Source organism: Enterococcus sp. AZ095a, assembly GCF_050546735.1.
In the GTDB taxonomy this organism is placed as follows: Bacteria; Bacillota; Bacilli; order Lactobacillales; family Enterococcaceae; genus Enterococcus_D; species Enterococcus_D entomosocium.
This window is the reverse complement of the sequence record NZ_CP172953.1, coordinates 3,204,885-3,435,570: the sequence shown is the minus strand read 5'-3', so window position 1 is coordinate 3,435,570 and position 230,686 is coordinate 3,204,885. Positions and strand designations below refer to the sequence as shown.

The following is a 230,686-nucleotide window of genomic DNA, read 5'->3' as shown; positions in this document are numbered from 1 at the left end:
GCCATTGCAAAAAGACTTCCGGATCTTTTTGCAGCCAGATTCTTTTTAGGGTATACATACAATGCCTTCTTTATTTTTTTACTGGGAAGAGCTTCGACAAAAGCAAGGATGCGAAGTAGATGATCAGGATCACGACAAAGACGCCGCCCCAACCGAATAACAACAATTCAAATGAAGTCAGTAAATCTTGACTCATAATTTTCCTCTCCTTTCTAGTGACCTAAGCAATCAGTGCCAGCAGTAAGCCACCGGCGATGACCGAAGCAATCTGTCCTGAAACGTTGGCACCGGCTGCATGCATCAAGATAAAGTTTTGCGGATCTTCATCTGTCGCCATTTTTTGGATGACACGACTAGACATTGGAAACGCAGAGATACCAGCTGCACCGATCATTGGGTTGATTTTTTCTTTACGGAACAAGTTCAGCACTTTCGCAAACAACACGCCGCCGACCGAGTCCATAATGAAGGCAACCAGCCCTAAACCAATAACCATCAATGTATCGACTTGTAAAAATTCTTCATATTGCATTTTCACAGAAATTGATAAACCTAGGAGGATACTGATGATATTCACCAGTTCGTTTTGAGCGGTGATGGACAAACGATCTAAGACACCACATTCCCGCAAGAGATTTCCGAACATCAAAAATCCGACCAATGGCAATGAAACAGGAGCAATCAACCCTGCTACGATCGAGATCACGATCGGGAACAAAATTTTTGCCGTTTGCGAAACTTCACCGGCACGATACGTCATGCGGATTTTTCGTTCGTGCTTGGTCGTCACAGCTTTGATGGCTACCGGTTGAATGATCGGTACTAGCGCCATGTAAGAGTAAGCTGCTACCATGATCGCACCCATATATTTCGAGTTCAGCGTATTTGCGACAAAAATCGACGTTGGTCCGTCAGCGGCACCGATGATCCCGATGGAAGCTGCGTCGTTTAAATCAAAACCAAGCAACACGGCAACGATGATCGTAAAGAAGATCCCGAATTGCGCAGCGGCACCAAACAATAAAAGAAATGGATTTTGCAGCAATGGACCGAAGTCGATCATCGCACCAATCCCGATAAACAAAAGCAAAGGGAACAATTCAGTTGAGATCCCCATATCAAACAATACTTGGAACGGGCCAGCTTCTCCACCAGCACTTAACACACCTGAGTTCGGGAAGTTCACTAACAACGTGCCCAATCCCATAGGGACCAACAAGGTTGGTTCATATTCTTTCTTGATCCCCAAATACATCAATAGACCACCGATGAGCATCATAACGATCCGTCCCGGCTCCGATCCTAACCCGACTACACCTTCAATTAACGTTTCCACTACGTCACTTCCTTTTCAATAAATTAGCCGATCGTAATCAGCAGTTCTCCTGGGTTGACCATATCGCCCGCATTGACTGCAATGGCAACCACGGTTCCGGCTTTTGGTGCCACGATCTCATTTTCCATCTTCATGGCTTCTAAAATCATCAACGACTGGTTTTCTTGTACAGTATCACCTACATTGACCAAGAGACGTAAAATCGTTCCCGGCATCGGAGAATGAATCGGCTCGCCGTCAGCAGGAAGCGTACCTGGCGCTGGCTGTGGTGCTACTTCTGGTTCTGGTGTGCTGACTGGTTCTGGTTGAGCGGGTGCCGCTGCTGGAGCCGGTGTTGGCACTGCTGGGGCAGGAGCGGTAGGTTGCGGGGCACCGATTTCTTCCATTTCGACAAGGTATTCTTGCCCATCGATCGCTATTTTAAATTTACGTAACATGTTTTTCCCTCACTTGTTTTCATTTTTTTTGGCTATTTTTTTGATTGTGAACTGAGAATCTGATAGCTCTCCGGCGGCGATACTGGCGGCAATCAGGGTGACTCGCTTAAATTCAGGATTGCGTTTCTCAATTCTTCGAATGACAAACTGACTTTCAGGGGAACACTCGGCACCTAGTGCGGCGGCTATCAGACTGACTAACGGATAATCTTCTGCAGGCGCCGGCTGATAGCCCGACACTTCTTGCCAATCAGACGCGGGTGGGTCCGCTATCATTTCCCTTGGCTTCAGAGGAGGACTGACAGGCGCATCTGGTTCATCATGCGTTTTTTTGAACAATCTTTTAATAAGATTCATGGGTTTCTCCTTTCTCAATGATTCGTTCCCTTTCATTATAGAAACTCCCGTTCAATCAGCGAGATTTATTTCGGCTGAAAATTGTTTTTTCAGTGTTCCTTTTTTGAGAAAAGAGTGAAAAACCGATATAAACGTTGATTTATCAAGGTTTTTCTTTCGTTAATATTCTGTTAAGAACTTTTTAAACGAAAAATAAGATTTGAAAAGAGAAATTGTTTTTTTGCTGTTCTTTTTTTAAACGGGTCTTTTTTTCTATTTCTTGATTGTTTATTCTTAGACGTGTAAAGCATTCAATAACATTATTTCCTTTAAGAAAAGAAAAATATTCACAAACTAGTGACGCTTGTCGCTAACAAATTACGGGCCTGTAATTTTTTTAAAATGTTTTTTGATAACGCTTACACATTTCGATGCATGAAAGGAAGAAGAAAATGTTCTTAACAATTTTGTCCTATGCCATGATTATTGTCTTCATGTTTGTCATCATGAAGAAAAAAATGTCACCCTTTACATCCTTAGTAATTATCCCATTACTATTTACCCTCGTTGCGATGGTTGCTGGTGTTTCCGAAAAAGGCAACATCGGTGATTTTGTCCTTGAGGGCATCTCGACAACAGCCAACACAGGAATCATGTTGCTGTTTGCGATTTTGTACTTTTCCATTATGTTGGATGCCGGTTTGTTTGATCCAATCACGAAAAAAATGATTTATTTTGCTAAAGGCGATCCGATGAAAGTCTTGATGGCAACGGCAGTCGTTGCTGCTGCGGTCTCTTTGAACGGTGATGGAACGACCACTACCTTGATCTGTTGTTCTGCGTTTATTCCCATCTATAAGAAGCTGAATATGAAAATGATGAACCTTGGTGTCTTGATCATTTTGCAAAACACCATCATGAACTTATTGCCATGGGGCGGACCGACTGCCCGAGCAATGGCCGTGCTGGAAGTTGATGCGGATATCCTTTCTTATTTGTTGCCAGGAATGATTTTGTCTCTGTTATATGTGATTTTCTTCGTGGCTCGCAGAATGGGGATCCAAGAACGGAAACGTTTAGGGGTTACGGAACTGACGAACGATGAGATATTAGAAATGACGACTGTGACTGATCCTGATACATTAGCGATCCGCCGTCCGAAAAACTTTGTCTTCAACGGTATCTTAACGATCGTCTTGATTGGCTGGTTAGTAGCAAGCTCCTTTATTTCTAGTATCGCTTTACCACCAATCTTGTTATTCCTTGTAGGTACTTGTATCGCATTGATGGTCAACTACCCAATTTTGAAAGATCAATCGTCACGGATCGGTGCCAACGGCGGCGACGCTGTGCAAGTAGTAATTTTAGTTTTTGCAGCGGGCGTCTTCATGGGCTTGTTCCAAGGCTCTGGGATGGCTACTGCCTTAGCGAATAGTTTCACGCAAATCATTCCTAAACAATTGGCTGGTTTCTGGGGCATAGTTATCGCCCTGATCTCTGCACCTGGGACTTTCTTTATTTCCAATGATGGGTTTTACTTTGGGGTTCTACCGGTCTTAGCAGAAGCGGGTCGTTCGTATGGCTTCACCAATATGCAGATGGCCTTGGCGTCCTTAATGGGCCAAGCGTTCCACTTGTTAAGTCCATTGGTTGCCTTCATCTACTTGCTATTGCGCTTGACTGGCTTAGATATGGGGCAATGGCAAAAAGAAGCGGCGAAATACGCACTGGGGATTTTCGTGATCTTCGTCGTTACGATCGTGCTATTAGGTCACATGCCGTTTTATATTCCACAGTAATTTCATAAAGAAACTATCGAGCAGGCTGCCATTTTGCTCGGTAGTTTTCCTTGTTTATCGATATATCTATTTTTTCCCAAAAATCTCATTTGTTTTTAGTATGATAGGAGTAAATCATGAATCCAATTATTGATGCAGTAAATAAAAATCTGGATCTGACCAAAAATAAACCATTAAAAGATTTGATCTATGAAGCGTTCAAAAAAACCATCATTTTAGGAGACATTCCCGCAGGCTCTCGCATCAATGAGAAAGAATTTTCCGATACGTTAAACATCAGCCGGACCCCAATTCGTTACGCCATGACTCAGCTGGTGGCTGAAAAACTGGTGGAACACGTACCAAAAATCGGCATCGTCGTAAAAGGGATCAGTATCAAAGATGCTTATGAGATTTACGATATCCGCAAATCATTGGATACATTGGCGACTATCAAAGCAATGGCCTTGATGAGTGAGGAGGATTTCCGGGAGATGCGCTGCTTGTTAGAACATGGCGAGCAGCTGAATCGTGAGGATGATGTGGATGGGGTCTTGAAAAACTTTTCTGACTTCAATGCGTTTATTTACGAAAAAAGCCAGATGCTGCGGTTAAAAAGTATCGTGCTGGATCTGCAAGCGTACCTCGTGTATTTTCGTGACATTGCGATTCGCTCTTCTAGAAGAAGGGATGCGGCATTGGCGGAACATTGGCTGATTTATCGCGGCATGAGAACCAATGACACGGAACAGATCACGTTGTTGACCCATGAACATTTGGATCACTCCCTGCAATTTATTCTTGCTGAAATGGAGCGAAGAAAAATTGACTGATTCCCGTCTTTTTATCGCCAGCAGCTATGCAGTCAATGCGCTGCATTATGAGGTAGCGTTAGCACCCAAGCCTGGTTTAGTAGATCCTTGCTCCTCTGGTGCGCATCAGGACATGAATGTGTTTACCTTTATCAACAGTATCACTTGTTTGGCGCCTTTTTTTCAGCGCTATAGCCAAGCTGGCTTTGCCCATACAGGCGACCTGATCCAGCTGTTTGACCAGTTACGTGGAATCGGTCAAGAAGCAGAAGAAGCGATGCTTCAGGCAACCAAAGGCATCAATACCCACAAAGGGGCGAACTTTTCCTTTGCAGTTTTGTTGGGGGCGACAGGAGTCTATTATCAACAGCATGACAAGGCTGTGCTGACGGCTGAAGATACTAATCAGATTCTGCAGCTTGCCGCCGACATCTGCCAGCATTTGGTCAAGCAAGACCTGCAGCAAATCACCCACAAAGACCAGTTGTCTTACGGAGAAAAAAATTATTTGACCTACGGCACGATGGGGATTCGTGGAGAAGCCGCAGCTGGTTATCCAACGGTTAAAAAACTGCTGGAGTACTTACGGCAGCAACCACAAAAAACCTCCGTTTCCTTGTTACGAGGGTTGGTCTATCTAATGAGTGAAACCGAAGACAGCAACCTCGTCCACCGAGGCGGCTACGAGGCGATGAAGACAGTGCAGCAGGAGATGCAAAAAATTCACGAAGCCAATCTGTCGGATACAGACTTGCTTCGTGAATTAACGACCTATGATCAAGTATTGATTGCACGCCATTTGAGTCCCGGCGGCTCGGCGGATCTTTTAGCCTTGGCCCTTTATTTCTTGCAGCTAGAAGGCGTCTCCTTCTGGTAAAAAGGTATAGCCGATCCCCCAAACGGTTTTCAAAAAACGGGCTTGCTTCGGCTCATCTTCAATTTTGTTTCGCAGATGATTGATAAAAACCATCACGGTATTGGCATCGAATTGGCCATCTTGCCAAACATTGCTGTAAATCTGTTCTTTCGAGAACACTTGATCCGGATTTTCCATGAAAAAGCGCATCAGCATGATTTCTTTTGAAGACAACTTGATGGGCTGATCATTTTTGAAAAACTGATAGCGTTTTTGGTCAAAACGAAACATGCCGCTGCACAGATCCCCTTCCGGTTTGGCGATCCCTTTTTCTCGCAGCACGTTGCGGCGATCAAGAATCGAAACGATTTGTGCTTTTAAGAGTGCCGGTGAAAAAGGCTTCGTAATGTAGTGATCGGCACCGATCTCATAGCCGTTGATCATATCTTTTTCGTCACTTTTACCGCTCAAAAAGACGATCGGCACCGTGGGGTTTTCTTCTCGAATCAGTTGTGCCAAATGATAGCCGTCATTTTCATGCTCCAAACTGATATCCAGTAAAAAAAGATCAAAGCTGACACGAGAATTGATCGCAATCGTTTTTTCAACGGAATCAGTCTGGTAGATCAAAATGCCCGTCGATTGTAAAGATTTCCAAATCAGCCGCCGAATAGCAGGGTCATCATCAACGATTAAAATTTTTTCATCTCGCAAAATATCCGCCTCCTGTATCAATAGTATTATAGTAAATATGAAAGGGGTTTACAATGAAACCGCCATCAAAGTTTTGGCTGTATTTAAGCGTGGTCGCTACCTTATTCATTACATTGATTGGACTTATTTTTACCTTTACAAGTTATAAAAGCGCACAAAGACAAGCTGAAACCGTCGGGCTGCGGCAGTTAGAAACGGTCAACCAAGCGGCGATCAAGCTGATCAGCCGTAGTATCGAATCGTACCACATGGCTCTTGCCAATTATGCCGATGACCACCTCGAAGGTGCCGCCTTGGCTGATTTGCAGCGCCCCTTAACGTTACCAGTAATCAATTCCGCGAACAATGCCATGGTCGGATTGTTTTTGATCGACCAACAAGGTCAGGTCATCGCCCAAAATACCGCAACGTCTATAAATAAACCACAAGATCCAACGATGCAGGAACTGTTATTTAAAGATCCATCCTTAGACAAAGTATTGGCGGGTCGGCAGGTACAAAATGGGCAAGTCTATTTCGATGGTAAAGAGGCCTATTTAAATGTGTATCAGTCCCTAACCCTTGACGACAAAGAAGCGGTTCTTGTGATGCCTTTGAATCTGCAGCGCATGTATCATCATGAATTTACCACCGATCGCAATGTTTCCGGCTATACGATGGTCAAAAACGCCGATATGCGGATCGTTATGCACCCATCGGACGAACAAATTGGTTTTTCCATCGTTGAGAGCCGCAAAAAAGAATTTCCAGAGCTGGATTTCACCGATCTTGAGCGCTTGGAGCAAGAACAAATCGACAATGAAGAAGGCACCTCCGTCTATTATTCTTATTGGTGGAACGAAGAAACACTGCAAAAAGTGCTGAAATTGGCTGCTTATCAATGGATCACCATCGGCGACAGTCGGCTGATCGTCGCCAGCAATGCCGATTTTTTGGAGCAAAGCGGTCTCTTTTTACAAGATAACTTGATTTTGATCGGCCTACTGGGTTTGTTGTTTGTCATTATGATTTTATTGACCGTACTGATCAAAAACTACATGAAACGCAATCAAGCCTATGTCGAAAACCAAGCATTGAAAGAACGACAACGGCTGTTAAAAGAAAAGCACGAAATCGAAAAAAACATTTTGCAAGAATCAAAACTGGAAACCATTGGCTTGCTAACGACCTCAATCGTCCATGACCTAAACAACTTTTTGACGCCAATGATTGGTCATCTGCAATTGCTGATCGAGGAAAACCAACACGATGAAGTCTTAGTGGAGGACTTGCAAGAAGTCTGCAAAGCGGCGGAAAAAGGCAAAGAGTTATCCAGCAATGTGCTGCGTTTTTCGAAACTCGAAAGTGCCGATAAAACTGTGCAGTCGATCGCTACTACCTTGACAGAAGCCATCGATACTATGCGCGCACTGTTGCCAAAAGCCTTTTCCCTTACGTATGATATCCAAGAAGTAGGATATGCCGTCTACGAGAAGATCGATCTGCAAGTCATTATTTACAATTTGTTGATGAATGTGTACCAAGCAAATGCCGATTGCAGCATTCGATTGAGTCACACTTCGACAGAGAGCGCCACCTTTCCGTTTCGTAAGCAAGCTTTCTCCGCACAACAGGAGTTTGCTTTGATCGAAATCGTCGACAACGGTCCCGGCATACCAGAAGTAATCCAAGAAAAAATCTTTACCCGCTTTTTCACGACCAAGAGTGCCACTGGCGGTACTGGTCTAGGACTCTTCACTGTCTCTTCAATCGTGGAAAAAAACGACTGGTTGATCGATGTTACAAGTACGCCTAAAGGAACCACCTTTTATATTGGTATTCCTCTAACTGATCCCGAAAAAGCCACTGAACCCAACTGATCCGACGGGCTAGTTTCAGTGGTCTTTTTCTTGGGCATGCTGGAAGGCATTGATTTTTTGCAGGACTAGCAAGACCAGTACCAAGACAAAAATCGCTAGAGCAAAAAATAGGGCATCGTTCGCCATGCCTTGCGTTAACAATAGCTCGCGCAAAATCGCAGTAATACTGATCAAAATCAAGTAACGGACGGGAATATGGTGTCCGTCCTTCATATACCGCAGCAACATCAAAATGATTTCTAACAAAATGAATAACGTGGCAATTTCTTCAATCAAAAAGGACAGGTGGGGCGCTTCACTTAAAGGAAAGAGCGTCGTGCTGATCATAAAAATCGCTTTTCCCATAAAAATCAAGACGACAACGACTAAGATCGCTAACATGCTATCAATACAGATACTGATCACTCGCTCGAACATCCGGGTCAATTTTTCCATTTGCCACTCCATTTCTGCTTTTTCTTTTATTATACAAAAGAAGGCGCAGGACAAAGGGAAAAGAACAGTGAAAGAACAATCGCGGCAATATCTTTTTGACCGCGAACTTAACGGTCATTCTATGAGCGGGACCTTTGTGGCAGCTTTGAATAGCAGAAAGTAGCGAGGAAAATATAGTATCTTTTTCCGATAAAATTAGAAAAAGATGAGAATGGATAGTTAAAATATACACAAATTATTACGAGACACTTAGTTTCTTTTTTTGTTACAATGGTTAAATAAAATAGAACTCTGTTGAAATGTTGCTTAAACAATGTTTTTATCGCTATCGAATAGAAAAATAGTCCGATCGCAAGATGTTTACCATTGTTAATAAAGTAACAAGTTAAGCAGGGTTCGCAAGAAAAATGCTTCTTTTCTCATCATATATGACGGGGATCAGTGAGGAGAAAAGGGCAAAAAGAAAAACGGAGGGAAACAAATGAAAAAAAGTGGATGGTCAAAATGGGTGATTGGGGCAGCCTCATTATTGTTGCTTAGTGCATGTGGTGCCGATGGCGGAACAAAAGCCAGCAGCAGTGCGGCAAGCTCTTCTTCAGAAAGTGAAGTCACTTCAGGTGCTTCCCAACAAGAGTATACCGATCCAGCAGAGTTAAAAGATCAATATGATATCGTCATCGTTGGTGCTGGCGGTGCAGGGATGGCAGCAGCCTTGTCGGCTAAAGATGCTGGAATGAATCCAGTCATTTTAGAAAAAATGCCGATCGCAGGCGGAAATACCTTGAAATCTTCTGGCGGAATGAACGCATCAGAAACCAAATTCCAAGAAGCCCAAGGCATTGAAGATTCGAATGAACAATTTTTTGAAGATACCCTTAAAGGTGGTAAAGGAACCAACGATCAAGAATTGCTACATTATTTAGTAGACAACTCTGCTTCAGCGATTGAATGGTTGGATTCAATGGGGATCACTTTAGACAATATCAGTTACAGCGGCGGTGCCAGTGTAAAACGGATCCATCGTCCTCACGACGGTTCAGCAGTCGGTACGTATTTGGTGGATGGCCTGTTGAGAAACATTCATGAGCAAGAAATTCCTTTATTTGTAAATGCTGATGTGACAAAAATCAATGAAACAGACGGCAAAGTCACTGGCGTCAACGTGAAAATCAATGGCGAAGAAAAAGAAATCGCTGGTGATGCAGTGGTTGTTACTACTGGTGGTTTTGGCTCCAACAAAGAACTGATCGAAAAATATCGTCCAGATCTGAAAGGCTATGTCAGCACGACTTCTGAAGGAAGTACAGGCGATGGTATCAAGATGATCGAAGAATTAGGCGGCGCAACGGTTGATATGGATCAAATCCAAGTCCATCCAACAGTGGTTCAAGATACAGGTATGTTGATCAGTGAAACCGTTCGTGGAGAAGGCGCCATTTTGGTGAACCAACAAGGAGAACGTTTCTACAATGAATTAGAAACCCGCGACAATGTTTCAGCTGCCATCACAGATCTGCCAGAAAGCTATGCCTACTTGATTTTTGACAATGCGTTAGCAGGTAGAGCCAAACAAGTCGATTACTACAAAGAACAAGGTGTAGTGGTAGAAGCTGACACCATCGAAGCGTTAGCTGAAAAAATCGATGTCGATCCAGCAACCTTGAAGAAAACTTTAGATACATGGAACCAAGCAGTGGCAGACAAAGCCGACAAAGATTTCGGTCGTGAAACGGCGATGGACTATGATTTGACGGAAGGGCCATTCTATGCGATTCAAATTGCACCTGGGATCCACCATACAATGGGCGGCGTCAAGATCAATACGAAGACCCAAGTGTTGAAAGAAGATGGCACACCAATCACTGGCTTGTATGCAGCAGGTGAAGTGACCGGCGGTATCCACGGACAAAATCGAATCGGCGGCAATGCTGTAGCCGACATTATGGTCTTTGGTCGCCAAGCAGGCGCGCAATCCTCTGACTATGTGAAAGAAAACGGGAAATAAGCGGCTGTTTTTTCCTAAAAAAGATCGTCTATAAAGAAAGAAACTTGGAACGAATCCTCTTAAGTGATTAGGAGGAGAATCGTTTCAAGTTTTTTTGTATTTCTAACTGAAAGGACGGAAAACTAGTCATTATAATCTTATAATGATTAAGTCGTTTATCATACATATATAAATAAACTATTTATAAATGTAGGGTTTGCTTTTCAATGAATCGGAATCAAGGAATAAACGGATAGGATTGGTTTATTCGATGATAAAAAATTTTAGGAGGCAGAGTATGAAAAACGCATTGGTAAAATGGTCGGTCGGGGTGGCAATCTTACTTGGAGGGACCTTGTTCTTCACGGGGAAACAGGTATTTGCTCATGGTTATGTGGAATCACCGGTCAGTCGGGGCTATCAAGGGTCTTTGGATCGCAATACGTTAGGGTGGAGCGCTGCGTTTGAGAAATATGGCAATGTCATTTCAAACCCACAATCATTGGAAACGAAAAAAGGCTTTCCAGAAGCAGGACCAGTAGATGGTCGCATCGCTTCGGCAGATGGTGGACTCGGACAAATCGGGGACTTTGTTCTTGATGAACAAGGAACCAATCGTTGGACCAAACAAGACATCAATCAAGGACCATTGCGGGTCAATTGGCATTATACAGCGCCTCACAAGACCACAAAATGGCATTACTATATCACGAAACCAGGTTGGGATCAAAACGCGCCACTTTCAAGAGATAGCTTGGAATTGATCGCTACTGTGAATCACGATGGTTCGGCTGCCAGCAATAGCCCAAGCCATACCATTACTATTCCAGAAAATCGTCTCGGTTACCATGTCATTTTAGCGGTCTGGGATGTCGCAGATACGCCAAATGCCTTTTATAACGTGATCGACGTCAACGTTTCCGGCTCAACGGTCATTCCCGAAAAACCAGCAGCACCAGCAAATGTCCGCTCAGAACGAGTGACTAGCAGCACGGTGGCTTTAGCATGGAACGGTCAAACCGATGCGAAAGAATACAACGTGTATCGCGATGGTGCCTTAGTGGCAACGACTACTGAGCCAACTTTTACCGACACACAATTAAAAGCCAACACAACCTATAGCTATCAAGTAGAAGCAGTCGGCTTTACTGCGTTAGTTTCAGAAAAAAGTGCTGCAGTGAAAGTGACTACCTCAGCAGACAATCAAGTCGAAACACCTTCGACACCAGGCAACCTGCATCAAATGAGCGTGACAGACAGCAGCGTTTCCTTAATGTGGCAAGCATCGACTCATACAAATGGGATCGCTGGATATGACGTTTACCGCAATGGCGTCAAAATTGCTACAGCCACAGGGACAACCTATGAAGACACGAATCTAGCAGCGGATACAACCTACAATTACCAAATCAAAGCAATCAGCAAAACGGGCGAACAATCCGCTTTCAGTAACCAGCTGAGCGTGAAAACCAATGCCAAAGAAGAAACGGAAACACCTGGAGGCGGGGAGTCAGAATACCGTGTGTGGAAACTAGGTACTTTCTCTGCACCAGAAGTGTATACAAGTGGTGAAATCGTGAGCCATAAAGGCAGCAATTATGTCGTGATTAACACCCACTCAAATTACGGGGACACCACTTGGTCTCCAGATCAAGCACCAACCTTGTTTAAGAAGCTGTAACCCTTGAATGAATCAGTAAAGCAAGAGCAGTGCGGTGGCACTGCTCTTTTTGGCTCTTTTATGAGTGAATGGCTGAATCTTTGTTCGATTCGTGCAACCAATTGGACGAATTCGTTTGAAGAATGCAAAAACAGGTGCTGCTATGCATCATGCGTAGCAGCACCTGTTTTTTGTTTTAGATCAAGAATAGAAGAAACGGATCAAGATTCCACCTAGAATCAGCACGATCGCACCGCATAAACGGTTGGCCATTTGGGCAAAAGCAATCATTTCCATTCTATCAGAGGCAGACAATACAGCGATATTACCTGTTCCCCCCATCGAGTTGTTGATCATACCGGCGCCAATTGCGGTTTCAACGGGGTACATCCCTAATACCATCCCGAAGAACCAGCTGGCAGCCCCCATAGATACGACACTGGTTAGGCAAAGCACGACAAATTGCCAAGTAAAGGCAGAGGCCAGTGTTGACAGATCGATCAATGCCAAACCAATCCCCGCCAAAACCGCGTGGGTCAAATTCGTCATTACAACATTGTTGAATATCACCACAGAATCTTCGAGTTTCTTAGGGACAATATTCAAGGCTTTCAGAATAAAGACAATCACGATCATAAAGGCATACTCGTGAATTTTAGGGAAAAAGTCGCTTAAAATCGCACCAACGACCAACAGTGAAAAGGAAAACAGCATCCCGACCCCGATTTGTTGGGCATCAAGCGTTATTTTTGGTTTTTCTAATTCTTCTTTCGTGGCATTGATTAGGGTGCCATGGCCATTGTATTTGGTTTTAGCAAAGGCCTTTGCGATAAATAAAGCACCAATAATGGCAAGAATATTCCCGAAAGTAACTGCTGGCGCTAGTTGAGAAAAGATGGCGGCTTGATTGCCGTTTGCCAAGCCATCAGCATAAATTTGTGAAAGTGGGGTGATTCCCGCCCCCATCCCGCCAGACATCATTGGTAGAGACACATACATCACCGAATCAGCGAATCCATTGCCTAGCAGCATACCGACAAGGCCGACGGAGAAAAAGCCTACTACCATGGTGATCAAAGCAACAGGAATGAATTTCGTAGAAGCCTTCACCAACAAATTGCGGTTCATACCTAAAATCGAGCCGCAAATCAAAGCGGCAATATAGAAATCAAGAAAACCAAAACCGCCCCCCATGAAGTCACTGACCGCGTCAATGACTTTCGTGGGAACGAGATGGAAGGAGGCCAAAAGGGTGGCACCAAGCAGGGTAAAAACTGACCCACCGCCAAGATAAGAATTCATGATAGGGAGTTTTTCCCCAATGAAATACAGCAGGTGTCCTAAGGCAACCAGTAAAATGGTGATCCCGACCATATTTAATGGCAACTTGTCTAAGGCAATCGCACTGAATATGACAACCATGAAAAAGAGATACAAGGGAAGACTAATTCCCGAAATCGTCATCGTTTTTAATTTATTCATTTTTCAGACCTTCCTAGTATGTTGGATACCATTTAAGATTTTGGACAGCTTTTGCCATATCGGTTTCTTGCGCTTGGGCTAGTCCTTGCTCTTTGGCTTTATTGGCAACTGCTTCAGCCACTTTGATAGAAACGTCCGCAACGTATTCAAATGGTGGGAGAACAGGTGCACCGGGTTGGCTCAAATCAACCAAACCACTTAATGAGTGAGCAGCGGCACCAATCATTTCGTCGGTCAAGAGAGAGGCTTCTGAAGCCAACATACCTAACCCTAGACCAGGATAGATCAAGGCGTTGTTTGCTTGACCGATTTGGTAGTCGACCCCTTTGTATTGGATCGTTCCTGAAGGGACACCGGTTGCTACAAAGGCTTTTCCATCAGACCATTCGATTACTTGTTCAGCCGTTGCTTCTAATTTTTTGGTTGGATTCGAGATAGGGAAAATCACTGGACGAGCAGTGTTTTCACACATCGCTTCCACAACTTCTTTGGTAAAGGCACCCGCATTGGTTGAAGTACCGACCAAAATCGTTGGTTTTGCGACTTTAATGACATTGATCAATTGCGTCATATCGCCAGCATTGGCAAAGTCAGCCCGTTTTTTGGCAAATGGTTTTTGTGCAGGAGTCAAATCGGACATATCATCGAACAAAAGCCCTTGTTTGTCAACCATAAAGAAATGATTGTAGGCTTCTTCTTCTGAAAGACCTTCGCTGACCATTTCCGCATGGACTCGACTGGCAATCCCGGCACCAGCGGAACCACCGCCATAACATAAGTAGACTTGATCCGTTAATTTTTCACCTGTAATATCCAGTGCACCGAAGATACCGCCAAGTACAACGATTCCCGTTCCTTGGATGTCATCGTTAAAAGTTGGAATTGTTTGTTTGTATTTGTCCAAAATCGTTGCAGCATTTGAACGGCCAAAGTCTTCCCAATGCAAGTAAAGTTTAGGGAACAATGATTCTGCCGTTTGAACAAATTGATCGATGAATTGGTAGTAGGCATCACCGTAGACACGTTCTTGACGATTGCCTAGATACAAATGATCCTCTAACAATTCTTTACGGTTGGTACCGGCGTCGATCACGATTGGTAAAACAGAAGCAGGGTCGATCCCAGCAGCTGCTGTATAAATCATCAATTTACCGACAGAAATATCGACACCTTGGACACCCCAGTCACCAATCCCAAGAATCCCTTCAGCGTCAGTGGCTACGATCAAGCGAATGTCTCGATCGCCAGCGGCATTTTTCAACGTTTCTTCGATGTTCTCTGGATGATTGATATCTAAGTATGCTGCATATTGAGGATCCACAAATAGGCGGCTGTAATTTTCAATGGTATCAGCAATCGTTGGATCGTAGACGATCGGATTGAATTCAACGATATGTTGGTTGAACAAATAGTAGAACAATGTCCGATTGGTATTAAAGATCTCCATTAAAAAGTGACGTTTTTCAATGTCTGATTCTTTGGTGACATATTGCAAATAGGCTTGTTCTGCTTGTTCTTCGATCGTTTGCACGTGAGGGGGCAATAAACCGATCAATCCTAGTTCTTTCCGTTCTTCTTGTGTAAACGCAGTTCCTTTGTTTGAAAATGGGTTATTTAAAATGTCATGTGCTTTCATTATGTTCCTCCGATAGGTGTATTTTGAGTACTCGTTCATTTCCATTAGCTACTTTAATCCTCGGACAGAATTATAGTCAACTATCGGTGGTATAATAAAAATTATTTATAACAAAACCGCTGCTAGTTTAAACCGGTTAAGGGAGGAATCAGACGATGAATATACGAGATTTAGAATACTTTAACGCTTTGGCAGAGATGCTTTCTTTTACCCAAGTGGCGCATAAATTTGCGGTCAGTCAACCAACCGTCAGCTACGCTGTCAAACGCTTGGAAGAGCATTATGGCTGTGATTTGATCGTGCGAGAAGCCTCACATCGCTCCATCTCATTGACCACGGAAGGGGAAATTTTGAAGGCTCATGCGCAATATATCTTAGATGAATTTGTGACCTTAGACAGAGCCATCGACCATGCCAAAAACAACCGCACCCACATCGGCCTGCCACCGATCATTCGTTCCAAAGTCTTTTCAAAACTCTTAGATGAAAAAGAGATCATCCGCTTTATTTCGAAATTTCACTTGGTATCTGGGGGATCCAATGAATTGCTTTCAAAACTATTGTCAGGAAAAATCGATTTTAGCTTGCTGGGCAGTGTCAATCCCCTCGTCCACCCGAATCTGCAGGTGAAATTATTGCATCAGCAAGAGTTTTTTATTTTTGTGTCAAAAGAAAATCCATTAGCTAAGAAAAAGGAAATCTCATTTGAAGAAGCTGCCGAATATCCCTTTATCCTATTGGAAAAAGGCTATACCCACATGCGCGCCTTTCAGAATTTAAGTGAGAAATCAAAGAAGAAGCCGGAAGTCCCCTTTTATTTTTCAGACGTTCAGACGATTGGCCAGCTGGTCAGTTCCAATATCGGCATTACCTTGATGACGGAATTTCCTGTGTTTCAAGAAATGGAAGGCTTAGTGAAAATACCGCTAGTCCCTGAAGATAAGGAAATTTTTTATATTCAATATGCCTATTTAAAGAGTGCGATGTTGAATCAAGAGGTTCAAAAGTTGATTAGGATCTTGGATGAGCTGTCTTGGGAGGAGGAAAGGTGAGGAGTGGGGATTTCTTGAGGTAAGGTCAGAGAAAAATGGTGCAGGTGCGTGTTCTTCGGATGTTGAAATAAAAGGGATCTTTCAATGCGGGACAAGACGAATGGATGGTTCCTTTAACCAATGAAACTAGAAAAAAATCCCTTTACTTAGACCGTTCTTATCGCATGAAAAAACGCTAAAAACCTTGATAACTATCGGTTTTTAACGTGGATTTTTGGTATAATAGTAGGACAGTAAAGTTTGTGACGGTGGCTATCTTTTGAAAGGTGGTGGTGCTTATGAAAGTAAGTGCTAACTCTTTAGAAAGGAGAAGCCTTTTGTCTGTAGCTGAAGCATTAGGGCTAATGATTAGTTTCGGTTCTTTAATCGCAACGATTATCTTTGGCATCCTAACTGCAGCAAAAAACGACAAAAAAAGTAACCAGTCACTAAACTTTGGCGAGTTGACTGATTACTAAAATAATATAAAACTTGCCACCGTCTTAAACGGTGCTGTAGGGGAGTTGTTGACGCAACTCCTCTTTACACAGTAATTATAGCAAGATTTCAGTAAGATATCAATCATTGACGCTACAGACGTGCTTTGCACGTCTATTTTTTGTCCTCCTAAGTGGTGGGGAGCAGCTGGAAGGTGGAGGGCAAAAAAGATCGCTTTTCTTTCTTTAAAAAGGTCTAAGTACCACCATTTTTCCGCAATTTAACCATCCATTTTCTCGGTATTCTTAATCCATCAGGTACTTGAAATACCTTTCATGCGCATGAAGAAACTGAGTGAACAATGGAAAATGGTACAACAGAAAATAAAGGCACCTTTTTAGATCTTTTTCAGGAATCGAAGGATTTCGTTTAGGGATGGAACAAGCTGGCTACCGATGTGTTGGGTATTGTGAGATCGATGGCCATGCCAGAAAAAGTTATCAATCAATTCCTGACACAAAACAGGAGGTAGAAATGTATGATATCACAAAATTTTCAGATGAATTTATTCGAGGAATCGGACGTGTGAACATTATCGCGGGAGGATTTCCGTGCCAAGCTTTCAGCCTTGCTGGAAAAAGAAAGGGTTTTTCAGATACTAGAGCAACTCTCTTTTTTGATAATGCACGCTTAGCATCTACCTTGCGACCTAAGCTTTTATACCTTGAAAACGTCAAAGGACTTCTCAACCATGAACGAGGGGCTACGTTTGAGACAATCCTCCGAACCTTGGATGAATTGGGGTATGACGTGGAATGGCAACTGTTTAAAAGCAAAGAGTTTGTCGCCCAAAACAGAGAGCGTTTATTTATTATCGGACATCTTAGAGGAGCAGGTACCAAAAAGATTTTCCTATCACAAGAGAAGAAGGATCAGTTGATCAAAAATCAGGAAGGATCCATTTAGCTGGCGTCACATGCAGCGAATGATTTAAGTCGATTTACACGAGAAAGAACGTAATATACAGATGGTCTGATGGGGACTTTGACCGCAACGGACTACAAAACACCGAAACAAATCGTTGTTGGCAACGTCAATCCAAGCGGTGGAGGAATGAATGGCCAAGTATATGATGCTTCAGGACTTAGTCCTACGATCACCACAAACAAAGGGGAAGGAAATAAAATTGCGATTCCGATCCTAATGCCAGATAAAGCCACTATTCGCCAAAACGGCCGTAGAATGAAGGAAAATGAAACACCGATGTTTATCTTAACCACACAAGATCGTCACGGAATTATCGTGGCAGGGTCGATCGATGGTTCCTATCGATCAGCTGCAGCGATCCATTCCGTAGATGGCTATGCCCTACACTTACCACCATGAGTGGTGGCGGCCACAAACCCAAAATACTGGTGAAAGCAGCCACGAAAAAAGGCTATACTGCAGTACTACCAGCCGATAGTATCAATTTCATTTATCCTAAATCTACAAAACGTTGGGGACGTGTGGGAAATCAGCAAGCAAATATACCCACGTTACAAGTGATCAGCAAGCCGTAGTAACCGATGTTTTTCAGATCCGGAAACTAACACCACTTGAATGTTGGCGACTGCAGTTGTTTCCTGATTGGACCTTTTTGTCAGCGAAATTCGGTAGTAGGCAGATTGCTGAAGAAATAATCAGTAACGGGCTTGATCACTATAACTGCAGATACGATCAAGAAACTTCGAATAGTCAGCTGTACAAACAAGCTGGAAATTCGGTTACTGTATCAGTCATTTATTTCATAGCAAAGCACTTCGAAATAAACGATACGACGGCTTTTGATCGCTTTAGCGAAAGGTAAAAAATTATAGATAGTTCTTGAAAAGAACGGTATGCCGTGATATAATAAATATACGGTATACCGTTATTTTATTTAGGTTAAGGAGGGGTTTTATTAAAAATAGACGGAACAAAAAAAGCATTTATTCTGCTGGGAACAGAATAAATGCACAGTAACAAATCCTTTCACGGGACGCTACTACTCAAAATATACCATAATTGCGAGTAGTGGCAAGCTTTAATTGTCACACTCCTTTCAGGAGGAAAAAATATGTATGCAGATAAAGAAAAAATTGAATGGCTGCTATTTAAAAGCGGTCACTCGATCACTGAAATCAAGAATAGATCCGAAGTCAAAGCAATGACTGTCTCTGATTTGATGCACAAGAAATCTTCTATAGAAAGAATGCGATTCGATAACGCTGCAAAGCTTACAAAACTTGCGGATCAATTAAAAGAAGAAATCACTGAATAATCAGGGTTTTGCCTTGTAACTCCTTATCTTTAGGAGGAGAAACTATGAACGCCGTTTTAAATAAGAAAAAATGTATTGTGACATTTGATCACTATGAAGATAATAACAATGTAGCGATTCAACTGGTTAAGAAAAGAAGAGGTCAGTCTGAAGAAGAGCTGCTTGCTACGGCTACGGTGAACACGAGTGTCGGAATCAAACAAGATTTCGTCGCAATCAAAGGGTGGTCTGAAAATACGGGCATTGAAGATGTACTGATAGAAGCTGGTGTCATTTGTGAGGAAGCTGTAGGGGCAATTCCTTGTGGCATGGCTGTTGCAAAAGTCTTTCCCCTTACAGAAGAAGCAAAGGAAGTCATGAAAAACAATCAGTAGAAAAGAGTCCGTTCAAAGCTGCGGCGAGTGTGGTTACACGCTCGCTGCGTCTTTGATTAAATCTTTGATCGTTTCAATGAAGGAGAGCGAGTTATGACCATTGCAAAAGGAAACACACGTCTTCCTGTAACGCTTAATGAAAAGAGGAAGCAGGGACTGAAGCACTTGAACACCAAGTACAAGAAAAGTGAATCGAAATTAATGTGTATCGCTTTAGATATGTTGCTTGAGCAAGAAAAAGCGGGATTTGAGATTCCTGAGCTTAGAAAGTGACTGCACTTTATTTTCTATTTTATTGAAGTGCTATCACTTATCAGTGAAACCGTTATCCAATACGTGGTAAACTAAAATCAGACAAAAGGTGAGATCCAATGGATGAAAAAGCCAAAAAGAAAATCGTAAAATTATTAGCACTTGCAAATGATGGAAAACTTCGCTCGTTGGTTAATTTTGTCCAATGAGAAATCAATAGTAAAATGTGATTTGATGGCAGATTATCCAGAGAGGAGTAGTGAATTATTGCTTAGATCTATATTTTGTTTACTGATTAATACTTCTATGATTTAAAAAAATAAGGTGAGAGATACAATATTTAACCATTAGATATATGGTCTAGTGGTGGTGAAGCATGGTATCAGCTGGACAATAAATCGGTGGGATTAAATTGAAACTTTACTGGAATAATTTTAAGAAAAATCAATAATTTAATATTTCTAATTTTATTTTTAAGCTATAATTTGTTTGTCAAAAGACTGTATAATTTAAAAAATTATTGATATAGGTTTATATAAATGATAAAGTTAATTATGGCGCTATCAATAAAAGGAGAATATTATTTTGAAAAAAATTAGACTAGTTTTGACAATTGGTATAATCGCATCTTTCTTTGGTTTTGTAATTCCTTCTTTCGCAAGAAGTATTTCAACCTATGATGTAACGATTCCTAGACAAGGCGCAATCGTTACTGGTTCATTGAAGAAAGAGTCTGCAGGGAAAGGTGTTCATAATAACTCTGCAATAGGTGGTAATAAAAGAATCAATACCTCTATTCGTTTAAAAAAGGATAGTTCAAATATAACCCCATCTTACAATATGGGGTCTGGGGACCGAATTACACTTAGTTACTCTGGTGGCGGTTCTTCTTATAACGGTAGCAACACTTCACTTGGAATTGCAACTCCTGTAACAACTACCGTTAAAGTTGCTGCTCAAGGAAGTTGGAGTCCAGACGAAAAATAATTTGTAAATTAAAATATATGATAGCGCCAGATTTTTTGCTAAAGGGGATTTAATAATGAAATATATACACTACGAATTGAAGTTAGTGCTAAAATCAAAATTATTTGTTTTTTCAATAGTTTTATCAATTGTGAGTATTGTAATAGGAATAGCTGGTAACATATTGCTTATCGAAATGGAGAAAGGTTTAACTATTTTCTTTTCTGGATTTAGTTTAAGCACTTCCTCAATACTCCCTTTATTGGCTCCGTTGTTAGCGGCTTTACCAATGGCCGATTCTTTTATAAATGATTTTCAGAATAATATGACTACAGCAATATTTGTTAGAGAATCGAAAGAAGATTATTTCTTTAAAAAATTTATTAGTGTGGGTTTATCTGGTTTTCTATCTTTATTCTTCCCATTGACATTGTTACTAATAATAAATTTACTAATATTTCCTGACTATTCTAATGCATATGTAGGGGTAATAGGAGGAGCATTTTCTAGCATTTTTTCAAAAAATCAATTGTTTTATGCTGTTGTCATTATAGTAAATAGCAGTATTTTTGGATTTATATATGCCAACATTGGTTTAGTTTCTTCTTTCTACTTTAAAAATCGATATATATGTGTGTTTTTTCCTTTAATCGTATATTTTTTACCATCTTTTATTTTCCCTTTTATGGGATTTGATAAATATGAACCAGTTACAACATTTGATTTAACTTCAAATACAGCCACAAATGGCTATTTAGTATCTTTGCAGTTAGCATTCCTACTTATATCGACTTTCTTTGTGGGCTATAAAAAAATCGCAAAAGGAAATTTAAACATATGATTCGAAGAATAGAAGCTATAAGATTATCTAAAAATAATCGTCATATTATATTCTTTGTAAGTTTATTATTAATAATAATTTGTTTTTCTTACTATCAATTTTTTTTGGAAACACCAACTAGAAATTTTTTCATGTGGTTACTTTATAACTTTCAAAATCTTTATTCCACAATTTTTGCTTTTCCACTGCTTTATTTAATCATAATAAATTCGCAGTTTTCATTTAACCTTAATAATTATCTTTATCTTAGTAGGATACCTAATAGAAAATTTCTATTTATTTCAGATATCAATTTAGTTTTGAAAGTTACTTTTTATTATATGGCTGGGATTTTCTTCATAAGTTCAGTATTAGGAATCTATGAGTTGAGATTTAATAATAGTTGGAGTCAAGAATTAGTTACTTTTTTTAAAAATACGTTTCAAGCTATACCAAATACTAATTATTCTCCCGTATTTCAAACAGGGCTTGCCTTTCTATTTTTCTTTTTATACTTATTGACTATTGGGAATTTATTTAATTTTTTGTTTGTGTTACTAAAAAAGAAAGGAATTAGCTTTTTAATTATATTTGGAATGATTGGGCTGCAAGCTTACTTTTTTAAATCACCTACAAATAGCTTAATTAAAATTATGATGCCTATTAATCATTATTTGATTTATTTTGAAAGAGCAAATGGCCAGTTTATTTCAATTTCTATAAGTTTTTTGTATTGGCTATCCCTTTTAGTAGCTAACTATTCATCTCTATATATACTATACAAAAATACTAAACTAGGAGATTAAAATGCATAGCAATTTACGGTTTCAAAGAATCTATTTCGCACAATTAAATGGCAAAAAATTTATCGCATCAAGCATTATATTAATTTTAATTATTTATATTTCTACATTAATAGATGTCGGTGATCAACCAGATTTAATTTATAAGTCAATCATTAACGGTATTCCCTACCAAGATTTTTCTTTTTTAACAATTATAAGATTTTTAGTATTACATCTAACCTATGTTTATGGATTTTCGGCAGCGTCTAGTTTTAGTAACAATTCCTATTTGTATCTAGCCATTATCAGACTTAAGAGTCGATGTAATTTGTATTATAACTCTATTTTCTTTTCTTTAATTCTATCCGTACTATATTGGGGAATAGCAGTTACTATTCTTGTGGTTTATTTATCTGCTTTTACGCTTTTCAATAGCAGCCTATCCGAAATTTTTTTCTTATTAATTTCAAAAGAAACAATGCTATTTTGCCTATTAAATATGCTTACTAGTTTTAGTCTTATAAACATTTTTATTCTGGTTAAAGCTCAGTTAAGAAAAGAGACATTAGCGTTTGGAATCATTGTTTTTCTACTGATAATTTATATATATTCATTTTTCATTTTTGGAAAAAATCATTTTTTATTTCTTAACACAGGAATTTTAACTGTTTACAGAACTAATTTATTCTTATTGGAAAAAGAATCATTAGTGCCAAATCTTTTATGGTTTAGTATACAAAATTTAATCATAGGATATCTAAATTTGTTTAATCTGAAGAAATTAGGAGTGGAGTGATATTAGTGAAAACTATAGAAAGTGTAATACAATTAGACAATGTGAGTATGAAATTTAAGAAGCATATCATTTTCGAAGATTTATATTTCCAGTGTCAAGCTAAAGAGATAATTGGTATCGTTGGTGAAAATGGATCTGGAAAAAGTGTATTATTTAAACTTATTTCTGGATTTATTATTCCAGATAAAGGAAATATATCTGTGAATGGTATTAATATAACGAGAAATAATGCACTACCTGATAAATTAGGGGTACTTATAGAGGAACCACCTTTTTTAGAAGATATTACGGGATTTGAAAATCTTAAATTACTTTCTAGTATTAAAAATGAGATATCAGATGCAGATATATTTGAAGTACTAAAAGAAGTAGGACTAATCGATAGAAAAGATGAAAAAGTTAAACATTACTCTTTAGGAATGAAGAAAAAACTTGGGATTGCTCAAGCAATTATGGAAAAACAAGAAGTAATTTTATTGGATGAACCTATGAATGCTTTAGATGAGGAAAGTGTTGAAAAAATGCGTTCTTTATTTAAGAAAATAGCTACTAAAGGAGCTACTATATTAATAGCTAGTCATAATAAAGAAGATATAAATAAACTCTGCGATAAAGTTTATAGAATAAAGGATAATAAATTAGAGAACATAGAATTTAAAACTCAAATAGAAAATAAATCTTATTGTTTTGTATAGTCATTCAAATAGCATATCGTCTTCTTAGTTATTTAAATATTCGTAGAAAACGATATGCTTTTAATACTTAAAATAATATAATTTCTTTTCAACTGTTTCAGAAAATCTATTTGATAGAGTCTACTCATCTCTACCAAATTCAATGTTTTTTAAGCGTTAATTTGATGATAGCTTGCTTCAGCAATCGTATTATACATAAAGTTTTTTTATAATGAAAAAGTGGTAGGCGTGGTTATAAATGTTAGCTCTATATACACTTTTAATCGTTGTAATCTTAACTGTTTGGCTATAGTGATCTTTATCAGCAGCAGTGTCATTAACTTCATATGTATAAGTTGTTTTTTTCTACCCAAGCAACTAATGGCAAGGTACAATGGATTATAATAGATATTATCAAATATGTGTATTGGCTAGTGGTCGTTTTTATATTTTACAAATAGAGAATAATCGAAAAAAAGTTAAGGGGCTATCATGTTAGAATTAAGCAAATCAGAATATCAAATTCTTTACTATTTTTATGAATTCAATCAGGCTTTAACTAAACACGAACTATTAGAAAGACTTCCAGAACTAAACAAAAATACGACTGCTGCTGTGATAAGAAGCTTATTAAATAAAGGGTATTTAAAAGTAGAAGAGATTAAATATTCTCAGAACGTATTAGCACGGGCTTACAGGCCTAGTATTCCTTTTATAAATTTTATAAAAGAAGAGTATGGGGAAGTGGCTGTAGAAAAATTAGTTAATCATGCAGTAAACTCTTTAAAGACCAAAAAGCAAACCGAATACTTTTCCAATCTTATAATTGAAAGAAAAAATGCCATAAATAAGAATAGTTGAAAATTTCATATTTTGTAGACTATTCAGGGAATAAAAAAGGGTCAGAAACTTAAAAGTTTTTGACCTTTTTTCCTAAAGAACTCTTCAAACGTTTAGTCTGGAGACATAATTTATCGTTTCAAGAGCTTTAATTGCTTCAAAAACAGATCCGCTTGTTTGCAGTATAATTTTAGCTATTATTTTCTAACTAGCACTAAACTTTCTTCGAGCATGCTATTATAATCAATTTTCGTAGTAGAAAGTCTTGTATTTACATTGTTAAAAAATGTATTGACAATTTATATGCAATTAAATTATATTTAATTGACCTTCTGGCTTAACACTCAATTTAGAAGGATAATGTTTAGGGAGAGAGAATAGTGCAGGGAAAGAAGAATTATTTTAGAAAAGGGATTGTTGGTAGCGTTATCATTAGAGTCCGTATGTGGTAATATGACAGATTATGAGTATATAAGAGAAAACCTTAATAAATTATTTAATCTAAAAAAAGATATGTATTCAAAATTTTTCCAACAAGAAAAATTTTATAATTTTTTTGGTGATTCAAATATTTCAATTGCAGATAGAAATAAGATATTAAAATTGATTTTTAAAACTGAAGAAAATATTTATGTTTATTATGATGATTACTTCTTTAAATATAGTAAAAAGTGTTTTTTCGATAAAAAATTGTTAAAAAATTTCTTGGGGAATTATACAAATGATACAATGTATCCTTTTATGATATTCTCTGAAAATTTTGATAGATTCCTATATATGGACACAGTCTTTGAAGATATATTCCTTTTAAGTATAAAGTCTGAAAAGTTAAAAAATAGTATAGAAGATTTTCAGAATAACTATGATTTTATTTGGGTATCAAATATCAATAATCTAGATCTTCAACAGAGATTTGTTTCGGGATTATATATAACAAAAAAGAAATTAAAAAAATTAACAAGTATCTATTCTGATCAAGGTTTTTGAGGTTGTGTTGAAAAGCTTGAAAGATAAACGGATTTGCCTAATTTTCAACCAATGGATTATGCTGTTTTGAATGACCTTTCAATTTCATTCCAAGCAGAAAAGTCGAAGAGGGTAATTTCTCTTCGACTTTCTTTGTATAAAGCGGAAACCACTTCAATGCTTTTGGACTATAGATTTGAAAAAAATCATTACATTCGCTGTTCTTTGTATGATCTCACTTGCTTTGATAGGTGGAATCTTATTTAATGTGTCAAGTGAGCCTGAAGTTGTAAAATCAGCGGAAGTTCAGAATATTTCTGAAGCAGTTTTTAAATGGAAATCGGTTGTGCAATCGGAAGTGTAACTATCAACAACACAACTCATCAAGCAGCTTTTAATACCGGAAACCAGTTGATTAGCTTCAATGGTCAAGCACTAACCTATAATGCAAATGGGAATCGTCTAAGTGATGAAAAATATAACTACGCTTGGGATCAAGCGGATCGCTTGGTAGGGGTGACGAAAAAGGGAGAAAACCAACCATTTATCACATACACTTACGACGAGGACAACCGACGATTGTCTAAGAAGGTTAATGGACAGATAACAAACTACCATTATGATGGTGATAGCATTGATGTGCTGTATGAAACAGATACGAATGGGCAAGTTTTACGTCATTATATCTACTCTGATGACAATATTCGCTTAGCTATGAAGAGTGGGAAAAACACGGTATACTATCATTACAATGGGCATGGTGATGTGGTTGCATTGACGGACGAAAACGGCCAGCAAGTAGCCAGTTACACTTACGATGCGTGGGGAAACGTTCTAACCAGTGAAGCAAAAACGGAACTAGCGAAAAGCAATCCTTATGGTTATGCCGGATATACGTACGATGCTGAAATCCAACAGTATTATTTAATGGCACGGTATTATCATCCGGCACATGGAGTTTTTACCTCTCTTGATCCTGATCCAGGGGACGAAGACGATCCATTGACCATGAATGGATATACTTACGCGGACAATAATCCGGTGATGAATGTTGACCCTAATGGGCATTTTGCGATTGTAGCTGGTCTAGGGATTTATATAAGTGCAAAAGTGATTTTTACTGGTGTAACTATGTTAGCTGGAGCAGGTATAGGTTATTATTTGGCGAAAAAACGACCTTATAACAAAAATAAAAAATCTACACCAAATCTTTCTTATAAAGGCCCTAAGGGATATAGAGGGAAAGCTAAAACAAAAACTCAACAAAAAAATGGTAGAACACACCAAAAAAGGATTTATGATAAAAAAGGGAAGCCACGTGTTGATATCGATTACAGTAATCACGGTAATGCTAAACGACATCCCCATGTTCCACACAAGCACAGCTGGAAGAATAGAAATGGAAATGGCCAAAAGTACCCACGATATAATAGGAAATTTAATAAAAGGAGATGATGTGAATTGTGGAGTTATGTAAATAATTCGGATGAAGTAGGATATTTGAATGAAAAGTATGGGAATTTTCATGATTCATTTGTTGAAAAAATGGAGTTTTACTCAGGTATGATACTAAATTTAGATGGATCGCTATCCTATGCTAGTATTAGTATGTTAACCGGTGAAGAAGGTATGGAAAGTGATATATATGAAAACGCAAGTCTATTATTGTTATTAAATTCTCTAGAAACATCTTCCAAGGTCGTCCTCAAATTTCAAGGAGTACTAGATTTTAATTATAATTTTTCATTTAGAAGCGATAATCTGCTAGATGAACCTGCTTTAGATTTTAAAGGTTACAGATTTCATTTTAAAACTAATTTATTTAACGTATCTTCAAAAAATATGGCGTACAAAATTATTTTATGACCTACTTAACTCACGGAATTTTTATCTAACTAAATCTCGATTTAGAGAATCTATAATGTGCATGCCCACTTGGACAGTAATCCATTGAACAAATTTGTTTCATATGGATAAATTCCGGTAACAATCACTACTTGGGTAGGATTTTTCGTTGCTGTAAAAATTACTCGAATTGTTATAATATGGATTGTTGAGTTTCTTTATGTTTTCCGATTAGTTAAAAGAACGCGGGACGGTCACAGATCTTAGAGCTATCATCAACGACGAAAAAAAGTGCAGGTGCATATGATGAGAGAATTACCATTAAAAGATAACCTAACAATCTTAACTACACCCACAGAAAACAATTTATGTATATTTTCAAAAGAAAAAGCTACTATTAAAATTTTTGAAGAAGATAAAATAATTCATACTTTTGAGAATGAACTGTTCGAACAAAAGGAAATTAAGATTCATGAAATTATGATGTATAAAAATGAATGGTACCTATTTTTTTCGATGGATGATGAAGAGGCTATCTTTATAAATAATTCTATTACTGTATTAGGAAATGGAATACTAAATATAGTGCCATCTCCAAGCGGAGTATTAGTTGCGTATAATGAAGAAGGAATACTATCCGCAGAAAACGATTGGGCTCACTATGGATTAGTAGAATTCAATATAGATTTAAATAGATTTAATGCGGTACTCCCTCATCATTTAACTTCGACATTCATTGATCTAGGGGCTATATCTACAATATCCGCTAATGGTGATATCTTTTTAATCGCATATACTGATGCAGAAACACAAATAATGATTAAATGTAATTTGTATAGCCATTTAACTGAAGTAAAAGAAATTAGGTGTGACGCTACCATATTTGAGCTTCGACAATTTAATGATTATATTTGCGTTTTTGCAGAAGATTCCATTTACTTATTTGATAAAACTATGTGCTATATTAAAAAAATAGATATTAGTGAAAAAGTAGGACACGAGATATATAATGTTTATTCTAGTAAAAACAATATTATTTTTGAAACAGAGGAAATGTATATTGTAGCCACTATGGGTGAACTGCTAAATAGCATAATATAGTCTAAAATGTTATCATCATTATTTAATCATTGAATTTACCAATGAAACTGCAACCTAATATGTGAGAGATTAAAGTCAGACCAAGAGTGAGATACAATGGATGATGACTAAATTATTTGAAGAATATGGTGGGGTGCGTTGAAAAGTGCAGCAAATTATGCGGTTTATCTGTTAATAATATCCAAATGATTAAATCATCAAGGTGTTTAGGAATCTATTTAAAAGAGTGTTCAGAAAATAACTATTTTTTGAGCACTCTTTTTAGATACCATAATTGCAGTAAAGCTTTTTATTTTTATGTCCTTAAACTTTTAAATTAAATGATTGTTCATTTGAAAATCATTTTTATAAGTATTTGGACAAATTCTTAACGGGGTCAGAAACTTAAGAGTTTTTAGTTATCAATCTTATATCAAAATTACAATGCTTGTGATTACATAGGAAAAAGTATCTTAACCCATATCGGTCAAGATACTTTTTTAGTTTAAAATAAGTTTGAGAGCGTTTGAATCATTCTCATTTTAAATATTTTTTCAATATCAATTGAAGCTCTTTCAAATAGCTGTCCTTTAACTCTTCAGGATATTCGACTGTTATACTATTACCAAAGCGTAATAGATAATGAGTCATATAAGGAAGTTCTTTTTGATTATATCCGCCAACGATGTAAGAAATGCCATCCTTGATCTCTAAGGACATGTTAGGATAGTTGTGTTTATGAAAGATTTCTTTACCAAATGCCGTTAATCGACAACGAAAAGGTATATCATGAAAATTTTGTTCATATTTTTTTTGAATTTGGTTTAGTTCTTCAATAGAAAACGACTGATCAAATTCTTCTAAGATCTCACTCGCTACAACACAATCGCTTCGGTAAGTCCCCCAATGGTGGGTCGTAAAATCGTAGGCACTAAAAAACCAAATCCCGTTTCGATAGAAAAGTTCATTACTTTGCAGTATTGTTTCAATTTCTTCAAACTGGGCATAGGTCACTTTTATCGCTTTTTCATTTAAGATAGAATCAAGTATTTTGGCTAGATTTGTTTGTGTTTTTAATGGCGCTGTATTGTAGTACTTTACAACAGTTAAAAGTGTTTCTATCTCTTTTTGCTGCTTGCTTGTTAAAGTAACCATGAGTTTTGATTGGATATGTGTATATGATTTATCAAAAGGAGTGCTAGAAAGCAGTTCTAGTGCTTTTAAGGCAAAAAAAATCGCGAAAATTTCATTTTGATCAAAATAAATAGGCGTTAATAGTGACTGATCCATTAATTGATATCCGCCGCTTCTCCCATAATCGGAATACAAAGCAAGCCCCATTTCTTCTAAAGATTCAATGTCACGTAAAGCAGTACTTTTAGAAATATTAAATTCTTCCATAAGATCTTTTAAGTTGAAAAAATTTTTGTTCTTTAAAAAAATCAATTCTTTATTTAGTCGCTCTGACTTTTTCATAATCTCTCCTTAAACGGTATCATGTTCTGACACCTTTTCATAGTATAGTAAGTATATCAAAAGAAAAGAGGTATTAACATGAAAACGTTACTAATTAATTCCCACCCTGAATTCAACAAAAAAACAACTTATTCAAGTAAGCTACAAGATTTATTTTTAGGTAAGTTTCATGAGCAATTTGATCCAAACCAAATCACTACTATCAACCTTTATGATATGGACATTCCAAGAGTTGAGCAAGGTCAATTATTAGCAATTTGGGAGAAAAAACGAGTTGGAGAGAGCTTAACGCAAGATGAAATGAAAATTGATGAGACTTCTACGACTCTGTTACAACAATTTAAAGATCATCATAGAATCGTGATTGTGTCCCCCCTTCATAATTTCAATGTGACGTCTCGTTTGAAAGACTATATGGATAATATCTTGATTGCTCGTGAGACATTTAAATATACCGAAACAGGATCTGTTGGTTTAATGGTCGATGATTATAAGATACTTTTCCTGCAAGCAAGCGGTAGTATTTACACAAATGATGACCGATATTCTAAAATGGACTTCTCATACAATTATCTCAAGCAGATGTTTGAGGAAATCATGGGGTTCTCTAGACTTGGGATTGTTAGAGCACAAGGAACAGCATTGTTGTCTGAGTCAGAAATTATGATGGAGGCTAAACAAATGCTGAATTATGAGTGGGATCTTTTTGTATAGACCTAACTGATCTAGTTCACAAATCTACTACTGAGATTGAGGAATAGTAATGATAAAATTGATTATTAGTGATATGGATGGAACTTTTTTGAATAGTGATAGTAAGTTCAATCAAGAATATTTTAAAAAGATTCATCAAGATATGAAGAGAATGTACATCACGTTTGCTGCATGTACAGGGTTGTTGCTTCAGAAGCAGCATGGATCGATATTTCGAACTTAAATGTTCATAAAGGAACAACAGTTGCCCAACTTCAATCGATTTTGAACATCGATAAATCTGAGACGATTGCATTTGGTGATGGGTTTAATGATATCGAACTATTTTCTCAAGCAGGTATCAGTGTTGCAATGAAAAATGCTTTTGAGGAAGTCAAAATACAAGCAGACTTCATTACTAAATCAAATGACGAAGATGGCGTATTACGTGCGATCGAAAAATTTATCACCCTCTAATAGTTTGTAATTTTTTAAATATCATTGTAAGACAAATTATCATATTTACTTTATAGAAATTAATTGGTTGATTTCGTCAATAGGAAGGAAGAAAGTGAAATGAAACAAAGAATTGATTATTATAAAACAGCACCTGATGGAATGAAACACTTGTTGGAAGTGGAAAAATACTTAAGTAAAACAGAGATTGATAAAAATCTACGAGAGCTTATTAAAATTCGTGCTTCTCAAATCAATGGCTGTGCTTTTTGTCTAAACCTCCATAGCAGCGATGCTCGAAAATTAGGGGAAACAGAACAAAGAATCTACTGTATAAGTGCTTGGAGAGAGTGTAATTTTTATACGGATGCAGAAAAGGTCGCTTTGGAGCTTACAGAAGCTATAACATTAATTTCAGATTTAAAAGTTCCTGAAGACTTGTATGCTCGTGTACGCGATTACTATGATGAAAAAGAATATGTTGATCTAGTATTATTAATTACTCAAATCAATAGTTGGAATAGAGTGTCCATTTCTATGGGGAATTTTGCGTCTAACCAAAAGTAAAATTATTATCAGAAGCCGAAGAGGATCTTTCCTCTCGGTTTTTTTTTATAGAACAAGAAAAGAGGGTCAGAAACTTAACATTTATATCTTTTTTTCGATACCATATAGAAATTGAGAATACGAATGTAATAAGATTAGTTAATTTAAAATAGAAAAGAAAGATTCGAGGTGAGAGAAAATAGCTAATAAAGTGTCAAAGCTTTTTTTAGGCAAAGAAGCAGTTACGTTACTGAAGTACAAAGTTATATTTCTAAAGAGAGTACTATAGCAAAGCAATACATTTATTTCTTTTTAGTTATTGTAGTTTTCTTCATATATATACTAATTAATAAAACGTTTAAACTGAAATCAATAGTCACGACATATATTTTTTTTGAGACGATATTGATGTTAAAACCTGTTACTAAGTTTATTTCTAAACATATTTACTTTAAATTTATCACAAAATTTAAAGTTGAGGATCTGGGTATAATTTACTTCTCATCATATCTAGAAAGAGCAACCTCTGCAGTGTTTAAAATTAGAAATACTCGATTTAAAAATAATTTATTTCGGGGATACGGGCTTTTAATTATTCTTATTCTCATATTTCTAAAAATTAAGTTATATTGCATTACTATGGTGCCTGTTTCTAAAACTGTTATAAAATTTTTCCCCAAAAAGATCCTTTTCATTTTATCAAATTTGCAACCAGATACTTTATTGATAATAGTCCAACTGGTATTAGCGACTTCAATAACCGTATATATAATATCTTATTATTCTAAAATATTCACAATAATTTCGTTGGTTGATTCTGAGTATAATCAACTTAGATGTTTAAATTAAGATTAATGATTTCCCTTTATTTTTAGTTTATATTATTACCTTATCTTTTTTTATAACTTTCAAAAGTGATAAAATAAATATATTTTAAAGATAGAACACATGTTGAAAATAGAAAATGGTCACATTCACGCTGAGATGAATGTGACCATTTTTCTGGTTCTACCAACACTAAATGTCAAAGAACAGGTTATTTAACTAATCAATTCGAGTAACCATCTGGGTATTTTTTTTGCCATCCCCAAGAATCAGAAATAATTTCCTCAATTCCACTATACTTAGGCTCCCATTCAAGAATAGTTTTAATTTTTTTGTTTGAAGCTATTAAAGAAGAAGCATCTCCAACGACACTCGTAACGATTTCAACTGGGATTTTTTTCCCTGTAACTTTTTCAGCTGCATTTATCACTTCTATATTAGAGTAACCTTTCGAGGATCCTAGATTAAAAATTTCACTCGCACCACCACATTTTAAATATTCCAAGGCTAATATGTGTGCTTCAACTAAATCTAAGACATGAATGTAGTCACGTACACAGGTACCGTCATGAGTAGTATAAGTGTTCCCAAAAATGGTTATCTTTTCTTGCCTTCTCTGAGCCACTTCTAGAATAATAGGAATCAGACGAGGACGCACTTCACCAAGTGTAAAATCCTTTTTAGCCCCAGCGACATTAAAATAGCGCATAGAAACAAATGTCATGTTGGATGATCGGCTAACCCAGTCCATCATTGTCTCCATAATTACTTTAGAGCATCCGTAGGGATTTATTGGTGCAGTAGGTATTAATTCATGAACAGGATTCATTTCTGTATTGCCATAGACTGAAGCAGACGAAGAGAAGACAATATATTTTATGTTAAATTCCTGCATGACTTCAAGAACAATCTGTGTTCCGTAAACATTATTGTTGAAATATTTTAAGGGCTGTTCGACAGATTCACGACCTAGAGATAAGGCAGCAAAATACATCACAGAGTCAATATTTTCAGTTTCAAAAACAGAACGCAGTAACTTTTTGTTTCGTATATCTATCTCGTAAAACTTTGCTCTGTCATGAACAGCTTCTTTAAATCCAGTACAAAGATTATCAACGACTACGACCTCATATCCCTGATTGATAAGCATATCCACTGCATTTGAACCAATGTAACCCGCACCGCCTAAAACTAAAACTGACATAAGGACCTCCAATGTAACACTATTTTTGTCAGCCAATCTGATTAATTGATTAACTGGATATCATTTATTTTAATTGACGAACATAATTTTAGACAATAACAATTAATGAAATGGGTAAAGTTTAAGTTTATAAAGAATTTGTATTTCATTATTTGAATATGTGATACTTATAGTTTAATTTTGACTACTTTTAAACGCTGCACGCTCTTGCTATTAACTCATGTTTGATGCCTTATATGTGGAGATCATTGATAAATGAACTTGAATAGAGATCACTTAAAGATTCGGTTGTAATTTGTGAGTATATGAAACTCGCCGCAAGCTTCAATTCTTAGAATATAGTTTTTTAAATCAAATTTACTCCGGATTGCTTTTCGATAGAAACTTATATTAGATAAATTAGTTGATATCCATTTTAAAACTCCAGTTACCTATATTTTGATTACCATCTTTAATTACCGATGAATCGAATTCAAAGAAACCATTTTTAGAATAGAATCGTCTGTTTCGTTCAGTATTAGTAAATGTGATGAAATACTCTGTTCTTTTTTGGGGCTTATTTTCTTTTATATATGGTAAAAGACAATCATTGATCATTTTACTTCCATAGTTTTTCCCTCGTTGGGAAGAGTCTACAGCCAATGATTCTAGCATCCACGTTTTTCCTGCAAAACTATTTACAGCTTTATGCCCGGTGCTTAACAGTTGTAATAGTGAGAAAATTTTGCTTATAGGAGCCATTGTTAATAGTTTTACTCCACCAGATGTCATATAATCAAAGAAATTTACTTTTTTATCACGAGGACTAACTAAGATAGCAAAAGATCTAATTTTATTGTTTTCAAAACCTAAAAAGACTGTATTTTTCTTACTATGAGCATAGATGTAAACTTTAAGAGCTTCAGTCAAAAAATCAATAAAAGCTTCGTTACTTTCAAATTCGTTGCGAATTTTACCCACAAGAGGGTAATCAGAAAAACTAATAGCATTCATTCTAGCTGCTTGATAAAGGTAGGATTTCTCCATTTTTTTATATTCTATCATTTTTGCCCTTCACTCCTAATCATAATTATGTAGTAAATATGTTTATAGTCATAAGTTTAATCTACTGATTTTTTCAATACAATATTCAATAAGTAGTACAAGTGTCGCTTAATAGACAATCTTTATATGTAGTGTACAATACTGAATAAAAAGCTTGTGAAAAGTATTTTCTTATATACATAATTATATTAGCGTTAATATTTATGCTGAATATTCCCATCGAATATATGTAAACAAATGGAGGTATATATGAAAAGCACTAATGAAGATCCTCGTGTTAGAAAAACTAAGAAAGCTTTACAAGAAGGTTTATCAGAAATCATGATACGCAAAGAGTTGAGGAAAATTACAGTTAAAGAATTGTGTATCAAATCGGATATTCATAGAGCTACATTTTACAGTCACTATAAAGATATATATGACTTATATGAACAAATTGAAGATAGTGTTGTGAAAGATTTGAAAGAGATAATGGATAAACAAAAAAATGGAATGACAGAATTTTTTAGGCATGTTGTTGAGTACATTATAAACAATAAATCAGTATGTAAAATGGTATTTAGAAACGATTACGACACAAAATTCTTCTCAGATTTAACCAATTTTTTGGAAAAATCTGTTTCAGATGAATGGAAAGAAGTATATGGAGACCATGCTGTGGGCTTTAAGATGAATCTGTATAGTGTTTATCATATAAGTGGCTTTCTTTCTATGATAAAATCTTGGATAGAATCCGAATTTAATTGTCCTAAGGAAGAGTTTATCGGTATGCTACTATCTATGGATATAAATTTTGAATACTATTTATCTAAAAATATTGCAACAGAGAAGCTATAATTTATTGTTCACCTATGGATAAACAATTACACTGATACAACGCTTTGACTGAACAAGGAAATTTAAATCTAGTGAAAGTGATACCGAATTCCACATTGACAGTTTTTGAGAACGAAAGATATTTAAGATAAGACTTTGATAAATTAGGGAAATTTGAAGAGTTGAATGATTGGATAGTGTAATTTTTATTAATCACAACCTGATTCTTAAAATCTGTAGTAACGAAAGATGTCCCTGGAAATACTATCGTTGGTGGCAATCCTGCTAGAGTAATTAGAGAAATAGATGGAGTAGATAAAGAGCTTTGGAACAGGAAATTAAAAGAATATCACTTAAATAAATCTAATTTTCAATAGATTTCAATTAAGTGTTTAGTACAAAAGTTGGTATGAAAGTAACTGTGTTTATATTATTTTATCGATTTGCTGAATCAATTCAGATACTAATTATTGAAGTTACAAAGATAAATAAGAGACGACGAATTTAAAGTGGATAATCCTGGTCTTGGTGATGAATAAAAATTTAGTTGTAAAAAATAAGTTAAAAAGTAATAACTTGATAATAATATATAGGTGATTGGTAAGTGTAAAAGAGAGTTCAGAAAATGCTTAATTTCTGAACTCATTTTTTATATAAAATAATTGAGATCAATCATTTTGTTTTGTGACCATAGAATCGTAAATCACTCATTTTTAGATTGAAAAATCATTTTATGGTTGATTGAATAATTATTTGATTGGGTCAGAAACTTAATAGTTTATGACCCTTTTTACGGATAACTCATAAACAGAATTATTTATAAAAGATCTATATTTAAGATATTTTAAATATGGCCAATAAGATGGTCTCAAATATAAGACCTAATGCAAATTTTATTTAAAGGAGACTATAATGAAAACTGCAAGATTAGTTTCAGAAAATTAGGAATGAATTTAAAAATGTTTTCGGTTGTGTTTTTTATCACAATGATGCTCAGCTGAAACATTTATTTAGAAATTTATAGGAGAGTAAATAATGAAAAAGAGAGTTATAACTACTACTTTAACTGCGGGATTTATTCTAGTGTTTGCAGCGGAAGCTCATGCGGATACAATCAATGGTCATCATGTTACACGTTTAAGTGAAAGCCGAGCAGTTGATGATAAGGGAGATAGATGGTCTAAGGACGGCAATGTCTGGTTCAATGATGAAACAAGAGAATACGGCAAGATCGTCTCCGATTCATTAGAATCAATACAAGGCTCATCATATTACCCTGAACTAAAGGAACCTGACTCAGACAAACCGAACGAATTAGTTCAAATACAAGTACAAGATGAAGGAACATCGGTACACCAACAAATGTTAACAACAGTAGGTACCACAGAATCTAAATCAAACCAAACAAATGAATCAACAGTAGAAAGTCAAACGGGAATGACTGTTGGAGCAACTGTAGAACAACCAACAACAACAGATCCGACATTAGGAACAACAACGATTAAAAAAGGAGCCGTACCAACCACAACAGAAGCAACACAGCCCGAAGAAGATACAAGAATGGCTGGTACCACAAAGACAAGATCAAACCAAACAAATGAATCAACAATAGAAAGTCAAACGGGAATGACTGTTGGAGCAACTGTAGAACAACCAACAACAAAAGATCCGACATTAGGAACGACAACGATCACAAAAGAAGCTGTACCAACCACAACAGAAGCAACACAGCCCGAAGAAGATACAAGAATGGCTGGTACCACAAAGACAAGATCAAACCAAACAAATGAATCAACAATAGAAAGTCAAACGGGAATGACCGTTGAAGCAACTGTAGAACAACCAACAACAACAGATCCGACATTAGGAACGACAACGATCACAAAAGAAGCTGTACCAACCACAACAGAAGCAACACAGCCCGAAGAAGATACAAGAATGGCTGGTACCACAAAGACAAGATCAAACCAAACAAATGAATCAACAATAGAAAGTCAAACGGGAATGACCGTTGAAGCAACTGTAGAACAACCAACAACAAAAGATCCGACATTAGGAACGACAACGATTAAAAAAGGAGCCGTACCAACCACAACAGAAGCAACAAAGTCCGAAGAAGATACAAGGATAGCCGAAACTAGTGGAAAAGGATCGAACCGAACAAATGGATCAACATCAAAAGAAAAGACAAAAACGGATGTTGTAGCGAAACCTGTTAGGTTTTTAAGTTCAGCTAAAAAAAGCGTTCCCATGAGAGCTATCAAAAAAGACACTGCTTTTTCTAATATTTTATCTAAAAACAACGGTCATACTTTCCCAAAGACTGGTGAAAGTACGCTATTTTCCAATATTTTACAAGCTGTAGGTTTTTTAGTTATAAGTGTCCTAGGTGTAGTTAGCATAAGAGTGAAGAAAACAAAGAACTAATCAATTTAATTAATTGATTTGGATAATAATTTTCTCCAAACGTCATCTGCCGGGTACGCAGAAACTGTATAGAAATCAAAATAGGCAAAGACTGAAGCTATTGTGATCAGTCTTTGTCTAGATTCTCAGTGAAAGCATAATCTTTAGGTGCCATAGAACATCAAAAATAGAAAAGGAGAATAATTTATGAAATGGTTTTTTATGATATGCACTTTAGTATTACTCAGTTTTATTTAGAAATGTATCACGTTTTTAGAGAGGGATAATGCATGTTTGGAGAAACGATTAGAGAAATACGGCTAAAAAAAGGATTTAGTCAAAAAGAAGTCTATAGAAATATTATCTCAAAATCATATGCGATTGAATTTGAGAAAGGGAAACATAATATATCTTCTGATGTCCTTATTAAGATATTAGAAAACTTGTCTATGGATATTAGCGAGTTCTTGTTTATTGCCAATGGCTATAAATTAAATGAACAAAATCATTACACTTCTCATTACGCCAACCTATCTAATAAGCAAGACATAAAAGGATTAGCGTTACTTTTAAAAGAACTAGAAAGAAAATCAGGACAAATAAATGCGATCAGAGTGGCTGAGGTACGCTCGAGAATAAGAATTTTACAGCATTTAGAAGTTTATGGAGTATACAATACCGCTGTCGTTTTAGAAGAAGATAAGCAACTGATTTTGTCCTATTTAATGGGGATTGAAAGCTGGACGCTTCAAGAAATACATTTATTTGCCAATACACTAGATTTTTTAGATCACGAATTTATATTTATCTTTTTTAAAAGAGTTTCTAAACTGCTGGAGTATTATATTCAATTTGAGAAAGGCAGAGAAGTATATTGTGGTCTCCTGATTAATATTATTGAATATACATTTGTAAAAAATCAGTATGAGTTTGCAGAAGTTTTACTTACCCAATTGGGGTTGTTATCCACCAGTTTCCAAGACTTTTTTTCGAGAACGCTGTACAAATTTTTTGAAGGATTACTGATTATGAGGACAGTCAATGAGGAGCAGGGAAGAACAATGGCAACAAGAATGCTAGACATCATGGTTGAACTTGATCAAGCACCTTTATCAAAAATGTTCTCGTTATTGTTGGAGTAACATGCTGATTCCAGTGTATTAAATCTATGTTGAAGTTAGAAGCTACTAAATATAATGTTTAAGACAGCGCCATGCAAGGTGACTCATAGATAGGCGCTTTGTGTAAATATAGTTCAAAAAGTATAGGGGATTACAGAAGCAAAGGTTCAAAAAACTAAAACGTTTTTGAACTCTTTTTTTTATTGCTTATTTTCATAGGTTTATAAAAGGAAAGTGGAATTCAGCAAATCTGGAAAGTCCGAAATACCAGACCAAAATGATTCGAACAAACGAGGTTTGATAAACTATACATTGTGCTTAATGTCACAATAGTGTTCCGGCAGAACTGGTTTTCTGATGATTTACTTTGTAATCAAATCTAGGACATTGACATTGGCCATTTTTCAATTATGGATGGGATGGAGTCGATTTGTAACTGAGTTTATTTTCGTTGCTTTTCAACAAAGGGTAATGAGAGAGTGAGTAGCGACTATCATCGTCTAAGTTAGCAAACAATATAAAAAACTATCGAAAGATAGAAGTATAAATAATTAAAATGAGAGAGGGAAGAAGAGTATGAGAGAAAGAAGGAAACAAACAAGAATCGGAAGGTATATTGAAGAGCATAAGAAAGGGTGTGTCCTAGCTCTTGCTGCACTGGGAATGATCTTTTCATTTAGTGTGGGCGCCTATGCAGCGATTGCAACGACGTTTCATTTTTTGGGGACAAAAGATGATTCCATAAGAATTGCACAAGTTTTAAGCGCTTTGGGGATAGAGATTAAAGGTCAAAAAGCCCAAATAGCACAACTAGTCCAAGAAAAAGCGGAAGCTGAAGCAGCAAAAGCAAAAGCGGAAAGTGATTTACAAGCGGCCAATGAAACAATCGAAAACGTGCAAGCCCAAAATAGTGAAGCTTCTGCTGCTGTAAGTGGTGCGAACGCCAATGTTAATAAGGTAGCGCAATATGCAAAAGATTTAGAATCTGCAAATACGAAGCTAAAAGATTATGCGAACGCAGTTGCTGCGGACGCCGGTTTAAGCGATAGCTCCATAGACGTCGATAATACCAATGATGCGTTGAGTCAAGTGGACAGTGAACTGCAAGCCGCAATTAGTAAAGCTAATGACAGCAATGGAAGTAAGGAAAAAGCGCAACAAGCTGTCGATGAAGCAAACAAAGCAAAATAGCATAGAATCTCTAAGATAGATTCGGTTTTCCCTGCAATAGTCGTGCTGCTTGAATAATTTTTTGAGTGTATAATAGAAAAACGAGTGAACATACGCTTATATTTTAGGAGCAATGTTTCCTTTCGCTGGGAACTATTTATAAAGAAAGGTATCTAGAAAATGAATCCTCTCTAGATACCTTTTTTATGTACTTAAGTAGGAAGATCGTTTTTTATGGTAGATTCAATCAAAATTGTTAAGGAAATTCTCTTGTATCAATAATCATTTTTTACAAAATTAAAGAATTTACACCTTAGAGATTTTGGCAGTTCAAGGCTACTCGTTTATTTTCTGAACGAGTAGCTTATTTTTGTATCTATAGAATCAGATACAACTCATTATTCACTTAAAAATCAGATTTGTGAGTATTAGAACAGCTCATCAAAAGTGAACAGAAACTTAAAAGGTTTTGATCCTTTTTAGTTACTTATTTCATAACTCCTTAAGTAATTCAATAACTAGATCAAAAAGGTATTATTTCAGAGAACAGTAGAGTATACTCCATGGATTTTTTGCCGAATGAAATATACAAATCATTATTGGCAGCTAAATATGTTGCGCAAAAATAAATTTCGGATAATGGAATGTGCATTATGAAACTATTAAAAGAGTGTTCAGAAAATGACTAGTTTCTGGACCCTCTTTTTTTATGACAATTGAAGCACGTAGCTTTCGTTTTGTGTCTATTGATATACAAAATATTGTTCATTTAAAAAGAAAGTTTATAGAAATAGAGACACTTTAATTGTTGCGGAAAGAACATATGTAACAATACGTAACTACCGTTGCGTATTTTGTATTGTTTTTTGAACAAAATTCAACAAACGTAATGAAAGATGGGATTATCATTCAACCTATCGGTAAATCAAAAAGCTCCTCTAGAAAAAAAGTGGCGAGCGCTCAGATTATTTTTGACGGATTGCTAGAAGTTGATATTGAAAGCAATCAGAAAGTACATTGTACGTGTTAAGAGAGAAGGATTCTATAGAGCTGAGTTTATTAAATCAATTGTTCAATATATTTCAAGTGGGAAAGGAAATAATAAGACTGTTGATTATTATAAATGCTAATTTATAAAAATTAAGAAAGATCATTTTAATTTATTTTCCGGAAAACGCCTAATAAATCAGCATTTACAAGTCTGTTTTTGAATTTTTTTTTATTTTGTAGTTTTTTTTTGAAAAAAAGGCATTGACCTTAAACCTGGTTTAACCCGTATATTAATTTGTGAATTAAATATTTAATAATGAACTATCTCACTTTTATGAAATGAGGAAATTATATTGAAAACAAAGAAAGAACGAAAGAAACACGCAATCCGATGGATTCTATTTACGGTAATCCTAAGTCTTGGTTTTTTTTATCAAACAGGCTATGCAGATGAGGTGAATAATTTTTCGATTCAAACGTTAGATGAGGATGGAAATGTAAATGCGCAAGGCTATTACCATTTCGACGGTCAGCCGGGAGAAAAACGTGAAGTTTCTATTAGGATTTATAATGCGTCTGATGTAGCAATTACGGTAAAAGCTGCGGTGAATCCCGCTTCCACCAATGAAAATGGTATCCCTGGTTATTTGGCAGAAGACACGTACGATGATTCATTAACGCATCGAATGGATCAATTGGTCAAGATTGACGAAGCAAAACGTACGATTCCAGCGTTAGGTTTTGTCACCATGAAAGTAGTAGTTTTATTCCCAGAAGAAGACTGGGCGGGAGACATTCTCGGAGGGATTCGGTTTATGGAAGAAGTTAAAAATATAAGCGAACAAACAGTAGTTCATGAAGTTGCGTACACCGTTGGTATTTTGTTAAACAAAAAAGACGGGGAAACAGTTGAAAATGACTTGCATTTAAAAGACATTACAACAGGACAAAGAAATTATCGAAACTTTATTGAAGCTAACATTCAAAATAGTGCAGCATCGATTGTTCGCAATATGAGTGTTGAATCTACTGTGACTGAAAAAGGGGGGAAAGCAGCGATTTATACGTACGATGTCTACGATCTTCGCATGGCGCCCAATTCTAATTTTAATTTTGGTATACCAACGGGGGAACGACCCATAAAGGCTGGGGACTATGTTCTTAAAATGAGGGTAAAAGCAGATGGGAAGGAGTATCATTTTGAAGAAAATTTCACGATTGCCGCGTCAGAAGCCCGCCAGTTAAACCAAAGTGCAGTGAATATTGATGAGAGGACGCCTTATCTATCTTATCTGATTTTAGGGGGAATTGGACTTCTTATTCTCCTGATTATTGGCAGATGGATTAGAATTAATGGGAGAAAGAAGGCTGAATCGCTCTAAAAAAATGCTGGTTTATAGTGTTCATCCAGCTGAAACCGGAAGGGGAAAAATACTAAATCAATTGAGAATAAAGGAGAATAAGAAAGCAACACGTACGAACAAAACAAAGAAAAAACAAAAAAATTGGAGGATGAACAATGAAGAAAACAACAATCACAATAGCAGCAGCACTTTTAGCGGGAAGTATGGGACTAGGTACATTAATTAGTCAGGCAGCAGAAGTAGAGTATGAGGATGCGACGAACGCAAGGACAGAGGGAACGGTGATTATTTTAGAAAATGATTCATCTAATCCGGTGATTCCAGATCCAGAAAATCCAGGAGAAGAAGTAGATCCTGAAGTACCAGTTAACCCCCACCCAGGCCGACTAAGAATTAATTATGTTTCAAACTTTGATTTTGGTAAGATTCCGAATATTTCAAGTGAAATCGTTCAAGAGGCACGATTGGACCATATATTTTCTGGTACATCAGAAGAAGGACGGGTACCATTTGTCGCAACAGAAGATCGTCGTGGGAGTGATCGATTAGGCTGGGAGCTGCAAGTTTCACAGCCTAAACAATTGAGTGATGCAAGCGGACATGAGCTGCAAGGAGCAACGATCACCTTGAGTGGTCTGCGTTATGTGAATCCCACATCAGCTACGCCCATTGCGAATCAAAACGAGATTGTATTAGGAGAAGCCGCACAAACTTTGGCAACCGCCAATGCTTCACAGGGTGCCGGTGCATGGACACTAGCTCTGGGGAATGCGAATGCAGAAGGACAGACTGATGGCGTTGTCTTACGTATTCCAGCCAATACCACAAAAAATGATACGGCTTACTCAACTGCACTAGTTTGGGAGTTGGTCGCGGATCCAACAAACGCATCTGGAGAATAAGGGGATGTCCCCTATTCTCCAGTACAGAAACCAAAGAGAAAGGGATAGTCCAATGAAAAAAGTCTTACTTGTTTTTGTGTTGAGCCTAGTTCTATCAACTCATTTTTTATTTCCCGCGATCGTTGTGGCCACTGTGATCGAAGAGTCTACGAGTGAATCTGATTACGAAGAAGAGATCCAAGAAACTAGTAATAATCAGGAGCAGCAGGGAGAAGAATCGGAGACAGAATCAGATGGATCCTCTGATCAAACAAGTGCAAAAAATCTGGAAGAGTCATCAATTGAAGATACTGTCGAGGGAGTTATTGAAGATCAATTGCAAAGAAATCAAAGATTAACTAGCATTGTCACTAGCACAATAAGTGATTGGCACATAGATGAACCAATTCTAATCGCTACTATTAATATGGAACTTACGACTGCGTTTAACGGAGTGAATCCCGGAGCGTACAATGTGGCACGTGTTTATGGAATCAGTAATCAGTTTTCAAGATTTAGTGTTCGAGCGGTTGATGCGCATGGAAATGATATCAGTGCTGCCTTTTTTACGGACATTAGGTCTGATTATGTAGATTTTCGAACGAGAGCAGATAGTTCTCCAGGAAATGGTTGGATTACTCTTGAAATTTTTGGTTTTGTTAATAAACATGCGCCTGTAGATATTATCTTTGACGGTTTAGGAGGATATTTCGATTTTGGGGAACTTACTTTCGGAATATTTGTCGTAAATATGCGTGGCGATACGGTTAGAAGAGAACCGGATGTGACATCCAGTACACGTTTAATGGCCTTGGGGGGAATACTCAATGTAACTCATATTGATGAGTCTGGAAAGGAGATAGGTGATGCTGAGTCAAATCTTGGGATGCCAGGGGCGGAATATACAACAGAGGCTTTAAATTTGGACGAATTTTATCTTCTAGAAATCAGAGGTGAAGCTTCTGGAAACTATATTTTAGGAAGAGTCATCGAAGTGACCTATGTTTATGCGAAGAGTGCATTGACAGCAGAAGTTGTGCCTCAAACAATTGATTTAGGTGGTCGATTGACGGAAAGTCAGCTTACCCAGGCCATAACCAATGTTTCGCTTAATGGAGGCTTGTTATCAAGTGATGAGTATACCCTTAATATAAATAAATCTCCAGATACGAGTATTGTCGGAACAACAACCAGTGCTTCTGTAGTATTAAACCATAACAGAACTAGTCAACAATTAATACTCGAGATACCAATTACAGTTACTTTCGGAAACGCCATAAGATTCAGTGGGTTTAATGACTATAGTGCTGGGATCTACACTTGGCATTCCGACATTGGAATTATCACTGCTCGAAGAGGAACGACAAGCACGACAGGAAATGTACACAACAATTTTTCTGGTATTTATTATAACTTTAGCATACATGATTTAGGTGATAACACGCGGCGTGTCATAGGCACTGATACGTTGACCTATTCGTATGATGTAAGAGGAACTCAAACGATTGCTTCAGCTGTTTCTGACTTTGGGAACGGTTTTGGGGAGACAAATGCTAAAGTTGGCGATATTGTCGAAGTCTATCATCGTGAACCTACACGACTCAGAAAATATGACGCCCCCCATTCTGAATCTGAAAGAGTAAATAGCTTGAATAATCGTGCATATTTTGAATTGACAAGTAATGGATACAGCCTATTGACATTTGATCGAGCACACCCAAATCCTACCACTATTCAGTTAGGAATGTCTGAAAAAGAATTGGAGGCAAACATATCAAAATATTTAGATCTTTCTGACACCAGTCATGTCTCGATTAGCGGTTTTCAAGAATATCCCGATACATCCAAAATCGGACAAGTAGTCGGAATTATTCGTGTTGAAGAACGTTTGAGTACTGGGAAATTTATTCTACGTGATTATGAAGTGCCTTTTACGGTTGAACCAGGTCGGTTGGAGCTGGCTAATGTAACGAATGGAAATTTTAATTTTGGAATCATTGAGCAATCAAGCCGCCATCAAGAGGTAGCGGCCAAGGGTGAACACGCACCAACCATTACGATTGATGATTACAGCAATACTACGCAATGGTCCATTTTTGTTTCTGCTAGTCCATTTGTGAATTCAGAAAAGCAAGTGTTGACTGGGGCAACGATGATACTCAAAGATTTAAGTGTCCAAGAAACGGTCCATACGGGGTTAACGGTTCCGTCAAAAGACATTGTATTGAGCCACACTCCGAAGTTAGTTGGGGCAATGAGCAATCCCAATGAATTATATGAAGGAGAACACGGTACAACAGAGATTCAAATTGGGGAAGTAATGAATGGATCTTTGACAGGCGTTCAATTGAGATTGCCGGCGAATACGCCAGTGGATGATGGGACGTATCGCTCAGTGATCACTTGGGAACTAGTGGGTGATCCTACGTTGGGAGGAAGCGAATGAAGAAAATACTAATCGTACTCTTTTTCAGTATAATTTCTCTTTATATGAATTATTCAAATTCTTTGCCAAGCGTAGAAGCATCTACTTATGAGAATCAAGCGGGGGTACAATTTTATCAGAGAGAAGAGACAGTAAGTTCTGAACAAAATGAATTAGATAGTCAACCATCAGAAATAGATATTCAGAAGAGTCTGCCACAAACAGGAGGAGTAATTTCTTCAATGAGCTTTTTGGGAGGCAGCGTAATCTTAATAGTTTGGTTAATAAAAAAGAAAGAAAAGACAAGTTGATTTTTTTCGGTACTATATGTTTTGGTGTTTAACAATATGAAAAAATATAATAGAAACATATAGTACCTTAATATCTTAATAATAAGCAATTAAAGTAACGTAGTAGTTTTAACATCATTTTATAAAGGAATATCTTGATAATCGAGAAATAATAGATTGCAAAAGTGTAGTGTTTAGGAAATCATTCCTACGATAAATAATACTACATACATGATGAAACTTTGGGAATGATTACTTAGAAAATGTTCATTTTAATCCCTCTGCTTTGATTGTTTTCATAGATAATGATCAGTTACAGAAGCCAAAAAAAGTAGTAGTCAATAGGCCGATTATTTTCTAAACCTCCGACGATGTACTGTGCGACTACACTGGAGTAATCGGCAGAATCTTGTATATCATCCAATAACTGATTCAAGTTATTTTCACTATAGTCGTATCTATCAACAGTTAACGCCCCACCAAAGTATATTTCACTTGATTCCGCAAGGAGATCTTTAGGAATAGTGTTATTGGGAATGTCTATAATGCCAATTTCTTCTGTTATGGTATCAAAATGATCTCCAGTAAATAATAATAAAAAATTTGTTGGATTATTTAATAAAGAAGAAATGTGTTCTTTTTTGTAAAGATCAAGAGGTTCAAATTTCGAAAAAGGAAACTCTAGATTTAGGTTTTTCTCTCCGTTTAAACAATGATTGATATGAGCAATATCCTTTATTCTTGTATTAAGTACTTTTGATACAGCATTTAATTGTTTGATCCAGTTGTCAACGGTAATAAGAGTATTGTTTAATATTTGGTTTCTTTGATCCAAATCACCATTTAAATGAAGGGTTAGATCGGTAATGGGAATTTCTAAGTTTCTAAAAAAAGTAATATCAACTAACTGTAATATAGAATGAGCATCAAAATATCTGTAGTTATTCTCTTCGTCTCTACTCAACGAAATTAGTTGTTTTTTTTCCCAAAACCGTATAGTTGAAGGTTCAATATTGAATAGATTAGCAATTTCCGTTATCGTTCTTTTTTTATTTGAGATAACAATTCCTCCTCTTTTTTGTAACTTATAGAGATATATAAGTAGTAGAACACATCATCTTAGACTTTGAAATTTGATTAAAGTAATCTTAACTTTCTAAAATACTATAAACAAATAGACCATATTCTTCAACTCTATTTAAAAGAATAGTAATGCATTATTTTAATTCTATCAACTAATCAGTCAGGACATTATGAAAGTAAAAACGCAATTCTTCTATTTTGTATAAATCACCAACTGTTGATTTTGAAGGTTTAAAAAATCAACAAATTCGTATTTTGAAATAAAGCGAAGGGTAGTATTAATGAGGTATAGATTCAAGGGGAATTAATAAGCTGTAGTAGGAAATGAATAAAGAAACTCATTTTCTATAAAAAAAGCATTGTCATTGAATTGAGCTTTCTTACCTAAGGATAAATAAAAATTTACAAATACTTAAAGGTTCTTCCAATCCACTTAGATTATAGATCTTATAGTACTTGGCATTTGGATAACGAGTGAAATATCAGTTATTTATTAAGAGGACGATTGCTTTTTAAAAACTAGACCTCAAACCAACTTTAATGTGTATAGTTCAGCGCAACAAACAACTTGCGTTTTTCTTTTAATTTTCGAATAGGTCATTGTTCACCTGTAAAGGAAGCATCTTCTTTCAGAGGCTTTCATCTAGGGAAAAACAATAAATGAAACCGGCTTATAGTATTGATTTCATTTTGGAAAGGACGAAAATTATGATCGAAATCAGTAATCTATCTGAATATATCAAAGAATTTCAATTTGAAGAAAAGCAGTTAAAAGCACATCCGTTGATAAAAAATTATATTGAAAATCAAGTTCAAAAATTAAAAGAATTGATAGAAGCATTAACGTCCGCGAATTTTTGGATTGATATTCCAATAATTATGGGAATAGATTCTAAGTTAGTATTATTACGAGAACTCATTATCACTATTGAAGATTTTGATTTTTCAGACGAAGAAGTGTTAAAAATAGTAGAACAAGATTATCCATACTACAATAAAGAATTATGTGGATATAAATTGAATGATGTAACTAGCCATTCACTAATTTTTAAAATAAAGTGATCTGAAAAAAGAATCAAGGAAAAGTAGTCTTTTATAATATATTTTGAAGTCAGGTATGGAATCCTATGAAGACGTAATAAAATTTCTAACCGAACGATAGAGGACAGACGTGAAAAATTGCGAGAAGCTAAACGTGCTTATTGAATCCTATGCACTTACCAACTATGACACGGGAAAAGCAGAATTGGTCAAAGGTAATGCAGAAATGATCTATCTTATCATGAATCTGGGCATCTCTTCGACGTTTGGTCCACATCGGGAAGACTTTCACTAACTATCATTTAACAAAGATAGAAACTTTCATTCTTTAAATTTTGTTCTGGGGTTGTTAAAAAACAAAGAGGAACTATTATTACATAATACCAAGTATCTTATAAAAATAATGATTATTTTTGGTTGAAGGAACTCTGTCCTTGCTTGAAAAGTATTTACTATAGAATACATTATTACTACAATAGATGAGATATAAAAATAGGTGGTTAAAAAAATACCACGATGGAGTTGGCAGATGAAAAAGAAAATTTTTTCCTACATATCTTTGGCAAGTTTAATAGTACCTTCTTTTTTTGTTCCCATTGTGAATGTTCGATCAGATGAGCAACAAGAAAGTGTAGCACAAGCAACTAATGAAGAATCTGAAAATATGAGTAATTCGATTACAACGCTGGATTCTTCAACAACGCAAAGTGAATCTTCTGATACTTCGACAGAAGATAATAATGAATCCACGGAAGAAACAACAACGCAAAGCTCTTCTAACAACGCAAAATATTCTGGCGAAGATCAGGGGAATAGCCAAGTTGAAAATGAGACGACAAGTCAAAGTTCTGCAAATCCATCTGAGGTCGCAGTAAATAATGATCAAGAAGATTTTGCAGCTTGGCTTCCGGATCCAGCACTACAATCCGTAGTTGCTAAATCTTTAGGTATAGATGTGTCCGAAATCACGAAGGAACAGATGAGCAAACTTCAGACTCTCTATATCTACGCTGCAGATTCCGCTATTGCTGATTTGACAGGCTTGGAATATGCAACAAATCTATCATCATTTTATATGAGCGGCCAAAATCAGGTTACTGACTTTTCCGTTCTCACTTCGTTAAATAACTTAGTTTATGTATATTTGATGGGTGCTAATGTAACGGATGATAATGTACCAAACTTTGGTGCCAATTTAACTAGATTAAATCTTAGTTCCGCAAATGTAACCGATGCTGTATTTTCAAAAATAGTTAATATGAAAGGACTAGAGTCGCTAAGTTTCGAGTCCAATATGAATATTACGACAATTGCACCTCTGGTTGCATTACCAAATCTAACAGAATTAAGAATACAGTTCTGTGGCGTGACAGATTTTACTGTGATAAATGAGTTTCCCAAATTATCAAACTTAGCTGCTTATGGCCAAAACACAGGAAGAAATGATGCGATTACTTCATTATCTGCAAAAGAGTTAAATTACGATCCCGATAATCAATCATTTTTTGTTCCATTTTCCATTATGCCTAATCGTTTAACAAATTTTGATGGATATCAGCCTCCTTTTACAAAATCGAATAGTACTAGTCAGACGTACTTTGATTTGAATGGTGTACAGGTACCCTCCTCAAGATTAAGTATTACAGAAGATGGGATTACTGTATCTGGGGTTACTCAAAGTGAATTTGAAAGTATCGAAACAATGGAGTATAACGCACGACTGAATAATCCTGCCGGATCCTATGCTCAACCAGATGGATATAGTTTTTACGCCATTTCTTCAGGAACCTATTTGCACCAATTTTCGATCAATCATCAAGAAGCCGCTGCAGATGTTACGGTGAGTTATATTGATACTGAAGGGAATGAATTGAAGCCTTCTCAAAAAATTAGCGGTAATATTGGTGAATCTTTTGATGCAACAACGCCAGAGTATAAGTTAGAAATAGACGGGTATACTATAAAAGAAGTTCAAGGTAATCCGACGGGAACCTTCAGTGATACAGCGCAAGAAGTGGTGTACGTATATGAACGCAGCGATGCAGCACCAGTCACGGTGAAATATCAAGATTCCGAAGGGAATCAGTTGGCAGACCCAACGGTATTAAGCGGAAAAGTAGGGTTACCATATACAATCGAAGCCAAAGAGATCCCAGGGTGGTATGTAGTAGAAACCCCAGATAATGCTTCAGGCACCTTCAGTGACACAGCGCAAGAAGTGGTGTACGTATATGAACGCAGCGATGCAGCACCAGTCACAGTGAAATATCAAGATTCCGAAGGGAATCAGTTGGCAGACCCAACGGTATTAAGCGGAAAAGTAGGGTTACCATATACAAGCGAAGCCAAAGAAATCCCAGGGTGGTATGTAGTAGAAACCCCAGATAATGCTTCCGGCACCTTCAGTGATACAGCGCAAGAAGTGGTGTACGTATATGAACGCAGCGATGCAGCACCAGTCACGGTGAAATATCAAGATTCCGAAGGGAATCAGTTGGCAGACCCAACGGTATTAAGCGGAAAAGTAGGGTTACCATACACAAGTGAAGCCAAAGAGATCCCTAGTTGGTACGTGGTAGAAACCCCAGATAATGCTTCAGGCACCTTCAGTGATACAGGGCAAGAAGTGGTGTACGTATATGAACGCAGCGATGCAGCACCAGTCACGGTGAAATATCAAGATTCCGAAGGGAATCAGTTGGCAGATCCAACGGTATTAAGCGGAAAAGTAGGGTTACCATATACAAGCGAAGCCAAAGAGATCCCAGGGTGGTATGTAGTAGAAACCCCAGATAATGCTTCCGGCACCTTCAGTGACACAGGGCAAGAAGTGGTGTACGTATATGAACGCAGCGATGCAGCACCAGTCACAGTGAAATATCAAGATTCCGAAGGAAATCAGTTGGCAGACCCAACGGTATTAAGCGGAAAAGTAGGGTTACCATATACAAGCGAAGCCAAAGAGATCTCAGGGTGGTATGTAGCACAAACACCGACAAATACTTCAGGCACGTTTAGCGACACAGGGCAAGAAGTGGTGTACGTATATGAACGCAGCGATGCAGCACCAGTCACGGTGAAATATCAAGATTCCGAAGGGAATCAGTTGGCAGACCCAACGGTATTAAGCGGAAAAGTAGGGTTACCATATACAAGCGAAGCCAAAGAGATCCCAGGGTGGTATGTAGCACAAACACCGACAAATACTTCAGGCACCTTCAGTGACACAGCGCAAGAAGTGGTGTACGTATATGAACGCAGCGATGCAGCACCAGTCACGGTGAAATATCAAGATTCCGAAGGGAATCAGTTGGCAGACCCAACGGTATTAAGCGGAAAAGTAGGGTTACCATATACAAGCGAAGCCAAAGAAATCCCAGGGTGGTATGTAGTAGAAACCCCAGATAATGCTTCCGGCACCTTCAGTGATACAGGGCAAGAAGTGGTGTACGTGTACGAACGCAGCGATGCAGCACCAGTCACGGTGAAATATCAAGATTCCGAAGGGAATCAGTTGGCAGACCCAACGGTATTAAGCGGAAAAGTAGGGTTACCATATACAAGCGAAGCCAAAGAGATCCCAGGGTGGTATGTAGTAGAAACCCCAGATAATGCTTCAGGCACCTTCAGTGATACAGGACAAGAAGTGGTGTACGTATATAACACTAAAGCGCATAATCCTAAGAACAATGGTAATTCAAATAATCATTTACCAAAAACTGGACAACAGATTAAAGGACAACTGATTTTAAGTAGTGTCGGAGCTTTGTTAGTCACACTCGTATTTGTAGCAATTAAAAAACGTAAAAGAAGTAATCGATAAGAGGAAGAAAGAGTGTTCAGAAAATGATCGTTTCTGGACACTCTTTTTGAATCAAATTTCTAATAATACTATTCGATATTGTGTATAGAAACCTACAATGAAATCTATGTCTAGATAAAATAGGAGTCGCTAAATATAAGAATAATTCATTTAAGGAATTGCAAACTTTAAAGTTCTTGATTCATTAATGTTTCACCTGTTTTTCATTTTTGATTAGGCTCTTTTTATTATGTTCATTTAAGCTAACGGTATAATTTTTTTGGAGGCTGATTTTTCATTGATAATTAAAATTTATTTATTGTGAATGATTATAAAAAGTTCTGAAAATACTAAAATAATAAAGGGAGTTTGTCAAATAATATAGAGAAGATAGCTCATTAATCAATCTGAAAAACACCTCTAGGCTAGAGATATAGCTTAGAGGTATTTTTATGACTAATTATGGTAAGATTATTAAATAAAAGTTGTCTTCATTTCAAATCGCATCGAATCCTCAAGTGGGGGAGATTAGTGAATGAAAAGGTCCATTTGGGGTGAGCTAATCTTTACAAGAAAAGAAGATTGATTTAGATAATGAAAGAACGGGGAGAAGAAATGAAAAAGAAACATAAAGTGATACAAATGTTGGGTGGGGCTACACTCTTATACATCTTAGCGGTCCTGTTTATAGGTGGCGCAACACTATTGCTGTTCAAAAATCTTACCTTTTTGATTGAGCCAGTAGTTAAAGTATTTCAGGTGGTTCTTCCTCCGTTAACTATGACGCTCGTTTTATATTTTGTACTTAAACCAGTTGTAAAGTTTTTGGTAGGGCTAGGACTTTCAAAAGTACTGAGTATTATTATTACATTATGCACACTTACTGCTGCCTTCATCTTGTCAACTGCCCTCGCACTGCCGTTACTTATCCAACAATTTGAACGATTGATCGAAAACTTCCCAAATTATTTGATTGAAGCTGAACGAGTAATAGAAACTTTTATACAAAATACTAGATATGAACAAGCATATCATGAGGGACTCGAGGTTCTGGCGAATTGGATAAATCAAGTTTCTAATAATGTGGGCGTATATCTGGGCAATATTATTTTCGGTGCTTCACAAGTGTTTTCAACGATTACCCATGTCCTATTGTTGTTATTGACAGTGCCGATCATCACGTTCTTTTTATTGAAAAATGACCGTCAATTTGTAGAGTATTCTTTAGGTATCTTCCCCCCTAGATTACGTCATGAAGTCAAAGAAATCATTCGGACAATGGAAAATCAGGTGGGCGCCTATCTAAAGGGCCAACTAGTCGTTTGTGTGATCATAGGAACATTGACTTTTATTGGCTTCTTAATTATCGACATGCCTTTTTCTGGAAGCTTAGCATTTCTTGTTGGCGCAACAGCTATCGTTCCTTATATCGGACCGGTTGTCGCCTTTTTCCCTTGTGCAATCATTGCAATCATGACGTCTCCTACGATGTTCATTCAGTTGTGCATTGTCTGGATCGTTGTTCAATTATTAAATGGGGAGCTGATCGAACCTCAGGTCATGGGAAAACATATGGTGATCCATCCAGTAACAATTATTTTTGTGCTATGGATAATGGGTGAACTTTTCGGCATGTTTGGGTTGATTTTCGGTATACCACTTTATGCAATCGTGAAAGTGTTAGTGGTGTTTGGGTTTCGAAAATTTAAGCAGCGATACAATCGCATATATGCGGAAGATGTTCCTTATGAAGAAACTGAATTTAGTTTAGAATCATACACTAAGAAAAGCAGCCATGGTTAACGAGGGAAACCTGTTGAACAAATGAATTCAAGTACGCATGTCCTGCTCAAATTGATCGTTTGAGTTAAATCATTTGCTTTGATAGTGAAAGAAAGAATTTTAATACATAGAGTGCTTGGAAATATCTATTTTCTGAGTACTCTATTTTTAGTTTGGGCCGATGAATTTCCGATAATTAAGTTTTCCAGTGTCAGAAATTCATTGGATCATGACTCCTTTTTAGCCATTCCAATAACTTGTCGTTTTTCTACGAAAGAGGCTGCTTGACTAAGCAGGAATCAACGCACAACAATGATAAGCGCCAGATGGATAGACTACCTATTTGACATCTGATTTCCCAAATGATATAGTTTCCAAATAGAAATCAATTTGAGGGGAAGTTTTCAATGAATAATTTAGAAGAGGTATTAGTAAACTTACAATGTGAATTGGTGGCGGAAAGAACCAGACTAAATCCTAAAACAATTAGTTGGCTTCAATATGATATTTTAAATATTCTAAATTCTGAAACTGAGATGCGCCCGTCAAAAATGAGTGTTTTGCTAGGAATTAGTAGGACAAAACTTTCAAAGGCGTTAAAAGAGCTAAAATTAATGAATTATATTCAACAGAAACCCAATGATGCAGATGGTCGAGAACTACTCACTTTTTTGACAATAGAGGGAAGTCATTTATTAACAACTATTGATAATGGACATACGCACTTATCTGAAATCGCAAATGCAGTTTTTAATCGGAAGGAAAAAGAGCAGTTCGCTGAACTAGCAAAGAAATATTTAGAAGCGCTTAAAACGGAAAGGCTGAGGTATGATGAATGATCTCATTTCTATCGAAGGAGCTAAAACAAACAATTTAAAAAATCTTTCTTTGAAACTTTCTAAGTATCAAGTAACTGTCGTAACAGGTGTTTCAGGCTCGGGAAAATCTTCTTTGGTATTTGATACCTTAGCAGCTGAATCCCAACGATTACTAAACGAGACCTATTCGAGTTATATCCAACAGCTACTACCTCACTATTCTCAACCAATCGTTGATAAAATAGAAAATCTACCAGTGTCTATTGTGATTAATCAGAAGAAACTAGGAGGAAATGCACGTTCCACAGTTGGAACTGTAACAGATATATATTCAAGTTTAAGGCTGCTATTCTCGAGGGTTGCAACCCCTTTTATTGGATATTCTATGAATTATTCGTTTAATAATCCCAAGGGCATGTGTGAAGTTTGTAAGGGATTAGGTGAGGTCAAAGAGATTGATGTCGATAAGTTAATCGATTTTGACAAATCTTTATCAGAGGGAGCTATTCAATTTCCTACTTTTCAACCGGGAGGATGGCGCCTGTCTAGGTATACAGAATCTGGTAATTTCGATAACAATAAAAAAATTAAAGATTACCTAGCAGAAGAATTGGACCGTTTACTAAATGATCTCGGCAGCACTCCAAGTAATCCTACGAATAAATGGCCAAAAACTGCACGTTATGAAGGGATCATTCCCAGAATTACCAAAAATTTTATCGAAAAAGAAAGCACGCAATATAGTGCACCATTAAATCACATTCTGCAAGTGAAAGAATGTCCCAATTGTCAAGGCACTAGAGTAAGTAAACTCGTTCGCTCTGCAAAGATAAATGGAAAATCGATCGCAGACTGTGTGAGGATGCCTATTCCTGAACTAAACAAATTTATTAAAGAGATTCATTCTTCTGCTGTTCAGGTGATTTTGAAAGATTTAAGTAAGAAACTACAGAGTTTGGAGGAGGTTGGCCTAGGCTATTTGTTTCTTAACCGTCCAACAGCAACATTATCTGGTGGAGAATCTCAAAGAATAAAAATGGTTAAACATCTTAACAGTGCACTTAGTGATATTCTATACATTTTTGATGAGCCTAGTATTGGACTCCATCCAGAAGATATTCAAAAAATAGCAAAGATAATTAGGGGGTTAAAAGATAAAGGAAATACTGTTGTTCTTGTTGACCATGATCCGGATATTATACAAATTGCAGACCATATCATTGAGATCGGTCCAGGATCCGGGGATAGCGGTGGAAAAATCACCTTTGAAGGAACCTATGATGAACTACTGAAGTCGAACACCATCACTGGAAGAGCGTTGGCAGATCAGTTGAACGTTAATACACAAAGACAACAATTTTCTTCCTATTACGAATTAAATGAGGTTAGTTTGCACAATGTTGTAAACGCTTCTGTGGTGTTGCCAAAACAAGCATTAACGGTTGTAACCGGAGTCGCTGGTTCTGGGAAGAGCACACTCATTCGCTATCTTTTTAAAAAAAAATATCCTGAAGCAAGTATATTAGACCAGAGTCAGATAAATGGCAACATTCGCTCAAATGTTCTCACGTATCTAAATGTCTTTGATAAAATTCGGAGCATCTACGCGCAATGTTCTGGTAAAAGTGCCTCTCTTTTCAGCTATAACGGTAAAGGAGCATGTCCTCTGTGCAAAGGCAAAGGAGTGATAAAAATGGATTTGGCTTTTATGGGGGATGCAGAGCAAGTTTGTGAGAAATGCCGAGGAAAAAGATATAACGATGAAGCCTTATCTATTTTATGGCATGGTTTCACTATTTACGATATTTTACAATTATCAGTTCGAAAAGCAGTAGATTTGTTTGATGATCGCTTATTGATCAGAACGATGCAAATTCTCATGGATGTTCATCTAGAGTATATGAAGTTGGGGCAGTCGCTAGATACATTTTCTGGTGGAGAACTTCAGCGTTTAAAGATAGCAAAAATAATTGCTCAAGATACTTCTAACTGTCTAATATTAGATGAACCATCTACCGGCCTTCATGAGGCGGATATTGACAAGTTGTTATTATTGTTAAATAAACTTTTGCAAAAAGGAAATACATTGATTGTTCTAGAGCACAATCTCAAAATAATTAGTCAGGCTCAATGGCTTATCGAAATGGGACCTGGCGGGGGGAACTTTGGAGGTAAAGTATTGTTTCAAGGGTACCCAATAGACTTATTAACGTTAGAAGATTCATACACAGCAAAACATCTGAAAAGATATACAAAAAACAACAATTAAAAAAGGTGTTTATAAGAATTTCAGTTCATGATTTTTTTAACAGCTATGTGATGGGCAGAAATTTAATAGCTTTTGATCTTCTTAATTTTTCGACAAAGAGTGTTAAGAAAGTGACGAATTTCTGGACACTCTTTTTAGATACAATAATTTATATGTGTCACTCTATTTTTGTGTTCATAAACTCGTAACTAAATCATTGTTCAATGAAAATTTAGATTTATGAGTATTTGGACAAACCTTGGATGTGGTCAGATACTTAATAGTATTTGATACCTTGCTCATAGTGATGGTTATTTTTTATTGTAAGTAACTATACAGATATAGTTTGAAAATAGAATTTCTTATTTTCCATACTCACAAAAAATGCTTTTAATTCAGTGATTGAATTAAAAGCATTCTCATTTTACCAATTATATTTTGTTGTTAATGTTACAGTGTTGTAGCCTGATTTTTTAAACTGATGATACCCTAAAGATTTAGGGCTAGTGTGCAGTATACCAAACGTTGCTTGTGCGCTTCCATATTTGCTATTTTTTACTGTATTCTGATCGCTGTTTATGAGTTTTTTTCCAGATGTATAAGACTCACATTTCGACCAGATAGAATCTTGTGTTTGACTAGCAGTTGAAGTAGCCACAAAAACTAGATTAGATTTTGATAGATTTCCTTTTACTGAAATAGAAGAGCGTGTGAGTGCATTCGACATTGTTGCTTCGTTTGAGTCAACAACTTCAAGTAGATTTCCTTGTTCGCTTGCAAGGGCTGTCGTCGAGACATTGAATCCTAAGATGCTTAGCAAGAATGTAAAAAGTATAATTTTTCTTTTCATTATTGATTCTCCTTTACTGATTCGCTCTAACTTCATGAGTGACCGTTGAATAACCTGATTTCTTAAATGTTGAATTTGCATAGGTATAGTTTTTTGACACACTTACTGGGGCATGATTTGTTTTAACAGAATTATACGCTGTTTTTGTTTTAGTAGAAGACTTATCATTTTTCAGTACACCGTTTGAATTGTAGAGCCGTGATCGTACAAAGATACTGTCCATCATTTTAGCCGCTTCTCCAGTTGCAGAGGACGCTGCACTTATTGGAGCGAGTGTGTAATGGATTGTAGCAGTCGTAGTACATTTGATGGAAGACCGTGAAACCCCATCTGTCATGGAGCTAGAATCACTATTCGAGATGACTATTTCTTCTAAAATTGGATCTTCTTGAATATTTCCACCTTCTTCAGAGGCGTATGCAAAACCTGGTAGTGTTGTAAGTGGTAAGAGACCCAGTACCCCCATTTTATATAGTGCTTTTTTCATTGTGATGACCTTCTTTCTTTTTATTTTCAAAGTTACCCTTCAAGATGAAAACAATAAATAATACTGCTTTCACGAAAGAGAAACTGTGATTTACTGTATCCAGAGGAACCTCTTTTGCTAACAATAACTGGAAAATAAACGGAACAACTATTGGCGAGATTATGACGTATATACAATATACGAAATATGCGAAAATTAAGTTATTTACGAGATTTGCTGTTTTTTTCATATTTTTCCACCTACTTACTATTTTTTATGAGTACAGGATTTGAGAAATCAATTTCAGTAATAGAATATATCCCATCGTCCATTTGATATGGCGACAGAACATCAACTAATTGAAAAATACTGTTTTCTTTTTTTGTGACGGGAATTTTAATCGGAATCCTATACAATTTATTATCAGAGATTTCATACACGGTGTTTGGAGGCAGTTCATTTTTTTCTATGAGAGAGCCATTAATAAAGGGAAGAATTGAGTGTCTGCTGTTCTCATTACTAGTTTGTCCCAAAAGAAGCTCCACACTGTCATTAGATCTTTTTTCAAGTTCGAGGATCGCTTCATTTGAAGATTGAACATTTACCATTGAAATTCTGGCGTTGTAATCGTTCGTATCATTATCATTAAGAAATTTAATGGACTGAGGATAGGTACTGTTGTTAGTCAAATTGAATCTTAGTCCCATAACTGAGTATTCTAAACTTCTTTCTAAGGTCATCGAGTCGTTCGATTTCGGATATTTAAAAAGTAAAATCATTAGTTCGTTTCCCTCAGAAATATTGTCTATTGAAAGGTCTATATTTATTTTCTGTTTATTGGTCAATGAAAATATGTTTGCCGAAGTAACTTCTTCTCCATTAACTTCATAGGGAATTTCATGCAAGTCCTTTAATATGTTTAAGTAATAAAGGTATTGTCCCTCCATATCTTGGATAATTTCAAGATCCCCTGAAAATGAAGATGAGCCACTTTGGTTTATTTGTGTACCTACATCAACTATCTGACCATTACTATCACGTAATCCATAACTTATGGTGTTTTCGAAAACAATAGTTTGAGTTTCTTCGGACTTAGGATTAGTTAATAAGAGGCCGGGCAAAACTAAAAAAATAATTATGGATAATGCAACTGTTGAAAGTATGGCAAATAATAATGGTGTTTTTTTATTTTTAAATATTCTCTTTCTCATCATTCACACTCCTTTTCCATTTACATTTTCATAATGACACATATCTATTTACTTTAAAGGACTAATCTGTTTACATTTCAGGTTTACGAAGGGATGTAAACCTGAAGTTTACGTAGTGTAAATAGAACGATACTTATAAATACCATTATTACAATGTATACTAAGAGAAAAATTTAGAATAGGAGAACGAAATGAAAAAAATATTTACGTTATTTATATTAGGAGTAGGTATTCTTTTTTTTCCAGCAACGGGACTTGCGCACGAAAATGAGGAGTTAGTATTTGACCTTGATTCAACAACTATTAGAAGCGAGTCATCGTATATAGATGACTCGGGAGAAACTATTGAACTAATGATTGAAAATATTTCATCCGGTACTAGGGTAGGTAAAGGGACATACAAAGTCTCGAAAAAAAGCACGGGTAATTGGTTAGTATCGTACAATGTGACTGTCAACTCGAACAAACAATTTACAGCTGCAACTAATTTAAATATGACCACTTATCAAGGGAGTATTACTTCAAGTTCTATGAGTAGCAATTCATCAAGAGCTATCTGTAACTTCAAACACAAGATTGGAACAATGACTTCTAATGCGAGCGTGACGACGACTATTTCAAATGGTAAACTGGTTGTAAAATAATAAGTAGGTGTATTTAATGATGGAACTCGGGGAAAAACTTAAGTCACATCGGGAAAACAAAGGATTCTCACAAGTGTTTGTAGCTGAAAAGCTTAATGTTTCAAGACAATCTATTTCAAAATGGGAAAATGACCGAGGCTACCCTGACTACGACAACTTAATTCTACTGAGCCAACTTTATGAAGTTTCTATTGGAGAGCTACTCGATGAGAATGAAAAGTTGAAGAAAAAAATTGAACATAATAATGAAGATATTGCCAGCAAGAAACAGAAGCTCCAACTTTTACGAAATACGCTGGGAAAAGATGAAAGTCTGGTTTTAATTGGTATTTCAGCGCTAGCATCGTTCATATTTCCAGTGGGCATTATTGTGTGTATGTTCGTATTTGTCAGAAATAAGCGCTGTAATTCATACTATAAATTAATTTGGCTTATCAGCATTTTAGCACTGGCGTTAAATTTATATGCTGGATACGGACACTTAGCAAATTATATGGGGTGGGGATCAGTTTCGATCGAACAGATTGAATAACGTCAAAATCAGTAGGAGTAAGAATGAAAAAACGAAATTTACTTACTGTTTGTAATGAAAGAAGAAGCGTCAATCAGCAAAAATTAAACTATGCGGAAGAATTTCTGCTATTTAGGGGTAAAATTCAGGAAGAACTGTATTCTGATAAAATATTTCTGACACTGATTGATAAAGAAAAGGGATTAGTTCAAGAAAGAGATAAACTATTAAATGAGTAGTACCATTCTATGGTGAAGACAATTTTAATTCTGAAGGTGTAATAGTAACTACTAAAAGTAAACTTTTCGTTTACCTTTAGTAGTAAACCGATGATGTAAACTTCTCGTTTCTTTCATTTTTTTCATATTTCAAGGATACTTAGTGTATAAAAAATGAAAGAGGGATCAAAATGAAAGAATCTATCGTAACAACTATGTTAACAGCAATAGTTGCAACCACTGTATTTACAGCTTTTGGTGGTGCAGTAACTTATGCTAAAGCAGAAACAATGGAAGAAACTAATGAACTTATTCTTCCTGACGAAAATGCACCAATTTTTTCGGACGAAGGAGCAGAGTACTTAAACGTTCCTGAAATTAATCTTGATAATGATACAAACTTGTACTCGGAAGGCATACAAGTAAACACTAGAGTAGCTCAATATAGAATGTGGAGAATTGAATCGAAAACATCAGCTGGTACATCTTATGGCGCATGGAGAAATGGACCATCTGGAAAGGGAAAAGCAACATTGTCAGCCACTAACTCAAATACTTCTAGTAGATCTGTTTCGTCTTCGATTTCAGGTAGTTATCCAATTGGTGCCGATAAAATCGGAGCATCGTTGGGAATTACAATTGGGCAATCAAAGACTTACGGAGTATCTTATTCTATAAATATCCCCGCAGGTAAAAGACAACAAATAATTTTTAGACCAGTGTACAAATCTACAAAAGTAGTACAGCGTGAGTATATAAGTGGAGTCAAAACAAAGACAGCTAGAACCGCTACTGTAAAAACCTTTAGTCATTGGGATTACTCATTTAAAAACCTATAAGGAGAAAAAGATGGAGAAACAATACATTTATAGTTTATTTATCGGATTCATTTTATTATTTCAATTACAATTGATCAGTTACTGTAACTATCTTTTGGTTAAACAAGGTACAATCAATGGTGTTTTAGATCCTTATTTATTACTAAAAACGCCATTAGTCGTTATCCCCGTCTTGTTTATTTTATATTGTGCATACGGCATTTATAAAACGATTAAGAAATGATAAAAAATTAGTGCGCGTGTTAATTCTTCCCCAAATTAACATAATCTCGATATGGATTTCTAAATTAAGAAAAAACTATAAAAATGTGGTCACCATTAAAATCACTCAAAAATGATTGAGTGATTTTTTCAGTTTTCATTATATGGAGTGTTCAGAAAATGACGATTTCCTGAACACTCTTTTTAAATGCCATAATTGAAATTTATTGCTCTATTCTTGTGTACATAAACTCGTAACTAAATCATTGTTCAATTAAAAATTAGATTTATGATTATTAGGACAATTAATATAAAGGGACAGAAACATTAAAAATCAGTAATCAAATGGAATGAGATATGAGTGAAACAAGAGGACACTTTCTACAGTTTTAATAGTCAGACTACTCATTAGTATCAAAAGAAAAAACGTTGATTCTCTCTCATTTTCGCATCAAAATTCTTCAGTAATTGACCTGAAGGAAAAACACTTTATTCTTGTACAATTTGCTTAAAGCAGTTAGACTTATCCGGCCCTAAAATTTAGAAGCTTCGTTCTAACTCTCTGAGCCCGATCATTCGTAATCGGGTATTTTTGTTCTGCAAATATTATTAATAAATATAAAACTGATTTATAGGAAAGCCGAAGACATTTTAAAAGTTTATTATCTTTATAATAACAATTCGGAGCGTAAGGTAATGCCTCGCTAAAAAATAACTTATAATTCTTGAGAAGGAAAAACCAAAGAAATAAGCTAAACGAAAAAAAAAATTTAGACATATATTAATTTTTGTATAAATAAAACACTTAATAACGTGGATTATTAAGTGTTCTCATTTTTTGTTTAAAAAACTATTCTCCTAACAAATGAATAGATTACTTACGTGGAAGGAGGCCTAAAGGGAAAAAATGGCTATTTGTCAATAAGGACTGATGAGTTGTGCAAAATCAAATCTGGGTCAGAATGAACCTCATTCTGGCTCAGATTTTTTGTTATCTCACTTTGATTAATTGACTGATCAAAAAGATTCTAATTCTCATGTTCTCGAATGATTTAAATCTGTAGGATACTCGTTTCATTGTCTTTATGTGGGTATTCTTCGCTTCTATTTTTCCATTGGAATAAGGATAGATCATTGCGTTGGTGATGCCTTCTTCATAGGTCAGAAGGTTTTGAAGCTTCTCCCGAAAGCTGTCATCTAACGTTTCGGGAAGTTCTGTCAATAAGGAGAAAAATAAGTCAGGGTCTTTGTCTCGAAAGGCTTCAACTAATTCATGAAAAAAGGGATATGCCTCCTTCAGGGGCGTAGAAAACTCAAGCAATCGATCAATCATCATTGCTTCAGTAAGAAATGGGTATTTTGGTGCTCGGAAACTTTTCCATGTTTTGTATTCATAATGGTTGATGTTTGCACGATTTTTTAGCAAAAAGCGCCAGTTCTTTTTCAGTTTTTCTGCCTGGCTTTTCTGTCCGGCTTTACGAAGTTCATTCATTTCACGGATACGCAACTCATTGAACGCTTGATTCATGTGTTTGACAATATGAAACCGATCAATCACTACTTTCGCATTTGGCAGAACACGTTTGGTGAGCTGGAAGTAGGCGGCGTTCATGTCTGTCACCAAGAATTCTACTTCTTCTGGATTGGTACAACCTAAGAAATAGCTTGTTAATCGAGGTAATTTACGCGTAGGCAAAACATCTATTAATTTTCCTGTTTCGCCATCTGCGCAAATAAAGCTCATTTTATCTTCTATGGAAGCATGCGAACGAAATTCATCAACCATCAATACTCTGGGGAGAATCTTCTTAGATTGCTTTGGTAAATAGCTTTTAAACTCTTTCAATGTACGAATAACGGTGGTCAAAGATACCTGACAGCTTTTCGCAATAAAAGATAAAGATACTTTTTCAGTCAGTAAAGAAGCAATTTTATATCTAACATGATTTGCGATTGAATGTCTGGGTTGGACAAAATAACTTTGAGCAGTCCAATGGGTTCGGCAGTTTTTACAGGTATAGCGCTGCTTTTTTAGGCGCATAACCAAAGGCATATGATTGTATTGTTCAAAACGGACAATCGTTTCCTTCTTCCCATTTTTCACTATAATTGTTTTCCCGTTTCCATCTACCACAGTAGAACCACAACTTCTACAAGCACGAGGAGTAGGCGAGAGAACAGCATCGACGACCAACGTCTTTTTCTTCTGAAGGGTCTCGTAAGAGATCTCTGTAATCATCAAATCTTTCTCTGTTATTCTCAACATTTTTTTGATAGAATCATTCATATAGCATATCGTCCTCTCAGTTGTTTATTTTGTGGTGATTTAATCATACTAGAGAACGATATGTTTTTTAATACCTAAAATGAAAATGGGGCTGAAGAATCAATTCTGATTCATCAGTCCCATAAATTATAGAGCCAGAATTTTTTCTCTGTATTCTCCTGCTTTTTTTGAGAACAGAAACAACAAGCTTATTCCATGCACCCATTTTCTAAGAGTGAGTAAAAAAGTAAATCAAGCCCATTATTGTTGCATATGCAACAATAATGGGCTATTATAGTGCTAGATAGGGAGGGGATAGTTCGTGGAGGATATACTTCGTGAGATAGGTTCGATCAGTAGAATGTTGGAATCCATTGCTAATATTGAATTTAAAGAGGTTCAACTCAGTAAAGGACAATACATTTACTTAGTTCGTATATTTGAAAATGAAGGAATTATTCCTGAACGACTAGCCGAACGGATCAAAGTTGATCGCACGACTTTGTCCCGGGCGGTAAAAAAGTTAGAGGAAAATGGGTTTATTCTAAAAGAGTCAGACAAAGAAAATAAAAAAATCAAACACTTATACACAACCACCAAAGGAAAACAGGCGGTTCAATTAATCATAAGAGAAAATAACTATTCAAATAAAGTAGCGATTCAACAGTTATCTGCTTTAGAAAGAAAAAATCTTGCGGAAATGCTGAAAAAAATAAAATCTTCGGTAGAAGTTGATTGGGTCAACGTCAAGAATGGGATCAAAAGAGACTATTAAACGAATAACGCCGCTGGGGAGATTGGCTCTGATTGAATGTACATTCATGCTACCTAGGGTAGGAAGCACAGGTAGCTGATATTTTGTTAAAAAGGATATAGCTCGGCTGGCTGCTGAAAAAACAGAGATCCTGAAAAATAAAGGACATGAATTTGTTCAAATAAACTAAACAGGAGTGTAGAGAAAGTGAAGAAAATAATGATCGATCAAGAATTTTGGGCACTATTTCCAGAAGCACAAATCAACTGCCTTGTTGTAAAAAATATAAACAATGTTGCCGATGCTGCACACGAAACGTTTTTTACTGACTTGCTAAAAAGTAGTAAAGAACAAGCGAAGCGCTACTTAACGACCGACACCTTCAGTGAAAACCAAGTGATCCAAGAATGGCGAAGTGCTTTTCAGCAATTTAAAACGAAAAAAGGGGTACGCTCTTCCATCGAAGCACTGTTGAAACGGGTGAATCAAGACAGAGAATTTTCTCCCATCAATCCTTTAGTAGATATTTATAATAGTATTTCCTTGAAATATGGTGTCCCTTTAGGCGGAGAAGACCTCGATACAATCGTTGCCGACCTTCATTTAGGCGTTGCAAAAGGTGGCGAATCTTTCTTTCCCTTAGGTGCAGATACTGATTCCCCAGCCTTGGAAAAGGAAGTCATTTACTATGATGAGAAAGGTGCAATCTGTCGATGCTTAAATTGGCGGGAAGCCCAACGTACGATGCTAACAGAAGAGACCACCAATGCTGTTTTATTCATTGAATCGATCAATGAAACGCAACGGGCTCGGGCGAATGAAGCAATCAAAGAGTTAAGTCAGTTGGTTCAAGAGTATTTTAAAGTAGCAGGTAATGATTATGTGCTAAGTAAAGAAAGTCCTGAAATCATTTTGTAAGGGCGAGCTTCTTGTCTATAGGATAAGGATGTACACGTACTTTTTCTCGATTTTGCATACCATTCTCTCATTTTGATTGATCGGTCATCGTGAAAATCTTGACCCAAATATTCGGATGTGCAATAATTAGGTGGAATTTAAATAATGACATTAGATTTGTTCGCCGGAATAAATCTTATTGAAGTCAGAAAAACTAACCTTAGGCTTTTATGGTTAGTTTGTCTGACTTCTTTTTTGTTTTAGGAGGTATAGGCAGATGTTAAAAGAACAATTGAAAGAAAAAGGAAAGAGCCCTAACCAGTCGGGACTTTCCAGTAAAGAAGCAGAAATGAAGCTAGAAAAATATGGGTTTAATTCCATAGAAAGCAAAGACGAGAAGCATTTTTATGACTATTTGAAAGAGTCGATGAAGGATATTACCATCTTGATTTTAATCGTTGCAACGCTCTTATCTAGTTACGTTGCATTTCAAAACCACCCTGATGATTTTACGGAACCAATAGTCATCTTTTCAATTGTCATTCTTAATCTATATTTGTCGATTCGACAGCAAAAACATGCGGAAAAATCAATGAGTGAATTAAATAAGATAAGTGTTCCCGTAAGTAAAGTATTCAGAGATGGGGCGTTAAAAGAGATTGAAAGTTTGAACATTGTTCCTGGTGATATTGTTCAGTTGGCATTAGGGGACCGTATTCCAGCAGATGCTAAACTTTTAACTAGTAGTAATTTCTTTGTTGATGAATCGTTTCTAACTGGTGAAAGTGAACCAAGTGAAAAAGATCCCACCTATATTTCTTCTAAAGAAGATTCTTTAGGGGACAGAAAAGACTTGGTTTTTTCTGGCTCATTAGTAGTCACAGGAAAAGCAAACGTTCGAGTTGAAAAGACAGGAATGAATACGGAAATTGGTAAAATATCGAGCTTATTAAGCAAGGAAGAAACAACCATAGCACCTCTACAAATAAAAATGCAAAAACTTGGGAAAGTTCTAGGACTAATCGCTATTCTCTCTGGCTTTCTAGCGATTGCTATAGGAATCAGCAAAGGATTGTCTTTAGAGACCAGTATCATGACCGCAATATCAATGACTGTTGCTGCTATTCCAGAGGTTTTGCCAGTCGTAGTAACAATCTCTCTAGCTGTTGGGATGAGAAATATGGCACTGAAGAAAACCATCGTTAGGACTCCTTCAACAGTAGAAACCGTTGGAGGTGTTTCAATCATCTGCTCAGATAAAACTGGAACGATTACGGAAAATAAGATGATCGTGAAAGAAGTTATTATCATGAAGGATAGACTGACTTCCTGCTTAGAAATAACAGAAGAGAAGGATAAAAATCTCTTATTTCTCTTCTATCTTGCTAGTTCGATGGAAGAAAATACAACAGTAACTAGTAATCCAACAGAGTTGGCGATCAGAAAAAAACTGGCATCGCTCTTCACTAAAGAGGAACTAGGTAAAGTCGCTTCAACCTTTGAACAGATTCATGAAGTTCCTTTTGATTCAAAACGAAAAAGAATGACTGTCTTATATAAAGTAAACAACCAATATGTTTCTGTCACAAAAGGGGCTTTTGATCGCTTGGATCTCATTGATGCGAACAACCCCACCTACGTGAGCAAGCATGATGAGTTGGCCAATCAAGCCTATCGTGTTTTGGGCGTTGCTTATAAAAGATACGATGAAAGACCTACACGTCTTACTGAAGAAATTCTTGAAAGTCAGTTAGAATTTGCAGGATTTGTTGGGATTATCGACCCAGCTCGGCCCGAAAGCTATCCGGCTGTTTCTATTGCAAAACAAGCAGGGATTCAAACCGTAATGATCACAGGGGACCACTTACTGACAGCAAAAAAAATCGCAGAGGATGTAGGAATTCTCACCGATGGAAAGAAAGCAATGACCGGAGCGGATTTACATGAAATGAGCGATGAAAAACTAGCCCGTGTGATTGATGACTATCGAGTCTTTGCCCGTACTTCCCCAGAAGATAAAATTCGAATCGTAAAAGCATTCCAAAAAAATGATGAGATTGTCGCCATGACTGGCGATGGTGTCAATGATGCACCTGCATTAAAAGCAGCTGATGTAGGGATCGCAATGGGAGGAGGCACAGAAGTAGCAAAGGAAGCCTCTGATATGGTTTTAGTAGACGATAATTTTGCGACGATTGTGCAGGCGGTTGAAGAAGGACGACGGGTATACAGCAATATCAGAAAATCATTATACGCGATGCTTGGTTGCAATATTTCTGCACTGACGATCGTTTTAATTTCCTTGCTCGTTGGGTGGGGAGCACCTGTTACAGCGGTTCAATTGTTAATCATAAAAGTAGTTGCAGATGGAATCCCAGGAATGAGTCTTAGTATTGAACCAGTCGATAAAAAAGCAATGGAGGAAGCCCCTATCACTAAATACACGAGCATTTTTGCGCAAGGATTATTGGTAAAAATTGTAGAAATTTCAATTGTTTTTACAGGCGTCACATTAGGCGCGATTCTAATTGGACGTCTAGAATCGATAGAGGTTTCGCAGACAATGACATTTATTGTATTGGGATTATCAACTATTGTGCATATGTTTAATTGTAGAAGTAAAGAATCTATCCTGAAGCTGCGTTTTTTGAGCAATCCGTTGTTAGTAATGACAACCTTCATAGGTGCATTGATCATTATCTTGTTAGTAACGATTCCATTCACGCAAACCATTTTTGGCTTTGTCTCTCTTCGTGCAGTTGACTGGCTATGGGTAATCGGCTTATCCATTTTTCCTTTAGTGTATATTGAAGTGAAAAAATACTTTGGCTTGTTTTAATGTGAATGATAGGAAGAGAATCTTCTATTAACATATTTTCTTGAGAAATGAGGGAGGGCAAAAACTGGGAAGTTTTTGCGTCTCCTTTAATTATTTACAGATGCTTATGATTTCTGGTTTGATATTATTTAGAAGATATCAGAATGCACAACAACTATTGTTGTAAGGAAGGATTCGGTAGTATATTTCAGGTAAATCACCAGAAGTAGCTAAAAATCCCCTCTATTCTACTCTCTTTTTCAAGAATTCCTGTTAAATGGTAGGTTTTATGTCAAAATGAAAGGTAGAAATCGATGAGGAGTGGTTGAAATGAAGGAAACAATATTAGCAATGAAGCTGAAAGAATATAGAGAAAAAAACAAGCTAACGCAAAGTATGCTAGCAGAATTATTAGAAGTAAGTGACAAGACAATCTCAAAATGGGAGTTAGGCGCTACGTACCCTAGCAAAAAAATATGATCAAAATAGCCGAAGAATTGGATATCTCATTAGAAACATTACTTTTGGAAGAAACTAAGAAAGACAATGATGATTTAAAAGTAAGTATCAAGTATGGGGTGATTAGTTTTTGCTTGCTCTTTTTTGTCACGATGATTGTTACTTCGTTCAATCAAGACTTCAGCACGATTATGAATCTTTCTATTCAAGAAAAATTTGGTGTGCTTTTAAACACTGCTTTAAAATTATTGAGCATCTCGGTGCCGCCAGCGATCATCATTGGCTCCGTGTTTTATTTTTATATCTTCCCTAAAAATAAAAAAGAGAACGAACCATTTCCTCGGTTTCGACAGAAATGGTAGATTAGAGTATAGGAATCAAGTCATGGACAGAAAAACGCATTTTAGATAAAAAAGAATGCTCAGTCTGGCTAGTGTGCAAAGCGCATAAATTTTATAAGAAGGGGAGAACAGGATGGGATTCTTTGGTAAAAAGAAAGAAGTCAGAAATTTAACGAAGGAAGAAGAAGCAGAGATCAAAGAAGAAATGGCACGACAAATGCTTTCAAAAAACGAAAATGATATTGGCATGGTCAAGAAAATTAAAGTCCTGACAAACATGCGTACAGGACAAGCGAAAGACCTATTCCTGAAATTTAGGGATGAGTTAACCGAGACTTAATCGGATAGGGAATCAGATAGCGATTGCCCTTCAAGAAGGCGATATTTTGCTTATTATGTTTCTTTCAAAATTGAGATGAATAGAAAGGGAGAATAGATATGAAGAAAAAAAACTCTGAAAAATGGTATTTTTGGGTACTTGTTGTCATAATGGTTGTTGTCTTTTTCTATCTTACTAAGTAAAGAGAATGAATTTTCTTGAAAATAAACACTTACTAAGAATGACTATTTTTTAAGTTATGAATGGATGATGATTTTATGAAAAACGAATATGGATTTACCTTGATTTCAGTTTTAACTATGTTATCCATTAGATTATTATATTGATGAATGAAGCATCCAGAGACCCATTGTTTTCTGAATGCTTTTTTCATCTACAAATCATTCTTTGAGAATCCGGCTGTTGCGAAAAATCAGTGATAGTGTATTAGAATATATGATGAATTCTGTTGAAGGGTGCGTTCATTAAATGGCTCGGGCGATTAATTCCCTGTAGGGTTTCCATTAAAAGGACCACTTACAACGACTTTTCCCAACATATGGCCACTTTCGACATCTCTCGTTGCGCGCTTCAAATTTGCCGCGTTGATTCCATCCGAATAGACTTTGCTTAAGGTTGTTTTTAGTGTCCCTTCATTTGCTAAATCAGCAATCACTTTTAGCGCTTGTCCTTGTGTCTCGATTTGATAGTCGTGGTCTGTTTTAGCGAACATATACTCCCAATCAAAGCTAACAGAAAGGTTTTTCCATACACTTAAATCAAGGGGCTCGTGAAGGCCAACGATCGTGCCTACATGACCATAAGGTTTTACCAAATGGCTGATTTGATCAAAGTATTGGGTGATGTCAAACAAGACAGCGATATAGTCAACATTCGGAACGCCTAATTCTCGAAAGCTGTCCCTTAGGTCGTGATGGTAGTCTAAAGGGTGGTCAACCCCGGTTTTTTGAAGCCAGTCAAAATTTTTTGAACTAGCGGTAGCATACACTTCTAGACCTGCCCAATGAGCCAACTGATTCAGTATCGATCCGACGCCACCCGCACCATTGATGACGAGAATACTTTTCCCTTGATTGGCGTTTTCTTTAGGAATCAAGCCGAATTTTTCAAACAGCAATTCATAAGCGGTTAATGCAGTCAATGGGAATGCAGCAGCCTCTTCATCTGTTAAATTTTTAGGGGCTAGGGCAACGATCCGTTCATCGACTGCTTGATATTCTTGATTGCTTCCTGATCGAGTGGTGGTTCCTGCATAAAAGACCCGATCACCAACAGTAAATTTCATGACATCTTTTCCGACAGCGACCACTTCTCCGACCGCATCAAAACCTAAGATACGCAGGGCATTTCGCTTGCGAGTCGTTTGCCGTAATTTGGTGTCGACTGGATTGACCGAAACGGCTTTGATTTTTACTAATAAATCACGAGGGCCTGGAACAGGGATTCCTTCTTTTTGGTCAATAAAACTATGCGTAGATTCAATTGGCAGGCCTTCGAAAAAGCCTATTACATTCATCGTTTTCTGTTCTGACATCTTCATTCCTCCTTTTCTGGATAGAAAATCGCATTAGTTCTTTTACGTATTGCCCTCCCTTTGGATCAAGACCGGTTAGTTTGCTTTCGCAGGATTTTTTCCGATAAAAATGCGGAACAGACTGTAAGGCTTCTCTCTCAGGTCTTCTCCTTTGTGAAAACTAGCCTGCCGTTGCAGCTGGTTGGCGTTAAAATATAAGTATTGATCTGGTCCAATAGATAAAGTATCTGGCCATAAAATACGCGGATCGTGAGCCAAAGTCTCCATAGTACCATCCGTGTGAATCACACGAATGCTGTTGTTTTCATAGTCGCCAGCATAGATCGTTCCATCTTCTGCCGTAATCATGCCATCAGAGGCGCCTTTTTCGCCCCAATCTTTAACATGTGCTTCTAATGCGTGATCATCAATTTCTTTGTTGAAAATTTTATCGGTTTCAATTGAGTATAAATGTCGACTGGATAAAGGACTAAAAAACAAGGTTTTTCCGTCGGGAGAAATCGCTAGGCCGTCAGCTGCCACTTGCCAATGCGAAGTTGTTCCATCAGCCGAGCGATTTAACAAAATCTCGCCTTCAACTTTAGGAATAAAGGCTGGATCAACCGCGGTGGAGGGCGTGCCATCTAAAATACGGAATGCATCGCCAGTACCTAAATCGAGTACGATCAACGCACCAGGACCGGTAATAGAAGAATCGGTTATATAGGCTACCCCTTCAGAACCGCGGCGTAAATCAATTCGAACATCATTCAAATACGTAGAGTCTAGGACGACATCCGGTGAAAAAGTATAGACTTTGCGAATTTGATTAGTACTTAAATCCACAGCAACCAGTTTTGCCCCACCCTTAACAGGAACGGTGAATTTGGGTGCAGCGGTATCCAATACCCACAAAGTACCAGCACCATCAGCAACGATACTTTGTACACTTAGAAATCCGTTTTCCGGTTTTTGAGGATCAAATGTATTCGCTTCTTGGCTAGGATAAGGAATTAATTTGCCGTCTACTCGTTCAACGACTGTCGCGGTTACTTGGTCTCCCCATTCAGGAAAATTAATAAAGATTCTCCCGGTTTCCGATAAGCTAACACCGGTAGGCATCGCATCATAAAATTCATGGACTTGTTCTAGTTTGCCAAAATAGTTTTCTTTTGCAGCATTCATTACGTATCTTCCTCTCTGAGCTTTCCCTATTTCACTTCGACTTCAAAGTTCACAACACCACGAGCTAGGACATGTCCAAAGGTATTAAAAATGAAAAAAGCTGGGGTAGAATCCTCAGGAATTTCAACTTTCTCAATAGCCAATGCCCAAACCGTTAAGAAGTAGTGATGAACACCATGACCTTTGGGCGGCGCAGCACCAATATATTTTTTCATGCGGGCATCATTTGGTAATTGAACGGCTCCCGGTGGCAGCTTTGCGTTATCGCTACTGCCGGCTCCTTGTGATAATTCCTCTACAGAAGCGGGGATATTCATGACTGCCCAATGCCAAAATCCTGATCCAGTTGGTGCATCAGGGTCGTATAAGGTAACCGCATAGCTTTTCGTATTGCTTGGTGCACCGGTCCAGTGAAGCTCTGGTGAAATATCTTGTCCATCCTCAATCCCAAAATCACCAGACATAAATTTTTTATCCATAAGTTTCCCGTCAACAATGTCCTTACTGGTCACGTGAAACGCTGGCACGTCTTGTAATCCTAAAAATGGATCGTTCATACTATCTCCTCCTTGAAACGTGTTTTTGTAACAAGGATAGCGTAATCCTCGGTCAATGAAATGTAAATTAGGGAATTTTTTTATACCACAATTAGAGGTGAACGAGTGTAAACTGACTTAAGAAGCCTGCTTGCCAGTCTTTATCCGATTTCAAATGGACTTGACCGTAATCAACTAGCCAACCATGAAAGTTTTGAGCTTGTTCATTGGTAAATGTATCTGGTAATTCGATCATATTTTGAAGGGTGAGGTAAGTAAGCGGCTCATTTAGGCCTAAGCGACTAAAAATTCGTTGTGCGTATTTATCAGCGATAAACACGACCTTATTAAACACAAAAACCATTAGTACATCTGCCGTTTCATAGCCAACACCATAGATAGCTAGCAACTCTTTTCGTAACTCAGCCTGTTCTTTTTTCTGTAGAATACCGATATCATAGTTGTAGCGCTGAAACCAAGAAAAGATTTCTTTTATCGCGCGGGATTTATTTTTGTAGAAACCACTGGGCCGAATCAGATCCTGAAGAAGGAACTGATCAATTTCTGCCAATCTTTTCGGAGAAAATCCAATCTCTCTTCTGATGTTTGCTAAGGAATAGGCCACATTTTTCCAATTGGTATTTTGAACCAAAATTGATCCGACAACGATTTCCCATGGATTTTCTGTATCCCACCACGTTGAATGTTCCATTGATGTGCTTAATGCTTCATATAATTCTTCAATATTTTCAATCTTTTTCACGTTAAAAACCTCATTTTTACTAGCAGTCGCGATCAATTGCAAGTTAAACATTCTTCTTCAAGTAATCCCGCGTTTTTGTGATTAAAATCTTCGCCCCAGCGATACAATAATTCAATGATCTCTTTTAAAGAGTAGCCATAATCGGTCATTCCATACACAACCTGTAATGGTTTTTCCTGAACGACCTTACGATAGATCAATCCATCCTTTTCTAAATCTTTCAACTGCAAAGAGACCATTCTTCTAGTGATGCCAGGAATCAGCTTTTGTAGTTCGTTATAGCGAAGTGACCCATCAAACATCAAATGATATAAGATAACGCTTTTCCAACGACCTGAAATCATTTGTAAAGTCGATTCGACCGCGCAGCCATGTTCGCAATTGTATATTTTTCTTGTCATCTTCCGTTGTCTCCTTTTCCGTATGTCTGAGAGTATCATAAGGATTTACTTACTATTTGTAAAACAATTCATCTCCTAATCGTAAGAAGGCAATAAGAAATAGACGTATAAAAAAATTCCCTAATGTACAACTCTTTCTTTTGAATCTATAGTACACGAGTAAGCAAATTTATTACCTTTACAGTTATCTCAAGTAATCCTAATAAACAACTTGCAAAAAACATTTAGGAGAGATTTATTATGAATAAGAACGGTGCAGACTTGATTGTAGATACATTGATTAAAAATGGTGTGGAATATGTCTTTCAATTGCCAGGCGGCAAGTTGGGTCCGTTATTAATGGCTTTGAAAAAACGTGAAGAGATTAAAGTTGTTACGGTAAGACATGAACAAAATGCTGGTTTCATGGCACAAGGAATTGGGCGCATGACTGGTAAACCTGGTGTAGTGATGACTACGTCAGGACCGGGGGCTTTGAATTTGGTCACGCCCTTAGCTACGGCGACTTCTGATGGTGACCCGGTATTGGCTATTGCCGGACAAGTTCCACAAGCGAAGTTAGTAACACCGTATCCTCAAAATCCTAATATTTCTGGCGTAATGAATGATTCAACGATTACTAAATATGCCAAGGAAATTCAGCATACCGATGCCCTTGCGGATGAAGTAGCGAATGCGTATGTCTCAAGTATCAATGGCAATCCCGGGGCCGTTTTTATGGATATTCCAGGTAATATTCTGTTAGCTGAGACCACTAAATCTGGTTTGGCTTTTTCGACCTTAGTGAATCAATTGGACAATACGATTAGTGACGAAGCTGCCATTCTTAGTGCAGTTGAGAAAATCAAAGCGGCAAAACGCCCAGTTATTATCGTTGGTGCTCGGGCAGCCGATGATAATGCGGCGGCTGCCATTCAAGGGTTCGTTAAAAAATCGGGAATTCCGGTCGTGGAGACGTTCGAAGCTACAGGTCTATTGACGCATGAGTTTTCCCAAAACTATGTGGGTCGAGTGGGGCTGTTTAATAACCTGCCTGGGGATGAACTGGTTTTTAACAGTGATTTAGTGATTACATTGGGATTAAATTTGGTTGAATACTGGGCTTCTGTTTGGAATACCGATAACAAGCGCATTATTGATATTGATACTGTAGTGGATCATTTAGATGAAACTTATCTCCCTGACACCATCCTCTTAGGCAATATCGCAAAAAATCTAAAAAATATTACCAATAGCATAACGGAACAAGCCATTACGGATGAGTGGAAAATGGTGGTTCATGACTTGCAAGAAAAATTGACAGCGAAGAAAAAAGTACCCAGCCAAACACCTGAGGATGCACTACATCCATTGGAAATTGTTGACTCTTTGCAAAAAATAATCGAGGCTCATCCAAATACGACCGTTGTTATGGATGGAGGAAGTCATGAAGTGTGGCTGGGTTCGTACCTAAATGTGTATCGGCCAAAACATTTCTTAATGTCTGATGGGGAACAAACCTTAGGCGTCGGTCTTCCTTGGGCGATTTCAGCAGCACTGTTACGTCCAGAGAAAAAGATTTTGTCTTCAGGTGGGGATGGCAGCTTTATGTTTTCCTCACAAGAATTAGCTACAGTAGCCCATTACAATTTGAATATTGTGCAAGTAATCTGGGTGGATAAAGAATACAACATGGTTGAATTCCAACAAGAACTAGACTATAACGGACAAAAAGAAGGGGTCGATATCGATTATATTGGGTATAAAGAAATGGCTGAAAGCTACGGTATTAAAGCAGTTCGTGTACGTTCCAAAGAAGCTTTAGATGCTGCGCTGAAGGAAGCGTACGCTACGAGTGAACCAAGAGTGATTGAAATGATCGAAGACAATCATGAGAATATTCATTTACGAGATAAAGAACCGTTTAAAAAGTACTGAGTCTTTCTACTATGGGCCACAAAACATGTGTTAGAAAAGAATGGCAATGCACCTTTACTACGTTAAAGAAAAGAAAGTTCTTTTTACAATAAAAACAGTGCCTGACTAAAAATATGAAGTGGAATTTTTAGAGAATCCAGGACAGAAGTCTTTAATAAAATGCCGTTGGTAAGGACGATGATTCGTTTGCTGCTAGCGGTATTTTTGTTAGCATCTCCTCTGATTTTTTCGGAGAAAAGGTCTGCCAATTCGGCACTGTCTTAAAAAAGCACATCGATACTCTAAATACGGTGGATAGCGGTGATTTGGATACGTGTTTCTAGTCTTCATAGAGGCAGATTTCAAGTAAGTCGAATGAAGGAAATTAAGCACTTCCTATGTTGTTTGATGGAAGAATTATTAGTGAGGAGACTCCTTTTTCCAGCTAAGGAATGACTTCTATAGGATGGTTTCCTTGTTAATTGTTGTAAGTATAATGTGTAAAAATATTTTAAGTTTCTTTTTTTAATGATTGATATGTATAATAAGATGGTAAAGCAATAAAGTGTATGCTGAAAAGAGGTCTCTTATGAAAAAATTTGCACTCGGCGTTTTTTGTTTCAGTCTTTTTATCACGGTCGTTGGCTTTTTTTTACAAACGATTTTGATTCCTATTCAAGATTTTGACACAATAAGCCAAGAAGAGCTTAAGAATATCCAACTTGATCTTGCTATTAATTATCCATTAGGAACTGGTATGCTCTATGTCGGACTTCCTTTGTTAGTATGCTCGAGTGGTTATTTGGTTTATTGTTATTTTAGAGATAGGAAGAACTGAAAGAAGAGTAAAACTATCTGGAGTATAAAGCTTTCGTTCATTAGGAGGGATAAGTTGAAAAGAGGGTTATTTTTATTGTTTTATGTCCTATGGAAGGGGCTAGCAATACGTGGCATTCCTTCTTCTTATGCAAGATATTTGATGAGTTATAATCATTTCGGAGTAAAACTATTGTTCGTTTTACTTGGTATCCTTCTTTTCCGTAACTATTTAGTAGAGAGTTATAAAAAGATAAATAAAATTGCGCTAATAAAAATCGGTCTCATCGTACCTACTAGTATTATCCTCACTATCGGTTTAATTAATATTCTTTTATTTCGTGATCTCAATGCGTTGATTTTTGTTTATCTCTCCGATCAAAGAACCCTTCCATTTGTATTCGATGTACTTTTGCTAGCACCTGTTTTCGAGGAAATGCTTTATCGCTATACACTGATTTATGTTGGAGAAAAACGATGGTTGAGAATCATCACTGCTGTCGGAAGCCTCTTGCTTTTTACTGAAAGTCATATCGTAAATGTGAACGGGAATCTTTTTGCTCTTTTTCCCTACTTTGTCATAGGGTTTTATTTGACGATCACCTATTTACGTAGGGGAAATATTTGGGAATCCATTTTTGCACATAGCTTCTATAATTTCGTTGTGATGGCAGCAGCTATCTTGATCTAAAGATTTCTTCTTAATGTTTCCTCTTAATAGTAGAAGAATTGGGGGCAATTTATCTATTATGTACGTATAGAATCTCTAAAACATATTTGGTGAAAGTACATTTGAGAGGTCAGAGAAGCGTCTTAGGCATGTTGTTTTGTACAGTTCTTATCTACGAATGTCTGTCCTTCGTCATTTTTTAGATCATCATTTAGGTTCCACTGCTAAATATGAAAAGCAACTCCTTGTTCAAAGATGACTCACTGGCCCTATTTCCAAGAACATTGTCATACTGACAAAGAAAAGTGACGACATACAATTCAGTAAGAACTAATACAAGTCCGCTTCCTTTTGCAATGTGAGCGGACTTGTATTGGTTTTCTTCAATAAAAACCTATTAACTTTCAGTATCTAACATCCGCTCCATAAACCATTCCACTTGTTGGGGGGCATCGTGGTCAAAGAATGCGGACTCTTTTTTATCTAAAGCGGCTATTTTTTCAATGTCTTCTTGGGAAAGCTCAAAGTCAAAAATAGCAATGTTTTCAGCCATCCGTTCTGGACGAACTGTTTTTGCTAAAGCGACAATCCCTCTTTGCATCAACCAGCGAAGAACAACTTGACCAACCGTTTTGCCATATTGCTTGCCAATTTCTGCTAATGTCGGATTGGTAAATAGGTCATGGCGTCCTTCTGCAAAGGGAGCCCAAGCTTCAACTTGGACGTCATATTTTTCATGCCATTCCTGATCTTCCGCTCGTTGATTCCAAGGGTTCACTTCGATTTGATTGATTTGAGGTTTCGCCTCATTCAAGCCGACAAACTCGATCATCTTAGCTGATTTGAAATTTGAAACGCCAATTGCACGTAATTTTCCTGTTTTTTGAGCAGCAACCATTGAGCGCCAAGCACCATAAATATCTCCATATGGTTGGTGAATAAGGTAGAGATCAAGATAAGTTAATCCCATTGTTTCAAGCGAATGTTCAATCGTTTCTTTCGCTTTATCTTCGGAAGCTTGGAGAATAAATAATTTAGAGGTAACAAAAAGTTCTTCTCGAGTGACTAGACCTTCAGTGATGGCGCGCTTGATTCCCTCGCCTGTTTCTGTTTCATTTCCATAAATAGAAGCAGTGTCGATCAGTCGATACCCAGCTTTGATTGCTTGGTAAACAGCTTCTGCTGTTTCTTCCAAAGGAATTTGATAAACGCCAAATCCTAGTTGCGGCATGGTGACACCATTATTGAGTGTGATTGTTTGCATAATGTTTCCTCCTCTAATTTTCATTGCATGTTCTATCCTAAACCTTGGAGTTAAGTCCATAGCAAGTGAAAGATGTTACTTTTTTCGTTCCCATAATTTTTCCACTTTATCAGGGGTCATATTTCCTGCTTTAAATTTTGCGATATGCTCATCATACGTTTCTATCTTATAAATAAGTAGGTCTCTTACTTCCTGCATTGCTGCTAACTTTTTCTCTAATTCTTCGAGTTGATCGGCTAAAATCTGTTTCTGAGCTGTTTCGACGTTTTGACTTTCACGTACTTGTGCCAATTGAGCAAATTCAATTAGCGATTCGATCGACAATCCTGCATTTCGTAAATGTTTTGCTAAATAGATCCAGTTTAGATCATTTGTTGTGTACACCCGATAGCCACTCTCATTGCGTTGGACAGGTGGAATCACACCGACTCGTTCATAATAGCGCAATGTGTCTACGCTCAAATCAAACATTTCCGCTGCTTTTTTTATATTCATCGTTGGTTCTCCTTATCTTTTCTATAAGTAATCATAAACCCTGAAGTGGACTCTAGGGCAAGTGGTTTAAAATCGTTTATTGAAAAGAATATATTTTGTTCGTTATGGCGACTATTCGGGAAGAAAAAGCTACAAGCATTTTTATTTCAACAGAATGATTTGAGAAATCATCAGTATTGAAAGCTCCTTTCTTAGTGTGTTTCAAAGCAAGTCATACTCTCTTAGAATTGATTGTTTCGTTATCTATTTGAGCGAGGCAGTTTTTATCCATAGATTTTAATTAAATCCATCTCATGTTATGATGATGATGAAAATTCTTAGTTTGGATCAAGGAAACAATCGGTTCTTGTTAGGAAAAACGAAATTAAGCTGATGAGAGTGTGATTATCCATGAATATAAAAGAAGTAAGTAGTATGAATCAAAAGTTAGAGCAACAATTAATTGAAGTATGGGAGAGTTCTGTTAAGGCGACGCACACCTTTTTGTCAGAGACCGAAATCCAAGCCATTAAGCAATACATTCCAGAGGCATTGCATCATGTGCCACATTTGATTATCGTAGAAAGTGAAAATGGAGAGCCAGCTGGCTTCATGGGGATCTCGGATCGAAATCTTGAAATGCTTTTTATAGCAAATGAACAAAGAGGCAAGGGACTAGGAAGAAAACTCTTGGCATACGGGATGGAAAACTATGCTGTAAATGAACTGGGAGTAAATGAACAGAATCCTCAGGCGAAAGGATTTTATGAGCATATGGGATTTGAGGTATACAAAAGAAGCGAGTTAGACGAACAAGGAAACCCTTATCCAATTCTTTATATGAAGAAAGTTGATAACAAGTAGCTGTTAAAAATTATTTGCGTTTGCGGGAAATATGTAAGAAGGAGTCGAGACATATATAGCTAGTCACGACCCCTTCTTTGATTGCTATTATCCTTATTAATAAGTAAAGTAAGGATCAAATGATTTTCTCTTAACTAGCTTTCTCTTCTTTTTTTATCTCTTCTTTTTTCTGATTTGAAAATGGTGTATCAGTCTCTTCAGGTAAGATGATTGGTGGATGATGGGAATGCTGATTACTTCCACACATGGTGATGATTTGTTCTTTTGAAGCTTCAGAGATTACTTTCATTGTATACCTCTCCTTTCTTTTATATTTCCAGATGACATAAGGTAGGCCTATATCATCTAAATTCATGATTTATTTAACTGAATTAGCTCATCAAATGAACCTAGAAATTCCTGATTTGTTGAGTGAGTAACGACAATGATTATTTTATCTGTAAGTGAGCAGATTAAGTCACTGATAATCATCTCGTTTATACTGTCTAGACCAGATGTTGGTTCGTCAAAAAGAATAACATCGGAATCTTTAAAGATTGCCCGAGCAATCTCAAGCCGTCTAAGCTCGCCGCCAGAAAGAAAGTTTATCCATGTATTATCTTGCGTATCGGTTAAATCATTGTTATCAAAGCGATCATCTAATCCACTTCGTTTTAAAACATCAACGATTTTTTCAAGTTCGTATTCACTAAAAATAGAAACGTTGTAAGCAATACTCGTCTGGAAGATAGCAGTTTTTTGTTGGACAAGTGCAACTTTCTCATAAAGGGAGTCTCTAGATAGCTGATTCATCTCTTGCTGGTCAACCAATACTTGATGATCGTCGATAGGGTAAATTCCCGCTAAAATATTCAATAGTGTCGACTTCCCGCTACCGCTTGCGCCAGTGATAGCATATTTTTTTCCACGCTCAAATGTTTGAGTAAAACCATTAAAAATCAAACGATTTCCATGATGGAAATGCAGATTTTCAATCGATAAAGTATTTATTGGTTCTGCAAGTTCAAGTGAGCGATTGGGCTCATCATCATCGGTACCATCAATGAAAGCTATAAGATCGTCCGCGACCTTCTTGCTCGCTAAAATATCTGTAACTGAAGTACTGAAATACTCTAACGGACCGGCAATCGTACTCATTAGTGTAGTCATCGCAATAAGATCGGGAATGGTGATTATTTTGGCAGCAACAAAGAAACCACCAACGATCCATGTCCCTGAATAGGCAAGATCCCCAAGTCCAAAAGAAATTGCATAAGTCAGTCCTTGTAAGGTTTCAAAAGTGATACTTTCCTTTTTTAATCGTTCACTACTGTTAGTAAAAATTTTCGTATATGTTGGAAAACCTTTGCCGACACGTAAGGTCAGGTATCCTGAGAGAAGTTGGTCAAATAAACTAAGTGTACGATCTTGCTCCAGAACAACGGACTTGCGACGATCACTAAGGATTCGCTTAGCGAAATAAGGGGCTAGCAAAGGACTAAAAGCTAAGAGCAGCATAATCAATGAAAAAGAAGTGTTTAATTTTAGTGTGAATAAAAGAGAGAATAGAAAGGTAAAAATGCTTAAAATCAGTCCAAATCCGGGCTTTAAAAATTCTAATTCAACGACTTTCATTTCATTTGCCAACTTTGAGAGATACTCGTTTTTCTCATTTTTAAGAAATAGTACCGGATTCATTCGAACGATTTTCTGCGAGAGACTCTCTCTCAGTTGATTCATTATTGATTGAACTAAGACGGATTTACTTCTTCTTGGAATAAAATCGCTCATCGTGTTCAATAAGATGTAAAAGAAGGCGAATATACCAATAAATAAAAGTCTTTTTACATCTCCTGACATAGCAACCTCGGTGATTTGTCTATACACCAAAGCAACCCCAACTTGAATGAGCGCTGCCATTGCGCATAAAATCACATGCAAAAAGAAAAGTGGTTGGTTTCTTTTTAATATTTTTTTCATTCTCTCCCTCCTATGTAAAAACTATATCACAAATTAAAAAAAAATCGAAATATTATTTTGTGAAATGTATAATTATTGAAAAAGGGGGTTAGGTGATGCGTTTTTCACGGTATGTCGATATCATTGAGAACGGTAACGAGACTATTCTTTGCAATACATTAACGCAAGAAATAGTTACTATTGATTCAAAAAAAATGAAAAGTAAAACGGAGATTTCGAGCGAAATAAGTGAAGGTGAACGAAAATATTTATTTGAAAATGGATTTATACACGGTGATTTGGAAAGTTATAAACAGAAAACAATCAATTTAAAGAGAGACTTAGTTACTATCACTATAAATATCACAGAAGATTGCAACTTTTCGTGTACTTATTGTTACCAGAATGATTTCCTTTCTAAAAATGTTATTACTGATCAGACGATAAATAATATAATGCAATACATTTTAGACATTGCTCAGCTAGGCGTTCGGAGACTATATATCTATTTTTTCGGGGGCGAGCCACTTCTTTATAAAAAAAGAATTCTCGCAATTAAAAGTAAGATTGATCAAATTGCGTCAGAGAAATCACTCTCAATTTCTTATGGTTTAGGAACAAACGCCTATCTACTCACTCCAGATTTTATAAATCATTTTGATTCTTTAATTGTCGATACTACACTAACATCTAGAAAAGATCATGATAGAAATAGATCTCTTAAGAGTGGAAGCGGAACGTATGATAAGATTTTTGAAAATCTAGCGGTAGCATCTAAGAGCGGACGTGTTAAAATCCATATTGGTTATAATACATCTGATAAAAATACAGAAGAGTTTCAGTCTTTTCTCGTTACGATCCGCCAAAGTGATATCAAAGCCCATATCAATTGCTATTACATTAATAACTATGAGTTTAATGAAAATTATTTCAATGCATTATCCTATGAAAAATATCTAAAGTGGGTATCTTCAACTGCAATTGATCACCTAATTGAAAACGGTTTCCTGGTGAATGTCTCTCCATTTTCTTCGTATCGCTTTGAGTGCGATGCGTATAATCCTTGGTCTGTAAAGTTTTTCTCTGATGGATCTATAGGGTTATGTAATGCAACAAATTTTTATGAACGTAGAATAATAAAAAGTTTTACAGAATCATCTTCTTTTGCAGAAGATGTTCAATATAGCCTTTATGACCAAAAGAGTGTTCTTCCGAAAAGCAACAATCAGTGTAATTCATGTGAATTAATTGCAGTGTGTCGAGGAAAGGTACAGTGTGATACTTCATGTAACCCCAACTATTCAATTGATAGAGAAACATTCATACGTTCTTTTGTAAAGCATACAAATCTAGGTAACAGAAAATTTTTTACCCAATTTAATTAGGAGTGATTTTATGAAATTATCGCAATATACGATTGTTGAAGAAGTGGATAATGAAATACTTTTGTACAATTCGGTATACTCTGCTATCGTTTTACTAACTCAAAGCGAGTTCCATGATCTACAGACTTTTATTAATAACGATAACTTTGAGAAAACAGAATTATTCTCTTATTTAGAAAATCAAAATATCATTGTTTCCGATGAGATTGATGAAGAAGCAAGATTAGTGTCTGTGGCAAATGAAAAACGATATAATCCTAGTCAAGTAACTTTCACAATTGCCCCTACGATGAACTGTAATTTTTCCTGTTTTTATTGTTACGAGCAAGGGTTTAGACAACATACTATGACTACTGAAACTGCTAAGAAAACAGCTGAGTTTATTCTTAAAAATGTATTACCCCATCAGTCATTGAAAGTAATTTGGTATGGAGGAGAGCCTTTGATGGGATTGAACTCTATTAAAGTTATAAGTGAAATAATAATGAAAAACGAAAAAAAATATAAAAATTTCAACGCAGAAATTGTATCCAATGGTTATTTGCTAACAGAAAAAGTTGCACAACTTTTAAAAAGTTATCACGTTAATTATGCTCAAATTACTCTGGATGGGGATCAGATAAATCATGATTCTAGAAGATGTTTAACAAATGGGAAAGGGACATTTGCAAGAATATTACAGAATATAGTTAAAACTCTAAAATATATTCCAGTAACTGTAAGAGTAAATATAGATAGGGAGAATAATCATGAAGATGTTATTCGTTTGATGAACTCGCTGGATAATTTTAATTTACTTAAGAAAGTTGGCTTTTATCTTGCGCCGGTAGAGGATTTTGATACCTACAAAACACCCACATGTTATACATCCCAAGAGTTTTCGAAAGAAGAAATAATGGTTTATAAAAGTCTTTTGGAAAGAGGGATAAATATTGTTGCCATACCACGGACAACGATTGGGTTCTGCGAAGCTATCAATCGAGATGACTATGTAATCGACCCTAATGGATTTTTATATAAATGCTGGGTTCATATTGGTAAAACGATTGGACGAGTTGGAGATATCTATACAGGAATACAATTGAACAGTGTGCATAAAACATTTACAGAGTACAAATTTTTTTCGAAAGCGAAATGTTCAAGTTGTAAAGTTCAACCTTTGTGTTTAGGAGGCTGTCCGTTAATTCGAATGAATACAGGTGAGTCGAAGTGCGTTAGCTATAAGTACAATATTGAAGAGCATATAAAAATGGCTTCGGCAAGACTAATATAATCTGGTGGAATATTTTTGCTTCAGAAGATTGATAAGGTCTTCTTAAAAAAATAGCTTAGTTAAATAAGGTTACTATGTTACATTGTGAATAGAATCTATACTTACTTATGAAAATAGAAAGCGTAACTCAATTTTCTCATTCATATTGTAATAAATGATTTCTCATATTAAAATTTTTATAAGAAAACTAAATAGTGAGCAAAGCTCACCCCAAGCAGCCTCCGAAACTGTTTTCGGGGGCTGCTTGAGGTTTGGGGGGCTTAGCTAGCTAAGTAATGATCGATCACTAAAAAAATGATCAAAACAGAATAGGCAATTTTTTCTTTTCAATCAAAAAATTTTGATCATTTTATCAAGCAGAGGATGGCACAAGTAAGTGGAAAGTAGGTAGTGGCTATTTTTTTGTTCAGGATGGGGAAGTAGATTTGTCTAGGATACGCCGGAGGATAAACGTTTTGAGGATCATTTGTTTTTGACTTACCTATGTGCCATCACTGCGGAAACCCTGTGGATGAAGGCGTCATGTACGACACCAGATACTCGGATGAGAGCTAAGGACGTTTGATTGCCGTGCCTGACACGCTTTTTCTAACCGCAAAGTCGTAGGGGCTAAAGAGCTACAGCGCTGAGACAGATGACTGCCCCGTGCGATTTTGGGTGTTTTTTGAACCCTACAAGCTGCTATTGCTACGCGTCTATTCGTCGCAAGCTTGGAAGGTCTTCTCATAAAATGCCCGTCAGCTGTCAACAGGCTGCCTTTTGCATCAGGAAGCATCAGCGTTCCAACAAATCTTTTTGATCCAGTAGTCGCCCACTCATTTTGGGCAACTTCTATCCGAGAAAACATTGCGTTAGAAGTATGTCTGTCCGTCTTTTCCAGATAAAAGTCAGCTGAAAGAGGGCTGATACATAACAAAACGGCAGTTAGGACGACCACAAGCGCTCTCAAAAAAACTCAGTCCTTTCTTTTCAATGGTCATTGTTCTTATCTGCACTTCATGATAGCACCGAAACGCGAATTATTTTTCGCGTTTTTTTGTTTTTAAAATAAAAAATTAGGTATTCGCTTTTTTGGGTTAAATGGTATACCTGAGATGGAATAAAAATAATAAAAGAAAGGACAGGATTTACAATGAAGAAAACATCATTAGTTGCAGGTTTCGTTTTAGGTGTAGGCGTTTTGTTTACTCTAGGTGCATGCTCAACAGTGGAAGAATCAGGGGAAGTGGTCTCTGGGTCTGGAACGGAAACGTTGATCAGCGATTCGTCAGATGAAGTAGTTGTGGGAAGTGAAAAATTGAGTGATGACGGGTATTTTGAAGAAATCGTAACTAAGGGAATCGATCCGAAAATCAAAGACGTCGTTTGGTATGAAACGAATTATGAAAATGCTGGTTGGGACCACATTCGCTTTTTAGTGAATCATGTAAAAATCGTGAATGTAGAAGAATTCAAAGACAAAGACAAAGAATACAAAACATTGCTCTCACTGAAATATCAATTGTTTAATGAAGATTCGAAAGACAAAAAAATCAAACCTGATAAAGCATACTTGGTGTTGAATGATGGCAAAAAAGTAGAAGCGGAAGTGTTTGTGGACTACTTAGATGATGAGATTTTGACCCATGACAAACATAAAGATGGCTTTATTCATTTTAAAGTGGCGCAAGAACAAAGTTTGCCAGCGATCAAAGCGGTCGAAATCGAATTTAAAGCAGATGGAGATTTGACACATACGTACCATATTGATCTATCTTCCGCTGCTGAAAAATAGTATCTAACGATAGGAGGTAAAAAAAATGGATACTAGCAAGAAAAAACTATCATTGTTGAGTTTTTTTGCAATAACTGCTTCAATGGTGATGACGGTATATGAGTATCCAACCTTTGCGACATCGAAGATGAATTTAGTTTTTTATTTACTCGTCGGCGGTTTCCTCTGGTTTATCCCTGTAGCCCTTTGCTCTGCGGAGATGGCTACTGTAAAGGGATGGGAAAAAGGGGGACTCTATACCTGGGTCTCAAAAACATTAGGGAGAAAATGGGGCTTTGCTGCCATTTTCTTCCAATGGTTCCAAATCACGGTAGGCTTTATTACGATGATTTACTTTATTGTCGGGGCGCTTTCCTATGCCCTAAATTGGCCGGCTCTTAATACGAATGTTTGGCTGAAGCTGATTGCCACTTTAGTGATCTTTTGGCTGATCACGATCTCGCAATTTGGCGGAACAAAAAATACTGCGAAGATTGCCAAAGTAGGGTTCTTTGTGGGGATCGTCGCAACAGGGATCATTCTTTTTATCTTAGGAATTGTCTACATTGCTCAAGGGAATCCCGTCAAAGTTTCTTTTGGATCAGGCGCTTGGATTCCTGATTTCACGAAAATCAATACGCTGGTCGTTTTTGTTTCCTTTATTTTAGCCTATGCAGGGGTTGAATCTTCTGCCAGTCACGTAAAAGATATGGACAATCCTGGAAAGAATTACCCGAAAGCTATTTTGATTTTAGTTGTAGCAACGATTCTTTTGGATACGTTAGGTGGGGCAACGGTGGCTGCCACGATTCCCCAAAATCAATTGTCTCTTGATACTGGCGTGATTCAAGCCTATTCTTATTTGATCCATCATTTTGGCGGCGGAGAATGGCTGGTTCGTTTGATTGCCGTGGTCATCTGTTTAGGTGTCATTGCAGAAATTGCTGCTTGGGTGGTCGGCCCATCGACTGCGATGCTTGAAGCAGCTGAAAATGGCTTGCTGCCAAAACAAATGGCCAAAGTCAATCAACACAATGTCCCAATCAATATCGTTTTGGTACAAGGCATCATTGTTTCCATTTGGGCGGTTGTCTTGACATTAGGCGGTGGAGGCGCCAATCTATCCTTCTTCGTTGCGATGGCGTTGACGGTCTGCATCTATCTGGTGGCTTATGTCCTCTTGTTTCTTTCCTATATTAAATTAGTCAAAGAAAAAGACGACTTAACAAGAACGTATCATATTCCTGGTGGGAAAAATGTGAAAATTGGTGTTGCGATGGTTGGTTTGCTTGTTTCTATTTTTTCTTTCTTTATTTCCTTCTTTCCACCGAGCGATATCGGCACCGGAAAGGGCGGAACCTATTTAGCCATCTTGATCATCAGTTGGCTGATTATTGTCGTGATACCGTTTGTCATCTATAAATATGTAGGTGAAAAAGCAAGCGATAAAAAATAAAAAGCACAACCTATGAGGAGGAGAGCTGCATGTTATTTAGTAAAAAAAATCGAAAAGAAGCCCAATATTTGGAGCCTATCTATGGGAATGAGGCAATGGATCAAGCGATCCCTATGTACAAATTACCAAAAGAGTCCTTGGTACCGCGGGATGCCTATGAATTAGTCAAAGATCAATTGATCGATGAAGGGGTCTCAAGACAAAATTTGGCGACGTTCTGTCAAACCTACATGGAACCAGAAGCAGTCAAAATTATGAGTGAAACCCTTGATAAAAACGCCATCGATAAAACCGAGTACCCACGGACAGCAGAAATTGAAAACCGCTGTGTCAATATGATCGCTGATTTATGGCATGCCCCAGAAGCGTCCGATTTTATCGGTACATCAACGGTAGGCTCAAGTGAAGCGTGTATGTTAGGTGGATTGGCCTTAAAATTTGCTTGGCGCAATCGGGCAAAAAAACTTGGCTTAGATATCAATAAACAAAAACCAAACTTAGTGATTTCTTCTGCCTATCAAGTCGTTTGGGAAAAATTCTGTGTCTACTGGGACATTGAAATGCGAACGATCCCTATCGATGAAGAACATGGCAGCATTAATGTTGAAAAGGTCACGGACTATTTAGATGAATATACGATCGGGGTCGTTGGTATTTTAGGAATCACTTACACTGGACGATACGATGATATCAAAGCACTAGACAAGAAATTAGAGGAATACAACAAACACACCGACTACAAAGTCTACATCCACGTGGATGCGGCTAGTGGGGGATTGTACACGCCATTTATGGAACCAGAACTTGAATGGGATTTCCGTTTGAAAAACGTTCGTTCCATCAGTACGTCTGGACATAAATATGGGTTAGTCTACCCTGGTATCGGTTGGGTGCTTTGGAAAGAAAAAGATTTCTTACCAGAAGAGTTGGTCTTTAAAGTAAGTTATCTTGGCGGTGAAATGCCAACGATGGCCATCAACTTTTCAAGAAGCGCCAGCCAAATCATCGGACAATATTACACCTTTATCCGCAATGGGTTTGAAGGCTACCGCTTGATCCACAAAAAGACCAGCGATGTTGCCCAATATTTAGCAAAAGAGATTGAAAACATGGGTTACTTCGATATTTATAATGATGGTTCACGGTTGCCGATCGTCTGCTACAAATTAAAAGAAGATGCCGATATTTCTTGGAATCTGTATGATTTGACGGATGAATTTGCGATGAAAGGCTGGCAAGTCCCTACCTATCCATTACCTGATAATCTATCACATATCAATATCCAACGCTTTGTCTGCCGGGCAGATTTAAGTATGCAAATGGCAATGGATCTGGTGCAAGACATGAAAGAAGGAATCGAGCGCTTGAACAAGCGACCAAGCCGTCATGTTTCATCCGATCAAACCTATGGCTTTTCACATTAAGAAACGGTATCGCTAGAAACCCTTTCATTGCTTTTTTCAATGAATAAAAAGTCCCTTTATGAAACGTTTTTTGCAAGACTGAATGAACCTTGGTTTATAGAAAAATCAAAGGCGGTTGCATCGACTGCCTTTGATTTTTTTGTTTGTAAGAACGGGTAAGCACTTGATAGTGTCGTTTTTTAAGAGAAAGTAAAAAAACAGTGCTTGATAATTTCATTTATTGACATTTCTGACTTGTGATAGTATTAATTATTATGGTCTAAATATATTTTTTTAGAGAAGAACGTTTTACATAAACGAAAAGGAAATCTTAGAACGTTGTCGTGAGGGAATTCTTAGGGAAATTCGTCTTGCATCGAGGGTTTTTGTTTGTCAGTCATGGTTTGTTGGGGAGTAAGTGAAGGAAAAATATGTGTAGAAAGGGCCTGTTTTTACTGCGCTTGTTTGTTTCATAAGTAACGTACTGCTATCTTTTTCTGTAAATTGGTTGTAACTATTCTGAATGAATATAGATTTACACTGGAGGAAAAACAGTCATGTATAAAGAAGACTTACTGGATAAGGACTTAAAATTAGAGTATATCTTGCTCAAATTTTTGTATTTATCGACCGGTCATATCAAAAAAAGTGATGCGTGTCGGGAATTAGATATTACGATGCCGACCTTGACGAAATTATCAGAGAGCCTTCAACGGCAACTAAAAAATGAGAAGGTCTCATTTATCATCAATCGTTATACGTTGGAACTGCAAGTAACCGATAGTGTCTCACTGGATGATTTGACCGACACGCTATTGAAAAAATCTGCTAAATATCAAATCATCCATTATTTGTTTCAACATGCAGGCTATGATGCCTTCGTCTTGGCTGATGAATTAAACATAAGTGTGGGGACCCTCAATCGATTGATTGCTGAGTGCAATCAGTTGTTGCAGCATTTTGAATTAAAGATCAGAAACAAAAAACTAGTTGGAACGATGACACAACGCATTTATTTTTACTATAATTTTTTCAAAATGGGTGCGACAACGATCGATTCTGTTTTGATCGATGACCTGGTTGCGGAGTTAGCGAAAAAAATAACCTTATCGATTGCCCAACAAAAGCAGCTGAAGATCTGGTTGTATGTGATTATGAAAAAAGTCACGTCTCACACGACCTTGGGAAGTTTAAGTCCAGAAGAACAAACCAAAATCGAGCGCTGCCAAGAGATGCCCCTCTGTCACTTTATTCGACAGATCTATGCTTCTAAAAAATGTATCTGCTCAGTAGATGAAGCGAAGATCGTGCCATTCTTTATCTGTCTCTTCCTCATTACGGTGGGCGGGATTCCTTACGAGGAACTTCGCTTAGGACTGTACACTAATAAAAATCCCGTCTTTGAGATCACCGATGAAGTCATGGCAGCAATCCAGTCCATTTATCGTCTTGATGCCTCGCATACGACGATCGATATCAAAGCCAATGTCTTTTCCTTAATCGCACAAGTTTATTACTTTCATGGAGTGAATTATTCCATCGATCGAGTCACGCTAAATTATTACCACAAAATGTTTCACAATTCCTTGCGGGATCAAGTGATCTCAGACATTCTGGAACACATTATTGCACCGACCAACTTGTTTACGCCCACGAAACTCAACTATCTCAAGAAACGCCTAGTCTTTTTAATTTATATGTTATCGCCTAAAGAAGAATATCGGGTACGGATCGGGGTCTTAAATATGTGCTCTAGTCTTTTGGCGGATGCTTCGATTTACTTGTTAAAAAATGAACTAAAAGGCAAGCAAAATGTTGTTGTTTTACCCTATACTCCGGACGAGACGTTTGACTTGTTGATTTCCAATGCCAATCTCCCCCAATTAGGGAACAATTATGACCAATTTTATCAAGTGACCGCCATTGGTGCCGATTTAGACGTCAATCAGGTTTCTGCGATCGTCGATCAAATTGCTTATTCTAAGTATCATTCTTTTGTGGTGTGAGCCATCACTTGTTAGTTAAAAAGCAGCGAGTCAACGGATAGGTGATTCGCTGCTTTTTCAATTATCTGCGAAGTAGGGAAAGGAAAAGGCGCTTGAATTGCTCTTATCATTGATGACGGAATGAAAACAGGGATCAGTCAAGCAGCTTTCTGCTAGATAATGTGTCCAGTATCCTTGTATAACGTATCGCAACAGAGCAGAAGACATCAAGCGTGAAAATAACAGAAGGGATTCAAAATGCTGGTTTTGGAAGGATGTAAAAAAAAGACCCACATAATGATGTGAGTCTGCAATCGTTAGTTCTGATTTTCTAATTTTTCTAGAACCTTTTTGGGAATTGCATCTTTTTCAACGCTATTCGGGCCTTTTATTGTGCGCTTTTCACTGATCACCGCTTTTACATAAGAATTTGGGGTTAAGGGTTTTGCGTTATCTTCTGATAATGAAACCTCGAGTGTTTGTGTGCTACCATCTTCTTTTACAAAGTTTAACGTGTAATCGTAAGAATACCAAGGCGACTGGTCGCCGATGCCGCTTTTACTTTCATGTTCTACCTTAGGGAGAATCTCAGATGGGACATACGCGTAAGCTGTTTGTCCTGAGTAGGTGGATTGATAATATTCATAGCCTTTGTATCCGGCAAACCCTAAAAGTACGACTAAGACGAATCCGATTATTTTTTTCATATAAACCATCCTTATCCTCAAATATGGAGATATTATAACAGAATGGTTCTATAGATGACCTTTCAACAGACGAACAGTTTTGCAAGGAGAAATGTTACTAGCCAGTCGTGGAAAAGTGGGGAACGCCGCTAATAAAGGGTTCTATCTATAAATCGTCAGGGGATTGTTGCTTAGAGTGACTAGAAATAAGTGCGGAATCAGGCGAAAAGACCTTAATAAAAAAACACAGCATGGAAAATGTTTCTTTTTTGTATGCTCACCAGCAGACTATTTGATAAGACGTGTCGTTGTTTTTTTCACTATAGAAAGATGAAAAACGGCGCATCAGTTTAATAAAAAACCAGCAAAGACGAGCTCTTACGGAGCGTCTTTGCTGGTTTTTTTCTACTGAAAATGTTTGAGCGCAGGCCATGACAGCTGCTTACGGCTCGATTTTACTATACAAATCGAGGGCTCTTTTCCTGGCTTCGTTATGGTCGACTATAGGCAACGGATAGTCGGTGCCTAAAACTACCTTTAGGTCGGCTTGTTCTTCGTCAGTCATCAGGTAAGGTTCGTGGATGAATTTTAGCGGCAACTGGGCGAGTTCGGGAACAAATTGTTTGATAAACGTCCCCTCTTTGTCGAATTTTTTCCCCTGAGTGATGGGGTTGAAAATTCGAAAGTAAGGAACCGCATCGGTGCCAGTCGAAGCTGCCCACTGCCAGCCGCCGATATTGCTGGCAGCGTCGTAGTCGATCAATTGTCGAGCAAAATAGGCTTCTCCTTGCCGCCAGTCGATCAATAAATCTTTGGTTAGAAAGGAAGCGACGATCATCCGTAGACGGTTATGCATCCAACCGGTTTGATTCAGCTGCCGCATCGCGGCATCAATGATCGGATAGCCGGTTTGTCCTGCTTGCCATTTGTTAAACGCCTCTTCATCCTTTTGCCAATCCATGTTTCGATATTTCTCAATGAGTTCATAGTTTTTTTGCTCCGGATGAGTGAAGTAGATCATATGATAAAAATCTCGCCAAGCCAGTTCTTTTAAAAAGGTCGCTTTGCCAGTGCTGGGTGGCATTCCTTGGCAAGCGGCCCAAACCTTCCGAATAGAGAGTTGTCCAAAAGACAAGAAAGGGGACAGGCGGCTGGTTCCTTTGATCGAAGGGAGATCACGGTCTTTTTCATAGGCGGCCAAACGCTTTTGCACAAAGGCCTGCAATTGTTTATGCGCATAGTCTTCCCCAACGATCGTTGAAAAATCGATCTTTCTATTTTTTAGTAGCTTAGCAAGCAACGCTGTCCCCGCTTTAAAGTGAGATGCATCATCAAAATCAACGGCTTTTTCAAAATCAAGGGCCTGCTTTTGATACACCGGTTTGGGCAGCTGGATCCATTTCTTATAATAGGGCGTAAATTTTTTGTAATACGTCCCGTCCTCTTTGGTGACTTCCGTTGGTTGGTGCAGATGATGTTCTTCAAAGAAATGGACAGTGACGCCTTTTTTCTCGACCAATTCTTTTATATAGAGGTCGCGTTTACGACCAAATCCACGGTTATCAAAGTTGAAGTACAGTTGGCTCCATTCTGGATAGTGAGCGAACAACTGATCAAAGGCTTCTGTCAAAGTCCCCGTCAAGAGGTGGATCGTCAGATTTTGCTTTTTGGCAGCCTCGATAAAGTGAGCAACCGCGCTAAAAAAGTAATCATGGCTTGGTGCATCGGGGAGAAACTGCTTTTCATTGAGATGAAACACACACAACAATTGGTCGTTTGCTTGAAGAGACAAAAGCGCCTCAGTAAGCGCCGTATTGTCCTCTAAGCGCAGATCCTTTCTAAACCACATCACATGAATTGCCATAACAACCTCCTTGATAGTATAACCGTGCTAAAAAAACGATCGGATTTCGTTTATAGTAAAGGAAAGATGGGATTTATTCAAATTTGGCGATTGCGTAAGGAAAATTGCTGTTTCAGCAAGTCGAGGGATGCTTACAGGGTTTGTTTTAATTGGTGCACCGATTTGAATAGGCGCTTGTCATTTACCGTTTCGTTTCTGCAAATCGTCTCTTCTTAATAAATAATAGGTAAAAAATGAGTAGTAGGGGATGAAATGAGTTACATTTGCGTAACGAGAACGTATATAATCATAGTATATAGTGAGGCTTTTTACTTTAGCGTTTATTAATAAGCGCATATTTGGATGGAGTGAAGGATGATCAAAAACAAATTACAGCAATACAAAATTTTAACGCTTTTACTGATACTTGTGACGGTTGGATTAATTCTCTTTTTAAATCAGATGATTTATGCTTGGCAGGCCATTGAAATTTTGGCGATTCTTCTTTGTGGCTACTTAGTGGTTTTTGATCAAAGGGATGGAACTTCGAAGATTGCTTGGATCTTAGCTTTATTGTTTTTACCGATTGTAGGAGTCATGTTGTATTATTTAATTGGTCGTGAACCTCGATTAAGGAAGTTGCCCAAACAGCAGATACAAAATGAACGGGAAGTGCAGCGAACGGTTTCGGCTATTTTGCAAGAACATTCAGAGGTCATTCATGGGAAACATGATCTCTCCACTGAGATTTTTCATCTTTCAGGCAAATATCCCACAATCAATAATCATCTGACTGTATTAAATGAAGGCGCTGAGGCGTTCGCTTCTTTGCTAGAAGATATCAAGAAAGCCAAGCATCATGTGCATGTGTTTTTTTATATCGTTAAAGGGGATGAAACAGGGGAGGAGCTGACAAATGTTCTGGTCGAAAAGGCCAAACAAGGGGTGGAAGTTCGGTTTATGTATGATAGCGTGGGGTCGATCGCCTTTCCTAATCAATTATTATTATTGATGAGAAAGAATGGGGTAGAGGTGCGCACGTATGATTTGTTGAACTCGCCTTGGCTAAGTAATAAAGCGAACTGGCGCAATCACCGTAAAATGGTCGTTATTGATGGGGAGATTGCACATACAGGAGGCATGAATATTGGAAATGAATATAGTGGGCGAGGCAGTAAGTTTTCTTATTGGCGAGACACAAACATCCGGATAGAAGGACCTGCTGTTCTAGAAGTACAAGAGTGCTTTATTTATGATTGGCTCTTTCTTGATGAAACGGAAGAAACGGTCACTCATTTTTTGACACAGACAGCTACGTATTTTCCGTTGAAGACCGACGTTCAAAGCGGTTCGGAAATCGTTCAGGTAATCTACGGCGGACCCTATGATAGCGAGCGAATCATTAAGGATTCCTTTAATGACCTCATTGGAAAGGCAACGGATTCGATTAAGATCGCAATGCCTTACTTTATTCCTGATGAAGAAAGTTTAGGTGCGCTTAGAAGAGCAGCACGGTGTGGGATCAACGTACAATTGATTGTGCCGGGAAAAGGGGATCGAGGAATTTCTTTTCATGGCACGAATTCGTTTATTGATGAATTATTATCTGCCGGCGTCGAAGTCTACACCTATGATGAGACTGCTTTTATTCACTGTAAATATATGATCGTCGATGAGTTTGCTGCAACGATCGGGTCAACAAATTTTGATATTCGTAGTTTTTACCTTAACCATGAGTTATCTATGTTCATCTATGGGCCGTCGAAAATAATCACAGAGTTAAATCAGCAATTTATGGAAGACTTAGCTCATGCAAAATTAGTAGAAAAAGAAGAATGGCAAGCCAGAAGCCTTTTGACGAAAACAAAAGAAAAAATCAGTGGCTTGTTTGTTCCGATTCTTTGAAGGAAGATAGTGAACAAAGGAATGAAATATTCTGATCCATCAGTCTCATATATGATTGTCCTATGATTCCTAGCGGATAGCATCTTCTCAGCTAGGGATCATTTTTTGCGTGCACCAATCCATTGATTGCATGGATGGAGAGTCTAGCGAGCAATTGGGGATTTGTAGTGATTAAGCGATCGGGGGTGAGTGAGACGATGCGTTCACCTGAATCTGTCCACGATCATTCGATTTTTGTGTGTAATGCCCCGTTTTTATGTGAGAGGGATAGGAGCTGCTCGTGTCTTTAGAAGATCGTTTTTGAAGAAGCGGGGAACAATGAGACCTCTTTTTCATGTTCCGCGCTATTTCATGACGAATCGTGAAACAAACGTCTCAGTTTCAGTCCTTCCTATTGAAATAAGCAATAATTTACGAGATATTGAAATCGGTTACAAGGGTTTTATCCGGAGAAACTTGATGTGATTGAAAGCCAATTTCTTTCAGGGAGGAAAAATATGAGTGAATCAAAATCTATCATCAATGATCGAATAATGCCTGTAATGGGGAAAATTAGTCAGATAAAAGCGATTCGAGCGATTCAATATGGGGCGATGTCTACCATGCCATTGACATTGGGGGTCAGTCTGATCGCTATTTTAGTCAATCTGCCCGTTGAGCCTTGGTTGGCTTGGTTAGCGCAAACTGGGATCGATGAACATATGCGTGCCACCATCAAGGTGACAATGGAAATTACTGCGTTGTATATGACGTTTATGATTGGTTATCATAATGCCAATGAAAGAAATTCAAGTCCTGTGACCGGTGGGATATTATCTTTGGCCTCGTTTTTCGTTTTGATGCCGCAAGTGATTCCCTATGATGGGGGCGAAGTAGCCGGACTAAATTTTGACTATATCGGCAGTAATGGTATTTTCGGCGGGATGATCGTAGCGCTATTGGTGTCTAGTCTATATTGTGTATTGGACAAAAAAGGCTTGGTCGTTAAACTGCCAAACTCGGTGCCGCCAATGGTTGCCCAGTCGCTTTCGCCGACCTTTATTGCCATTATTATATTTGTACTTGTTTGCTTAACCCGCATTGGCTTTAGTCTAACTGCGTGGGGCGATTATTTTGATTTTATCAATGGCGTGGTCGGGGCACCGATTATGAACTTGGGGGCAACACCGATCTCGGCGATTATTTTTATGATCACTATTTCGATCTTCTGGTTTTTTGGGATCCATCCCAATACGATCCTCAGTATTTACTTGCCGGTTTTAATGGCTACAGGGGTTGCCAATTTAACGGCGTTTATGGAGGGAGAACCGATGCCGCATTTGGCATTTTCAGCGGTGATGGCTTTTTATGCACTTGGAGGTGCGGGCAATACCTTAGGAATCTCGTTGCTGATTCCCTTTATTTCGAAATCACAGCGCTATAAAACTCTTGGGAAACTCAGCTTGGCACCAGCGATCTTTAACATCAATGAGCCATTAGTGTTTGGTTTGCCACTGATGTTGAATCCGATCTTCTTTATTCCGATGGTCAGTACTTCTTTGGTGAATGGGATTATAGGGATCATCGGCTACAATCTTGGGGTGTATGACACACTGAATCCTTCGATCTCACTGCCTTGGATCATGCCAGCCTTCATTGGACCGATCTTGACCATCGGGATCAAAGGTGTGATTGCGGTAGTCATTGCGATTTGTATCAATGGGTTGATCTACTTGCCGTTTTTCTTAAAAGCCGACAAGCTGGCATTGGCGGAAGAGCAAGCGCTTGAAGCTGAGGTTATGGCAGAGAAAGTCACAGAGGCGGTCTAAAGAAAGACAGGAGGATCAGTCAATAACATGAGTTTACCAGAAGGATTTTTATGGGGCGGCGCTACCGCCGCCAATCAATATGAGGGGGGCTTTGATCAAGGCGGCAGAGGACTATCTACATTGGATATTGTTACCAGCGGCAGTCAGGAACAGCCCCGTCAACTTACTGTGAAAGATGCGCAAGGAAAAATCCGCAACATTTCTATGTATGAAGGAATGCCAGCGGATTGCCAAGGATACTTAGACGAAAATCAGTATTATCCTAGCCATCGCGCCACAGATTTTTACCATCATTGGCAAGAAGACATTGCTTTATTTGCTGAACAAGGCTACAAGGCTTATCGGATGTCGATCAGCTGGACACGGATTTTTCCTGATGGAACGAAAGAATCGCTTAATGAAGAAGGAATTCTCTTCTATGAAAGGATCTTCAATGAACTGCTCAAATACGGCATTGAACCAATCGTTACCTTAAATCATTTTGATATGCCGCTGGCTTTAGCCGAAAGTCGTGAAGGATGGCTGGATCGGTGCACGATTGAAGATTTTCTCGATTATGCAGTCTTGTTGTTCGAGCGTTTTAAAGAGCAAGTGAAGTACTGGATCACCTTCAATGAAATCAATTTTTTGAATGGCTATGTTTTTTTAGGGATCAAAGGAAAAGACTTAGGAAAAAGGGCGCAAGCATTGCATCATGTCTTTCTTGCTAGTGCCCGCTGCGTGATGGAAGGGAAAAAAATCAATCCCGATTTTCAAATTGGAATGATGCTTGCCAGTGCTGGTATGTACCCAGAAACCTGTAATCCCAACGACAGTATGCGGGAAATCGAAGTTTCTAGAATGTTCAAGTATCTGTATAGCGATGTTCAGTGCCGTGGCTATTACCCTGAATATGCCTTGAAGGAGTATGAACGAAACGGCTGGCAGCTGGTCATGGAATCAGATGATCTTGCTCTTTTACGCAAAGGAACGGTCGATTTTCTTTCTTTCAGCTACTACAATTCAGCGGTCATCTCCACAAAAGAACAAGAAAAAACGAGCCGTGGCAATATGATGGAAGCGGTAAAGAATCCCTACTTAGAGGAATCGGAGTGGGGTTGGCCGATTGATCCGACAGGTTTGCGGATCGTATTGAACCAATTGTATGATCGCTACCAGCTGCCGTTGTTTATTGTAGAAAACGGCTTAGGCGCACTTGACACTTTTAACGAACAAAAAGAGATCATTGACGATGCGCGTATCGCTTACCTCAGTGCCCATATTGAGCAGATGATCAAAGCGGTTGTACATGATGGCGTGAAACTAATGGGCTATACACCGTGGGGCTGTATTGATATCATATCTGCAGGAACTGGGGAAATGAAAAAACGTTATGGGTTCATTTATGTAGACTTGGATGATGCTGGAAAAGGGACTTTTGCCCGCAAAAAGAAAAAATCCTTTTATTGGTACAAAAAAGTGATTGAATCTAATGGCACCTCAATCCAAGCAAAGTCTTGATTCAACCTGGAGGTTTTTTATGACAAAGACAGAGACTGATACACCTACCCAGATCACGTATTCCGTCCATTGCCAAGGATACGATTGGGGACCGGCAAACCATAAAATTGTGATTGATTTTGGACAAATGATCGATGAGCAAGTAGATGCCTCGTTTTTTGAAGTACTAGGAGAAAAAGAAGGCTTTGATTGGTCGACGAAAATGCCAAAGCAGATAAAAGGCAAGATTGAACTCAAAGAGGCTTATTTATCTGATTCGACAGGACAAAAGCAACCCGTCGATCTGCCGACGACGTGCGTTACATTGGCGTTGCAGGTTCATCCCGATGCCCCTTTGACATCACCCTTTGTCTTTAATCCACAGCTGTTTTTGAATCAAAAGCGACAGACGATGTATACGATTACGCTAAAGAAGCCAATGTGTATTAATGGTTCTTCTTTGAACGACCTCGTTTTGACGAACCAACAGTTTGAAGAAACCGTTTATGAAGGGACCGAGCAATTTCTGCAAAAAGAATTTCTTTATGTAGATGCTGAGTTTGGTGAGATCACTTTACACCATGCACTTTTTGAACCGAAAGATAAAGGGAAGCATCCCCTAATCATTCTTTTGCACGGTGCGGGCGAAGGCGGAACCGATCCTGAAATTGCGCTTTTGGGCAATAAAGTGGTTGCTTGGTCTGATCCCGAAGTACAAGCGATGTTTGGTGGCGCCTATCTTCTGGTTCCTCAAGTGCCAGATATGTGGATGAACGATGGAAGCGGCGGTTACACTCAAGATGGCACCAGCAAGTATACCCGAGCTGTCAGCCGTTTGATTGATGAAACAGTTCAGACCTTTGAAACGATCGATCCAACGCGGATCTATTTAGGCGGCGGCTCCAATGGCGGCTTTATGACCATCAATCTGCTTTTAAGAAAGCCCAATTTTTTCGCGGCAGCTTTTCCTATTTGTCAGGCCTATAAGACACAATGGCTCGATCAAAGACAACTTGAAGGCCTCAAGGAGGTCCCACTTTGGTTGACTCATGGCATTCACGATCAAGTCGTTTCCTTTAACGAGCATAGTCAGTCATTATATGAAATGCTAAAAGCGATGAACCATCCTGAGCTTCACTTGACTGCTCTGGATGCGATAACAGACGAAACAGGCTACTATCAGGACGATACGGGCGAACCATATCACTACAATGATCATTGGGCATGGATTCCAGTTTATAATGGTGAGATTGCGAATGAAACCCAGTCGTTGTTTCACTGGTTAGCAAAGCAAAAACGATAATGGGTTATCACCTCGGAAGATACCATATATTCCGAGGTGAAATATTTTTTGAGAAAGTTGGGTAAACAATGAATTATCTTGTTTATGATATAGGAGGCAGTTACATCAAATACTGTTTAATGACGGGGGATCGTGAGATTTTCTTCAAAGGGAAAGTAAAAACACCTCTTGAAGAGAAAGCCTGCTTTTTAGTCGCTGTCGAAGAAATTTTTCGGCAATTCGAAGGGCAAGTCGATGGTATCGCCATCAGTATGCCGGGGAAAATTGATGTTTTCAACGGTTATGCCCATACCGCTGGTGTGCTGACCTTTTTAGAACAGACAAACATCGTTGATCTCTTTCATACATTCACTGATTTGCCGATCTCGGTAGAAAATGACGGCAAATGCGCGGCATTGGCAGAATCGTGGGTCGGAGCGCTGGCGCATACAGATCATGGCATCGTCTTGGTCTTTGGCACTGGTGTCGGCGGTGGACTGATCATCAATAATCGCCTACATCGCGGCAGCAGCGGGATCGCTGGCGAGTTTAGTTTTGTCCAGCAAACCGATGCGTACCATCAACCAGCCGCTTATTTCGGTGCTTCTGGCAGTGTTCTGTCGCTGGTTAGTGAAGGAGAACGAGTCAAAGGGATGGAAAAAGGCACGCTCAGTGGTGAGTTGCTGTTTCAACTGATTGAAGAAGGCGACAAAGAACTGCAAGGCGTTCTAGAAAAGTATTGTGATACGATCGCTCTTCATTTGTTCAACCTGCAGTATATTTTTGATCCCGAGACATTTGCTATCGGGGGCGGAATCAGTGAGCAAAAACGATTTATCCAAGAAATCGAAAAAAGCATTGATCGGTTGAAAGAGAAACACACATATCATCTTGCAGTGCCGAAGATCGTTCCGTGCAAGTTTCGAAATGACGCGAATTTGATCGGCGCCTTGATGAATCATCATTTAAATAAAGTGAAAAAAGTAAAACACAACCTTATATGAGCATGGGAGACACTCTGCGTTTAGAAAAAGACCAGAAATCGTTCGGTGCAAAATCGTTTGGGAGATATAGTCATGAATTTATTTGCAAAACTGAATTGTGTTAAATATTTGTCTGATACAGAACACAACATTATTGATTTGATTAATAAGGACCCAGTTGCTTTTACACAGATGACCATTCGTGAGATCAGTTCATTGGCATTTGTTTCTAAAGCTACCATCTATCGTTTTTGCAAAAAGTTGGGGTATTCCGGGTTGAATGAATTGAAATTAATGGTCACTGCCTCTTATGCCGATCAATTACAGCATGCAGATAAAAAAGTAGATTTGAATATTCCATTTGGAAAAACAGATTCTGCGTTTACCGTCATCTCAAATTTAAGAGATTTGTACGAGCGCTCGTTATTTTTGGCAACGACTTTTATCAGTGTCAAGGATCTGCAACAGATTGCCGTGGACTTGATCCATGCTGTCAATATTATTGTGTTTGTCGATGATGAACAGCTGCATGTAGCAAAAATTTTTAAAGATCGAATGGAAAGCTGTGGTGCCAGAGTCACAGTTCCTGCAAATCTCTATCAAAAAATTTCACTTGCACAATCGGCAGGCACCCAAGACATTGCGATATATGCTTCCTATCATCCTGTTCAAAAGCGTCACTTGGAGCTAGCAAAGATTTTAAAAGGCAATCAAGTGAAAATGGTCGTCATCAGCTCATCTGATGACCACTTACTCAATCATCATGGCGATCGCAACCTCGTAGTAGGCCCGATCGATCATGAAAAAGACAAGATCGCTGATTTTGCGATCACGATCATTTTTCAATTTTTGTTTGATTCCATCTACTCTGTTTTCTTTAAAGAGCATTATGAAGAAAACATTGAAAACTTACGTGCCTCTTACTTGAAATATCGGAATATCTGAAAGAGGATCTTGTGCTTGGAAATTGGGTTTTTAAGCGGTGAATAGCTAACTGTGGGACTATTTTCGTTTAGGGGTGGATTATCCGTTAGAGTCTGGAAATGCTGCTTGGCTAAGCGATAGTGTTCATTGAAGGGACTATTCTTTATTAAACAAAAGTTAAAAACTCGATTCCATCATCTGGAATCGAGTTTTTTTGCGTTATTTTCTTCTAGCAGCTCGAAAATAATTGATCCCGGTTCCCGCAAATACTACGAAACTAGCCAATAGGAACAAAAATCCTACGGGGATTAGATAGAAATTTTCATGTAAAATGCCGGATTGATCGATGTATTCCACGGAGCTTGCTTTGATGAAGAAGCAGGCAAAGCCGAATAGTAGTAAAAATGTTCCGATCAAGGTCGTGATCAAATTGAGTTTGGCGCGTCGAGTCTCGCTGCCGTCTTTGATTAGTTTTTCAGTGATCTTGTTCACTTGAGTTCCTCCTAAAATCAATTCATCAAGCGAGAGTTGAAAAATCGTGGCGATGGCAATCAGCATTTCTAAATCTGGTAGATTGCGATTGTTTTCCCAGTTCGAAACGGCTTGTCTCGTCACGTGTAATTGAGTGGCAAATTGTTCTTGGGTCAAGTTATTTCTTGTGCGTACTTCTTTGATTTTTTCGCCAAATTCCATCTTTTTTTCCTTTCGCTGATGTGACTTAAGCATAGTCGAAACCCACGCTGATTCCAAGAAAGCAGGGCTTGCTTCTTGATAAATCAAGGGAAAGTGGTGCTTGCGTCGTTTTTTATCTGCTGTTTTTTTGAGAGGAGCATCGTTTTTATTCTGAGGTCGTGAAAAACGTCTTTGACGAAGTGACCTTGTAGTGTGTTATTTTTTACTGCATATCTTTTTGTTTATTATAGCACTGAGGCTGAGGGGAAGGAAATATGTGGCTTTTTTTCCTCTTGCTTGATTGGTACATGTCCGATACATGACAGTTTATCGAGTGGGGAGCAACGCAACAGCAAGTTTCTTTTCTTAAAGAAAATCACTTAGTTGACAAATAGGGAAACATCTTGTTTAATATACCCCGAGGGGTATAAGAAAGGAGCAAGAAATGTTTTCATTATTTAAACGCATACCAAGTATGTCAACAGCAGATTTACAAAAAGAAGGAGCCAAAGAATGGACGGTTCTGGATGTTCGCACGCCGGCGGAGTACCGTAGCGGGCACATTGCCTACGCCAAAAATGTACCGTTAAACAAGATTGCGGGCTTCACTAAAAAAGGTGACAAGAAACTGGCAGTCATTTGCCAATCAGGGATGCGAAGCAAACAAGCAGCCAAAATCCTAAATAAAAAGGGGTTTGATGTGGTCAATGTTCGCGGTGGCATGAATCAATGGCGGGGAACAACCAAAGGAGGAAAGTAACGATGGAAAAAATAGTTATTGTCGGTGGGGTAGCAGGAGGAATGTCTGCAGCAACGCGCTTACGTCGGCTTAAAGAAGTAGCGGAGATCATTATTTTTGAAAAAGGTCCTTTTGTCTCTTTTGCGAATTGTGGACTGCCGTATGCCATTTCTGGTGAGATCGAAGAGCGAGACGCCTTATTGGTCCAAACACCTGAGGCATTAAAAAAACGGTTTAACCTAGATGTACGGCCTTTTCATGAGGTACTGGCGATCGATCCGCAGGAGAAAACGGTCACGGTCAAACATGGCGAACAGGTCTTCACGGAATCTTATGATGCGTTGATTTTATCGCCGGGGGCAAAACCGCTAGTACCAGCGATCAAAGGGCTAGAAGAAGCAACCAACGCCTTTTCTTTGCGCAATGTTCCTGACTTAGACCAAATCATGGCACATCTTGAAGACAAAAAGCCTCAAAAAGCGACGATCATTGGCGCTGGGTTTATTGGGTTAGAAGTCGCTGAAAATTTACATAAAAAAGGCCTACAAGTAACGATCGTGGAAAAAGCACCACACGTATTGCCACCTTTGGATGAAGAAATGGCGGCGTATGTCAAAAATGAATTGATCAAGCAAGGGGTCAATGTTTTGACCTCGCAGTCAGCGACCGCTTTTGAAAAAGCAGGGCAAGAAATCGTTCTGGAGGATGGAACGGTTCTGGCTTCAGATATCACGATTCTTTCGGTGGGTGTCCAACCAGAAACGGATTTGGCAAAACGTGCCGGTATCCAATTAGGACACCGGGGGGGTATCCTGGTAGATGAGCAATACCAAACCAGCAAGAAAGACATTTACGCGGTGGGAGATGCCATCGTTGTGAAACAACAAATCACTAACGAAGACACGCTGATCTCCTTGGCGTCACCGGCCAATCGCCAAGGTCGGCAAGTGGCTGATGTATTGGGAGGACTGACTCGCAAAAACAAAGGCAGTATTGGGACGGCGATCGTGCGCGTATTCGATCTTGCCGCAGCGTCCACTGGGTTGAGTGAGCGCAGTGCCAAACTGGCGGGGCTAAATCCTCAGGTGGTTCATCTTTCAGGCAAAGACCATGCTGGGTATTATCCTGATGCGACGGATATTTATTTGAAATTGATTTTTGATGCTGATACTGGAAACATCTACGGTGCGCAAGGCATCGGTGCCAAAGGGGTCGATAAACGGATCGATATTTTAGCAACAGCGATCAAAGGTGGCTTAACGATCTTTGACTTGCCTGAACTGGAATTCACCTACGCGCCGCCTTTTGGCTCAGCGAAAGATCCAGTGAATATGATTGGCTATGCAGCGATCAATCTGGCAGAAGGAATCAGTGAGAATATCCAATGGCACGAATTGACGGAGGCCTTAGAAAACGGTAAGCAGTTGTTGGATGTTCGTTCAGAGATGGAATTAGCCAATAATGGGCGTTTTCAAGAGGCGCTCCACATTCCGTTAGATGAATTGAGAAATCGGTTGTCTGAATTGGATCCAAGTGTTTCGTATGTTGTTACGTGTCATAGCGGATTGAGAAGCTACATTGCCGAACGCATCTTAAAACAAGCGGGCATCAATTGTCAAAACCTCGATGGTGCCTTTTCGTTGTATAATACTATTAAGCCGGAGATGATTATTCATGATTAAAGCAATATCTATGGAGGAATTTACCCAAAAAGAAAAACGTGAGGCGCTTGAGATCCTTGATGTCAGAGAAGTTGATGAGTTTGCACAAGGACACATCAAAACAGCACAAAACCTACCGTTGAGCGAGCTGACGGAACAGATCAGCGACTTAGAGAAGGATAAAAATTACTATGTCATCTGTCACTCAGGGACTCGTTCGCAAATGGCGTCTGAGTTTTTGAGCCAGCAAGGGTTTCAAGTGACCAATGTCCTCGGCGGCATGTCAGCATGGAGAGGAGAAATCAAACGATGACCGCATGCAACAAAGATATTTTGAATCGGTTAAAACGAACCGAAGGCCAGTTGCGGGGGATTCAAAAAATGATCGAAGACGAGAAAGAATGCGTCGATGTCATCACGCAATTGTCCGCCGTCAGTTCCAGCGTCAACCGTATTATGGGAATCATTGTCGCTGAGAATTTGAAAAATTGTTTGGAAAATCCAGACAGCGACACGGAAACCCAAAAGCAGAAAATCGATCAAGCCGTTCAGCTGATCGTGAAGAAATAGCGGGATTTTTGAAAGGTTTGTCGCGTTTTTTATCATCCCATAGAAAAGGTTCAGAAGAGCAGTATGTTCTTCTGAACCTTTTTATTCTTCATCAGTGATTGCTTGTCGACACCAATGGAGGAAATAAGCGGAGCTTGTCGGGATGTTTTGTTTTTTAATTACGAAGGAATATACACCGAGAAGGCTGTATGGTTAAATGGAGAGAGAAACGTCAAAACGCCTGATGGGTCGTTGAGTATTTGCGACTATTAACGATCGCTTGTATTGTGATGTGAATCACAATTAGTGGGTGGGCGTTGTTCAGTTATTGCGAAGGAGAGAGGAGAGCTTCTTGAACAAAAAAATACAGTCTTTTACATTGCCTTTGATTGCTTCCAATTTGTTTCAAATCATTATTGCACAAGTTTCCTTAGCGATTATTTCAAGAAGATCCACGGAAGCGCTGGCGGCGATCGCACTGATCGACGGGTTTCTCTATGCTTTTGCGGGTATCTTAGGTGCGATTGGGCTGGCTTTTAATATTTATGGCGCAAAGGCAGTCGGGCAAAGAGAAGAGACGCAGTTAAATGATTATCTGTCGTCGGTTCTTTTTTTAGTAGTCGCGATCGGTGTGAGCTTTTTGCTGATTTTCCTGCTTTTTGGACGAGACATTTTACAGCTTGTTTACGGATTTAGCGGGGAGCTGCTAGGAACTGCGACGTTGTATCTTGCAATCATGTCCCCCTATATTTTACTTACGTTAGTCACGTTTGTTTTTACTAGCCTTTTAAAAATTGAAAAGAAAACGAACTACATCCTCGGTGTTTCGATCATTAGTGCGTTGGTACAGGTGTTGCTTAGCTATTTATTGATCAACGGCAATCTCGGTTTTCCCGCCATGGGGGTCTTAGGCAGTGGCATCGCAAATATGCTTGCGACTTTGTGCTTGCTGGGGATTTATGGGGTTCTTTTAAGAGAAAGTCTAGCAAGAGGGCTAAAACAAAGACCACGAAAACGCGCCTTTTTATTGAAAAAATCGATCCCCTTAATGATTCAGGAATGCTTTGAAGGCTTAGTCTTTATTATTGCTTTTGAAGCTTTCGTCTCACGGTTGGGTGTTAGTACGCTGGCCGCCTATGCGATCGGCAGCCAAGGATTGATGATCGCACGGTTGCCTGCTTTGATGTATGGCAACGCAGTGACCGTCTTTGCGAGTGAGGCGAATGGTCAGAAAAATCGTCAGAAGATTTTAGCAGTGGGAAAAAGTGCCTTCGCTTCTTCTTTCGTGGCTTATGTTGGAATCGCCAGTCTGATCTGGGGCTTTCGTTCTGCTTTTTTCCAGTTGTTTACTACAGATGTAGCTGTTTTAGACTTGTTGCCAGCTATTTTGCCAATCATGCTGGGGATAATGCTCGTCAGTCCGTTATATGAAATCACAAAATACTTATTACAAAGTTTGGAGTGCAGTCGCATGGTTTGTCTGTTGACAGGATGCGTCAACAGTCTGGTTTTAATGGGAATCACAGGCTTTTGGAGCAGTGGGCAGCTGAACTTTTTCTTCCTCTACTGTCTATACGGTTTGAATTTCCTGATTCTCGGCAGTTTCTTTGCAGGGCTGTTTTATTGGACGATCAAGCAGCGTTATCCTCAAGGCAAAGGACGCCTTTGAGGGGGATAGAAAAAAGCGAAGGTGCTGCTGATCCTTCGCTTTTTCGTCGCCTACAATTGGACAGGGGAGATTAATTGTGGCTGACTTCTTCGTAAAAGATAGCATTGCGTTCTGCAATCAGTTGGGTTTCCCTTCGCTCTAATTCGAGAAAGGTTTCGTCTGCCAGCAATTCGGCAGCAGAGTAGCCGGCCGCCAAGAAGTTTTCTGCATAGGTCAATTTCTGATTCGTGATGTTTCTTCGTTGCTCGGCAATGACGAGCAGCTGTTTCACATTCATACACTCACTCCATTCTTTTATAAAAAGCAAGTACTAAAAGAGGACAGCTAATAATACTTGCAAGTCAACGTTGAAGGCGGGATATCAATCATGCTCGGCTATTCATAAATAAGAGAAATACGGTAGGTTCGTTTCTGATTGGTCGTTTTATACGGAAGCTTTGTACTAAGTATAAAAAAATTTCCCCCGTAGCAACAGAACCTAGTCGTTTACATAAAGCAACGATTGGTTTACATTACTCGGACAAGCGGGTGTTACAAGAAAAACAAGTAATTTTTCCTAGGGGAACGGCGGGATTTGACGACAAAAAAACCTGCGATCGCCTCAGGCGGATAGCAGGTTTCACGGGCTAGTAGAAATAGCTTAAACGGTTTGTTTTGCTGGGCGCAGCAAGACTTCGCTGATCGCCACATGTTTGGGCTGTTGAATGGCATAAACCACTGCATTTGCTACATCTTCTGGCGTTAGGCTGTTGCCTTCTACGCGAGAGGTTTCTTTCAAGGCTGCTTCTAGTTGAGCATTACCTACGGTTTCAAACAATTCCGTGGAGACCATTCCCGGAGAGACGATGGTGGAGCGAATGCCATGTTCACGTTCTTCTTGGCGCAAGCCTTCCATGATTGCACGAACTGCAAACTTTGTCCCGTTGTACACGGCAGATCCCGGGTAAATGACATGTCCAGCAACTGAGTCAGTGGCGATGATCAAGCCATCTTGTTGTTTTTGCATGATGGGCAGCACAGCGCCGATCCCGTTCAATACCCCCATGATATTGATATCCAGCATTTTTTGCCAGCTGTCATAGTTCAACTCTGCCAAGTTTCCTTGAGGCATGATACCAGCATTATTGAAAAGGACATCAATACGACCAAAGGAGGTCATGGCTAAATCAATGACTTGTTGGACTTGTTCGCGATTCGTGACATCGGCTGTTTGATACAAAACATTTTCTCCTAGTTTTTCAGCCAGGGCTTTAATGCGCTCTTCGCGGCGGGCTGCGATTACTACTTTTGCCCCTTGTTCGGCTAGCTTAACGGCGGTTGCTTCCCCAATTCCCGAAGAGGCTCCCATAATTACGATAACTTTTTCTTTGATTTCTGTCATTTGTATTTCCTCCAGTGAATGATTTTTTCATCGAATCCTGCTGCTGCCAAACCCAAACCTGCGAGATGACGGGTGATTGACAGTACAGTGCTTGCGGTGTATTTTTATTGTAGAACCTGAAGTTAGGTTTAGGTCAAGGGAGAAACAAAATTTTTTTTAGGAGCGATGCAAGTGAGTTACTCGATTGGTGAAGTATCAAAAACGACTAACATCCCCATCTCGACACTACGTTACTACGATCGAGAAGGAATGTTTCCGAATATGGCCCGTAGCAATGGCGGCATTCGGGTGTTTTCAGAAAAAGAAGTAGCGACGATCAAAGTGATCGATTGTTTGAAGAATACCGGCATGCCCATCAAAGACATCAAGAATTTCTTGGATTGGGGCGAAGAAGGCGATGCGTCTTTGCAGAAACGACAGCAGCTGTTTCATGAACGTTTGGAAGAAGTCACCAAGCAAATGGCAGCCTTGCAAGAAACGATGAATACGATCAAATACAAATGCTGGTACTACGATACAGCGATGGCAGCAGGTACCGAGGCGGTAGTAAAAGAGTTGCCGCTAGAAGAAATACCAGAAGAAGTCCGATCATACAAACTGTAAGTCCATCGAAAAACCACCTGCTGTTTTTGCAGGTGGTTTTTCGATTCTACTGGTTTTGCTGGGAAAATCAACCTTGCCAGTTGCCGTTTTCTAATGAAAGACTGACAATCCTACGAAAATAGGCTCTGTTATTCAGTAGCGCTACTCAATAACCCCCACTGGAATCAAATAGCGGGGTTCATTTTCCGTCGGCAGTTGTAATAATTCTTTGAGTTCATGATCCGTGAAGGCGCCGATCGGCACAGCGCCTAAGCCTAACGCTTGGGCTTGTAAAAGGACGTTTTGGGCGGAATGACCGACTTCGATATAGGCATAGCGTTCGATTCCTCGGTCCCCATAGCGCTCAATCAGTCGTTCATAAACCACTGTATAAAGCAATGTGGCAGGTGCCCGTTGGATCGCTTGCTGATCCAACGAACCTTCCGCCAATGCGGTCCGAAAATCACCAGCAAGGATTTTTTCTAAGGCATGTTGCTCAGGTTGATACAGATAAAGCCCTGGCTCAAGCCCCGTTACCTGTGTGACCACGACATAGAGGTCTAAGGGATACAAGGCACCAGCCGAAGGCGCTGTCCGGCGACCATCTTCTGTAGTGACACCGGCAGCGGCCCATAAAAGCTGTGCCAGCTGTTCTTGTGTTAGCTCAGTGTCTTGAAAATCTCGTTGCGAGCGCCGCTCGAAGAGAGCTTCCGCCACACTGGTTTCCCCGTCTAAGATCGGTTGCGGCAGTGGAAAGGTTTCATAGGAAACCGCAGGTTCAGAAGAAGTGGCGGTGTTGGTAGTCGGTTGTTCTTCAATCGGTGCTGTATCCGCACTGCAGCCAGTGAGGAGTAAGCCCAGCATCCAAAGAGCGCCTAAATGAGCAAAGCGAAATCGTTGGTAACGGGTCATGAGGGTTCCTCCTTTTCCTAAGGACTTCGTGTTATTTATAAGTATAACAAGGATTGCTTTTTCATGCGCTTTTATTCACAAGTAGATAATTAGGGAGGTAAGCAGTCTCTCAGTCGTATCATAGGCTGATTGTGCTTTTTAATATTTTCTAAAGACCTAGATAATGAGTAGTATCGTATTAACTTGCTATGAATATTTTTTATGAAATCCAAACCGACTGCAATCAAACGTAAGAGAAAAAAAGGCCATACAAAAACCCTCCAGCAACGAATTGCTGGAGGGTTTCATTTAATTGGCAGCTGCCAATGACGCTTGGTTTTGTTTGGCATGGTAGGCTTCTACGTCTAAGATTGCTTGTTTGAACATTTCTCGCGTGATCTCATAAGGCACGTGGACGATATCATTGGTGGTCATTGCTTTATCTAAGATTGCCTCAAGGTCGCTGGTGGCGTTAAGACCCATATCTGCTAAGCAAACCGGCAGTTTGTTTTCCTTCATAAAGGCGTAGATGCGCTGGAAGAGGGCCTCTTGCTGATCGAGTTGCAACAAGGCCAAAACACCGTAACTAACGGAAGCACCATGTAAATAGTCTTCCATTTTTTCCAAAACGGTCGTTCCGTAGTAAAAGGAATGGGCAAGGGCGGAGTTGTAATCATTGATGACTAAGACGGAAACTAAGCCGGTAGTCACGATGATATCCAAGACGACTTGCTCAATGGCATAAGATGGCTGATTGGCGGCACTGTCTTTCAAGGCTTGTGTGCCGTATTGCAATAAGCGTTCCGTGCACATTTTGCCGATTTGGATGCCTAACCCATCGGTGTAGTCTAACTCATCGCCCCGCGCTGAAAACGTCGATTCGATCTCTTTGGAGAGGGCATCGCCGATTCCTGCCCATAAGTACTTGTCGGGAGCCTGGGCGATGATCTCACTGTCGATAAAGGCATGGGTCGGTGGTTGCGAAGGGAAAAACAGCCCTTGCATCTCGCCGTTTTCTTTATAGATGACACAGACCGCGGTGACTGGTGAGCAGTTGGAGCCGATCGTTGGAAAGGTGAAGACTGGTTTGCCTGCTTTTTCTCCAACCACTTTGACGGTATCGCAAACGCGGCCGCCGCCAACGGCGAATAGAACATCGGCGGCTTGGACGCTTGGATTGGCTAACAGCTGATCGACGTTTTCATAGGTCGAGTTGCCGCCGTACCACAAGGTATCCGTCACTTTGACTGCTGACGTTAAACCGGCTTTGATCTTGTCTTCGGCTTTTTCAAGGGCGGTTTTTCCGCCGATGATCACGGCATTGGTGCCGTATGGTTTTACGATCTCATTTACTTTTTCGTAGGCGTCCGCCCCGATTGTGTAGTTTGGCAAAAAGATACTTTGACTCATACTGTTTTCCTTCTTTCTTGGCCACGAGATTGGCTAAAATTGGTCCGGTAATTTGATGGATCACCATGCCGACTGCGGCAGGGGTAACGGCTGCAGCAATGGCGGCAAAGTGGGCATTGGCTAACGAGATCGCTAGGCCGGTATTTTTCATTCCTAATTGAAACATGATGGATTTGGCTTGGGTGGCACTGACGCCCATCACACGGCTCAGACCATAGCCTGCACCGTAGCCGATCAAGTTATGGAGCAAGACTAAGAAAATCACGATCAAGCCAGATTGGACGATGACGGCACCGTTGCGAGCGACAGTTCCGGCAACGATCAATAAGATACTAACGGAAGAAATCAACACAAATGATTGCAGAAATCGCTCGATGTGCTTGGCAATGAGTTTGTGGACGATCACCCCTAAAATGATCGGCAAAAGCACCATCTGCAAGACAGACAAGAGCATTTCCCAGAAGGAGATCTCAGTATACTGACCAGCCAAGATGTAAACCAAAAAGGGGGTAACGACGGTCGCTAACAAGGTCGATACCGTGGTCATGGAAACGGTGAGGGCGACATCGCCTTTGCCGATAAAGGTCATGACATTGCTGGCGGTTCCACCAGAAACGCAACCTAGTAGGACAAACCCGATGATCAAACCGGAAGAAAGACCAAACAGCTGCGCTAAGCCGTAAGCCACCAAAGGACTGATGGTGAACTGGAAAAGCACTCCTAAGATGAATGCTTTAGGCTGTAAGACGACCATTTTAAACGCAGCAACGTTTAAAGTCATCCCCATACAAAACATGATGATGCTCAGAAGAATCGTTGTACGAGGCGGAATCCATAAGAAGGGTTGCGGGAAAAAATAAGAGACGATCATCAATAAAATCATGATATAGATCAAATACTTGTTTACAAAAGCAGCGATCGTGTTGACGGTTTTCATAAGAAAAAATCATCCTTCCTTTTTCTGCATGACCAATCAAGTGTTCAAACAGAAGGGGTCTTTAGAATAAGTGCAGTGCATAACCGTGGGGAATCGGCAGCAGTTGTTCAACGAGCGTTTTCGGATCTATCTGACATCAATGTGTCAGCTTGCAAAAGGCCGCTTCCTTGAAAATGGGTATAAAAAAACACTCCATCTCAAGAAGTTGATCTTCTTTTTGGATGCAATGTGAATAGGGACTCTTTGAATGTATAAATCAAACAGTCCCGGCTATAATAATAAAATAATTCGTTTGCTATCATTGGTGCAGGTCATATACGCCACCGTCCTTTTCTTTATTTGGAATTTTCTAAATATTTAAATTATTTTTACCTAGTCTACAAAAGAGTCAAGGCTTTGTCAATCGTTTGAGAAAATTTTTTTTCATTTTTTTGGGTGTTTTTTTAAAAACATGGGTTTCTATGGGGAAAAATAGCAAGAATTGGTTTGTGCTGTGCCTTTTTCTCCTTCGTTTAGAAACAGAATAGTTGTTGGATCTAGGTTTTTGTCCTACGATGATACTAGAAAGAGTTGGAAAAAGAATCGAGAGGAGTAAAGAAAATGAAAATTTTTGTCGTTGGTGCTACCGGACGGGTGGGCCAAAAATTGATCGCCTTTCTAGAAAAACAAGGACACATCGTTTATGCTGGTGCGCGCAGCAGTGAGAAAATCACAGAAACGGAGAATATCAAGCCCGTGTTCTTTGATTTACACACGGAACCGGAAGAGATGGCGGCCAAATTCGCAGATGCGGAAGCGGTATACTTCGTGGCGGGTTCCCGAGGCAAAGACTTGCTGCAATCTGATCTGTATGGTGCGGTCAAAGTGATGCAAGCCGCTGAATCAAAAGGAATCAAGCGCTACATCCACCTTAGCTCAGCCTATGCCTTAGAACCTGAACAGTGGCAAAGGGAAGGCATGGCGTCATTGATGGATTACACGATCGCCAAATTTTTCTCTGATCGCTGGCTGATCGACAATACCTCACTAGACTATACGATTTTGCAGCCGGGTGCGTTGAAAGAAACACCAGGATCTAGTTTGATCGAGATCAGTGAAACGACCTCTGGTGCGATCCCGATCGAGGATGTCGCCGTCTTGTTAGGTGAAATGCTGGAACGCCCAGCAACTTATCAAAAAGTCATCAAAGTCCAAGCAGGAGAAACACCGATCAGCGAGGCACTGGATCAGCTTTAAGGCGTGCCTTTGGGCTTGAAGAGAATGTACTGAAGGAACTGCACGGCAGCGAATCGTTGTCGTGCGGCTTTTTTTCGTAAAAACTTTGAGATGCCTCTTCATTGCTATGAAAGCGATGACTCTTGACTTTGGAAAAATAGTTTGTTACGCTTATTGCTAACTTTAGAGGGGGTGGTAAACGAATGTCAAGCGACTCGAGTGACGGTGAGCAGAAACACTATTTTGACTTGCCTTACTTTTTAATTGAATAGGAGACCAACAACAGCGCGTTATTTAGGAGCAGTTTCTAAATAAGGGGCTTATTTGTGTTATCCATCAATGAAAAAGAAAAGGAAGAAAAAAAATGAATAAAAAAGAGTTTCAGTTATCAGTGTCAGAAACAATCGAACAGTATCAGGTGCCCTCTATCGATCAAGGATTGACTGAGGCACAAGTAACCGAGCGGTTAGAAACCTACGGATTGAACCAATTAGCGATCAAAAAAACCGCCAAGTGGCGGTTGCTGCTGCGGCAATTCCATAACACGATCATCTACATTTTGATTTTCTCCGCCATCTTAACGCTGCTGATGGGGCATTTCTCTGATGCCGTGATCATTGGCATCGTCGTACTGGTCAATGCGTTGATCGGTTATTACCAAGAAGCAAATGCTTCCGATGCGTTAGAGCGGATCAAAGAGATGCTATCAGCAGAAGCCACGGTCTATCGGAATGGGATTCGTCAAGATATTCCAGCTGCCGAAGTCGTTCCAGGGGATGTCGTATTCCTAGAAGCTGGTGACAATGTGCCCGCAGATCTGCGGATCATCGAAGCCGACAACTTGCGTATCCAAGAATCCGCCTTGACTGGTGAAGCCGATTCGGTGGAAAAAATAACAGATGCCTTAATGGATGAAGCAACTCCATTAGCGGAACAACGGAATTTGGCGTTTGCTTCGACTTCCGTGACGTCAGGAAGCGGGAAAGGGATCGTGATCGCTACTGGCGTCACGACTGAAATCGGGAAAATCTCAGCTGAAGTCAATCAAACGGAAGAACGAAAAACGCCATTGATGAAAGAGATCGATGGACTGGGGAAAGGCATCACCTATGTGATCATGGGCGTGGCGGTCTTGCTATTTGTTGTCAGCTTGTTCCAGCAAACCTATGCGATCTCTGTCTTATCCTTAGCCGTTGTCACCATGATCGTCGGCTCGATCCCAGAAGGATTGCCAGCAACGACCTCGGTGGTTTTGGCGATGGGTGTCAGCGACATGGCAAAAAACAAGCACACCATCATCAAAACGCTGCCAGCGGTTGAAACGCTAGGCTCAGTGGATGTGATCGCGACGGATAAAACAGGTACCCTGACCAAAAATGAAATGACGGTCAAAGACATCGTATTGGCTGAGCAGGAATATGAAGTGACGGGTGACGGCTATGCGCCGGTGGGAGAAATTCGTCCAAAGCAGGAGGACGTCCACGCGCAAGACACCTTGCAGTTGTTTTTGGAAGCTGGTTACGAAGCCAACGATACGGTACTGGTCCCAGAAGGAAATCACTGGACGATCAATGGGGAACCAACAGACGGCTCCTTTTTGACGCTTTATCATAAGCAATTTGCCTATCCGCAAGCACCTGCTTACCAAGAGCGGGATATGCTGCCCTTTGATTCGGACAACCGCTACATGGCGAAACTAGTGGCAAACCCTGCGGGGGAACGTTTGTTATTTGTTAAAGGCTCCCCAGATAAATTGTTTGAAATGGTGCAAAAACAAGCGGCGCCTTTTGATGAAGCCTATTGGACAGGCCATGTCCGCCGCTTGTCGGCAGAAGGCAAACGAGTGGTAGCGGTGGGCTATCAGAAAGTTTCGATCGATCACATTGATGAAACGATTTTTGAGCAAGGGCTGCAATTACTGGGAATCGCTGGGATCATCGATCCGCCGCGAGAAGAAGTGATTGCCTCCCTGAAGGAAATGAACCAAGCCGGTGTTCAAGTGAAAATGATCACTGGGGATCATCCTCTGACCGCCAAAGCGATTGGGGAAAAGCTTGGCTTAGCGGATGAGATTCACGTCGTGACTGGTGCCGAGTTGGATCAGATGAGTGAAGCCGAATTTCAAGATGCTGCCTTGACGAATCAAGTCTTTGCACGAACCACACCGAAAAATAAATTGGACATTATCAAAGCGCTACAAGCCAAAGGCAAAGTCACGGCGATGACAGGGGACGGCGTTAACGATGCCCCGGCGTTGAAGCGGGCGGATATCGGTGTAGCGATGGGGATCAGCGGCACGGATGTAGCCAAAGATTCTGCTGATATGATCTTGACCGATGACAATTTCGGTACCATGTCCTTAGCGATTCGCGAAGGACGCAGGATCTATGACAACATCAAAAAGAGCATTCTGTTTCTGTTGCCGACATCTTTTGCCGAAGGGCTGATCATTGCCTTTACGATCATGATGCAAAAAGAATTGCCGCTGCAGGCGACACAACTGCTGTGGATCAACATGGTTTCTGCTATTACGATCCAGTTTGCGTTTATCTTTGAACCAGCAGAGTCTGGGATCATGAGCCGCAAGCCGCGAAAGACAGGCAATAAATTGTTGAATCGCCACGATATTTGGCAGATGGCGTATGTATCGATCTTGATGGCAGTCATCAGTTTGATTGCCCATGACTGGCTCTTGCTGCAAGGCGTCAGCGAAGCCGTTGCCAGTACCATGATGGTCAATATCGTGGTCTTGAGTAAGATTTTTTATTTGTTCAACATCCGTACCAGTGCACCAGCGTTTTCTAAAGCTTCCTTCACCAATCCAAAAGCGTACGTGATCATTGGTGTGATGCTGGTTCTGCAACTGTTATTGACCTATGTTCCATTTATGCAAAGCGCCTTTCATACTGAGGACATGTCCTTGATTGGCTGGGTCATCTCAGCAGCTTCCGGGATGGTCGTCTTACTCGTGACGGAGTTCGATAAATGGCTTCGTTCGAGAAAAAATATTTAACCTAGGTTTTCTCGTATTTTTTTTCAGGCAAAATCGCCTTGCTGCAGCTTAGGAAAATGGCGGAACGACAAGGGATTTCTGCTGTCGCTGCTTTGGGGTTGCCAAAAGAAAAAGCCAAGATTAATTCCTATTGGCTTGTAATCAGGCCTATTGACAAACAAAAATGGTCGGGCTAAAATGCACATGAATTGAATAGTATTCTTCGGGGCAGGGTGTAATTCCCGACCGACGGTGACAAGCGCAATGCTTGAAGTCCGTGACCCGCATAGCTATGCGGTGGAGCCAGTGTGAATCTGGCACCGACAGTGAAAGTCTGGATGGGAGAAGAAAAACCACAAAATTTCAAGGGGCGCAGTGCGTCTAAAATTGATTTTTTGCCGGTCTTGTTTGTCTATGCCTCGTGAGATTCTCACGAGGCATTTTTTTATTGAAAGGAGGAAGGAAGATGCATAACGAATACATGCGTTTGGCGATCGCAGAAGCCAAAAAAGGGCGTTACCAAACCTTTACCAATCCGCTAGTGGGCGCTGTGATCGTCAAAGAGCAACGGGTCATTGCCAAAGGGGCTCACTTAGTCTATGGGCAGCCCCATGCGGAACGAAACGCCATCGAACAATGCCATTCCTCCGAAGACCTAATCAATTCGACTTTATACGTGACGTTAGAACCTTGCAACCATCAAGGAAAACAGCCGCCTTGCACCCAGCTGATCATCGACAGCGGCATCAAAAAGGTAGTCATCGGCCAGTTAGACCCTAACCCGATCGTGGCTGGACAAGGCAAGCGCTTTTTAGAAAATCAGGGCATCGACGTGTTGGTGGGTATCGAAGAAACAGAAGTGCGCCGTTTGAATCCACACTATAATTTTTACCATCAGCATCAGCTACCTTACGTGGCATTGAAGCAAGCGATCACTTTAGATGGTCGGATCGCTCATGATGCGCAGACCCGCAGTGCGATCACTGGTTCAGCGGTTTGGCAAAACGTTCATCAAGAACGTGGGGACTACCAAGGGATCTTAGTGGGCAGTCAGACGGTGTTGACGGATGATCCCACCTTATTGACCACGATTGAAACCAGCTTTCCGCCGATTCGCATCGTGGTAGACCGTCGGGGACGAACGCTGTCGCAACCCCAATTGGCACTGTTTGCCGACGATTCGGCACCTGTGTGGATTTTTACGCAGCAGGCAGCTGTCAGTGATTTGCCAGCGCATGTCTCAGTGATCCAGCTGGAAGAGTTGACGATCGCTGCATTGTTGAAGGAGCTTGCCACACGACAGGTCCAATCGCTTTACGTGGAGGGAGGCGCTGCGATCCATGATGCCTTTTTAGCCAGCGGACTGTGGCAAGAAAGCATTACCTATGTGGCGCCAAAGTTTCTTGGGGGCAATAGTCTCGCAAGTTTTACCAGTGAACGTACCCCGAAACAGCTGCAGCAGCTAACAGAGGTGACGGTGACAGCAGTTGGGGAAGATGTTTGCATCCGAGGAAGGAGACCAGAGGAATGTTCACAGGATTGATTCAGGAAAAAGGCCGCATCAAAGAGATCCGCAAGCAAAGCCGCACGATCCAGCTAACCTGCAGTGCGTCGGAAGGCTTGCTGGCGGATTACCAGATCGGAGACAGCATGGCGATCAACGGTACGTGTTTGACGGCGATCGCCAAACAAGCGATGACGTTTACGGTGGATATCATGCCGGAAACCTTTCAACGAACGACCTTTAAACAACTCTCGGTGGGTGCCGAAGTCAATTTGGAGCGAGCGATGGCAGCGACGCAGCGGTTTGAAGGCCACTTTGTCGCAGGCCACATTGATGTAACGACCCGTTTGATCCAGAAAAAGCAGTTGGAAAATGCCTTGATCTTGACGTTTGCTTATCCTGTCAGTGTGCAAGGGGAAATCATTCCGCAAGGGTCGATTGCGATCAATGGCGTCAGTTTGACGGTCACCCAGACGACGGCACAGGCCTTTTCCGTTAGCTTGATCCCCCATTCCAAAGACCAGACGACGCTGGGGCAGTTGAAACAAGGGGAGTGGGTCAATATCGAGACGGATATGATTGGGAAATATGTCAAATACCAACGAAAATGAAAGAAGGCAGACGATGCATAAAGTAGAACAAGCAGTGGAATGGTTAAAAAAAGGCGGCTTAGTGATTGTCGCCGATGATGAAAATCGGGAATCAGAAGGAGATTTGATTGGGATTGCTGAATACGCAACGCCAGAAGCCGTCAATTTTATGGCGACTTATGGCCGCGGCTTGATCTGTGCACCCCTCTCACAAGCGATCGCTGAAAAGCTGGCATTGCCTGCGATGACCGCCAATAATACGGATGCCTTTGGTACCGCGTTTACCATCAGTGTCGATCACGTGATGACGAGTACGGGAATTTCTGCGAAAGACCGGGCAGTGACGATTGAAAAGTTGGCTGATCCTGCGTCACAGGCTGCGGATTTTTATCGCCCTGGACATATCTTCCCATTGACCGCTCAACCTGGCGGCGTGTTGGAACGCAGAGGACATACAGAAGCGGCTGTGGATTTAGCGAAGCTTGCTGGCAGCGTGGAAGCAGCCTACATTTGTGAGATTTTAAATGAAGATGGCACGATGGCTCGGGTCCCAGAATTGAAAAAATTAGCAGAAAAATGGCAGCTGCCGTTTTTGACCATTGATGAGTTGGCGGAATATCTACGAGGAACTGCACCTATCACGGTGGATCTGCCAACGGCTTATGGGGCGTTCCAATTGACCTTATTTGAAGATGAATTCGGCAATGAACACCTTTTACTAGCCAAAGGCGAGATTCAACATACTACCGAGCCGCTGTTACTACGGATCCATTCAGAGTGTTTAACAGGCGATGTCTTCGGCTCTCATCGCTGTGATTGTGGCGAACAGCTGCAAGAAGCGATGCGGCAGATCGAAGCAAAAGGCCGTGGTGCGATTTTGTATCTACGCCAAGAAGGCCGCGGTATTGGCTTGCGGAACAAGCTCCGTGCCTACCAGTTGCAGGAACAAGGATTGGATACGTATGAAGCAAATATTGCATTGGGTTTTGCAGCAGATGCTCGTCATTACACGTTTGCTGCCGATGTTTTACGTTCCTTAGAAGTGCAGGAGATTCAACTGATGACCAATAACCCTGACAAAGTGAAGGAATTAGAAAGCTTAGGGATCAAGGTAGCAGAACGGGTTCCGCTGGAGATGCCCGCGCATAAAGAAAACAGCAGCTATTTGAAAACGAAGAAAGAAAAGTTTCACCATTACCTATCTATTTAATCAACCAAAGGAGAATGAGCGATGACAGTATTTGAAGGAACGTTTCAGGGAGAGGCAGTCAAAGTAGGGATCGTGGTTTCACGATTCAACGAGTTTATCACTTCCAAGTTAGTGGAAGGCGCCAAAGACAATTTGGTGCGTCATGGAGTCAAAGCAGAAAACATCGATGTGTATTGGGTACCAGGTGCTTATGAGATTCCGTATATTACCAAAAAAATCGTTGACCACAAACAATACGATGGGATCGTGACATTAGGTGCCTTGATTCGCGGAGCAACGACCCACTATGAATTGATCTCAAATGAAGTGGCGAAAGGCGTAGCCCAAATTGGTCTGAATGCCGACATTCCGATCATGTTTGGTGTATTGACGACTGAAACGATTGAACAAGCCGTTGAACGAGCGGGAACCAAAGCCGGCAATAAAGGCAGTGAAGCCGCTCAAGGTCTTTTGGAGATGATTTCGTTGAATCAGCAAATCCTTGGCAACGCATAGGTTTCACGTGCTAACAAAGGGAAGCTAGCAAGACAAAGCCTGCCTAAGCATAGGCTTCAGACTGGAGACAGACTTCGTACGAAATGAAGTCTGTCTTTTTTCATCATTAAAAAAACTGGATTATTTTGCCGAAGAATTTGCTTCTTCACGGATACCGTGTTTTCGATAGGTCAATGGAGAGGAAAACGCCCAATCAATCCCGAACATTAGAATAACTCTTATTTAAGGAAATTTTCAGAAAATTATTTACATTTCACAAAAGGTTCCTTATAATGACTCTATTCATTGAGAGTGATTCTCATTTGCAAATAGATGTCAAAGTAGCACATGACTTTGGCGCTTTTCATGAGAAGAACTTTTATAAGCGAAAAAACGCACAGATGCTTCTTTTATGATGGCGGCGAGGCAACACTCAGGTTGTTTTTGCTGTGAAATCAGAGGAGTTCGTGCTGAATAAAGGAGAATCACATGTCGGTAGGGTTGATTAAATCAAATCGTTGGATGGTGTCGACAATCATTTGCTGTGTTTTAGTTGTCGCCATTCTCTTATCTGCAGGAGTTGCTTTGGCAAACGGCCAAGCCAATATCACCCTTGGCGAAGTTTACCAAATTCTCTTCTATAAAATCAGCCATGGATTGGTTGGTGATCTTTCAGGCATTTCAGACGCAAACATCAATATCGTCTGGTTTGTTCGGGCACCGCGGGTCTTGCTTTCTATTTTTGTGGGGATGGGGTTAGCGATCAGCGGGGCAGTGATGCAGGCAGTGGTCCAAAATCCGCTGGCAGATCCATATATCCTAGGGATCTCTTCCGGCGCATCCTTAGGGGCGACCTTTGCCATCTTAGTCGGTTTTGGCGGCTCGGCGCTAGTCTTGCAGCTGGGCTTATCGTTTGGCGCCTTTGCAGGAGCGGGGATTGCGACCATTTTGGTGCTGCTGCTTGCCAGTATCGGCGGGAAAATGACTTCCACAAAACTTGTGCTGTCGGGGACGATCGTCAGTGCCTTATGTAGCTCTGTTTCAAACTTGATCATCTATCTGGCTAGCAATGCAGAAGGGATGAAGACCGTAGCGTTTTGGTCGATGGGCAGCTTAGCCTCGGCTTCTTGGAACAAATTGGGCTTTATCGTGGTTCTGGTTTCTTTGATCACGCTGTTCTTCCTGACGCAATACCGTGTTTTGAATACGCTTTTGCTGGGGGATGAAGTTGCTTCCACCTTAGGGGTCAAGCTGACCTTCTATCGTCGTTTTTATATGCTGCTAGCAGCGCTATTAACCAGTATCATCGTTGCGAATTCTGGTATGATCGGCTTTGTCGGCTTGATCATTCCTCATATCGTACGTGGAGTCAGCGGGTCGGATCATCGCCTGTTGATGCCTTTGACCGCTTTGACAGGCGCGTTGTTTTTGATTTGGGCGGATGTGATCGCCCGCTCGACCCTGCAAGGAGTCGAACTGCCGATCGGGATCATTACAGCGCTGATCGGTGCACCGATCTTTATCTATATCATTGTCAAACGGCAATACAACTTTGGGGGGTGACGGAATGAAATTAGCAGTTGAAAAGCTCAATCTAACGATCGGGGATCAGCAGATTCTAAAAGACATCTCCGTCCAAACCGCACAAGGGCAATTTGTCGGTTTGATTGGGTCTAATGGCAGTGGGAAGTCCACGTTGTTAAAAGCCATCTACAAAACGTTGAAACCTGACAGCGGCGAAATTTATTTGGGTGAGATGAATATTTTGAAAAGTTCCGAAAAAAAAGTCGCCCAGCAAGTCAGCGTCGTCAGTCAGTTCAATGAGTTGAGCTTTGATTTAACAGTAGAACAGATGGTGCTTTTAGGCCGCACGCCCCACAAGGGGTTGTTGGAACAAGACACCAAAGCCGATCATGAGCTGGTCACCGAAGCCTTAGCCAAAACAGGGTTAAGTGCCTACAGAAAACGCAGCTACCTCTCATTATCAGGAGGCGAAAAACAGCGGGTCGTCCTTGCTCGTGCCATCACCCAAGAACCGAAATTTATGATTCTCGATGAGCCGACCAATCATTTGGATATCCGTTACCAGCTGGAAATCTTAGAGACCGTCAAGCATCTGAAGATTGGCTTGTTGGCGGCGCTGCATAATTTGGAACAAGCAGCCAACTATTGCGACATCATCTATGCCTTAAAAGATGGTCGGGTCGTAGGGTATGGCGAACCAGAAACGCTGCTGACAGAAGAACTGATCGAAGAAATCTATGGCGTGAAATGCAGTATTTACCATCATCCGATCACAGGCGGATTAGGGTTTCATTATTATTTTGAAAAGGAGCAAACAGATGAATAAATGGGGAAAAATGATTGGGGTAGGATTGGCAGTCTTTACATTAAGCGCTTGCGGCAATACGAAGGATGAAGGAACTTCGGCTTCTTCCTCACAGGCAGAAAGTACGTATCCCTTAACCATCAGCAACTACACCAAAGCAGAAGGCGGCACGCAATGGACCGCCAAGGATCAAACCTTTAATGAGGCACCAAAAAAAGTCGTTGCCAACACACGACCAGCAGCGGAATTGCTGCTGCATCTCGGCCTCAAGGATCAGATTGCGGGTGTCGGTGCAACCTTTGGTGCCGCTGATGAGGAAGTTGCTGCCGATTACGCAGAACTCAACGACCTGGGCAGCGACTATATCAGTAAAGAAACAGCCTTAAGTGTGGATCCAGATTTGATTTTTGGCCGCGGGGGACTTTTCGATAACCAAGATTGGGGCGTCGGCACCGTTGATTCCTTGAATGAGATGGGCATTCCGACTTATGTCCAAGAAACCTCTGTCACTGGGGCGACGTTTGATTCTGTTTATCAAGACATTGAAAACCTTGGTAAGCTCTTCAATGTCCCTGAGGCAGCCGCTGCTTTTGAAAAAGAATTAAAGGATCGTCAGAGTGCCTTGGAAGAAAAAGTAGCAGACAAAGAAGAGCAAACCTTTGCCCATCTCTTTATGTCTGATCCTAGTGTTGTCAGTGTCTATGCCGCTCAGGACGAGTCTTTTTTCAATAGCAACTTTGATATGATCAAACTGAACAATGTGTTTCAAGACTATTCAGGGGAAGTCAGTGTCGAAACTTTGATCGAAACGGATCCCGATGTCTTGATCGTCGGCGACTGGTCAACGATCGAAGGCAGTGTTTCCGGTCATGAAATCATTGAAGGCTTATATAAAAACGACAAACTCTCTAGCATGAAAGCCATCAAAAACAAACAAGTCTACAGCATGGACTACAATTATCTCTTTGGCTACGGCTACCAAGCCTTGACTGGTTTGGAAGAACTGGTAGAGCAAATGGCACAATAAACACCTCCTATTATATAAAAAGGAGAACCAACTTTTTATATAATAGAAGAAAATCAACGTTTCACTGGCCGATTGACCACAGAAACGTTGGTTTTTTGTATTTGGGAAAAGCAACCTTTGCCGCTGCCCGTTACGCAACAAGTAGCCCGTTAGCTGTTTTTTTCTGTCTCTTGGTTCATTTGATAGCGAGACAAAAGCTTTTCTTTGTGTTTTTGCATGATTGTTTCCAGAGAAATATCGTATTTATCGGCGAGAATAAATAAGTTATCCAGTACATCGCCCAATTCTTCCGTCAGATTTGCCAGTTTTTCTTCCGGCAAGCCTTCTTGTTCATCGGGACGGTCACGGCCAATCTCCAATGTCCGAATGGCACGGCTCACTTCCCCGACTTCTTCTGCTAAAAAATTCGCCCGAATAAACGGATCATATTGATACCAGTTGCGGGCTTTGTAGAAGTCACTGATAAATCGTTGATATTCCTCAATGTTCATAATTTTTTTCCATCCTTTCCCAGAACCTTTATCAGAATCATGATATACTATTTCAAAATGATTGAGAAGGATGATGGAGAGTTTTATGAAAATTGCAGTCTATTGTGGTGCCAGTGTCGGTAGTGAACCTAGTTTTGCAACAGCCGCCCAAGAATTGGGGCAGTGGATCGCTTCACGGCAAAATACGCTGGTCTATGGCGGCGGAAAAGCGGGCTTGATGGGCGTGCTGGCAGATGCTGTCTTAGAAAATGGCGGTCAGGTGATCGGGGTGATCCCAACCTTTTTAAAAGATCGGGAACTAGCACATCCTGGATTGACCGAACTCCATGTCGTCGAGACGATGTCAGAAAGAAAACGAAAAATGTTCGAATTGTCGCAGGCGTTTGTCGCACTGCCAGGTGGTCCCGGGACGCTGGAAGAAATCACGGAGATGATCTCGTGGTCAAGAATCGGTCAGAACCCGAATCCGTGTGCTTTTTATGATGTGAACAATTTTTACCGCGCAACGAGAGCTTTGTATGACAATATGGTGGAAAACGAGTTCTTGACGCAAGCCGATCGCGAAAAAATCGGCTTTACGCAAACAACGAATGAACTGGAAGCCTTTATTCAAGCCTACGAACCGCCAGTTATTCGGCAGTATTAAGCGTCTGTTGCAAAAGAGCAAGGCGAAGCACCGACGGGTGTCGTCTTGCTCTTTTGCTTCTTTGACTCATTCTTAGTATAATGGGGTTTGTTTTGCAAGTAGGGTCATAAAATAAGATCCTTGGACAAAGAAATGGAGCGTAAATTATGACAACAAATTTTTGGGCTGAATTGCCGAAGCCTTTTTTTATTCTAGCACCAATGGAAGATGTCACCGATGTCGTTTTTCGGCATGTCGTTCAAGCTGCCGGCGCACCAGATGTTTTCTTTACGGAATTTACCAACTCCGATAGTTACTGTCATCCAGAAGGACGCGACAGTGTGCGGGGACGTTTAGTCTTCACCGAAGATGAGCAACCGATGGTAGCCCACATTTGGGGAGACAAGCCAGAGTATTTCCGTGAAATGAGTATCGGATTAGCCGAGATGGGCTTTAAAGGGATTGACTTAAATATGGGCTGTCCAGTGCCAAACGTTGCCGGACGAGGCAAAGGCAGCGGCTTGATCTTGCGACCAGAAGTTGCTGCTGAGCTGATCCAAGCAGCCAAAGCTGGCGGCTTGCCGGTCAGCGTCAAGACGCGTTTGGGCTATACCGAACTAGGGGAAATGGAAGCCTGGTTGACCCATGTCCTGCAACAAGATATCGCTAACCTTTCGATCCATTTGCGAACCCGCAAAGAAATGAGCAAGGTCGATGCCCATTGGGAATTGATTCCTGAAGTGGTGGCCTTGCGGGACCGAATCGCCCCACAAACGAAGCTGACGATCAACGGCGATATCCCTGATCGTACCAAAGGTTTAGAGCTAGCAGAAAAATATGGCGTAGACGGAATCATGATCGGTCGGGGTATTTTCAAGAATCCCTATGCCTTTGAAAAAGAACCGAAAGAGCATACCTCAGAAGAGCTATTAGGCTTGCTACAGCTGCAATTAGACTTGCAGGACCATTACGCCAAAATGGTGCCACGCTCGATCGCAGGATTGCATCGTTTCTTTAAAATCTATGTCAAAGGCTTCCCAGGAGCCAGTGATTTGCGAGCAAAATTGATGAATACCAAATCAACGGATGAAGTTCGGCAACTGCTAGCAGAGTTTGCGGAGAAAAAGAACCACGAGGAAAGTATTGAAGCGTAAGTTTCAATGCTTTTTTCGTTTTTGGTTGCTGTACCCGCTCTCAATGTCAATCCTTTCTTGACAATAGATAGGTACCTATGTAAAATAGAGAACGGACTTTTAACTAGGTACCTATCTAAATAGTGAAGAGGCGAAAGGAGCTGAAGATCGATGGTTTCCGAACAAGAAATCGTGGAACGATTGTTTGAAGTGTATAAATTAAATCGGCGGTATGCGGAACAAAAGTATGGACGCTTTATGCCGGGACGGGGGCAGTTCAATTGTTTGCTGGTATTGGACGAAAAAGGCACGTTGACCCAAAAAGATCTCGCCGCGTATTTAGCGATTCGTTCGACATCAACTGGCGAACTACTAAAGAAACTGGCTGAAAAAGGGCTGATCCAAAAAGAAGTCGATCCGAAAGATAAACGCAGTCATTTGATTTCGCTGACAGAAGCAGGCAAGGAAGAGGCACAGCGAATGAAAGAAAAACGCAGCAAGGCGCACCAAGAAATGTTGACCTATTTGACGGCAGAAGAAAAACAAGCCTTTGGTCAAGCCTTAGCAAAAATCGAACAGTTTTATCTTGAGAAGGAGGCGGACGTTGATTGAGTGAAACAGTCCAACGAACGGAACGTCAGCGGACGCTGATTTTTATTAATTTAATGATTACATGTATTGCCGTATCCATGTTGGCGACCGCATTGACGACGGCTTTACCCGCCATCGTCAATGACTTGCAGATTTCCGTCACTACGGGCCAATGGCTGACTAGCGGGTATTCTTTGGCAATGGCGATCGTTATGCCCTTGACGGCATATCTTATGAATCGTGTGCCAACCAAAAAGCTCTATCTCGCTGCATTAGGAATCGCTCTGGTGGGTTTGCTGCTTTGTGCCACAGCGCCCAATTTTCTAGTCATGCTGCTTGCTCGTATTTTGCAGGCCGTAGGCAATGGCATCTTGACCGCGATGGCACAAGTGATCCTCTTATCGATCTATCCGATCAATCGCATCGGTGTCGTGATGGGCTGGTATGGACTCTCAATCACCGCGGCACCCGTGATTGCACCGACGATCGCTGGGCTGATCGTGGACCGGTTGAACTGGCATGCAATTTTTTATATCGTTGCCGTGATTGTTTTGATCTCATTGATTTGGGCCATAAAGGTTTTTGATGATGTGTTGCCAGTAAGCAACAGCAAATTTGATCAGACCTCTTTTGTTTTGAGTGCCTTTGCTTTTGGTGGGATCACTTTAGGCTTTGGAAACATCGGCAGCTATGGCTTTTTCAGCTTGCCGGTTTTAGGAACCTTAGCGATCGGTTTGGTAGCAGGGATCTTCTTTGTCTTCCGTCAGTTAAGAGCAGAAACCCCATTTTTGGATCTGCGGGTCTTAAAAACAAAAGAGTATGCCATCAGTGTCTTTGGCAGTATCATGCTTTACTTGGTCTTGATGGGTTCGGCGATGCTGATGCCGCTTTATGTGCAGTCGATTTTAGGCAAATCAGCGACGATCTCAGGATTAGTCGTTTTGCCAGGTTCCCTAGTCTCGGCTTTTTTAAGTCCGGTGGCTGGACGAATCTATGACAAAGTCGGCATCCGTCTGTTGACGATTTTCGGCGGCGGCTCACTGGTCTTGAGCAACATCGGCATGTATTTCATCCATATACACACGGGTATTTGGGTAGCAGTGGTCTTGAACATGCTGCGCTGTGCCGCCACAGGCTGTTTGTTGATGCCCTTCGTGACGTGGGGAAATAAAAATATTCCGCCGCAGTTGACGGCGCATGGAACAGCATTATTGACTTCTTTGCGGACGGTGGCAGGCGCTATCGGGACAGCATTATTTGTCGGGATCATGAATAGTGTGGCGCAAAACAGCACGACCTTAACGGGGACGAGTGCACTGCTTCACGGGATGAATGTTTCTTTCTTATTGATGACGATCGCTTCTGGTCTGCTGTTTGCAACGGGGCTATTTTTGATTCGTGATCAGAAACCAGAAGCCGTGTGGCTGGAAGGTGCGGAGGAACCGCTGGAATAAAGAGGGGCACCTTTCTTTGAAGGGTGCTTTTCTTGATTTATTTCATGAAACTCTATGAAAAACCAAAAAATTCGATATAATAAGATAACTTATGGTTTAGGAGGAGTATTTTTTTTCAGGAAAGACTTGTTTTCATGGAAAAAAATCAGGGAGAAAATGAAGAATAAAGGCGTTTATTTTGGGTTGTCTGCCTATGTCTTGTGGGGCTTGGTCACACTATATTGGAAAATAATCGTTGGGGTTTCGCCATTAGCAACGATGTGCTACCGAATCGTGTGGTCCTTTGTTTTTATGGTGCTGTTTATTTTGCTTTCCGGGAAGAAAAAGCAATTTTTACAAGAAGCGCGTCTGCTGTGGAAGAACAAAGTGTTTGCTGGACTGATCGTTTTAGCTTCTGTGCTGATCTCCATCAACTGGTTCACCTTTATCTTTGCGGTGAGTGCGGGCCATGTGATGCAAGCCAGCTTAGGCTATTATATCAATCCGCTAGTCAATGTCTTGTTAGCAACCGTTTTTTTGAAAGAACGTCTTAGTCGTACTGGCATGCTGGCGTGTCTGCTGGCAAGTATCGGGGTGATCTTATTATCGATCCAAACAGGAACGATTCCTTATGCCTCACTGATCATGGCCTTTTCCTTTAGTACGTATGGCTTGATCAAAAAAAGGATCCCCATTAGTTCGGTTACTGGGTTAACGATCGAAACGATGGTGATTTTCCCCTTTGCGCTCGTGTATATTTTAGGATTTTCAACCGTCGGCTTTATGAATTATCCCTTGCAAACCAATCTCTTATTGATGGGTGCCGGGATCGTGACGGCTATTCCGCTGTTGCTGTTTGCGGAAGCCGCGAAAAATGTTTCTTACATTACGCTTGGGTTTATTCAATACGTCAACCCGACGATCATGCTTTTGTTGGCCATCTTTTTGTTTCATGAAACCTATTCACTGGCCCAATTTTCCGCCTTTGCGTTTATTTGGCTAGGGATCGCGGTCTTCACCTATGGTACGTTAGGCACGGCTATGAAAGAGCGGCGCATGGGACAGCAAAGAAAGCAACTCTGATACATTAGGAATGGCTGCAGCTGAGCCATTCCTTTTTTTATTAAAAAACAACTCAATTTAGATAGTGAAGGATGTTGCAAGGAGAATTGTTCAATGGTATAACAAAGGAAAAGCACGTTGCAGAAATTCTGATTGAAAAGGGTTGCATCTGCCACAGGGGTGTGTTATTATTCTTTCAGTTACAAGGATTGTTACTGTTCGGCAGGCAAAACCAGAATTGACCGTAGTGCGCTAATGGGGAGATTCTAGGTTTTTTTATTTTGGAGTGAGGGAAAACGATGGTTATTGGGAAAATATTAAATAATAATGTCGTCATCTCGACCAATGATGCCGGTCAGGAAGTGATCTATATGGGTCGTGGCATTGCGTTTAAGAAGAAGGTCGGCGATCCAGTGGATGAAGCCTTTGTCGAAAAAGAATTTGTGTTAAAGGATACGTTTACCGCAAATCAGTTTCAGCAATTGTTTTCAGACATTCCTGTGGAAGAAGTCGAAGCCGTCAAGCAAGTGGTGGATGATGCAGAAGCGTCATTGGGGATCGAGCTGTCGCCAAATATTTATTTGACACTGACCGATCATATCCATTATGCGCTAGTTCGGGCACGTGAAGGCATTGAGCTGCCGAATCCATTGTTGTTTGAGACCCGCAAATTTTATCCGAAAGAGTATGCGGTTGCAGCAGATGCCGTTGCTTATTTTGAAAAAGTCTTCGGGATTTCATTGCCGGAATCGGAAATTGGCTTTATCGCCTTTCATATCGTCAATAGCGAACAAGCAAATGGTACGATGGAAACCACGATGCAAGCGGTAGAGATCGTTCGTGACGTACTGGCAATCATCAGTCGTTTTTATGGACGAGTCTTTAACCCAGATTCCTTGAACTATCAACGGATCACCACGCATTTACAGTATTTTGCGCAGCGCTATTTAAGCGATGAACTTTCGGGGGAAAAAGATGAATTTTTATTTGCCCTTGTGCAATCGAAGTACCCTAAAGCGTTTCAAACGGTCCAACGGATCAACGAATATTTGATCAAAACCTACGACAAATCGATCGGTGAATCAGAAATGATCTACTTAACGATCCATATCGAACGTGTCGTCAATGATCAAACCAATTAACATTCAATCATTAACGGATTGTTACTGTCAGGCAGGCAATACCCAGATTGAAAAGACAACAGTCAGCGAGGAAAAGACTCGTTGGACGGTCGTTTTTTCAATCTGGGTTTTTTTATTAAAAAAGGAGTGTTGAAAAAATGAGTTCAAATAAAGAAATTGCAGTTCGCGTCCTCGATGCGGTGGGCGGCAAAGAAAATGTCAACAGCGTGGTGCATTGTGCGACCCGCTTGCGTTTCAAATTAAAAGATGAGAACAAAGCGGATACGGCACGCTTGAATCAAGACGACGACGTGATCCAAGTCGTTCAAAGCGGCGGACAATACCAAGTGGTGATCGGCAGTCATGTCAGCGACGTTTACCGTGAATTGAATGGAGTAGCGAACTTCGATGGTGAAGCAGACAGCAAAGGCGACAAAGGCAACCTGTTGAATCAACTGGTGGATATTATTTCGTCGATCTTCACGCCGTTTTTAGGCGCAATGGCAGGTGCCGGGGTCTTAAAAGGATTCTTGACGCTGGCAGTCACCTTGAATTGGTTAGCAGCTGATTCTGGAGTCTACACCGTATTGTATGCGATTGCCGATGGGTTGTTTACCTATTTACCAGTGATGTTGGCTTTTACTGCAGCGAAAAAGTTTCGCACCAATGAATTTCTAGCGGTTTCCTTAGCGATGGCGTTGGTTCATCCAGACATTACCGCTTTGGCTGGACAAACCTTGAGTTTCTTAGGCCTACCGGTCATTATTGGTGCTAGTGCTTATACGTCTTCAGTCATTCCGATTATTTTAGCGGTCTTTTTACAAAGCTATGTGGAACGTTTCTTTAAAAAAGTCATTCCTAGCTTCTTACAGATCATCTGTGTACCTTTAGCGGTCTTCTTGATCATGGCGCCATTGACCTTTATTGTCGTCGGTCCACTAGGAACGATTTTAGGAAACTTGTTAGGTAGTGCTTACGACAGCATTTACCACTTCAGCCCACTGATCGCTGGTGCTGTTATGGGTGGTTTATGGCAAGTCTTTGTGATGTTTGGCATGCACTGGGGCTTTGTGCCGATCATCATGTTGAATCTCAGTCAAACCGGTGTCGATACCATGGTACCAATGCTGTTGCCAGCTGTCCTTTCTCAAGGGGGTGCAGCGCTAGCAGTGTTCTTTATGACAAAAAATGTGAAATTGAAAGGCTTGGCCCTTTCTTCAACGATCACCTCAATTTTTGGGATCACAGAACCGACGGTGTATGGGGTAACCTTGCCATTGAAAAAACCATTTATCGCCGCGTGTATCAGTGGTGCCATCGGGGGAGCCTTCATCGGCTTCAGCCAAGTCGAAAACTATACCTTTGGGTTAGTCAGCTTACTAAGTCTTCCTTCCTTTATCCCACAAGATACGAAAGATCTAAGTGGTCTGATCGCAGCTTCAATCGGAACGGCTATCGCTTTTGGCGCCGCGTTTGTCTTGACCTTCTTCTTACGTTTTGAAGATCAGCCAGCAACCGATGCCAGTGCAGCACCAGCAAAAGAGCCAGCAGCACCCACAGATAGTTCGTCTAAAGAACGAGTGATCCTCAGCAGTCCGTTAGAAGGCAAAGTGGTTCCCTTAGCAGAAGTCAAAGACCAAGTCTTTTCTTCTGGTGCATTAGGAAAAGGCATCGCCATCGAACCGACCGTCGGGGCTTTGTATGCGCCGGCAGATGGCACCATCACGACGCTCTTTCCTACCGGCCATGCTGTTGGTTTGACCACTACGGATGGAGCAGAAGTCTTGATGCATATTGGTATGGATACCGTGGAACTAGATGGCAAAGGCTTTGAGGTCTTTGTTAAACAAGACGATCAAGTCAAACGCGGTGATTTGTTGGTGAAGTTTGATCTAGATACGATCAAAGCTGCCGGCTTATCCACGATTACACCAATCGTTGTGACGAATACCCCGCAATATTTAGATGTGATGGATATGAATCAAACCGATGTCTTGCAAGGAGAAGACTTCTTAGCCATCGTAAAATAAGCAAAAGAAACCCGATCCTCGACTGAATATCAGCAAGGATCGGGTTTTTTGTAAGAAAATAAGGCGCAGTTGCCGGTCTCGCTTGCCTTCTTCGGTGGAGAATGCTTGTCACAGCGCTAGTTAAGGGCAAGACCAACAGCAGGAACGCGTACTCAGGGAAAATCCGAACATTCTTATGGCTGCTCCTTATACATGGCTTAAATTTTCGGCAAGCGACTCTAAAGCGGGGAAATCGAGAATTGCATAGCCCTGTTTTTGTTTTTCGATCAGCTTGTCTTCACGAAAGCTGGTAAAGGTTCGCAGCAGGTGGCGATAGCTGACATTCAAGATTGCGGCACAGGTGGTTAACTGAAAGGAAAAGTGTTGGTTTTCTTGATGCGCAAGAATAAATTTGGCCAACCGTGTCTCTACAGGTTCCGTCAATGAATTCGCTAAGTTGATCCCCGAATTCAAGCGGGAACTGAGCAACTGACAGATGGTTTGCAAAAAGCGGACGTCTTGTTGCAAGGTGCTGCGGTAGCGATTCAAAGGGATACAGACGCAGACGCAAGCAGAAGCGGCTTTGACACTGCTTTTCGGCAAGAGTTCCCATAAAGAGGAAGCTTCCCCTAAAGGTGCAGCCGGCTTGGCGTAATCAATACAAATCGTTTGGGTATCCGAAGAGAAGGAATAGACCATCACGGTTCCTTCTACGAGAAAATACAAGTATTCAGAAGGCGTGCCCGTTCGAATCAGGTGCTCTTCTTTTTCAAAGGAATGCAAAGTGGCCATCGCTAACAAATCATTGTCCATATAAGATTGCAGATCGTATGTGTCAATGTAATTACTGAGGCGTGCGGTATCATCGATTTTTTTCATGGGAATCAGCCACTCCTGAATGGTTTTCTTTAAGTATAGCTTAGTTCCCCTTTTGACTCAACACGAACGATAAATAAAAACTAATGTAAATTGTATGTAAAAATAAGGTAAAATAGGACATGTGTCACTTCATTTTGAAGGGATACTTGGTATGATTTGAATGTAAGAAAGCTTCAAACCATTAGGAGGAGAAAAAATGCCATTGAAACGAATTGTTAAAGGAATGTTAGGAATTGCGTTAGTTGCAGCATTGACCGGCTGTGGGAATGGGAGCAGCAGCAGCGACAGCAGTGCCGCAGCCGAAAAAGATAAGCTGGTGGTACAATTCGTACCGACCAATAATGACGGCTCGATGCAAGCCAAAGCAAAACCGTTTGCTGAGTATTTATCAAAAAAATTAGACCGTGAAGTAGAAGTAACGTTAGCAACGGATTATTCGACGATCGTAGAAGCGATGGCTTCTGGACAAGTTGATTTAGGGATCATGCCGCCAGCCGCTTATGTTCAAGCCAAAGATATGGATGCAGCAGAAGCGATTTTGACTTCTCAATTAGGTGCCTATGATCCAGAGACCGGCTTGCCATTAGAAGGGGAAAAAACCAATACCTTCAAAGGGGAGATCTTGGTACGTGCGGATAGCGATATGACAGAATTGACGGACTTAAAAGGGAAAAAAATCGCTACATTGAGTCCGAACTCTGCCAGCGGCTATATTTACCCAGTTGCCGAGTTGAAAGATGCAGGAGTTGATCCAACGACGGATGCTACATTAACGACGGTGAACGATATTCCAAGTGAGATCACTGCAGTCTTGAATGGTCAGATGGATGCCGCCTTTGTGTTTCAAGGGGCACGGAATGTCTTTGCTTCAAGCTTCCCAGATAACGATTTATTCGAAGATCTAAAAGTTCTTTACTTAACCGAAGGGGACATCCCGAATGACGCCATTGCCGTTCAACCGACGATGGATGCTGAACTAAAAGAGCAGATCAAAGAAGTGTTCTTGAATATGGCAGACGATGAAGAAGGCGCCGAAGCAATGAGCTTGTGGGGACACCAAGGGTATGAAGAAGCAGCTGATTCTGCTTACGATACCATTCGCGACTATACTAAACGAGCAGCAGAGTAAAAAATCAGGGATTGCGGTAGAAGGATAACGGGACACGGAGATGTGCAGCGATTTACTAGGGGAATAGGTGGAATACGCAGTATCAGTGCATTTTTTAGTGAGATAGACCGTGACCGATTGGGGAAACTTTGCCGCGGTCCCTACATAATGGAGAAGACAGATGATAACTTTTGAGAATGTATCCAAAGTCTACCCGAATGGGGTCAAAGGATTACAGAACATAGATGTAACGATTGAACAAGGAGAATTTGTGGCAATCATTGGTTTGAGCGGTGCTGGTAAGAGTACCTTTTTGCGCTCGATCAATCGCTTAGTGCCAATCACTGAAGGAGATATCCGGGTAGATGGCAAATCAGTCACGAAAGCCAATAAAAAAGAATTGCGCTTGATTCGCCGACAAATCGGATTGATCTCCCAAAGCTTCAATTTGGTCAAACGTAGTACTGTCCAAAAGAATGTGCTATCTGGTCGTTTGGGGTATTACGGGACATGGAAAAGTATTTTAGGGTTGTTTACGAAAGAAGACTACGAAAGAACGAAAGAAGCACTAGCGACTGTCGGCTTGTCAGACAAACTGCAAACGAGAAGCGACCAGTTGAGTGGTGGGCAACAGCAGCGGGTATCCATCGCCCGTGCCTTGGTCCAACAAGCACCAGTGATTTTAGCAGATGAACCCGTGGCATCGCTAGATCCCATCACCACAGAGAAAGTGATGGAGGATTTGAAGAAGATCAATCAAGAAATGGGCAAAACGATTGTCATCAATCTGCATTCGATTCCCTTGGCTCGTCAGTATGCAACAAGGATCATTGCCTTAAAAGCAGGTGCAATCGTTTTTGACGGCAACGCAGCCGCTTTGACGGATCAGCGTTTAGAACAAATCTATGGGAAAGCAATTTTTGAAGAAAAGGCAGGAGAAATCGATGAAACTGAAAGAAACAGTTCATTTTAATTGGTACAAACACCTGCTGCTGATTCTTTTATTGCTGCTCTTTTTTCAAAGCAGTGCCTGGATCACGGGGGCTGATTTTGCACAAGTGTGGTCGAATCGAAGCCAGATGACGGCTTTCATGGCTCGATTTTTGCATCCGGATTTTAGTTATTTACCGCAACTGATGATGCCCTTGATCAAGACATTGCAAATGTCCTTTTTAGGCACTGTTTTAGGAGTAGTCGCAGCGATACCGGTGAGTCTGTTGGCGACGACAGTCGTGACAGAAAGCCGGTGGGTCTCTGTGCCGATGCGTTTTCTCTTAGGTCTGGTGCGGACGATCCCCAATTTATTGTTGGCGGCATTGTTCGTAGCGATTTTTGGGATCGGTGAAGCCACTGGTGTTTTGACCATCGCGGTCTTTACCTTTGGGATGGTTTCACAGCTGATGTTCCAAGCGATCGAAACCATTGATTTTGCGCCAATCGAAGCAGCGGCGGCGGTAGGGGCAAATAAATTTCAAGTGACTGTTTGGGCGATCATACCTCAAGTCATCAGCCAGTTTGCCAGCTATACTTTTTATGCCTTTGAAGTCAATGTTCGAGCTTCAACGGTGTTAGGATATGTTGGTGCCGGCGGGATCGGGGTCATCCTGAACGCCTCATTGGCATTATTGAATTATGAACGGGTCTCAATCATTATCTTGACGATTTTGCTAACGGTAGCGATCGTTGATTTTCTCAGTGAGCGGGTAAGGAGGTCTTTCCTATGATGATCAGAGAAGTGAAGAAAACGACTTGGCTTTTATGGGGACTCTTTGCTGTTTTACTAGTTTTATCAGCTGCGACGCTGGATTATTCCGGATTGAGTACTTTTTCCTTAGCGATGGGAAGAGATGTCCTGCAAGGGTTGAGTCAGCCAGACTGGTCTTTCTTTTACGACGGTAGCGGGGAGGATCTGTGGAGCTTATTGTTACTGACGATCGGGATCGCCTGTCTAGGAACGATGATCGCAACAGTCTGCGCGATACCGGTGACCTTGCTGAGTGCCGCCAACCTATGGTCTTCTGCGCCGTGGGTCGCGAAGATCGGCAAAATGATCTGCAATATCTTGCGGGCATTTCCAGAGCTAGTTTATGCGATTATTTTTGTCCGTGTGGTAGGTCCGGGACCTTTCGCTGGGGTTATGGCGATCGGTGTCCACCAGATCGGTATGCTGGGCAAGCTGTTCACGGAAGAAATGGAAGCCATGGATGAGCGCTTGACGGAAGAGATGCAAGCAGTTGGTGCCAACTTTTGGCAGACGATGTTTTTCGTGCGGGTCCCTTACTTAGCACCCATCTATAGTTCCTTTGCATTGAATCATTTTGAAATTGCGGTCCGCAGTGCGGCAACGTTAGGGTTAGTCGGTGCTGGCGGGATCGGTGCACCATTGATTTTTGCTATTCAAACCAGAACCTGGAGCAAGGTAAGTATTATTTTGTTGGGCGTCGTTGTGACCGTCTTCTTATTAGACCAGTTGACTGGAATCATCAGAAAGAAATTGAGATAAACCTATGAATATATTGCATATATCAGATATCCATTTTCGAGAAAGTTACCTGCCTTGTGAGGAAGGGTATCAAGGAATGCTGGCAGCCATGCAAAATCCCTTGATTCCTCTTGAAGAGTGTATCCAAGATGCCAAGGCGCGAGGGGCGATCGATTTGGTGGTGATCAGTGGCGATTTGACCGAAGATGGCGCGCCTGCCGATTATGCCTCTTTGAAGCAATATTTAGAAAAAGCCTTTGGCTCAGTGCCGATCGTGGTAACGCTAGGTAATCACGATATCAAACGGCATTTTCGCCAAGGCTGGCAAGGTAAGTCAGTTGAAACGGCCAGTGATACGCCTTTTAATCAAGTCTATGAAACGGAGACATTGGCGATCGTGACTTTCGATAATTCCTGCTATGGCTATGCCGACGGTATCGTAGATGAACGACAGTTTGAATGGCTGCAAGCCACGCTGGCGCAGCTCAAAGAGAAAAAGATCGTTTTTGTGACGCACCATCATTTGTTGCCTTATCAAGCAAGCACGCCGGCATGGGCCGGTGCCAATCGTTTGGTGGCATTATTGCAGCAGTATCAGATCTCTTGTATTCTCAGTGGACATACCCATCATGCATTTACGGGAACGATCGCAGGGATTCCTTACTATACTGTGGCAAGTATGTCGTTTGTCGGGGAAGATGAAGGCGAGGGGATGGTCCGTTTTGAAGAACGCTATGGATACAATTTGTATCGTTTTGAGGAAGGCGCGCTGGTTCATCAATCCTCAGAAAACTATCGACCGAACCGCGTATTGATGCGGGTCAACATGCAAGGATAAAAAACAGACGTTCCGTCAACGCTGAATTTAGCAGCAGGAAAGGAACGTCTGTTTTTGTGCAAAAAAGGCTTAACCTTGATTGCCAAAGGTTTTGACAACTTCAATCGTGCCGTCGATATGGAAAAACAAGGTATAGTTTTCTTCGGTTTTGATACCGTCAAAGCGGCGAGCATAATAGGTGACTGCGTCTTTGAAAGTTTGTGGGGGGACACCTAAAAAATCAGCGCATGCCGCCAACGTTTTGCAGCCTTCTTCAAAACAAGCGATGATATCATAGGGCGTGACCACGATCGCAGAACCAATGTCACGGGCTTTGCGTTCTTGTTTGCGTTTTTCGTTGGTGTCTTGGGCGGTAATGTCGCCAGCACTGGTCAAATAATGACCGATTTCTTCACCGATGGTGCTCAAGAGGTCTTCTTGTGATTGGTCAGGGTTCAAGTAAATATGGTGATCGATGTACAATCCTTGCTGACCATCAGGCATATTCTTATCGAAAATAAAGTGCAAGTCTGGGTAGGCGGCCATCAGTTCTTCTACTTTATCCATTTCCATCATTCCTTTTGGGCGTGCCGCTGTTTTATAAATTCAATATAGCTGAGGATATCTTCCATCTGCTCATCGGTGACGTCATCATCAATATGGGCCGCAACGGTTTGAACTTTTGCAGAGGGCGGCGTAAAGCCTGCCGGGACTTGTCTGCCTAATAAAAAATCGGTGGATACTTGAAAAATCTCCGCGAGTTTGACGATGGTCTCGCCATCGGGTTCGTTACGATCATTTTCGAAATGCGAGTACGCTGCGCGGGTGATCCCTAGCTGATCTGCGATCTGCTGTTGGGTTTGGTTGGTTCGTAGTCTGAGTGTTCTTAGCCGTTCGCCAAGCATGAGTGATCGCCTCCTTTTTTGTAGTATAGCACGTTGGATATAATTTGTATCTATTTTTGTATTATTTGATATAAAAAATATCACATCAGTTGACGATACGAATCGTATCTTTTATACTGGAAACAGATGATATGAATCGTATCGAAAAGAATGGGGGAGGATCATGGATACATCGATCGTAACAGTTGTCTTGCCGTCACTCATTACTGGTGTACTTACTTATTTGGCTACCCGAGTATCCAGCAAAGCGAATTTGGAACAAACGAATATCGAAAATGCCCAAAAGCTTTACCTAAAATATGAACAGATCAATCAAGAATTGACCCATAAAATCGATCAGTTAGAAGAAGAAGTCCAAAAGACCGCCAAAACCTACCAAGAAGAAGTTTTGGTCTATCAAGGAAAGCTTGCTACTGCCCAAAGCGAAAGGGATTTTTTGCGGGCAGAAAACCAGGTGCTGAAAGAATTACAGCGAGGGAATCAAGTGCCTGTGGCGCGTGAAGAGAAGCAACATTCAGCCGTTGGCTAATAGAAAAAAACTGCTTATCCATCAATAAGCAGTTTTTTTCTAGTTTTTATTCTTTAATTGATCATTTGTTCATTCACGTAGGCAGCATAAAGCGGGTGATTGTTGATCAATTCTGCATGGGTACCTTGACCGGTAATGGTACCTTTTTCTATAAAGTAGATTTGATCGGCATCCACGATGGTCGACAAGCGATGGGCGATCACTAATGTCGTGCGCCCTTCCATTAGATGATCCAACGCCCGCTGGACCTTTTCTTCCGACTGAGAATCTAGGCTGGCGGTCGCTTCATCGAGCATCAGCAGCTTGGGGTCTCGCAAGAATGCTCGTGCGATGGCGATCCGTTGTTTTTGCCCGCCAGATAGTTTGACGCCGCGTTCGCCGATTTGTGTTTCTAGTTTTTCGGGGAACTCTTGGACGAACTGATCGGCATAAGCCAATGCCAGTCCTTGCCACAATTCCTCCTCTGACAGTGTTCGGCTTAATCCGTATTGCAAGTTTTCCCGAATCGTACCGGCAAAGACCGCACTGTCTTGGGAAACATAGCCGATCTGTGCCCGCCAGTCCTGCAGATCAATGTCAGCTATCGGCTGTTCACCAATCAGCAAGCGCCCGCTGGTGGGTTCATAAAAGCGTTCCAGTAAAGCGAAGATCGTGGATTTTCCGCCGCCGCTTGGTCCCGCAAAAGCAATCACGGTGTTGGGTTTGGCTTCAAAAGAAATGTTTTGCAAAATCGGCCGTTTGGGATCGTAACTGAAATCGATCTGTTCTGCCCGTAGGACTGCGCCGTCGATAGCGGCTTTGGGTGCTGCCTGGATCGGCTCCAGCGGCGTATCCAAAATTTCTTGGATCCGTTCCGTAGCACCCATCGCTTTTTGGACTTGTGAAAAGAACATCGCAAACGTCGTCACAGGCGCAATAATATTAAAGAGATACAGTAGAAAAGCAATCAATGCGCCACTCGTCAAGGTGCCGGCTTGGACACGGATCGCGCCATAACCGAGGATTCCTACGAGTAATCCCAGCATTGCCGTCGTCATGATTGGCTGCAAAATCGCACTAACTTTCGCATCCTTGACCCCGAGGGTAAAGATTGCCCCAATGTTGCGCCGACCGTTTTCTTGTTCACTAGCTTCTCCGTTGCTGGCTTTGATCAAACGGATCTCTGAGAGTTTTTCGCTGGCATCCGCATTGAAATCGGCAGTCGCTGCTTGTAGTTGGCGTCCTAGTTTCGACATGATCTTGCCGATCGGCCACATGATCAAGGTGATCAAAGGCACCGCACTGAACATGATCGCCGCCATCTTCCAATCCATCAAAAACAAGATGATCATCGAACCAACCAATTGGATCAAGCCAGTGACAAAGCTGGGAAATTGCGAGGTGACTAGTTCTTTGATCACGGAAGTATCATTAACGAGTCGCGAACTGCTTTCCCCCGACTTATGGTCATCAAAATAGCTGACTGGCAAATGCAGCAGATGTTTCCAAAGACGTTCTCGTAATGTTTTCACTGCACTTTCTCCCACATAGCGCAAGAGAAAGCCGCCTAAAGTGCCTACGCCTAATTGCAGCACAAAGGCTAGGATCAAAACGACCAGCATGGAGGTGCTGAACGTGGGGGTGCCGCTGGCATCGACTAGCGTTTTCGTCAGCTGCGGCACGACCAAACTGGCGGCACTCGTGATCAGGCTAAAGAGCATCCCTAAAAGAAACAAGCCTTTCTTGGGATTGACACTGACGATCAGGTGGATAAAGTCTTTCATTTTAAATTTGTTTTTGTTCACTGTTGGTGTCGTTGTTTCCATTCGTTTTCCTCCGCTACAAGCAAGATGTCCTGCAGCTTTTTCTTTTTCATTAGGTGCTATTAGAAATCCTGCCAATCATCTTCGGCTGCTTCGTCTTTAGAAGCGGAATCAGGTCTTGCTTTGCGGTCTTGTCCAAACCCGTAGGCATCAAAAAAGTTGCCTTTTCCCCATGTGTCCCGTGGATCATTCGCCTCGCTACTATCAAATGGTTCAAATGGCCCAAATGGCCGATTGCCAAACATGCCGCGGTGTCCAGGAAATGGCATTTGCCGCATGGCTTCTTTGATCTGCTTTTTCATTTGACGCCGCTCGTCAGCGCCCATATCTTGCCAAGTATCTTTCATTTGTTGCTTCATTTTTCGGCGATCGTCATTCGTCATTTCCTGCCAATTTCCACCCCATTGCTTCATCATCTGTTCCCGGATCTCCTGCATAGCTTGTAGACGATCCATCGGGTCAATAAAGCGTTGCGTCTGTTGCTGAAAGTCAGCTTCCCACCCAGCGGCGATGTTTTCAAGCAGACGGGCAAATTCGGTTTGTTCTTCCTCTGTTAACCCAGCAAAAAACGTTTGACTGCTGGCGGCTTCTTTTTGTGCCAGTAATTTTTCTGCTTTTTTTCGTCCAGTCTCTGTCAGAAAGATTCGTTTGATCCTTTTGTCGGCTGCATCTTCTTTGCGTTGGATATCCCCACTGCTTTCCATTTTCTTCAATAGTTCTGCCAAGGAACTTGGCCGTAAATCTAAAACTTCTGCGAGGTAATTTTGCACCAAGCCATCTTCTAAATTTAAAACGGCTAGGACGCGTTGCTGTCCAGAAAGGCGTTGGTTATTTTGACTCATAAAAGCATTGCTGGCTTCGCTGATAAAACGAAGCTGTTTCATTAAGTGATCGGTCATTGTACTCATTGAGAACACTCCTTTTGAATTATTGTTCGGTACCTAACGATATCGATGAGTTGATTATAGTTCGGTGCCGAATGAATGTCAAGAGGAAGTAGCTGGGATTTTTTTCTAACAAAAAGTAAGCAAAATGATTGACTTACTAAAAGTAAGTTTGATATGCTGAGTCCATCGTTAAAGAAAACACAATAAAAGGAGTATAAAAGAATGGTCTTTGGATTTGGGAAAAAAGAACAAATAATTGAAAAAGAAGTAATTAAAGAGGTGTATCGCACTCCGGAGAAGAAAAAAGCGCAAAAAATCGGAATCATCGTTGGCAGCACGAGAGAAGGCCGCGTGAGTCCGCAAGTAGCCAATTACGTTTTACAAACAGCACGAGCACATAGCGACCGCTCATTTGAAATCATTGATATCAAAGACTACGACTTGCCCTTTATGGGTACAGGCGAAGCGAACCAAGCGTGGAACGAAAAAATCGCTGAATTAGACGGCTATATCTTCATCGTACAAGAATACAATCATGGGCTATCGGCTTCCTTGAAAAATGCGTTGGACAGCGCCCGCGAGGAATGGTTCAACAAAGCAGCAGCAATCGTCAGCTATGGTTCAGCAGGGGGTATTCGGGCCGCTGAGCAAGTTCGCTTGATTTTGGCGGAACAAAAAGTAGCCACGGTGCGCACTAATCCAGCCTTCAACTTATTTACTGATTTTGAAAATTTTGCCACCTTTACTCCTGGCGAACATATGACGGCAGGAATGAACGATATGTTGACGGAATTACTGGACTGGGCAGACACATTTGCCAATCGTTAAAAAACAAACGAAAACAATCTTAGGAGGAACCTATCATGAAATTTGGTATTATTTTAGGCAGTACAAGAGAAGGACGCGTAAGTCCGCAAGTCGGAGCATATATTCAAGAAATTGCTACTCAACGGTCAGAGCATCAGTTTGAGATCGTTGATGTAAAGGCATTTGATTTACCGTTTATGGGAACGGCTGAGCCAAACATGGCGTGGAACAAAAAAATCGCTGAATTAGATGGCTATATCTTCATCGTACAAGAATACAACCACGGTTTTGCGGCTTCCTTGAAAAATGCCGTAGACTCTGCACGGGAAGAATGGTTTGATAAAGCAGCTGGGATCGTCAGTTATGGTTCTGGCGGTGGGATTCGTGCCGCTGAACAATTGCGTAACGTTTTAGCTGAACAAAAAGTTGCCACCGTGCGGACTAACCCAGCCTTCAATCTCTTCACAGATTTTGAAAATTTCAGTACCTTCAAACCCGGTGCGCACATGGCTGCAGGTGTCAATGACATGCTGGATGAATTGTTGTTGTGGTCAAAAGCTTTTGCCACGATTCGCTGATCTGTTTTAGGAGGTCACCATTTATCATCGATCATTTGCTGTTTCATTCATTGAATGGAGCAGCATTTTTTTGCGTTTCCAAGGAATGGTTTTCACTGGAAAGGCTATTTCACTGAAAGAATGACTAAAAATCGGGTATACTAGAAGAACAGAAGATGCGGGCAACTGCGTTCGATTTTTTGCCCAACGAGTGCATCCAGTAACAGAGGAGTGAACAAGAGCATGAATCTACTTTTTGCGATTGATGATCGATTCAGTGAACAATTAAAAACAACGTTATATTCAATCAAACGCCATACGACAGCAGCATCTTTCGATGTCTATGTCTTACAAGAAAAAGAATTGAGGCAAGGTGCAGAGCTAGAGGTCTTTTGTCAAAAATTGGCGATGACCTATCATCCCGTCATCATCGGTTCTGGTTCGATCTTTAAAACGGCACCAGTTAGTGACCGCTACCCAGAATCAATCTACTATCGATTGTTGGCACAAAATTACTTGCCGCAGCAGGTGGAAAAAATCCTGTATCTGGATGCGGATATTTTGTGCATCAATGATTTGCGCCCCTTGTATGAGCTGACGTTAGGGGATTTTCTGTATGCCGCTGCCAGTCATTCCAAGCTGACAGAAGTGACGACGGTCATCAATAAAGTCCGTTTGCGCAATTATGAGTCAGAAGGCTACTATAATTCAGGTGTCTTGCTGATGAATGTGCACCAGCTACGGCAAGAGGTCAAAGAAACAGAAATCGCAGCCTTCATTGAGAAAAATCATTTGAACCTCTTTTTGCCGGATCAAGATATTTTGAATGGGTTATATGGTGATCGGGTGCTGGCGATTCCTGATCAGCTCTATAACTATGATGTACGGAAAAACCGTACGTATGAGACGATCAGCCTAGGGGAATGGAGTTTGGATTGGGTCATCGAACATACCGTTTTGCTGCATTTTTGCGGTAAAGAGAAACCATGGAAGAAAGGCTATCGCAGCCGCTACGGTTCGTTATACAAATATGTAGAAAATGAACGGCGGAAGTTTGAAGAGGAACAATCAAAGTAGCTGTCATTGAATATAATCAAAATTACCTTGAAAGAAACGTCCACACGGCCGTTTCTTTTTTTAAGCGTTCTATTCTGCTTTTTTTCGATTCGATGGTACGATGAAACTAGCGAGTCATGAAAAAAAGGAGTGGAGAACATGAAATTTTTAATTTGGCTGGTCTGTGTGATCGGCATTGAAGCAACAGGAATCATCTCGAGTTTGTTTGCAGGGGACATTGCCGGAACGTATGCGCAAATGGAAAAACCCTTTTTAGCCCCTCCTGGTGGGATCATTGGGATCGTTTGGACGATTTTGTATGCCTTTATGGGAACAGCGTTGTATCTGTTGATCGTAGCCAAAGTCAATCCAGCGCTTAAAAAGAATGCCTATATCTTCTTTGCGATCCAGCAAGTATTAAACTTCTTGTGGAGTATCGTTTTCTTTGGCTGGAATGCTTACTGGGCCGGAACGGTCATTATTGTCTTGTTAGTGTTATCAGTGATTATTTGTATGATCCTCTTTGCTCGCATCGACAAAAAAGCGATGTACTTGTTTATTCCTTATTTGATTTGGTGTTTATACGCCGGCTACTTAACGATCGGCTTAACTTTATTGAATGCCTGATAGAAAAACCCTCTTCCAAGCGTCATGTTGGAAGAGGGTTTTTGTTTTAGATATAGTCTTCAGTCAATTCCATAAAGCTGGCAACATCTTTTAGAACCATGTCGATCCCTGCTTGCCAGAAGTCTGGTTTCGTTAAATCGACACCAAGGTGTTTTTGTGCCAATTCCTCGGTGGTCATTGAAGCAGTATCTTGCAATAAAGCAATGTATTCTTCTTCAAAGCTAGACCCTTTTTCATTGGCATACGCGTAGATCCCCATACTAAAGAGGTAACCAAAGGTGTAAGGGAAGTTGTAGAACGGCACATCGTCAATAAAGAAGTGCAATTTGGCTGCCCAGAAATGTGGGTGATAAGTCGCTAACCCATCCGCATAGCTTTCTTTTTGCGCCGCAGTCATCATTTCCGTGATTTGTTCCGCTGAAACCAAGCCCTTTTGACGAGCTTGATAGAAGCTGTTTTCAAAAATAAAGCGTGCGTGGATGTTCATGAACATCGCGATCGCATTTTGCATTTTGGCATCCAATAGATTGATTTTTTCTTCTTTTGTCGTTGCTTCTTTAAGGGTTGCATCAGCAACGATCAATTCAGCAAAGGTACTTGCTGTTTCGGCAACGTTCATGGCATAGTTGCGATTTAATTCCGGTAGCTCCCAAAGAACGCTGCTGTGAAACGCGTGACCTAGCTCATGGGCGAGCGTCGCTACTTCGTTGACTGAATTGCTGTAGGTCATGAAAATACGTGATTCTTTGGTTTCTGGCAAGCTGGTGCAATAGCCGCCAGGACGTTTGCCGGGACGGTCTTCTGCTTCGATCCAGCTTTTTTCAAAAGCGACTTGGGCAAAGTCAGCCATTTTCGGACTGAACTTACGGAAGTTGGTCAAAATGAAGTCAGCTGCTTCATCAAAGGTGTAGGTTCTTTCTTCCATGTCCCCAAGGATGATTGGCGCATCTTGGTCTTGCCATTCCATTTTTTCTTTGCCGAAAAGCTGGGCTTTGCGAGTCAAGAAATCAACGATTGGCTGTTTGTTCTTTTGGATTGTGCCCCACATAGCATCCAATGTCGCTTTTTGCAGACGATTGTATTCTAATGGTTCCTTCAAGTAATCAGTGACACCGTGAAGTTTGAAGGTAGAAAGGCGGAAACCGTCTAAGTGGTTCAAGGTATCCGCAAAGAGGTCTTCTTTTTCTGCCCACGTCTTTTCCCAAGTGTCGAATAAACGCGCACGAACCTCCGGATCAGGATCACCCATCATTTTATTGAAGGCTTGACCAGCTGAAAACTTGATCGTCGTGCCGTCTTCTTGAAGGAAAGGAATTTCGATCGAGGCAACGATCGTATCGTAATGTTGGCTCCAAGCATTCAAGCCATCTAAATTTAAAGTATTGATGATGGTCTCTTCTGCTTCGGATAACAATTCTTTGCCGTCGCGGCGAATCTCGCTTAAACGAAAAGCGACAGGTGCTAAGTTTTCCGCTTTAACTAGTGCTGTCCAATCATCCTCAGAAATTTCTGTCAATTTTTTCGAGAAAACGGTTTGTGCTGCTTGCAGTGCTGGCAATTTTGCGTAGAGGTCACCCGTCAGGATTTTGGCTTTGCTGTCATTGACATTCGCTGAAAGCAAGGCATTGATAAAGCTGCCGCATTGTGAAAATCCTTGACTAATAGTTGCGGATAAATCAAGTAACTCTTCTAATTTTGCTGCATCGTCTTCGCTGTTGGGCGACCATGCATCGACTGTTGCTCGGTAATTTGCAATTTGTTCTTCCAGTTGGCTCATGCGTTCTTTTAATTGAACAGAATCGCTGCCTCCCGGAAAGATTGTTTCCAGATTCCAATTGATTGAATAGGTCATTCCTATCAAACCCCTTTCTTTTCCTTCGATCTTATTAAGTATAGCATAACGAAATTTGGTCGCAACCATCAGAATCCTTATGAAATAAGGGTTCTTGATGAAACTGTACCAAAAACAAAAAATGGAATGTATATCTCCTTGATCTATTGATAGGGCGGAAAAACGTCAAAAATAAAAAAACTATCACATCCTCATCAAATTCTTAGAAAAAAATCGATGGATAAATATTACATATGAAAAAAAACAGCGAGTAAAAAAACGCCTGATGAGCGATATTCGCTTTTTCATGCATAATGCCAAATCCTTTGCGAAAAGAACACGAAATATACCACTGCGAAAGCGTATACAATTAGGTAGCATAGAGGTGTAAACAGAAGAAGGAGGAAGAAAAATGCCAAATGCTATTCATGTTTTTTCAGAGATTGGACGATTGAAGCAAGTCATGCTTCACCGCCCTGGTCGGGAATTGGAGAACCTTGTTCCTGATCATTTGAACCGCCTGCTATTTGATGATATTCCTTTTTTGGAACAAGCCAGAGCAGAACATGATCGGTTTGCGGAAGTCCTACGTCAAAATGATGTGGAGGTGTTGTATCTAGAAGATTTAGCTGCTGAATCGCTCACGTCACCAGAAATCAAACAGCAATTTCTCAAGGATTATTTAGCGGAAACTACAATCCAAAGTCCTGAGATCATCAAAGAAGTCACGGATTATTTTATGTCTTGTGACAATGATCGGGAACTGATCGACAAAACTATGGCTGGTTTAGCCAAAAATGAACTGGAGCTGCCAAATACCCAGAGCCTCGCTGGGACCGTGGATGATCAATACCCATTTCTGATCGATCCAATGCCAAATTTGTATTTTACACGAGATCCCTTTGCGACGATTGGTAACGGAGTATCCTTGAATCGCATGTATTCAGAAACAAGACGGCGCGAAACGTTATACGGCAAATATATTTTTGCTCATCATCCAATGTTCCAGCAAAATCCGCCTCATATGCTTTATGATCGCGCTCAACCAACCCGCATCGAAGGTGGCGACGAATTAGTTCTGTCAAAACATGTGTTGGCGATTGGTATCTCGCAACGAACGGATGCCGCTTCGATTGAGCAGCTGGCCCGCAAAGTGTTCGAAAATGAGCCAAGCTTTGAGTATGTTCTAGCGTTTGACATTGGTCAAGAGCGCAAGTTCATGCATTTAGATACGGTATTTACAATGGTCGATCATGACAAGTTTACGATCCATCCAGAAATCGAAGGAGAGCTGACGGTTTATTCAATCTCACGAGCAGGTGATGGGGTGACGATCAAAGAAGAAAAGGACACGTTGGAAAATATTTTATGTCGCTATCTAGAACTAAATACGGTTGAATTGATTCGTTGCGGCGGCAGTGATTTGATTGCAGCAGCTCGGGAACAATGGAATGACGGTTCCAATACCTTGACGATCGCACCTGGCGAAGTCGTCGTATATGACCGCAATACCATCACCAATCAGAAGTTGGCAGAAGCCGGTATCAAATTGCACAAAATCTCCGGCAGTGAATTGGTTCGTGGTCGTGGCGGTCCTCGTTGTATGAGCATGCCATTTGTTAGAGAAGATATTTAAATCAGAGGAGGAATCATCGATGGAACAAGTATTTAAAGGAAGAAGTTTTTTAGCAGAAAAAGATTTTACGAAAGCCGAGTTAGAATACCTCATTGATTTTTCAATCTATTTAAAACAATTGAAAAAACAAAATATTTCTCATCGTTATTTAGAAGGCAAGAACATTGCCCTTTTGTTTGAAAAAACATCGACTCGGACACGGGCGGCCTTTACGACAGCTGCCATCGATCTTGGTGCCCATCCAGAATTTTTAGGCGCGAATGATATTCAGCTAGGCAAAAAAGAATCTGTCGAAGATACAGCAAAAGTTTTAGGCAGCATGTTTGACGGTATTGAGTTTCGTGGATTCAGTCAACAAGTCGTTGAAGATTTAGCCAAATTCTCCGGTGTTCCTGTTTGGAATGGCTTAACCGATGAATGGCACCCAACCCAAATGATCGCTGACTTTATGACCATCAAAGAAAACTTCGGCACCTTGGAAAACATTACGCTAGTTTATGTGGGCGACGGCCGGAACAATATGGCGAATAGTTTGTTAGTGACGGGGGCAATTTTAGGGGTCAACGTTCGTATCTGTGCACCAAAAGAACTTTTCCCAGCGCAAGAAGTGACAGACTATGCCAACAAATTTGCTAAAGAATCTGGCAGTCAGTTGATGGTAACAGATGATATCCAAAAAGGCGTCAAAGATGCAGACGTCTTGTATACCGATGTTTGGGTGTCAATGGGGGAAGAAGACCAGTTCGAAGAGCGGGTGAAGCTGTTGAAAGATTACCAGATCAACCGCGAAATGGTGATGGCCACCGGAAAACAAGACGATGGCTTGATCGTGCTGCACTGCTTGCCAGCGTTCCATGATACGAATACGACGTATGGAAAAATGATCGAAGAAAAATTTGGCATTTCTGAAATGGAGATCACAGACGATATTTTCCGTAGTCACTGGGGTCGTCAATTTGAAGAGGCTGAAAACCGGATGCACTCGATCAAAGCGATCATGGCAGTAACATTAGGCGATCTATTTATTCCTAGAGTGTGAGAAGGAGCAGTGAGCAGATGAGTGAAAAGAAACCAACGATCGTTGTCGCCCTTGGCGGCAACGCCATCTTAGCAGAAGATGCCAGTGCCAAAGGGCAAAAAGAGCGACTCAAACAGACCGTGGACTATCTGATTCCCTTGATCCGAAAAGACGTCAATTTGATCATTACTCATGGGAATGGTCCCCAAGTGGGAAACCTGGTTTTGCAGCAGCAAGCGAGCGATTCTAGCAAAAACCCAGCAATGCCTTTAGATACCTGTGTCGCCATGACCCAAGGCAGTATTGGCTATTGGTTGCAAAATGAGCTGAGAATCCAGTTGAAAGCAGCACAAATAGCGAAGCCGGTGGTGACTGTGGTCACGGAAATTACAGTCGATGCCCAAGATCCAGCATTTGCCCATCCGACAAAACCAATCGGGCCGTTCTTAACGGAAACGGCTGCCAAAGAAGCCATGGCGGCTTCAGATGCCATCTACCGGGAAGATGCTGGTCGTGGCTGGCGGAAAGTCGTGGCTAGTCCTGCACCACAAGCGATCCAAGAAGTTGCCAGCATCAAAGCGCTGATTGAACAAAACACGATCGTCATTTGTGCAGGAGGCGGCGGCATTCCCGTGCTAGACAATGGCCTGGGTGTTGAAGCCGTGATCGATAAAGATTTTGCTTCTGAAAAATTGGCTCGATTAGTCGATGCGGATCAGCTGATCATTTTAACGGGCGTAGAAAAAATCGCTTTGAACTTTGGCAAGGAAAGTGAGCAGTGGTTGGATCATGTGACCGCCGCGGAATTGGAAACCTATGTCGATGAAGGCCATTTTTCACCAGGTAGTATGTTGCCGAAAGTACAAGCCGCTTTGAACTTTGTCAAAATGGGGGCGGAAAAACGGGCAGTGATTACTTCTTTAGACAAGCTGGCAGCTATCGATGATGCTGGCACGCAGATCACCTGGAAGTAAGCGAAGCAGCAAAGCAAGACCCAAAACATTGGAGTGAGAAAAATGATCGACCACCAAATAAAAGATCCATCAACAAGAGCGAACAGCTTTCAATGGCTGGAAGAAGAAAATCAGCAGCGTTTGAAAGAGCATATTTACTGCCGTACGTACAAAAAAGGTCAAGTGCTTTTTTATGAAGGCGACGTAAGAGATCGGATATTCCTTGTGATAGAAGGACTTGTGCGGATCGAAAAGACCGACGGAACTGATTCCTATTGTTATGTAGATTTTGTTGGGCCAGATCAGTTATTTCCTTTGATTGGCTTGTTTGAAAGAGACAACTATGATGTATCGGCATTCGCTGCAACAGACATTGTCGTGCAGTTTGCAGCGATGTCACTGTTTGAACCGCTAGTCGTTTCGTCTACAAGTCAGTTGCTGTGGCTCAATCAGCAAATGAGCCGGCAGTTGGAAAAGCAAAGACGCCGTGTCGAGTATTGTGTCACCTCCAGCGCGCAAACAAGAGTCGTTAATACGATTGGTCTTTTGATGATCGAGCATGGGCAGACACAAGGTGAGCAGATTCGCATCCCTTTTCCAGTTTTTATCAATGATATAGCCAAGTACAGTGGAACGACGCGAGAGACAGTCAGTCAAACGCTCAAGGCGCTCGTGCATAAAAGAAAGATTTATTATCGCTACAAAGAACTCATTATTTATGACCAAGATTATTTTTCTCATGTTGCCAAGTAATGGCTGGCAGCAAATAGGATCGATTCAAAAAAGGGGGAACACAGATGAAAAAAAAACAAAAAGAAAAAAAGTCGCTGACATCATTCAGTATCTTATTTCTGATCATTATCGCCTTGACGGTCGCTTCCTGGCTCTTAGCAGGGCAGCCTTTTGCGCCTTCTTTACCAGCAGGCCAAGAAGAGATGGTCAGCCAAGTGGTGGGTGCCAAGTTTTCTGATTTCTTTATGGCGCCTTTTAACGGATTTCGTGATGCGATCGAGATCTGTGTGTTTATTCTCTGTTTGGGTGGTTTTTTGAATATCGTCACGCGAACAGGCGCTTTGGAAGCCGGGATTCAGCATTTGGTCAAAAAACTCAAAGGCAATGAGTTGATTTTGATTCCGATTTTAATGATCTTGTTTTCGATCGGCGGCTCCACTTATGGAATGGCGGAAGAAACGATTCCTTTTTATTCCTTATTAGCAATAACGATGGTGGCATCAGGTTTTGATACGATCGTCGCAGCAGGAACCGTTATGCTGGGTGCTGGTGCCGGCGTGATTGGCTCCACCGTCAATCCCTTTGCGACCGGCGTTGCGATGGATGCCTTGCGAAGCATCGATATTGCCCCAAACAATGGCACGATCTTAGTAGTCGGGGCATTGCTTTGGTTAGTCACGACCGCATACTGTATCTTTGTGGTGATGTCTTATGCCAAAAAAGTCAAAGCCGACAAAGGCTCCACGATCTTATCGCTGCAAGAGCAAAAAGAAATGGAAGAACATTTTGTCAAAGACACGAACGAAGCCTTGGTGTTTACGCAAAAACATCGCCTGATTTTGACGATTTTTGGTTTATCCTTTGTGATCATGGTGGTTTCCTTGATTCCTTGGGGCGACTTTGATATCCATGTGTTTGACGGTTGGACCGCCTTTTTGACCGGCAATAGCTTCGGTGAATGGTATTTTGGTGATTTGGCCATGTGGTTCTTCTACATCAGTATCATCATTGCGTTGATTCAAGGATTCTCAGAAAAAGAAATCGTGACCAACTTTATCGATGGGGTCAAAGATATTTTATCCGTTGTCTTGATCATCGTTGTGGCACGGGGTGCTTCCTACATTATGCAAACGACGTACTTGGATCTGTTTATTTTGGATCGGGCTTCCCATCTTTTAGAAGGTCTATCACCTGTCCTGTTTGTGATTGGCGCCTACATTTTGTATCTGCTCTTATCGTTCTTGATTCCATCGACTTCCGGACTAGCGTATGTATCGATCCCGATCATGGGGGCCTTGGCGCAAAGCATCGGACTCAATCCGAACGTCATGGTGATGATCTTTACTGCTGGTTGCGGATTAGTGAATTTGATCACACCAACTTCTGGCGTCGTGATGGGGGGATTGGAGCTGGCTCGGGTCAACTATTCCACTTGGACCCGCTTTATGCGCAAACCGTTACTGGTTATCGGAATTTCCAATCTTGCCATTTTAATCTTCTCAATGTTGTTCTTGTAAGCTACGTTTCAAGATGTGAACGAGACGGATCAACTATTTCAGTAAGCGAGGCGACTTGAGAGGAGCGGATCAAGTAAATGAAAAAAAAAGAGCGACAAGCAATTATCAAAAAACTCTTTGTCCTACATCGGATTGAGTCTCAAGAAGAATTGATGAATTTATTAAAAAAAGAAAATGTTTCAGCTACCCAAGCCACGATTTCTAGAGACATGCGGGAAATGAACATCGCTAAAACGTATGCTAAAAACGGTCGGCCGTATTATTCGATCTTTGAATCCAAAGAGCAGGATCTAGAAGACAGAATTGCGTTTTCGATGTATGAGTACCTAAAAAAGATTACGCAGATTGACTTTTTAGTTGTCGTTCATACGGCTGAAAACGGCGCCGATGTGATCGCCAATTATCTTGATGAAATGGAGCTACCAGAAATTGTCGGCACGATTGCAGGGTTTGATATTTTATTGATCATCACGCCGTCACAAGAAGCGGCAGCAGAGGTCGTCGATCGGTTGAACCATTATGTAGAAGGCTACGAGATGGGTTCGTCATTGTTTACTGGAGAAAAAAACGCAAAACAGCCCTGAGAATCGTTGAAGGAGCTGAACGTCACAAGCCCCAAAATCTCACAACCAAACGGGTGACGGCTTTTCATACCGATGGCTATTTTTAAAAAGAAAGAGTGCTTCTAATCTTCACGGAAGCACTCTTTTTGTGTGTGCAATGTCACCACGGTTTGCTGGAAAAACAGTTGCATCACCAAATGAAAATGGTAAGATAGGAAAATGAGGAGTGAAAACTATGAAAAAATTACTGAAAGAACCGAATTTTTACTTTTGTATCGCACTTGCGGTTATGGTCATCCTCTTTATCAGTTCTTCACAAACCTATGAGCAGCAATCACAAATCGGGTTGCTTTCACGAATCTTAAAAAATGAACCATTGAAAGAGTGGCTAGAGAAGATTTCTTTTTCCTATGCTGGTTCGGAGATCAGTATTGCGGAAAAAGGCTATTTCTCATTTGTGGAATTTTTCATTCGTAAAGGCGCACATTTCTTTACCTATTTTGTCTTAGGGGGCAGTCTGTTCTTCGTTCTCGTATATCGCCGTACGCCGTATTGGCTAGCCGCTTTTTTTGCTTGGTTAGCAGCTACCGGCTATGCTGGGATCGATGAATACCATCAAATGCTGACGGGAGGACGGACGCCGCTTTTTCAAGATGTCATGCTGGATTCAGCTGGAGCACTGACCGCCGTTCTTTTTGGGTGGTTGATTTGTCAGTTATCGAAAAAGTCACCTAAACGCCGCAAAACATAACGAGTTGTCGGCGTTTTTAAGCGTTAAGCTGTTAGAAAGTATAAAAAACAAGAGGCGAAACCAATGGAAAAAAGTTTGAGTAGTGTCAAAGGCAAAACCGAGTTTGTCGTGCATGAAAGTTTGCCGGTGGGGGTTCTTCTCGCGATGGCTGGCGGCTTTTTAGATGCCTATACCTATCTCTTTCACGGTGAAGTGTTTGCGAGCATGCAGTCGGGGAATGTTATTTTGTTAGGGATCAATCTTTCAACGGGGCAGTTTGAACAAGCCTTTCGGTATCTGCCACCAATCTGTATGTTTTTAGTGGGGATCGTGGTGACGAATTATCTGCAGCATCATTTTCCGACTGGTGGTTGGATCGTTTGGCAAAATGCTGCGTTGATCTTTGAAGCAATCGGTATTTTGGTTCTGGGCTTTTTTGCGCGTTCTTTACCCAATGTCCTGGTTGATTCCGGATTATCTTTTTTTGCAGCGATTCAATATGCCGCTTATCGGCGCTTGGCAGGGATGCCCTATGCCACCACGATGACCACTGGCAATTTACGTTCGCTGGCTGATTACTTGTATTTGCGCGGGTTTAAGCAGGACCGATCAGTGACACCCAAGATCATTTCTATTTCCTTGATCATCGGCGGTTTCTTTTTTGGGGCGGTTTTAAGCAGCTTGCTAGGAATTTTCTTATTCCACCGGACCATCTGGGTGGTTTCAGGAATTTTAGCCCTGGTGTTGGGAATCACGATCCACAGTCAAAATAAAGAATAGAAAAAAGACATTCCCCGGAATGTCTTTTTTGTCTTACTTTTTGGTGCTCGCGCGTGAATCTTTGAGATAAAGCGCTATTTCTACCAGCAGTGCTGCTAGAAGATAGCTACCAAGGACGGCTATCTGGTAAAATTTCTCTTCAATCAGCTCGTTGCGCTGCAGCAAAATGACCCCACCTAGAAAGAGCATCGCCAACAGGGAGAACCACTGCTGGGAAAAACGCCAATTGCTGACACTGGCTGTACTGCGCTTGGTGCGAAAGCCGAATATATAATTGGGTTCTTCTCGGTAAAAGAACCGGAAGACGATGAAAAAAATACCCGTAAAAATCAACAACAAAAGACCAATATCGATCGAAATCACTTCCTTTCAAGCGAGGTTTGTTGGGAAAATCAGCGAATAAAAAGGATTATCTATTTATTGTACTCGCTGTAAAGGGTTCTATGAAGGGGAACTATTGAAAAAATAGATAGTTTTGCGTAAATAAAAAGGGAGGGCGCTATAAGTCGCCATCCCTTTTTCAATTATCCGCGTTGAAATGGTCCTTTTGGTGCAATCAGTTCAAGATTGGTACCATCTGGATCTGTAAAGTAGGCAACACCTGTCCCGAAGCCGCTTTTTAAACCATCTTGTTCTTCAAAAACGATTGGGGTACCGTCAGGTTCAACCCCGATGGCTTTTAGACGAGCAACGGCTTCATCAATATTTTCGACTTCAAAACAAAGATGCATGGCACTGATTTGCTCATTGGAATAGCTAGCTTTGTTGGATTTTGGTTCGACGTATTCTAAAAGGTCGATGTTGAGATTGTCTAAATGAAGATTGGCGTATTTGATCAATGTATCCTCTAAACCTTGCGTTTGCGCCATTCGTTTGCCACCGATCGTATCTTGATTGGCGATTTTCTTTCCAGTTAATGCTTCATAAAATTGGATGGAACGTTCGAGATTGCTGACGGTGATTCCCACGTGGTTCACCATTGAAAAGCCTGTGTTTGTGTTTGTCATTATACTTCCTCCTAAGGTTTTGTTTAGTATATCGTTTGGTTAATGAAAATCGAATGTGTCTGGATCTGGACCCACTCGCAGGTCCTCATTTAATGCGTTCAAGCGAGCCATTTCATCTTCTGATAAATGGAAATCAAAAATCGCTGCATTGGCGCGCATTCGCTCAGGGTGTGTCGATTTGACATTGACTAAGATTCCTTGTTGGATAGCCCAGCGTAAAAGCACTTGTGCCGCTGATTTTTGCTGTGCATCGGCGATCGCCAAGACAGTTTCCTCTTTCAGCAGTTTGCCTTGCATCAAAGGTGACCAAGCTTGGATCGCAATCCCCTTTTCAGCACAAAAGTCCCGCAGGTCTTGCTGCGTAAGTTTGGGATGCAGTTCGATCTGATTGACGACAGGAACGACCTTAGCAGCGGCCAATAGTTGCTCCAAGTGATGAATCTGGAAGTTGCTGACCCCGATTGCTTTGATTTTTCCAGCGGCATACAAGTCTTCCAAGGCGCGCCATGACTCTTGAAATGCCTGGTTTCCCGGCCAATGGATCAAGTACAAGTCGAGATACTCGAGGTTTAAGCGGGCCAAACTTTCATTGAAAGCATGGATCGTTTCATCATAAGTTAAATGATCGTTCCAAAGTTTGGAAGTGACAAAGAGTTCTTCACGAGCCAACCCCGTTTCTTGTAAGCCTTGTTTGATTCCTTCCCCTGTTCCTGTTTCGTTGCCGTAAATAGCCGCCGTATCAATCAGGCGATACCCATTGATAATGGCCTGTTTCACGACCTCTGCTGTTTCAGCTTCAGGGATTTGAAAGACACCTAACCCCAAACCGGGGATTTTGCTGCCGTTGTTCAGTGTAACGGTATCCGATAATTTTTCGATCATAAAAACATCTCCTTTATTTTTTTCTGTAATCATCATATAATGAGGAGGTAAGGTTGTATAGTACGTACTTTTTTGTTTGATACACACCTTTTGGTAACATTTGTGTGTTTACAAACTTGATGAGGTGAAAAAAATGGAAGAAAAAATTTATAATATCGGTGTAGAAGCAACGATGGATGTCATCGGCGGGAAATGGAAACCAATCATTCTTTGTAATTTACGCCATGGGGCATTGCGTCCTAGTGATTTACGGCGAAAAATTCCTGGCATCAGTCAGAAAATGTTGACGCAGCAATTGCGGGAATTAGAAGAGTCTGATATCGTTACCCGCAAGTCCTATAATCAAGTACCACCCAAAGTTGAGTATTCCTTGAGTGAATATGGAGAAACGTTAGGCGGCTTATTGGATACCCTTTGCCAGTGGGGCACGATGCACGTCGCTGCGCTACAAGACAAAGGAGAACAAGTTACTTTGTTAGAACAAGAAGAGGCGATTGTCTAGCAGAGGGCAAGTGGCATGAGAAAAGGCCGGCAGAAACCATTGGTTTCCGTCGGCCTTTTTTAGGTTATGCTTGTTGGATCAATTCTAGAATGGCTTCAGCATTCATGCCGCTGTAATGATTGATGGGAAATGACAGGCGCTTGATTCGCGGCGGGATGGCCTGCTTGATCATCGGATCTGTTAAAGAAAGCAAAGGATCGACCAAAACGATTTTTTCTTGCGAAAAACGATAATTCATCAGACGTTCTGGTGTCACAACAGTCACGCTGATTTGATCCTCGGACAGCATTTGGATGTTGCGGGCGAAAATTTTAATCAGACTTCCAGCTAAAGTAGAACGATCAATAAAGACAACTTTTTCCAAAGTGATTCTCCTTTTTAATTAATATGCTTAATTAAGTATATTAATTAAATGACGCTTTGTAAACAGGAACATTTGGGAAACAACAAAAAAGCCGCAAAAGAATTTTCTTTTGCAGCTTTTGGTTCATCTATAAAAAGGTTTGACTCTTTTTTCCATTAAATCACGATCACGGGTGTCCCGACTTCGGCTTTGCTGTACAATTCTTTCATCACGCCTGGCGGAGTATTGATACAGCCGTGAGAGCCGCGGGTTTTCCAAAGATCACCACCGTATTCCGTTTGCCAATCAGAATCATGGATTCCGACACCGGTCCAATCGATCGGCATCCAGTAATCAACAGGGGACGCATAATCTTCACCGGTCAAGGTTGCATCTTCTTCTTTGTTCCAGACATAGAAGACACCAGTTGGCGTTGGTGTGGCTGGTTTTCCAGAAATAATTTTCGTATCTAGCACCAGCTCGCCATCTTTGTAATACCACATGTGTTGGTTTTTCAAATCAACTTCGATATACGTGTTGCCAAATAACGGGCTGCCAGCATCGGTGCTTCCTTGAGCGATCGGTGTGCGCGTGAAGTCTTCGCCGGCTTTTAACGCCTCAATCAATGCTTCTGTTTCCGCATCGGTTTGGATCGTCCAGCTGAGGGTGCCGGCTGGAACCGTTACTTCACCTTGTTTGGTACTCTTGAAGGTCGAAGAATTGGTGCTGGTGTTGTATTGCTCTCCGATCGAAGCGACATAACTTCTTACTTTGTCTTCGTCGATCGTGGTGTTGCCATCTTTGTAAGAGAGCCAATCCATGATCGATTCTCTTGGAATTTGAAACGTGTTTCCGTTGATCGTATAATTGCCGGTTACTTTGGCGATTTTATTCAACGAATCCATTTCTTTGGTTAGATCAGGATCATCAGCGGTCACACTTGGTTTTGTGACGTAATCGACGAGATTTAATTCCTTTTCGCCACTGACGATGGCTTCTTGTAAGTCCGCTACTGCTTTGTCCACATCAATGGCATCGCCGTCAACTTCTGGTTTGATAGAAAAGCCGTCTTCGCCTTTTTCCAATGTTGCATCGGCTGACTTGGTACGATCCTCATTTAAAGTTTCTAGTTCCTTTTGAATCGTATCCGTTTCGCTGTTTAGCGTATCTTGATCCACCGAGAGATTGTCCAGTGTTTTTTCTTCTGCAGCGGAAACATAAGCCATTCCCCAACTCCACTGGTTCTGTTCATCTTTTAACGATTGCAGCTCATCGGTGAAATCCGTTTGTAACCCAAATTGAGCAAGGTTGATTGTCTTCCATTCGCTATCGCCTTCTTTGATGGTGAAATCTTCTTGCGAATAGCGGTCATGCAGCAGGGCATTGGCCTCGGCAACAGTTTTGTTGCTGATGTCGATCCCATCGATTTCAGTCTTTGGTAAAAAACGGTTTGCATAATATGTACTTCGGTAGGTATAGCCGCCAGCGATCACTACTAATATAGCAGCCACAACGATCAGAACAATTTTCTTGGTATTGTTCTTGGCGTCAGTATGTTTGTTTGAACGAGTCATTCAACTACTCCTTTTTTTCTAATGGCATAATAGATAATAACGCTTAAATCATACCATATTCCCCCAAGAAAGCGAATATGGCAAATGAAACTTCCATGAAAAATAGAAAATTCTTAAACTATCTTTAGCTAAGCTGTAGAAAAGCATTTCTTTGCATAAAAAAACTGAACGAACCGCAGCAAATCATCTTGATCAAATTGTTCTGAAAAAGAGTGAGCTGTAAGGTTCGTTCAGTGGCATAGTTGACTAGCTAAACGAAGTGAAAGAAATTATTGATTGTCTTCTGCATCTAGTTTCGCAAAAGCTTCATCAAGAATATCTTTTAATTGTTTTGCAGAAGCGGCCATCCGGTCTTTTTCACCATCCGTCAATGGGATCTCAATCACTTTTTGAATCCCTTGGGCGTTGATAACTGCAGGCGCACCGATGTACAAGTCGTTTAAGCCGTATTCGCCGTTCATGTACACAGACAATGGTAAAACAGCATTTTCATCGTCTAAGATCGCACGAGTGATCCGTGCTAAGGCTACCGCGATCCCGTAGAAGGTCGCACCTTTTTTCTCGATGATGGTGTAGGCTGCATCACGAACACTGAAGAAAATGTTGACCATTGCTTCTTCATCGATGTCTGGGTTATTTTTGACCCATTCATAGATTTGCAAGCCGGCTACGTTGGCATGAGACCAAACAGGGAATTCTGAATCCCCGTGTTCGCCTAAGATATAGGCATGGACGTTACGGGCATCAACATCGACTAATTCAGCCAAAGCTTGACGGAAACGTGCAGAGTCTAAAGAAGTACCTGAACCGATGACGCGTTCTTTCGGGAAGCCTGAGAATTTCCAAGTCGAGTAAGTCAAAATATCGACTGGGTTCGCTGCTACTAAGAAGATTCCGTTAAAACCTGAATCAACGATTTGGGTAACTACTTCCCGGTTGATTTTCAAGTTTTTATGAACCAAATCTAAGCGGGTTTCACCTGGTTTTTGAGGCGCACCAGCTGTAATAACGACTAAATCAGCATCATGTGCATCTTCATAAGAAGCGGCATAGATTTTTTTAGGGGAAGTAAAGGCCAAGGCATGGGACAAATCAATTGCGTCGCCTTCTGTTTTTGCTGTATTTATATCAATGATTCCGACTTCTTGCGCAATGTTTTGGGTCACCAGCGCAAACGCGTAACTAGAACCAACCGCACCGTCTCCAACAAGAATTACCTTTTGGTGATCTTTTTTGTTCGTTTTTGCAGTCATCTGTGTATCATTCCTTCCGCATAATTGTTTTACTCGCTATCATCCTACCATTTTCAAGTATATTTGTCATGTGATTTGCACAACAATATTACACAAAATATCGCTGTTTCAGTTGTAAATGCTTTCTTTGTTATTACGTCAAAAAGAGGATATATCAACGTTTTATTAAGATTCGTTAAGAAAGATAAAAACTGAGCAAGAGGACGCCACCATAACAGTCCATTTCGTGTTATAATTATTTCAGCAAAAGAACTGGGCGCATTTGTGTGCCCAGTATTTTGTGTTTGGATAAGAAAACCGATAAAAATAGATGAAGAATCAGCTTGAAACTAGAAATAATGGAGCGTAATCGAAAAATGAAAATGATTGTAGGCTTGGGAAATCCCGGCAAAAAATATGAGAAAACCAAACACAATGTTGGCTTTATGGTAGTGGATGCCTTGGCACAAAAGTACCAAGCAACCTTTAAAAAGTCGGCTTTTGAAGCAGAAGTGGCAGAGTTTTTCTTGAAGGGTGAAAAAATCCTTTTGGTCAAACCGCAAACCTTCATGAATGAATCCGGTCGTTCGGTAGGTCCGTTGATGACCTATTTTGGCATCTATCAAGAAGAATTAGTAGTGGTCTATGATGACCTTGATTTAGCATTAGGGAAAATCCGCTTGCGCCAAAAAGGCAGTGCGGGGGGACACAATGGAATCAAGAGTTTGATCGCGCATTTGGACTCGACAGTCTTTGACCGCATCAAAATCGGGATCGATCGGCCACGTCCAGGACAAACCGTGGTCAATCATGTACTGAGTCCTTTTGCAAAAGACGATCTGCCCATCGTTTTACAAAGTATTGATAAGGCGGTCGAGGCAAGTAGTGATTACTTGACCAACGGCGACTTTCTTGCCACAATGAATCGATTTAACTAAGGAGGGCCGAGATGGATTTAATTGAATTAATAAATAAAGTGCCGACAGTGGCGGCTTGGCATGCAGGTTTACGTGAACAGGCCCCCCGGCAATTACTGACCGGTCTAGCTGGATCGGCAAAAACATTGGCGATCACCGGTGTGTATCAGGCATTTCAAAAACAAGTGATCGTGGTGACACCAAATCTGTATTATACGAATCAACTAGCCGAAGATCTGCGCAACGTGACGGATGATGTCTATGTTTTCCCAGTGGACGAAGTGTTGTCAGCCGAAATGGCTTTTTCTTCACCAGAAGCACGAGAAGAACGAGTGGCAGCGCTGAATGCTGTTTCTCAAGGAAAAACTGGGATCTATGTGTTGCCGGTGGCGGCTTTGCGAAAGTATTTGCCTGAAAAGAAAACCTGGTTAGCCAACCAATTCCAATGGCAAATCGGCGATGAGATCGATTTAGAGCGTTTGCCGCAACAATTGATCTTGATGGGTTACGAACGGCAGTCAATGATTGGCAAACCCGGCGAATTCAGTATTCGTGGGAGCATCCTCGATATTTATCCATTAAATGCCGAATACCCCGTACGGATCGAGTTATTCGATGTAGAAATCGACTCGATGCGTTCTTTCAACGTGGAAACGCAACGCTCAGTGGAAACGCTGCAGCAAGTGGCTATTTTACCGACTACCGAATTGGTTTTCTCAGCGGAAGATTTAGCGGCGGGGCAAAAGCAGCTACAAGAATTATTGAACAAACGGTTGGCGGTCACCAAAGAAGTAACTGATCGCGCGTTTTTAGAAGACTATTTCGGCCAATTGGCCTCCCAATGGCAAGCGGGGATTCCCGGTGAAAGTGCCCGTTATTACACGGATTTGCTTTATCGTCAGCAAACGAGTGTCTTAGATTATTTTTCTGAAGACGCCTTTTTGATGATCGATGATTATGCTCGGATCATGGAGACCAATCGTGAGATCGAACGGGAAGAAGCGGAGTGGCATACCCAAAAATTAGCGGAGCTGCGGGTCTTTTCTGAACAGCAATTCGGGATCGATGTCCATCAACTGCTGCAAAAAGAAACCTTTGTGACCAGCTTCTTTTCTTTATTCCAAAAAGGAATGGGGAACATTCGCTTCCAAGCGATCCATCAATTCCAATACCGGCCGATGCAGCAGTTTTTCAGCCAAATGGGTCTCTTGAAAGTTGAGATTGATCGCTGGGAGAAGCAACAGCAAACGGTGATTTTTCTGGTCAGTGACCAAGAACGGGCCAAGAAGTTAGAGCAAGATCTGCGAGATCATGATATCTATGCCGTGCAGACGCAACAAGACCGCCTGTTTACGGGACGCACCCAAATTGTGGTGGAACGTTTGCAAAGCGGCTTTGAAATGCCGCAAGACAAGCTAGTGGTGGTTACAGAAAAAGAAATTTTCCAAAAGATGAACAAAAAAAGAGCCCGCCGGCAAAATGTCACCAATGCGGAACGTCTCAAAAGCTACAATGAGTTAAAAGCCGGCGATTATGTCGTCCATGCGAATCATGGGATCGGGAAGTACATCGGCATGGAAACCTTAGAAGTCGATGGCGTCCATCAAGATTACATGACGATCTTGTACCAAAACGAAGACAAGCTCTTTATTCCAGTCACCCAATTGAATTTGATTCAAAAATATGTGGCTTCCGAATCGAAAACACCGAAAATCAATAAATTAGGCGGCAGTGAGTGGGCGAAGACCAAGCGCAAAGTGACGGCTAAAATTGAAGACATCGCAGATGATTTGATTTTATTGTATGCCAAACGCGAATCAGAAAAAGGCTATGCCTTTCAACCAGACGATGCCTATCAAAAAGAATTTGAAGATGCCTTTCCTTATTCGGAAACCGATGATCAGCTGCGCAGTACGGCAGAGATCAAGCGGGATATGGAAAAAGAAAAGCCGATGGACCGTTTGTTAGTTGGAGATGTCGGTTTTGGGAAAACAGAAGTGGCGCTGCGGGCTGCTTTTAAAGCGATCAAAGAAAGCAAACAAGTGGCTTTCTTAGTGCCGACAACGATCTTGGCACAGCAGCACTATGAAACGATGGTCGATCGTTTTGAAGGCTTCCCCGTCAATGTTGGGGTGCTGAGTCGTTTTCGGACGAAAAAACAGCAGAATGAAACGATCGAGCAAGTGCGCAAAGGGCAAGTCGATATTTTGGTGGGGACCCACCGATTATTGTCAAAAGATGTCGAGTTTGCTGATTTGGGCTTGTTGGTGATCGATGAAGAACAACGTTTTGGGGTCAAACACAAAGAGCGCTTGAAACAACTGCGTTCGCAAGTCGATGTGTTGACGTTGACGGCAACGCCGATCCCAAGAACATTGCATATGTCGATGCTGGGCGTGCGGGACCTATCTGTGATCGAAACACCACCGGAAAATCGTTACCCGATCCAAACCTATGTGATGGAGATGAATCCAGGAGCGGTGCGAGAAGCGATCCAACGGGAGATGGCACGCGGGGGCCAAGTGTTTTATCTCTATAATCGTGTCGATACGATCGAGCGAAAAGTCGAAGAACTGCAGGCGTTAGTGCCAGATGCACGAATCGCTTATGCCCACGGGCAAATGACCGAGATCCAATTGGAAAATACCCTGTTTGACTTTATTGAAGGGCAATACGATGTGTTGGTGACGACGACGATCATTGAAACCGGTGTGGATATTCCCAATGCCAATACGTTGTTTGTGGAAAATGCCGATTACATGGGGCTTTCGACGTTGTATCAGTTGCGTGGCCGTGTCGGTCGGAGCAATCGAGTCGCTTATGCGTATTTCATGTATGAACAGCAAAAAGTGTTGAACGAAGTCAGTGAAAAACGTCTGCAAGCCATTAAGGACTTTACGGAGTTAGGTTCAGGATTCAAAATCGCGATGCGAGATCTTTCGATTCGTGGGGCAGGAAATCTATTGGGGGCGCAACAGCACGGCTTTATCGATGCAGTCGGGTTTGACATGTACTCACAAATGCTGTCGGAAGCAGTCACTCGTAAACAAGGGAAAAATACCCAAACAGAAAAAACGACCGTTGAGATCGATCTGGGGATCGATGCCTACTTACCGACTTCGTATATTGAAGACGAACGGCAAAAAATCGAGATCTATAAACGAATTCGTGAGCTGGAATCACAAGAAGCAGTTGATGAACTTCAAGATGATTTATTAGACCGTTTCGGAGAATACCCTGTAGAAGTGGCGCACCTCTTAACGGTGGGCGAGATCAAAATGAACGGCGATCGTGCCTTGTTAGAAACTATCCGCAAGCAGCAACAAACCGTGTCGTTTACTTTGAGTAAAGTCGGCACGAAAAATTATTCGGTGGAGCAGCTGTTTGAAGCATTGAAAGCTACTAAATTAAAAGCCACGATGGGTGTCGATCATGAGCAAATGACCATCAAATTACAGATTCCGCCAGTGATGAAAGAAAGCACCTGGCTATTAGAAATCCAAGATTTTGTCAAAGCGTTACGGGAACAAAAATACGCCAGCCAAGGCTAGAAAGGAACCAGAGGGATGCCGAAATCACAATTGAAGCGTACGATGGAAGGGGCGTTTATTTTAACGATCGCTTCCTTTATCGCAAAAATCTTAAGTGCCGTTTATCGGGTCCCTTTTCAGAACCTGGTAGGCGACGAAGGGTTTTATGTGTATCAACAGGTCTATCCGATTTATGGATTGGCAATGACTTTGGCGTTGTCAGGTTTGCCGCAGTTTATCTCCCGCATTGTTGCTGAAGAACCTGATCCTTTGAAAAGCAAGGAGCGGCTGCAAGCGTTGATGCCTTATGTGCTTTGGTCGGCGATCGGCTTATGGGCTGTGACCTTTTTATTTGCCGGTCCAATCGCGCAAGTGATGGGGGACCATCAACTGGCAGGCTTGATTCGAGTCGTTTCCTTTACCTTTTTGTTTGTCCCACCCTTGACCTTTTATCGAGGAATGTTTCAAGGAAATCTACAAATGGTGCCAACCGCAGTGTCTCAAGTTGTAGAGCAGCTGCTTAGAGTTGGTGTGATTTTAGGTGCTGCGGCAGCCTTCCAGCAATTGGGCTGGACGATTTATCAAACGGGGACTGTCGCCATGATGGGTGCCTTAGTCGGGGGCCTTGCGGCGTGGTGGATTTTAAGTTATTATAGCCGACAAATCAACGGCAAACGCCTATCGCTATGGCATAAACCAGTCACCCGTACAGGAGAAAATACCGCTGGTTTATCCGCCTCGTTGAAAAAACGGTTCTTCTTAGAAGGCGGTCTGTTGACGATTTATAGCGGCTATTTGATCTTGTTCCAGTTAGCGGATTCGTTTTTATTGACCAATGCGCTAGAAGCGGGGGGATTGACGGCACAAGCAGCCCGGATTTCGAAAGGGATCTATGATCGCGGACAACCCCTCGTCCAACTAGGTCTTGTGGTGGCGATGGCGTTAAGCTCGACGTTTTTGCCAACGTTGACCAAGTATTTGACGGTAAAAAATCAGCAGCTGTTTGAAAAGTCGGCAAAAATGTATTTGCGCCTAACAATCGGGATTGCTTCGGCTTCTGCGGTAGGGTTAGCGATTTTGCTGCCTTATATCAATTTTGCCTTATTTAAAGACGGATCTGGCAATGCTGCGCTGGTATTGTTTGTCTTTTCCATCGCTCTGATGGCGACGATTCAAGCCTATCAAAGCATTCAACAAAGTCGCAATACCTATACCTTCGGCTTGCTCGCTGCGGGGATTGGTCTTTTGGTCAAATGCCTATCGATGTGGCCACTGACCGCTTCTTATGGGACTGCAGGAGCAAGTATCAGTACGCTGTTGGGGTTAGGCGCGACCTTATGCTGTTTTGTGGTTTCCGAACAGCGTCGAGCACAAAGTAGCATCAATCGCTTTTGGTATGAAGGAAATTATGGAAAAAAATTATTTCTTTGTTTAGGGATCATGGCAAGCGTGCTATTCTTATATTATAGCTTCGTTGCGATCTTATTGAACGGTCCTTTGACCCATCGACTACAGGCGCTGATTTTTTGCCTAGGCGGTGTCGGTCTGGGAGGCGCAGCCTTTATCGGGACAGCGATCAAAATCAAATTGTTAACGATTCGCGAATGGCTGTTAGTTCCATTTGGAAAGAAACTATTAAGAAGAGGTGAAAAACATGAGATTAGATAAATTTCTTAAAATCTCCCGCATCATCAAGCGTCGCTCTGTTGCCAAAGAAGTGGCAGACAAGGGACGTATTCAGATCAACGGCAAATTAGCCAAGTCAAGCAGTGACGTCAAAGTAGGCGATACTATGCGTATTCAGTTCGGGAATAAGGTCTTGGAAGTAAAAGTCAATGAATTGCATGAATCGACGAAAAAAGAAGACGCTGCAAAAATGTATGAGATTGTTTCAGAGGAAAGAATCTCAGAAAATGCTTGATTTTTACGGCATTTTCAGTTAGACAAGCTTTGCGGATGTTGGTATAATGTAAAAAACAAAGACAGCGACGGGAGCGAGTTCAGGTGGCAAAAGAATCAAATAAAAAAATAGAACTATTGCAGACCGATTATGCGAAAGAGCAATTTGCCAAGTTTGAAAAAGAACGGCGGCAAGTCGTGTTTCGCCGACGTCGGCTGGTGGCGTTTTTCGTGGCGGCATTAGCGATATTTGCAGTCGTGGGGATTCAGATGTTTAACGACCAAATGCGCCTGCAAAAACTAAAGGAATACAAGGCGGAAACAGTCGCCGAACAAAAAGAAGCTGAACAAAAAGTGGCTTCATTGGAGCGAGATGTTGCCTTATTGCAAGACGATGAGTATGTGGCAAAATTGGCCCGCAGCCGATTCTTCTACTCAAAAGATGGCGAAAAAATTTATCCTGTCTTGCCAGATGGAACGGATTCTCAAAACACTAATGAGCGTTCTGCGCAAAGCGAACAAGAATCATCATCCACAGAGTCACAAGATTAAGCAATGTCATACCTACTCAGCGCAGTAGTTTGAATTATTTTAAATGGGTAAAAATTAGGAGGAACATTTTTTATATGTCAATCGAAGTTGGAGCGAAACTAAAGGGCAAAGTGTCTGGTATTACAAATTTTGGTGCGTTCATTGATCTTGGTGAAGGGAAAACTGGTTTGGTGCATATCAGTGAAGTATCAAACGGATTCGTCAAAGACATTCACGACGTGTTGTCTGTTGGGGATGAAGTGACAGTACTTGTTACGGCAATCGGCAACGATGGAAAAATTGGACTATCGATCCGCAAAGCAGAAGATAAGCCGGAAGAAAAACGTGAATACCCGAAAAAAGAATTCAATCGACCAAATCCGAAAAAATCTTTTTCACGCAATCAAACTACGAATGTAAATAAACAAGACTTCGATTCATTGATGAGTTCTTTTCTAAAAGATAGTGATGATCGTCTTTCATCATTACGTCGAAATACAGAAGGAAAACGCGGTGGCCGCGGCGGACGCCGTAACTAAACATGAATAGCAAGTTGGAAAAAGCTGAAACAAAACTGTTGGTTCGTTTTGTTTCAGCTTTCTTTCTTGTGGATCTACCAAATGAGAAGGAGGGCAAATGATGGTCATTCAAACCGTTCGAGGGCAACTCACTGCCATCGATCCTGAAAAAAAACGCCGCTTTTTGCTGGCGGTATCGACGGGAGTCGACTCCATGGTCTTGCTGCAGGTCTTTTGTCAGTTGTTTCCCGAAATGCAAAAAGAGCAGGTCTTTGGTGTGGCACATGTAAACCATCAATTGCGCCCAGCATCTGCTGAGGAAGCTGCTTTTTTACGGCAGTACTGCCAAGAACGCGGCATTCCTTTTTATGAGCGGTGCTGGGAAAATCCGCCAGAAACTGGCATAGAAGCTAGCGCTCGGGACTTTCGCTATACGTTTTTTGCCGATGTCATGTCCCGAGAAGGCTATGATGTTTTGCTGACTGCTCACCACAGTGATGACCAAGTAGAAACGATGCTGATGAAGATGATGCGAGAAGGCCGCTTGCAATCGGCTGGCGGGATGCAGCAGCAGCAGCCTTTTCACGCTGGAATCCTGTTGCGGCCGTTGCTTAGTGTCAGTAAGACAGCGATTTACGACTATGCGCAAGTACAGCAGATTCCCTACTTTGAAGACGAAAGCAATCACGAACCGCTGTATTTGCGAAACCGACTACGCCAGCAAGTAGTGCCGGCATTAAAAGCGGAAAATCCGCAACTGTTGCCGCATTTTCAACAGCTTTCTGTAGAAATGCAGTTCGCCAATCAGTTGATCCAGCAAGAGCAGCAGCAATGGTTGTCTGCGTTCGTTCAACAGCAAGCTACTCGCTTAGTGATCGATCTGCAACAGCTGCCGACGTTTTCGCCGGCGCAGCGCTATTTTTTCTATGCGGGGTTTTTGCAACAAGCAGAAGCTTTTACAAAGCATCCACTCAATCAAAAACAGCTGCCACAGCTATTGCGTTTGCTAGACGAAAAGAAAGGGCAATGGCAATTGGCGTTGCACAAACAGTGGCAGCTGCGGCGCAGTTATGACCAATTACTATTGGAACTCATTGCTGTTCCCCAAAAGCCTGCAGCGCCGTTGACAGAAGTCAGTCAGCGTCTGGTTTTAGGAGAAGGGATCTATCTTTCTGAAAAGGAATGGATTGGGTATTTTCCGATAAATGAACAGCATATTCCCAAAAAAATCACAAATTGGTCAGAGTTTTCCCAAGATTTACCGCTAAACTATTCCTCTGAGCTGATCGTACGTAAGCGTCAGCCAGGAGACCGAATCCGCTTGGCACGTGGCCTGACCAAAAAGATCAGTCGTTTTTTTATCGATTCAAAAATTCCTAATGAAGAGCGAGAAAAAAGTTGGGTCGTCACAAACCTTGATAAACAGGTGATTGCCTTACTACCTCATGCATTTTCCTATTTGAGTATTGCGCCAGAAACTGATAAAATACACTACATACTTCTTTATAAATATCAGAAGTAAGAGTTGGAAGGAGAACTTTATGCTAGATAAAGATATTGAGAAAATTTTGATTTCCCGTGACGAAATCAAAAATCGTTGTGTGGAACTTGGTCAAGAATTAACGGCGGCTTATGCGGATAAAAATCCTCTAGTCGTAGGTGTACTGAAAGGTGCCGTTCCTTTCATGGCAGACATCGTTCGTGAGATGGATTGTTACTTGGAGTTAGACTTCATGGATGTCTCGAGTTATGGCAATGCCATGATTTCATCTGGAGAAGTCAAAATCATCAAAGATTTAGATACAAATGTTGAGGGCCGCGATCTTTTGATCGTTGAAGACATCATTGACAGTGGTCGCACGTTGGCTTATCTGGTAGATCTATTCAAATACCGTAAAGCGAAATCAGTGAAAATCGTGACGTTATTAGATAAGCCGGAAGGCCGTGTTGTTGAGATCGATGCTGATTACGTCGGCTTCGATGTGCCAAATGAGTTTGTTGTTGGATATGGACTGGACTATGCAGAGCAATATCGAAACTTACCTTACGTTGGCGTCTTAAAACCTAGTGTTTATCAGTCAAATTAGTGACTGTTCTAAATCAATTGTGATACAATTAAATGGTCAGGATTGATAAAACAAAATAGCCAGGGAGGTACGCATGAATAAGAAAAATAACGGTATGGTAAAAAATACCTTATATTATGTACTTGTCTTGTTGGCGATGGTCATGGTCGTTTATTTCATTTTTGGAAATGGCAATCAGCAGACCCCAACGATCGAGTACTCCACGTTTACAGAACAACTGAAAGACGGGAAGGTCAAACAATTTACTGTCCAACCCGCTAACGGTGTTTATCGAATCGTGGGTGAATACAATGAAGAACAAACTGTCAGCAATGACAACAGCTTGTCTGTTTTAGGCAATACACAGGCGAGTTCGACCCGCTTTTCAACGATCATTTTACCAAATGATTCTACGCTGAGCGAAGTCACCAGTCTGGCCTCAGCACAAGGGGTCAAAACTACCATCGAAGAAGAATCCAACAGTGGTATTTGGTTATCGCTTTTGGTTAGCTTCTTACCACTTGTGATCATCATTTTCTTCTTCTATATGATGATGAGCCAACAAGGCGGCGGCGGTGGCGGTGGCGGCCGTGTGATGAACTTTGGCAAATCAAAAGCCAAAGAAGCGGACAAAAAAGCCAACCGCGTACGTTTTTCAGACGTAGCCGGTGCAGAAGAAGAAAAACAAGAACTTGTCGAAGTCGTGGAATTCTTGAAAGATCCTCGACGTTTCGTTGAATTAGGTGCCCGTATCCCAGCAGGTGTCTTACTTGAGGGACCTCCGGGAACCGGGAAAACGTTGCTAGCCAAAGCCGTTGCCGGTGAAGCTGGCGTACCGTTTTACTCGATCTCTGGTTCAGATTTCGTTGAAATGTTTGTCGGTGTCGGTGCAAGCCGGGTACGTGACTTATTTGAAACAGCGAAGAAAAATGCACCAGCCATCATCTTTATCGATGAAATCGATGCCGTCGGTCGCCAACGTGGTGCCGGTATGGGTGGCGGACATGATGAGCGGGAACAAACATTGAACCAATTATTGGTTGAGATGGATGGTTTTGATGGGAATGAAGGCGTGATCGTCATTGCCGCAACGAACCGTTCGGATGTTCTAGATCCAGCGTTGCTGCGTCCAGGTCGTTTTGACCGTCAGATTTTAGTTGGTCGTCCAGACGTGAAAGGCCGTGAAGCAATCCTCCGTGTTCATGCTCGGAACAAACCTTTATCAGATGATGTTGATTTGAAAGTCGTTGCCCAACAAACACCGGGCTTTGCCGGTGCGGATCTGGAAAACGTCTTGAACGAAGCCGCCTTAGTTGCTGCTCGTCGTAACAAGAAAAAAATCGATGCTTCAGATATCGATGAAGCAGAAGACCGCGTGATCGCTGGTCCTGCGAAGAAAGACCGTGTCATCAACAAACGCGAACGTGAAATGGTTGCTTACCATGAAGCAGGACATACCATTGTTGGTTTAGTCTTGAGTCGTGCCCGTGTGGTACACAAAGTAACCATCATTCCTCGGGGGCGAGCTGGTGGGTACATGATCGCCTTGCCGAAAGAAGATCAATTCTTGATGACTAAAGAAGATATGTTTGAACAAATCGTTGGCTTGCTAGGTGGACGTACGGCTGAAGAAATCATCTTCGGTGTGCAATCAACGGGGGCTTCCAATGACTTTGAACAAGCAACTGCGCTTGCAAGAAGCATGGTGACAGAATATGGAATGAGCGATAAATTAGGTCCAGTTCAATATGAAGGAAACCATCAAGTCTTTGTCGGTCGCGATTACGGTCAAACAAAAGCATACTCTGAACAAGTTGCCTTTGAAATTGATCAAGAAGTTCGCAAGATTTTAATGGATGCCCATCAAAAAGCCCATGAAATCATTGAAGAACATCGTGCCCAACACAAATTGATCGCTGAAAAACTACTTGAACATGAAACATTGGATGCTAAAGCAATCAAATCCTTGTTTGAAGAAGGCAAAATGCCTGCAGGGACTGAAAGCTCTGAGTATCCTAGTGAAAAAGCCCAAACGTTTGAAGAAGCGAAACGTGCGCTGGAAGAAAAAGATGCAGAGAAGCAAGCTGCAGAAAAACACAGCGAAGATGCATCATCAAACGATTTTGATCAACAATTGGAAGACGTTCGCCGCAATAGCGAAAGCCAACCGACTGATCAAGAAAACAAAGATGATAACGCCTAAAACAAGACGTATCAAGGCGCCGAGGAAACTCGGCGCCTTTTTGTTTCTATTTAAGAAGACTTTTCTTAAATTCAAACACATTCAGTTGAAAAAAGCGGCGCTTCCTAGTATGATTCATTAATGAATAAAAAGGAGAATCAAGATGAAGGATTATTTAGTAAAAGCACTCGCATATGACGGCTTCGTCCGAGCATACGCCGTATCGGCAACAGAGACGATCGCCGAAGCACAACGACGCCATGAAACATGGAATACGGCATCTGCTGCTTTAGGGCGAGCGATGGTGGGAAGTTTGTTATTAGGCAGTACCTTAAAAGGGGAAGACAAATTGACCGTCAAAATTCAAGGAAATGGTCCTGCTGGGGCAATCGTCGTAGACAGCAATGGCCGTGGGGACGTAAAAGGATACATAAAAAATCCACAGATCAGTCTGCCATTGAATCCTCAAGGAAAATTGGATGTTCGGGGCGCAGTGGGAGACCAAGGAATTTTTACCGTAATCAAAGACTTAGGGCTAAAAGAACCTTTCTCTGGACAAACACCGATCGTCTCTGGGGAACTTGGGGAAGACTTTACTTATTATTTAGCAGTGTCAGAACAGATTCCTTCTGCTGTTGGTCTGAGTGTATTAGTAGAAACCGATGATTCGATTCGGGCAGCCGGTGGATTTATGCTACAGATCATGCCTGGTGCCAGTGAAGAGATCATTGATGCCATCGAAAAACGTTTGGGAGAATTGCCTCGAGTGTCAACCTTGATCGATGAAGGCCAATCACCAGAAGAGGTCTTAGCGACATTGTTACCAGACACGACGATCGAAGTACTAGAAAAAATGCCCGTCCAGTTCCACTGTGATTGTACGAAAGAAAAATTTGCGACAGCGATCATCACCTTAGGGGCTGAGGAGATCCAAGCAATGATCGATGAAGATCATGGGGCAGAGGCAGTCTGCTCGTTTTGTGGCAACAAGTATCATTTTGATGAAACGGAATTGGCGGCGTTGAAGAAAGAGGCGGAAGCGTAAGTGAAAGATAGACAGACATGGCAGATCGGCTCGGTTGAGATTCCTAACCGCGTCGTCGTTGCGCCAATGGCAGGGATCACCAATTCTGCGTTTCGTGTGACAGTCAAAGAATTTGGCGCGGGTTTAGTCGTCTGTGAGATGATCAGTGATCGAGGGATTCAACTGCGTAACAAGAAGACCCTTGAGATGCTGTTTATTGACGAGACCGAGCATCCTCTTAGTATTCAGATTTTTGGTGGGAATAAAGCATCCTTAGTAGAAGCAGCGCAATTTGTCGCAGAGAACACAACTGCCGATATCATTGATATCAATATGGGGTGTCCTGTAAACAAAATCATCAAAGCAGAAGCTGGTGCGAAGTGGCTTTTAGATCCCGACAAGGTTTATGAAATGGTCCATGCTGTTTCCAGTGCGATCGACAAGCCCGTTACCGTCAAAATGCGGATCGGTTGGGATGAGCAGCACGTCTTTGCGGTTGAGAATGCCCAAGCCGCGGAAGCAGCGGGTGCCGCAGCAATCGGTATGCATGGCAGAACCCGTGTACAGATGTATGAAGGATCGGCTGATTGGGACGTTTTGAAACAAGTGAAGCAAAGTATCACCATTCCTTTTATGGGCAACGGCGATGTCAGAACCCCTGAAGATGCGAAACGAATGTTGGAAGAAGTCGGCGCTGATGCAGTGATGATCGGACGGGCAGCCTTAGGCAATCCGTGGATGATCCACCGCACCAAGCAATACTTGGAGACAGGCGAGTTATTGCCGGAACCAACACCACGAGAAAAAATTTCGACAGCGAAACTTCATTTAGAACGGTTGGCTGATCTAAAAGGGGAAAAAATCGCTTCGCGAGAATTCCGCCAACATGCTGCGTACTACTTAAAAGGTATTTCACGGGCAGCCAAAGTGAAGGCAGCTATCAATCAAGCAGAAGATAAGCAAACGATTTTTGATTTATTGGATGCATTTGTAGAGAAGACCGAAAAACAGCCGGTAGCAACTTTTAAGGAATAAGAAACAAATCAAGTCGATTCGAAAGTTCGGCTTGATTTTTTGCGTCATCATTGGCATTATAAGAAGGAAACCCAAGTTAAGAATGGAGGAAAACTCGTGACAGAGGAACGACAAACACAAGAAGAATTGAATGATCAAATGTTGGTTCGCCGTGAAAAGATGGAAAAACTACGGGAAGAAGGCATTGATCCTTTTGGCAAGCGATTCGAACGCACCCATAATTCTGCCGAGTTACATGAGTTATTTGATCAAAGAACCAAAGAAGAATTAGCCGAAATGAATCTTTCAGCAAGCATTGCAGGAAGAATCGTTACAAAACGTGGAAAAGGGAAGGCTGGTTTTGCGCATTTACAAGACCGCGAAGGCCGTATTCAAATATATGTACGTAAAGACCAAGTCGGGGACGAACCTTACGAAGTATTCAAGCATGCAGATCTAGGTGATTTCTTTGGTGTATCTGGTGAAATCATGAAGACCGACACTGGCGAAGTGACCATCAAAGCCAAAGAAATCGTGATCTTATCCAAAGCATTGCGTCCATTGCCAGACAAATACCATGGCTTGACGAACGTAGAACAACGCTACCGTCAACGTTACTTGGATTTGATCAGTAATAAAGAGAGCTTTGATCGTTTCATGAAACGAAGCCAAATCATTAGCGAAATTCGTCGTTACCTTGACGGACATGGATATATCGAAGTCGAAACGCCAGTATTGCATAATCAAGCAGGTGGTGCAGCGGCTCGTCCCTTCATTACACACCACAATGCCTTAGACATGGATCTGTATTTACGAATCGCACTTGAGCTTCACTTGAAACGATTGATCGTGGGTGGCATGGAAAAAGTCTATGAGATCGGCCGCGTTTTCCGAAATGAAGGAATCGATACGACCCATAATCCCGAGTTTACGATGCTAGAAGCGTATACAGCATATACAGATTTCAAAGATGTGATGGATTTGACAGAAGGCATTATCCGTAATGCTGCTGAAAAAGTCTTGCATACAGCAACGATCCAATACGATGGACAAGAAGTCGATTTAGCTAGCGACTTTGCACGAATCCATATGGTCGATGCAATCAAAAATCAAACAGGTGTTGATTTCTGGCAACCAATGTCCGTTGAAGAAGCGCGTAGTTTAGCGAAAGAACATCATGTTGAAATCACTGATGCCATGACTGTTGGCCATATCATCAATGAATTCTTTGAGACATTTGTTGAAGAAACGTTACAGCAGCCAACCTTTGTCTTTGGTCATCCAGTGGAAGTTTCGCCATTAGCGAAAAAGAATCCAGAAGATGAACGCTTTACGGATCGCTTTGAATTATTTATCGTTGGTCGTGAATTTGCGAATGCCTTCACGGAATTGAATGACCCAATCGATCAAAGAGAACGTTTTGAAGGACAAGAAAAAGAGCGCGAAGCAGGAAATGATGAAGCCCATGGGGTGGATGAAGATTTCTTAGAAGCACTTGAATACGGTATGCCGCCAACTGGTGGATTAGGGATCGGGATCGACCGCTTAGTGATGTTGTTGACCGATGCACAATCGATTCGTGACGTTTTATTATTCCCGACAATGAGATAAAAAAGCTCCGTCCACTCGCAAGAGATGGGCGGCTTTTTTATTGTCTACTGAGCCAGAGAGAAAAACTGCGAGGAAATAGAGGGAAATACGTTAGGACAGATGCTAGGAAACGGATTAAATACGAACGATAAAAGCTGGATTCAATGTGATTAGACGGGTTTGTAAAAATTAAAAAAAGCCATAGAAAATGATTGACCGCAAGGGATTTAGTTGGTATATTATTACATGTGCCAAATGACTGAAATGAATTCGTAAAAAGAATTGAAAAAAGTGGTTGACGCACAGCTCGACAGATGATATTATAACGAAGTCGCAATTTTAAAATAGTTAATCGATGTTGATACATCAACAAAATTAATTAAAAAAAGTTGTTGACAAATAACAAATCATTTGTTATTCTAATGAAGTCGCTGAGACAGCCGCTGCGAAGTTGAAAAACAACGAGCGAAAAAAACTTTTAAAAAAGAGTTGACAATCAAACGTCGCTCTGATATGATATAAAAGTTGCTAACACAGCACTGTAGACCTTTGAAAACTGAACAAAGCAAGCAAACGAACCAATGTGTAGGACGTTTCAATTTATTGAAACAAATACATGCAAGCAATAGCTAGCAAAGTTAATTTTTATGAGCTTAATGACCGTATGGTCATTCAAACAAATCATTATGAGAGTTTGATCCTGGCTCAGGACGAACGCTGGCGGCGTGCCTAATACATGCAAGTCGAACGCTTTTTCTTTCACCGGAGCTTGCTCCACCGAAAGAAAAAGAGTGGCGAACGGGTGAGTAACACGTGGGTAACCTGCCCATCAGAAGGGGATAACACTTGGAAACAGGTGCTAATACCGTATAACACTATTTTCCGCATGGAAGAAAGTTGAAAGGCGCTTTTGCGTCACTGATGGATGGACCCGCGGTGCATTAGCTAGTTGGTGAGGTAACGGCTCACCAAGGCAACGATGCATAGCCGACCTGAGAGGGTGATCGGCCACACTGGGACTGAGACACGGCCCAGACTCCTACGGGAGGCAGCAGTAGGGAATCTTCGGCAATGGACGAAAGTCTGACCGAGCAACGCCGCGTGAGTGAAGAAGGTTTTCGGATCGTAAAACTCTGTTGTTAGAGAAGAACAAGGATGAGAGTAAAATGTTCATCCCTTGACGGTATCTAACCAGAAAGCCACGGCTAACTACGTGCCAGCAGCCGCGGTAATACGTAGGTGGCAAGCGTTGTCCGGATTTATTGGGCGTAAAGCGAGCGCAGGCGGTTTCTTAAGTCTGATGTGAAAGCCCCCGGCTCAACCGGGGAGGGTCATTGGAAACTGGGAGACTTGAGTGCAGAAGAGGAGAGTGGAATTCCATGTGTAGCGGTGAAATGCGTAGATATATGGAGGAACACCAGTGGCGAAGGCGGCTCTCTGGTCTGTAACTGACGCTGAGGCTCGAAAGCGTGGGGAGCGAACAGGATTAGATACCCTGGTAGTCCACGCCGTAAACGATGAGTGCTAAGTGTTGGAGGGTTTCCGCCCTTCAGTGCTGCAGCAAACGCATTAAGCACTCCGCCTGGGGAGTACGACCGCAAGGTTGAAACTCAAAGGAATTGACGGGGGCCCGCACAAGCGGTGGAGCATGTGGTTTAATTCGAAGCAACGCGAAGAACCTTACCAGGTCTTGACATCCTTTGACCACTCTAGAGATAGAGCTTCCCCTTCGGGGGCAAAGTGACAGGTGGTGCATGGTTGTCGTCAGCTCGTGTCGTGAGATGTTGGGTTAAGTCCCGCAACGAGCGCAACCCTTATTGTTAGTTGCCATCATTTAGTTGGGCACTCTAGCGAGACTGCCGGTGACAAACCGGAGGAAGGTGGGGATGACGTCAAATCATCATGCCCCTTATGACCTGGGCTACACACGTGCTACAATGGGAAGTACAACGAGTTGCGAAGTCGCGAGGCTAAGCTAATCTCTTAAAGCTTCTCTCAGTTCGGATTGTAGGCTGCAACTCGCCTACATGAAGCCGGAATCGCTAGTAATCGCGGATCAGCACGCCGCGGTGAATACGTTCCCGGGCCTTGTACACACCGCCCGTCACACCACGAGAGTTTGTAACACCCGAAGTCGGTGAGGTAACCTTTTTGGAGCCAGCCGCCTAAGGTGGGATAGATGATTGGGGTGAAGTCGTAACAAGGTAGCCGTATCGGAAGGTGCGGCTGGATCACCTCCTTTCTAAGGAATATTTCGGAAGACTACACATCGTTTGCCTTTGTTCAGTTTTGAGAGGTCTACTCTCAAGTAAATACCCGGGGCCTTAGCTCAGCTGGGAGAGCGCCTGCTTTGCACGCAGGAGGTCAGCGGTTCGATCCCGCTAGGCTCCATTAACGACAATGGTCGTTATGCTTTGTTCATTGAAAACTGGATATCGAAGAAAAAATCAAAACAAGTAACACACACCGAGTTGAAATGTTAAAAGAGTTTTTTAATAAGTTCAACGCTTATTTTCTTGAGCAACCTTCTATCGCTAGAAGAAGTACTCAAAACCGACCGTAAGGTCAAAGGTTAAGTGAATAAGGGCGCACGGTGGATGCCTTGGCACTAGGAGCCGATGAAGGACGGGACTAACACCGATATGCTTTGGGGAGCTGTAAGTAAGCTATGATCCAGAGATTTCCGAATGGGGAAACCCAGCATCTTTTATAGGATGTTACGTCTGCGTGAATACATAGCGCAGTCGAGGTAGACGCAGAGAACTGAAACATCTAAGTACCTGCAGGAAGAGAAAGAAAATTCGATTCCCTGAGTAGCGGCGAGCGAAACGGGAAAAGCCCAAACCAACAAGCTTGCTTGTTGGGGTTGTAGGACTCCGATATGGTAGTCTATTCAGATAGTCGAAATACTTGGAAAAGTATGTCAAAGAGGGTAAAAACCCCGTAGGCGAAATTTGGATAACACCTAGGAGGATCCTGAGTACGGCGGAACACGAGGAATTCCGTCGGAATCCGGGAGGACCATCTCCCAAGGCTAAATACTCCCTAGTGACCGATAGTGAACCAGTACCGTGAGGGAAAGGTGAAAAGCACCCCGGAAGGGGAGTGAAATAGATCCTGAAACCGTGTGCCTACAACAAGTTAGAGCCCGTTAATGGGTGATAGCGTGCCTTTTGTAGAATGAACCGGCGAGTTACGATAGCATGCGAGGTTAAGTTGAAGAGACGGAGCCGCAGCGAAAGCGAGTCTGAATAGGGCGAATGAGTATGTTGTCGTAGACCCGAAACCATGTGATCTACCCATGTCCAGGTTGAAGGTGCGGTAAAACGCACTGGAGGACCGAACCCACGTACGTTGAAAAGTGCGGGGATGAGGTGTGGGTAGCGGAGAAATTCCAAACGAACTTGGAGATAGCTGGTTCTCTCCGAAATAGCTTTAGGGCTAGCCTCGGAATTGAGAATGATGGAGGTAGAGCACTGTTTGGACTAGGGGCCCATCTCGGGTTACCGAATTCAGATAAACTCCGAATGCCATTCATTCATATCCGGGAGTCAGACTGTGAGTGATAAGATCCATAGTCGAAAGGGAAACAGCCCAGACCACCAGCTAAGGTCCCCAAATAACTATTAAGTGGAAAAGGATGTGGGGTTGCACAGACAACTAGGATGTTGGCTTAGAAGCAGCCACCATTTAAAGAGTGCGTAATAGCTCACTAGTCGAGTGACCCTGCGCCGAAAATGTACCGGGGCTAAATAGTTTACCGAAGCTGTGGAGTGCACCATTAGGTGCATTGGTAGGAGAGCGTTCTAAGGGCGTTGAAGGCAGATCGTGAGGACTGCTGGAGCGCTTAGAAGTGAGAATGCCGGTATGAGTAGCGAAAGACAGGTGAGAATCCTGTCCACCGAATGACTAAGGTTTCCTGGGGAAGGCTCGTCCGCCCAGGGTTAGTCGGGACCTAAGCCGAGGCCGACAGGCGTAGGCGATGGACAACAGGTTGATATTCCTGTACCCGTTGTTTTTGTTTGAGCAATGGAGGGACGCAGGAGGCTAAGAAGTGCAGACTGATGGATATGTCTGTTCAAGCAGTAAGTCTTGGTAGGAGTCAAATGCTTCTACCTATACGGACAAGCTGTGATGAGGAGGGAAATAATAGTACCGAAGCTTCTGATGTCACACTGCCAAGAAAAGCTTCTAGTGAGAAAACAACGGCCCGTACCGCAAACCGACACAGGTAGTCGAGGAGAGAATCCTAAGGTGAGCGAGAGAACTCTCGTTAAGGAACTCGGCAAAATGACCCCGTAACTTCGGGAGAAGGGGTGCTGCTCTAACGAGCAGCCGCAGTGAATAGGCCCAAGCGACTGTTTATCAAAAACACAGGTCTCTGCAAAATCGAAAGATGACGTATAGGGGCTGACGCCTGCCCGGTGCTGGAAGGTTAAGAGGAGTGCTTAGCGTAAGCGAAGGTACGAATTGAAGCCCCAGTAAACGGCGGCCGTAACTATAACGGTCCTAAGGTAGCGAAATTCCTTGTCGGGTAAGTTCCGACCCGCACGAAAGGCGTAACGATTTGGGCACTGTCTCAACGAGAGACTCGGTGAAATTTTAGTACCTGTGAAGATGCAGGTTACCCGCGACAGGACGGAAAGACCCCATGGAGCTTTACTGTAGTTTGATATTGAGTGTCTGTACCGCATGTACAGGATAGGTAGGAGCCGTAGAGATCGGGACGCCAGTTTCGATGGAGGCAATGGTGGGATACTACCCTTGCGTTATGGCCACTCTAACCCGCAGCCCTTATCGGGCTGGGAGACAGTGTCAGATGGGCAGTTTGACTGGGGCGGTCGCCTCCTAAAAGGTAACGGAGGCGCCCAAAGGTTCCCTCAGAATGGTTGGAAATCATTCGAAGAGTGTAAAGGCAGAAGGGAGCTTGACTGCGAGAGCTACAACTCGAGCAGGGACGAAAGTCGGGCTTAGTGATCCGGTGGTTCCGCATGGAAGGGCCATCGCTCAACGGATAAAAGCTACCCTGGGGATAACAGGCTTATCTCCCCCAAGAGTCCACATCGACGGGGAGGTTTGGCACCTCGATGTCGGCTCGTCGCATCCTGGGGCTGTAGTCGGTCCCAAGGGTTGGGCTGTTCGCCCATTAAAGCGGCACGCGAGCTGGGTTCAGAACGTCGTGAGACAGTTCGGTCCCTATCCGTCGCGGGCGTTGGAAATTTGAGAGGAGCTGTCCTTAGTACGAGAGGACCGGGATGGACTTACCGCTGGTGTACCAGTTGTCTCGCCAGAGGCATCGCTGGGTAGCTATGTAGGGAAGGGATAAACGCTGAAAGCATCTAAGTGTGAAGCCCACCTCAAGATGAGATTTCCCATTTCTTTAAGAAAGTAAGATCCCTGAGAGATGATCAGGTAGATAGGTCAGAAGTGGAAGGCCAGTGATGGTTGGAGCGGACTGATACTAATCGATCGAGGACTTAACCAAAAAGAAAAAAGCACGTAAACTCGTAGAGTTTTGATTTCTTCGATCCAGTTTTGAGTGAGCAACACTTACTCAATTGAATAGTGTGGTGGCGATAGCAAGAAGGATACACCTGTAACCATGCCGAACACAGAAGTTAAGCTTCTTAGCGCCGATTGTAGTGAAGGGTTTCCCTTTGTGAGAGTAGGACGTCGCCACGCGTTTTTTTTACCTTATGGGGGTTTAGCTCAGCTGGGAGAGCATCTGCCTTACAAGCAGAGGGTCAGCGGTTCGATCCCGTTAACCCCCATATGAGTCGTTAGCTCAGTTGGTAGAGCATCTGACTTTTAATCAGAGGGTCACAGGTTCGAGCCCTGTACGACTCATAGTAATAACCTATGCGGGTGTGGCGGAATTGGCAGACGCACTAGATTTAGGATCTAGCGCCTTCGGGCGTGGGGGTTCAAGTCCCTTCACCCGCACTTCATTGCCGGCTTAGCTCAGTTGGTAGAGCATCTGATTTGTAATCAGAGGGTCGAGGGTTCAAGTCCTTTAGCCGGCATCAGGAATACGCGGAAATAGCTCAGTGGTAGAGCACCACCTTGCCAAGGTGGGGGTCGCGGGTTCGAACCCCGTTTTCCGCTTTGCCTTAGCAATTTTTCAGCCGGGGTGGCGGAACTGGCAGACGCACAGGACTTAAAATCCTGCGGTGAGTGATCACCGTACCGGTTCGATTCCGGTCCTCGGCATTTCATAATATGCGCCCATAGCTCAATTGGATAGAGTGTTTGACTACGGATCAAAAGGTTAGGGGTTCGACTCCTCTTGGGCGCGCTTTAATAACGGGAAGTAGCTCAGCTTGGTAGAGCACTTGGTTTGGGACCAAGGGGTCGCAGGTTCGAATCCTGTCTTCCCGATACTTTTACAAAAGGGGCCTTAGCTCAGCTGGGAGAGCGCCTGCTTTGCACGCAGGAGGTCAGCGGTTCGATCCCGCTAGGCTCCATATCATTTGAATAAATGATTCTTTTTTACGCGGTGTAGCTCAGCTGGCTAGAGCGTCCGGTTCATACCCGGGAGGTCGGGGGTTCGATCCCCTCCGCCGCGATTTTTTAAGAGCCTGGACCTTTAGCTCAGTTGGTTAGAGCAGACGGCTCATAACCGTCCGGTCGTAGGTTCGAGTCCTACAAGGTCCATTGTGGCATTGTATCTGTTTTATTATGGAGGATTACCCAAGTCCGGCTGAAGGGAACGGTCTTGAAAACCGTCAGGCGGGTAAAACCGTGCAAGGGTTCGAATCCCTTATCCTCCTTAACTGTCTCTTTTGTTGCGAGCAAAAGAATTACAGTCTTTTAATTACTCTAAAGTAATTACTTATCGCGGGATGGAGCAGTCTGGTAGCTCGTCGGGCTCATAACCCGAAGGTCGTAGGTTCAAATCCTGCTCCCGCAATTGCTTTTGTTTTCAAAAGCGCAATAAAAGCTAAATATGGTTTGGTAGTTCAGTTGGTTAGAATGCCTGCCTGTCACGCAGGAGGTCGCGGGTTCGAGTCCCGTCCAGACCGCCATGCGGGTGTAGTTTAGTGGTAAAACCACAGCCTTCCAAGCTGTTGTCGCGAGTTCGATTCTCGTCACCCGCTTTAGCTTTTATTTTTTGGGGCCTATAGCTCAGCTGGTTAGAGCGCACGCCTGATAAGCGTGAGGTCGATGGTTCGAGTCCATTTAGGCCCATCAAAATGTAGTCATACATTTGGGGAAGTACTCAAGTGGCTGAAGAGGCGCCCCTGCTAAGGGTGTAGGTCGGGAAACCGGCGCGAGGGTTCAAATCCCTCCTTCTCCGTTTTTTTATTGGTCCGTTGGTCAAGTGGTTAAGACACCGCCCTTTCACGGCGGTAACACGGGTTCGAATCCCGTACGGATCATTTTTTACTTTTGGAGGATTACCCAAGTCCGGCTGAAGGGAACGGTCTTGAAAACCGTCAGGCGGGTAAAACCGTGCAAGGGTTCGAATCCCTTATCCTCCTTAACTGTCTCTTTTGTTGCGAGCAAAAGAATCACAGTCCTTTAATTACTGAAAAGTAATTACTTATCGCGGGATGGAGCAGTCTGGTAGCTCGTCGGGCTCATAACCCGAAGGTCGTAGGTTCAAATCCTGCTCCCGCAATCGCTTTGTTTAACGGCAAAGCAGCAATACAAAGCTTCTGGTTTGGTAGTTCAGTTGGTTAGAATGCCTGCCTGTCACGCAGGAGGTCGCGGGTTCGAGTCCCGTCCAGACCGTTGTTTTTGGCTCGGTAGCTCAGTTGGTAGAGCAATGGATTGAAGCTCCATGTGTCGGCAGTTCGATTCTGTCCCGCGCCATAGGAATGCGGGTGTAGTTTAGTGGTAAAACTACAGCCTTCCAAGCTGTTGTCGCGAGTTCGATTCTCGTCACCCGCTTTGCATTTTTTATTTGGGGCCTATAGCTCAGCTGGTTAGAGCGCACGCCTGATAAGCGTGAGGTCGATGGTTCGAGTCCATTTAGGCCCATTACATTTTCAAACTGGTCCGTTGGTCAAGCGGTTAAGACACCGCCCTTTCACGGCGGTAACACGGGTTCGAATCCCGTACGGATCATGCAAACACTCTTGAGAGTGTTTTTTTATTACCCAAAAATGATCTTTTTTATCATTTTTCAACTACGAAGGGTCAAAATTTGTTATAATCAGTCCGTTGCAAGTTCCCGAAAGGATTCGCAGCTGCGAAGATGCCTTGTAACCGAAACATATATTAGGGGGAATACAAAAATGACAGAGAAACACTTATTTACATCAGAGTCCGTATCAGAAGGACACCCAGACAAAGTAGCCGACCAAATCAGTGATGCCATCTTAGATGCGTTGCTTGCCGAAGATCCAATGGCACGGGTCGCTTGCGAAACGTCAGTTACCACCGGATTGGTTTTAGTCTTTGGAGAAATTTCTACTTCTGCTTATGTAGATATTCAAAAAGTCGTCCGAGAAACCATAAAAGAAATCGGCTATACACGAGCAAAATTCGGCTTTGACGGCGATACGGTTGCTGTTTTGGTAGCGATCGATGAGCAATCACCAGATATCGCTCAAGGCGTTGACGATGCTTTAGAAAGTCGCGGAGAAACGGATAAAGAAGATATCGGTGCCGGTGACCAAGGCTTGATGTTTGGTTTTGCCGTTGATGAAACACCTGAATTGATGCCTTTACCAATCGCATTGAGTCATCGGTTAGTCCGTCGATTAGCAGAGTTGCGTAAAAACAATGAACTAAGCTACTTGCGTCCAGATGCAAAATCGCAAGTAACTGTTGAATATGATGATAACGATCAACCACAAAGAGTGGACACCGTCGTTATTAGTACTCAGCATGATGATGCGGCTGATAATGAAACGATCCACCGTGATGTCATTGAAAAAGTGATCAAAGAAGTGATTCCTGCCGATCTTTTAGACGAGCAGACAAAATATTATATTAATCCTACTGGTCGTTTTGTGATCGGCGGTCCTCAAGGGGATGCCGGTTTGACAGGCAGAAAAATCATCGTTGATACTTATGGCGGCTATGCTCGTCATGGTGGCGGTGCGTTTTCTGGAAAAGACGCAACCAAAGTTGACCGTTCAGCCAGCTATGCGGCTCGCTACATTGCCAAAAACATCGTAGCAGCAAAGCTAGCCAAAAAAGTGGAAGTCCAATTAGCCTATGCGATCGGTGTGGCACAGCCCGTTTCGATCAGCATCAACACTTTTGGTACCGGAACCGTCAGCAACGAGCGCTTGATCCAAGCAGTACGAGAAAACTTTGATTTGCGACCAGCAGGAATTATTGAAATGTTAGATTTGCGCCGTCCGATTTATCGTCAGACTGCCGCTTACGGACATTTCGGTCGTACAGATATCGATTTGCCATGGGAACGCACCGACAAGGTGGCGGCACTTTTGGCAAGTGTGAAGGATTAAAAGAGGCGACCTCTATTGATGACTATCGATAGGGGTTCTTTTTTTTGGAGTAAAAGGAGGAGTTACATGCGAACCAATGTAAAATTAGTCACTATTGCGGTCTTTGTCGCAACGTTTATGACCGCGATCGAAGGAACGATCATTACGACAGCGATGCCTACCATCGTTAGTTCATTGAAAGGGATCGAGATCATGAACTGGGTCTTCTCGATCTATCTTTTGACCAGTGCGATGTTGACCCCGATCTACGGCAAGTTTGCCGATAACATCGGCCGCAAACCAGTCTTTCTATTTGGTACGCTGCTGTTTATTATCGGGTCGGCGTTTTGTGGGATGGCCAACACAATGTTGACGTTGATCATTGCCAGAGCGTTGCAAGGATTAGGCGCAGGGGCCATGATGCCCGTTGCCCTAACGATCATTGCGGACCTGTATCCTGTTGAAAAGAGGGCGAAAGTCTTAGGGCTCAATAGTACTGCTTGGGGGATCGCCAGTGTCGTTGGTCCCTTAGCCGGTGGATTGATCGTAGATACGATCGGGTGGCATTGGATCTTCTTTATCAACGTGCCCATCGGATTAGGGTTGATCGCCTTAATTTGGTTTTATTTTCATGAAGAAAAAAAGGCCTTTGCTGCAGTCAACATTGATTATGCAGGCAGTCTCTTGTTGATGTTGACGTTAGTAGGGCTCCTGCTAGGCTTCCAATTGCTAGGAGATTATGGTGTAAGTCTGCCTGTTATCGGTCTGTTCGTTTTTTCTGTCCTCACGTTTATCGGCTTCATTCGTGTGGAGAAAAAAGCAGCAGATCCGATTATTGATCTGAAGCTGTTCCACTCAAAACTATTTGTGGTGGTAAACATCGTAGCAGCTTTGGCTAGCGGCTTCCTGATGGGGATCGATGTTTATATCCCAATGTGGATGCAAGGGGTATTAGGCATGAGTGCGGGGATTGGCGGGCTTGTGTTGGCACCGTTGTCGATTTTATGGATGATTGGTTCCTTCTTAGCCAGCCGTTGGTTGACACAACACAGTGTCAGTTGGGTCTTGACGGTTAGCTTAGTGATCACGGCTACCGGTGCCTTGTGGTTGTTTTTGACACCGGCACAGACATCATTCTGGTTGTTCTTGGTGATTTCTTCTATTACGGGCGTCGGATTAGGGGCAACGATGGTGGTTTGTACCGTTACTGCCCAAACCAGCGTTGCACCCACCCAAGTCGGCGTGGCGACTTCTTTTAATACCCTGCTGCGAACGATCGGGCAAACCATTATGGTGGCGGTCTTCGGTATCGTTTTAAACACCAGCAATAGCGTGGGCTTGGCACAGGCGCAAGTCACTGATAGCAGTGTCATGAATCAGCTGGTAGATCCAGCCGCCGCGCGTCAGCTGCCAACAGCCTTATTAGGGCAATTACGGGAGATTCTTTATAGCGGTCTACACTGGGTTTTTGGGATCGGTGTTTTGTTGATTGTTTTAGCGATTGGTTTGACCCGCACGATTTCGCGAGAATCTGGTACAATATAAAAAAAGGATCGCAGGTGATTGTATGGCTTTTTTACAAGCAAATATCTATTCAAATGTTCTTGAAATGGAGGTAATGATCGATGTGATCTTGCCTCAAAGTACCAAGAAAAAAATCGGCACCCAAAGCCAATCGACGGGCACAGATCTCCCGGTGCTTTATTTATTGCATGGGATGAACGGAAATCATAGTGTCTGGCAGCGACGGACGTCAATCGAGCGATATGCCGCAGAGTATCAACTAGCGGTCATCATGCCGTCTACTGATCTGGGCTGGTATACCGATACGACCTACGAAATGAAGTATTGGACATTTATCGCCGAAGAATTACCACAAATTTGTCATGAACTGTTTCCTCAACTGACGCAAAAACGAGAAAAAACTTTTGCAGCAGGTCTCTCGATGGGGGGCTATGGTGCAGTAAAACTTGGGCTGCGCAAGCCTGACCAGTTTGCGGCGGTAGCGTCTTTGTCTGGCGCATTAGCGCTGGCTGAAAGCATGGATTCCTTGCTGCAGCTGCGAAGCCAAGCTTATTGGGAAGGAATCTTTGGCCCTTTAGAGCAATTCAAAGGGTCAGAAAATGATTTGATCCATCTGATTGAGACCATCGATCCAAGCACCGCGCCGCGCTTTTTTATTAGCTGCGGAACCGAGGATCAACTGTACCCGGCAAGTGAGTATGCGGTGGACAAGCTGCAAAAACGCAAAATAGCCGTAACGTTTGAATCGGGAACTGGGGATCATGATTGGAATTTCTGGGATCAATGGATCCAACGAGTCCTGCAATGGCTTTTTAGTGAATAAAAAAACCATCAGTCGATCGACACCTTAACGTGCCGAGGACTGATGGTTTTTTCGTTCGATACAAAATAAGATCGGCGGCTGGTTGCGCTGATTGATAAATTGATAGGAAAGGACATTGTATTCCTCTTGCGGCAGCTGCTGACAAAAGGAGTGGACTTCTTTCAGCTCTGCTTCGCCGCCAGCGTGTCCATAATAGCAGACCAGGATGATTCTACCTTTCGGGGCTAAACGTGTCAGTAAAGCTTCTAAAGCCGTTTTCGTTGTATCAGGCAGCGTGATGATCGCTTTGTCCCCTTTCGGCAAGTAGCCTAAATTGAAAATGGCGGCGTGAACCGGACCGCTCACAACATCTGCCAACGTCTCATGGCCTTGATGGATCAGCTGGACTTGCGCCAACAGCTCTTTTTCAGTCAAACGTTTTTTGGTGGCTTGGAGGGCTTGTTCTTGAATATCAAAAGCAAACACCTGACCAGTCGGCCCAACTAAGGAAGCCAGTAATTCCGTGTCAAAGCCGTTGCCCATCGTGGCATCAACAGCGGTATGTCCCGGTTGCACAACTTCTTTTAAAAGGGTGTGGCTATAGCGCATGGCGGTCGGCAGCATTGACAAGCTCCTTTCGCACGTTGAATTTCCCTTGATAGGAGTTGCGGCGTAGCATTTCTTGATCAATCTCATTCAAGACTTCCCATTTTTTCAAACTCCACATTGGACCTACCAGAGAATCCCATGGTGCATCGCCTGTCAAGCGATGAATGATGATCTCTGGGGGGATCATTTCTAACTGATCGCAGATCAATGACACATAGGTATCGCGCCGCATCAATTGCAAACGTCCCTCATGATAATCCCGCAGCATCCGAGTATTGCGCATCAAATGCAGCAGGTGCAGTTTGATGCCTTGGATATCAGAATCTTGAATGGTGCGTCGGACGTTTTCTTGCATCATCTCGATCGTCTCGCCTGGCAGACCATTGATCAAATGGGTACAGACACGAATATTGTGTTTGCGCAGGCTGGCGACGCCGTCTAAGTAGGTTTGATAATCATGGGCGCGGTTGATGGCATTGCTCGTGGTTTCAAACGTCGTTTGCAGTCCTAATTCGACCCATAAATAAAAGCGTTGATTGAGCTCTGCCAGATAGTCAACGACATCTGCTGGTAAGCAGTCTGGTCGGGTCCCAATGGAGATCCCGACAACACCAGGTAGTGTCAGTACTTGCTCGAAGCGCTCGCGGATCACTGCCACCGGTGCGTGGGTGTTCGTAAAATTTTGAAAATAGACAATGTATTTGTCCACTTGCGGCCACTTTTTGTGCATCATGGCGATCTCTTTTTCAAACTGCTCTGGTAGCGGGGCTTCAGGTGCTACGATCATATCGCCAGAGCCGGACACACTGCAAAATGTACAGCCGCCTTTGGCAACGGTGCCGTCACGATTGGGGCAGTCGAAGCCCGCATCGATGGGAACTTTAAAGATTTTTTCGCCAAATTCTTGCCGCAAAGCAAAGTTCCATGAATGGTATCGTTTGTTTTTATCTTCTGCATAAGGAAATGGATTCATTTTTTTACCTTCTTTTATAATTGTTTACGCGTGAAGCGCCAGACAAAACGTTTTTGCAAGTAGTAAGGGTAGGTCAACAGTAGCCAAGACAGGCCGACACAAAAACCGCCTAACACATCACTGGGAAAATGCACGCCAACATAGATGCGGCTGATGCCGATACAACTGATCAATAGGCCTAGCAGAATACGGAGTCCCCATTGCCAAAAAGGCTGCTTGAAGAAAACTGGGACCAAGAAGAGCAATGTCCCATAAAAAACCATACTGCCTGTCGAGTGTCCGCTGGGGAAACTAAAACTTGATTCCGTGACTAAGTGTTCAAGGGTTGGTCGCTCCCGTAAAAAGACCAGTTTGATCAATGGATTAAAGAGCCCGGCAATCCCGATGGTGCCGATACTGAGCCATAGTGCTTCTGCATAATATTTATTGATCACTAAAACGGCTAAAACAGCAAGAAAGAGCAAGATGATCGTGGTAGGATTCGCAAATTTTGTGACCCATAGAAAAAACGGTGTCCAAAACGGATAGCCGGTGCGGATGATGCGAGTCAAGGTTTCGTCAAAGGAGACCAACCAAGTAGGATAAAATTTCACGAGATAGCCGAGAAAAACGAACAGCAGTAAAAAGCAGCTGCCGGCAAATTGAAAATAAAGTTTTTTATGCATGGAAAAGCCTCGTTTCTAGAGAATTTCTGTCCCTTCAAGCAAAGAGACATCTAGAAGGTATTATAGCATTTATCGCAAGACGGAAAAAGCAGGGAACCATTCAGGGAGCATCCCACTGCCAAGGAATATTTTTCGTTGGGTTAAATACAAACTCTTCATTTCAATAAATGTTCGTTTGATTACAAAGAGTTTACAGTTTCTGTAATCGGCTCAAATACCTTTTATAAATTCTTAAGAAATTGTATACTAAACCTACGTTCACTATAAGGAAAAAACGGAGGAATAACGGACATGAACACGAGTCAATCAAGAAAAGTACATCGTCAAGCAGACCAATCGGGCGATAAGTATCGAGTGATCAAAAAAAGTGCAGTTGTTTTAGGAACGACACTGACTGCTTGCTCTGTTGTAGCTCCATTGGTGTCATCGGTTCAAGCAGAAGCCGTAGAGACCTCGATCGCCCAAGTTTCTACTAGCAATTTTGCCGCGCCGAATACTTCCGCATTTATTGCCGAAATCGCTACTTACGCTCAGCCCGTGGCACAAGCCAACGATTTATATGCTTCTGTGATGATCGCACAAGCCATTTTAGAAAGTGGTTGGGGCCGAAGCAGTTTATCAAAAGCACCGAATTATAATCTATTCGGGATCAAAGGCAGCTACAACGGTCAAACCGTTTATATGAGTACTTTGGAGTACTTGAACAATCAATGGTTGACTATGAATGAACCCTTTAAGCGCTACCCATCATACACGCAATCATTCGAAGATAACGCACGTACTTTACGCTCAACCTCTTTACAAAGCGGCGTTTCATATTATTCTGGCGCTTGGAAAAGCAATACGACTTCATATCTTGATGCAACCGCATGGCTAGCAGGCCGCTATGCGACTGCACCCAATTATGCTTCTTCCCTGAATGCAGTGATCCAACAATTTGGTTTGACGCAATACGACACACCTGCTTCTGGCAATGCCGGTGGTGGTGCCACAGCTAGCGCATCAACCAATACTACGACTACAACGGCGGCTGTCAGCACGAGCGGCAGTCAAACGTATACAGTCGCTTCGGGCGACTCTGTATGGTCGATCGCTAACAAACATGGCATCTCCATGGACCAGTTGCGCAGCTTGAACAACATCAAAAATGATTTTGTTTATCCAGGGCAAACGTTGAAAGTCAACGGCAGCACCCAAAGCACTTCGGCAACTTCTACGGTATCGATCGTCAATCGTAATACTTCAGCAACTACATCAGGCAATACCTATACCGTAGTTTCTGGTGATTCAGTCTGGTCGATCGCCAATAAACATGGGATCTCCATGGATCAATTCCGCAGTTTGAACAATATCAAAAATGATTTTGTCTACCCAGGACAAAAAGTTGTCGTCAGTGGTAGTTCCGCAACGAGTACAAGTACAACAACGAGCACGACCGTCAGCAGCCAAACCAGCAGCAGTGCTGCAGGCAACACCTATACGGTGGCAGCGGGTGATTCAGTCTGGTCAGTTGCCAATAAACACGGGATTTCGATGGACCAATTCCGCAACTGGAACAACATCAAAAATGATTTTATCTATCCAGGACAAAAGGTGGTCGTCAAGCAAGGCGGCACGGCAGCTACTACCAGCACTTCAGCGACAAATGGTACTTACAAGGTCGCATCGGGTGATTCCGTTTGGGGGATCGCAGATAAGTTTGGCATCACGACGGATCAATTTATTCAATGGAACAATATTCAAAATAACTTTATTTACCCAGGACAAACAGTTAGGGTAAAATAGATTGCTATTCCTAATGATTTTTGTTAGGATAAGTGCAAAGAAACTTTCACGTTTGAGAAGGAATAGTAGAAGTACGGTGGGACTTTTAGAGAGTGCATGGTTGGTGGAAATGCACAGCACACCTTTCGAACTCGTCTTCGAGTGATATCTGACTGAACCTGATTTGGCTAGGCAGATACGGCGATGGCCGTTAAAACATCGAGGTCTGCTTTTTTGAGGAGCAGATAAACTTAGGTGGTACCACGTTGATAACGTCCTATAAAAATCATAGCGATTTTTATAGGACTTTTTTTAAGTTTTGCTGGTTGATTTGACGAGCAAAACACCAATTTTTAGGAGGAGTCCATCGTGAATTACAATCACAAAGAAATCGAAAAAAAATGGCAAAAATATTGGGCAAAGAAAAATGAGTTCAACACCCATGATGAGCCGGACAAACCAAAATTTTATGCGCTAGATATGTTCCCATATCCATCCGGACAAGGATTACATGTCGGACATCCAGAAGGCTATACGGCAACGGATATCTTGAGCCGCTTCAAACGCAGCCAAGGGTACAATGTACTGCACCCAATGGGCTGGGATGCCTTTGGTCTGCCTGCCGAACAATATGCACTAGACACTGGAAATGATCCAGCGGAATTCACGAAGAAAAATATTGAGACCTTCCGCCGTCAAATCAATGCGCTAGGGTTCAGCTATGACTGGAATCGTGAAATCAATACGACAGATCCTGAATATTACAAGTGGACGCAATGGATCTTTACCAAGCTTTATGAAAAAGGGTTAGCTTATGAAGCCGAAGTTCCGGTAAATTGGGTACCAGAGCTTGGAACTGTGATCGCCAATGAAGAAGTCATTGACGGCAAGAGCGAACGGGGCGGCTATGATGTGATCCGCAAACCGATGCGCCAATGGATGCTAAAAATCACGGCATATGCTGATCGTTTGTTGGACGATTTAGAAGAAGTTGATTGGCCAGAAAGCATCAAAGAAATGCAACGCAATTGGATCGGACGTTCTGTCGGAGCCAACGTAACGTTTAAAGTGGCAGGGATGGAAAAAGACTTTACCGTCTTTACGACTCGCCCAGATACCTTGTTTGGTGCGACCTACGCTGTATTGGCACCAGAACATGAGCTAGTGGCTCAAATCACTACCCCAGAACAAAAAGCAGCCATTGATGCCTATGTAGAAGAAGCATCGAAAAAATCTGATTTGAACCGAACAGATTTGGCCAAAGAAAAAACCGGTGTCTTCACTGGTGCCTATGCCATCAATCCCGTGAATGGCAAAGAGATCCCGATTTGGATCGCCGATTACGTTTTGGCTTCTTATGGAACAGGTGCGATCATGGCGGTTCCTGCCCATGACGAACGTGACCACGAATTTGCCAAAACATTTGGCTTAGAGATCATTCCTGTATTGGCAGGGGGCAACGTGGAAGAATCTGCCTATACCGAAGATGGACTGCATATCAATTCAGACTTTTTGGATGGGCTAGACAAAGAGACAGCCATTGAAAAAATGGTCGCATGGTTGGAAGAAAACCATGTTGGGAAAAAAGAAGTCAGCTATCGTCTTCGCGATTGGTTGTTCTCTCGCCAACGGTATTGGGGTGAACCAATCCCAATCATCCATTGGGAAGATGGGACGACCACAGCGCTTGCTGAAGATCAGCTGCCATTGCGTTTGCCAAAAACCGACAATATCAAACCAAGCGGTACCGGGGAATCGCCATTAGCTAATGTCACGGATTGGGTCAATGTCACCGATCCAGAAACTGGGAAAAAAGGACGTCGCGAAACCAATACGATGCCACAATGGGCAGGAAGCTCATGGTATTTCTTACGCTTTATCGATCCTCATAATAAGTCTGTTTTGGCAGACTATGATAAATTGAAACGCTGGATGCCAGTCGATATTTATATCGGTGGGGCGGAACACGCTGTCTTGCATTTGCTTTATGCTCGCTTCTGGCATAAATTCTTGTATGATATCGGTGTCGTACCAACGAAAGAACCATTTGAAAAATTGTTCAACCAAGGGATGATCCTTGGGGAAAACAATGAAAAAATGTCGAAATCCCGCGGCAACGTCGTCAATCCAGATGATGTCATCAATCAATACGGTGCAGATACTTTGCGTCTATATGAAATGTTTATGGGACCATTGGATGCATCGATCGCCTGGAATGAGAATGGCCTTGAAGGCAGTCGCAAATTCTTGGATCGCGTGTGGCGCTTGATCGTCGATGAAAATGGCAAAATGCGCGACCGCATCACGACATTCAACGATGGAAAATTGTCGAAGGTGTATAACCAAACGGTTAAAAAAGTGACGGAAGATTATGAACAGCTGCATTTCAATACGGCGATTTCCCAATTGATGGTCTTCGTCAATGAAGCGTATAAAGCTGATGCCTTACCTTACGAGTATGTCGAAGGATTTGTGCAGCTATTGGCTCCAATCGCACCACATATCGGTGAAGAGCTCTGGTCGATCCTCGGAAATGACAATGGGATCTCTTATGTGCCTTGGCCAACCTATGACGAAAGTGCCCTAGTGGAAGATGAGATCGAAGTCGTCTTTCAAGTCAACGGCAAAGTTCGTGCCAAAGCAATGGTTCCAGCGGACGCAGAAAAAGCAGTGCTTGAACAATTGGCCCAAGAAAACGAACTTGTCCAAGAACAGCTCCAAGGAAAAACGATCCGCAAAGTGATCGTCGTACCCAATAAATTGGTCAATATCGTTGCAAACTAAACGCTAAAAAAGTAGCTGCCTAACAGGTCAATGGTCTGTTAGGCAGCTTTTTGGTAGCGACAAAGAAAAAAAGTGTTACTGAGTGGTTCTCAGCAACACTTTTTTGTTATTTTTTGCGAATGATCCCATAGAACAAAGCGGCTGTTGCGACCAATGGAATCAAGATCACTAGTAGAAAGCCGTTTGGATACGTAGCGCGAGTGAAAATTTCTGATGAAGCATCACTTCCGCCAAATAGATGATTGGAAATCATGAACTGAGCCATCATAGCAACGATTGCGACAAAACCAATTGCAGCACCAGTACCGACGAATAATTTTTTCTTTGCGTTGTTCATTACATTTGCCCCTTTTATAGTCTCTATGTATCATTATACAAAATTTGGATACGTGTTCAATCTGATTTTGTCAAATAATTGATTCGTAATACACTTGAAATGTTTCTGACATATTTAAGCGCTAAAAAAGCCAAATTTCCGCTTGTTAGCGATCATATTATTCGCTGATCCTCACAGACTCTCGTATAATAAAGAAAGAGAAAAGAAAGAGGGGACTTACATGGAGTATCAATCATTTGAAGGCCAAACGGCTTTTTTTGAAGATTATGCACGGATTGCCAAACCTGGCTATGAAGAAGAGGCAGTCACTGCCGATGTCTTGGAACAGTTGAATCAACAATTAACAGAAGAAGAGCTGTTTTACCGTTTAGCAGCCGAAGATGCCAAAGAAGGGCAAGTCTTTTTGTTTCCTTTCAGCAAGCGAATGTTTACCGAAGACCTTGACGCTGCCATTTCAACAGAATTCCGTTATGATGGCGCACCCTATGTCTATGAGACTTACGAAGACGAACAACCTTAATCACACAGGAAAAAAGCTTTCAGATGATTTAATGGATCATCTGAAAGCTTTTTTTGTTGAGACAACTTGTTGCTATTGGTGCTTGGCTTGCTGCTGCGCTAAGGTCAAGTCACCGATGTAAGGGACTTTTTTTCCAGCGACTTTCAAGTATTGTTCGGCACCTTTGCCCGCAATAATCACGATATCACGACCGTCTGCTTCAGCGATCGCCAATTTGACGGCTTGAGCCCGATCCATCTCATGAATGATGGCAACTTCAGGATTGGTGATAGCATCTGCAATTTCTTTTGCGATCGCAGCTGCTTCTTCAAAATCAGGATCATCGCTGGTCAGGTAGACTTTGTCCGCATATTCTCCTAGCGCTCGTCCCATATCTGCTCGGCGAGATTGGGCTTTTCCGCCAGCACTGCCAGTGACAAAAAGCAGGCGGCCATCTGGGCGTAACTGACGGGCAAGTTCACTTAATGATTGGAAGCTCAGGTAATTGTGGGCATAGTCAACGATCATGACGGCGCCATTTTCTTTTTCTAAAACGATCATTCGTCCAGGGATGATCACTGTCGGCAGGACTTTCTGAGCGTCCTCACGAGAGGCACCCGCTAAGCAGGCAGCCAAAATCGCCGCTGCGGCGTTCTCATGGTTGAAAGAACCTAAGATCCCCAGTTGATATTCACCAGAGACTTGCAAGACATCAGAAGCAGCTGTCAGGGCGAAACTCTTTAGGTCCATTCCTTCTTGGACGACATAATCGGCGTCTGAACGTCCGTAGGTGATATAAGGAACTTGATGGACTTCACAAGTTTCTCGCAGCAAGTGGTAGTGATCGCTTTGACGATTTAAAATCATTTGTTTGCTGTTGCGGATCAGTTCCCGTTTGCAGTAAAGGTAATCATCATAAGTCGGGTGTTCCACCGGTCCAATGTGATCAGGCGAAATATTCAAGAACGCGCCAATATCAAAGGTAATGCCGGCGACCCGTTTAGTTTTATACGCTTGAGAAGAAACTTCCATTACAAGATGGGTCAGGCCGTTTGCAACAGCCTCAGCCATCATTTTATAAAGATCCAGTGTTTCGGGAGTCGTCAACACTGCTTCATTAAAGGTTTTTCCATCGACTGAGTTTTCCTCCGATGAAAAGAATGCTACTTTTTGACCCGTCGATTCTGCTAAAATCGCCCGAGCAAAATAGGCGCAGCTGGTTTTGCCTTTGGTGCCAGTGATGCCGATGGTCACCAGCTGTTCTTGCGGGTTGCCATAAAATGCTTGAGCGATCACTGCCATCGTTTCTCGAATGTCCGTAACAATGATCCCGTAGGTTGCGAAGTTGTCATAAGGTGTTTCTGAAATGTAGCACTGAATGCCTTGATCAATGGCGGCGGCTAGGTAGCTTTCTTTAAAAGAAGCCCCTTTACAGAAAAAAAGCGTTGCCGCATCGGCCGTTCGCGAGTCGTAACTTAAGGAGGTAAAGGCAATATCAGTCATTTCTTGCGGCACGGTATAAACCCAATCAGTGGGGGTGATGATTTCTTTTAATAGGTTTTCCTGCAATAAGAGTTTGCGGATCTGTGGCACGGTAATGAGTTCCTTTTGCATCGTTGTTCTCCTTCATTCCTCTAAAGATTTCTCTTATTATAGCATAACTCCTAAAAACCGCCGTTTAGGAGGGAAAAGTTTTCTTTTTTTCTTCTTATTTTGAAGAAACTTTAAGATGTTGCAAAAATAGATTGCGACCAACTCTTTTTCGAATTAAAATGGAAGGGATATGTTTGTAGAAAGTTGGAGATAATGGCGATGGATAATCACATGCGTTCAGTGTCAAAAGAATTAACTACACAAGAAAAAATGGCTCAAGGATCTGCTTGGATGACAATGGGCAATATCGGTTCACGTTTGCTTGGCGCGATTTACATTTTACCTTGGTATTATTGGATGGGGGCAAATGCCGATAAAGCAAATGCGTTATTTGGGATGGGCTATAATGTTTACGCCTTATTTTTAATGATCTCAACTGCTGGGATCCCATCGGCAATTGCCAAGCAGATTTCTTTTTATAATTCTCGCCAAGAATACCGCACCAGCCAGAAGCTCTTTTTAAGGGCCTTCCAATTGATGGCAGGCTTTGGCGTGGTGACCGCCGGAATCATGTATTTGGCAGCCCCATGGTTGGCAACGGCTTCAGGTGGCGGGGAAGAATTGATTCCTGCAATGCGCTCATTGAGCATTGCACTATTGGTCTTTCCTTGTATGAGTGTTATGCGAGGATACTTCCAAGGAAACCAAGACATGAAACCTTTTGCGATCTCGCAAGTTGTCGAACAAATCGCCCGCGTCTGCTATATGCTTTTGGCGACCTTCATCATTATGCGGGTTATCGAAGGCGAATACACGGCGGCTGTGACGCAATCGACCTTTGCCGCCTTTATCGGTGTCTTAGCCAGTATTTTGGTTTTAGGCTATTACTTCCAAAAGCAACGGGTACGGATGGACGTCTTAGTCGATATGAGCAAAGAAGAAACCGTGTTGCAAACCAAAGAATTGGTTTTAGCGACCATCAAAGAAGCGATCCCTTTTATTATCGTTGGTTCTGGGATCACGATTTTAAAATTGGTGGATCAATACACCTTTGTGCGGATCATGAGTAGTTTTACTGAATTTTCAAATGATCAGCTCTTAGAATTAATGGCGATTTTCGGTAGCAACCCTGATAAGTTGACGATGGTGGTTATCGGATTAGCTACTTCCATGGCTTCAACAGGCTTGCCTTTGATCAGTGAAGCAGTCGCCAAAAAAGACAAAAAGAACTTAGCTAAATTGATCAGCAATAACTTACAATTGTATTCCTTTGTAATGTTCCCAGCGACCTTTGGGATGATCGTGCTGTCTTATCCCTTATACACCTTGTTTTATCGTCCAGATGCGTTAGGAGCGAGCGTTTTAGTCGCTGCCTGTCTGTCTGGTCTGGTCTTGGGCTTGTTTATGCTTAGTTCTAGTATGCTGCAAGGAATGTACCACAACAAAGAAGCCGTTGTTTTCTTCTTTGTAGGATTGCTGGTGAAGTTGATCCTGCAGTATCCAGCGATTCGGTTGTTCCAAGTTTATGGCCCATTAGTTTCCACGACGATTGCTTTAGGGATCGTCTGCTGGCTGAACATTCGCAAGATGATTCGCAAAGGCCATTTCAATGTAAACTTAACGTTGCGACGGACGTTATTGATTGGCGCGATGACGATCATTATGGTGATCGCAGCGTTGATCGCCCGCCAACTCTTTGGTCTCATCTTTAGCTCGGAAAGAAAAGTCCAAGCCTTTATCTTGAGCTTGCTAGTAGCAGGAGTCGGTGGCAGTGTGTACATCTACATTGCGCTGAAATTGCGTTTAGCTGAAAAACTACTCGGCTCATCAATGGTTCGTTTACGCCAGAAATTACACATCAAATAAAACTAGAAGCAGCCGCTGAGCCTCCTTTGCGAGACCTTGGCGGCTGTTTTATATGAAAGGAAGAAACCGATGCGTTTAGACAAGTTTTTAGCGGATATGGGTTATGGCTCCCGCAAAGAAGTGAAACAGTTGATCAAAAAAGGTCTCGTGACCGTCAATGGACAAGTCATCAAGAGTGACAAAGCGCAAGTACTAGAAACACAAGATGCCGTTTGTTTTGAGGGGGAACCCATCGTCTATCAAAGCCAGTTTTATTATTTGCTGAATAAACCCGCTGGAGTGATTTCGGCAACCGTCGATTCCTATGAAGAGACGGTCTTAGATTTGTTTTCTGAAGAAGCGTTTCGCGAAGATTTGTTTCCAGTAGGACGGTTGGATAAAGACACCGAAGGCTTTTTGCTGATTACGAACGATGGCGGATTGGCGCATCAATTATTGTCGCCTAAGAAGCATGTGGAAAAAGAATATTATGCCCAAGTCGAGGGAATCATGACAGCGGAGGATCAAAAAATCTTTGCCAAAGGCATCAAATTAGACGGCGAGTGGACTTTGCCGGCTGAGCTGCAGATCCTCAACGTCGATGAAGACGAAATGCGCAGCGAGATCAAACTGATCCTCCATGAAGGCAAGTTTCATCAAGTCAAACGGATGGTCCATGCAGTAGGAAAAGAAGTCGTTTATTTGAAACGGATTCGCATGGGAGGCCTGTCCCTGCCAGATGATTTGGCATTAGGCGAGTATCGGGAATTGACTCCTGAGGAATTGGCGAAGCTGCAAGAGCGAGGATAAGACGATCGGCGAGCTAAAGAAATTCTTATGAAAGTTGTTATTCGGCTGCAATATTTGTAAAAAAAGCCCGTTTTATAGGTGATTTACATGAAAGTCTGCAACAATAGACTTTAAACTGTTGGAAAAACCCTCTTTTTTTTCATGAATAAGCATGTTAAAGTAGCCAAGCTACTAAAAAAAGAAGGAGTTACCTCATTGAAGAAAAAGATTTTTTTATTGCTCGCCCTTACGTTGCCGCTTTTCCAGCCAGCTATCAGTTATGCTGCTGAAACCAAGAGCAGCGAGGAACTGACGGTTTTGACCACAGAACTAGCCTCTTATGAAGACGAAGTCACCACCAGCCAACAGAAAGTCACAGCGTTGGAAAGTCAATTAGCGGATTATCAGGAAGAATTAAGCCAATTGGCAGAAGAAAGCAAGGAAGTTCAAACGCAGATCACTGCACTGAATGATCAAAAAGCCCAGCACCAAGGAAGCCAAGCGCAAAGCAGTCTGGTAGTCGATGGACCGCAAGCCACGATCCAGCAACTACGCAAGTTTAGTGAACAACAAGCGGCTTTACGGGAAGTGAACCAACAATTGGCGGAAAAAGAAGCCGAACAACAACGAATCACTTCGTACCAAACCTTGACGCAAGCCCAATTAGTACATAGCGAAGAACAATTAGCAACAGCCAAAAAAGAATTGCAGTCCCAACAAGAGCAGCTGCAGCAGGCGCAAGCCCAAGTGCAAGACCTACAAGAAAAAGTGGAGCAAGAAGCAAAAGCAGCTGAAGAAGCGAAACAAAAAGCCAAAGAAGCAGCGGAGAAAGCGGCAGCCAGTGAATTTTCACTGCCAATCACTGGCTCCGTGTCGATCTCCAGCGGTTTTGGTACTCGAGCAGACCCGACTGGTTTTTCAGGGACGCAGCATGACGGGATCGACTTCACAGGTCAAGCGGGGGAGAAGATCGTCGCCGCTCGTGATGGACAGGTAGAAGATGCTGGCTATGGCCCAAGCACTGGAAATTACGTGATTTTGGCTCACGATAATGGCTTTTACTCGTATTATTTTCATTTAACAGCTGTCAGTGTCTCAAAGGGGGCGACCGTTGCAGTCGGCGACCAAGTCGGTACGATGGGGACGACTGGAAATTCGACAGGCGTCCATCTGCACTTTGGACTGAGTAAGACGTTGTGGTCAGATTTCGTTGATCCAGCAGCTTACTTACCGCTATAAACCAAAATACCAAGTAGAAGCATGGAGAAAATCATCTGAAACCAAAAAGCATGACTGACAAGAGGGATTCCTCAAGTCGTCATGCTTTTTGGTTGCTTACCACAAGCCCGGTTGAGCGATGATCACTAACTGTTCTTTGGTAAAAGGATGCTCTAGATGCAATTCGTAGCCATGCAGCAGCAAACGTGGCGCTGGTTTGTTTTGGTAAAGCGGGTCGCCAACGACTGGATGACCGATGCTGGCAAGGTGGACGCGAATTTGGTGGGTCCTACCAGTTTCTAACACACAATACACATTGGTTGTCTTTTGTTGGGCGTGAGCGATGGTTACATGGGTGACGGCTGACTGACCGTTGCGGGAGTCAATGATCCGCTTGCGACGATCGTGACGGTCACGACCGATTTTTTTGGCGATCGTTTGATCTTGCGTAAGTTTCCCCAAAACAGTGGCTTGATAGCGACGGAAAATCTGTTTGTTTTCCAGCATTCGGCCCAAGATCGGCAACACCAAAGGATTTTTTGCAAATAAAACCACACCGCTGGTTTCTTTGTCTAGACGATGGACCACATAAGGCTGCTGCTGTTTCGGCGCAAGGTAAGCAGCTGCATCATTCAACAGAGTATCTGCTTCTAATGGCTGATTTGGGTGCGTCTTGACCCCGGCAGGCTTGTTCAGCACCAATAAGTGTTCATCTTCAAAAAGTACGTCGACTTTGTCCGCTTGGCCTAACTGGATCGGCTGGTAGCTGTAATCACTGTCTTCAATGATCAAAGTGATTTGATCACCCCCACGAACTTCTTGATGAAACATCGCGGGCTGCTGATTGACGGCCACATTTTTCCGTGTGCGCAGAAAATGGCGCACTTTTCGTGGAACGAGCCACTCCTGTTCCAACAAATCGCGAAGCGGCATGGGCGGGTGATTTTCGGGTAAAGTCATGGTGTATTCCATAATAACGTCCTTTCTTTGCTATTCGCTACCGACTATTATAGCATCTTTAAGCTTTTCTTATAAAAAAAACAATAAAAAACAGAGTATTCAATGCTAGAATAATAAAGCATTCTTTTCGAATGAAATTACGTCTAGAGCCGTATAACAAAGAAAGTCATTTATGCTACACTTAACCAAAGGAGCGTGAAGTAATGGATTGGAAACACATCCTTCACAAAATAAAGACCGGTTGGCTGACCTTTTGGCGCTGGTTAAAACCGTATTTGCAGCAATTTCATCAATGGCGCAAGCGGGTTTGGAAAAAATACCACGTAAATAAAATTTTTATTTTACTTAGTTTAGTTGCTATCTTAATCATGAGCGGGTATTTATTTTATATCGCCAAAAATACGAAAGTCAGTGAATTAGAGTCAGGTCTGAAAGAATCGACGGTGATTTTTGATGCCAATGGTGATGAAGCAGGGCAGTTGTACTCGCAAAAAGGCACGTACGTTTCTCTTGATGCCATCTCCAGTGATGTGGTCAACGCCTTGATCTCAACCGAAGACCGCAACTTCTATAATCACCACGGGTTTGATATCAAAGGGATCGCTCGGGCAGCCCTACGTCTGCTGGTCAACCGCAGTGCCGAAGGCGGTGGGGGAAGTACCATCACCCAGCAGCTTGCTAAAAATGCCTATCTGTCCTTGGATCAAACCTTTAGTCGAAAAGCCAAGGAGCTTTTCTTAGCGATCGAGATCGAGAAGAAATATTCTAAAGATGAGATTTTAGAAATGTATTTGAACAGTTCCTATTTCGGCAACGGGGTTTGGGGCATTCAAGATGCCTCGCTAAAATATTTCGGTGTCAATGCTTCTGAACTAAGCGTGGGAGAAGCTGCGACGTTGGTGGGGATGCTCAAAGGTCCTTCGATCTATAACCCGATCGACAATCTGGAAAACGCCACGAACCGTCGCGACACCGTCTTGAGTTTGATGGTGGATAACGGCAAGTTGGACCAGTCCGTTGCTGACCAAGAATCACAAGTTGCCTTAGCCAATTTACTTTATGATGGATTTGGCAATTCAGAATCTGGCTATAAGTATCCTTATTATTTCGATGCGGTCATCGACGAAGCCGAATCCTATGGGTTGGACGCCGATGATGTCATGAATCGCGGCTACAAGATCTATACAGCCCTGGATCAAAACTACCAAGCACAAATGGAAGCTGCCTATAAAAACGATGCCTTGTTCCCTGAAAATGCCGCTGATGGCACGATGGTGCAATCTGGCTCTGTCGCACTTGATCCGAATACCGGTGGGGTGCAAGCGGTGGTGGGTCGTCGTGGTGAGCACGTCTTTAGAGGATTTAATTTTGCCACGCAAATGAAACGTTCACCAGGTTCCACGATCAAACCGATCAGCGTCTTCGCCCCTGCCCTAGAAGCTGGGTTTGAACCGGACAGTGTCTTGAAAGACGAGCCCCTTGATTTTTATGATGCTCAAAACTTTGACGGGACCTATGCTGGCGAAGCAGTCATGTACCAAGCCCTCGCCCAAAGTTTGAATCTGCCAGCAGTTTGGCTGCTGCATGAGATCGGCTTAGATCGCGGGTATAGCAAAGCACAAGAATTCGGTCTTTCCTTGACCGAAGCCGACAAATATTATGGCTTAGCATTAGGTGGTTTGGAAAAAGGGGAATCTCCAATGACGATGGCAGCAGCGTATGGCGTTTTCGCTAATGGCGGGTATTACTACAAACCGCATTTGATCACCAAAATAGTTGATTCAACTGGTGCCGTGATCGTTGACAATACGTCTGTGCAAGGCAAACGCGTGATTTCTAAAGAGACCGCTGATAAAATGACGAGCATGATGCTAGGAACCTTCTCTAACGGGACGGGGGTTAGTGCTAGTCCGTACGGCTTTACGATCGCCGGTAAGACGGGTACGACAGAGACCAACTTTGATGCTTCTAAGGTCAATGACCAATGGATCGTCGGCTATACTCCTGATATGGTTCTGTCAACCTGGCTAGGATTTGAACATGTGAGTGAAGATCATTACTTAACGGGAACTAGCGGACAAGTTGTTGGGAAAATATTTAAAGCAGAGGCCGAAAGCTTACTGCCTTATAGTCAAGGCACCCAATTCCAAGTTGCAGACGCTTATTGGACAGGCGGAAAATTAATGGCAGCCGATGAGGTACCAGATCCTGATAGCAGTACGTCACAAAATAGCAATGATTGGCAACAAACCATCGATGACTTTGCCGAAAGCGCCAAAGAAGGTATGAAGGAATTCGGCAGCAAGATCAAAGAAGGAACGAAAGAATTGTTTGGCGGCTTGTGGAATTCCATTAGTGGAAATTAAAGGAATTAGGCAACTGCTAGTCTAGAACCTGAGAAGAATGGTATACTAGAAAAAAAGAGGAGGCGTCAAAATGGCAAATATTTATGATACAGCAAACCAATTAGAACGTGAATTACGGGAGTCAGAACAATTTCAAGATCTGAAAGGTTCTTTCGACCGTTTGAAAGCAAATGAAGAAGCGTACGCGTTATTCAAAGAGTTTCAAGAGTTGCAACAAAGCCTGCAACAAAAAATGATGGCTGGCGAAGAAATGACGGAAGAAGAAGCGCAAAAAGCCCAAGAATTATCGCAAAAAATTCAACAAGACGGCATCGTTTCTGACTTGATGCAAAAAGAGCAAGCCTTCAGTTTAGTGGCCAATGACTTGAACCGCATCATCATGGGTCCTGTAAGAGATCTATACGAAGCGTAATCGCCAACAAACAAAGACCAAAGAAGCAAGTGAAACTTCAGAGAAATCGGCTGCAACTGCAAGAGTCGTTTCCAAAGAAGTTTCAAAAGCGCTTCTTTGGTTTTTTTTATGAAAAAGGCGAACAAATTTTCGTATTTTGCTGACGAAATGACTGATAAATGTTATGATAGAAGCATTAAGGAGGGAGAAAGAAATGCGATTTTTACATAGTGCAGACCTGCATATCGACCGGTCATTTGAAGGGGTCCATCTGTTATCTGAAAAAGTGAAGACCCAACTCCCTGCTATCAATCAAAAAATCATCCGTAATTTGGTGGATGTTGCTTTAGAAAAAGCGGTCGATTTTGTTTTGCTGGCTGGGGATACATTCCATCAAGCACGGCCGAGTCTAAAAGTGCAGCATGACTTTTTTGCCCAACTGCAACGACTGGGAGAAGCAGAGATCCCAGTCTATATGATTTTCGGCAACCATGATTATTATGATCCGCAACGGTATTGGTTTGCTTTTCCAGAAAACGTCATTCTCTTTTCATCGGAAGAAGTTCAAACGGTACAAGGAACAACGAAAAACGGTGAAACCTATGCAATCAGTGGATTTAGCTACCAACATCCTTGGATCGCTGAAAATAAAGTAACAGAATTTCCCGCAAGAGCAGCGGTGGATTACCATATTGGGCTTTACCACGGGGATCAAGCCGGTGAACGGTATGCCCCCTTTTCAATCAGTGAAATGAAGCAAAAAGGCTATGATTATTGGGGCTTGGGGCACATCCATGTACCTAAGACGCTCTCAGAGCAACCACCGATCCTCTATCCCGGTACGCCTCAAGGAAAGACCAAGAAAGAGCAGGCGACTGGGGTGATTTTGGCAGAATTATCGCCACAAGGACCAACAATCGAGCGCTTGGAGATCGCGGAAATCGCTTGGCAAAAGCAAGTGGTCTCCTTAGCGGATGTGACCGCCTCGAATGCCGTATTGCCAGCGATCATCGAGCGCTTAAAAAGTCCTCGTTCGCGCTTGCTGTATCTGGTGTTGACCGATGTGCAGCAGCTGCCGCCAGATTGGTTTCCAACTGCGGAAAAAAATGAATGGCTGACCTACCTCAATGAACGGTTGGCACAAACAGAGCCGCTGCAAGTAATCTATGCCCTTGAAGTCGAGCAAGCCAATGAAGACAAGATCGCATTGGCGGTACCACAAGACTATATGCTGCAGTTTTTAGCGATGTATGAGTCACCAGAGATCTTTGCGGACCGACTGTCCGATCTATTGCAGCATCCGCTGATCCAGCGGGGGATCACCCATGAATCATTTCAAGAAGAAGTCTTGCAGCAAGCCAAGCAATTGTTGAAAGACGACTTTCAATGGGAGGAGCAGTCATGAGAATTTTAAAAGCAGAGATTACCGGTTTTGGGAAATACCATGAACAAAGCTTTGCCTTTCATCCGCAAAATCAGCTGCTCTTTGGGCACAACGAGATCGGAAAATCGACGTTGTATCAATTTATTGCCGCCATCTTATTTGGCTTTCCGAAAAAGACAGCCAAGAAAAAAGACTATACCCCCAAAAACGGTGCAGCTTACGGTGGCAAGTTATGGTTGGCGCTGGAACCCTTCGGCGAAGTGATCGTGGAACGCTATCGGCATGTAGACCGCGGTCGTGCCAAAGTCCATGTCGCTGGTCAGACGGTCGATGAGCAATGGCTGGCACAACACCTGCAGCCCCTCAATCGAGCATTGTTCTTCGATGTCTTTACCTTTCAGCAAGAGCAATTGACCCAGATCGATAAGCTAGAAGAAAATGAGCTGCACCAAGCGTTGATTTCTCTGGGAATCAGCGGCAGTCAAAAAATGCTGCAGCAAGTGGCACAATATGAAACCATCAATCAGCAGCAATACAAGCCACGGGGGCAAAAGCTGCCTTTGAATCAGGCGTTAAAACAATTAGAAAAACTGCAAAAAACGATTGCGGAAAAAGAAAGCGAAGAAAGCCGCATCCAACAGCAGTATCAGCAGATCGCCCAGTTGCAAGAACAGATCCAAGACTTGCGACACCAGTTTCAAGCATTGAATGAAGCCTATCAGGAAAATCAGCAGCAGCTGAGTCATTGGGGTCTTTATGAAGAGTGGCAGCAAATGGCACCAGCAGATACGTTAGCCGATCCTCAGCAAGTCCAAGCCATCAAACAGTTTTATCAGCAGTATCAGCAGCTGACGGAAGAAATTCGCAAAAAAGAAGCTGAATTAGATCAGTTGGAGCAAGGAAAAGAATCAGATAAGTATTTCTTTTACCTTGATCACGAGCACCAAATCAATCACTTGCTGCAGCAGCAAGTGACGATGGTGCGTTTGGCAGATCGTGAAGCAGCGGCCAATCAACAAGAAGCCGTCGCCATCACGGAGCTGAATCGCTTGATCGAAAAGCGCCAATGGAGCAGAGAATCGCCGCCGCTAGTAACGGCTTCGATCCATGAACAAACCACACGTTTACTACAAGAACGTGTGCAGTTAGAAGAGCTCGAAAAGCGCATGATGCGTTTAGAAGAAAAAGCGCAGCCTTTGCAAGCCACCGCAGCTCGCTTAGAACAGCAGCATCCTCAATTGATTGGCCGCAAGCCGGTTTCTCGCCCGCTATGGCCGCTAGGGATCGTCGGTGGGCTGCTAGTAGTGATCGGTATCTTTTTGCCGAGTCCGTGGCGCTGGCTTGCTCTAGGTGTAGGGATCGCAGCGATCATTGGCAGTGTTTTGCCGTTGATGAAAGCAGCGCCAAACAAACAGCAAGGCATCAAACAGGAATGGCAGACGGTTCTCATGCAGCTGGATCTGCTGGGAGAAGAGTTGGCGCAGCTGGGAAATGAACAGCAGCAAAAGCAGCAGCAGATCGATCGTGCTCACCAAGCCTTAGCCCCCTTTTTTGGTGATTTGCCGGTGGAAAGCTGGCAGTCGTATTTATTAGCCTATGATGAAGATGTTGCTAGCTATCAAGCCTACTCACAGCAGCGCAAACAAGCCTATCAAGAACGGCAAGCCGTCGCAGAAGAACTGGCCCCCTTTGACGAGCAGTTCCGACCTTATGCTGAGTGGCTGCCGTTGCAAAACAAAACCTTGTTAGAAAAAGCAGCGATCTTGCAGAGGTTTAATGAAGAGATGCAAACAATCAAGCTTTCACGACTGCAACAACCTAGCACGCTGCTGGCCCAACAATTGACCCGCACCCGCAATGAACGCGACCAGCTGCTTTCCCAGGCCAGTGATCTCTTGCAGCAACAAGGCTTAGATCACCCTGCAGAAATCAGCCTCTGGTTGAAGCAATGGGAAGCGGCGCAACGCACGCAGCAGCGATCAGAAGAATTGGCGGTGATGTTAACACCGATTTATCCTAAACCAGTGACACAAGCAGAATTGCTGCAGCAAAAAGACCAGATCAAGCAGCAGCAAACACAGCTTCAGGCACAAATACAGCAGTTGACGGAGCAAAAACAGCGTTTGGAATTAGAAGCAGCAGCTAGTCAAAAAAATGGCACCTTGAATCAGCTTTATCAAGAAGAAAGTGAGCTAAAGGCGGTCATTGAAGAACTTGCTGTGGCATGGGGGAGTCGTCAGTTGGCGGCTTCGATTTTAACGGATGTCACGACCGAGTTGTCAGAACAGCAATTGCCGCAGCTATTGTCGGCTGCTTCAACCTATTTTGAACAGCTATCAAACGGACGTTATCAAAAGATTCTTTTGGAAAATGGCTTGTTGGTAGCGGCAAATGCCAGCGAGACGTTTTCGATCATCGACCTGTCCACAGGCACGAAGGATCAGTTAATCATGGCGTTACGCTTCGGTTATCTAGCACTGCAAAAAAATCACCCATTGTGTCCAATCATTATTGATGATGGTTGGCTGCATTATGATAGTGTTCGTAAGGAACGGTTTGCCGCACTGTTAAAAGAGTTTGGGCAAAGTTATCAAGTAATTTGTTTGTCTTCTGACCAAGAAATGGTAAGCTATTATCAGAAGTACCAGCAGCCTATCCAGGATCTGAGTAAAGGAAGTGAAAGATTTGGCTGATCGGCCAAATAAGCCCATGAAAAAAATTCGTGAATTAACTGTTGATGAAACGTTTCAACTTTTCTTGCTGATCAAGAATGCCGATGTGCGGATCGCGAAAAACGGCAAAAAATTTATTGCCTTCACCTTTCAAGATACATCCGGCACGATCGACGGAAAGTTCTGGGATGCATCAGATGAAGAAATCGCCCGTTTTGAACCCGGGAAAGTAGTACTGCTAGATGGAAAACGGGAGGTCTACCAAGGCAATCCGCAAGTCAAAATCATGCATTTGCGTTTAGCGAAACCGGAAGAGCCCCATGAACCAAGCCAATACATGGAAAAAGCACCCTTGCGAAAAGAAGAGATGGAAGAAGAAATCAGTCAAACCTTGTTTGAGATCACGAATCCTCACTGGAATCGAATCGTCCGTTTCTTACTGAACAAGTATAAAAAGGAATTCTTTGACTTTCCAGCTGCGAAGCGCAATCACCATGCCTTCGCCAGTGGATTGGCGTATCATACGACCACTATGCTGCGGTTAGGAAAAGCAATCGTCAAAGAGTACCCTGAATTGAATGCTTCACTACTGTATGCGGGTATCATTTTGCATGATTTAGGAAAAGTGATCGAGTTGACAGGTCCGATGACGACAGAGTATACCTTGGCGGGGAATCTAGTAGGGCATTTGGTCTTAGTGGATGAAGAAATCACGCAAGCCTGTATGGCTTTGAAATTTGATGACAAAGAAGAAGATATCGTTGTTTTGCGGCATATGGTTTTAGCCCACCATGGCTTATTAGAATATGGGTCACCTGTTCGCCCCCGCATAATGGAAGCGGAGATCCTCCATCAAATCGATAATTTGGATGCTTCCATGCAAATGATGCTGACGTCGATTCGTTTAACGGAACCTGGTCAATACACAGACCGAATTTTTGGCATGGACAATCGGAGTTTTTATGTACCGAAAGAAGTGTAGCGGTGACCTTGTAGCACGATCAACCAAAGTGAATGACGGAAAGAACAAAAACCACGCTAGGCTTGCTTAGCGTGGTTTTTCAGATGTTGGAAAAAGTAGCTGAATCGGCAATATTAACCTAATTAGCATAAAAAAAGAAGCGCCGCTACGACGGCACTTCTTTTTTCGTTTATTCAGCAGAAGAATCTGTAGCACTCTCACTCGTTGCAGTAGAATCATCGGTTGCATCAGTAGCAGAAGAATCTGCCGCTGAGCTGTCCGTTGCATCGGTAGCAGAAGAGTCAGCAGTTGAATCTTCTGTTTCGGCCGCTGTGATGTAATCAGAAAGCAAGTCTGCTAAGTCAGAGTCTTTCATTTTCACATTAGCTGCTTGCAATTCTTGACCGATCGTTGCTGCCATAAAGGTTGAATCATTCAACAAAGTGTTTTGAGCAATTTCAGTCAATTCATCTTTGTATTTATCCATATCATTGCCTTTGTCTTGGTTTTTCACCATTTTCACAATATAGTATTCCGTCGTGTAAGTTGACGTGTTGGTTGCAGAGATCACTTCAGAGATTTCACCATCTTTTAAATCAAAAGCGGCTGTTTTTACTTCACTTGGTATAGCTGATGAAGTAGAATCGAATTTGATCGTTCCGCCATCTTCTTTTGTTGCCGCATCCGTTGATTTTTCTTTAGCGATTTCGCCAAAGTCTGCATCATCTTTTTTCGCTTCTTCTAAGACGTCTTTGGCATCATCTTCACTTGCTACTTTGATGATTTGTGCTTCTACTTCAGGGTGGAAAGAATCCCAAGCAGTTTTCATGTCTTCATCAGTGATATCCATGTTGGCTTTTAAGCCTTCACGTAACGCAAGTTGTTGTTTCAATTCTGCACGGTAAGATTTCACCGTATAACCAGAGGCAGTCAATGTTGATTCAAAGGAATCACTGCCGCCATATTGTTCAGCCACATTATTGAATTGTTCGTCGATCATTTCTTCTGTTACGTCATCACCGTATTTTTCATCAAACACTTTTAAGACGATCATTTGACGCAACGCTTGTTGATTTTCTGAACTTGTTTTTGCTTGGTCATAAAAATCTTGAACAGTGATTTTACCGCCCTTCATTGTTGCGATTTCCTCACTTGAGTTACCACAAGCCGCTAATGCAAAAAGACTCATTGCACTGACTGCTACTAAAATTAATTTTTTCTTCATTCGTTTAAGCACTCCTAATTCTAAAAAGATTCATAATAATCACTGCACCTACTATACCACTTCTAGAAATGGTTGGAAAGAAAACAGCGGATGTTTCAAACAAAATTCATAAAAACTACAAATTTTCGATTTGTTTGTCATCCTCGGCGCTTTGGGCTTGAATCGTCGTGATGTGCTGATTCAATTGTTCCATTTGGGTTTTTATCCGAGCAAGGCGCGGTTGTGCTTGGAATTTGAAGGCTTCCAAATCTTTCGTGAAAGATTCGGTCACAACTGGGATCGTTTCGTCGATCGTTTTGCGGGTTACCATCACAGCATCTTTGAGCTGTTTGACACTGTCATTGAATTCTAAGGTCGCTTCTGTCGTGTCATCTAAATAGCGAATCAATTCTTCACGGGTTTCATTGCCGCTTTTTGGTGCAAAAAGCAAACCGCCTAAGCCGCCGGCGATGGAACCGAACAAAAGTCCTTTAAGAAAATTACCGATCATTTAGTTCACCTGCTTTCCAATTTTTTCGGCGATTGCCGCCAGCTCTTCCCCCGTGTAATTCTCTGCATGATTGCCAAAATGGATCTTGAAATCATCGTCTTTGCTGTAGCGAGGAATCAAATGGACATGGGAATGGAAGACGGATTGGTACGCCAATTCTTTATTGTTGTTGATGATATTTAAGCCTTCGATCTCAGGGAATGCTTTTTCGATCGCCCGAGCAATCTTAGGGATACGGGCAAAAACCGCTGCTGCCAACGTTTCATCGTACTCGAAAATATCCGTCACATGCGTTTTGGGAATGACCAATGTATGACCAGGGGTGACTTGGGAAATATCTAAAAAGGCATAGACTTGCTCATCCTCGTAGACTTTGTAGCTAGGAATCTCACGATTATTGATTTTACAAAAAATACAATTTTCCATTGTAAAAAACCTCCTTGATCTATTACCTCTACTTTACCATATTTTGCTTTTTTTCGTCTGGTTTCCTCTTTGAAAAAGTCGGAACAAGGCAACTGTTCCTTCAACAAAGGCGCTTTTTTAAAGAAATGCGAAAAGCAAGCGAGAAACGCTTGCATTTAGATTCCAACAACCCTAGACTTAATATCAGAAATCATTTGGAAAGAAGGAACCTATGAAACCGATCATTAAAGAAACCTTACAGAAAAAAACAACGACTTCAGCGAAGCTTCGCTACTTAGCCTATGCCTATAAAGAGTGGTTGATCGCGATCACGCTGTTTGTGGTGTTTGCTGGTTCAATCACTTATTCTCTGACACGTCCGCAAGAAGAAGTAGTCAATGCCGCCATTGTCACTGAAACAGCAATGGACCCTGCGGTGCAAAGTGAATTGGAAGCAGCCGTTGAAGCATGGGCAATAGATCAAGGGTATCAAAAAGAAGAGCTGCGGATCAGCCTGGTTTCTTATGCCGAACCAGCCGCTGTCCAAGCCTTTACCACCCGTCTTGCCGCTGGTGCCATCCAAATGGTCGTCTTTCCAGCCAGCGAAGCACAAACGTGGCAAGAGCGCTTTGGCAGCCAAGAACTAGCGCAAGAAATCATTACAGTGGGAGAAAATGAATTTATCCTGCAAGTCACGAATAAAGAAAAATAAACAATTGTTTTGCCAGCTGACTGAATTGAACAAAAAGAGCCTACGTTGACAAAGAGCCATAATCAGGCGAATCGGAGGGAAAAAATGACTTTACAAGTAGCAAACGTGACAGGCGGCTACAATCAGCTGCCAGTCTTAAAAAATATTGATTTTACGATCGGCGATGGGGAGCTCGTTGGCTTGATCGGCTTGAACGGGGCAGGGAAGAGTACGACGATCAAAGAAATCATCGGTTTACTGCAACCTCATAGCGGCACCATCACGATCGATGGCTTGACCCTTAAAGAAAACCCAGAGCAATACCGCAAACAAATCGGGTATATCCCCGAAACTCCTTCTTTATATGAAGAATTGACCTTAAGAGAGCACATTGAAGTGACGGCGATGGCCTACGATCTTCCACAAGAAGAAGCCATGAAGCGAGCAGAACGCCTGCTAAAAACCTTTCGCTTAGAAAACAAACTCGATTGGTTCCCGGCAAACTTTTCAAAAGGGATGAAACAAAAAGTTATGGTACTGTGTGCCTTTTTGATTGAGCCGAGTGTCTACATCATTGATGAACCCTTTCTAGGATTAGATCCTTTAGCGATCAATGCGTTATTGGAACTGATGAATGAGATGAAACAAACCGGGGCATCTATTTTGATGTCCACCCACATTTTAGCAACCGCAGAGAAGTATTGTGACAAATTCATCCTCTTGCATAACGGTGAGATCCGCGCACAAGGGACATTGGCGGAACTAAGAAGCCAATTTCAAGCACCAGAAGCCTCCCTTGATGATCTGTACCTCGCACTGACAAAGGAGAGTCAAGCATGAAGCAGTTTTTCTCGCAACGCTTACAGCGGCATCAAAAACAGATGACACGCTATTTGCGCTATGTCTTCAATGATCATTTTGCTTTGATCAGCACCTTCTTAGTCGGAGGTCTGGGGCTCTATTATTCTGAATTGCTAAAAACATTGCCGCGGCCGTTTCCATTAGGCGGCATCATCGTGGTCGCTGTTTGGCTCTTTGTTTTACCGCTGGGACGCTTAGCGACACTGACGAAACCGGCAGATTTGATTTTTCTGTTAGCCAAAGAAGGACAAATGACAAGTTATCTCAGCCAAGCGTTACGTTATTCCCTCTGGCTGCCCTTTGGGGTTTTATTTTTAACCGTAGGGGCAACGATGCCTTTGGTCGTGGTCACAGCAAACAGCACCTTTGCCTCATTCCCATACTTTTTAGGGATGATGTGGCTCTTAAAACTGGGGGATCTTTCACTACAACGGATTCGTTTGTATCAAGAAACTCAGCAGCAAGTCAAACAGCAGCGAGGCATCTGGTTCGCAAGTGCGTTAGCTGCCACACTTGCCAGTATTTATGTAGCACCTTGGCTAGGGTTGGGGATCAGCATCTTCCAAGCAATCTGGTTCCTCTTTGGACTGAAATCCAATAGCCAGCTTTTGGATTGGGACTATATGATCCAAGCCGAACAGTCGCGCTTAATGCGTATCTATCGGTTTATCAACTTATTTACAGATGTTCCCCAAATCACGACGGAAGCCAAACGGCGCAAATACCTCGACTGGCTGCTGGCAAAGATCAAACCAGTGCACAGCAATACGTACCTCTATCTTTACTTGCGCCGAGTGATCCGTGGGGGGCAATATGGCGGGCTTTATGTCCGTTTGACTTTGATTGGTGGGTTCGTCTTATTCTTTGTCGATGAGCTTTGGATCAGTCTGCTGATCGGCTGCTTGTTTCTTTATCTGATCGGTTTCCAACTGATTCCTTTGATCAATGAGTTTCAATACATGGTTTTGACACATCTGTATCCCGTGCCAGAAAAACAAAAAGCCGCAGCGATCAAAAAAATTCTTGGGGCACTCTTACTGGTGACCGCAGTTCTTTTCGGCGTGATCTGTTGCTTGCGCTTGCCTTTTGTTTGGCAAGGCGGTATCGCGTTTCTTGGCTTCTTAGGGTTTGCGGGTCTTTTTTTAGGCATCTACTTGCCAGGGCGATTAAAGAAAATGCACGCCTGATCCACAAGTGGCCTCTCTTACAAAAAGCGAACGCATATGCGCTTGACGGCGACCCATTAGGAAGCTAGAATAAGAGGTACTGCGAAATAAGGAGAGAAGCTAGGATGGATATTCGCTTGGATCAAGATTGGCGTATGCGGCCAATCAAAGGCGACACCGGGAAAGCCTATATCGGGCTCAAGGACAACGACAAAGTCTTTATCAAACGAAATACGACCCCGATGCTTGCGGCACTCTCTAAAGAGGGCATTGCACCCAAACTCGTCTGGACGAAACGGACGGGAAATGGGGATACGCTCTCCGCACAAGAATGGCTGGATGGACGGGTCTTAGATCCCGATGAAATCGGCCAAAGAAATGATGTCATTGATGTGTTGTATCACTTGCATCATTCAAAAACGTTGGCACAGATGCTAAGCAAAATCGGCGGACAAGTCAGATCGCCTGAACAGATGCTGATGGATTATCAGGATCAGCTGCCTTCTGCGGTCGCCCAAAACCGTTTTATTCATTTGGTTACCGAGTATTTAAAAACCAATATTCCAGCTTTTGACGAGCAGAAAGCCGCGGTCGTCCATGGCGATGTCAATTATCGAAATTGGCTAGTTTGTCAAAACTATTTGTATTTAGTCGATTGGGATTCCGTGATGTTTGCAGATCCGGCAATCGATATCGGCACTATTTTAGGTCACTATGTGCCATTATCTGGCTGGTCTCATTGGCTCGTGCGCTATGGTATCCACAGCAGCAGCGAAATGATCGAAAAGATTTATTGGTACGCATTGTTGAGTATGCTGCAAGAGGTCAAAAAATATTATCTGCGAGGCGATTACAAAGCCATGAATGCAGAGATTTTACAATTAAAACGAATTTATAGTGAATGAAGAGAAGATGGAGCGAGGCAATTTGGTTCCATCTTGTTTTTTCGGAAAGGAAGAAACATGAGAGTAAGAAAACGTGCAGGTGCAAAAGAGCTGATTGACGCTCATCCAGAATACGTCGTTGCAGAGCCTACTGAATGGAAAGGGCGTTGGCATGAACGCTTTGGCAATGATCACCCGCTGCATATCGAAATTGGAATGGGAAAAGGCCAATTTATTACGGAAATGGCGAAAGCTCATCCCGAGATCAATTATATTGGCGTGGAAATGCAGATTAGTGTCGTTTCGATCGCATTAGATAAAATGATCGAGCAGGAGATCCCGAACTTGCAGCTGCTGCATGTCGATGGTTCCGCATTGACCAACTATTTTGCTGACAATGAAGTAGACCAGATCTATTTGAATTTTTCTGATCCATGGCCTAAGAAGAAGCATGAGAAGCGCCGTTTGACTTCCAAAGCCTTTTTAGCAGTCGACGAGCAGATTTTACGTCCCAACGGCGAGATCCATTTCAAAACGGATAACCAAGGATTGTTTGAGTATTCCTTAGCGAGCTTTTCTCAATACGGCATGATTATCAAACAAGTTTGGTTGGACTTGCATAACAGTTCCTTTGAGAACAATATCATGACTGAATATGAAGAAAAATTCTCCAGCCGCGGGCAGCGGATCTATCGGGTGGAAGCCCAATTTGTGGCAAAAGAACCACAGAAATAAACGAATGATGAAAGATGAAGCAAATTTGCTTCATCTTTTTTTCTATTCTCAAAGCGTTTGCGTATTTCTTTTTAGGAGGGATAAGTCGTGGATATTCGAGCATTCTCAGACGAGTTGATTCTTTATGGAAGACAAGAACGCATGCAGGATCTGGCCATTTTGCCTAGCGGTACACAGATGGAGGTGATTTTCAGTAAAAGCTATCTCAGAAAGACCTATCAAGTACTGACCAACGAAGAAGCTCAGCAGCTGATCACCCGCTTTAAATTTTTAGGAGGAATGGAGGTGGGAGAACGGCGCAAAGCTCAGTTAGGCGCAGTCAGCTATCTGTTAGGCGATCAGCTACAGCGGTTGCGCATCTCAACGGTGGGTGATTATCAAGGGCGTGAAAGTCTCGTGATGCGGTTTCTTTATCCTTTGAACAAGGAGCATCTGCGCTATTTTTTTGCAGAAGACGTCCAGCAGATCCAACAGACAACCAAACAAAGAGGCTTATATTTATTTTCCGGCCCCACTGGCTCAGGAAAATCGACCCTCATGTATCAATTAGCACGGGCAACCCAGGGACAAGTCATTACCATCGAAGATCCTGTGGAGATTGAAGAGCCGCATTTTTTGCAGCTGCAGACCAATTTGAAAATCGGACAAGACTATGATGAATTGATTCGCTTGTCTTTGCGGCATCGTCCAGACCTGCTTTTGATTGGCGAGATCCGTAACAAAGAGACGGCGCAAGCCGCTGTACGAGCCGCTCTGACAGGTCACCGAGTATTTGCCACGATCCATGCACGAGGCGTAGCAGAAACCAAGACACGGCTGCTGGAATTGCTAGGGGCAGACGATCTTCTGGCGCACGCGTTGCAAGGGATCGTTTATCAGCGATTGTTGCCGAATGAAGTCAACGAACCCCATGGATTGCTGGCGTATCACTTTTATGAGGGGCAAGTGGAAAAACAGTGGCAGCACGTATTAAAACGAGTGAAAGAAAGTGGGTGGATCACCGATGAAGTTTATGAAAAAGAAGCCCCAGCTACCACGCCGTGCAACTGAAGCCCTCTTGGTCACCTTCACGGTGTTATTGGAGAGTGGCTTTTCCCTACAAGAAAGCCTCCAAGTGTTGCTGCGCAGTCGCCAGTTTTCTGAACCTGTGATCGAACAGCTGATTGCCCATCTTGCCCAAGGGCAAAGCTTGGCAGCAGCAGTAGCGCCGTTGTCTTTATCGGCTACCGAAAAAAATCAGCTTTATTTAGCAGAAAGTCATGGGAATCTCACGACGACCTTGCGGCGGATGGTCGACTACCACAAATTGGTCAACAAGCAAAAACAGCTGCTGTACAAAGTAGCGGCCTATCCGCTTTTGCTACTGGTCTTTTTAGTGGCGGCTCTCTTTGGCATGCATCGCTTTTTAATGCCTCAATTGTTAGCCTCTGGCATGATCGACGAAGGTCATTGGGGCATTCGCGCCATCACTTGGGCACCAGCAGTACTTATCCTCTTCTTGTTGGTAAGTGTGCTGCTTTTTGTGATCAGCCGCTGGGTATTTGCCCGCCGCACTGCCTTGCAAAAAGCTGTATTCTTCAGCCACCTGCCATTGTTCGGAGCATTGTACACGAGTTATCACACGAGTTTTTTCGCATTGGAATGGGGCAAGTTGTTTCAGCAAGGGTTAGATATCCAACAGATCATTGAGTGTATGGAGCACACCAATAAAGCTACCTTGATCCAAGAATTAGCGCGAGAGTTGCGAGTGACCTTGACACTTGGCGGAGAACTCCCAGAAAAACTTCGTCATTTCTCGTTTCTCACACCAGAATTTTCTTTGATCGTCTTTCAAGGAGAAGTACGGGGAAAGTTAGGAGAAGAGCTTTTTTTATACAGTCAATTATTGATGGATCGCTTGTTTCAACGAATCGAAAAAGCTATTCACTGGGTTCAGCCTCTGATTTTTTTGTTGGTTGCTTTAATGATCGTTGGGATCTATGCCGCTATGTTTTTACCAATCTATGGAAATATCCAAGGAGTGATCGAATGATAGAAAAGAAAGTCGCATCTTCTCGCAAGCAGGGGATTTGGCGTGTCAAAAAAGGCTTTACATTGGTTGAAATGTTGGTTGTTTTATTAGTGATCAGTATTTTGGTTTTGTTGTTTGTCCCAAATCTTGCCAAGCAAAGAGGAATCATTGATGAGAAAGGAAATGCGGCCATCGTGAAAGTGGTGGAAACCCAGATCGAACTCTTTCGTCTGAATGAAAATCGGGAGCCCTCGAGAGAAGAATTGATCGCTGAAGGGTATGTATCTGAGGAGCAATATGCGATTTATGAGCAAGGGGACTAAGGGCTGTCGACGTTGCTCTTTTGCTGGTTTTACTTTAATAGAAAGCCTTTTGGTCCTCATGGTCAGTAGTATGTTTCTCTTTTTTCCCGTCGTGGCCATCGAGTACTATCAACGATCTGCTGAAGTCTTAGGCTTTTGTGCACGCTTAGAAAAAGGCCTCTATACCATACAGCAATCGGCCATCATCGATAACACACAAACCCGAGCCGTTTATCAAGCAGCGCCAACGCCAACTGTTTCATTTTATGGCGCTGCAACTGAGCCGGTCACCAAGATCGAAGTCCCTCCTCAACTAGCGATGCAGGCGTTTCCCGATATTCTTTTTAGTAGTCAGTCCGGCAACAATAGCAGTCTGCGAAGGATCGTTTTCTATTGGCAGGAGAAAAAGCAAACCATCAGCTATAAGTTTTTATTTGGGAGCGGACGCTATGAAAAAATCGTTGAATAGCGGGTTCATCTTAGCAGAAAGCCTGATTGGCTTTGGGGTGTTGGCAACCTGTGTGTTATTGTTTTTAGCGATGCAGACCGCTTCACTGACGCAAAGTGCGGCATTGCAGGAAAAAGCCCAAATGCTGCGGGTGCTGTATGAAGAAGTCCAGAACCACTCCTTTGATGCGTCAACCATTACCTACACGACGCAGCGTCAGACGGTCTATCAAGTTCGCTTTTGGCAAGCAGCGCAGCATCAACAGGCACGCATCCAAAGTGGCGAACAGCTCTGGGAGATTGTGTATGAAGAGTAAAGGCTTTACTTTGTTGGAGTGTCTGTTGTCTTTATGGGTATTGGCGATCTGCTTATTGATGATAAGCGGGATCGTCAAGCACCTCGCACCGGTCAATCAGCAGATCATGGCTCGCAAAGATCAAGAATGGCATGTTTTTTTGTTTCAGTTGGAACGGGAATTAAGTACCTGTGTCTATCTATCAGTCAGCGAGAACACGCTATATTTGCGAAGCAGTCAAAACAATTCGGTAACGATCGATCGCATCAACCGCGTGTTGCGGAAACGGGACAACAATGGCTATCAACCGTTGTTGACAGAAGTGGCAGATGTGTCTTTTGAGAAAATTGGCGCAGCGATCCGCTTTACCGTTTCCTTTGAGAATGGAGACCAGAAAATTGGACAATGGAAAATACACTCACAAGAGGCGGCATAAAGGCGGTATTTTACTCACAGCATTGTTGTTTGTGCAGCTGTTGAGCTTGATGTTATTGCTGGTGTTAGAAAACAGCCGCACAACAGCCCTTTTTTATACAAAAACCATTGAAACCTATGAAGCCCGTATTATGAGTGAACTTTTCCATGCGGAATTCTTGCAAAACGAGTTGGAAGATCGAGGGACACGGTTTTATAATGTAGGAAAGTTGACTTATGAACGGCAAGGACAGAGCTTACAGATCGAATGCTATGTCAAAAGTCGGCGATTTACTTTTACCTTTTTGTTGCCTGAAGAGCAGCCTGAAATAGACACAGATGACCAAGAAGAATAGTACAGGAAAAGGATGGTTGTTTCGACCATCCTTTTTCATACAGAAATAGAAAAAGAATGTTTACAGCTTCACAAATTATTCTAAACGAAAGCGATTGATTATTTTGGATGAATCGGCTAAAATTAAACAGGTATATATGTTGTTATAGTTTTGAAAAGAGGTGCAAGATGTCCGCAGAAAAAATGGAAACGTCTTTTCATTTGACCGTTGAAGCGATCCAACTGCTTCAAAACGCATTGGAAACGTCTTTTTTTGATGCTTACGTAGAGACGATCGAAAATTTTGTTGATCAATACCAAGTTCGCGTGATCGATGGGGTACCAGATGAAGCAACTGCTGCTCGTTTAGAAACCATCTATCAAGAAATTCGAGCAATGGAACTATCGGCAGAAGAAAAACGCAAGCTTGCGCAGTTGGTTTTGTTGAAAGGCAGCCAAACGGAGCGCCTGCAGGCCAATCACCAACTGACACCAGATAGTCTTGGGTTTTTATTCGTCTATTTGATCGAGCAGTTGAGTAGTGCCGATCAACCAGTGAAACTTCTTGATTTATCGGTAGGCATGGGGAATCTCTTATTGACAGTCTTGCTGAATCTGCAATTAGCCAAGCGTCCAGTAGAAGGAACCGGTGTGGATATTGACGAAACCTTGTTGGCGATCGCAGCTGCAACTGGCGAATGGACCAAAGCGCCCTTGCATTTGTTCCATCAAGATGGCTTGCAAGAGCTTTTGATCGAACCGATGGATCTGGCGATCAGCGATCTACCGGTGGGCTATTACCCACAAGATGACAAAGCCCGCAGCTTTATTACGGCGGCTCCAGAAGGACACAGTTACGCCCATCATTTGTTGATGGAACAAGCGATGAACTATGTCAAAGCTGGCGGTTACGGTTTGTTCTTACTACCAAGCAATTTCTTGGAAACGGAACAGAGTGAATTTTTGAAAAAATGGCTGAAAGAAAAGGTTTATTTGCAAGGAATGATTCAGCTTCCTGAAGAACTCTTTAAAAATGAACATTCACGTAAAAGTATATTGCTTTTACAAAACCACGGAGGGACAAGCAAACAAGCAGAAGAAGTCTTGCTGGTCAAGCTAGCCTCACTGAAAGAACCAAAGAACATCACAAAACTTTTTGAACAATTTGCGGCTTGGAAAGCAGCAAATCTGTAATATAATTCGGATAAGGAGATCATCATGTCAAAAACAATCGCAATCAATGCTGGAAGTTCAAGTTTAAAATGGCAATTATATCAAATGCCAGAGGAAACAGTTGTCGCTAAAGGAATCGTTGAACGAATCGGTTTGAAAGATTCTATCTTTACCATCAAATATGGGGAAGATCAAAAATTCGAACAAATCATCGATATCAACGATCACGAAGTAGCTGTAAAAATGTTATTGGATCAACTGATCGAATTAAACATTTTAGGTGCTTATGATGAAATCACTGGCGTCGGTCACCGCGTCGTTCACGGCGGAGAAGATTTCCCTGATTCAGTTGTGATCACAGACGAAGTGATGGAACGCATCCAAGCATTGGCTGAATTTGCGCCATTACACAACCCAGCAAACTTGATGGGGATCACTGCTTTCAAAAAAATCTTGCCTGAAATCATCAGTGTCGCTGTTTTTGATACTTCTTTCCATGCAACGATGCCAAAACACAATTACCTATACAGCTTGCCATTAGAGTACTATAACGAGTTTAAAGTACGTAAATACGGCTTCCACGGTACAAGCCACCGTTATGTTTCTGAGCGTGCGGCAGAAATGTTAGGCAAACCAATCGAAGAATTAAAAATCATCACTTGCCATCTAGGGAACGGTGCGTCGATCACTGCAGTTGACGGCGGAAAATCAGTAGATACATCAATGGGCTTCACGCCGTTAGCTGGTGTAACGATGGGAACACGTTCTGGTGACATCGATCCTGCTGTTTTGCCTTACTTAATGGAAAAATTAGATTTGAACATCGATGAAATGGTGGATGTTTTAAACAAAAAATCTGGTTTATTAGGCTTAACTGGTATTTCCAGCGACATGCGCGATCTAGAAGCAAACTACGACAAAGAAGAAGTCAAAGTTGCTTATGACGTCTTTACTGACCGCATCCGTAAATACATCGGTGGCTATGTAACGACCATGAACGGTGTCGATGCGATCGTCTTTACTGCTGGTATCGGTGAAAATGATGCCCACGTCCGCAGCGAAGTTATCAAAGGCATGACTTGGTTTGGTTGCGAATTAGATGCCGATCAAAATGCAAAACGCGGCGAAGAATTAGTGATCTCAACTGAAGAGTCAAAAGTCAAAGTACTTTTGATCCCAACAGATGAAGAATTAATGATCGCTCGTGATGTGGAACGTTTACGCGGCTAAGCGAAAACATTTCTTAGAATAGAAGCTGAAACACATGCAAGAGAAATGCTTGCATGTGTTTTTTTGTAGGAAAGTCCGCAAAACGGGACTAGAGAGAAAAATTGGTGAAGACCATTTTCTAATTTTTTAAACAGAAAATTTAATAATTATACATATGAAAATTGGCTCATACTGCACCTAGGTGGATGGCTTCTCATTTTGCTTTCATTTGAATTTAAATTTCCTTCCTTTTTTACAAGATGTTCTCAGGGAAATACCCTTGTAAAAGTTGCCAAATGGGAATAAACTGGCATTTGTGAATTTTCAGAAAAATTCCGCTATTTTATTTTCATTAATTTTTATAAGGGGCCATTACATATGGAAAAAGAAAAAACATTCTTAGGTCAGCCGCGAGGGCTGTCGACGTTATTCTTCACGGAAATGTGGGAACGATTCAGTTATTATGGTATGCGGGCGATTTTGGTGTACTTCATGTACGATGCAGTTGCCAACGGCGGCTTAGGGTTGCCAAAAGGAACGGCTGTGGCGATCATGTCGATTTACGGTTCCTTAGTGTATATGTCAAGTATTGTTGGCGGTTGGATCTCGGACCGTCTTTTAGGATCAAATAAATCCGTCTTTTATGGTGGGATCTTGATCATGTTAGGACACATCGTCTTGGCAACACCTTTAGGGATTCCAGCGTTGTTTGTGTCCATGATGCTGATCGTCATCGGAACCGGACTATTGAAATCCAACGTGTCGGGTATGGTGGGGCATTTGTACAGCAAAGACGATATCCGTCGGGATGCTGGTTTCTCAATTTTCTACATGGGGATCAATATCGGTGGCTTGTTAGCACCGATCATCGTCGGGATCTTAGGACAAGAGGTCAACTACCACTTAGGCTTTTCGATTGCTGCTATCGGGATGTTTATCGGTTTGGTGCAGTATTATGTGCAAGGAAAAACCACGTTGAAAAGTGTAGCGATCGCGCCAACGAATCCCTTATCGGCAGCCGAAAAGAAAACCTTCTTCCGAGCAGTCGTTCTGGTTCTTCTCGCATTGGCAGTGTTGTTTGGCGCAGCTGCTGCAACGGGCCATCTGACGGTTGATTTCTTCATCAACTTCATCAGTGTTCTAGGTATTTTCTTGCCGATCTACTACTTTACCAAAATGCTGCGTTCGAAAGATGTCACACCAGATGAAAAGAAAAAAGTGTTGGCCTACATTCCGCTGTTCTTGTCAGCGATCGTCTTTTGGTCCTTAGAAGAACAAGGCTCATCGATCTTGGCATTGTTTGCCGCTGACCGTACGCAATCAACGTTATTCGGCATCAATATTCCAGCAAGTTTGTATCAAACCTTAAATCCACTTTTTGTCGTCTTACTGACACCTGTCTTTGTCTGGTTGTGGACCAAACTAGGTTCTCGTCAACCCCGGACAGAAGTGAAGTTTGCCATTGGTTTGGTCTTAGCCGGTTTGTCCTTTCTATTGCTAATGCTGCCAAGCCTCTTGTTTGGAGTAGAAGAACGGGTCAGCCCATTATGGTTGGTATTGAGCTTCTTCATTATGATTGCGGGGGAAATGTGTCTTTCACCTGTGGGCTTGTCGGTGACGACCAAACTAGCGCCGAAAGCTTTCGAAGCACAAACCTTGGCGATTTGGTTGTTAGCAGACGCTTCTTCACAAGCCATCAATGCGCAAATCGCTCGGTTCTATACACCACAAACAGAAGGGATGTACTATGGCATCGTCGGCGGAGTAGCCGTTGTTGTCGGCATCATCTTGTATTTAGCTAGAAAACCGATCCGCAACTTGATCGGCAACATTCATTGATCAAAAAATAAAAACTTGATTTTCCGCCTATGCATGGATTGAACAACCCATGCTTACTGTAGGAAAATCAAGTTTTTTTGTTGCGAATCAATGTCTTAGTCAATCAATGGGCTTAGTGGCTGGCGTGTGATCTGCTGCTGTGCAATGACCAGGGCTTCTTGGAAGTGCTGCTGCAAAAAGTAGCGGTCATGGCTGACTGCCAGCAGGGTCCCTTGATAATCTTGCAGCATTTCTTCAATTTCTTCTCGGGCATAGCTGTCGAGGTGATTGGTTGGTTCATCCAAAATCAGGACGTTGATTTTTTCTAAAAAGAGTTTCAGTAACGCCAAACGGATTTTTTCACCACCAGATAAATCTTTGATTCGTTTGGCCACATCACTTTGATAAAACCCACTTTTGGCCAATTGCCGACGAGCAGCCTCTTCGTTTCCTGTCAACGTCTGTACGTAGGCCAACAAGCGGCTCTCAGGATCGGCAAACTGTAGCTGTTGGGGCAAATAGCCGATTTGTAAGCTGCTGCCGCGCTTGATAGTGCCGCCGCTAGGAAGCTCCTCACCGAGAAGTAATGTGAGTAAGGTTGATTTTCCGGTACCATTGTCGCCGATGATGGCTAGATGCTCCCCACGGTAGATTGCAAAACTGCTGTCTTTGAATAGGAGCTGATCGGCATATTGCTGGTGCAAGTCGCGAACGATGAACACCTCTTTACCTGATTTTCCGCCATTTGCCAAGCCTTGCAGCCGATTTTTCGGGGGCGCTGGCGGTTTGACCAGTGTAAGTTTCGCTAGGCGGCGTTCCAATTCTTTGGCTTTTTTGAAGAAGGATTCATTGTCTCCTTCATGGCCCCACTGACGAAATCGACGAATCATGACTTTCAGTCGCTGGACTTCTTTTTGCTGCAGTTCGTAATTTTTGGTCAGCTCCGCCAAGCGAGCTTCTTTCAAGACACGAAATCGGCTATAGTTCCCAGGATACTCAATCAGGGCGCCTTCTTCCAGTTCCCAGGTCTTGGTGGTGACTTGATCGAGAAAGTGTCGATCGTGAGAAACGACTAGAACCGCTTTTTTCGTATTCTGTAAATAATTTTCCAACCAGCGGATACTTGAAAGATCCAAGTGATTGGTTGGTTCATCCAGTAACAGCAAGGCAGCATCGGTGACTAACACTTTGGCTAAAGCGACTTTGACCCGTTCACCCCCGCTAAGGTCTGTTAACCGTGCGTCCTGCCGATGGGGAATTCCTAACCCTTGTAAGATCGCGGAAATTCGGTCTTCTAATCCATAACCGCCCAGCTCTTCAAAGCGCTGCTGCAGCTCGCCATAACGGATCAGACACTTCTCTAAATCAGTATCGGGTTCTGCCATCAAGGCTTCGTAATGGCTCATTTGCTGTTTGAGTTCTTGAATGTTAGCTGCAGAATGGAGCAGGTAGTGGGTAACGGTTGCTTCAGAAACTGTCAGCTCTTGCTCGACCGTCCCGATCCTCAAGCCTTTTTGGCGGCTGATAACGCCGCTATCGACACCTTCACTGCCAGTCAAGATTTGTAAAAAGGTTGATTTGCCCGTTCCGTTGATGCCGACTAGGGCAATTTTTTCCCCAGCTTCGATTTGGCAGGATAACTCCTCAAATAACGGATTCCCGCCGATGGTTTTTTTAATAGCAATTGCTTGTATGATCATGATCTCTCTCCTTGAGACCACTCAAAAAGGCCATGGATATCCATGGCCAGTGTTATTTAAACTCAGATTTTTTTGAGAAAAATACCTTGAGATGGCCATTGATTTTACGTAAATTTAACTGTTTTGGACAGACTCGTCCCGTCAACAGCAACTGTAAAACCAATTGCATGGCTAAATGCGATATGGTATCGTTGGTAATTTTCATTACTTGTTATTTTAGTCATGCGCATCATGGTCGTTTTCCCTCCTTTGTGTCTTTGTCTTTTCAGTGTACCTGAAAGTATCAGAAAGTTCAACCAGTACTGGCGGTTTCTTAGCGTTCCTCGATGCGTAATTCTGTCAGAGAGCTTTCTTTCATCTGACCGATGACCAAAGGAACGGTCTCATGAACCACATCGCTGTATTCTAAGCCGAACCAGCGTTCAGGTGAAATAGTATGGCGTTTGATAAAAAGCTTCGTCTGCATGACTTGCTTCTGCCATTTGCTTAATGCAGTTGCATTCGACAGCTCTTCTTCGATCATCACGAATTGGAAATCACCCACATTGCGTCCAGGCGTTAAGGAATAGCGTTGCGGCTGCAGCGGCAAGCGACCATCTTTCATCAATTCTTGAATGATTTGGCGAATGTAGAGATTGACTTCTTGCGGCACCCGAAAGCCGAGATAAAGCTTTAGTTTAACGATAAAATCGGTATCTGCCATCGAAACTTCATATTTTTTCGTATAAGGTTCATCGGTGACTTCCACATTGACGAACCAATACACTTTGGCACGCTTCGGCCGTTTGTCTAAAATGGAATAGATGAACTGCTGACCGATCTGATCGTCTTGCAGTTTAGGAACCATGAAGACGACGTTCGTCTGAGATAATGGCAAAGAATCATCTTCCCGCAACTGTTTCAATTGAGGGATGTAGGTAGAAAGTGCAACTTCTTCGGCAGCATTTTCTTGAATACGATTGCCCCATTCCCAAATCAGCATCACACCGATGATCACGCTGGCTAATAAGATGGCAACGTAACCGCCATGGAAAAATTTCGTCGCACTAGAGATAAAGAAAATGCCTTCGATCGCTGCAAAAAAGAGCGTGATGAACGGTGCCAAGAAACGGGTCTTCTTGTTTTGGTGCAAGTAGAAATACAGCAAAATAGTGGTCATCAACATCGTTACCGTAATGGCCAATCCATAAGCGGCTTCCATCCGAGTAGAGGTCTGGAAGAATAAGACTACGCCGGAACAGGCGATCCACAGCAAGGTGTTCAAGGCAGGAATATACATTTGCCCGATAGACGCCCCCGGATAGATGATTTGCATCCGCGGCAATAGTTTCAACTTGATGGCTTCAGAAACCAAGGTAAAGGAGCCAGACAGCAGAGCTTGCGAAGCAATGATGGCAGCGAGTGTGGCGAAGCTGACACCAAAGACTGTCCACCCTTGCGGCAACGCTTGGAAAAATGGGTTCAAGTTTTCGATTTCTTGATAAGTCGGGTTTTGATAGACTTGCAGCAGCCACGCCGCTTGACCAAAGTAATTCAGCATCAAGCAGATTTTGATATAGGGCCAGCTAGCATAAATGTTTTTCTTACCCACATGACCTAAGTCCGAGTAGAGGGCTTCCGCACCAGTAGTCGCCAAAAAGATATTGCCGAGAATAAAGAGACCAGCGCTGTTATCGGGACTAAAGAGCAGATTGATCGCATACCGGGGATCAAGGGCCCGAATCACCGAAAGGTCACCGGCAAAGTTCATCACACCGACGATGCCCAAGAAGGTGAACCAGCCTAGCATGATCGGTCCGAAGGCTTTGCCGACAAACTCAGTCCCAAAGCGCTGCAGGGCAAAGAGGACCAATAAGATTGCTAAGGTGATGCCGACGATGATCGATTGGTCATTGCCGAAGCGATCAAAAAAGGCTGGAATTCCCCGTAATCCTTCGATGGCAGTGGTTACGGTCACGGCAGGCGTCAATACCCCATCTGCTAGCAGGGCTGCGCCCCCGATGATCGCTGGAATAATCAAGTAGCGGCTGTTTTTACGAACTAAGGTATAAAGGGAAAAAATCCCGCCTTCTCCATGGTTATCCGCGTTTAATGCGATCAAGACGTACTTGATCGTCGTTAACAAGGTCAGCGTCCAAAAGACGAGCGAGACGCTGCCTAAGATAAAGTCGGGCGTTAAGGTGCGTAGTCCGCCATTATCCTCCACCAGGGCTTTCATTACGTAAAGTGGGCTCGTACCGATATCACCGTAGACCACCCCCATGGCGACTAAAAGTCCGCCGGCGGTCACTTTTTTCATTTTACTTGAACTCATTGACTGTTTTCCCTCCATTTTAAACTGCAAAAAGACCTAAGCGGCCCCTTGCCACTTAGGTCTTGCAAGAAACATCTTAAACCAGCGGATTCCCGCTTGCTGTTGATCTAAGATCATGGAACGATCCATGTGCTACTCCCCTAAAGTGCTCTTATTATCTTTGTTTTTGCAGCTCCTGTCAATTGATTTGATAAAAATGGCAATAAACATTTTTCTTTTACTACGTTTCAGCGTAAGATAACAATAGGTATGGAATAAGGAGGCAGGAAAATGATTGAGATCAAGAATCTGACGAAACAATATGGACCAAAAAAAGCATTGTCTGATCTTTCCCTGACGATTCGTCAAGGGGAGATCTTTGGCTTTCTGGGACACAACGGGGCAGGGAAGTCGACAACGATCAAAAGCTTAGTTAGTATTTTACAACCGACGAGTGGGGAAATTTTTTTTGACGGTCAATCCCTCGTGGAACATCGGGAAGCGATAAAAAAACAAATTGCCTATGTGCCGGACACGCCAGATTTGTTTTTACAGCTGACGGCTGGGGAATATTGGGACTTGATTGCAGCAGCGTATGAAGTACCAGCAGCGGAAAAGGCCGAGCGTTTGCAAAAATTAGGGCGCTTGTTTGATATGCTGTCTCATGAAGAAGAGACCATCGCTAGCTTTTCCCATGGAATGCGGCAAAAAACGCTGCTGATTGGGGCATTGATCCCCGATCCGGACATTTGGATCTTGGACGAACCATTGCAAGGCTTAGATCCCCAAGCAGCGTATGATTTAAAAGAAATGATGAAACAGCATGCTGCCAAGGGTAAGACCGTGATTTTTTCTACCCACGTCTTAGACACCGCCCAGCAGTTGTGTGATCAATTAGCGATTTTGAAAAAAGGTGAGCTGCTGTACAATGGCTCAGTGGCAGATTTGCTGGCACAGCATCCGTCGCTTTCTTTGGAAACAATCTATCTGCAAATGACTGGGAGAAGTCAAGAAGAAGCGATTCTTGCAGAAGCGGAGGAAGCGTAGATGCGAAAACAACAATTTCTGACGCTGACCTCCGTTAATTTGCGGTATGCCAATCCCCAACTAACAGACAAAGCCCGCAAAAAAGGCAAGGCTGGTTCGACCTTGACCAGTTATTTGTTGTTTCAATATGCGCTTTCTGGAGTGGTGTTTCTGCTAGTCTATGGTTTGACGATGATCACATTGGATTTTAGTCAGATGCCGGGCTTTTTTACCTATTATGTCGCTTTGTTCGGAATCTTAGGCTTTTCCCAAGGGATTTCGTCCATTTACAATGTCTTCTTCGAAAGTCAAGATCTGCCATCGTATTTGCCGCTGCCCTTTCGACAGAGTGAAATTTTTCTGGCAAAGATCGTGGTGGTATTTCTTACCGTTGCGCCGTTTATTTTTCCTTTGTTGGTCTTATTTCTCCTGACAGGGATTCGGGCAAACGTCTTTTTCTTGCTGACGATCTTATGGGCGTTCTTGCTGTTCGGCTTGTTTTTAGTCTTGATCTTCAGCATTTGCAGCTTGATCGTCTTCAGCCTGACCCGCACCAAGTTTTTCTTGAAGCATAAAAAATTGGTCACTAGTTTATTGCTAGGTGTGACGATGCTGGTTGTTGTGATCGGGGTCTTAATGATGAATCAGGTGAATACTTATGAGACAGACGTGGTAGACCGGGGAGCGATCAGCTTTTTATTGCCTTTTTATTATGTGATGGTGGCACCGTTTCAAACGACCGGTTTGCTTAGCTTGCTAGGGATCATCGCCACAGCAGGCGTGCTGCTTTTTGCCCTCTATCGATTGATCTTGCCGAAGTTTTATGAGCAAGTGGCAGCCGCGGCGCCTAACCAAGGGAGTGTTCGTCGGAAGCATAAACCCAATCAAGGTTTGGGCCAGCTGTTGTTTAATTACAATTCGCAGTTGATCCGTGATCCGAATTTGATCATGCAAGTCTTTTCTTCCTCGTTACTGATGCCCATCATTTTTTTAGTGTCCTTTGTGTTTACTGGGGCGGTTCAGTTAAGTGAATTGGATGAGCGATTTATCGGTGTTGTTTTCGTGGCGGGGATCGCCTTGGCGGCACTGATGGTCAACCCGACTTCTTTTATCAGTAATTTGATTTCATTGGATCAGGAGAATTTCTTGTTTGTCCGCTCCTTGCCGTTATCGATGAAGCGCTACTTGCGGGAAAAATTCCGCTTTGGCGTCGTTTTGCAGCTGAGCTTAACGGCAGTCATCGTGCTGGCAGCAGTGCTTTTATTCAAAATGCCGCTGATTTTGGCTATCTCTTTCCTAGTAGGAGCACTTTGGAGCAGTTTTCTTTTGTGCTTGAAATATTTTGCTCGTGATTATCGATTGCTGCTTTTGGATTGGACCAATATCAGTCAATTGTTTACGAGAGGGGCGGGGAGTCTTGGGTTAGCCATTGGAACAGTCGCAACGCTATTTCTTTCCGTCATTGTTATCATCCTTTATGGCTTTGCTGCGACTTCGATTGATTTTTTGTTATTGAATGGTCCGGTTTTCTTTGTGATCCTCTTGACCAGCGTCCTTTGGATAGCCCACTATGACCATAGATTTTGGCGTCGTTTTTCCTAAGGGAAGCGACGCTTTGCTTTTTTTTATTTAAGGATGGATAAATTAACTATTTATTCAGAAAATTCAGAAAAACTATTTACAATCAAAAGGAAACATGGTTAGATAGGAGTACCTATTACTTTGCTTTCATTTTTTGCTGTACAAGTTTGGATAACCGACTTGTCAAAGAGCTGTGACCAAAGGCAAAAAGACCAATGAGACCTAAGTGCTCGTTGACTCTTTTGCTTTTGTCACGGTTTTTTTTGCACAAAAAAACCTGCCGTTCGTCGGCAGGTCGTCTAGCTATCAAGCTTTGGTGTGGTCTTTTTCTGGTAATTTGTTTTCTAGATCTGTCCGCACAACTAACACATCACAGCCAGCATGGCGAATGACATACTCAGACACGGAACCGATAAAGATTCGTTCCACGGCATTTAAACCAGTGGCACCGATCATAATCAAATCGATGTTGTGATCTTCGGGCAA

At 41.9% G+C, this 230,686-nt stretch carries 206 protein-coding genes, 26 tRNA genes, 3 rRNA genes, 5 pseudogenes, 2 riboswitches and 1 other annotated feature (2 of these 243 only partly in view); of the genes and pseudogenes, 180 read left to right on the top strand and 60 right to left on the bottom strand.

All coding sequences use genetic code 11. From position 1 onward, the window contains the following. The 5 genes in view from citC to IGJ26_RS15895 are tightly spaced (at most 24 nt apart) and all read right to left on the bottom strand, a layout consistent with a single transcriptional unit that may run on beyond the window. Nucleotides 1–58, bottom strand: partial view of a [citrate (pro-3S)-lyase] ligase gene (gene citC / locus IGJ26_RS15915; RefSeq protein ID WP_430599737.1) — the beginning only. The gene continues 938 nt to the left of window position 1, outside the view; only the first 58 of its 996 coding nucleotides appear in the window; the start codon lies at nt 56–58; its stop codon lies beyond the left edge, outside the window. Nucleotides 59–70: 12 nt separating this feature from the next. After that, on the bottom strand, nt 71–196 hold the full coding sequence (locus IGJ26_RS15910) for an OadG-related small transporter subunit (protein ID WP_008381833.1): 126 nt from the start codon (nt 194–196) through the stop codon (nt 71–73). A gap of 24 nt (nt 197–220) precedes the next feature. Continuing rightward, on the bottom strand, nt 221–1,336 hold the full coding sequence (locus tag IGJ26_RS15905; protein WP_005233072.1) for a sodium ion-translocating decarboxylase subunit beta: 1,116 nt from the start codon (nt 1,334–1,336) through the stop codon (nt 221–223). 23 nt (nt 1,337–1,359) lie between these two features. Then, on the bottom strand, nt 1,360–1,773 hold the full coding sequence (locus IGJ26_RS15900) for an acetyl-CoA carboxylase biotin carboxyl carrier protein subunit (RefSeq protein ID WP_005233074.1): 414 nt from the start codon (nt 1,771–1,773) through the stop codon (nt 1,360–1,362). A 9-nt stretch (nt 1,774–1,782) separates the two neighbouring features. Next, nucleotides 1,783–2,130, bottom strand: a complete 348-nt coding sequence (locus tag IGJ26_RS15895; RefSeq protein ID WP_223347142.1) for a hypothetical protein — start codon at nt 2,128–2,130, stop codon at nt 1,783–1,785. Nucleotides 2,131–2,561: 431 nt separating this feature from the next. Here IGJ26_RS15895 and IGJ26_RS15890 point away from each other — a divergent pair, with 431 nt between their 5' ends. The 3 genes from IGJ26_RS15890 (at nt 2,562) to citG (ending at nt 5,576) form a co-directional block, all read left to right on the top strand. After that, nucleotides 2,562–3,908, top strand: a complete 1,347-nt coding sequence (locus IGJ26_RS15890; protein WP_008381841.1) for a CitMHS family transporter — start codon at nt 2,562–2,564, stop codon at nt 3,906–3,908. 116 nt (nt 3,909–4,024) lie between these two features. Continuing rightward, nucleotides 4,025–4,720 (top strand): GntR family transcriptional regulator, encoded by a 696-nt coding sequence (locus tag IGJ26_RS15885; protein ID WP_005233081.1) that lies wholly within the window; start codon nt 4,025–4,027, stop codon nt 4,718–4,720. Further along, nucleotides 4,713–5,576: a triphosphoribosyl-dephospho-CoA synthase CitG gene (gene citG, locus IGJ26_RS15880; RefSeq protein ID WP_223273058.1), complete on the top strand. Its 864-nt coding sequence runs from the start codon at nt 4,713–4,715 to the stop codon at nt 5,574–5,576. The genes IGJ26_RS15885 and citG overlap by 8 nt, the downstream gene beginning before the upstream one ends. Here the strand turns inward: citG and IGJ26_RS15875 are convergent. Further along, nucleotides 5,553–6,269: a response regulator transcription factor gene (locus IGJ26_RS15875; protein WP_008381846.1), complete on the bottom strand. Its 717-nt coding sequence runs from the start codon at nt 6,267–6,269 to the stop codon at nt 5,553–5,555. The two genes, citG and IGJ26_RS15875, sit on opposite strands and share 24 nt — an antisense overlap. 53 nt (nt 6,270–6,322) lie before the next feature. Here IGJ26_RS15875 and IGJ26_RS15870 point away from each other — a divergent pair, with 53 nt between their 5' ends. Further along, a complete protein-coding gene (locus IGJ26_RS15870) occupies nt 6,323–8,128 on the top strand; it encodes an ATP-binding protein (RefSeq protein WP_430599735.1) in 1,806 nt (601 codons plus the stop codon). Between the two features lie 15 nt (nt 8,129–8,143). Here IGJ26_RS15870 and IGJ26_RS15865 read toward each other — a convergent pair whose 3' ends face one another. Then, a complete protein-coding gene (locus IGJ26_RS15865; RefSeq protein WP_008381850.1) occupies nt 8,144–8,563 on the bottom strand; it encodes a phosphate-starvation-inducible PsiE family protein in 420 nt (139 codons plus the stop codon). A gap of 481 nt (nt 8,564–9,044) precedes the next feature. Here IGJ26_RS15865 and IGJ26_RS15860 point away from each other — a divergent pair, with 481 nt between their 5' ends. Further along, nucleotides 9,045–10,568, top strand: coding sequence for a flavocytochrome c (locus IGJ26_RS15860; RefSeq protein ID WP_430599734.1), 1,524 nt, complete (start codon nt 9,045–9,047; stop codon nt 10,566–10,568). A 277-nt stretch (nt 10,569–10,845) separates the two neighbouring features. Beyond that, nucleotides 10,846–12,228: a lytic polysaccharide monooxygenase gene (locus IGJ26_RS15855; RefSeq protein ID WP_176257016.1), complete on the top strand. Its 1,383-nt coding sequence runs from the start codon at nt 10,846–10,848 to the stop codon at nt 12,226–12,228. Nucleotides 12,229–12,408: 180 nt separating this feature from the next. Here IGJ26_RS15855 and IGJ26_RS15850 read toward each other — a convergent pair whose 3' ends face one another. Together IGJ26_RS15850 and IGJ26_RS15845 are read right to left on the bottom strand one after the other, a co-directional pair. After that, nucleotides 12,409–13,689 carry a 2-hydroxycarboxylate transporter family protein gene (locus IGJ26_RS15850; protein WP_430599733.1) on the bottom strand — a complete coding sequence of 427 codons (1,281 nt, stop codon included), beginning with the start codon at nt 13,687–13,689 and terminating at the stop codon, nt 12,409–12,411. Between the two features lie 13 nt (nt 13,690–13,702). Then, the gene (locus IGJ26_RS15845; protein ID WP_430599732.1) at nt 13,703–15,364 is read right to left on the bottom strand and encodes a malolactic enzyme; all 1,662 of its coding nucleotides are present in this window, start codon (nt 15,362–15,364) and stop codon (nt 13,703–13,705) included. Between the two features lie 116 nt (nt 15,365–15,480). On the opposite strand from IGJ26_RS15845, the gene IGJ26_RS15840 reads away from it, so the two are divergent. The 15 genes and pseudogenes from IGJ26_RS15840 to IGJ26_RS15770 all read left to right on the top strand — a co-directional run bounded on the left by IGJ26_RS15840 (nt 15,481) and on the right by IGJ26_RS15770 (nt 25,590). Beyond that, a complete protein-coding gene (locus IGJ26_RS15840; protein WP_430599731.1) occupies nt 15,481–16,377 on the top strand; it encodes a LysR family transcriptional regulator in 897 nt (298 codons plus the stop codon). A gap of 278 nt (nt 16,378–16,655) precedes the next feature. Continuing rightward, a complete protein-coding gene (locus IGJ26_RS15835; protein WP_034872427.1) occupies nt 16,656–16,835 on the top strand; it encodes a putative holin-like toxin in 180 nt (59 codons plus the stop codon). Nucleotides 16,836–17,229: 394 nt separating this feature from the next. Then, a pseudogene (locus IGJ26_RS15830) lies at nt 17,230–17,707 on the top strand (DNA cytosine methyltransferase); the annotation flags it as partial. 122 nt (nt 17,708–17,829) lie between these two features. After that, nucleotides 17,830–18,180 (top strand): hypothetical protein, encoded by a 351-nt coding sequence (locus tag IGJ26_RS15825; protein WP_005233100.1) that lies wholly within the window; start codon nt 17,830–17,832, stop codon nt 18,178–18,180. 112 nt (nt 18,181–18,292) lie between these two features. After that, entirely contained in the window at nt 18,293–18,643 is a 351-nt protein-coding gene (locus IGJ26_RS15820) for a DNA cytosine methyltransferase (RefSeq protein ID WP_223273059.1), read from the top strand. 249 nt (nt 18,644–18,892) lie between these two features. Beyond that, entirely contained in the window at nt 18,893–19,096 is a 204-nt protein-coding gene (locus IGJ26_RS15815; protein ID WP_005233104.1) for a hypothetical protein, read from the top strand. Between the two features lie 44 nt (nt 19,097–19,140). Next, nucleotides 19,141–19,470, top strand: a complete 330-nt coding sequence (locus tag IGJ26_RS15810) for a hypothetical protein (protein WP_005233105.1) — start codon at nt 19,141–19,143, stop codon at nt 19,468–19,470. A 93-nt stretch (nt 19,471–19,563) separates the two neighbouring features. After that, entirely contained in the window at nt 19,564–19,743 is a 180-nt protein-coding gene (locus tag IGJ26_RS15805) for a hypothetical protein (protein ID WP_005233106.1), read from the top strand. Between the two features lie 564 nt (nt 19,744–20,307). Next, on the top strand, nt 20,308–20,709 hold the full coding sequence (locus IGJ26_RS15800; protein ID WP_005233107.1) for a hypothetical protein: 402 nt from the start codon (nt 20,308–20,310) through the stop codon (nt 20,707–20,709). A 55-nt stretch (nt 20,710–20,764) separates the two neighbouring features. Next, on the top strand, nt 20,765–21,529 hold the full coding sequence (locus IGJ26_RS15795) for a hypothetical protein (RefSeq protein ID WP_005233108.1): 765 nt from the start codon (nt 20,765–20,767) through the stop codon (nt 21,527–21,529). Then, nucleotides 21,526–22,314 (top strand): hypothetical protein, encoded by a 789-nt coding sequence (locus tag IGJ26_RS15790; RefSeq protein WP_005233110.1) that lies wholly within the window; start codon nt 21,526–21,528, stop codon nt 22,312–22,314. Before IGJ26_RS15795 ends, IGJ26_RS15790 begins: the two co-directional genes overlap by 4 nt. A 1-nt stretch (nt 22,315) precedes the next feature. Continuing rightward, nucleotides 22,316–23,089: a hypothetical protein gene (locus IGJ26_RS15785; protein ID WP_005233111.1), complete on the top strand. Its 774-nt coding sequence runs from the start codon at nt 22,316–22,318 to the stop codon at nt 23,087–23,089. Between the two features lie 14 nt (nt 23,090–23,103). Further along, nucleotides 23,104–23,784, top strand: coding sequence for an ABC transporter ATP-binding protein (locus IGJ26_RS15780; RefSeq protein WP_430600012.1), 681 nt, complete (start codon nt 23,104–23,106; stop codon nt 23,782–23,784). A gap of 471 nt (nt 23,785–24,255) precedes the next feature. Continuing rightward, entirely contained in the window at nt 24,256–24,624 is a 369-nt protein-coding gene (locus IGJ26_RS15775) for a BlaI/MecI/CopY family transcriptional regulator (RefSeq protein ID WP_005233113.1), read from the top strand. Between the two features lie 432 nt (nt 24,625–25,056). Further along, a complete protein-coding gene (locus IGJ26_RS15770) occupies nt 25,057–25,590 on the top strand; it encodes a hypothetical protein (RefSeq protein WP_016612636.1) in 534 nt (177 codons plus the stop codon). A 56-nt stretch (nt 25,591–25,646) separates the two neighbouring features. On the opposite strand, the pseudogene IGJ26_RS15765 reads toward IGJ26_RS15770, so the two are convergent. Then, nucleotides 25,647–25,754 (bottom strand): annotated as a pseudogene (locus IGJ26_RS15765) (IS6 family transposase); the annotation flags it as partial. A 148-nt stretch (nt 25,755–25,902) separates the two neighbouring features. Here IGJ26_RS15765 and IGJ26_RS15760 point away from each other — a divergent pair. The 3 genes from IGJ26_RS15760 (at nt 25,903) to IGJ26_RS15750 (ending at nt 28,515) form a co-directional block, all read left to right on the top strand. Further along, entirely contained in the window at nt 25,903–27,024 is a 1,122-nt protein-coding gene (locus tag IGJ26_RS15760; RefSeq protein WP_086316667.1) for an RHS repeat domain-containing protein, read from the top strand. A 6-nt stretch (nt 27,025–27,030) separates the two neighbouring features. Next, nucleotides 27,031–27,435, top strand: a complete 405-nt coding sequence (locus tag IGJ26_RS15755) for a hypothetical protein (RefSeq protein ID WP_005233121.1) — start codon at nt 27,031–27,033, stop codon at nt 27,433–27,435. 285 nt (nt 27,436–27,720) lie between these two features. After that, nucleotides 27,721–28,515, top strand: a complete 795-nt coding sequence (locus IGJ26_RS15750) for a SufE protein (protein WP_275626494.1) — start codon at nt 27,721–27,723, stop codon at nt 28,513–28,515. Nucleotides 28,516–29,031: 516 nt separating this feature from the next. On the opposite strand, the gene IGJ26_RS15745 is transcribed toward IGJ26_RS15750, so the two are convergent. Beyond that, a complete protein-coding gene (locus tag IGJ26_RS15745) occupies nt 29,032–29,970 on the bottom strand; it encodes a helix-turn-helix transcriptional regulator (RefSeq protein ID WP_016612633.1) in 939 nt (312 codons plus the stop codon). A 78-nt stretch (nt 29,971–30,048) separates the two neighbouring features. On the opposite strand from IGJ26_RS15745, the gene IGJ26_RS15740 reads away from it, so the two are divergent. The 4 genes and pseudogenes from IGJ26_RS15740 (at nt 30,049) to IGJ26_RS15725 (ending at nt 31,686) form a co-directional block, all read left to right on the top strand. Then, nucleotides 30,049–30,684: an FMN-dependent NADH-azoreductase gene (locus IGJ26_RS15740; RefSeq protein ID WP_016612632.1), complete on the top strand. Its 636-nt coding sequence runs from the start codon at nt 30,049–30,051 to the stop codon at nt 30,682–30,684. 49 nt (nt 30,685–30,733) lie between these two features. Then, on the top strand, nt 30,734–30,907 hold the full coding sequence (locus IGJ26_RS15735; RefSeq protein ID WP_430599730.1) for an HAD hydrolase family protein: 174 nt from the start codon (nt 30,734–30,736) through the stop codon (nt 30,905–30,907). Continuing rightward, nucleotides 30,865–31,140: pseudogene (locus IGJ26_RS15730) on the top strand (HAD family hydrolase); the annotation flags it as partial. The gene IGJ26_RS15735 and the pseudogene IGJ26_RS15730, both read left to right, overlap by 43 nt. A 99-nt stretch (nt 31,141–31,239) precedes the next feature. Next, nucleotides 31,240–31,686 carry a carboxymuconolactone decarboxylase family protein gene (locus IGJ26_RS15725; RefSeq protein ID WP_034872048.1) on the top strand — a complete coding sequence of 149 codons (447 nt, stop codon included), beginning with the start codon at nt 31,240–31,242 and terminating at the stop codon, nt 31,684–31,686. A 1,027-nt stretch (nt 31,687–32,713) separates the two neighbouring features. On the opposite strand, the gene galE is transcribed toward IGJ26_RS15725, so the two are convergent. Together galE and IGJ26_RS15715 are read right to left on the bottom strand one after the other, a co-directional pair. Beyond that, a complete protein-coding gene (galE, locus tag IGJ26_RS15720; RefSeq protein ID WP_429946871.1) occupies nt 32,714–33,694 on the bottom strand; it encodes a UDP-glucose 4-epimerase GalE in 981 nt (326 codons plus the stop codon). 399 nt (nt 33,695–34,093) lie between these two features. Then, the gene (locus IGJ26_RS15715; protein WP_016612626.1) at nt 34,094–34,738 is read right to left on the bottom strand and encodes a GNAT family N-acetyltransferase; all 645 of its coding nucleotides are present in this window, start codon (nt 34,736–34,738) and stop codon (nt 34,094–34,096) included. Between the two features lie 249 nt (nt 34,739–34,987). On the opposite strand from IGJ26_RS15715, the gene IGJ26_RS15710 reads away from it, so the two are divergent. The 8 genes from IGJ26_RS15710 to IGJ26_RS15675 all read left to right on the top strand — a co-directional run bounded on the left by IGJ26_RS15710 (nt 34,988) and on the right by IGJ26_RS15675 (nt 46,222). Continuing rightward, nucleotides 34,988–35,575: a TetR/AcrR family transcriptional regulator gene (locus IGJ26_RS15710; protein ID WP_051154589.1), complete on the top strand. Its 588-nt coding sequence runs from the start codon at nt 34,988–34,990 to the stop codon at nt 35,573–35,575. Between the two features lie 1,014 nt (nt 35,576–36,589). After that, the gene (locus IGJ26_RS15705; protein ID WP_430599727.1) at nt 36,590–37,981 is read left to right on the top strand and encodes a hypothetical protein; all 1,392 of its coding nucleotides are present in this window, start codon (nt 36,590–36,592) and stop codon (nt 37,979–37,981) included. A 269-nt stretch (nt 37,982–38,250) separates the two neighbouring features. Next, nucleotides 38,251–39,102 (top strand): helix-turn-helix domain-containing protein, encoded by an 852-nt coding sequence (locus IGJ26_RS15700; protein ID WP_139960577.1) that lies wholly within the window; start codon nt 38,251–38,253, stop codon nt 39,100–39,102. Nucleotides 39,103–39,657: 555 nt separating this feature from the next. After that, nucleotides 39,658–40,272: a hypothetical protein gene (locus IGJ26_RS15695; RefSeq protein ID WP_008381639.1), complete on the top strand. Its 615-nt coding sequence runs from the start codon at nt 39,658–39,660 to the stop codon at nt 40,270–40,272. 1,322 nt (nt 40,273–41,594) lie between these two features. Continuing rightward, complete coding sequence (locus tag IGJ26_RS15690) at nt 41,595–42,623, top strand: DUF916 and DUF3324 domain-containing protein (protein WP_086298853.1); 1,029 nt, start codon at nt 41,595–41,597, stop codon at nt 42,621–42,623. A gap of 137 nt (nt 42,624–42,760) precedes the next feature. Next, a complete protein-coding gene (locus IGJ26_RS15685) occupies nt 42,761–43,507 on the top strand; it encodes a WxL domain-containing protein (protein WP_016612620.1) in 747 nt (248 codons plus the stop codon). 52 nt (nt 43,508–43,559) lie between these two features. Beyond that, nucleotides 43,560–45,932, top strand: a complete 2,373-nt coding sequence (locus tag IGJ26_RS15680; protein WP_223347137.1) for a WxL domain-containing protein — start codon at nt 43,560–43,562, stop codon at nt 45,930–45,932. Further along, nucleotides 45,929–46,222: an LPXTG cell wall anchor domain-containing protein gene (locus IGJ26_RS15675; protein ID WP_016612618.1), complete on the top strand. Its 294-nt coding sequence runs from the start codon at nt 45,929–45,931 to the stop codon at nt 46,220–46,222. The genes IGJ26_RS15680 and IGJ26_RS15675 overlap by 4 nt, the downstream gene beginning before the upstream one ends. Before the next feature lie 292 nt (nt 46,223–46,514). Here IGJ26_RS15675 and IGJ26_RS15670 read toward each other — a convergent pair whose 3' ends face one another. Further along, the gene (locus IGJ26_RS15670; protein ID WP_086372438.1) at nt 46,515–47,231 is read right to left on the bottom strand and encodes a MerR family transcriptional regulator; all 717 of its coding nucleotides are present in this window, start codon (nt 47,229–47,231) and stop codon (nt 46,515–46,517) included. A gap of 761 nt (nt 47,232–47,992) precedes the next feature. Here IGJ26_RS15670 and IGJ26_RS15665 point away from each other — a divergent pair. From IGJ26_RS15665 to IGJ26_RS15640, 6 genes are all read left to right on the top strand, one after another. Continuing rightward, entirely contained in the window at nt 47,993–48,346 is a 354-nt protein-coding gene (locus IGJ26_RS15665; RefSeq protein WP_008381652.1) for a DUF7006 family protein, read from the top strand. 109 nt (nt 48,347–48,455) lie between these two features. After that, nucleotides 48,456–48,620, top strand: coding sequence for an N-acetylmuramoyl-L-alanine amidase (locus IGJ26_RS15660; protein ID WP_223347136.1), 165 nt, complete (start codon nt 48,456–48,458; stop codon nt 48,618–48,620). A gap of 234 nt (nt 48,621–48,854) precedes the next feature. After that, on the top strand, nt 48,855–52,148 hold the full coding sequence (locus tag IGJ26_RS15655) for a MucBP domain-containing protein (RefSeq protein WP_430599726.1): 3,294 nt from the start codon (nt 48,855–48,857) through the stop codon (nt 52,146–52,148). A 594-nt stretch (nt 52,149–52,742) separates the two neighbouring features. Continuing rightward, entirely contained in the window at nt 52,743–53,930 is a 1,188-nt protein-coding gene (locus IGJ26_RS15650) for an AI-2E family transporter (protein ID WP_034872249.1), read from the top strand. Nucleotides 53,931–54,316: 386 nt separating this feature from the next. Then, nucleotides 54,317–54,748, top strand: a complete 432-nt coding sequence (locus tag IGJ26_RS15645) for a MarR family winged helix-turn-helix transcriptional regulator (RefSeq protein ID WP_016612169.1) — start codon at nt 54,317–54,319, stop codon at nt 54,746–54,748. Then, nucleotides 54,741–56,996: an ATP-binding cassette domain-containing protein gene (locus tag IGJ26_RS15640; protein ID WP_086372947.1), complete on the top strand. Its 2,256-nt coding sequence runs from the start codon at nt 54,741–54,743 to the stop codon at nt 56,994–56,996. The genes IGJ26_RS15645 and IGJ26_RS15640 overlap by 8 nt, the downstream gene beginning before the upstream one ends. Nucleotides 56,997–57,399: 403 nt before the next feature. On the opposite strand, the gene IGJ26_RS15635 is transcribed toward IGJ26_RS15640, so the two are convergent. The 3 genes from IGJ26_RS15635 to IGJ26_RS15625 form a co-directional block, all read right to left on the bottom strand. Continuing rightward, nucleotides 57,400–57,825, bottom strand: a complete 426-nt coding sequence (locus IGJ26_RS15635; protein ID WP_086372436.1) for a hypothetical protein — start codon at nt 57,823–57,825, stop codon at nt 57,400–57,402. 13 nt (nt 57,826–57,838) lie between these two features. After that, a complete protein-coding gene (locus tag IGJ26_RS15630) occupies nt 57,839–58,312 on the bottom strand; it encodes a hypothetical protein (RefSeq protein ID WP_086298851.1) in 474 nt (157 codons plus the stop codon). A gap of 239 nt (nt 58,313–58,551) precedes the next feature. Then, nucleotides 58,552–59,502 carry a hypothetical protein gene (locus IGJ26_RS15625; RefSeq protein ID WP_086332761.1) on the bottom strand — a complete coding sequence of 317 codons (951 nt, stop codon included), beginning with the start codon at nt 59,500–59,502 and terminating at the stop codon, nt 58,552–58,554. Between the two features lie 191 nt (nt 59,503–59,693). Between IGJ26_RS15625 and IGJ26_RS15620 the strand changes: the two genes are divergently transcribed. From IGJ26_RS15620 to IGJ26_RS15605, 4 genes are all read left to right on the top strand, one after another. Beyond that, nucleotides 59,694–60,146 (top strand): DUF5626 family protein, encoded by a 453-nt coding sequence (locus IGJ26_RS15620; RefSeq protein WP_430599725.1) that lies wholly within the window; start codon nt 59,694–59,696, stop codon nt 60,144–60,146. 19 nt (nt 60,147–60,165) lie between these two features. After that, a complete protein-coding gene (locus IGJ26_RS15615; RefSeq protein ID WP_430599724.1) occupies nt 60,166–60,678 on the top strand; it encodes a helix-turn-helix domain-containing protein in 513 nt (170 codons plus the stop codon). A gap of 23 nt (nt 60,679–60,701) precedes the next feature. Continuing rightward, complete coding sequence (locus IGJ26_RS15610) at nt 60,702–60,896, top strand: hypothetical protein (RefSeq protein WP_086332758.1); 195 nt, start codon at nt 60,702–60,704, stop codon at nt 60,894–60,896. Nucleotides 60,897–61,066: 170 nt separating this feature from the next. Then, entirely contained in the window at nt 61,067–61,714 is a 648-nt protein-coding gene (locus IGJ26_RS15605; RefSeq protein WP_430599723.1) for a hypothetical protein, read from the top strand. 1,192 nt (nt 61,715–62,906) lie between these two features. On the opposite strand, the gene IGJ26_RS15600 is transcribed toward IGJ26_RS15605, so the two are convergent. Then, nucleotides 62,907–64,202 carry an ISL3-like element ISEfa11 family transposase gene (locus IGJ26_RS15600; protein WP_086332755.1) on the bottom strand — a complete coding sequence of 432 codons (1,296 nt, stop codon included), beginning with the start codon at nt 64,200–64,202 and terminating at the stop codon, nt 62,907–62,909. Nucleotides 64,203–64,503: 301 nt separating this feature from the next. Here IGJ26_RS15600 and IGJ26_RS15595 point away from each other — a divergent pair, with 301 nt between their 5' ends. From IGJ26_RS15595 to IGJ26_RS15575, 5 genes and pseudogenes are all read left to right on the top strand, one after another. Next, on the top strand, nt 64,504–64,956 hold the full coding sequence (locus IGJ26_RS15595; protein ID WP_139960457.1) for a MarR family winged helix-turn-helix transcriptional regulator: 453 nt from the start codon (nt 64,504–64,506) through the stop codon (nt 64,954–64,956). A 198-nt stretch (nt 64,957–65,154) separates the two neighbouring features. Beyond that, nucleotides 65,155–65,853, top strand: coding sequence for a B3/B4 domain-containing protein (locus IGJ26_RS15590; protein ID WP_016620263.1), 699 nt, complete (start codon nt 65,155–65,157; stop codon nt 65,851–65,853). A 256-nt stretch (nt 65,854–66,109) separates the two neighbouring features. Further along, nucleotides 66,110–68,671 (top strand): cation-translocating P-type ATPase, encoded by a 2,562-nt coding sequence (locus IGJ26_RS15585; protein ID WP_430599722.1) that lies wholly within the window; start codon nt 66,110–66,112, stop codon nt 68,669–68,671. A gap of 309 nt (nt 68,672–68,980) precedes the next feature. Further along, a pseudogene (locus IGJ26_RS15580) lies at nt 68,981–69,471 on the top strand (helix-turn-helix domain-containing protein). A gap of 112 nt (nt 69,472–69,583) precedes the next feature. Continuing rightward, entirely contained in the window at nt 69,584–69,790 is a 207-nt protein-coding gene (locus IGJ26_RS15575) for a hypothetical protein (RefSeq protein ID WP_430599721.1), read from the top strand. A gap of 481 nt (nt 69,791–70,271) precedes the next feature. Here the strand turns inward: IGJ26_RS15575 and IGJ26_RS15570 are convergent, their stop codons facing one another. The 5 genes from IGJ26_RS15570 to IGJ26_RS15550 form a co-directional block, all read right to left on the bottom strand. After that, entirely contained in the window at nt 70,272–71,324 is a 1,053-nt protein-coding gene (locus tag IGJ26_RS15570; RefSeq protein WP_008380297.1) for a zinc-binding alcohol dehydrogenase family protein, read from the bottom strand. Between the two features lie 75 nt (nt 71,325–71,399). Then, a complete protein-coding gene (locus IGJ26_RS15565) occupies nt 71,400–72,488 on the bottom strand; it encodes an L-dopachrome tautomerase-related protein (protein WP_005233176.1) in 1,089 nt (362 codons plus the stop codon). Between the two features lie 26 nt (nt 72,489–72,514). Beyond that, nucleotides 72,515–73,045 (bottom strand): YbhB/YbcL family Raf kinase inhibitor-like protein, encoded by a 531-nt coding sequence (locus tag IGJ26_RS15560; protein ID WP_005233187.1) that lies wholly within the window; start codon nt 73,043–73,045, stop codon nt 72,515–72,517. A 91-nt stretch (nt 73,046–73,136) separates the two neighbouring features. Beyond that, the gene (locus tag IGJ26_RS15555; RefSeq protein ID WP_005233189.1) at nt 73,137–73,838 is read right to left on the bottom strand and encodes an endonuclease III domain-containing protein; all 702 of its coding nucleotides are present in this window, start codon (nt 73,836–73,838) and stop codon (nt 73,137–73,139) included. Beyond that, entirely contained in the window at nt 73,820–74,188 is a 369-nt protein-coding gene (locus IGJ26_RS15550) for a winged helix-turn-helix transcriptional regulator (RefSeq protein ID WP_008380292.1), read from the bottom strand. The genes IGJ26_RS15555 and IGJ26_RS15550 overlap by 19 nt, the downstream gene beginning before the upstream one ends. Nucleotides 74,189–74,428: 240 nt before the next feature. On the opposite strand from IGJ26_RS15550, the gene alsS reads away from it, so the two are divergent. From alsS to IGJ26_RS15535, 3 genes are all read left to right on the top strand, one after another. Beyond that, on the top strand, nt 74,429–76,105 hold the full coding sequence (gene alsS, locus IGJ26_RS15545) for an acetolactate synthase AlsS (protein WP_430599720.1): 1,677 nt from the start codon (nt 74,429–74,431) through the stop codon (nt 76,103–76,105). 568 nt (nt 76,106–76,673) lie between these two features. Next, nucleotides 76,674–76,922: a hypothetical protein gene (locus IGJ26_RS15540; protein WP_008380289.1), complete on the top strand. Its 249-nt coding sequence runs from the start codon at nt 76,674–76,676 to the stop codon at nt 76,920–76,922. A 54-nt stretch (nt 76,923–76,976) separates the two neighbouring features. Then, nucleotides 76,977–77,591: a CPBP family intramembrane glutamic endopeptidase gene (locus IGJ26_RS15535; RefSeq protein ID WP_301389500.1), complete on the top strand. Its 615-nt coding sequence runs from the start codon at nt 76,977–76,979 to the stop codon at nt 77,589–77,591. A 376-nt stretch (nt 77,592–77,967) separates the two neighbouring features. Here the strand turns inward: IGJ26_RS15535 and IGJ26_RS15530 are convergent, their stop codons facing one another. Beyond that, the gene (locus IGJ26_RS15530; protein WP_008380285.1) at nt 77,968–78,834 is read right to left on the bottom strand and encodes an aldo/keto reductase; all 867 of its coding nucleotides are present in this window, start codon (nt 78,832–78,834) and stop codon (nt 77,968–77,970) included. A gap of 75 nt (nt 78,835–78,909) precedes the next feature. After that, the gene (locus IGJ26_RS15525; RefSeq protein ID WP_005233209.1) at nt 78,910–79,329 is read right to left on the bottom strand and encodes a MerR family transcriptional regulator; all 420 of its coding nucleotides are present in this window, start codon (nt 79,327–79,329) and stop codon (nt 78,910–78,912) included. A 390-nt stretch (nt 79,330–79,719) separates the two neighbouring features. Here IGJ26_RS15525 and IGJ26_RS15520 point away from each other — a divergent pair, with 390 nt between their 5' ends. Continuing rightward, nucleotides 79,720–80,172, top strand: a complete 453-nt coding sequence (locus IGJ26_RS15520; protein WP_034871927.1) for a GNAT family N-acetyltransferase — start codon at nt 79,720–79,722, stop codon at nt 80,170–80,172. Between the two features lie 130 nt (nt 80,173–80,302). On the opposite strand, the gene IGJ26_RS15515 is transcribed toward IGJ26_RS15520, so the two are convergent. Together IGJ26_RS15515 and IGJ26_RS15510 are read right to left on the bottom strand one after the other, a co-directional pair. Then, nucleotides 80,303–80,461 (bottom strand): hypothetical protein, encoded by a 159-nt coding sequence (locus tag IGJ26_RS15515; protein WP_008380281.1) that lies wholly within the window; start codon nt 80,459–80,461, stop codon nt 80,303–80,305. A 62-nt stretch (nt 80,462–80,523) separates the two neighbouring features. Next, entirely contained in the window at nt 80,524–82,131 is a 1,608-nt protein-coding gene (locus IGJ26_RS15510) for an ATP-binding cassette domain-containing protein (protein WP_005233211.1), read from the bottom strand. 95 nt (nt 82,132–82,226) lie between these two features. Here IGJ26_RS15510 and IGJ26_RS15505 point away from each other — a divergent pair, with 95 nt between their 5' ends. The 6 genes from IGJ26_RS15505 to IGJ26_RS15480 all read left to right on the top strand — a co-directional run bounded on the left by IGJ26_RS15505 (nt 82,227) and on the right by IGJ26_RS15480 (nt 91,386). Beyond that, nucleotides 82,227–83,495, top strand: coding sequence for a radical SAM protein (locus IGJ26_RS15505; RefSeq protein ID WP_005230552.1), 1,269 nt, complete (start codon nt 82,227–82,229; stop codon nt 83,493–83,495). Nucleotides 83,496–83,505: 10 nt separating this feature from the next. Next, nucleotides 83,506–84,768: a radical SAM/SPASM domain-containing protein gene (locus IGJ26_RS15500; RefSeq protein ID WP_005233213.1), complete on the top strand. Its 1,263-nt coding sequence runs from the start codon at nt 83,506–83,508 to the stop codon at nt 84,766–84,768. A gap of 1,132 nt (nt 84,769–85,900) precedes the next feature. Continuing rightward, nucleotides 85,901–86,542, top strand: coding sequence for a hypothetical protein (locus IGJ26_RS15495; protein WP_005230557.1), 642 nt, complete (start codon nt 85,901–85,903; stop codon nt 86,540–86,542). A 25-nt stretch (nt 86,543–86,567) separates the two neighbouring features. Beyond that, complete coding sequence (locus IGJ26_RS15490; protein WP_005230559.1) at nt 86,568–87,977, top strand: amino acid permease; 1,410 nt, start codon at nt 86,568–86,570, stop codon at nt 87,975–87,977. A 29-nt stretch (nt 87,978–88,006) separates the two neighbouring features. Then, on the top strand, nt 88,007–89,401 hold the full coding sequence (locus IGJ26_RS15485; RefSeq protein ID WP_005233215.1) for a glutamate decarboxylase: 1,395 nt from the start codon (nt 88,007–88,009) through the stop codon (nt 89,399–89,401). A 536-nt stretch (nt 89,402–89,937) separates the two neighbouring features. After that, nucleotides 89,938–91,386 (top strand): helix-turn-helix domain-containing protein, encoded by a 1,449-nt coding sequence (locus tag IGJ26_RS15480; protein WP_008380272.1) that lies wholly within the window; start codon nt 89,938–89,940, stop codon nt 91,384–91,386. A gap of 296 nt (nt 91,387–91,682) precedes the next feature. Here IGJ26_RS15480 and IGJ26_RS15475 read toward each other — a convergent pair whose 3' ends face one another. Next, nucleotides 91,683–92,072: a YxeA family protein gene (locus IGJ26_RS15475; protein WP_035006924.1), complete on the bottom strand. Its 390-nt coding sequence runs from the start codon at nt 92,070–92,072 to the stop codon at nt 91,683–91,685. A 421-nt stretch (nt 92,073–92,493) separates the two neighbouring features. Further along, on the bottom strand, nt 92,494–93,915 hold the full coding sequence (locus IGJ26_RS15470; protein WP_194188682.1) for a cryptochrome/photolyase family protein: 1,422 nt from the start codon (nt 93,913–93,915) through the stop codon (nt 92,494–92,496). Between the two features lie 354 nt (nt 93,916–94,269). Between IGJ26_RS15470 and cls the strand changes: the two genes are divergently transcribed. From cls to IGJ26_RS15440, 6 genes are all read left to right on the top strand, one after another. Next, the gene (cls, locus tag IGJ26_RS15465) at nt 94,270–95,799 is read left to right on the top strand and encodes a cardiolipin synthase (RefSeq protein ID WP_005233225.1); all 1,530 of its coding nucleotides are present in this window, start codon (nt 94,270–94,272) and stop codon (nt 95,797–95,799) included. A 497-nt stretch (nt 95,800–96,296) separates the two neighbouring features. Next, on the top strand, nt 96,297–97,607 hold the full coding sequence (locus tag IGJ26_RS15460; RefSeq protein ID WP_430599719.1) for a PTS sugar transporter subunit IIC: 1,311 nt from the start codon (nt 96,297–96,299) through the stop codon (nt 97,605–97,607). A gap of 27 nt (nt 97,608–97,634) precedes the next feature. Further along, a complete protein-coding gene (locus tag IGJ26_RS15455) occupies nt 97,635–99,107 on the top strand; it encodes a glycoside hydrolase family 1 protein (protein WP_429946864.1) in 1,473 nt (490 codons plus the stop codon). Nucleotides 99,108–99,126: 19 nt separating this feature from the next. After that, nucleotides 99,127–100,389 (top strand): prolyl oligopeptidase family serine peptidase, encoded by a 1,263-nt coding sequence (locus tag IGJ26_RS15450; protein ID WP_430599718.1) that lies wholly within the window; start codon nt 99,127–99,129, stop codon nt 100,387–100,389. Nucleotides 100,390–100,457: 68 nt separating this feature from the next. After that, the gene (locus IGJ26_RS15445; RefSeq protein ID WP_016620279.1) at nt 100,458–101,372 is read left to right on the top strand and encodes an ROK family protein; all 915 of its coding nucleotides are present in this window, start codon (nt 100,458–100,460) and stop codon (nt 101,370–101,372) included. 72 nt (nt 101,373–101,444) lie between these two features. After that, complete coding sequence (locus IGJ26_RS15440; protein ID WP_042890882.1) at nt 101,445–102,296, top strand: MurR/RpiR family transcriptional regulator; 852 nt, start codon at nt 101,445–101,447, stop codon at nt 102,294–102,296. A gap of 198 nt (nt 102,297–102,494) precedes the next feature. Here the strand turns inward: IGJ26_RS15440 and IGJ26_RS15435 are convergent, their stop codons facing one another. Beyond that, nucleotides 102,495–102,968 carry a DUF3955 domain-containing protein gene (locus IGJ26_RS15435; protein ID WP_052533231.1) on the bottom strand — a complete coding sequence of 158 codons (474 nt, stop codon included), beginning with the start codon at nt 102,966–102,968 and terminating at the stop codon, nt 102,495–102,497. A 424-nt stretch (nt 102,969–103,392) separates the two neighbouring features. Between IGJ26_RS15435 and IGJ26_RS15430 the strand changes: the two genes are divergently transcribed. The 5 genes from IGJ26_RS15430 (at nt 103,393) to IGJ26_RS15410 (ending at nt 107,565) form a co-directional block, all read left to right on the top strand. Continuing rightward, entirely contained in the window at nt 103,393–103,707 is a 315-nt protein-coding gene (locus tag IGJ26_RS15430; RefSeq protein ID WP_086316654.1) for a rhodanese-like domain-containing protein, read from the top strand. Between the two features lie 2 nt (nt 103,708–103,709). Then, nucleotides 103,710–105,368 (top strand): FAD-dependent oxidoreductase, encoded by a 1,659-nt coding sequence (locus IGJ26_RS15425; RefSeq protein WP_430599717.1) that lies wholly within the window; start codon nt 103,710–103,712, stop codon nt 105,366–105,368. Continuing rightward, nucleotides 105,361–105,660: a rhodanese-like domain-containing protein gene (locus tag IGJ26_RS15420; RefSeq protein WP_005233232.1), complete on the top strand. Its 300-nt coding sequence runs from the start codon at nt 105,361–105,363 to the stop codon at nt 105,658–105,660. Before IGJ26_RS15425 ends, IGJ26_RS15420 begins: the two co-directional genes overlap by 8 nt. Beyond that, on the top strand, nt 105,657–105,917 hold the full coding sequence (locus tag IGJ26_RS15415) for a metal-sensitive transcriptional regulator (RefSeq protein ID WP_005230585.1): 261 nt from the start codon (nt 105,657–105,659) through the stop codon (nt 105,915–105,917). Before IGJ26_RS15420 ends, IGJ26_RS15415 begins: the two co-directional genes overlap by 4 nt. Before the next feature lie 331 nt (nt 105,918–106,248). Then, entirely contained in the window at nt 106,249–107,565 is a 1,317-nt protein-coding gene (locus tag IGJ26_RS15410) for an MATE family efflux transporter (protein ID WP_194199879.1), read from the top strand. A gap of 70 nt (nt 107,566–107,635) precedes the next feature. On the opposite strand, the gene IGJ26_RS15405 is transcribed toward IGJ26_RS15410, so the two are convergent. Both IGJ26_RS15405 and IGJ26_RS15400 read right to left on the bottom strand, forming a co-directional pair. Beyond that, complete coding sequence (locus tag IGJ26_RS15405; RefSeq protein WP_008380254.1) at nt 107,636–107,842, bottom strand: hypothetical protein; 207 nt, start codon at nt 107,840–107,842, stop codon at nt 107,636–107,638. A 363-nt stretch (nt 107,843–108,205) separates the two neighbouring features. Continuing rightward, on the bottom strand, nt 108,206–108,946 hold the full coding sequence (locus IGJ26_RS15400; protein ID WP_008380252.1) for an SDR family oxidoreductase: 741 nt from the start codon (nt 108,944–108,946) through the stop codon (nt 108,206–108,208). 165 nt (nt 108,947–109,111) lie between these two features. Between IGJ26_RS15400 and IGJ26_RS15395 the strand changes: the two genes are divergently transcribed. Next, a complete protein-coding gene (locus IGJ26_RS15395) occupies nt 109,112–109,549 on the top strand; it encodes a MerR family transcriptional regulator (protein WP_086298802.1) in 438 nt (145 codons plus the stop codon). A gap of 141 nt (nt 109,550–109,690) precedes the next feature. Here the strand turns inward: IGJ26_RS15395 and IGJ26_RS15390 are convergent, their stop codons facing one another. From IGJ26_RS15390 to IGJ26_RS15380, 3 genes are all read right to left on the bottom strand, one after another. Beyond that, nucleotides 109,691–110,440: a SagB/ThcOx family dehydrogenase gene (locus IGJ26_RS15390; protein WP_086298800.1), complete on the bottom strand. Its 750-nt coding sequence runs from the start codon at nt 110,438–110,440 to the stop codon at nt 109,691–109,693. Between the two features lie 288 nt (nt 110,441–110,728). Then, nucleotides 110,729–111,829, bottom strand: coding sequence for an iron-containing alcohol dehydrogenase family protein (locus IGJ26_RS15385; protein ID WP_005233244.1), 1,101 nt, complete (start codon nt 111,827–111,829; stop codon nt 110,729–110,731). Continuing rightward, nucleotides 111,765–112,766 carry a bile acid:sodium symporter family protein gene (locus tag IGJ26_RS15380; protein ID WP_005233246.1) on the bottom strand — a complete coding sequence of 334 codons (1,002 nt, stop codon included), beginning with the start codon at nt 112,764–112,766 and terminating at the stop codon, nt 111,765–111,767. The genes IGJ26_RS15385 and IGJ26_RS15380 overlap by 65 nt, the downstream gene beginning before the upstream one ends. Nucleotides 112,767–113,366: 600 nt before the next feature. On the opposite strand from IGJ26_RS15380, the gene IGJ26_RS15375 reads away from it, so the two are divergent. From IGJ26_RS15375 to IGJ26_RS15335, 9 genes are all read left to right on the top strand, one after another. Then, nucleotides 113,367–114,002, top strand: a complete 636-nt coding sequence (locus IGJ26_RS15375) for an NAD(P)H-binding protein (RefSeq protein ID WP_005233250.1) — start codon at nt 113,367–113,369, stop codon at nt 114,000–114,002. Nucleotides 114,003–114,345: 343 nt separating this feature from the next. After that, nucleotides 114,346–116,994, top strand: coding sequence for an HAD-IC family P-type ATPase (locus IGJ26_RS15370; RefSeq protein WP_430599715.1), 2,649 nt, complete (start codon nt 114,346–114,348; stop codon nt 116,992–116,994). A 194-nt stretch (nt 116,995–117,188) separates the two neighbouring features. After that, nucleotides 117,189–117,327: riboswitch (FMN riboswitch) on the top strand. A gap of 112 nt (nt 117,328–117,439) precedes the next feature. Beyond that, nucleotides 117,440–118,516, top strand: a complete 1,077-nt coding sequence (gene ribD, locus IGJ26_RS15365) for a bifunctional diaminohydroxyphosphoribosylaminopyrimidine deaminase/5-amino-6-(5-phosphoribosylamino)uracil reductase RibD (protein ID WP_005233255.1) — start codon at nt 117,440–117,442, stop codon at nt 118,514–118,516. Next, nucleotides 118,501–119,088: a riboflavin synthase gene (locus tag IGJ26_RS15360; RefSeq protein WP_005233260.1), complete on the top strand. Its 588-nt coding sequence runs from the start codon at nt 118,501–118,503 to the stop codon at nt 119,086–119,088. Before ribD ends, IGJ26_RS15360 begins: the two co-directional genes overlap by 16 nt. After that, nucleotides 119,066–120,277, top strand: coding sequence for a 3,4-dihydroxy-2-butanone-4-phosphate synthase (gene ribB / locus IGJ26_RS15355; RefSeq protein ID WP_430599714.1), 1,212 nt, complete (start codon nt 119,066–119,068; stop codon nt 120,275–120,277). Before IGJ26_RS15360 ends, ribB begins: the two co-directional genes overlap by 23 nt. A 21-nt stretch (nt 120,278–120,298) precedes the next feature. Further along, nucleotides 120,299–120,772 carry a 6,7-dimethyl-8-ribityllumazine synthase gene (ribH, locus tag IGJ26_RS15350; protein ID WP_005233264.1) on the top strand — a complete coding sequence of 158 codons (474 nt, stop codon included), beginning with the start codon at nt 120,299–120,301 and terminating at the stop codon, nt 120,770–120,772. Between the two features lie 468 nt (nt 120,773–121,240). Continuing rightward, complete coding sequence (locus tag IGJ26_RS15345) at nt 121,241–122,314, top strand: FecCD family ABC transporter permease (protein WP_005233272.1); 1,074 nt, start codon at nt 121,241–121,243, stop codon at nt 122,312–122,314. A 4-nt stretch (nt 122,315–122,318) separates the two neighbouring features. After that, entirely contained in the window at nt 122,319–123,101 is a 783-nt protein-coding gene (locus IGJ26_RS15340) for an ABC transporter ATP-binding protein (RefSeq protein ID WP_086298790.1), read from the top strand. Continuing rightward, nucleotides 123,094–124,107, top strand: coding sequence for an ABC transporter substrate-binding protein (locus IGJ26_RS15335; RefSeq protein WP_430599713.1), 1,014 nt, complete (start codon nt 123,094–123,096; stop codon nt 124,105–124,107). The genes IGJ26_RS15340 and IGJ26_RS15335 overlap by 8 nt, the downstream gene beginning before the upstream one ends. 149 nt (nt 124,108–124,256) lie before the next feature. Here IGJ26_RS15335 and IGJ26_RS15330 read toward each other — a convergent pair whose 3' ends face one another. Beyond that, on the bottom strand, nt 124,257–124,598 hold the full coding sequence (locus IGJ26_RS15330) for a MazG nucleotide pyrophosphohydrolase domain-containing protein (protein WP_034872892.1): 342 nt from the start codon (nt 124,596–124,598) through the stop codon (nt 124,257–124,259). An 85-nt stretch (nt 124,599–124,683) separates the two neighbouring features. Here IGJ26_RS15330 and IGJ26_RS15325 point away from each other — a divergent pair, with 85 nt between their 5' ends. The 7 genes from IGJ26_RS15325 (at nt 124,684) to IGJ26_RS15295 (ending at nt 132,593) form a co-directional block, all read left to right on the top strand. Next, entirely contained in the window at nt 124,684–125,244 is a 561-nt protein-coding gene (locus tag IGJ26_RS15325) for a TIGR00730 family Rossman fold protein (protein ID WP_430599712.1), read from the top strand. Between the two features lie 146 nt (nt 125,245–125,390). Further along, nucleotides 125,391–126,377 (top strand): tRNA dihydrouridine synthase, encoded by a 987-nt coding sequence (locus IGJ26_RS15320; RefSeq protein WP_005230648.1) that lies wholly within the window; start codon nt 125,391–125,393, stop codon nt 126,375–126,377. A 150-nt stretch (nt 126,378–126,527) separates the two neighbouring features. Next, entirely contained in the window at nt 126,528–126,968 is a 441-nt protein-coding gene (locus IGJ26_RS15315) for a MarR family winged helix-turn-helix transcriptional regulator (protein WP_005230651.1), read from the top strand. Further along, on the top strand, nt 126,965–128,401 hold the full coding sequence (locus IGJ26_RS15310; protein WP_430599711.1) for an MDR family MFS transporter: 1,437 nt from the start codon (nt 126,965–126,967) through the stop codon (nt 128,399–128,401). The genes IGJ26_RS15315 and IGJ26_RS15310 overlap by 4 nt, the downstream gene beginning before the upstream one ends. 156 nt (nt 128,402–128,557) lie before the next feature. After that, complete coding sequence (gene rarD / locus IGJ26_RS15305) at nt 128,558–129,463, top strand: EamA family transporter RarD (protein ID WP_008380213.1); 906 nt, start codon at nt 128,558–128,560, stop codon at nt 129,461–129,463. Nucleotides 129,464–129,741: 278 nt separating this feature from the next. Next, nucleotides 129,742–130,584, top strand: a complete 843-nt coding sequence (licT, locus tag IGJ26_RS15300) for a BglG family transcription antiterminator LicT (RefSeq protein ID WP_005233287.1) — start codon at nt 129,742–129,744, stop codon at nt 130,582–130,584. A gap of 137 nt (nt 130,585–130,721) precedes the next feature. Continuing rightward, nucleotides 130,722–132,593 (top strand): beta-glucoside-specific PTS transporter subunit IIABC, encoded by a 1,872-nt coding sequence (locus tag IGJ26_RS15295; RefSeq protein WP_008380211.1) that lies wholly within the window; start codon nt 130,722–130,724, stop codon nt 132,591–132,593. A 186-nt stretch (nt 132,594–132,779) separates the two neighbouring features. On the opposite strand, the gene IGJ26_RS15290 is transcribed toward IGJ26_RS15295, so the two are convergent. After that, nucleotides 132,780–133,451 (bottom strand): cyclic nucleotide-binding domain-containing protein, encoded by a 672-nt coding sequence (locus tag IGJ26_RS15290; protein WP_005233292.1) that lies wholly within the window; start codon nt 133,449–133,451, stop codon nt 132,780–132,782. A gap of 196 nt (nt 133,452–133,647) precedes the next feature. Between IGJ26_RS15290 and IGJ26_RS15285 the strand changes: the two genes are divergently transcribed. From IGJ26_RS15285 to IGJ26_RS15265, 5 genes are all read left to right on the top strand, one after another. Further along, a complete protein-coding gene (locus tag IGJ26_RS15285) occupies nt 133,648–134,580 on the top strand; it encodes a phosphate/phosphite/phosphonate ABC transporter substrate-binding protein (protein WP_194199889.1) in 933 nt (310 codons plus the stop codon). 160 nt (nt 134,581–134,740) lie between these two features. Further along, nucleotides 134,741–135,532 carry a phosphonate ABC transporter ATP-binding protein gene (gene phnC / locus IGJ26_RS15280; RefSeq protein WP_005230661.1) on the top strand — a complete coding sequence of 264 codons (792 nt, stop codon included), beginning with the start codon at nt 134,741–134,743 and terminating at the stop codon, nt 135,530–135,532. Next, the gene (gene phnE / locus IGJ26_RS15275; protein WP_008380208.1) at nt 135,504–136,283 is read left to right on the top strand and encodes a phosphonate ABC transporter, permease protein PhnE; all 780 of its coding nucleotides are present in this window, start codon (nt 135,504–135,506) and stop codon (nt 136,281–136,283) included. Before phnC ends, phnE (IGJ26_RS15275) begins: the two co-directional genes overlap by 29 nt. Next, a complete protein-coding gene (gene phnE / locus IGJ26_RS15270) occupies nt 136,280–137,062 on the top strand; it encodes a phosphonate ABC transporter, permease protein PhnE (RefSeq protein WP_167823283.1) in 783 nt (260 codons plus the stop codon). Before phnE (IGJ26_RS15275) ends, phnE (IGJ26_RS15270) begins: the two co-directional genes overlap by 4 nt. Before the next feature lie 4 nt (nt 137,063–137,066). After that, nucleotides 137,067–137,879, top strand: a complete 813-nt coding sequence (locus tag IGJ26_RS15265) for a metallophosphoesterase family protein (protein ID WP_005233299.1) — start codon at nt 137,067–137,069, stop codon at nt 137,877–137,879. 69 nt (nt 137,880–137,948) lie between these two features. On the opposite strand, the gene IGJ26_RS15260 is transcribed toward IGJ26_RS15265, so the two are convergent. Together IGJ26_RS15260 and IGJ26_RS15255 are read right to left on the bottom strand one after the other, a co-directional pair. Beyond that, nucleotides 137,949–138,425, bottom strand: coding sequence for an ImmA/IrrE family metallo-endopeptidase (locus tag IGJ26_RS15260; RefSeq protein WP_034858679.1), 477 nt, complete (start codon nt 138,423–138,425; stop codon nt 137,949–137,951). A 5-nt stretch (nt 138,426–138,430) separates the two neighbouring features. Continuing rightward, the gene (locus IGJ26_RS15255; RefSeq protein WP_005230670.1) at nt 138,431–138,763 is read right to left on the bottom strand and encodes a helix-turn-helix domain-containing protein; all 333 of its coding nucleotides are present in this window, start codon (nt 138,761–138,763) and stop codon (nt 138,431–138,433) included. 163 nt (nt 138,764–138,926) lie between these two features. On the opposite strand from IGJ26_RS15255, the gene IGJ26_RS15250 reads away from it, so the two are divergent. Then, complete coding sequence (locus IGJ26_RS15250) at nt 138,927–139,292, top strand: hypothetical protein (RefSeq protein ID WP_008380201.1); 366 nt, start codon at nt 138,927–138,929, stop codon at nt 139,290–139,292. 53 nt (nt 139,293–139,345) lie between these two features. Here IGJ26_RS15250 and IGJ26_RS15245 read toward each other — a convergent pair whose 3' ends face one another. Then, nucleotides 139,346–141,097 (bottom strand): ABC transporter ATP-binding protein, encoded by a 1,752-nt coding sequence (locus tag IGJ26_RS15245; protein ID WP_008380198.1) that lies wholly within the window; start codon nt 141,095–141,097, stop codon nt 139,346–139,348. A 59-nt stretch (nt 141,098–141,156) separates the two neighbouring features. Beyond that, nucleotides 141,157–142,002: a MarR family transcriptional regulator gene (locus IGJ26_RS15240; protein WP_008380196.1), complete on the bottom strand. Its 846-nt coding sequence runs from the start codon at nt 142,000–142,002 to the stop codon at nt 141,157–141,159. Nucleotides 142,003–142,203: 201 nt separating this feature from the next. Here IGJ26_RS15240 and IGJ26_RS15235 point away from each other — a divergent pair, with 201 nt between their 5' ends. From IGJ26_RS15235 to IGJ26_RS15220, 4 genes are all read left to right on the top strand, one after another. Continuing rightward, entirely contained in the window at nt 142,204–142,809 is a 606-nt protein-coding gene (locus IGJ26_RS15235; RefSeq protein WP_005233311.1) for an NADPH-dependent FMN reductase, read from the top strand. Between the two features lie 35 nt (nt 142,810–142,844). Then, nucleotides 142,845–143,366 carry an NADPH-dependent FMN reductase gene (locus IGJ26_RS15230; RefSeq protein WP_005233313.1) on the top strand — a complete coding sequence of 174 codons (522 nt, stop codon included), beginning with the start codon at nt 142,845–142,847 and terminating at the stop codon, nt 143,364–143,366. A gap of 222 nt (nt 143,367–143,588) precedes the next feature. Further along, nucleotides 143,589–144,422 carry a glycosyltransferase family 8 protein gene (locus IGJ26_RS15225; RefSeq protein WP_005233315.1) on the top strand — a complete coding sequence of 278 codons (834 nt, stop codon included), beginning with the start codon at nt 143,589–143,591 and terminating at the stop codon, nt 144,420–144,422. Nucleotides 144,423–144,560: 138 nt separating this feature from the next. Next, on the top strand, nt 144,561–145,028 hold the full coding sequence (locus IGJ26_RS15220; RefSeq protein ID WP_010748985.1) for a TspO/MBR family protein: 468 nt from the start codon (nt 144,561–144,563) through the stop codon (nt 145,026–145,028). Between the two features lie 46 nt (nt 145,029–145,074). Here IGJ26_RS15220 and IGJ26_RS15215 read toward each other — a convergent pair whose 3' ends face one another. Then, on the bottom strand, nt 145,075–146,880 hold the full coding sequence (locus IGJ26_RS15215) for a M3 family oligoendopeptidase (RefSeq protein WP_194199891.1): 1,806 nt from the start codon (nt 146,878–146,880) through the stop codon (nt 145,075–145,077). A 391-nt stretch (nt 146,881–147,271) separates the two neighbouring features. On the opposite strand from IGJ26_RS15215, the gene arcA reads away from it, so the two are divergent. The 8 genes from arcA (at nt 147,272) to IGJ26_RS15175 (ending at nt 154,788) form a co-directional block, all read left to right on the top strand. Then, nucleotides 147,272–148,495, top strand: a complete 1,224-nt coding sequence (gene arcA / locus IGJ26_RS15210; protein ID WP_061053384.1) for an arginine deiminase — start codon at nt 147,272–147,274, stop codon at nt 148,493–148,495. Nucleotides 148,496–148,514: 19 nt separating this feature from the next. Next, nucleotides 148,515–149,534, top strand: coding sequence for an ornithine carbamoyltransferase (gene argF / locus IGJ26_RS15205; protein ID WP_008380172.1), 1,020 nt, complete (start codon nt 148,515–148,517; stop codon nt 149,532–149,534). A gap of 17 nt (nt 149,535–149,551) precedes the next feature. Further along, nucleotides 149,552–150,487 carry a carbamate kinase gene (gene arcC / locus IGJ26_RS15200; RefSeq protein WP_005233327.1) on the top strand — a complete coding sequence of 312 codons (936 nt, stop codon included), beginning with the start codon at nt 149,552–149,554 and terminating at the stop codon, nt 150,485–150,487. Between the two features lie 42 nt (nt 150,488–150,529). Continuing rightward, complete coding sequence (locus IGJ26_RS15195) at nt 150,530–151,219, top strand: Crp/Fnr family transcriptional regulator (RefSeq protein ID WP_005233329.1); 690 nt, start codon at nt 150,530–150,532, stop codon at nt 151,217–151,219. A 44-nt stretch (nt 151,220–151,263) separates the two neighbouring features. Then, nucleotides 151,264–152,715 carry a YfcC family protein gene (locus tag IGJ26_RS15190; RefSeq protein ID WP_008380167.1) on the top strand — a complete coding sequence of 484 codons (1,452 nt, stop codon included), beginning with the start codon at nt 151,264–151,266 and terminating at the stop codon, nt 152,713–152,715. A gap of 77 nt (nt 152,716–152,792) precedes the next feature. Continuing rightward, on the top strand, nt 152,793–153,299 hold the full coding sequence (locus tag IGJ26_RS15185) for an arginine repressor (RefSeq protein ID WP_005233333.1): 507 nt from the start codon (nt 152,793–152,795) through the stop codon (nt 153,297–153,299). A 214-nt stretch (nt 153,300–153,513) separates the two neighbouring features. Next, nucleotides 153,514–154,029, top strand: a complete 516-nt coding sequence (locus IGJ26_RS15180; RefSeq protein ID WP_194199892.1) for a VanZ family protein — start codon at nt 153,514–153,516, stop codon at nt 154,027–154,029. Nucleotides 154,030–154,092: 63 nt separating this feature from the next. Next, nucleotides 154,093–154,788, top strand: a complete 696-nt coding sequence (locus tag IGJ26_RS15175) for a YoaK family protein (RefSeq protein WP_008380162.1) — start codon at nt 154,093–154,095, stop codon at nt 154,786–154,788. Between the two features lie 33 nt (nt 154,789–154,821). Here IGJ26_RS15175 and IGJ26_RS15170 read toward each other — a convergent pair whose 3' ends face one another. From IGJ26_RS15170 to IGJ26_RS15160, 3 genes are all read right to left on the bottom strand, one after another. After that, complete coding sequence (locus IGJ26_RS15170; protein WP_016611997.1) at nt 154,822–155,151, bottom strand: SdpI family protein; 330 nt, start codon at nt 155,149–155,151, stop codon at nt 154,822–154,824. A gap of 161 nt (nt 155,152–155,312) precedes the next feature. After that, a complete protein-coding gene (locus tag IGJ26_RS15165) occupies nt 155,313–155,795 on the bottom strand; it encodes a VOC family protein (protein ID WP_005233337.1) in 483 nt (160 codons plus the stop codon). Between the two features lie 39 nt (nt 155,796–155,834). After that, on the bottom strand, nt 155,835–156,713 hold the full coding sequence (locus IGJ26_RS15160) for an aldo/keto reductase (RefSeq protein WP_016611992.1): 879 nt from the start codon (nt 156,711–156,713) through the stop codon (nt 155,835–155,837). A 97-nt stretch (nt 156,714–156,810) separates the two neighbouring features. On the opposite strand from IGJ26_RS15160, the gene IGJ26_RS15155 reads away from it, so the two are divergent. Then, nucleotides 156,811–157,179 carry a winged helix-turn-helix transcriptional regulator gene (locus IGJ26_RS15155; protein WP_005233339.1) on the top strand — a complete coding sequence of 123 codons (369 nt, stop codon included), beginning with the start codon at nt 156,811–156,813 and terminating at the stop codon, nt 157,177–157,179. Between the two features lie 64 nt (nt 157,180–157,243). Here the strand turns inward: IGJ26_RS15155 and IGJ26_RS15150 are convergent, their stop codons facing one another. The 3 genes from IGJ26_RS15150 to IGJ26_RS15140 form a co-directional block, all read right to left on the bottom strand. Beyond that, nucleotides 157,244–157,543: a hypothetical protein gene (locus IGJ26_RS15150; protein ID WP_005233340.1), complete on the bottom strand. Its 300-nt coding sequence runs from the start codon at nt 157,541–157,543 to the stop codon at nt 157,244–157,246. A 155-nt stretch (nt 157,544–157,698) separates the two neighbouring features. Continuing rightward, the gene (locus IGJ26_RS15145; RefSeq protein ID WP_101699440.1) at nt 157,699–159,096 is read right to left on the bottom strand and encodes a L,D-transpeptidase family protein; all 1,398 of its coding nucleotides are present in this window, start codon (nt 159,094–159,096) and stop codon (nt 157,699–157,701) included. A 269-nt stretch (nt 159,097–159,365) separates the two neighbouring features. Then, entirely contained in the window at nt 159,366–160,349 is a 984-nt protein-coding gene (locus IGJ26_RS15140; protein ID WP_005230720.1) for an L-lactate dehydrogenase, read from the bottom strand. Between the two features lie 356 nt (nt 160,350–160,705). Between IGJ26_RS15140 and pth the strand changes: the two genes are divergently transcribed. The 44 genes and pseudogenes from pth (at nt 160,706) to IGJ26_RS14920 (ending at nt 187,350) form a co-directional block, all read left to right on the top strand. Next, complete coding sequence (gene pth / locus IGJ26_RS15135; protein ID WP_008380153.1) at nt 160,706–161,266, top strand: aminoacyl-tRNA hydrolase; 561 nt, start codon at nt 160,706–160,708, stop codon at nt 161,264–161,266. 11 nt (nt 161,267–161,277) lie between these two features. Further along, entirely contained in the window at nt 161,278–164,796 is a 3,519-nt protein-coding gene (gene mfd / locus IGJ26_RS15130; protein ID WP_016620327.1) for a transcription-repair coupling factor, read from the top strand. A gap of 15 nt (nt 164,797–164,811) precedes the next feature. Continuing rightward, complete coding sequence (locus IGJ26_RS15125) at nt 164,812–166,443, top strand: putative polysaccharide biosynthesis protein (protein ID WP_430599709.1); 1,632 nt, start codon at nt 164,812–164,814, stop codon at nt 166,441–166,443. Then, nucleotides 166,430–166,696 (top strand): RNA-binding S4 domain-containing protein, encoded by a 267-nt coding sequence (locus IGJ26_RS15120; RefSeq protein WP_005230745.1) that lies wholly within the window; start codon nt 166,430–166,432, stop codon nt 166,694–166,696. Before IGJ26_RS15125 ends, IGJ26_RS15120 begins: the two co-directional genes overlap by 14 nt. An 83-nt stretch (nt 166,697–166,779) precedes the next feature. Then, nucleotides 166,780–167,226 carry an FtsB family cell division protein gene (locus IGJ26_RS15115; RefSeq protein ID WP_005233351.1) on the top strand — a complete coding sequence of 149 codons (447 nt, stop codon included), beginning with the start codon at nt 166,780–166,782 and terminating at the stop codon, nt 167,224–167,226. Nucleotides 167,227–167,300: 74 nt separating this feature from the next. Continuing rightward, nucleotides 167,301–167,744: a S1 domain-containing RNA-binding protein gene (locus IGJ26_RS15110; RefSeq protein WP_005233352.1), complete on the top strand. Its 444-nt coding sequence runs from the start codon at nt 167,301–167,303 to the stop codon at nt 167,742–167,744. Between the two features lie 100 nt (nt 167,745–167,844). After that, nucleotides 167,845–169,245, top strand: coding sequence for a tRNA lysidine(34) synthetase TilS (gene tilS, locus IGJ26_RS15105; protein WP_086316637.1), 1,401 nt, complete (start codon nt 167,845–167,847; stop codon nt 169,243–169,245). Between the two features lie 19 nt (nt 169,246–169,264). Next, the gene (hpt, locus tag IGJ26_RS15100; RefSeq protein ID WP_005230750.1) at nt 169,265–169,810 is read left to right on the top strand and encodes a hypoxanthine phosphoribosyltransferase; all 546 of its coding nucleotides are present in this window, start codon (nt 169,265–169,267) and stop codon (nt 169,808–169,810) included. Nucleotides 169,811–169,883: 73 nt separating this feature from the next. Then, nucleotides 169,884–171,885: pseudogene (gene ftsH, locus IGJ26_RS15095) on the top strand (ATP-dependent zinc metalloprotease FtsH); the annotation flags it as partial. A gap of 249 nt (nt 171,886–172,134) precedes the next feature. After that, nucleotides 172,135–173,016, top strand: coding sequence for an Hsp33 family molecular chaperone HslO (hslO, locus tag IGJ26_RS15090; protein WP_005233356.1), 882 nt, complete (start codon nt 172,135–172,137; stop codon nt 173,014–173,016). Then, a complete protein-coding gene (dusB, locus tag IGJ26_RS15085) occupies nt 173,017–174,030 on the top strand; it encodes a tRNA dihydrouridine synthase DusB (protein ID WP_005233357.1) in 1,014 nt (337 codons plus the stop codon). It begins immediately after the preceding gene. Between the two features lie 96 nt (nt 174,031–174,126). Continuing rightward, nucleotides 174,127–175,620 (top strand): lysine--tRNA ligase, encoded by a 1,494-nt coding sequence (gene lysS, locus IGJ26_RS15080; RefSeq protein WP_005230758.1) that lies wholly within the window; start codon nt 174,127–174,129, stop codon nt 175,618–175,620. A 661-nt stretch (nt 175,621–176,281) separates the two neighbouring features. Then, nucleotides 176,282–177,841: ribosomal RNA gene (locus tag IGJ26_RS15075) — 16S ribosomal RNA — on the top strand. Nucleotides 177,842–177,917: 76 nt separating this feature from the next. Next, nucleotides 177,918–177,990: transfer RNA gene (locus IGJ26_RS15070), tRNA-Ala, on the top strand. A gap of 179 nt (nt 177,991–178,169) precedes the next feature. Beyond that, a 23S ribosomal RNA gene (locus tag IGJ26_RS15065) occupies nt 178,170–181,084 on the top strand. An 81-nt stretch (nt 181,085–181,165) separates the two neighbouring features. Continuing rightward, nucleotides 181,166–181,281: ribosomal RNA gene (gene rrf / locus IGJ26_RS15060) — 5S ribosomal RNA — on the top strand. Together the 16S, 23S and 5S rRNA genes with 26 tRNA genes alongside form the textbook arrangement of a ribosomal RNA operon. A gap of 16 nt (nt 181,282–181,297) precedes the next feature. Next, nucleotides 181,298–181,370, top strand: a tRNA-Val gene (locus IGJ26_RS15055). A 3-nt stretch (nt 181,371–181,373) separates the two neighbouring features. After that, a tRNA-Lys gene (locus IGJ26_RS15050) sits at nt 181,374–181,446 on the top strand. Nucleotides 181,447–181,460: 14 nt separating this feature from the next. Next, a tRNA-Leu gene (locus IGJ26_RS15045) sits at nt 181,461–181,542 on the top strand. 7 nt (nt 181,543–181,549) lie between these two features. Beyond that, nucleotides 181,550–181,622, top strand: a tRNA-Thr gene (locus IGJ26_RS15040). A 10-nt stretch (nt 181,623–181,632) separates the two neighbouring features. Next, nucleotides 181,633–181,704 (top strand) — tRNA-Gly (locus tag IGJ26_RS15035). A 19-nt stretch (nt 181,705–181,723) separates the two neighbouring features. Next, nucleotides 181,724–181,809: transfer RNA gene (locus tag IGJ26_RS15030), tRNA-Leu, on the top strand. Nucleotides 181,810–181,820: 11 nt separating this feature from the next. Continuing rightward, nucleotides 181,821–181,894, top strand: a tRNA-Arg gene (locus IGJ26_RS15025). Nucleotides 181,895–181,903: 9 nt separating this feature from the next. Then, nucleotides 181,904–181,977, top strand: a tRNA-Pro gene (locus IGJ26_RS15020). Nucleotides 181,978–181,990: 13 nt separating this feature from the next. Next, nucleotides 181,991–182,063: transfer RNA gene (locus IGJ26_RS15015), tRNA-Ala, on the top strand. A gap of 28 nt (nt 182,064–182,091) precedes the next feature. Continuing rightward, a tRNA-Met gene (locus IGJ26_RS15010) sits at nt 182,092–182,165 on the top strand. Between the two features lie 14 nt (nt 182,166–182,179). Continuing rightward, nucleotides 182,180–182,253, top strand: a tRNA-Ile gene (locus IGJ26_RS15005). A 26-nt stretch (nt 182,254–182,279) separates the two neighbouring features. Further along, nucleotides 182,280–182,369, top strand: a tRNA-Ser gene (locus IGJ26_RS15000). Between the two features lie 66 nt (nt 182,370–182,435). Then, nucleotides 182,436–182,509 (top strand) — tRNA-Met (locus IGJ26_RS14995). 38 nt (nt 182,510–182,547) lie between these two features. Then, nucleotides 182,548–182,624, top strand: a tRNA-Asp gene (locus IGJ26_RS14990). A 1-nt stretch (nt 182,625) separates the two neighbouring features. Then, nucleotides 182,626–182,696: transfer RNA gene (locus IGJ26_RS14985), tRNA-Gly, on the top strand. A 17-nt stretch (nt 182,697–182,713) separates the two neighbouring features. Further along, nucleotides 182,714–182,787 (top strand) — tRNA-Ile (locus IGJ26_RS14980). Between the two features lie 21 nt (nt 182,788–182,808). Further along, nucleotides 182,809–182,896, top strand: a tRNA-Ser gene (locus IGJ26_RS14975). Nucleotides 182,897–182,906: 10 nt separating this feature from the next. Continuing rightward, nucleotides 182,907–182,978: transfer RNA gene (locus IGJ26_RS14970), tRNA-Glu, on the top strand. 12 nt (nt 182,979–182,990) lie between these two features. Further along, nucleotides 182,991–183,080, top strand: a tRNA-Ser gene (locus IGJ26_RS14965). Nucleotides 183,081–183,146: 66 nt separating this feature from the next. Further along, nucleotides 183,147–183,220: transfer RNA gene (locus tag IGJ26_RS14960), tRNA-Met, on the top strand. Nucleotides 183,221–183,259: 39 nt separating this feature from the next. Beyond that, nucleotides 183,260–183,333 (top strand) — tRNA-Asp (locus tag IGJ26_RS14955). 8 nt (nt 183,334–183,341) lie between these two features. Then, nucleotides 183,342–183,414 (top strand) — tRNA-Phe (locus IGJ26_RS14950). Nucleotides 183,415–183,421: 7 nt separating this feature from the next. Then, a tRNA-Gly gene (locus IGJ26_RS14945) sits at nt 183,422–183,492 on the top strand. A 16-nt stretch (nt 183,493–183,508) separates the two neighbouring features. Continuing rightward, a tRNA-Ile gene (locus IGJ26_RS14940) sits at nt 183,509–183,582 on the top strand. A 15-nt stretch (nt 183,583–183,597) separates the two neighbouring features. Beyond that, a tRNA-Glu gene (locus tag IGJ26_RS14935) sits at nt 183,598–183,669 on the top strand. Between the two features lie 91 nt (nt 183,670–183,760). Next, a riboswitch (SMK box riboswitch) is annotated at nt 183,761–183,842 on the top strand. Next, nucleotides 183,840–185,024, top strand: coding sequence for a methionine adenosyltransferase (metK, locus tag IGJ26_RS14930; RefSeq protein ID WP_005233362.1), 1,185 nt, complete (start codon nt 183,840–183,842; stop codon nt 185,022–185,024). It overlaps the preceding riboswitch by 3 nt. A 66-nt stretch (nt 185,025–185,090) precedes the next feature. Next, entirely contained in the window at nt 185,091–186,548 is a 1,458-nt protein-coding gene (locus IGJ26_RS14925; RefSeq protein WP_005233363.1) for an MDR family MFS transporter, read from the top strand. A 22-nt stretch (nt 186,549–186,570) separates the two neighbouring features. Then, on the top strand, nt 186,571–187,350 hold the full coding sequence (locus IGJ26_RS14920; RefSeq protein ID WP_086316636.1) for an alpha/beta hydrolase: 780 nt from the start codon (nt 186,571–186,573) through the stop codon (nt 187,348–187,350). A 24-nt stretch (nt 187,351–187,374) separates the two neighbouring features. Here the strand turns inward: IGJ26_RS14920 and IGJ26_RS14915 are convergent, their stop codons facing one another. From IGJ26_RS14915 to IGJ26_RS14905, 3 genes are read right to left on the bottom strand one after another with little or no spacing between them, the layout of a single operon-like run. Further along, nucleotides 187,375–187,953 (bottom strand): tRNA (mnm(5)s(2)U34)-methyltransferase, encoded by a 579-nt coding sequence (locus tag IGJ26_RS14915; protein ID WP_176273436.1) that lies wholly within the window; start codon nt 187,951–187,953, stop codon nt 187,375–187,377. Beyond that, nucleotides 187,928–188,911: a TIGR01212 family radical SAM protein gene (locus IGJ26_RS14910; RefSeq protein ID WP_005233367.1), complete on the bottom strand. Its 984-nt coding sequence runs from the start codon at nt 188,909–188,911 to the stop codon at nt 187,928–187,930. Before IGJ26_RS14910 ends, IGJ26_RS14915 begins: the two co-directional genes overlap by 26 nt. Nucleotides 188,912–188,925: 14 nt before the next feature. Beyond that, on the bottom strand, nt 188,926–189,576 hold the full coding sequence (locus IGJ26_RS14905; protein WP_008382009.1) for a phosphatase PAP2 family protein: 651 nt from the start codon (nt 189,574–189,576) through the stop codon (nt 188,926–188,928). 291 nt (nt 189,577–189,867) lie between these two features. On the opposite strand from IGJ26_RS14905, the gene IGJ26_RS14900 reads away from it, so the two are divergent. Both IGJ26_RS14900 and leuS read left to right on the top strand, forming a co-directional pair. Further along, nucleotides 189,868–191,361: a LysM peptidoglycan-binding domain-containing protein gene (locus IGJ26_RS14900; protein ID WP_430599707.1), complete on the top strand. Its 1,494-nt coding sequence runs from the start codon at nt 189,868–189,870 to the stop codon at nt 191,359–191,361. A gap of 42 nt (nt 191,362–191,403) precedes the next feature. Next, nucleotides 191,404–191,623, top strand: a binding site (T-box leader). 86 nt (nt 191,624–191,709) lie between these two features. Beyond that, nucleotides 191,710–194,124 (top strand): leucine--tRNA ligase, encoded by a 2,415-nt coding sequence (gene leuS / locus IGJ26_RS14895; protein ID WP_061053373.1) that lies wholly within the window; start codon nt 191,710–191,712, stop codon nt 194,122–194,124. A gap of 106 nt (nt 194,125–194,230) precedes the next feature. On the opposite strand, the gene IGJ26_RS14890 is transcribed toward leuS, so the two are convergent. Then, nucleotides 194,231–194,461, bottom strand: a complete 231-nt coding sequence (locus tag IGJ26_RS14890; protein WP_005233376.1) for a hypothetical protein — start codon at nt 194,459–194,461, stop codon at nt 194,231–194,233. Nucleotides 194,462–194,681: 220 nt separating this feature from the next. Between IGJ26_RS14890 and IGJ26_RS14885 the strand changes: the two genes are divergently transcribed. Beyond that, nucleotides 194,682–194,981, top strand: coding sequence for a DUF5960 family protein (locus IGJ26_RS14885; RefSeq protein ID WP_008382014.1), 300 nt, complete (start codon nt 194,682–194,684; stop codon nt 194,979–194,981). 72 nt (nt 194,982–195,053) lie between these two features. On the opposite strand, the gene murE is transcribed toward IGJ26_RS14885, so the two are convergent. Beyond that, on the bottom strand, nt 195,054–196,574 hold the full coding sequence (murE, locus tag IGJ26_RS14880; protein ID WP_086372398.1) for a UDP-N-acetylmuramyl-tripeptide synthetase: 1,521 nt from the start codon (nt 196,572–196,574) through the stop codon (nt 195,054–195,056). Between the two features lie 198 nt (nt 196,575–196,772). Between murE and IGJ26_RS14875 the strand changes: the two genes are divergently transcribed. The 3 genes from IGJ26_RS14875 (at nt 196,773) to IGJ26_RS14865 (ending at nt 200,426) form a co-directional block, all read left to right on the top strand. Beyond that, nucleotides 196,773–198,419, top strand: a complete 1,647-nt coding sequence (locus IGJ26_RS14875; protein ID WP_008382016.1) for a putative polysaccharide biosynthesis protein — start codon at nt 196,773–196,775, stop codon at nt 198,417–198,419. Between the two features lie 69 nt (nt 198,420–198,488). Then, nucleotides 198,489–199,208, top strand: coding sequence for a pseudouridine synthase (locus IGJ26_RS14870; RefSeq protein ID WP_061053372.1), 720 nt, complete (start codon nt 198,489–198,491; stop codon nt 199,206–199,208). Nucleotides 199,209–199,349: 141 nt separating this feature from the next. Next, nucleotides 199,350–200,426 (top strand): M23 family metallopeptidase, encoded by a 1,077-nt coding sequence (locus IGJ26_RS14865; RefSeq protein ID WP_061053371.1) that lies wholly within the window; start codon nt 199,350–199,352, stop codon nt 200,424–200,426. Between the two features lie 96 nt (nt 200,427–200,522). Here IGJ26_RS14865 and IGJ26_RS14860 read toward each other — a convergent pair whose 3' ends face one another. Beyond that, nucleotides 200,523–201,377 (bottom strand): RluA family pseudouridine synthase, encoded by an 855-nt coding sequence (locus IGJ26_RS14860; protein WP_016620005.1) that lies wholly within the window; start codon nt 201,375–201,377, stop codon nt 200,523–200,525. 191 nt (nt 201,378–201,568) lie between these two features. Here IGJ26_RS14860 and IGJ26_RS14855 point away from each other — a divergent pair, with 191 nt between their 5' ends. The 5 genes from IGJ26_RS14855 (at nt 201,569) to IGJ26_RS14835 (ending at nt 209,160) form a co-directional block, all read left to right on the top strand. Then, nucleotides 201,569–203,731: a PBP1A family penicillin-binding protein gene (locus IGJ26_RS14855; RefSeq protein WP_086332725.1), complete on the top strand. Its 2,163-nt coding sequence runs from the start codon at nt 201,569–201,571 to the stop codon at nt 203,729–203,731. A gap of 70 nt (nt 203,732–203,801) precedes the next feature. Beyond that, the gene (locus tag IGJ26_RS14850) at nt 203,802–204,143 is read left to right on the top strand and encodes a YlbF family regulator (RefSeq protein ID WP_005227708.1); all 342 of its coding nucleotides are present in this window, start codon (nt 203,802–203,804) and stop codon (nt 204,141–204,143) included. A gap of 193 nt (nt 204,144–204,336) precedes the next feature. Continuing rightward, entirely contained in the window at nt 204,337–205,527 is a 1,191-nt protein-coding gene (locus IGJ26_RS14845) for a metallophosphoesterase family protein (RefSeq protein WP_430599706.1), read from the top strand. After that, on the top strand, nt 205,524–208,199 hold the full coding sequence (locus IGJ26_RS14840; RefSeq protein WP_176461995.1) for an AAA family ATPase: 2,676 nt from the start codon (nt 205,524–205,526) through the stop codon (nt 208,197–208,199). The genes IGJ26_RS14845 and IGJ26_RS14840 overlap by 4 nt, the downstream gene beginning before the upstream one ends. A 16-nt stretch (nt 208,200–208,215) precedes the next feature. After that, the gene (locus tag IGJ26_RS14835; RefSeq protein WP_034872173.1) at nt 208,216–209,160 is read left to right on the top strand and encodes a 3'-5' exoribonuclease YhaM family protein; all 945 of its coding nucleotides are present in this window, start codon (nt 208,216–208,218) and stop codon (nt 209,158–209,160) included. Nucleotides 209,161–209,329: 169 nt separating this feature from the next. Here IGJ26_RS14835 and IGJ26_RS14830 read toward each other — a convergent pair whose 3' ends face one another. The 3 genes from IGJ26_RS14830 to IGJ26_RS14820 form a co-directional block, all read right to left on the bottom strand. After that, nucleotides 209,330–210,364: a peptidylprolyl isomerase gene (locus IGJ26_RS14830; protein WP_429968836.1), complete on the bottom strand. Its 1,035-nt coding sequence runs from the start codon at nt 210,362–210,364 to the stop codon at nt 209,330–209,332. Between the two features lie 115 nt (nt 210,365–210,479). Further along, complete coding sequence (locus IGJ26_RS14825) at nt 210,480–210,854, bottom strand: YtxH domain-containing protein (protein ID WP_005227717.1); 375 nt, start codon at nt 210,852–210,854, stop codon at nt 210,480–210,482. Then, nucleotides 210,855–211,280, bottom strand: coding sequence for an HIT family protein (locus tag IGJ26_RS14820; protein WP_005233401.1), 426 nt, complete (start codon nt 211,278–211,280; stop codon nt 210,855–210,857). Nucleotides 211,281–211,491: 211 nt separating this feature from the next. Between IGJ26_RS14820 and IGJ26_RS14815 the strand changes: the two genes are divergently transcribed. The 15 genes from IGJ26_RS14815 to IGJ26_RS14745 all read left to right on the top strand — a co-directional run bounded on the left by IGJ26_RS14815 (nt 211,492) and on the right by IGJ26_RS14745 (nt 223,621). Then, nucleotides 211,492–211,971: a hypothetical protein gene (locus IGJ26_RS14815; RefSeq protein WP_005233404.1), complete on the top strand. Its 480-nt coding sequence runs from the start codon at nt 211,492–211,494 to the stop codon at nt 211,969–211,971. A gap of 84 nt (nt 211,972–212,055) precedes the next feature. Beyond that, nucleotides 212,056–212,790: an ABC transporter ATP-binding protein gene (locus tag IGJ26_RS14810; RefSeq protein WP_005233406.1), complete on the top strand. Its 735-nt coding sequence runs from the start codon at nt 212,056–212,058 to the stop codon at nt 212,788–212,790. Next, nucleotides 212,787–213,998, top strand: coding sequence for an ABC transporter permease (locus IGJ26_RS14805; protein WP_429968834.1), 1,212 nt, complete (start codon nt 212,787–212,789; stop codon nt 213,996–213,998). The genes IGJ26_RS14810 and IGJ26_RS14805 overlap by 4 nt, the downstream gene beginning before the upstream one ends. Before the next feature lie 104 nt (nt 213,999–214,102). Beyond that, complete coding sequence (locus tag IGJ26_RS14800; RefSeq protein ID WP_429968833.1) at nt 214,103–214,882, top strand: phosphotransferase family protein; 780 nt, start codon at nt 214,103–214,105, stop codon at nt 214,880–214,882. A 57-nt stretch (nt 214,883–214,939) separates the two neighbouring features. After that, nucleotides 214,940–215,596 carry a tRNA (guanosine(46)-N7)-methyltransferase TrmB gene (trmB, locus tag IGJ26_RS14795; RefSeq protein WP_005233410.1) on the top strand — a complete coding sequence of 219 codons (657 nt, stop codon included), beginning with the start codon at nt 214,940–214,942 and terminating at the stop codon, nt 215,594–215,596. An 87-nt stretch (nt 215,597–215,683) separates the two neighbouring features. Beyond that, a complete protein-coding gene (gene comGA, locus IGJ26_RS14790) occupies nt 215,684–216,646 on the top strand; it encodes a competence type IV pilus ATPase ComGA (RefSeq protein WP_429968832.1) in 963 nt (320 codons plus the stop codon). Then, a complete protein-coding gene (comGB, locus tag IGJ26_RS14785; RefSeq protein ID WP_016612983.1) occupies nt 216,600–217,628 on the top strand; it encodes a competence type IV pilus assembly protein ComGB in 1,029 nt (342 codons plus the stop codon). Before comGA ends, comGB begins: the two co-directional genes overlap by 47 nt. After that, a complete protein-coding gene (gene comGC, locus IGJ26_RS14780; RefSeq protein WP_005233413.1) occupies nt 217,625–217,930 on the top strand; it encodes a competence type IV pilus major pilin ComGC in 306 nt (101 codons plus the stop codon). The genes comGB and comGC overlap by 4 nt, the downstream gene beginning before the upstream one ends. Continuing rightward, nucleotides 217,914–218,378 carry a competence type IV pilus minor pilin ComGD gene (comGD, locus tag IGJ26_RS14775; protein ID WP_005233414.1) on the top strand — a complete coding sequence of 155 codons (465 nt, stop codon included), beginning with the start codon at nt 217,914–217,916 and terminating at the stop codon, nt 218,376–218,378. The genes comGC and comGD overlap by 17 nt, the downstream gene beginning before the upstream one ends. Continuing rightward, a complete protein-coding gene (locus IGJ26_RS14770; protein ID WP_005233415.1) occupies nt 218,359–218,673 on the top strand; it encodes a hypothetical protein in 315 nt (104 codons plus the stop codon). The genes comGD and IGJ26_RS14770 overlap by 20 nt, the downstream gene beginning before the upstream one ends. Continuing rightward, the gene (comGF, locus tag IGJ26_RS14765; RefSeq protein ID WP_005233416.1) at nt 218,663–219,088 is read left to right on the top strand and encodes a competence type IV pilus minor pilin ComGF; all 426 of its coding nucleotides are present in this window, start codon (nt 218,663–218,665) and stop codon (nt 219,086–219,088) included. Before IGJ26_RS14770 ends, comGF begins: the two co-directional genes overlap by 11 nt. Next, nucleotides 219,051–219,422 (top strand): competence type IV pilus minor pilin ComGG, encoded by a 372-nt coding sequence (gene comGG, locus IGJ26_RS14760; protein ID WP_008382038.1) that lies wholly within the window; start codon nt 219,051–219,053, stop codon nt 219,420–219,422. Before comGF ends, comGG begins: the two co-directional genes overlap by 38 nt. A 167-nt stretch (nt 219,423–219,589) precedes the next feature. Further along, complete coding sequence (locus IGJ26_RS14755; RefSeq protein ID WP_005233418.1) at nt 219,590–220,594, top strand: class I SAM-dependent methyltransferase; 1,005 nt, start codon at nt 219,590–219,592, stop codon at nt 220,592–220,594. Between the two features lie 24 nt (nt 220,595–220,618). Beyond that, entirely contained in the window at nt 220,619–221,803 is a 1,185-nt protein-coding gene (locus tag IGJ26_RS14750; RefSeq protein ID WP_005233419.1) for an acetate/propionate family kinase, read from the top strand. A 357-nt stretch (nt 221,804–222,160) separates the two neighbouring features. Continuing rightward, nucleotides 222,161–223,621 carry a peptide MFS transporter gene (locus tag IGJ26_RS14745; RefSeq protein WP_005227746.1) on the top strand — a complete coding sequence of 487 codons (1,461 nt, stop codon included), beginning with the start codon at nt 222,161–222,163 and terminating at the stop codon, nt 223,619–223,621. A gap of 95 nt (nt 223,622–223,716) precedes the next feature. Here IGJ26_RS14745 and abc-f read toward each other — a convergent pair whose 3' ends face one another. Next, the gene (gene abc-f, locus IGJ26_RS14740) at nt 223,717–225,300 is read right to left on the bottom strand and encodes a ribosomal protection-like ABC-F family protein (protein ID WP_086298563.1); all 1,584 of its coding nucleotides are present in this window, start codon (nt 225,298–225,300) and stop codon (nt 223,717–223,719) included. Between the two features lie 313 nt (nt 225,301–225,613). Further along, on the bottom strand, nt 225,614–227,614 hold the full coding sequence (locus IGJ26_RS14735) for a KUP/HAK/KT family potassium transporter (RefSeq protein WP_008382045.1): 2,001 nt from the start codon (nt 227,612–227,614) through the stop codon (nt 225,614–225,616). 270 nt (nt 227,615–227,884) lie between these two features. Here IGJ26_RS14735 and IGJ26_RS14730 point away from each other — a divergent pair, with 270 nt between their 5' ends. Next, complete coding sequence (locus IGJ26_RS14730) at nt 227,885–228,640, top strand: ABC transporter ATP-binding protein (protein ID WP_008382046.1); 756 nt, start codon at nt 227,885–227,887, stop codon at nt 228,638–228,640. Then, nucleotides 228,641–230,221, top strand: coding sequence for an ABC transporter (locus tag IGJ26_RS14725; RefSeq protein ID WP_430599705.1), 1,581 nt, complete (start codon nt 228,641–228,643; stop codon nt 230,219–230,221). Between the two features lie 285 nt (nt 230,222–230,506). On the opposite strand, the gene IGJ26_RS14720 is transcribed toward IGJ26_RS14725, so the two are convergent. Next, a protein-coding gene (locus tag IGJ26_RS14720; RefSeq protein ID WP_061053361.1) for a universal stress protein crosses the window boundary here: on the bottom strand, nt 230,507–230,686 show its final stretch. Its footprint extends 300 nt past the window's final position; the window shows 180 of its 480 coding nt (coding positions 301–480); its start codon lies off the right edge, out of view — the gene reads right to left on this strand; its stop codon occupies nt 230,507–230,509.

Excerpts from the sequence above, each read along its gene's own strand:
- IGJ26_RS15910 (WP_008381833.1), bottom strand. The coding sequence starts at position 196 with ATGAGTCAAGATTTACTGACTTCATTTGAATTGTTGTTATTCGGTTGG.
- IGJ26_RS15900 (WP_005233074.1), bottom strand. The coding sequence starts at position 1,773 with ATGTTACGTAAATTTAAAATAGCGATCGATGGGCAAGAATACCTTGTC.
- IGJ26_RS15895 (WP_223347142.1), bottom strand. The coding sequence starts at position 2,130 with ATGAATCTTATTAAAAGATTGTTCAAAAAAACGCATGATGAACCAGAT.
- IGJ26_RS15890 (WP_008381841.1), top strand. The coding sequence starts at position 2,562 with ATGTTCTTAACAATTTTGTCCTATGCCATGATTATTGTCTTCATGTTT.
- IGJ26_RS15885 (WP_005233081.1), top strand. The coding sequence starts at position 4,025 with ATGAATCCAATTATTGATGCAGTAAATAAAAATCTGGATCTGACCAAA.
- IGJ26_RS15870 (WP_430599735.1), top strand. The coding sequence starts at position 6,323 with ATGAAACCGCCATCAAAGTTTTGGCTGTATTTAAGCGTGGTCGCTACC.
- IGJ26_RS15865 (WP_008381850.1), bottom strand. The coding sequence starts at position 8,563 with ATGGAAAAATTGACCCGGATGTTCGAGCGAGTGATCAGTATCTGTATT.
- IGJ26_RS15860 (WP_430599734.1), top strand. The coding sequence starts at position 9,045 with ATGAAAAAAAGTGGATGGTCAAAATGGGTGATTGGGGCAGCCTCATTA.
- IGJ26_RS15855 (WP_176257016.1), top strand. The coding sequence starts at position 10,846 with ATGAAAAACGCATTGGTAAAATGGTCGGTCGGGGTGGCAATCTTACTT.
- IGJ26_RS15850 (WP_430599733.1), bottom strand. The coding sequence starts at position 13,689 with ATGAATAAATTAAAAACGATGACGATTTCGGGAATTAGTCTTCCCTTG.
- IGJ26_RS15845 (WP_430599732.1), bottom strand. The coding sequence starts at position 15,364 with ATGAACGAGTACTCAAAATACACCTATCGGAGGAACATAATGAAAGCA.
- IGJ26_RS15840 (WP_430599731.1), top strand. The coding sequence starts at position 15,481 with ATGAATATACGAGATTTAGAATACTTTAACGCTTTGGCAGAGATGCTT.
- IGJ26_RS15835 (WP_034872427.1), top strand. The coding sequence starts at position 16,656 with ATGAAAGTAAGTGCTAACTCTTTAGAAAGGAGAAGCCTTTTGTCTGTA.
- IGJ26_RS15825 (WP_005233100.1), top strand. The coding sequence starts at position 17,830 with ATGGGGACTTTGACCGCAACGGACTACAAAACACCGAAACAAATCGTT.
- IGJ26_RS15815 (WP_005233104.1), top strand. The coding sequence starts at position 18,893 with ATGTATGCAGATAAAGAAAAAATTGAATGGCTGCTATTTAAAAGCGGT.
- IGJ26_RS15810 (WP_005233105.1), top strand. The coding sequence starts at position 19,141 with ATGAACGCCGTTTTAAATAAGAAAAAATGTATTGTGACATTTGATCAC.
- IGJ26_RS15805 (WP_005233106.1), top strand. The coding sequence starts at position 19,564 with ATGACCATTGCAAAAGGAAACACACGTCTTCCTGTAACGCTTAATGAA.
- IGJ26_RS15795 (WP_005233108.1), top strand. The coding sequence starts at position 20,765 with ATGAAATATATACACTACGAATTGAAGTTAGTGCTAAAATCAAAATTA.
- IGJ26_RS15790 (WP_005233110.1), top strand. The coding sequence starts at position 21,526 with ATGATTCGAAGAATAGAAGCTATAAGATTATCTAAAAATAATCGTCAT.
- IGJ26_RS15785 (WP_005233111.1), top strand. The coding sequence starts at position 22,316 with ATGCATAGCAATTTACGGTTTCAAAGAATCTATTTCGCACAATTAAAT.
- IGJ26_RS15775 (WP_005233113.1), top strand. The coding sequence starts at position 24,256 with ATGTTAGAATTAAGCAAATCAGAATATCAAATTCTTTACTATTTTTAT.
- IGJ26_RS15770 (WP_016612636.1), top strand. The coding sequence starts at position 25,057 with ATGACAGATTATGAGTATATAAGAGAAAACCTTAATAAATTATTTAAT.
- IGJ26_RS15760 (WP_086316667.1), top strand. The coding sequence starts at position 25,903 with ATGGAAATCGGTTGTGCAATCGGAAGTGTAACTATCAACAACACAACT.
- IGJ26_RS15750 (WP_275626494.1), top strand. The coding sequence starts at position 27,721 with ATGAGAGAATTACCATTAAAAGATAACCTAACAATCTTAACTACACCC.
- IGJ26_RS15745 (WP_016612633.1), bottom strand. The coding sequence starts at position 29,970 with ATGAAAAAGTCAGAGCGACTAAATAAAGAATTGATTTTTTTAAAGAAC.
- IGJ26_RS15740 (WP_016612632.1), top strand. The coding sequence starts at position 30,049 with ATGAAAACGTTACTAATTAATTCCCACCCTGAATTCAACAAAAAAACA.
- IGJ26_RS15735 (WP_430599730.1), top strand. The coding sequence starts at position 30,734 with ATGATAAAATTGATTATTAGTGATATGGATGGAACTTTTTTGAATAGT.
- IGJ26_RS15725 (WP_034872048.1), top strand. The coding sequence starts at position 31,240 with ATGAAACAAAGAATTGATTATTATAAAACAGCACCTGATGGAATGAAA.
- galE (WP_429946871.1), bottom strand. The coding sequence starts at position 33,694 with ATGTCAGTTTTAGTTTTAGGCGGTGCGGGTTACATTGGTTCAAATGCA.
- IGJ26_RS15715 (WP_016612626.1), bottom strand. The coding sequence starts at position 34,738 with ATGATAGAATATAAAAAAATGGAGAAATCCTACCTTTATCAAGCAGCT.
- IGJ26_RS15710 (WP_051154589.1), top strand. The coding sequence starts at position 34,988 with ATGAAAAGCACTAATGAAGATCCTCGTGTTAGAAAAACTAAGAAAGCT.
- IGJ26_RS15705 (WP_430599727.1), top strand. The coding sequence starts at position 36,590 with ATGAAAAAGAGAGTTATAACTACTACTTTAACTGCGGGATTTATTCTA.
- IGJ26_RS15700 (WP_139960577.1), top strand. The coding sequence starts at position 38,251 with ATGTTTGGAGAAACGATTAGAGAAATACGGCTAAAAAAAGGATTTAGT.
- IGJ26_RS15695 (WP_008381639.1), top strand. The coding sequence starts at position 39,658 with ATGAGAGAAAGAAGGAAACAAACAAGAATCGGAAGGTATATTGAAGAG.
- IGJ26_RS15685 (WP_016612620.1), top strand. The coding sequence starts at position 42,761 with ATGAAGAAAACAACAATCACAATAGCAGCAGCACTTTTAGCGGGAAGT.
- IGJ26_RS15680 (WP_223347137.1), top strand. The coding sequence starts at position 43,560 with ATGAAAAAAGTCTTACTTGTTTTTGTGTTGAGCCTAGTTCTATCAACT.
- IGJ26_RS15675 (WP_016612618.1), top strand. The coding sequence starts at position 45,929 with ATGAAGAAAATACTAATCGTACTCTTTTTCAGTATAATTTCTCTTTAT.
- IGJ26_RS15665 (WP_008381652.1), top strand. The coding sequence starts at position 47,993 with ATGATCGAAATCAGTAATCTATCTGAATATATCAAAGAATTTCAATTT.
- IGJ26_RS15655 (WP_430599726.1), top strand. The coding sequence starts at position 48,855 with ATGAAAAAGAAAATTTTTTCCTACATATCTTTGGCAAGTTTAATAGTA.
- IGJ26_RS15650 (WP_034872249.1), top strand. The coding sequence starts at position 52,743 with ATGAAAAAGAAACATAAAGTGATACAAATGTTGGGTGGGGCTACACTC.
- IGJ26_RS15645 (WP_016612169.1), top strand. The coding sequence starts at position 54,317 with ATGAATAATTTAGAAGAGGTATTAGTAAACTTACAATGTGAATTGGTG.
- IGJ26_RS15640 (WP_086372947.1), top strand. The coding sequence starts at position 54,741 with ATGAATGATCTCATTTCTATCGAAGGAGCTAAAACAAACAATTTAAAA.
- IGJ26_RS15635 (WP_086372436.1), bottom strand. The coding sequence starts at position 57,825 with ATGAAAAGAAAAATTATACTTTTTACATTCTTGCTAAGCATCTTAGGA.
- IGJ26_RS15630 (WP_086298851.1), bottom strand. The coding sequence starts at position 58,312 with ATGAAAAAAGCACTATATAAAATGGGGGTACTGGGTCTCTTACCACTT.
- IGJ26_RS15625 (WP_086332761.1), bottom strand. The coding sequence starts at position 59,502 with ATGAGAAAGAGAATATTTAAAAATAAAAAAACACCATTATTATTTGCC.
- IGJ26_RS15620 (WP_430599725.1), top strand. The coding sequence starts at position 59,694 with ATGAAAAAAATATTTACGTTATTTATATTAGGAGTAGGTATTCTTTTT.
- IGJ26_RS15615 (WP_430599724.1), top strand. The coding sequence starts at position 60,166 with ATGGAACTCGGGGAAAAACTTAAGTCACATCGGGAAAACAAAGGATTC.
- IGJ26_RS15610 (WP_086332758.1), top strand. The coding sequence starts at position 60,702 with ATGAAAAAACGAAATTTACTTACTGTTTGTAATGAAAGAAGAAGCGTC.
- IGJ26_RS15605 (WP_430599723.1), top strand. The coding sequence starts at position 61,067 with ATGAAAGAATCTATCGTAACAACTATGTTAACAGCAATAGTTGCAACC.
- IGJ26_RS15600 (WP_086332755.1), bottom strand. The coding sequence starts at position 64,202 with ATGAATGATTCTATCAAAAAAATGTTGAGAATAACAGAGAAAGATTTG.
- IGJ26_RS15590 (WP_016620263.1), top strand. The coding sequence starts at position 65,155 with ATGATCGATCAAGAATTTTGGGCACTATTTCCAGAAGCACAAATCAAC.
- IGJ26_RS15585 (WP_430599722.1), top strand. The coding sequence starts at position 66,110 with ATGTTAAAAGAACAATTGAAAGAAAAAGGAAAGAGCCCTAACCAGTCG.
- IGJ26_RS15575 (WP_430599721.1), top strand. The coding sequence starts at position 69,584 with ATGGGATTCTTTGGTAAAAAGAAAGAAGTCAGAAATTTAACGAAGGAA.
- IGJ26_RS15570 (WP_008380297.1), bottom strand. The coding sequence starts at position 71,324 with ATGTCAGAACAGAAAACGATGAATGTAATAGGCTTTTTCGAAGGCCTG.
- IGJ26_RS15565 (WP_005233176.1), bottom strand. The coding sequence starts at position 72,488 with ATGAATGCTGCAAAAGAAAACTATTTTGGCAAACTAGAACAAGTCCAT.
- IGJ26_RS15560 (WP_005233187.1), bottom strand. The coding sequence starts at position 73,045 with ATGAACGATCCATTTTTAGGATTACAAGACGTGCCAGCGTTTCACGTG.
- IGJ26_RS15555 (WP_005233189.1), bottom strand. The coding sequence starts at position 73,838 with ATGTTTAACTTGCAATTGATCGCGACTGCTAGTAAAAATGAGGTTTTT.
- IGJ26_RS15550 (WP_008380292.1), bottom strand. The coding sequence starts at position 74,188 with ATGACAAGAAAAATATACAATTGCGAACATGGCTGCGCGGTCGAATCG.
- alsS (WP_430599720.1), top strand. The coding sequence starts at position 74,429 with ATGAATAAGAACGGTGCAGACTTGATTGTAGATACATTGATTAAAAAT.
- IGJ26_RS15540 (WP_008380289.1), top strand. The coding sequence starts at position 76,674 with ATGAAAAAATTTGCACTCGGCGTTTTTTGTTTCAGTCTTTTTATCACG.
- IGJ26_RS15530 (WP_008380285.1), bottom strand. The coding sequence starts at position 78,834 with ATGCAAACAATCACACTCAATAATGGTGTCACCATGCCGCAACTAGGA.
- IGJ26_RS15525 (WP_005233209.1), bottom strand. The coding sequence starts at position 79,329 with ATGAATATAAAAAAAGCAGCGGAAATGTTTGATTTGAGCGTAGACACA.
- IGJ26_RS15520 (WP_034871927.1), top strand. The coding sequence starts at position 79,720 with ATGAATATAAAAGAAGTAAGTAGTATGAATCAAAAGTTAGAGCAACAA.
- IGJ26_RS15515 (WP_008380281.1), bottom strand. The coding sequence starts at position 80,461 with ATGAAAGTAATCTCTGAAGCTTCAAAAGAACAAATCATCACCATGTGT.
- IGJ26_RS15510 (WP_005233211.1), bottom strand. The coding sequence starts at position 82,131 with ATGAAAAAAATATTAAAAAGAAACCAACCACTTTTCTTTTTGCATGTG.
- IGJ26_RS15505 (WP_005230552.1), top strand. The coding sequence starts at position 82,227 with ATGCGTTTTTCACGGTATGTCGATATCATTGAGAACGGTAACGAGACT.
- IGJ26_RS15500 (WP_005233213.1), top strand. The coding sequence starts at position 83,506 with ATGAAATTATCGCAATATACGATTGTTGAAGAAGTGGATAATGAAATA.
- IGJ26_RS15495 (WP_005230557.1), top strand. The coding sequence starts at position 85,901 with ATGAAGAAAACATCATTAGTTGCAGGTTTCGTTTTAGGTGTAGGCGTT.
- IGJ26_RS15490 (WP_005230559.1), top strand. The coding sequence starts at position 86,568 with ATGGATACTAGCAAGAAAAAACTATCATTGTTGAGTTTTTTTGCAATA.
- IGJ26_RS15485 (WP_005233215.1), top strand. The coding sequence starts at position 88,007 with ATGTTATTTAGTAAAAAAAATCGAAAAGAAGCCCAATATTTGGAGCCT.
- IGJ26_RS15480 (WP_008380272.1), top strand. The coding sequence starts at position 89,938 with ATGTATAAAGAAGACTTACTGGATAAGGACTTAAAATTAGAGTATATC.
- IGJ26_RS15475 (WP_035006924.1), bottom strand. The coding sequence starts at position 92,072 with ATGAAAAAAATAATCGGATTCGTCTTAGTCGTACTTTTAGGGTTTGCC.
- IGJ26_RS15470 (WP_194188682.1), bottom strand. The coding sequence starts at position 93,915 with ATGGCAATTCATGTGATGTGGTTTAGAAAGGATCTGCGCTTAGAGGAC.
- cls (WP_005233225.1), top strand. The coding sequence starts at position 94,270 with ATGATCAAAAACAAATTACAGCAATACAAAATTTTAACGCTTTTACTG.
- IGJ26_RS15460 (WP_430599719.1), top strand. The coding sequence starts at position 96,297 with ATGAGTGAATCAAAATCTATCATCAATGATCGAATAATGCCTGTAATG.
- IGJ26_RS15455 (WP_429946864.1), top strand. The coding sequence starts at position 97,635 with ATGAGTTTACCAGAAGGATTTTTATGGGGCGGCGCTACCGCCGCCAAT.
- IGJ26_RS15450 (WP_430599718.1), top strand. The coding sequence starts at position 99,127 with ATGACAAAGACAGAGACTGATACACCTACCCAGATCACGTATTCCGTC.
- IGJ26_RS15445 (WP_016620279.1), top strand. The coding sequence starts at position 100,458 with ATGAATTATCTTGTTTATGATATAGGAGGCAGTTACATCAAATACTGT.
- IGJ26_RS15440 (WP_042890882.1), top strand. The coding sequence starts at position 101,445 with ATGAATTTATTTGCAAAACTGAATTGTGTTAAATATTTGTCTGATACA.
- IGJ26_RS15435 (WP_052533231.1), bottom strand. The coding sequence starts at position 102,968 with ATGGAATTTGGCGAAAAAATCAAAGAAGTACGCACAAGAAATAACTTG.
- IGJ26_RS15430 (WP_086316654.1), top strand. The coding sequence starts at position 103,393 with ATGTTTTCATTATTTAAACGCATACCAAGTATGTCAACAGCAGATTTA.
- IGJ26_RS15425 (WP_430599717.1), top strand. The coding sequence starts at position 103,710 with ATGGAAAAAATAGTTATTGTCGGTGGGGTAGCAGGAGGAATGTCTGCA.
- IGJ26_RS15420 (WP_005233232.1), top strand. The coding sequence starts at position 105,361 with ATGATTAAAGCAATATCTATGGAGGAATTTACCCAAAAAGAAAAACGT.
- IGJ26_RS15415 (WP_005230585.1), top strand. The coding sequence starts at position 105,657 with ATGACCGCATGCAACAAAGATATTTTGAATCGGTTAAAACGAACCGAA.
- IGJ26_RS15405 (WP_008380254.1), bottom strand. The coding sequence starts at position 107,842 with ATGAATGTGAAACAGCTGCTCGTCATTGCCGAGCAACGAAGAAACATC.
- IGJ26_RS15400 (WP_008380252.1), bottom strand. The coding sequence starts at position 108,946 with ATGACAGAAATCAAAGAAAAAGTTATCGTAATTATGGGAGCCTCTTCG.
- IGJ26_RS15395 (WP_086298802.1), top strand. The coding sequence starts at position 109,112 with ATGCAAGTGAGTTACTCGATTGGTGAAGTATCAAAAACGACTAACATC.
- IGJ26_RS15390 (WP_086298800.1), bottom strand. The coding sequence starts at position 110,440 with ATGACCCGTTACCAACGATTTCGCTTTGCTCATTTAGGCGCTCTTTGG.
- IGJ26_RS15385 (WP_005233244.1), bottom strand. The coding sequence starts at position 111,829 with ATGAGTCAAAGTATCTTTTTGCCAAACTACACAATCGGGGCGGACGCC.
- IGJ26_RS15380 (WP_005233246.1), bottom strand. The coding sequence starts at position 112,766 with ATGAAAACCGTCAACACGATCGCTGCTTTTGTAAACAAGTATTTGATC.
- IGJ26_RS15375 (WP_005233250.1), top strand. The coding sequence starts at position 113,367 with ATGAAAATTTTTGTCGTTGGTGCTACCGGACGGGTGGGCCAAAAATTG.
- IGJ26_RS15370 (WP_430599715.1), top strand. The coding sequence starts at position 114,346 with ATGAATAAAAAAGAGTTTCAGTTATCAGTGTCAGAAACAATCGAACAG.
- ribD (WP_005233255.1), top strand. The coding sequence starts at position 117,440 with ATGCATAACGAATACATGCGTTTGGCGATCGCAGAAGCCAAAAAAGGG.
- IGJ26_RS15360 (WP_005233260.1), top strand. The coding sequence starts at position 118,501 with ATGTTCACAGGATTGATTCAGGAAAAAGGCCGCATCAAAGAGATCCGC.
- ribB (WP_430599714.1), top strand. The coding sequence starts at position 119,066 with ATGTCAAATACCAACGAAAATGAAAGAAGGCAGACGATGCATAAAGTA.
- ribH (WP_005233264.1), top strand. The coding sequence starts at position 120,299 with ATGACAGTATTTGAAGGAACGTTTCAGGGAGAGGCAGTCAAAGTAGGG.
- IGJ26_RS15345 (WP_005233272.1), top strand. The coding sequence starts at position 121,241 with ATGTCGGTAGGGTTGATTAAATCAAATCGTTGGATGGTGTCGACAATC.
- IGJ26_RS15340 (WP_086298790.1), top strand. The coding sequence starts at position 122,319 with ATGAAATTAGCAGTTGAAAAGCTCAATCTAACGATCGGGGATCAGCAG.
- IGJ26_RS15335 (WP_430599713.1), top strand. The coding sequence starts at position 123,094 with ATGAATAAATGGGGAAAAATGATTGGGGTAGGATTGGCAGTCTTTACA.
- IGJ26_RS15330 (WP_034872892.1), bottom strand. The coding sequence starts at position 124,598 with ATGAACATTGAGGAATATCAACGATTTATCAGTGACTTCTACAAAGCC.
- IGJ26_RS15325 (WP_430599712.1), top strand. The coding sequence starts at position 124,684 with ATGAAAATTGCAGTCTATTGTGGTGCCAGTGTCGGTAGTGAACCTAGT.
- IGJ26_RS15320 (WP_005230648.1), top strand. The coding sequence starts at position 125,391 with ATGACAACAAATTTTTGGGCTGAATTGCCGAAGCCTTTTTTTATTCTA.
- IGJ26_RS15315 (WP_005230651.1), top strand. The coding sequence starts at position 126,528 with ATGGTTTCCGAACAAGAAATCGTGGAACGATTGTTTGAAGTGTATAAA.
- rarD (WP_008380213.1), top strand. The coding sequence starts at position 128,558 with ATGAAGAATAAAGGCGTTTATTTTGGGTTGTCTGCCTATGTCTTGTGG.
- licT (WP_005233287.1), top strand. The coding sequence starts at position 129,742 with ATGGTTATTGGGAAAATATTAAATAATAATGTCGTCATCTCGACCAAT.
- IGJ26_RS15295 (WP_008380211.1), top strand. The coding sequence starts at position 130,722 with ATGAGTTCAAATAAAGAAATTGCAGTTCGCGTCCTCGATGCGGTGGGC.
- IGJ26_RS15290 (WP_005233292.1), bottom strand. The coding sequence starts at position 133,451 with ATGAAAAAAATCGATGATACCGCACGCCTCAGTAATTACATTGACACA.
- IGJ26_RS15285 (WP_194199889.1), top strand. The coding sequence starts at position 133,648 with ATGCCATTGAAACGAATTGTTAAAGGAATGTTAGGAATTGCGTTAGTT.
- phnC (WP_005230661.1), top strand. The coding sequence starts at position 134,741 with ATGATAACTTTTGAGAATGTATCCAAAGTCTACCCGAATGGGGTCAAA.
- phnE (WP_008380208.1), top strand. The coding sequence starts at position 135,504 with ATGAAACTGAAAGAAACAGTTCATTTTAATTGGTACAAACACCTGCTG.
- phnE (WP_167823283.1), top strand. The coding sequence starts at position 136,280 with ATGATGATCAGAGAAGTGAAGAAAACGACTTGGCTTTTATGGGGACTC.
- IGJ26_RS15265 (WP_005233299.1), top strand. The coding sequence starts at position 137,067 with ATGAATATATTGCATATATCAGATATCCATTTTCGAGAAAGTTACCTG.
- IGJ26_RS15260 (WP_034858679.1), bottom strand. The coding sequence starts at position 138,425 with ATGGATAAAGTAGAAGAACTGATGGCCGCCTACCCAGACTTGCACTTT.
- IGJ26_RS15255 (WP_005230670.1), bottom strand. The coding sequence starts at position 138,763 with ATGCTTGGCGAACGGCTAAGAACACTCAGACTACGAACCAACCAAACC.
- IGJ26_RS15250 (WP_008380201.1), top strand. The coding sequence starts at position 138,927 with ATGGATACATCGATCGTAACAGTTGTCTTGCCGTCACTCATTACTGGT.
- IGJ26_RS15245 (WP_008380198.1), bottom strand. The coding sequence starts at position 141,097 with ATGGAAACAACGACACCAACAGTGAACAAAAACAAATTTAAAATGAAA.
- IGJ26_RS15240 (WP_008380196.1), bottom strand. The coding sequence starts at position 142,002 with ATGAGTACAATGACCGATCACTTAATGAAACAGCTTCGTTTTATCAGC.
- IGJ26_RS15235 (WP_005233311.1), top strand. The coding sequence starts at position 142,204 with ATGGTCTTTGGATTTGGGAAAAAAGAACAAATAATTGAAAAAGAAGTA.
- IGJ26_RS15230 (WP_005233313.1), top strand. The coding sequence starts at position 142,845 with ATGAAATTTGGTATTATTTTAGGCAGTACAAGAGAAGGACGCGTAAGT.
- IGJ26_RS15225 (WP_005233315.1), top strand. The coding sequence starts at position 143,589 with ATGAATCTACTTTTTGCGATTGATGATCGATTCAGTGAACAATTAAAA.
- IGJ26_RS15220 (WP_010748985.1), top strand. The coding sequence starts at position 144,561 with ATGAAATTTTTAATTTGGCTGGTCTGTGTGATCGGCATTGAAGCAACA.
- IGJ26_RS15215 (WP_194199891.1), bottom strand. The coding sequence starts at position 146,880 with ATGACCTATTCAATCAATTGGAATCTGGAAACAATCTTTCCGGGAGGC.
- arcA (WP_061053384.1), top strand. The coding sequence starts at position 147,272 with ATGCCAAATGCTATTCATGTTTTTTCAGAGATTGGACGATTGAAGCAA.
- argF (WP_008380172.1), top strand. The coding sequence starts at position 148,515 with ATGGAACAAGTATTTAAAGGAAGAAGTTTTTTAGCAGAAAAAGATTTT.
- arcC (WP_005233327.1), top strand. The coding sequence starts at position 149,552 with ATGAGTGAAAAGAAACCAACGATCGTTGTCGCCCTTGGCGGCAACGCC.
- IGJ26_RS15195 (WP_005233329.1), top strand. The coding sequence starts at position 150,530 with ATGATCGACCACCAAATAAAAGATCCATCAACAAGAGCGAACAGCTTT.
- IGJ26_RS15190 (WP_008380167.1), top strand. The coding sequence starts at position 151,264 with ATGAAAAAAAAACAAAAAGAAAAAAAGTCGCTGACATCATTCAGTATC.
- IGJ26_RS15185 (WP_005233333.1), top strand. The coding sequence starts at position 152,793 with ATGAAAAAAAAAGAGCGACAAGCAATTATCAAAAAACTCTTTGTCCTA.
- IGJ26_RS15180 (WP_194199892.1), top strand. The coding sequence starts at position 153,514 with ATGAAAAAATTACTGAAAGAACCGAATTTTTACTTTTGTATCGCACTT.
- IGJ26_RS15175 (WP_008380162.1), top strand. The coding sequence starts at position 154,093 with ATGGAAAAAAGTTTGAGTAGTGTCAAAGGCAAAACCGAGTTTGTCGTG.
- IGJ26_RS15165 (WP_005233337.1), bottom strand. The coding sequence starts at position 155,795 with ATGACAAACACAAACACAGGCTTTTCAATGGTGAACCACGTGGGAATC.
- IGJ26_RS15160 (WP_016611992.1), bottom strand. The coding sequence starts at position 156,713 with ATGATGATTACAGAAAAAAATAAAGGAGATGTTTTTATGATCGAAAAA.
- IGJ26_RS15155 (WP_005233339.1), top strand. The coding sequence starts at position 156,811 with ATGGAAGAAAAAATTTATAATATCGGTGTAGAAGCAACGATGGATGTC.
- IGJ26_RS15145 (WP_101699440.1), bottom strand. The coding sequence starts at position 159,096 with ATGACTCGTTCAAACAAACATACTGACGCCAAGAACAATACCAAGAAA.
- IGJ26_RS15140 (WP_005230720.1), bottom strand. The coding sequence starts at position 160,349 with ATGACTGCAAAAACGAACAAAAAAGATCACCAAAAGGTAATTCTTGTT.
- pth (WP_008380153.1), top strand. The coding sequence starts at position 160,706 with ATGAAAATGATTGTAGGCTTGGGAAATCCCGGCAAAAAATATGAGAAA.
- mfd (WP_016620327.1), top strand. The coding sequence starts at position 161,278 with ATGGATTTAATTGAATTAATAAATAAAGTGCCGACAGTGGCGGCTTGG.
- IGJ26_RS15125 (WP_430599709.1), top strand. The coding sequence starts at position 164,812 with ATGCCGAAATCACAATTGAAGCGTACGATGGAAGGGGCGTTTATTTTA.
- IGJ26_RS15120 (WP_005230745.1), top strand. The coding sequence starts at position 166,430 with ATGAGATTAGATAAATTTCTTAAAATCTCCCGCATCATCAAGCGTCGC.
- IGJ26_RS15110 (WP_005233352.1), top strand. The coding sequence starts at position 167,301 with ATGTCAATCGAAGTTGGAGCGAAACTAAAGGGCAAAGTGTCTGGTATT.
- tilS (WP_086316637.1), top strand. The coding sequence starts at position 167,845 with ATGGTCATTCAAACCGTTCGAGGGCAACTCACTGCCATCGATCCTGAA.
- hpt (WP_005230750.1), top strand. The coding sequence starts at position 169,265 with ATGCTAGATAAAGATATTGAGAAAATTTTGATTTCCCGTGACGAAATC.
- hslO (WP_005233356.1), top strand. The coding sequence starts at position 172,135 with ATGAAGGATTATTTAGTAAAAGCACTCGCATATGACGGCTTCGTCCGA.
- metK (WP_005233362.1), top strand. The coding sequence starts at position 183,840 with ATGACAGAGAAACACTTATTTACATCAGAGTCCGTATCAGAAGGACAC.
- IGJ26_RS14925 (WP_005233363.1), top strand. The coding sequence starts at position 185,091 with ATGCGAACCAATGTAAAATTAGTCACTATTGCGGTCTTTGTCGCAACG.
- IGJ26_RS14920 (WP_086316636.1), top strand. The coding sequence starts at position 186,571 with ATGGCTTTTTTACAAGCAAATATCTATTCAAATGTTCTTGAAATGGAG.
- IGJ26_RS14915 (WP_176273436.1), bottom strand. The coding sequence starts at position 187,953 with ATGCTGCCGACCGCCATGCGCTATAGCCACACCCTTTTAAAAGAAGTT.
- IGJ26_RS14910 (WP_005233367.1), bottom strand. The coding sequence starts at position 188,911 with ATGAATCCATTTCCTTATGCAGAAGATAAAAACAAACGATACCATTCA.
- IGJ26_RS14905 (WP_008382009.1), bottom strand. The coding sequence starts at position 189,576 with ATGCATAAAAAACTTTATTTTCAATTTGCCGGCAGCTGCTTTTTACTG.
- IGJ26_RS14900 (WP_430599707.1), top strand. The coding sequence starts at position 189,868 with ATGAACACGAGTCAATCAAGAAAAGTACATCGTCAAGCAGACCAATCG.
- IGJ26_RS14890 (WP_005233376.1), bottom strand. The coding sequence starts at position 194,461 with ATGAACAACGCAAAGAAAAAATTATTCGTCGGTACTGGTGCTGCAATT.
- IGJ26_RS14885 (WP_008382014.1), top strand. The coding sequence starts at position 194,682 with ATGGAGTATCAATCATTTGAAGGCCAAACGGCTTTTTTTGAAGATTAT.
- murE (WP_086372398.1), bottom strand. The coding sequence starts at position 196,574 with ATGCAAAAGGAACTCATTACCGTGCCACAGATCCGCAAACTCTTATTG.
- IGJ26_RS14875 (WP_008382016.1), top strand. The coding sequence starts at position 196,773 with ATGGATAATCACATGCGTTCAGTGTCAAAAGAATTAACTACACAAGAA.
- IGJ26_RS14870 (WP_061053372.1), top strand. The coding sequence starts at position 198,489 with ATGCGTTTAGACAAGTTTTTAGCGGATATGGGTTATGGCTCCCGCAAA.
- IGJ26_RS14865 (WP_061053371.1), top strand. The coding sequence starts at position 199,350 with ATGAATAAGCATGTTAAAGTAGCCAAGCTACTAAAAAAAGAAGGAGTT.
- IGJ26_RS14860 (WP_016620005.1), bottom strand. The coding sequence starts at position 201,377 with ATGGAATACACCATGACTTTACCCGAAAATCACCCGCCCATGCCGCTT.
- IGJ26_RS14855 (WP_086332725.1), top strand. The coding sequence starts at position 201,569 with ATGGATTGGAAACACATCCTTCACAAAATAAAGACCGGTTGGCTGACC.
- IGJ26_RS14850 (WP_005227708.1), top strand. The coding sequence starts at position 203,802 with ATGGCAAATATTTATGATACAGCAAACCAATTAGAACGTGAATTACGG.
- IGJ26_RS14845 (WP_430599706.1), top strand. The coding sequence starts at position 204,337 with ATGCGATTTTTACATAGTGCAGACCTGCATATCGACCGGTCATTTGAA.
- IGJ26_RS14840 (WP_176461995.1), top strand. The coding sequence starts at position 205,524 with ATGAGAATTTTAAAAGCAGAGATTACCGGTTTTGGGAAATACCATGAA.
- IGJ26_RS14835 (WP_034872173.1), top strand. The coding sequence starts at position 208,216 with ATGAAAAAAATTCGTGAATTAACTGTTGATGAAACGTTTCAACTTTTC.
- IGJ26_RS14830 (WP_429968836.1), bottom strand. The coding sequence starts at position 210,364 with ATGAAGAAAAAATTAATTTTAGTAGCAGTCAGTGCAATGAGTCTTTTT.
- IGJ26_RS14825 (WP_005227717.1), bottom strand. The coding sequence starts at position 210,854 with ATGATCGGTAATTTTCTTAAAGGACTTTTGTTCGGTTCCATCGCCGGC.
- IGJ26_RS14820 (WP_005233401.1), bottom strand. The coding sequence starts at position 211,280 with ATGGAAAATTGTATTTTTTGTAAAATCAATAATCGTGAGATTCCTAGC.
- IGJ26_RS14815 (WP_005233404.1), top strand. The coding sequence starts at position 211,492 with ATGAAACCGATCATTAAAGAAACCTTACAGAAAAAAACAACGACTTCA.
- IGJ26_RS14810 (WP_005233406.1), top strand. The coding sequence starts at position 212,056 with ATGACTTTACAAGTAGCAAACGTGACAGGCGGCTACAATCAGCTGCCA.
- IGJ26_RS14805 (WP_429968834.1), top strand. The coding sequence starts at position 212,787 with ATGAAGCAGTTTTTCTCGCAACGCTTACAGCGGCATCAAAAACAGATG.
- IGJ26_RS14800 (WP_429968833.1), top strand. The coding sequence starts at position 214,103 with ATGGATATTCGCTTGGATCAAGATTGGCGTATGCGGCCAATCAAAGGC.
- trmB (WP_005233410.1), top strand. The coding sequence starts at position 214,940 with ATGAGAGTAAGAAAACGTGCAGGTGCAAAAGAGCTGATTGACGCTCAT.
- comGB (WP_016612983.1), top strand. The coding sequence starts at position 216,600 with ATGAAGTTTATGAAAAAGAAGCCCCAGCTACCACGCCGTGCAACTGAA.
- comGC (WP_005233413.1), top strand. The coding sequence starts at position 217,625 with ATGATAGAAAAGAAAGTCGCATCTTCTCGCAAGCAGGGGATTTGGCGT.
- comGD (WP_005233414.1), top strand. The coding sequence starts at position 217,914 with ATGAGCAAGGGGACTAAGGGCTGTCGACGTTGCTCTTTTGCTGGTTTT.
- IGJ26_RS14770 (WP_005233415.1), top strand. The coding sequence starts at position 218,359 with ATGAAAAAATCGTTGAATAGCGGGTTCATCTTAGCAGAAAGCCTGATT.
- comGF (WP_005233416.1), top strand. The coding sequence starts at position 218,663 with ATGAAGAGTAAAGGCTTTACTTTGTTGGAGTGTCTGTTGTCTTTATGG.
- IGJ26_RS14755 (WP_005233418.1), top strand. The coding sequence starts at position 219,590 with ATGTCCGCAGAAAAAATGGAAACGTCTTTTCATTTGACCGTTGAAGCG.
- IGJ26_RS14750 (WP_005233419.1), top strand. The coding sequence starts at position 220,619 with ATGTCAAAAACAATCGCAATCAATGCTGGAAGTTCAAGTTTAAAATGG.
- IGJ26_RS14745 (WP_005227746.1), top strand. The coding sequence starts at position 222,161 with ATGGAAAAAGAAAAAACATTCTTAGGTCAGCCGCGAGGGCTGTCGACG.
- abc-f (WP_086298563.1), bottom strand. The coding sequence starts at position 225,300 with ATGATCATACAAGCAATTGCTATTAAAAAAACCATCGGCGGGAATCCG.
- IGJ26_RS14735 (WP_008382045.1), bottom strand. The coding sequence starts at position 227,614 with ATGAGTTCAAGTAAAATGAAAAAAGTGACCGCCGGCGGACTTTTAGTC.
- IGJ26_RS14730 (WP_008382046.1), top strand. The coding sequence starts at position 227,885 with ATGATTGAGATCAAGAATCTGACGAAACAATATGGACCAAAAAAAGCA.
- IGJ26_RS14725 (WP_430599705.1), top strand. The coding sequence starts at position 228,641 with ATGCGAAAACAACAATTTCTGACGCTGACCTCCGTTAATTTGCGGTAT.